This window comes from Legionella sp. PC997, from assembly GCF_014109825.1.
Classification (GTDB): Bacteria; Pseudomonadota; Gammaproteobacteria; order Legionellales; family Legionellaceae; genus Legionella.
Map to the genome: position 1 here is coordinate 1,620,687 of NZ_CP059576.1, position 230,686 is coordinate 1,851,372.

Sequence of the window (230,686 nt, forward strand, 5' to 3'; positions counted from 1 at the left end):
AGGGTCCAAATTACTCTTAATAATTTCAGCGATTAACTTTTCATTGCCTATCTCTTCTTTTTGGAAAATATCAGTAACATAAAGGGGGGAGTCTGAGGTTGTGGTGGGCACTAAGGGGCCATTTTGATCAGAGAGATCTGTCGTAACCTCCAAAGAAAGGCCGATTCGCAGAGGATGTTTTATTAATTCATCTTGTACTAGAGCAATCCTAACAGGTAACCTTTGAACGATTTTAATCCAGTTCCCTGAAAGGTTTTCGGGGGGTAATAGTGAAAAAACATTACCTGCCCCTCCTGGTAAACCCACAATTTTTCCATGAAATACCACCCCAGAACCGTAAAGATCAGAAGTTATCTTAACGTTTTGTCCAATGCGCACTTTGTTCAGTTGGGTTTCTTTATAATTAGCATTTACCCATATTTGATCGAGAGGGATAATAGACATAAGTGGTTCTTTTGGTGAAATCCACATCCCGACTTGAATTGTTCTTTGTGCTACCAATCCATCTACGGGCGCATAAATTTTAGTTCGATATAATTGGACCCATGCATCACGTACTTCTTGCGCCACTGCCTGCACCGATGGATGCTCGGTTATGGATGTGCCTTGTACGAAGGCGAGCATTTTTTGATATTTATTTTGAGTGCTTTTTAATGAAGCGATGGAAGCCTTTAGATCATCTTGTGCATTTTGATAATCCTCTAAAGAAACACCTTTAGCCCCAATGAGATCACGGCGATGTTTAAGGTTTTGTTGTGCTTTTAAAAGTTGTGCTTTTCTCATTTCAATGTCTGCTGCCAGTATAAACACATCATGAAATGCCTGGGATATATCACGTACCGTACTGGCAAGTTTCTTTTTCGCTTTTTCCAAAGCGATATGTGAATCGGTTTCATTTAATGTAATAAGGAGCTGTCCTTTTCTTACCAGAAAACTATCGTCAGTATAGATCCCTGTAACAAATCCTGGGCGTAACGATTTGATATAGACCTGATTCCCTTGTACGTAAGCATCATTGGTATAAACTTGCCGGCTCCATACAATAAGCCAATACACAAAAAAGAAAATAAATAGAACAATAAGAATGACTGTAAAATAAAAAGAGGCGGATCGTTCTTTCATGAGTTGTTCACCAACGGAATCGTATTTTGATAGTAGCCTCCTCCCAAAGCTCTGGTTAATTTTATAGAGGCTAAGTACTGGTTATAAAGTAGAGTAACATCTACAAGTTCTTTTTGAATCACTTCTTCTTGTAAAAAGTAAAGATCAAATAAACTATCCAAGCCTTTTTTTTGACGCAGGGAACTTAATTGATAACGTTGTTTTGCATACTCTACAACTTGTTTTTGTTCTATTTTTTGTTGATAGATATTCTCAGCGAAAGCCAATACATCAAGTACTTCTTGGGTACTGAATAAGAGTAAACTATTGTATGCTTCGATTGCTGCATCAAATTGTGCCTTAGTCGCATTGATGTTTGCTTTTATTGCACCTGCCGTGAAAATAGGTAATTGTAAAGCAGGTCTAATTGCTGCCGTCCCACTCGATAAATCAAAGAACTTTCTCCAACTTGTGCTTTCCAGCCCAATCAGACCAGCGAGGTTAATATCAGGATAATATTCTGCCATTGCTGCCCCTGCTCTGTAGGCTAAAGCTTTAGCTCGCCATATTTGTGCCATTAGATCAGGCCTTCGAGCTAAAAAATCCAATGGGAGTATTTTGGGGATATTTAGTGTTTTAGGTAATGAGGGTAATGTGGGTTTAATTGATAGGTGTTCGTCTGGTCCACGGCCAGCTAATATATTGATTAAATGTTTGTTGGCAGTTAATTCTTCGGTAATACTTGAAAGTAATTTTTGGGATTCGAGTAATTTCTCTGAGGTTTCTAATGCGGGCAATTTCGACGAAAGTCCCTTTCGTACCATTAAGTTTTGTAATTTAGCTATTTTTTGTCGTACTTCGATGAGTTGGGAAAATAATTTTTTTCTAATTAGATTTGTTTTATAGGCAAAAAAAGTTTGAGCCAGTGCAGTGCTAGTAATTAACTCAACCTCTGCAGCTTCAGCCTCTCGAACTTTTGCTTCTCCTAATGCAGCATAAAAAAGATTACGGTTTTTTCCCCAAAAATCAAACTCATAAGTAAACGAAAGCGAAAGATCTAAGAGTCTAACGTTTAAAGGAAAGTTATGATTGAATGCACGATATAAACCGTTTTCACTGACATATTGTCGATTTTCATGGGCATTAAAAAAAACTAAAGGTGATAATAATGAACGGGTAACGATGGCTTGCTGCTGAGCAACTTCAATACGCTTTTTGATTTCATGAATGGAAGGGTTATTTGCTAAAGCTCCTGTTACTAGCACATTGAGTTCCGGGGTATTATAAGATAACCACCAGTGGTTATTTGGCCAATTACCTCTAGAGAAAATTTCTTTTTTTTGTAAACTTTTTTCAATGGAGTGCTTCATGCTTGGAACTGTTTTTATATTTTTAATCTGGCTTTGATGCGGTAGCGAAATAGTACAGGATACTAATGGATATAAACTAAAAAAAATAAATCCTCTGATCCAAAGCCGCATAATAATCCCATTTTATTTTCCAAGACATCTTTAAAAGTAAACTTTAATTCCATATTAACATAAGCTGTTGGCAGGCTTCTAAGCTACCTTATATAGTAACCATTAACGTTTGATTTTCAAAGGAATTTTATGGTGTTTAATAGGTGGAAAGTTCCTAGCATATCTAGTACTTAACAAACTTCGTTCTAGTATCTAAAGTTTTATAGCTCGAGTGTACTTACTATAAAGTTTTAGGAAGTATAATGAGCTATTAGGCAGTGATTTAAATTATAACGCTCTTAAGGATTAATTTTGGGTGGTTACTCGAAGAATTTCTGCAAGGGATGTATCACCGGCAAGAACTCTTTTAAATCCATCATCTCGAATACTGGGTGTGGTGGGCCGTAAATAATTTTCCATTGTCTGTGAATTTTCCTGTCGATGAATCATTCCTCTAAGTACTTCATCGACCGTAATGAGCTCATAAATTCCTGTTCTTCCTTTATAGCCTAAGTGATTGCAGAAGTCACAACCTTTAGGCTCAAAAACTTTTGAGATATCTGTGTCTGCTGTAAGCCCCATAAGTTCCTTTTCATCATCTCGTAATTGATGGGGAGTTTTGCATTGAGGGCATAATCTTCTAACGAGACGCTGGGCAATAAGTCCCACAATACTTGAGGATAGAAGAAAAGATTCCACTCCCATATCACGCAAACGAGTCAGGGCTCCGAGTGCGCTATTGGTATGTAAGGTGGATAGTACTAAGTGTCCTGTAAGACTGGCTTGAACTGCAATTTCTGCAGTTTCCAGGTCACGAATTTCTCCAATCATAACTACATCCGGATCTTGCCTTAGAATTGCCCTTAACCCTTTAGCAAAGGTCATTTGAACTTTGGTATTAACCTGGGTCTGACCAATACCCTCCAGATCATATTCTATAGGATCTTCAATAGTTAGAATATTACGTGTGACTTGATTTAATTCAGTTAACATAGCATATAGGGAAGTAGTTTTTCCGGAGCCGGTGGGCCCAGTAACTAAAATAATGCCATGTGGCTCTGCGATCATTTTTCGCATACTTTTGACTGTGGATTTAGGCATTCCCAACAGGTTTAAATCCAATTGAGCCGCTTGTTTGTCTAAAATCCTTAATACCACGCGCTCACCATGATTAGAGGGGAGGGTTGATACCCTGACGTCAATATTATGCCCACCAATACGTAGAGAAATACGGCCATCTTGTGGAATACGCTTTTCTGCGATATCTAGTTTAGCCATCACTTTGACCCTAGATATAACTAAAGGAGCGATAGCGCGCTGAATCTCTAAAACTTCATGTAAAACGCCGTCAATTCGATTACGTACCAGTACTCTATCTTCATAAGTTTCAATATGAATATCAGATGCTTTTTGTTTAATTGCTTGAGTAAACAATGCATTCAATAAGCGAATTATTGGTGCATCATCTTGATTTTCCAATAGGTCTTCACTGACTGGCAATTGACTCGCTAGTAGTGAAAGATCCATATCTTCCTCCATACCTCCAGCAGCTTCGAGTATGGATGATTTTGATTGATACACATGAGCTAAATGTTGTTGAAACGCTGATTCATCAACCTGTTTTAAAGTAAATTCACATTGTAATAAACGTTTTATTTCGGCAAGAGATTGCAATGAAGTATTGGGTAAATGATAAACGAGAGCTTGGTTGTCACTCTTTTCATTGGCAACAACAATCCCATGGTTTTTTGCAAAACTGTAGGGGATTTTTAGTAATTTTTCTTCGCTGTCCATGGTTTATTTCGTGACTAACAAAGGTGGACGATTAAACGGTTTTGGTAATTCGGCGCGTTTCAAAGCGGGTAATACCGTTGCGTTATTGCTTTGTACAAAAGCATCTTGCGATTTTAACCAATCCAGTTCGAATTGGCGTACATTATTGTATTTTTGACTGGTCATAAGCATATTTTCTCGTTCATTACGCAAAATAATTGGCTTTATGAAGACCATAAGTACTCGTTTTTCCCGAGAATTTATATTTCGTTTGAATAAACGACCCACACCCGGTATATCTCCCAAAACAGGTAAACGATTATTGTCATTACCTAAACTATCTTGCGTCAAACCTCCTAAAACAACTATATCACCACTCTCAACATGAACCGAGGTAACGATACTACTAATTCTAAATGTCGGTGTGGTTGAGTTTGGTGCAACAACGGGGGGATCCAACGTGTCATTTCCTTGATCAATTTGCAGTTGGATTCCATTTCCGCGTGTAATTTGGGGTCTGACATAGAGATGTAATGCAACATTGACCCGATCAAATGTGGTAAATGGGACCCCATTATTTGTTGTACCTCCGGCATTTGCGGGTTGAGTGGTGGACGCTATCGAAACCTGTTTACCCACTAATATCTTAGCTTGGCGGTTATCAAGAACTACAACTGAAGGTGTTGATAAAATATTCGCTTTATTTTCTCTGGCTAAAGCATATATTTGTGCTTGAAAATCATCAAGTCTTGTACTGCTGTTAATTATAGCAAATCCTGGTCTAAAGGTGTCAGGCCTTCCTGTTTGTTGATCACTTCCCCATTCAATACCTAAGTCATTAACATCCGATTGATTAATTTCGGCAACTAACGCTTCAATTAGTAATTGGGCTGGTTTGATGTCCAGTTGGGCAATTACCCTTTTCAGAATACGGATTACCGATGCTGGCGCATTAAGGATGATAGAGTTCGTATTGGGTTCAGCAATAATTTGTACTGAGGGTTTGGTTGTTCCTTCATTTTGTGTCGTGGTAGTCGTAGTATTTGCAGTAGCTCCTGAGGCAGTTAATGAAGAACCACCCCCACCGCCACCTGATCCGGTTGAGTAAAGAGAAGTAGAAGTGGTGGTAGAGCCTTGTATATTTGAGTTACTGGCAAGATTGGAAGCGGGATTAGTACTATCCAAAATAGGGCGAGTAATGGTACCAATGGTTGTTCCAACATTCCCACTAAAATTTGCCTGGGCAATTCCGGCCAGGATGGGGACCAAGTCTTCAGCTCTAAGGTAATTTAGATAAACTACCTGCGTGTTCGAGTTAAGGCCTTCGGAACTTTCCCTATCTAACTTTAATATCAACATTCTAAGGCGTATTCTGTCGGTTTTAGAGCCGCTGACTAATAGAGAATTGGAGCGGTCATCTGCCGCTACAGTGAGTTGAGTGCGTGTCCCCCCCATGTTGGGCTGGGTTTTAACAAGATCTTTTAAGGTGGCAGCAATATCCATTGCTAATGAGTGTCTTAAATGAACTATATCAATGCCATTTGCAGATGAGTTATCCACTTGCTTTATGATGTCTGCAAGACTACGAATGTTATTTGCTCTACCTGATAAAATAAGCATATTTGAAGGAGCGTAAGCAGAAATGCTACTCCATTGTGGCATTAAGGGGCGTAAAACCGGAACTAATTGCTCTGATGGAACATAATGAACAGGGACTACAGCCACCATCATGTCATCGCCTCTAGGAGGTTGTTTTATGCCGCTTAAAAGATCAGGAGATTGTGTTTTCGCATCAATATTGGGAATAATTTTAATGATTGCACCACTGGGTATTGCAGCATAGCCTGAGACTTGTAAGACTGAAAGAAATACTTGATAAAGCTCGTTATTGTTCATTGGTGTTGCCGATACGATTGATATTTTCCCTTGCACTCGGGGGTCAATGACAAAATTTTTACCAGTAACTCGTGACACCTCAGCGATAACCGCTCTAATATCAGCATTCCTTAAATTCCATAGTTTGCCATTTATTGGCGGAGTTTCAATTGGATTACTGGAGCTTTCAGGCGGAGTGGATTGGTTTATGTAAGGATATTGATTCTCGTTGGGCTCATTTTTCTTTGAACTGATCTTTTGGGATAGCTTATTTTGTAATTCTCGTGCTGTGAGGTAATCGCTAATTGGTCCTATTTGTATCAAATAAAGTTTTTTATCGGATAGATTCTTAATTTCAACAGGTTCGGTGACCAGTGCAGATAATTCTTTTTGACGTTGCTTTGCATCTTTTTCCAAATTAAATGCGCCAGCTTGCAGATAAAAAGTAGTATTCCCATTTTTAGTGGTCGTGGAAATATTAATTTCGTTTGCATAAGTTAATGCTGAGCAAATAAATGTTAAAATTATAATGACTATCGAGCGCATCAAAAAATCGTAAAATCTTAGGTAAATAACATAATAACTAAATTTATAAACTTACCATAGCTTTTTTGGCGAGTATCTGAATGTATTTTGAAGCATTTTGCAATTCTGCTTCAAGATTATCTTAATTGGTAAAAAAATCTAGAATATGTTGATTTTTGTCACGAATCTCGATTGTGCATCGTATTCTCTTTGCTTACAGATTTTATACTGACTAGCGTAAAAATAGTTCGACTTTTTTTGTCTTTCTTGATAATACTTCCGCCCCGTTAGAGCATTCAAATATTTTAAACAACAAAGGAGCTTAACACATGCAACAAAAATTTGATGAAAATACAATAAAATATGGTCCGGATTTCAATCTTATTCGTTCCCTTCAGGGAAAATTTTATTCCATTCTAGATGATATTAAGGCCACTGCAGATCCAGCATTTATTGCGCATTGTCTTGGGGAATGTCAGAAAATACTTTCTATTGGAAATGAGATTATCAGGATGGATACGATGCAAACATCTGTTAATGATCCTGATACACCAATGGCAACAATCTCAACAATAACCCCGTCAAACACAGCTATCATCAATATTATTCCTGTGAAAAAAAGAAAGCACTCCGAAATAGTTGATCCCAGAACAGATATTGGAAACGGAGAGCGGTTCATCCCCCAACCCACGATGAAACCACAAGACACTTCTGGTTTAATTAAAAGATCTAAAACGACACATCCTCATACAGAGAAAAAGCATACTCCAGAAGAGAAAGGAAAAGAAAAAGAAATTCCTCAGGCTATGACGATAAATCGAATTAAATCAAAGTCAGCTAAAATAGAACGAAAATTAATCTCACCTTTTTTAAATAAATATATTAAACAAATGGCGGAAGGCAATCCTGAAGAATATTATCAAGTGCAACGTGAAATGATGCAAAGAAATGAGCGTTATAATCAACAGATTTCAATGAAGCACATATCGTCTATAGGACGGCGATCGGATTTAAAAAAAGAAATTAAAGCAAAATATCCTGATGAGCTTAGAAATAAATTTATCTATAGCCATCATGTCAGTTTTCCTTTTACTGTAAAAAAAAGCGACCATAGTCTGAAACGATCAGCGCTCTACCAAAATGAACTATCAAGACGAGAATTTGTTTCTAAAGAAATTACTCCCTATATAAAAACGTCTCCCTCAATGGCTGCCCAGAATTTAATTTATTTATATCAGCATCATTTGATGTACAGCATTTATTTACAACGTAAATCAGGAGAAAATTTAGGTGAAATCCTAATTTATCATTTGCAAAAATTGGGTTTAAATTTAGAAAAAGCAGAAATAAAAAGATTAAAATCGGCTATCAATTCGAGTTACGCTCTTATTAAACGCAAGAAGCCTTTTGATAATCTTGTTATGCGAACACCTATGCTTCAAGTTGAACTTCCTGCGGAAAGACCTCAGGATAGAACTCCTGATGGGACTAAGATTGCTACATTAGTATTGCACGATAATCCTCTAAAAACAGTTAAAATAAATGATAGGTTTGATGAACCTTTTCCTAATTCCATGAAAATTACTCAAGATACTAATTTTTATGATAACAAAGGAAGATTAATAGGTGTATATCGTATTGGTGCGATTCAACCCGAGATGATAGCGGATAAATTTCGTAAAGAACTTTCTTCGATAAACGAAACACAGTTAAGTAGGATGGGCGCTGTATCTTCAGAAGAAGCTGTTACAAAAAAGCAAAATAAAGAAAACATTCACGCAAGCATCCGTTCAGCTCCGTTTGGTGTGCTAGGAAAGAAAACAGGAAGAATTAGACCTACTCAATTTTCAGAGGCCAAATTCGAAATTGAAGAAGGGTTAGCGCCTCTTTTTAGAGTGGTTGAAAAGCTCTATGCAGAATGTGCTCCAGTTGAGTATGCAACCCGCTGTCGGATGATGAATTATGCATCTTATTTTACCCTCAAAGGTTCGAGATATCTTTTGTCGGCCGAAGCAAATTATGACAAACAAACCAGGGCTCACTTGGACAGCAATAAGTTCCCTATCCACTGTCTAAATCCCCTCTTTATTATTAACCCCCCTAATATTGGTGAGCAGGGTGAGCTTCAACGAGCTTATGAAGGGGCATACACCTTTTTTCCAGGTGTGAAGGGTATTTTGGCAAATGACTCTCAGTCTTATTTTGAAGGCATATATTTTGATTTAAAAGAGGGGGATATATTGTTATGGGATTTTGATAAATATTTTCATTGCAACACAAAATTAATTCCTTCTAATGGAATCACTGATTCAAGATGGCATCGTATCTCGATTGTTGGATTTACCAAAGGTGAAGCATTAGACAAAATTATAGAACCCCTTGTACTTGAGGACTCTGATGATGAGGATAGTTCTCTTTTTATCGCTGAGGAGAATACACCCTCCGGGCAATCCTTAGAAGAATCATTATCTGAACTTCCACAATGCATGCAAATTGAGGAACAAACTGCCTCGCAGGATCAGTATGCTGAAAGCTATATTTCATATGGAAAAGAAGATGAAACGATTGATGGATTGCAGCTAATGAGCCTGGATTCATTGTTATCATCCGATAATGTAATTGGATTAGAACAATTTAATGATCAAGTGGAAGCTATATTAAAAAATACTCCTTCAGGAGATGTGGTAGGACAGGAAGAAAGTCGAGCCCCTGTGTATGCTAGAACAAATCCTTCAAACCTTACATTTTTTAGGGCTGAAAAACCATCACAAGGTAAAGAATCATTAACAAGTGCGCTCACTATAACAAGTGCATCCACTATTAGACATAATTAATAGATGGGTTTACATTATAAACATTGTAGTTTCGACCCGGATTCCATGAGGTTAATCCGGGTATTTTTGTTAGAAGTGATGATGCGTATTTGTCTGAGTCTCGTGATCATGATGATGAACGTGTGGCTGTTGATGTAAATGTTGTACTTGTGGGTACGGGGGATGGGCATGAAAATGTGGTTGAAAGAACCCGTTAGGGTGTGCACCTTGCAATGGAGGCGTAACAACCACTACAGTTTGCGGCTGGGTAGTTGTTGGATGATTATGTTGGTGATTGTGGTGCTGATGTCCTGTTCTTTTCATATGTTCGTCCTCGCTAAATAAAAGAAATCGATTTTATTTATTAATTCGTGTCCTAGATGATAATGCACAGTTGTACATTTTAAATATCATCTTAACGCATTATAAACAGATGGTTTGGTAAATGTATATGATTTTCCTGAACCTTTAACTGGAATGGCAGAGAGTAGCCTTCGACTTTTATTCGATTTCATTATGCAGAAGGCTTTGTAGAAATTTTATTTTTGGGGGATTAAGGGCAATAAATTGTATCTTGAACTTCTTCCAGATCCTTATTAGTTGGATGCTTTAAATCAAAATTGCCGTGATATTCTTCTCCTAATGCGCTTATATAATGCCTTTGAAAATATTTTCCTGCTGACGCATTTTGTCTGTGAAGTTGAGGAGTTGGAGGCATTTCTTCAGGATCAGGTAATTGAATTAACGGATTGTCTGATAGATCCGTTACGGCAGTTTTTCCTCCGGTAATAAACAACGTTTTAGTTTTCTTATCAAAAAATTTTGTCATGATAATCTCCAGATGAATAGGTTTTGTGGTGATTACATACAACATCAATTGGACTGATGCAAAAAGTCCAGTCAATAACTTTTCTACACGAACCCGATTACTGCGTCAACAATCCTATAGAGGTGCTACTTTATTATTCAAACTTTTTTAGTCACGACCTGATATTTCAATTGAACAATTCCACAACCTATATTTTTCGTTTCCATCAATTCGAGATCGATATCCTGTTTTAGCGGACCAAATAATGAACGCCCAGAACCAAGTAGTATAGGAATTAATGTAATTGTTAATTCATCAATCAAATTTTCAGAAATAAATCTTTGAATGGTGATTCCTCCATCAATATAAAGATGTTTTATTCCTTTTTCTGCCAAGCGTTCAACAAGGACGGATGGTTTTTCAGCAGATAAAGAAACGCATTTTTGCAAATGTCTGGGAATATTTATTGTTTTGCTACTCAGGACCACTACGGGAAGATCCCCATATGGCCATTCATCAAATGATAGGACCTGTTCAAAGGAGTTTCTTCCCATAACCAATCCATCGACTGTAGAAATAAATGATTGATAACCGCCATCTTCACCTGGGGGCACTAGAGTATTAAAGTGGTTAAGCCAATCAATAGAGCCATTCTCTCGAGCGATAAATCCATCCACAGTTGTGGCAATAAATACGGAGCACTTCATGGACATGCGAAAATTCCTTGTGAAATAATTTTGACTTGTGAACTGAGTCATTGAATCTAGGCTTAACTTACTAGGAAAAATATTATAAAAACAATACTTAATAATAAGAGTAAAAGATTAATTTTTTGTCGTGTTAAAAGCTTTAATAAAGTATATAGAATAATACCTCCACCAATTCCATCAGCAATAGAAGCAGTAAAAGGGATCATCATAATCGTTACCATACATGGAGCGGTTTCACTGACATCATGCAACTTCATATCGGTGAGATGTTTCATCATACAGCAAGCCACATACAAAAGGGCGGGACCTACTGCATAGTTAGGAATCATCCGTGCCAATGGTGAGAAAAACAACATAAGAAGAAATCCGATAGCAATCACTATAGCTGTTATTCCGCCGCGTCCACCGGCTTCAATTCCTGCAGCAGACTCGATATAGGGAGAGGTACTCGCAGAGCCTAATAATCCTGCTACAGCAGAAGCAGCTGCATCTGCAGTTAAACAATTGCTAAGACGTTTTGAATAATTTTCTTGTTGTTTAAATACAGATGGATTTAATAAACCAATCAACGTCCCAGTAGCATCGAACACAGCAATTAAAAAAAAGGTAAATGTGGCTTTTAAAGCAAGAGCGGTATTTAGGCCAGAAAAATCAAGTTTTAAAAAAGTAGGCTCCATGGAAGGGGGCATGGAAATTAATCCTTGCCAGGTCGATAAACCCAGCAATAAACTTAAGAGAGAAATACTGAGTATTCCAAGAATTATTGCTCCTGGAATTTGAAAATAATCTAAAATCAATATGAGTAAAAAACCTAAGAAAAATAAGCCGCTTTCCGGACGATTGAGTTCACCAAGACGCATTAAATTGTGCTGATCCTCAATAATAATTTGATTGTTTTGCAAGGTAATTAAAGCAATTAATAAACTGATTCCTATTAAGATAGCAATTTGTAAATTATGGGGAATTGCTTCGATTAAAAGACGTCTCAGACTGGTAAGTGACATTATAAAAAATAAGACACCTGAAAGAAATACAATGGCTAAGGCTTGTTGCCAAGGTATTCCCATGCCTTGAACTACCGTATAAGAAAAGAAAATATTTAATGCCATACCAGGCGCAATGCCTATAGGAGTGTTGGCAAATATTCCTGCAATGAGACAAGCGAAAGCAGTAATCAGACAAGTGGCTGTAAAGACTGCTCCCTGATCCATCCCAGCATCATGAAGTATGCTTGGATTAATGAAGGCGATATATACCATGGTTAAAAAAGTGGTAATTCCCGCAATGATTTCAGTTCTCAAGGTAGTGTCTTTGAGAAAATAGGACTTTAACCGTTCCATAGTATTCTATTCTCGTATTTAAAAGAAAATCTAAAGGCACTGGCAATCTTATGATTGTGTGCCCTAAGTAATTGTCCTACTAAACATAACAAAAAATCAATTTAAAGTATCTAGGGTTATTGAAATTAATGACCGCTCTCTGAGTCTTGCTCAATCAATCATTTGCACAGACTCCATTCATTAACCATTGTGCCGATTGGTTACTCAAAGGTTAATATTTTTATCATACGATAGTTTCTAAATTGAATACCATACAACTCCTTATTTTGTTTCGCTTCAGTAAGATACCCACAATGTTCGAAAAATGCTTTGGCGGTAATGCTAACGTCAGCGAAGAGTTTTGGAATTCCTAATGCTATGGCTAAATGTTCGCGAACTTCTAACAATGCTTTACCAATACCTTGATTTTGATAGTCTTTATGCACATAACCTCGATTGAGATAACCGTTTTTTTCTAAGTCGGAAAATCCAAGGATTTTGCCATTTTTCTTATCAATGGCAACAAAGGTATAGTTTTCAGCTAGAGATTTTATCCATTGGGATAGATCGGGATTTTTTGGTGCCCATACATCGAGTTGTTCTTTGTTATAATCCCTACAGTTGACATAATGGACGGTATCATAAAAGAGTTGATAAATTTCTGCCTCATCTCCCTGTTCATAAGCTCTAATATAAAATTTTTGATTTGCAATTGATGTTTTAAAGGCAGGGTAGAATTCTAAGAGTTTTGCATCAGTCCAGAGTTGTTTGATTTCAAAGAGCATGTCTTCTGCCATTTTTCTTAAGTGAGGCAATAAATTGTTTCTGGATGCAATATGAATAAATGCTTGTAAACGCGATAAAACTCTCGGTCGTACCCAATTTTCTTCAGCCTTCCACAATGAATCCTCTGGAACAGGACCTGAAGGACCTAGTCTGTCTTTTTCAAAAGTTGAATCAAGGAAAGGGAGCGTTTGTTGTAATAACCAAAAACCACAGGCTTCTGTATATGCTTTGGCATAGGCGACATCATCTGATGCTGCTGGAATGGTTTGTTTGAGTTCTTCTCTATAAGTAATCTCTAACGCAATAATGACTTCTTCAGGTATGGACTTTGCACACCAACAGGTAGGCATACACATTCGCAGATAAGTACCATCCAGTAGAGCATTCCGAACAGCCCCCCATTCAAAATCAATGAGCTGTAAATCACGAGCCCCTTCATGATCGAAAACATTATCTGGACAAATATCACCATGGGTTAGCACAGTAAATGGACCTGGTGTGAGTAACGAATTAATTACAGATTTGGCTTCACTAATGCATTCTACGGTTAAAGATAGATTGAGTTTACTATTAGCATCTTGCAGTTTTTTAAGTAAATCAGTTTGTGTAAAACCAATACTCTCTTGTAGCGTTTCAGTGTTCTCATCAATTTTCTTTAAAATCGTTTCATATAGTACGGTTTTACCAAAGCCTGAAGCATGGAAGCTACCTAATGCCCTCATAAAGCGACTCAAGGACAAAATCGCATTTTCCCGGCAGCGTCGTGTTAATGAGTCAACTAAACTGATATGTGGCGCCCCTAAATCTTCAATAAGAATAAATCGATACTCTTTATTACCACCATAAAAGTAAGGAACATTATGGATGCTCTGATGAATTTTATTTGCAAATTCTAGACCAGCCCAATCACGAGCAAATCGAGCGATAGCTTCTTTGTCATCTTGATCGGACACTTCAGGTAGAGATTGTTTGAAAATGATGCTTTTAGGCACAGAGTTTGATTTGCTGTGCAGCTTGATACGGACCAAAATATTTCGACGTTCTGCTTCACTTAAAAAATCAAATGAGCTTATTTCTAAATCTGTTGCAAAATGGTTCTGAAGTATTTGTATCATTTTTTGTAGGACATCGGGATGAATTTTTTGTTTCTTTACGTTCATGTCACTAAACCTTTTTACTAAAGACGTTTAAGTAAGATTAAATAGGAGTTGTCTTCACTGTAATTAGTACGTTTAAATCCAGCTTTTTCATAGCAACGAATTGCCTGGTGATTATTCACTGCTGGATCAACAAGAATGGCATTAATGCTATTGGGAAGCTCTGTTATGAATGATTCAATAATTTGTTGACCCAATCCTTTCCCACGTTGATTGCTGGAAGCGATAAAGAGATCGATACCTGCCAAGTTATTGGGTTGATAAAGATGAAATAAAGGATGGTTTTTATGACCAATCCCTTCTGGAACATGATTACTTAAACAGTAATACTGGATAAATCCAAGAGGAAGGCCATTAATATAAATAATAAAACTTGGTACATTATGGCCTCTTAGAACACGGGGGAGATATTTTTCTTTGATGTCCTTCAATGACCACAATTTACCTCGAGCATACCATTGATTAATAACAGGTTCTTGGAACCATTGATATAAAAGAATAAGGTCATTTTCTGTTAATGGCTTAAAAATAAAGGACTTGGTATGATTCATTTTGAGATATTTAGCGAGCTATTAGGACGTTTATTTGGGACGTAAATGAAATATTATTCATTTTTGTGTCCAAAAGTTTTTTTGTTTTTTATTGTAACTTATTGATTGAAGTGTGGCTACAGGTGGCCCCAGCCATTTTAATCCACGCCCCGACGCTAATTTCTTCTATGTCACGATAGCTTAAAGCGTACGCGATGTGCTAACGCCAACATCAAAATCACAGCATTTTTTTAAAAGCTGTTGTTTGCACCTGATCATCTCTTAACATAGTCCGTTAGTCCCAATAAGATTAACCGAGTTAGATATGGGCTTAACAGCCCAGCCTATTTTATTTATAGGTCTCTAAAACCTATTTTGTGCTTTAGACATAAGAATTGCATGTTCCTTATCCTCTAGATATTCTTTTAATTTAAATTGAGAATCTTTAGAATTAATTGCACTTAATCCCTCCTCAACAGCTACTCTATCTGGTAATACCTGTTGGAGTGGTAAGAAAGTAAAAAATTTATTATTATGAATTTTTTTAGACTTACTAAATCTTGCTTCATTGAGCCTGTCTAATGTAGCCATCATTGCTTTATTTCTTTGTTCAATAATATGTTCCATATTGGTTAAATATCCCAATTGAGGGGTAAATTTTTGAATACACTCTATTTTTCTCAACCAATCCTTCCATTCAAGGACTAACTTGTTCAACGGGTGGGTAAAATAACTTTTTTCGATAGTAGAATACAAAGCCGCTATGTTTTCTAAATTAAAAGCAAGATTTAATTTATCTAACTCTGGAAATTTTTTGAGGCTTGCATTTATTCTAGTGATCAATTTTGTTGATAAAGAATCTTGCAAATTTTTAATATTATAAGTTGTAGCATAATAGTTGGAAGAATAAGGAAGTATCCCCATAAAACTTTCGTCTAGTTCAATCTCTAATTTGCCCAATTGATCTTCTACGAATATAGAAAGGAGACCAACAGTCCTTTTTAAAGCATCCAAATCATGTAATTTATTTACTGTTTCTACCCAAACGTCCCAATCCCACCCGAAACAACGGTAAGTATTCCTTAGTTCTAAACCTATACATTCAGTATCTGTAAGAGAAGGAACATCTTTTTGCAGCACATAATCGTATCCAGTTCCCATGTGTTGGATGAAATTTATACCAAATCTCGGGAAATTAATATTGGGGGATACTAAAAAAAAGTATTCAACTTGATCTAGTGAAACATTTTGACTTTGACTAATAACATGATAGTCATAAGGTATTTGATCTACAAAATTCAATAATAATTGTGAACGATCTGTTGTCTTGGAGGTCAAATTATCTTCCTGAGATTGCCTATCTCCAAGTGCCATAGACGTTTCATTTCTCCCATAGGCTGGAACTAAAAGAGACTGAAGCGCTAATGCAAAGATTAGAGTTTTTATGGGGTTATCTGTAACGCGAGTTAAGCTAGAAACGATACTTTGATAAACCTCAAAAATGAAAGTTAAACTCGTCTCAGGAATGGACAATAGCTCCATTTCATCATCAATAATTTTATACAAAGGATCAAGTACGTTTGAGGCTTTTATCTGTTTTATTTGGCCCCAAAACCAACTGCGGGTAATGTATTTATTAGGGCATCGAAATTCACGGCCTCGTAAATAATCTTTAGTAGCACGCAAGCATTGATACCACGTGTCATCATCTATTAAGTTGTCTTGTTGGATTTGTTTAAAAAGACTAGATAATTCATCGGTATTTTCATTTCTCACAAACGAATTTATTGCTTTGCATAATGCTTCACATACTGATTCTAATAATTCATCAGAAAGTGTTACATATTTTTTGATGTATCGAGAAAGAGTTTGTGGGTTTGCAAAAGATCTATCATTAAAAAACATAAAATTTATCCTAAATGAAAGCTTAAATTAATCAATAATAAAAATTTTGCTTATTATAAATTATGATTAAATTTAATACTTACTTATCTTGCTAGTAATTTATTTTACTCATGTTACGCAGTAAGTCATAATTCATCAAAATTGAGCTGACAGCTTTTAAAATTAATAAAGAAGGACAACAGAGAAAACAGCAAAAAAATGTGTATGTGTAACTGTTTCCATATTTCTTACTTAGGGTTTTAGGTGGTTTGCTGTACAAAGTAAGTCAATTAATTTGCACTTTAACAGCATGCTTTTATTAAGAGTAATTGCGTGGTTTTTGATTTTGATGGTGGCTATGGGTGGACTCGAACCACCGACCTCAGCATTATGAGTGCCGCGCTCTAACCGGCTGAGCTACATAGCCACAAGACGCGTGATTTTGTCTTTTTAAGGGAAAGATGTCAAGTCTGTTGCGTATTTTTTTTGATTTTTTTTCTATGGATAGATGATTTTACTTGCCTTGTGTTTGTAATTTCGAAATTTGAAACTTAGGGATAAGTGAACCATATTTTCAATATTCTGCAGGGCGTTATCTAACATTTCAACAACTAGCGCAAAAAATGTTTCTTTGGCTGGTCTTCTAGAGTATAATGCGCCGAAATTTTATTCAGAAAGGAGATTTAATGTTACAGAAGTGTATTTTAAAACTTGTGTGTGGCGTAATTGTATTAGTGAGTTTGTCATCTTGCGCTGTAGTAAAGGCGACTAATCAACCTGGAAAAAAAGATTTATCTGTTTTACGGCTTCATACACCTCGTTCTCATGTTATTGCAGAGTTGGGTAAGCCAGTGAATACTCAAATTCATAATGGAAAAAGAACAGATATTTACAGTTTTGTACAAGGATATTCTAAGGGCAATAAAGCGGCTAGAGCAATTGGACATGGTGTAGCTGATGTTTTCACTTTAGGTTTATGGGAAGTTGCGGGCACCCCTCTGGAAGGGATTGCAAATGGTCGCAATGTACAAGTAGAAGTAACCTACGGTAAGACCGATCATGTAGAAAAAGTTAATTACATCAAAGGTCTTCCTAGCGACTATACTCAGACTAGACGATTACATCGTTAATTTCTTCCTTAAATTCACCATGCTACCAGGATAAATAAATTACTCATCCTGGTGGCATAACATCTTTCAGCATTCAAATTGATAAGTTTAATTGTACGTTTGGTCATCAGCTTGACGTAGGGTTTTTTTGATACCGTTTGGTGAATTCATCATTGGAGGAAAAATTATCAAAATAACGTCTGAAATCATTAAACTCGTCTTCACATTTTATGCCAAATTTAATTTGTTAATTAATAGATTAAATTTAGATAGTTCATTATTCCATAATAGTCTATCCCATCAGGATTCATTAATTCTGATGCCTTATGCAATTCCAATAAAGATTTTTTCAAACTCTTAAGAGGAGAATACCTAGGTTGCTAAAAGATGCAGCAAAAAAAAGCATTAATTTACATAATCCATAATATATTTAATATTTCCTTTTTGCTCATTTTAGTTCTTCAATAATTAGAATCTCGTTACTAGAATCTAAGAAAGACGGCATTAAATTCTTAAGAAGGTTACTCGAGGAGAGGAGGATATTGGAAGAGCCTGGGTGTATCACATTCACCCAGGCTAATGCAGAAGGTTTAAATAATCAATAAATACATGGCTCCGGGTCCACGTAATATTTGAACTAACAATTCTTGCTTTTTCTGTTGAGCAACTTGCTGTAGTGATTTAACGTCTTTAATAGGTGACTTATTTGCAGAGATAATGATGTCTCCGGGTCTTAAACCAGCACGCCATCCAGCACTTGTTTCTGAAGCCCCCACGACTTGTACACCAATGACATTACCATGAGGTGGTGTTTCTTGCTCAAAGTTTCTTAATGCAAGCCCATAAAGAAAAGGGTTTTCTGATTGGAGTTTTTGTTCGTGTGATTTAATGTCAGTTACCACTGCATCAAGGGAGATTGTTTTGCCGTCACGGAGAACAACCATTTTAACATTAGAACCGACACGTAAGAGGCTAATGGTTGTTTTTACCTGAGTTGCTTGGGTGATTTTTGTATTGTTAATTTGAGTAATAATATCACCTGATTTCAACCCAGCTCGTTCTGCGGGTGAATTTGGATTAACTTGTGATACCAATGCACCTTGGAAATCTTCGGGATATCCTAAAGAATGGGCAAGTTCAGGTGTCAAATGTTGAACAAATATACCCATTAAGCCCCGATGAATTGAGCCGAACTTAATAATTTGTTGCGCTACATCTTTTGCCATATTAATGGGTATAGCAAAACCAATTCCGACATTACCGCCATAAGGAGAAAGAATTGCAGTATTAATTCCAATCAATTCTCCTTTTGTATTAACCAATGCACCCCCAGAGTTACCTGGATTAATTGCTGCATCAGTTTGAATAAAGTTTTCTACTCCCTCGATATTTAGGTCACTACGTTTTAATGCACTAACAATACCAAAGGTCGCAGACTGACTGTTACCAAAACTGTTTAAGCCGAAAGGGTTACCAATAGCAACTACAAAATCACCTACTTGTAATTGATCTGAATCCCCTATAGGCAATGATTTTAAGTTTGTTGCGCTGATTTTTAAGATAGCTAAGTCTGTTTCGCTATCACTACCAATCAGCTTCGCTTTTAAACGTCGACCATCTTGTAGCGTAATGGTAACAAGGTTCGCATTGCGAATTACATGATCGTTAGTAATAATAATTCCGTTTTGCGCGTCTACGATAACACCAGAGCCTATACTTTCAAATTTACGCCCTTTTTCAGGAGCAGTTTGATTAGGCTGTCTACTATTCTGCGCTTCCTCATCATTGCCAGCAGAACCGGGTGACGTAGCATTAGGGGGTAAATAACCCTGTACCGCAACATTGACTATTGCAGGCATAATATTTTTTAAGACCGGAGCTAAACTCGGTATAGGAGCGGGAGCTGCTTCGTTAGCCGCATAGGTGAATGTGGCTGTCAAAAGAAGCAGGGTACTTATAATGAATTTGATATGTTTAATCATATTATTAGTCCTGAGGTTGATCATTAAACCAGATTAAGGTAGCTATTCTACCTGTTTGTGACGTTCTTCGATAGGAATACAACTCATTTTTTAACTCAAAAGTACATAAACCAGACTGATAAACCGCTTTAATCCCTTTAGAGATCAGCACAATTTCAGCAATTAGAGGTAAATTAGCCAGCCATTTTCCGTTAGCAGGTTTAAAAGCTTGCTTACTTAAAGGGTAATGGTTGGTAAATGTTTGGTATACCTCCTCCCCAATTTCATAACACTTTTGACAAATTGATGGCCCTATCCAAGCCAATACATCAGATGGAGTGCTCTTCATTTTATCAAGTGTATTTTCAACAATACCTTGAGCCAGGCCTTTCCAGCCTGCATGAATTGCTGCAATCTCAGTGCCTTGCACATTAGAAAGCATAATAGGAAGGCAATCGGCAGTAAGGATCACTAAAGGGAATTTTGCTGAACGAGTTATGGAGGCATCTGCATTTCTATTGGAGTCGTCTTCAACAATAATACAGCGAGTGCTATGAGTTTGGGATAACCACTGAGGTTCACCTGGAAGATGTAACATCTCCACAAGTTGTTGTCTATTTTTTAGCACATGGTCCTCACGATCCCCCACACCCAACCCCATGTTATTGCTGTCATAAGGAGCTTGGCTATATCCTGATAAACGTGTTGTACTCAAAGCCATGACATTTTTTGGCGCTGGCCAATTTGCTAAGTTAGTCTTCATAATGCGCGTCCAATGTGTTAAGAAGAAGGGTAAAATCATCAGGCAGGGGAGCCTTAAACGTCAACTCATTTTCCGTTTTGGGATGATAAAATGAGAGTGTGGCAGCATGCAGGGCTTGTCTTTTAAAATCTTGGAGTAGGGTACGTAACTCTTCGGTGGCATGAGTTGGAAATCGCATACGACCACCATACAATGGATCACCGACTACGGGGTGGTGGATGTAAGCTAAATGAACTCTTATTTGATGGGTTCGCCCAGTCATTAAATTGACGTCTAATAAAGTAAAATCCTGATATTGTTTTTTTACCGAATAATGGGTGATGGCTTGTCGTCCTTGCTCCTGAACAGCCATTTTTAATCGATTTCTTGGGTGTCGTCCAAAACCAGTATCAATTGTCCCGCCAGAAATAATATGACCTTGGACTAAAGTAACATAATGACGCTGAATTTCGCGAGCTTGCATTTGTCGTATTAAAGAGGTATGTGCTGGTAAAGTTTTTGCTACGACCAATAAACCTGTTGTATCTTTATCTAATCGATGAATAATGCCCGCCCTCGGTAAATGGTGTAAGGTGGGGGCATGATGCAGCAGAGCATTCACTAAGGTATGCTCTCTATTCCCAGCTCCAGGATGAACTACCATATTTTCTGGTTTATTGAGTACTAAAAGCTCTTCGTCCTCATAAACTATATTTAAAGGAATTTCTTCGGCCGCACATTGATTAAAATCCTGCTCCGTAAAGGTAAAATCAACGTTAATTTCAATCACATCGCCATCTAAAACCTTGTCTTTGGGTTTGCATGGTCTTTGATTGAGTATTATTGTTCCGCTTTTAATCCAATTACTGAGTTGCGAACGAGAGTAATCTGGAAGTAGATGCGCGAGCACACTGTCAATTCTTTGATTGTGATACTCGCGAGGTACAGTTAATTGTTTATGAATATGTTCTATCATCAAATCGTTTCAGTCTCAACTGCGGTGAGACGACCTCGTAAGGAGTTAGGTAATGCCTCACTGATTTGGACATCAACAAATTGCCCTATTAAATGAGCTGGACCGTCAAAATTTACCACTCGATTGCATTCGGTACGACCCGAAAGTTGTTGAGAGTCTTTTTTAGCATGACCGGTAACTAATATTTTCTGAATGCTGCCAGTCATTGACTGACTGTAACGAGATGCTTGTAATAGCAGTCTATTTTGTAAGATCTGTAATCTTTGTTTTTTTACCTCGAGAGGGGTGTCATCGGGTAAATTCGCTGCAGGGGTACCTGGTCTTGGACTGTAAATAAAACTAAAGGAGGTATCAAACCCTATTTCATGAACTAAATCCATGGTGTCCTGAAAATCTTTATCTGTTTCACCTGGAAAACCAACAATAATATCCGTAGATAAACGAATATCTGGGCGTACTTTACGCAGTTTTCTAATCTTGGATTTGAATTCTAATGCCGTATACCCTCGCTTCATTAGACCTAAAATACGGTCAGAACCGCTTTGTACCGGTAAATGTAGATGATTTGCTAATTCAGGTACTTCTGCATAGGCATTAATTAAATTATCTGAGAATGCCAAAGGGTGCGATGTTGTAAAACGGATTCTACCTATTCCTTCTATGGCAGCAAGATAATGAATTAAAAGGGCCAAATCGGCGATATCACCCTGTTCCATTTTCCCACGATAATCGTTAACGTTTTGTCCTAATAAATTGATTTCTCTGACGCCTTGAGTTGCTAATTGATAACACTCAGCAAGCACATCATCGAATGGACGGCTAATCTCCGTACCCCGTGTATAGGGTACAACACAGAAACTACAGTATTTGCTACAGCCTTCCATTATCGAAACAAATGCAGTGGGTCCTTCAGCTTTGGGTGCTGGTAAATGATCAAACTTTTCGATTTCAGGGAAACTGATATCAACAACAGGCTTTTTCTTTTCCATTCGTTGGTTTAGTAATGCTGGAAGTCGATGTAAGGTTTGTGGACCAAACACGATATCAACAAAAGGTGCACGTTTAATAATATCTTCACCTTCTTGGCTAGCAACACAACCACCTACACCTATAACCACATGGGGATTTTTAGCTTTATATTCTCGCCATTGACCTAATTGAGAAAAGACCTTCTCTTGTGCTTTTTCACGAATAGAACAGGTGTTGAGCAATATTACATCGGCTTCTTCAACACGTTCAGTTTTGACTAAGCCATGTGATTGCAACAAAACTTCTGCCATTTTAGTTGAATCATATTCATTCATCTGGCAGCCGTTGGTTTTGATGTATAATTTTTTAGCCATATCAAATCTACTTTAAAAACGTGCCTGAGTGAAGGGCGCAATCCGTGACAGGGGACGCGGGTTCCATTCACCCAGGCTACTATATTCTAGGAAGTTCCGTATTATTTCATTAATGTACACTTTGGCAATAAGTTTCTTTAATTTTCGGTAAAATAATTAAGGCAACGAGCATTCCTAGCGGGAGAATCGCTAGTCCTGTATGATAAGCCTCCAAGGGATAAACTCTAACATTTCCATTCATTTCACCTTGCCACATCTTGTCAAGAATATAACCAATGAGCGGTTGTGCAATTGCTATACCTACCATGTTCATCATGTTCATAAAGCTTAAACCTGTAGCAACATATTTTTTATTACATAATTCTTTGGCCACGGTAAATGCAGGTAAAAACCCCGCTGAAAAAATACCAAATGCAAATAATAAAAGTTCCATATAAATTGCGGTACTAATTGGAACAAAAATAAAGAGTAGAGAGCATATAAGTGCGCCAATACATCCAATGTACATAGGTGGTTTGCGCAATCCAATACGATTGGAAAGTATTCCCCATAAGGGGCTAGCAATTGCCCAGCCAATGAAAACTAGCGAAATATAGTTTGCCGCAGTCGTCTTAGTAATCATCATTTTATTTATCAAAAAAGGGACTCCCCAGAGGCCACAAAAAACTGGAGTTGCCATATACATCAGACCGCCATAGCATGCCACTAACCAAAGTTGTTTATTCTTCATCAGAGCTAATAAGCTGGGAATGAGATGTTCTTCTTCAATAGGATGATGTGAGTGAACTATTTCGTGATTTTTAGGAGTATCTTTGGCTATAACAATAAGTAAGACTGCAAGAATAAGTCCAATAGTACCCATAATGAGCATACTGTGGCGCCATCCAAAATTCTCAATTAATAAAGCAAGAGGCGCTTCTCCACCAATAGCTCCGAGCATCCCTATTGTGACCATGAGACCAGTAAGTAAGGCAAAACGTTGAGCTGGAAACCAATTCGCTGCAAGTTTCATAGTGCCTACCGCGGCAAATGCGGAGCCAAAGCCTATCATCAAACGAGCCACACAGGCCATAAAAAAATTATCCGTCATTCCAAATGCAATAGTACTTACCGCACATACAACTGTTGCCAAAGTAAGCAACCGATGGGGCCCAAAATAATCCATTAATACCCCGCCCGGTAATTGCATGGCCGCATAAGAATAAAAATAGACACCGGATAAAATTCCTAATGTTTGGCTGGTAACTGAGAAATCCCTCATCAATTCGTTACTCATAACGCTAGGTGAAACTTGTAAAAGACATTCGTAAAAATAAAATAAGCAACCTAAGCCCCATACCATCCAAGGCATTATTGATTGTATCCCAAAATTTGCTACTGATGCGGACCGTGTATTGTAGTGTGCCATTCTTTTATCATTCTCCAGATTTATCTATACGAAGTTGACTTTATGTTCTCTTGGGGCCATAAGATATCAGTATCATGTTGACCAGCCATCCTGGCATTCTTCAATTAATTCTCGTTGTAGTCCTTTTTACAACGGAACTTCTTTTTAGACTAATATCCACCTAAACTTCACTGTACGAACATATGAAGTATGTGTTTATTTTGAATAAAAACTGGAAAATACTTCGTAGATCAGATTGTTAAATCTCACTTCGCATATAAAACAGTTTTTTAAATCAAAAAGTCAACCGGCAACGTTATCACAGAAATATGCAAATTTCACCATGTAAAATATTAACATTTTGTTCAGTATTTGTCTATTTGTCGTTTGATTAATCAGCGGAGTCTACAACTACTCGAGTTCCTTTCATACCATCACCGGGAAGATCCACAAATTCTTCGTTAAGCCAACGTGCGTCCTCAATAAACATTCTGACACAACCATGGCTGGCTCTGTATCCAGGGACTTCATAACTACCATGGAGTGCATAGCCTCTGAAGAAATGCATACAATAAGGCATTAATGCTCCACCATCATTCCCGTCAGATCTTCTAGGAAAAACAGTGGAAACACAGTCTATGTCTTGTTTGCGAATAACACGAAAAGAACCTGTGGGAGTACTACATCCCCCTATAACCCCGGTGCACTTTCCTATTCCTGCGGAAATAGGCCCCCACCAGAGTAGTTCCCCATCTTGATCATAGGCAGCCCAGGCTAATTTTTTTTGACTTACATAAATTGTTTTTTCTCCTTCGGAGTCAATATACCTAGGGAAGGGGGAAACATCATAGATAGTTAATCGATCGATATTTTTGGGCACAGCAATAGTCATCCCTGGACGTAATGAGACATTCATACGATTGATTCGCCGTACCATATCTCGTTCTTCAGCATTAGGAAACAACTTCTCCCAGTCCTCTCCATTTTTAACTTTCATACAAAAATAATCAGGTGAGTTACATAAAGTTTCACCGTATCGCGTATAGGCGAGAGCAAGTTGACTCATTGACCATAAACAAATAGATACTGTCATTGATATCATAAGTTTCATAAATGATCTCAATTTAAGCTGTTGTACTCTCTATAGCGACACTTTAAAAAATAACTTTAAAATTATATGAGTTACTAATAAAGGTACCACATGAGAATAAATTCCTGGGTTACTCTATTAGAAATATAATAAAGTACAAGAATATAAAATTAAGAGGTTTACTCCTCGGACTCTGGATGGCCAGGAGAAACTTTTTGCCAAGCTTCGTGCACTTGAGCCAGCAATGAATTGGATTGAGATAATAGTTCCTTGTCATTATTAAGATTGGCTTTTAAGAGCAAGTATTCAATATGCATGTATATTTGGAGTAAGTTCTCTGCTATTTCACCGCCGTGTTCATGATTTAGACTAGTTTTTAAACCTTCAATAATACTGAGTGCTTTACTAATATGTTCCCCCTTTTGTTGAACTTCACTACGATCAATATTACCTTGAGCAGTCGCAATATGTGTTCGTGCTCCTTGTAATAATAAATTAATTAATTCATGAGGGGAGGCTGCATCAATACGAGTTTGTAATTCAATAGTCTTATATTGATTTATAACTTGTTGATTAGAATTTTTCATCAATTTGCTCCATTATTTGCTTTTGAATTTGGGTAGATTCGACAAGATTTGGGTGAGCGTATTGCTGGTGTTTTGCATCTGGGAGATTAAGAGATCTACCGCATTCCATTGTTTGTAGTATCTTTTTTCAAGAGTTATGCTGCGATCATTAATGCGCTCTTGCATTTCGTCTAATTGTTTTGCTTGGGTGTTTAAGCGATCTATTCTTTCTGCAATTTCACCATTTTCATCTACCAGGGATTCTAAATAGCCATCAATCAATGAGGCTAAACCATCACTGACAATTATTTGCCCCCTGTTCCCTGTGAGTCCAGAAAGTACATCAACTGATAAGGAATTGAAGTCACCTGTGCCATTTAGAGTAATTCCATCTGTTGAAGTTGCTAAAATACCTCCTATAGTTCCAGCCATACTAACTCCAGGAGTATATTCGTTTAAAATAACATCATAGGTTCCGGCAACAACTTTAGTATCCACAGAATTAATTTTAATACCTGGATCGGTGGCGGTTATTTTTTTTGCAAATAATTGACTAATGTCTTGATAATTTTTATTGATTACCTCATCCAATCTTTCAGAATCAATTTCTAATAAACCATTTTTATCACTTGTGATTCCCAAGTCTCCAAGACTTTTAATTGAGCCAACTGTAGTTAATGGGTTAGTAGCTAAGTTATATAAGTTTGTTTTTAATTCTCTTAATTTATCATCGCCTTGTAGAACGCCTCTTTTTCTAGTTTCCATATCGAAACCGGTTAAGGTTGTGAGGAAGTTAATGAAATCATTATATTTTTTTACGAAATCATTAATTAAACCTTTAAGATGTTCGACATCTTTTTTTACCGTCAAGGACACTGTGGTCCCTGGATCAGCCTTTTGTAAGTCGAGAGTGATGCCCGTAATTGCATTCTTAAATTGATTGCTGCTTTCACTAAGAAGCAAACCATTAATTTGGACTTGGCTATTTTGGGCAGCCATGGTTTGACTTAATGAGGCATTGCTCGTTGTTGGATCATAATTCAAAGCACTCAAACTACCTGTAATTTGCATTGCATATTTTTCACCTGTTTGAGATGAGGTGAGGGTCAATCTTGAGCCGGTAGCATCTTGTACAATTGATGCTGTAACTCCTGCATTTGCAGCATTAATTGCATCACATACTTCAGTAAGGCTATCATTTCCAGAATTGATGTTAATTGTTATTGGTGATACCTCAGTATTTAATGTAAACGTGGAATTATTATTGCTGTAGGTACCAAAATTTATCGTTATGCTACCACTACCTATTGAAGAATTATTATTAGTGAAATAGCCACTTACAAGGCTTTGTGACTGGGCTAATTGATTTACTTTAATTTGATATATGCCTTCAATTGCTTGTCCTGTAAGAGAGGCAGATATATATCCAGTTTCGCTAAGTAAGCAATTCATTTTATTAAATTCACTAGCGTGAGATAGGGTATCGAGTGTTGTTTGAAAGCTGGACATGGCACTTTTTAGTTGTCCAAAAGCAGACAGTTCGGTTGTGACGGAATTAAGCTTTTTGTCATGTCGCAACTGTAAAGGCATGAGATCGGCTTTTACCATGCTTTCGACCATTGCTTTAATATCCAAACCTGATCCAATGCCTGGAGTTGATAGGCCCATAATATTCCCTTATCTATTTTAGTAATTTCAATAGAAATTACATGTATCCATAAATTGCGTTAAACATGTTTGTCTATAGAACCACTAATTATCCCATCAAGCAAGTTCAGTAAATGCAAATACTCATCGGAGGGTATTTTGCGAATTACTTTGTCTGAGATTTTATCGGTAACTATAGTTTGCAATAGACCTGTGGCGTGATCTATGGCCTGTTTTGAGTCTGTATCTAGATTTAGATCGGATGTGGCACATTTTGTCACAGGTTTAATGTTTTTATCTTTTAGTTTGACTGAATCTGTTTGTAGCAATTTATTATTTGCTGGAGGTATCGATTCCATAGTCATTTTCTAACTCCTTTCCCTTGATTTAAATGCTTAATCATTGGGATAAATAAGCCGAAAAGCGGCAAGTGCCGCATTTCGGTTTGTTACCGTTACTTCTATAGCATCTATCCTAACAAGGAAAGAACAGATTGTGGCATTGCATTTGCTTGGGCCAACATTGCTGTTCCTGCTTGTTGCAGGATTTGGTTCTTAGTTAAAGATGCCATTTCAGCTGCATAATCTGTATCTTGAATACGGCTGCGTGCAGCAGACATGTTATCAGATACGTTTTGCAGGTTAGCTACTGTAGCATCAAGTCGGTTTTGCAAAGCACCCAATGCAGCTCGGTTGTTAGTAACGCTATCTAAAGCAGAACTAATTCTCAGTATAGCCTGTTCAGCTCCAGATTGAGTGGTAATGTCAATACTATTAACTCCATTAGTATCCAGACTTATCGTGCTTGATAAACCAATATCAGCCACAGTCCCACCTAAAGTAATGGCTTGTGCAGCACTCATAGTGAGATTTCCACGTAAGGTAGCAGCAAATGAACCGCCTGTAACGGTCAGTCCGTCAGTACCTGCAGTAAAACCAGTACCGCTTTCAGTTACTGCTATATTTCTTCCATCAGCTGCAGTTAAGGTCATGCTACCACCGTTGAGAGAAGCTACCACTCCAGTCTGGCTACTCACAGCGTTGATTGCATCCATAAGGTTGGTATTAGTGAGGGCAGTGGCGACGTCTTGGTTGGTAAAAATGTCCACACCATTAATATTTAGGTTATAAGTATCCCCCGCATTTCCCCCTATAGCTCCAACAGTTGCAGTACCGGCAGTGGATGCAGTTACAGTTAAACCGGGAACACCAGCTGCATTAATTGCTGCTGCTTTGGCATATGCAGAGGAGCTGTCTTGACCGTTTGCCGTACCCACAAAGTTTGCGGAAGAGCTAATGCTGATTGCAGAGTTAGTGCCTAGAGCAACGGTAATGTCTGCAGCGGCGTTGCCCGTAACTGTACTTCCTTGTTGATAAGCAATGCTACCTATTGTTGAAGAGCCTATACTATTGATTGAAAACGAAAGAGTTTCACCCGCATTTGAACCAATTTGCAGAGAAGCGTTGGTATAAGAACCATTCAAAATGCTTTGACCATTAAATTGCGTACTTAAAGCGATATGGTCCATTTCACTTAGAAGGTTATTTACTTCATTTTGTAATGATTGACGGTTTGATTGGCTATAGGTTCCGTTTGCAGATTGCAGTGCCAACTCTCTCATACGTTGTAAAAGGTTCGTTGATTCTTGCATTGCACCTTCAGCAACCTGGGCCAATGAAATCCCGTCATTCGCATTTTTTACAGCTTGGTCCATACCACGAATTTGAGATGTCATATTTGTAGCAATTGCTAACCCTGCAGCATCATCTTTAGCGCTATTAATTTTTAGACCGGATGATAATCTTTGGATTGCAGTCGCCATAGCGTTACTTGATTTAGACAAGTTACGTTGGGCAACTAGCGACGGTACGTTAGTATTAATAATTTGAGCCATATTATAGTCTCCTCAGACCTAAATCCCTGGTTTGGGACATTGAAAATTGGTAAATTCCTTTTTAATGGCGAATTTACCGTACGCACAAAAGTTATCGGACGCACCGCAAAAAACTTTAGGTTAATGCCTGTTTTTTTTTAAAAAAATGGGAGATTTATTTATTAAAATGAACGTGTTATATTTTTTGTGCAGTTTGTTCACTAGGACTTTGCTTCATCTAGGTTACAGATCCCATAATTTAAGTTCACGAAAAATCCCACTACGACTCAATGTGCATTTCAGAATATTTTTTTCCGTGTATAATGTTACGATTTATAATCTTAGGTTCCAATTATGAGTTGGTTTAAAAAACTGTTGCCCTCAAGAGTTAGTACAGACTTCTCCCAAAAAAAAGGAGTTCCTGAAGGTCTATGGCTGAAATGTTCAGGCTGTAGTGAAGTGCTTTATAGTACAGAATTAGAAAGAAATTTAATGGTTTGCCCATCTTGTAACTTTCATCACAGGATATCAGCACGTGTTCGAATTAAGCAATTTCTCGATGAAGGTGGCCAGGAAGAAATTGCTGCCTCTTTGGAGCCCCAAGATCGATTAAAGTTCAGAGATTCAAAAAAATACAAAGATCGAATCGCCCAAGCTCAAAAAGCAACTGGTGAGAAAGAGGCTCTAATCATTGTTAAAGGGACGCTATTACAGCAACCAGTAGTGGTTGGCTCCTTTGAGTTCAACTTCATGGGTGGATCCATGGGGGCTACAGTCGGAGAGAAATTTGTCCGTGCAATTCAAGTAGCAATGAAAGAACAAAGACCTTATATTTGTTTTACTGCCAGTGGTGGGGCACGTATGCAAGAAGGACTTTTTTCTTTAATGCAAATGGCTAAAACTTCAGCTGCTCTTGCCCAATTCGCTGAAATGGGTTTGCCTTTTATTGTAGTTCTAACTGATCCGACCATGGGCGGGGTTTCTGCTAGTTTTGGAAGTCTTGGTGATCTAATTATTGCTGAACCCAATGCATTAATTGGCTTTGCTGGTCCAAGAGTTATTGAGCAAACTGTAAGACAAACCTTACCCGAAGGATTTCAACGGAGCGAGTTTTTGTTAGAACATGGACATATTGACATGATTCTGGAACGAAAAGATATTCGTCCAGTTGTTGCTGAATTGATAGCTAAACTAACCCGTAAAAGTACAGGGGATTTAGTTACCAAAGCAGTATCGTATTAGACTACTTGCGAAACATGCCTAAAAGAGAAGTGCAAGTAAACTCAGTGCACAAAATCGAAGCGTGTGCAGGTATAATAGGATCTGAGGATCGATGGAACATTCACCTACAGTAGCGTTTCCCAAGAGATCTGTTGATGAGTGGCTCCACTATCTAGAAACAAGAACTACTCAAGAAATACAACTTGGTTTAACCCGTATCATGGAGGTTGCAAAAAAAACATCTTTGCAACTTCCTGATTGTCCCGTTATTACTGTGGGAGGAACTAATGGAAAAGGCTCAACAGTAACTGCACTTGAAACAATTTATCACGTTGCCGGTTATAAAGTAGGTGCATTTACCTCACCCCATCTTATCCAGTTTAATGAACGTATCCGTGTCAATTTAACTCCTATTGCCGATGAGGAACTGTGCGAGGCTTTCAGTATAATTGATGAAGCTTGTGGAGGTTCCATATTAACTTATTTTGAAATGACTACCTTAGCAGCATTGTGGTTTTTCAAAAAAATGAAGTTAGATATTATTATCCTTGAAGTAGGATTAGGTGGTCGTTTAGATGCTACGAACATCGTTGATGCAGCTCTATCTATCATTACTACAATAGATTTCGACCACCAGGATTATCTGGGTGATACCCTTGATGCAATAGGTTATGAAAAAGCGGGTATACTTCGTCCAGGGAAACCATTCATTTACGCTGATACCGATCCACCCACCACAGTCACCGATGTAGCAACACAACTTGGTGTTCCTGCTTATTTTTGGGGGCAAGAGTTTTCTATTCACGAGCAAGATTCTACCTGGGAGCTCCATTACAACGAACTTGAGTTTCCTTCATTGTATGGGTTACCAAAACCTTCAATTCAGTTAAAATCGGCTGCTGCAGCAATTACAGCATGTCTTTTATTGGCAAATGATTTGCCAGTCATGCATCACCATTTTCAAATTGCTATGCAACGTGTTTTTATTCCTGGTCGATTGCAAGTTCATGAGGATATAGTGAGCACTTTATTTGATGTTTCTCATAATCCTCAATCGGCAAGGCTACTCGCGAATAAGTTACGCACGATGGAAAAAGCAAAAGTTCATGCCGTATTTTCAGCCTTGAAAGATAAAGATATTTTAGGTCTTATTATGCCATTAAAGGATTGTATTGATCATTGGTATCCGGCACAATTGCAGAACAAACGCGCGGCCAGTGAGGATTTATTGCTCACTTTTTTTAAGAATGCAGAAATTCCTGTAGAAATTTGTTATAATAATCCGCTTGTAGCGTTTGAAACTGCATTGAAACAAGCAAAACCTGGTGACTTAATTGTTGTTTATGGGTCTTTTTTTACTGTGAGTCATGTAATGGCTAATAGGAGATTCAATGAAATTAGTAATTGATGAGAAGCTAAAACATCGGTTGGTTGGTGTGGCTGTTGTATTATCATTAGGAGCAATTTTTTTGCCCGCAATGATGAAAAAATCAAGTCAGCGCCTTGAGAATAATTTTAGTGTAAATGTACAGCTACCTCCTAAACCCACTAGCCCTAATGTAGTGATGACCGACGAAAAGGAAATGTTCGAAACTATTAAAGTGGCTAAGGTGGAAATTCCTGCCGCCACCGAACATAAAGGATCCGATCTGGGTAAAGAAGACTTCATCCAATCCATCCAAGGAGCTGATGATGCGGCTGTTGCTGTTGCTAAATCAGAGTCTGTGCCTAAGGTCGATGCAGTAGCTAAACCAATTGAAATCGCTTTAAGTAATGCTGCAAAAAATGTTGTTAAAAAACAAATAAACCCAGCAACTGCAACCAAACCTGTTAAACCGATTGCGAAAGCAAATGTCGCACCAATTAAAAAACCAGCGGTTGCTAAAGTAAATACCAGACCTGCTCCGAGTAAACAGAGTATTTATGCTGTTCAATTGGCTTCATTTTCCCAGCTCGCTAATGCTCAAGCTTTGGTTAATAAATTGCATGCCAAGGGTTATAAGGCAAATTACATTAAAACTACTGGAAGACAAGGGCCCATCTATAAAGTTTATGCCGGACACTCACCTGTTAGAAATGATGTAATGAAATTGAAACTTCAATTAGCAAGTGCTATGCAGCTGAATGGTTTTATAGTCAATACCGGAGTTAGCTAATGATGCAATTTCAATGGGTTGATATAATTTTAATAATAGTTATTGGTTTATCTACTATTACTGGCTTATTAAGAGGATTCATTAAAGAATTTATTGCTTTAGGAGTATGGATATTAGCTGTTTGGGCCGGTTACAACTATTCAAGTAGTCTCAATCCTTGGTTGCAACCTTATATACAAGATCAATCAATTCGATCAATAATTGGTTTTATTATTGTTGTTCTGGGAGTTTTAATTACCGGAGGCATCGCTAATGCGATCCTGGGTTTGTTCTTAAGGGGAAGTGGTCTAGGTGCTATGGACAAAGTTTTAGGTGGGGGATTCGGCTTTGCCCGTGGAGTCTTCATTCTTTCGCTTGTTTTCGCGGTGCTAAGTATGACTTCGATGCCTTATCAGCAATATGTCCAAGGTTCTAGAGTTTATAATCAACTTTTACCGGTTATAAGTTGGGTTTCTGGATATTTACCTGGGCTTATTAATAAAGCAAAACAAACGGTATCAGCAAATGAGTCTTTTAAACTTATCGATATAATTCCTGAGACTTAATGTACTCATAGATTCTATAAGGGAGCTTGTTTTGGACATCAGCTCCTTTTTTTATTGCTTCCCGAAGTGAAGTAGAAGAAATTTCATAATTACCCGCATCAAATAGAAATATGTTTCCCGATGGAGCATTTAGAAGTTCATCTTTGTTTATGGTTTGATATTCTTTCAAAAATTTTTGCATAACTTCTGGCGGAACCAGATCCGCAAACTCCATTCTATTAATGATTACCAAATTAGCCAGAGTAATGATTTTTTGCCATTGATACCACTTAGGCAATGAAAGAAAGGCATCATATCCGATAATTAATGTTATGGATGAATTAGGATATTCCAACCTGAAACTCTTTAAAGTTTCAACCATATAGGATGGGCCATCCCGTTCAATCTCGCGTAAATCCAGTTTAAAGTCTGGTATCTCTTTGATTGCCAGTTTTATCATCTCTATTCTTTGGGAATTACTTGCTTGAGATGGAGGTTTTAGAGGCGGTACTTTACAAGGAAGAAAAAAATAGGAATCAAATTTAAAATAGGCTTGGATGGATATACTGGCTTGCAAGTGGCCATTATGTATAGGATCAAAGGTACCACCAAAAATAGCTATGCTATGCATGCGTCACCTATTAATTTACCCAAACAAAGTGAAAGTGTAGCGTTTTCTAGGAAGTTCCATACCTGAGTATAGTGGTTGCTCGATTTAATTCGCTCATCGATTGAATAGCAGTATCGATGGAGTTGTTGCAACATGGTTTTATTGATTCGATTACAGCAAGACTTATAAAGATTAATACGTTGAGGCCAAATTTTTAATTGGCTACAAGCACTTTGAATGTCAATTTTTTGTTCTATTAAATTAGATAGCTGCATGATTAATCTTATTTCTTGACTCAGTAACCATAAGACTAAAGTTGCTTCGGTTTTATTATTGGCGGCATGCCGTAAAATCTGAATTGCTTTATCACCGTTACCAAGTAAGCATGCATCTACTAATTCAAACAGATCGTGGTCACATTGATATGATAAGTGTTCTAATACCTGTTGTATCTCAATTTTGCTATCCGGTATATTTGATAATGCTATTTTTTCAATGACCTGGGAACAAGCCAACATATTTCCCTGGGTATATTGATGAATTAAATCGAGAACTTGGGGGGCATAACTCAGGGAGTTTTTCTTTAACTGCATGGCTATCCAACTTTTTACTGCTTCTGAGTTAAGTGGATAAGCAAGAACAAGCATGACAGATTCATTAGAGGATAACCATTGCAACTGTTTCGCGGGTACATTAGGTGCTCGGATAACAATAAAGCAACGTGAATTAATCGAGTTGAGGTATTCGGTTAAAATTTTTTTTCCGGTAGCATCTACGGACTTCTTATCATAAAAAATATTTAAGAACACAATATCCGAAAACAAAGAATAACTATTTGCTTCTTCTTTGACTCCATTCCAATCTTCTGCAGACTGAATGGAGATAACTTTTTCATCAAAATTATATAGGGTTTTAATGGCTGATTTTATGGTCACTAAAGAATCTTCCAACAAGTAATTATCTTGCCCGATTATCATATAGAGCGGGGCAATTTTTTTTTGTACTTGCTGAGCGAGCATTTGTTGTTTGATTTGCATGATAATTTTAGCGTGAGTTGGGTATGTTGTTTTCTTTACTCAAACTACTCCTATTCTTAGCTAAAGTTGGGGATTGTGTACGTGGCTAAGTCGATAAATTATTTGGGTAACTGCATCTTGCTTCATTTCTCCAATTAAAATACTTTCTTCATCTTTAGAGCCTAAAATTCTGTCATTATTTAAGGTAAGTTCTCTAGAAACGCTTATTTTACCAGGAGTATCTATTATTTGGCCTGAGCGAGCTTTCAGTACAAATGCTACATTCAAAGTAAGAGTATATTGTCTGGGGTTGGTACTTGCACCAATACTAATAATTTGTTGATGTAAGTCCACCTCGTCAATTATGAGCCAATATTTAGCTTGAGAAGGCTCCGGATTGACATCAATTTTCGAGCTCTCAAGCCGAGATTGCAATATAGAAACAAACTGTTTGTCATTATTTTCAGAAATAATGGCCACATTACTAAGCCAGCTAGGTACATTACTCATGCCACGTAGATGGAAACCACATGCTGAGAGTAGCAACACCAGCAGCAAAGGCACTATACCACGTAACGTTGCAAATTGATGTGGTGAATGTCCCGCTGATTGGTTGGGGGGCAGATGCGAGACATTAGACATCTTGGTGCAACTTGATTTCATTAGCTAACAACCAAATTAATTAATTGCCGGTGTGCCACTACAATGGCTTTTTTTACTGTTTTGTCAGCCAGAAAGTCTTTTACATGTTCTTTTGCTGTGTCTATTAATACTTCTTCTGCCGCATCTACACTCGCAGTAAATTGAGCTCGGAGCTTTCCATTAACCTGAACGACGTAATCCACCTCGTCGGTTTTGAGGGCACCTTTATCCACTCTTGGCCAATTGGCATCAATAATTGCTTTTTCAAAACCTAATTGCTGCCATATATGATGTGTAATATGAGGTGTAATAGGAGCCAACAATCGCAACAGAATACTCATACTGGAATGAATAAAAAACTTATCTTCTTCAGTTTCTATGGAGTAACTGGATATTTCATTAAATAACTTCATACAACCTGAAACGACGGTATTGAATTGATTACGATCATAATCATGAGTTGCTTGGGCGAGTATTTGATGCACAACATGGCGTGATTTTTTTAAACGGCTTTCAGCTTGTTGCCAGTTGACATGTCCATTGCCACTTAGGATGATATCATTGACTTCAATAAACATATTTTGATGCTGATAGGCAAAAGTCCAAATTCGTTTTAGAAAACGGTGTGCACCTTCTACAGCAGCATCAGACCATTCCAGAGATTGTTCTGGAGGCGCGGCAAACATAACAAACAATCGTGCTGTATCAGCCCCAAAGGTATTAATTAGATGGTTAGGATCGACGACATTGCCCACGGATTTAGACATTTTATGTCCATCTTTTAAAACCATACCTTGAGTTAACAGGGCTTTAAATGGCTCATCGGAATTGACTAAACCTTCATCTCGCATTAATTTGTGGAAAAAACGTGCATAAAGCAGATGCATTACTGCATGCTCAATACCACCTACATATTGATCTACAGGAGTCCAATATTTCGCCCGGTCATCAAGCATGGCATTTTCCTGGCCTTTACACGCAAAACGAGCATAATACCAAGAAGACTCGACAAACGTATCAAAAGTATCTGTTTCACGAGAAGCATCTTGACCACATTTAGGGCAACTTACATTTACAAATTCAGGACATTGCGCAAGGGGAGAACCTGTGCCAGTAAATGTGACATTTTCTGGTAAGACCACGGGGAGATCTTCATCTGGAACTGGAACAGTACCGCATTGCTCACATAAAATCATGGGTATAGGGGTACCCCAGTATCTTTGTCTTGATACGCCCCAATCACGCAATCTATAATTGATTGTGGCTTTTCCTGTATCATGTTCTTCAAGGAACGTAGTTATGGTTTCCACTGCTTGAGAGGAACTTAATCCATCAAACTGACCCGAATGAATCAATGTACCTTCCCCAGTGTAGGCAGATTGGTTCAGATCATGTTTTGTTCCGTTGGTAGGCTTTATCACTTCTTTTATAGGTAATTGATATTTTTGTGCAAACTCCCAATCTCTTTGATCATGGGCAGGAACGGACATTACAGCCCCAGAGCCATATTGCATAAGTACAAAATTTGCCACCCATATAGGTAATTCTTCGCCCGTTATGGGATGGATAGCAGACATTCCTGTGGCTACCCCTCGTTTCTCCATAGTAGCAAGTTCAGCTTCAGCCATTTTAGTGCCTTGACAGCTGTCAATGAATTCCTTCACTTCCTTACGAGTACTTGCTGCTTCTTTAGCGATAGGGTGATCTGTTGCCACTGCAAGATATGTTGCTCCCATTAAAGTATCAGGACGAGTGGTATAAATTTTTAAGCGCTTTGGATAATTATGGACATTAAAATAAATTTCGGTACCGGTAGAGCGACCTATCCAATTGCGTTGCATTTGTTTCACTTGTGCAGGCCATTCATCTAATGTATCGAGTGAACTCAGGAGTTCATCAGCATAAGCGGTAATTTTAATAAACCATTGAGAAATTTCTTTTCGTTCAACAAGAGCACCAGAGCGCCAACCGCGTCCATCAATAACTTGTTCATTTGCTAAAACGGTTTGATCTACTGGATCCCAATTTACAACGGCGTTCTTCTTATAAACTAAACCCTTTTCAAATAGGCGAATAAAAAACCATTGCTCCCAACGATAATATTCGGGTGTGCAAGTACAAATTTCACGTCGCCAATCATAGGCATTGCCAAGACGTAAAAACTGCTTTTTCATAGACTCTATATTTTTTCTAGTCCATTCAGCCGGGGGGATTCCGTTTTTGATGGCTGCGTTTTCAGCAGGTAGACCAAATGCATCCCAACCTATCGGTTGCAAGACATTTTTACCCAAAGCACGCTGATAACGAGCAATAACGTCACCAATAGTATAGTTACGAACATGCCCCATGTGCAATGTTCCACTCGGGTAAGGGAACATGGATAAACAATAAAATTTCTCTCTGTTTAAATCTTCTGAAACATTAAATGATTGTTTTTTATGCCAATACTGTTGAGCTTGTTCCTCAACTTCTTGTGGTATATAGGTATTATCCATAGTCCGATTTTTTAAGTGACTCTAAATCGCTAAGGATAACTCCTCTTGTGTCTGCCAGCAATAGATTATTGTTGGAATACGCGACGAAGTTGAATAAATAGTATAAAAATAAGAAAAATTGAGCAAAAAATTAGAGTTGGATACTCATGCCAAATAATCCAAGGAGTGAAACCTTCTGCTGGGAATATATTACTTTCTAAGATACCGGAACTAAATGGAGGGAGACTTTCAACTATATCTCCATTTGAATCAATTACTGACGATAAACCATCGTTATTGACGACTACTTGATATCGGCCGGTAAGTAAAGAAAGTATTTGAGCCATTTGCAATTGTTGATAACTCGCCAATGAATGACCGAACCATCCATTATCGCTTATTGAAACGATCCATTGAGCTTTAGGCATTTGTTCCCGCAAAATATGGGGATACGCAATTTCATAACAAATAAGACTTGCTATTGGATGATTTTCAATGCGAATCAGCGACTGCTTTCTCCTTCCAGGCAACAGATTAGGCTCGGGTAAATTTAGCCAATGATTAATTGCAACAAGCGGTTTGGGAATGTACTCTCCAAAGGGAACGAGTTGACGCTTCAGTTTTTTTCCTTTGGCCAGCCCAAGGGTAATAACTGAATTGTAATAATGTGTTTCACTATCATTTGTTGGTTGTAAAATGCCAACCATAAGTGCGCTTTTCGCTTTCAGCGCTTTGTTGTTTAAATTTTGTAAATATTTATCTAAATAACTTGCTGGGAGTGGTATAGCTGACTCGGGTAAAATAATCAATTGTTTCCCTAAGAGCTTATTAATTGCATCTTCATAATACTTTAATAAATTCCAAAATAATGCTTCATCCCATTTATCACGCATCGATAAATTAGCCTGTACAGCACCAATACTGACTGGTTCTTTACTGACATGCGACCATGTAATGTTTTTGCATAGCATGGGACTGATAATAACTAAGACAATTACGATGAGGTAGGAATAGCGTTTTTGAGAATTTTGTGAAACAGCTAAAGTAAGAAAGGTTGAGAGAAAGATGCACACTAAACTTAGCCCATATATGCCTAAAACAGGTGCGATATATTTAATCGGAGTATCAATGAGGATAGTGCCTACTAATAACCAGGGAAATCCAGTAAATAAAGTAGCACGGCAGTATTCACTCAAACACCATAAGACACAGAATAAAGTTAAGGACAGTAGTTTACGATTGTTGAGTTCAAGTGATTTATATAAATAAGCAACGAGGGCAGGGAATAGCGAAAGATAGGCAATGAATATTAGAGTAACTAAACCTGAGAAGAAATAATTCATTTGTCCATAATCATGAATACTGACTATGACCCAGGAAACTCCGAAACCAAAATAACCTAATCCATAAAAAAAACCTAGGTAAAAGCATTGTTTTATGGAGCAATTCTGGAGACTCGAATAGAGAAATGCCAAACTTAATAAGGTTAATCCTGGGATATGAAAAGGAGCAAAACCAAAAGGCGCAAGCAGGCCTGCTATAAATACAAAGAAGTATTTAACATAGCCAAGACGAATTGAAGAATTTAGTGGAATTGAATTGGCTAAAGCGGTTTGCTTCATGGCTGTTAAAAAATTATAAAATGATAAGATAATTGAGTCCTGTATTCAGGTCAAGAATTAGTGAAATATTTTATAATCCTGTCGCTTTCATAGCCTTGCTCCCTTGCGCTTCACTAAGGTACCATTTATTTTTTCAACACATAAGTTCCGGGTGCATTACAAATTGGTCTTAAATCTTTTTCCGGATTGCCTAGAGTAGGTGGTTTCTTTTTTGCACCGGAATAATCTGTAAGCCATTTTTCCCAAGCTGGCCACCAAGAATCTTCGAACTGAGGAGCTCGTTCTAACCAAACTTCAGGTGCTAAATGTTTATCTGTTAATTTATGGGTAAGCATTTGATAACTTCGACCTGTGCCTCCTGGCTCATTAACAATCCCTGTGTTATGTCCTGCATTAGTCAATACAAAGGTAATATCACTATCAGTAAAGTAATGAATTTTGTAAACAGATTTCCAAGGGGCTATATGATCTTTTATTGTACTTACTGAAAAAATGGGTACTGTAATGTCGGCTAGATTAATACTCTCATCAAGAATTTTAAAACGGCCTTCTACTAAGTCATTATCTAAAAAGAGTTTGCGCAAATACTCGCTATGCATTTTATAGGGCATTCTCGTAGTATCGTAATCCCAGGCCATTAAGTCACTTATTTTCTGTCGTTTACCTAGTAAATAGTCATAAACTACACGAGACCAAATGAGATCTATAGATCGTAACATACTAAATGCTCCAGCCATCTGGGAGCCTTCCAAATAACCTTTCTCCCACATAATATCTTCAATATAAGTGAGTTGGTTTTCGTCAATAAATAATTGCAGCTCGCCTGCATCCTGAAAATCGGTTTGGGCAGCAAACAAACTCATTGTTTTTAAGCGCTTATCATTATTCGCTGCCATCTTTGCGGCAACCATGGTCAATAAAGTTCCCCCGATACAATAACCAACCGTATGAATTTTCTCTTTAGGAATAATTTGATTGATTGTATTTAATGCATCCATTACTCCGCGGAGTGCATAATCAGAAAAATCCAAGTCTCTATCTTTAGAAGTTGGATTATTCCAGGAAATCATAAATACAGTATGACCTTTATCTACTAAAAATTTCACCATAGAGTTATTAGGGGACAGATCCAAAATGTAATACTTCATGATCCAAGCTGGAATGATTAAGATTGGTTCAGGATATACGGTGGATGTTGTTGGTGCATATTGGATCAGCTCAATTAAACGATTTCTATAAATCACTTTACCAGGAGTTATTGCTACATTCGATCCTACTTTATATTGCTCACTACCCACCGGCGGTTTATTATTAAGGTACCTGATGAGGTCATCATTAAAATTATACCAACCTTTTATGAAATTCATACCTCCTTCGTTCATTGTGGTAGCTATGACTTCAGGATTCATTCCCGGAACATTTGATGGAGCAAAAATGTCCAAAATTTGGCGTGTTACAAAATTAACAATCGCTTCATGGTGCTTGGAAACCCCTCGTAGGTGAGTGGTTGCGTTATCCCACCATTCTTCAGTTAATAAAAACGATTGGCTGTATAGATTAAATGGAAATTGAGACCATAATTCATTTTGGAAACGATGATCGCTTTGGCGGACTTCGACACAAGGCTCGCATTTACCTTGGTTTTGTTGCTGAATGTATAATAACAATTCTCCCAATTTTTTGAGTGCATCTTTGTTTAAATCAGCTCGTTGCGCGGGTGAAAAAAGCAAATAAATTAACCAGTCTGCAAAAGACATAATAAGTGTGCCTGGTGATATCCAATTGCATAATTGACTGATTGTAGCGTGGAATAATTTATCGAAACTTATTCCTTCATAGTCGTCTTTTTCTGATCCGGTTAATAAGGAGTCTATCGATTTTTCGGTTGATTTTGGTGGTTTCTTTTTTGATTTATTCATACCCATCCCTTTGCGAATTTCAAGAATCTTTAATATCGTCCTTTTCAACATTATGCATCAAAAAATGGAATAACTCGATTTTTAAAAATTGTTATTTTGTATGCACATAGTTTAGAGAATACTATTCAATTCCAAAGATTTTGTGTAGGATGATTGCGTTTTATAATGGAGAGGGATTAAATGTATAATGTAATGATTACTGGTGCAGGGAAAATTGGTAGCTTAATCGCTTGTTTATTATCAGAAAGCGGTTCTTACCAGGTCCATTTGGTTGATATTGATTTTAATGGATCCGATGTAAAAAGGCTTTTGGAAGCAGTACCCAAAATTAAAACAGTAGCCTTAGATGTTCAAGACCAACAGTCCACGCAAGCATATATGGAAAAAAATAGTATCGTGGCTGTTATTTCAAGTCTTCCATATTTTTTAAATACTTATGTTGCGGAAGCAGCAAAAGCAGCAAAAGCGCATTATTTTGATCTTACAGAAGATACCGCAGTCACTGAAGCTGTAAAAGCAATCGCGCTTGACGCAGAAACTGCTTTCGTTCCTCAATGTGGATTAGCTCCAGGGTTTATCAGCATCGCTGCAAATAGTCTCATGCAGGAGTTTGAAGAGTGTCATCATGTAAAATTACGTGTAGGAGCTCTTCCACAAAATGCAAACAATGCACTTCAATATTCATTAACTTGGTCCACTGATGGAGTCATCAATGAATATGGCAATCCCTGTTATGCAATTAAATATGGAAAAGCGGTAACCTTGGCACCTTTAGAAGGATTAGAAACCATTCAAATCGATGGATGCGAGTATGAAGCCTTTAATACCTCTGGTGGACTCGGCAGTTTGGCAGAGATGCACGCGGGTAAAGTACAAACCATGAATTATAAAACCATGCGTTATCCTGGACATTGCTCAAAGATGCGTTTATTGATGAATGATTTGCGCTTAAATCAAGATAGACCTACGCTAAAGCGTATTCTAGAAAATGCAATTCCTAAGACATACCAAGATCTAGTCATTGTATATGTTTCTGTGGAGGGCATGAAACAAGGTGAACTTACAGAAAAAAATTATGTGAAGAAGATTTACCCTGAAGAAATTTGTGGCTTGGAGTGGTCTGCAATTCAAATAAGTACCGCTTCTGGTGTTTGTTCAGTAGTTGATTTAGTGCTCGGACAAGAAAATGAATATAAAGGGTTAGTGTTGCAAGAAAAATTCCATTTGTCTGCTGTGCTGGAAAATCGTTTTGGTCGCTATTACGCATAACTAATATTATAGTGATGTGTCCCCGGGTCTGTTTCATTGTACCCGGGTTACTACGGAGATAATTAATGGATATATTAAAACGCTTGAAAATTCATGCTGTTAATCCTGGAGCCTATAGTGGTCAAGGTTGGCAAAGTGGAATTCATGAGCACAAGTTAATCTCTAATAATCCAGCAAATGGTGAGAAGCTTGCAGAAATAGCAACCTGCACTATGAGTGATTACGAAGAGATAATGACTCGTGCTCAATATGCTGCTCATGAATGGAGAAAAGTCCCTGCTCCTAAAAGAGGGGAAATCATCAGACAGATTGGGCAAGCATTGCGCGAACATAAAGATGCGCTAGGTAGTTTAGTTTCCTTGGAAATGGGTAAATCCAAGCAGGAAGGAGACGGTGAAGTTCAGGAAATGATTGATATAGCTGATTTCGCAGTAGGTCAATCCCGAATGTTATATGGTAATACCATGCATTCCGAGCGTCCACAACATAGGATGTATGAGCAGTGGCACCCCTATGGTATTGTGGGTGTTATTTCCGCTTTTAACTTCCCTGTTGCAGTTTGGTCTTGGAATGCTTTTCTTGCGGCCATCTGTGGGAATGTGACATTGTGGAAACCCTCAGCAAAGACTCCGTTATGTGCTGTAGCTGTTCAGCATATTTGCAATGATGTATTAAAGGCTAATGGTTGTCCCGAAATATTCAGTTTGGTTATTCCTGAGAGCCACGATGTGGTTGAAGAAATGGTGAATGACAAACGAATACCACTAATTTCTTTTACTGGTTCCACAGCAGTTGGAAAAGAGGTCGCTGCCAAGGTTGCTGCCCGATTGGGTAAGACAATTCTAGAATTAGGCGGTAATAACGCAATTATTCTCGATGAGTCAGCTGATTTACATTTAGCAATCCCAGCTATTGTATTTGGTGCTGTTGGTACTGCGGGTCAACGATGTACCTCTACTCGGCGTTTATTTGTCCATCATTCTAAATACGATTATGTTATTGAGCGTTTACGTTTTGCTTACGAGCAAATAACAATTGGTGATCCTTTAGATAAGAAAAATTTAATGGGACCACTGATTGATAAGCAAGCTGTTGAGCAATTTAATCGGGCAATAGCTCGTATTAAAGAGGCTGGTGGCCGAATTATTTTTGGTGGTGAGCCAGCCCATGGCCCGGGCTTCTTTGTTGAACCGACTTTAGTCTGTGATGTAAAAAATCATTGGGAAATTGTTCAAGAGGAAACATTTGCTCCGATTTTATACGTTATGTCTTTTCAGACAATTGATGAGGCAATTGCTTTACAAAATCATGTTCCTCAAGGATTGTCTTCTGCCCTCTTTACTCAAGATTTAAAAAACGCAGAACACTTTTTAAGTGCTTGGGGAAGTGATTGCGGTATCGCTAATATTAATATTGGTACTTCAGGTGCTGAAATTGGTGGAGCATTTGGTGGGGAAAAAGAAACAGGTGGCGGGCGTGAGTCTGGTTCTGATTCTTGGAAGGCGTATATGCGTCGACAGACCAATACTATAAATTGGGGAAATGAATTACCGTTAGCTCAAGGTATTCGATTTGATTTGTCTTGATTTAAGTAGCAAATGTAGCCTGGGTGAAGCGAAGCATGACCCAGGTAATTCTATGTTCCATGAACCCGGGTTATGCTTCGCTTCACCCAGGCTACTTTAACGAGGAAAAAAGAATGCAGGGATCTTTTTTTATAAAAAAAGTCGCAGTTCTGGGATCTGGTGTAATGGGTGCACAAATTGCAGCGCACTGTGTTAACGCTGGTATAGAAACGTTACTCTATGATTTGGCATCTAAAGAAGGAGATGCGAATGCGTTGATTGATAAAGCAATCGCTAATTTAGGGAAACTAAAACCCGCTCCACTTGCTACACCCCAAACCGCAACATTGTTGCAAGCGCGAAATTATGAGCAACATCTTGCTGATTTATCCTCTTGTGATTTAGTTATTGAGGCAATTGCTGAACGCTTGGACTGGAAGGAAGACTTATACAAGCGTATTTCTCCATTCTTAACTAAAGATGCAATTTTAGTGAGTAATACCTCCGGTTTGAGTATTAATGCTCTTTGTTCTGTTTTACCCGAAGTACATAGAGCCAATTTTTGTGGCGTCCATTTTTTTAATCCTCCGCGTTATATGCATCTTGCTGAACTTATTCCTGCAAAAACGACCAATAAAGAATTAGTGGATAATCTGGAGACTTGGCTAACTCGTTATTTAGGTAAAGGAGTTGTGCGTGCCAAAGACACACCAAATTTTATTGGAAACCGCATTGGGGTATTTTCTCTCTTAACAACATTGCATCATGCTTTTGCCATGGATATGGGATTGGATGAAGTCGATGCATTAACAGGCTCTTTGCTAGGAAGACCAAAATCTGCCACTTTTCGGACTATGGATGTGGTGGGTCTCGATACTATGCAGCATGTAATCCATACAATGCAGCAACAGTTACAAGATGATCCTTGGCATCACAGTTTTAAATTACCTGAATGGCTCCTTAACCTAATAAAGGAGGGGCATTTAGGACAAAAAACAGGCCAAGGCATTTATAGAAAAAATGGTAAGCTTATTGAGGTATATGATGTTAAGTCAGCACATTATCGTCCAGCTCAACCGGTCGTGAGTGATGAGTTAAAAACGATTATGGGTAATCCTGATCCTGCTGTGCGCATGCAAAATCTGATGACTTCAAAAAACAAGCAAGCACAATTTTTAGCTGCTTGTTTTAGGGATTTATTTCACTACTGTGCCTATCATCTCGAGGAAATTGCAGAAAATGTCAGAGACGTTGATTTGGCAATTCGTTGGGGCTTTGGTTGGATACAAGGGCCATTTGAAACATGGCAACTCGCTAATTTCGCAACAATGACACAGTACATTAATGAAGCAATAAAAGAAAAATCATCTCTTAGTACGGCTCCTCTACCTGGATGGCTTTTTGAAATCAATGCCTTTTATACTGAAAAAGGTGCTTATTCTCCTCATATGAATGAATACCAACCTCGACGTCAATTGCCCGTTTATAAACGTCAATTTTTTACTGACCGGGTCATCAAGGAATCCGTTCACCCTACACCTGTGATTTATGAAAATGAGGGTGTTCGTTTGTGGCATTTACAAGATGATGTAGCGGTAGTGAATTTTAAAAGCAAAGCGAATACGGTTGGACAATCCGTTCTTGATGGGTTGGAGGCTGCTGTAGAAACTGCAGAGAAACAATGTCGTGGACTAATTATTTATCAACACGATGCGACTAATTTCTGTTCTGGTGCTGATTTGCGGGGTGTCCTTAATTTAATTAAGGAAAACAAAATGCAGGCTTTAGAGGAGATGATCGCTCAATTTCAACGTGTTGCTTTACGCTTAAAATACAGTGCGATCCCCACTGTTGCCGCAGTAAGAGGGCGTGCTCTTGGGGGTGGGTGTGAGTTGATGATGCATTGTGATGCCGTAGCTGCAGCATTTGAATCCTATCCTGGTCTGGTTGAGTTTGGTGTTGGGGTAATACCCGCTGGGGGTGGATGTAAAGAGATGGCAATACGTGCTGCGCACCTCGCTCCAAAAGGGGAATTAATGACAGTAATTCAAAATTACTATCAACAAATTGCTACGGCGCAAGTTGCAGGTTCCGCGGCTGATGCAATGCAAATGGGATATTTGCGAAGTACTGATAGCTACGTGATGAATGCTGACGAAGTACTCTATGTTGCTCTAGCTAAGATTAATTGCATGCATGCAGAAAATTACCAATCTCCTTTAAAGAAACACTTTCCAATTGCTGGTATTGAAGGTAAGGCACGATTGCAAGCAGGTTTGGTTAATTGGTTAGAAGGCGGATTTATATCTCAGCATGATTATTTCATTGCTACGGAGTTAGCAACTGTACTCTGCGGTGGCAACCTCAATCAAAATACGTTGGTGGACGAGAATTGGATGCTTAAGTTAGAGCGAGAAGTATTTATAACGCTTGCTGCAACACCATTAACCCAAGCACGGATTAGTCATTTACTAGAAACTGGCAAGCCGTTACGCAACTAAGGGAGAATTGAAATGACTAATGTATATATCGTTGATGCATTACGTACTCCAGTAGGTAAAGCACCCCGTGGTGTATTTAAAAATACATTACCAGATGATTTATTGGCTCACGTAATGAGAGATTTAATGAAACGCAATCCCTCTGTGGATCATCAAAAGATTGGGGATGTTGTAATAGGGTGTGCTATGCCTGAGGCTGAACAAGGTATGAACGTGGCCCGTATCGCGTCATTACTGGCTGATTTACCGCAATCTGTTCCTGCGATGACAATTAATCGTTTTTGTTCTTCAGGGGTACAAAGTATTGCCACAGTTGCAGAGTCTATACGGAGTGGGGATATGCACCTGGCCCTTGGTGGTGGCGTTGAAAGCATGTCTATGGTGCCTTTAGGCGGCAATAAATATACAGCAAATCCGGTTATCTTCAATAATGAAGATGTTGCAATAGCATATGGGATGGGCATTACAGCGGAAAATGTTGCAAAACGCTGGCAAATTACTCGTGAGCAACAGGATGAATTTGCTGCTGAAAGTCATAAGAAAGCGGTTGCTGCACAGCAACGTGGCGACTTTAAAGCAGAGATCAGTCCCGTAGAAATTACCATACGACAGGCGGATTTAGGAAATGGTACAGCAATAGTAAAGAAGAAATGGGTCAACGACGATGAAGGACCACGAGCTGATACTTCTTATGAAGTCATTTCTAAATTGAAACCTGTTTTTGCCGCAAAAGGAACAGTTACTGCAGGAAACAGTTCCCAGACTAGTGATGGGGCAGGCATTGCTCTTTTAGCTAGCGAACAGGCTTTGCATCAATATGATTTAAAGCCCATGGGACGATTACTGAGTTATGCTGTAGCGGGTGTTCCTCCTGAAATTATGGGAATAGGTCCTATCGAAGCGATTCCTATTGCTTTAAAACGAGCTGGTATTACTTTAGATCAACTGGATTGGATAGAGCTCAATGAAGCGTTTGCCGCTCAAGCTTTGGCAGTAATTAAAGAACTTGATCTACCTCGAACCAAGGTGAATCCTTTAGGAGGAGCTATTGCATTAGGTCATCCTTTAGGTGCCACAGGTGCAATAAGAACGGCTACTTTATTGCATGGATTAAGAAGAACTAAAGGACGATATGGAATGGTAACCATGTGTATCGGAACAGGCATGGGGGCTGCGGCAATATTTGAAGCTTTATAGCCTCTGAGTATTGTAGTCTGGGTAAAGGAGCAAGCCGAAGGTTCATTTAGTCATCCCGAGTACAACTCGGGAGCTCCACGCTGTAAGATGATGAGAGAGCCATCGTTCCACTCGTGATGACGGGCTTGCTGCTTCACCTAGGCCAAAATTCGGAAACCATGAGTGCAATGCAAAAACCCGAGTAACGGTTTATCGTGACTCAGGCCACTGTGATGGAAAAGAGTTTAATAAGGTACTATTTAATTTTTATCGCGGAATATAATGCGGCCTTTAGTTAAGTCGTAGGGAGTTAATTCGACCTTAACTTTATCGCCAGTTAAAATTCTTATGTAATTTTTACGCATACGACCCGAAATGTGGGCAGTGATAACATGTCCATTTTCTAATTCAACACGAAACATAGTGTTGGGTAAGGTATCAATAACCGTACCAGCCATTTCTATATGATCTTCTTTTGCCATAGGACTCTCAGTGATGTACCAAAGTTTATTATGTGTGATTATATACTTACAGCGTGTATACTGCACTAAAATGAGGAAAATGGCAATCAAAGCCCAGCAAAATTTAACTATTTATCACTTCATAGACGGCTTAAGAGCTCACTCTGAGGGGAACTCATATCAAGATAAATTAAGCTTGCTTACTTTATTGCTGCGTTAAGGGTGTTATCAACTATAAATACATCACCTACGTAATTAACATAGTGTCTTTCTTTGCTGGCTTCCTCCCGACTGGGTCTAATAAGCCCATGCAGGCTAAACTCGTTTTTTTGTAATTCAGAACATAGTGCTTTAATCAATTCAGGCGGACAATTTTGTTCAAATAATTGTTTCGCTGTATTTATAAAGCTCTGTATTTCCGCATCGAATTTTGCCTTATCGTGTGCATATCTTGTCTTTACCTCAAGTGTCTCTGTGAATGCAGGTTCTTTGGGAGGTTTAGGTACTGTTTTCCAGCCATCATGGGTTAAGCCAAATCGAAGATCTTTTACCATTTCATGTTCTTGAGAGTAGTATGAAACTGTTATTAATCCCCCTGAATTATCCCTTATTAAAAAAACAGCCTTAGTTTCTTTTTTGGTAGCACCATGATGTTCCAAAATATCATGTAATTTATTACTGCTAAGCGGTCGAAAAATAACAGGAATTTTAGACTCTGGTTCATTACTTTGTTTTGACTTCATAGGTCAATACTCCGAAGTTCTTTAATAAAATAAATGATCAATTATTGAAGCCATAACGAGATGAAATGGTAATAGTCTGTCTATATGGTATAATAATAGTACAATGTTCTTGCTATTTGAAATATTCAGTGCTTTCCCAAGGACCTTTTTTTGTAAGATGTTCTAAAGATTTATAAAGCATGTGAAGAAATTCTCTTCGATCAATAATTTTGGCACCTAAACTTTGCAAATGCTTTGTTGGAATCTGGCAATCAATAAAATCATAGTTCCAATCGCTCATCGTTTTGCATAGATAGTAAAAGGCAATTTTTGAGGTATCTGTCATTTTATGGAACATGGATTCCCCAAAAAAAGCATGACCTAAACTGAGTCCATATAAGCCCCCGACCAGTTTGTTTTCATACCATATTTCAAAGGAATGGGCATAACCCATGATGTGTAATTGAGTATAGGCTTCCATCATTTCCGTAGTTATCCAAGTATTATTGATTCGATCAACACATGAAGCACATTCTGAGATCACTTGTTTAAATGCAGTATCTATGGTGAATTTGAACGGTTTTTTTAATGATTTTTGCAAACTACGAGATAATTTAAATTCAGTAGGAATCAATATGAGTCTTGGATTTGGAGACCACCAGAGAATAGGTGTACCGGGTTCATACCAGGGAAAAATTCCTTGTCTATAAGCTTGAAGGATACGTTGTGGTGATAAATCACCCCCAATGAATAATAAGCCTTGATCATCACTTGTTTCCGGATTTGGAAACAAGTGGATTTCATCATAATTCAACGCAAACTCCTCAATTATCAGGAAATTTATCCTTATAAATCTTTTTTTATTCTACACTTATTATAAACGAAAATGGGAGGAAGTAATTGGACTATCTCTATAGTTTGGGCAATATTTTAATGCTCCTCAGCCTTTGTTTCAGAAAAGTGCTCTTTCTTCGCACCATCTTCATATTATCTGATTTATCATTTTTACTTTATGGTGTATTAGCTAATGTGCCACCGGTTGCTTATTGGGCAATCGCATCGTTAATTATTAATTTTGTACAGATTGGTTTTTTGTTAAGAGATCTGATGCCGAGAGATTTGCCTTATGATTTACAACAGATAAAGGATCTATTTTTTGTAAGCATGCAAACAAGTGACTTTATTCGTCTGATTAAACTAAGTAATCGAGGTAATTCAAGAAATGAAAAAATATTAACCAAAGGTGAGCCAGTAGAACATTTAATGTTGATTACTAAAGGATTGGTATACATTGAGTTAGAGGAAGAGATTATAGAAGTAGGACCGTATCATTTTATTGGAGAGATGAGTTATTTTAGAGATGGAAAAGCTAGCACTACCATATATGCAAAGGATCCTGTAGATTATTTATACTGGAATTATTCTGACTTACATCGTTTACAAGAAAACAAACCTTCATTATTTATGAGAATGGTAGAGGCAATGGGGAAAGATATTATATTGAAAATGCTCAATCAAACAGAACAACAAAGAAATTAGGGTGATATTCTTTAGTTGCAGCGAAGCAGGTAATATTAAGAACAACTTCACTGCACCCATTTCCAACACTAATTTTTTAAATTTAAATCCAAATATTGTTCTGCATCCAGAGCTGCCATACATCCCACTCCCGCAGAGGTAATGGCTTGTCGGTACACATGGTCAGCTACATCACCACAAGCAAATACTCCAGGAATGGATGTGCTGGTAGCCATACCTTCCAATCCCGATTTAATAACAATATAACCATTATTCATAAGAAGTTGATCTTTAAATAAGTCCGTATTAGGTGTATGCCCTATAGCAATAAATACCCCGTCCACGTTTAATAATTCCTGTGAATCGGTTTGTACATTGCGAATTAAGGCGCCAGTGACTTTTTTACCATCTCCGATGACTTCATCAAGAGTGGAGTTCCATATTATTTTAATATTGCCTGTACGCGTTTTTTCGAAAAGTTTATCCTGAAGTATTTTTTCAGCACGTAGACTGTCACGTCGATGGATCAAAGTTACTGAAGAAGCTAGGTTAGATAAATACAGTGCTTCTTCAACTGCCGTATTTCCTCCACCAATAACACACACGGTTTTATTGCGATAAAAAAAACCATCGCAAGTCGCGCAGGCAGAAACCCCTCGACCTTGATAGGCTGATTCTGATTCGAGTCCTAAATAACGAGCGGAAGCTCCTGTAGCGATGATAAGAGCATCACACGTGTACGTATCACTATCACCATGAAGTATAAAAGGTGCTTGTGCTAAATTTGCTTTAACAATATGATCAAAAATAATTTGAGTTTCAAAGCGTTCAGCATGTTTTTGCATGCGGTCCATCAGGGCAGGGCCTTGTAATCCCTCAACATCGCCGGGCCAGTTATCTACATCTGTTGTGGTCGTTAATTGACCTCCTGGCTGCATGCCAGTGATTAAAACGGGATGAAGATTGGCTCTTGCAGCGTAGACTGCAGCGGTGTAACCTGCTGGTCCTGAACCTAATATAATTAAGCGGTGATGATTGCTTGAGCTCATTCTCTCTGCCTTCCTTAATATTTTGATATTTTGTGTTAAGATGGCGAATATTATGACAAAAACAAAGATATGAAAATACCTATGGAAAAACAACATTCGGGAAAAAAATCTGGTCTTTCTAAAAAACACATGCCTAGCTATGTTGTGAAACGACTTAGCGAAGGTAGTTTTATATTAATTTTAACAAGTGCCTTTTTTGTGCTCTTGTCTTTGCTCTCTTATAAAAACAGTGATCCAGGGTTTTTCCATGCTTCGCGTGCTGGAGCTGCTGTTGCAAACTCAGGCGGACAAGTAGGTGCATACATTGCTGATGCTCTTTATTTTACATTTGGGTATTTTGCTTATTTGGTACCTATCGCTTTTGCTTATATTTCATGGGCTTTATTGCATGATGTTCATACCTTAAAAATTCTTGATAAACGAGTTTTATTGCTTCGCTCTATTGGTCTGATGCTTATGTTTGCTGGAGGGTGTGGCTTATTAAGTCTTGAAGCGGAAATGAGTCGATTAAGCTTCATCCATGGCCCCGGAGGATTAATAGGGCAAACTGTGGGTGGTGGTTGGTATCAAATGCTGAACTTACACGGAGCGAGCTTGGTTTTATTGGCCATGCTTTTAGTAGGAACTACTTGGTTAACCGGTTTATCCTGGATAAAAGCCATCGAGCTTATTGGTTTATATACTTTATTCACTGCAAATTATATTTCTAAAACGGTACAAAAAGCAGTACATTTTTTTAAGAATCAGTTTGCACGAACCCCGTCAAAAGAATCCACCAAAATACCTCGTGAAAAACCTGCTCCAAAATTATTTAGGCCTAAGGTAGAGAAAGAAAAAGAGGTGGTTATTCCTCCTGTTCTACTGAGTAATGAAATAAAACCTGAAATGGTTAGAAACGAAAGTAATAAATCTGAAATTAATAGACCCGAAATTGTTAAGCCTATTAAAGAAGTAAAAGAAATTCGGCTTCCCAAGGTTAGTACTTCAGGCGAATTGCCTTCTTTAAGTTTATTGGATAAAGGTGAGCCAGGTAAGCCTATGGGTGGGTATACTCATCACGAGTTAGAGAATTTATCGCGAGAAGTAGAGCAACATTTGTTAGATTTTGGTATTCAGGCGGGTGTGGTTGCGGTTCACCCAGGACCTGTCGTGACTCGTTTTGAGTTGCAATTGGCTGCAGGTGTTAAAGTAAGTAAGCTTACGGCCTTGGCTAAAGATTTAGCTCGCTCTTTATCGGTAACTTCAGTCCGTGTAGTCGAAGTAATTCCAGGTAAAACTGTAGTTGGATTGGAATTACCCAATCATTCACGAGAAATGGTTCGTTTATCAGATGTTTTATTAGCGGATGTATACCAACAGGCTCACTCACCCATTTCTTTATCTTTAGGTGTGGATATAGCAGGGCATCCTGTCGTTGTTGATTTAGCAAAAATGCCTCATCTCTTGGTCGCTGGAACGACGGGCTCTGGAAAATCAGTGGGCATCAATGCCATGATTCTAAGTATTTTATTTAAGGCAACTCCGGAGCAGGTACGTTTGATTATGGTGGATCCTAAGATGTTGGAGTTGTCTGTTTATGACGGTATCCCTCATCTGTTAACTCCTGTTGTAACAGATATGAAAGAAGCTGCTAGTGCTCTGCGTTGGTGTGTTGAGGAGATGGAGCGACGTTATCGATTAATGGCGGCAATGGGAGTACGAAATTTAGCTGGATTTAATAGTAAGATCGCTGAAGGAATCGCTAATGGCCAACCGTTAGTTAACCCTTTATGGAAACCTGTTGACTCAATGGATGAATCCGCTCCAGAGTTAGAACCCTTGCCTTATATTGTTGTCATGATTGATGAGCTTGCGGATATGATGATGGTCGTGGGTAAAAAAGTAGAACAATTAATTGCACGTATTGCTCAAAAAGCACGGGCAGCAGGAATTCACATGATTCTTGCTACTCAAAGGCCTTCAGTAGATGTATTAACTGGATTAATTAAATCAAATATTCCTACACGAATATCGTTTCAAGTTTCGTCAAAAATTGATTCTCGTACTATATTAGATCAACAAGGCGCGGAACAGTTATTAGGGCACGGGGATATGCTGTTTTTGGCTCCCGGAAGTGGCGCACCCTTACGAGTTCATGGCGCTTTTGTTGATGATAAAGAGGTACATCGTATTGCTGATGACTGGCGCGCACGTGGAGAGCCTAATTATATTGAGGATATTTTAAAATTAACGAACGATGGCAATGAAGGTGGTTCGGATGAAGATGGTCAATCTGCAGAAGATGATGATCCTCTTTATGATCAAGCAGTAGAGTTTGTTATTCAAACACGTAAGGCAAGTATTTCTGCAGTTCAACGACGGTTAAAGATAGGGTACAACCGGGCAGCGCGAATGGTTGAGGAAATGGAGCGAACTGGGATTGTGGGGCCATTAGATGGTGGTTATCGAGATGTCTTAGTATCATCTGTAACGGAGGATTAGTTATGAAAAAAATATTAATAGCATTACTTTTAAGCGTTTCTACTGCAGTTTTTAGTGAAACCCCAGATGTATTGTTACAGAATAAATTAAATAGTATTCGCTCAATGACCGCAGTTTTTAAGCAATCTGTAAAAGCAAAACATCGTGTAGTATCTCGTTCATCAGGAACTATGGCATTACAAAGACCTGGTCGATTCCGATGGCAAACTTTGCAGCCTATGGCGCAATTAATGGTAGCTGATGGCCAGAAAATTTGGGTTTATGATAAAGACTTAGAACAAGTCACTGTTAAAACACAAAGAAAAGGCTTAGGAGGAACTGCGGCTTTGTTCTTAAGTGGTTATGACAATACTGTGACACGAGACTTTAATGTGACTCAGAGCAACATGGGAAATGAAATCGTTTTTGATTTGAAATCAAAATCACCTAAAGCCAATTTCCAACGCATAAAACTCGTCTTTCGGCAAAACAATTTAACAGGATTAGAGTTATACGATCAATTAGGCCAAGTAACTACGGTCCAATTATCCCAAATTAAATTAAATCCTAAATTGGCTACTAATTTGTTTCAATTCAAAACGCCAAAAGGGGTTGATGTGGTTCAGCAATGAGTTTATTTGAAACCACGCCTACGCCGCCACTCGCTGAGCTTTTAAGACCTCGAAGCCTGGATGAAGTGATTGGTCAGAGTCATTTATTAGGTGAGGGGAAATCCTTACGGCTCAGTTTTGCTGCTAAAAAACTTCATTCAATGATCCTATGGGGGCCACCCGGGGTCGGGAAGACCACAATTGCTCGAATTACTGCTGAAGCTTTTGATTGCGAATGGATAGCACTGTCAGCAGTATTTTCTGGAGTTAAAGATATTCGGGCCGCAGTTGAAAAAGCACAAGAAAATCTAACTTTGGGTAAACATACCATCTTGTTTATTGATGAAATTCATCGTTTTAACAAAGCCCAACAAGATGCATTATTGCCCTTTACGGAATCAGGTTTGGTCACTTTCATAGGTGCTACTACAGAAAATCCTTCTTTTGAAGTGAACTCTGCTTTGTTATCACGAGCTCAAGTTTATGTTTTAAAGTCATTGACTGATGAGGAGTTGAAACAGTTATTTCAAAAAGCGTACCAGGCTGTTTTATCCTCTATTCAATTTGATGACGATGCGATAGATATGCTTATTGCATTTGCCGATGGGGATGCAAGACGGTTTTTAAATAGTCTTGAACAATTACAAACGGCCTGTGCTGCAATGAATAATACACATGTAACCAAAGAATTTGTGGTGAATTCATTGGCAGAGCAGGTCAGGCGTTTTGATAAAAGTGGAGATAACTTTTACGATCAAATTTCTGCCTTACATAAATCCGTTCGTGGCTCTAATCCTGATGCGGCTTTATATTGGTTATGCCGTATGCTCGATGGAGGAGCCGATCCACGTTATTTGGCACGGCGTATAGTGAGGATGGCTTGGGAAGATATCGGTTTAGCTGACCCGCGTGCCATTCAAATTGCAAATGATGCCGCACTAACTTACGAAAGACTAGGTTCTCCTGAAGGCGAACTCGCTCTGGGAGAAGCGGTCATATATTTATCAATTGCAGCAAAAAGTAATGCGGCTTATGTCGCTTTTAACCAAGCGAGGGATTTTGTAAAAAAAGATAAATCGCGAGAAGTCCCTATTCATTTGCGCAATGCACCAACGCATTTAATGAAAAAACTAGGACATGGAAAAGAGTATCGTTACGCTCATGATGAACCACATGCTTACGCTGCTGGCGAACATTATTTACCTGAAGGCATGCAGGAGCCTGGTTGGTATAAGCCTGTTCCTCGTGGTCTGGAAATAAAAATTGCTGAGAAACTTGCGTTTCTAAAATCACTGGATGAAAACGAACCAAAATCTTAGTTTTGAACACAGCAAACCACTCCTTATCCTGAGTGCAACAAGGGATCTTCACGCTGTAGCATTGTTTTGCGATGGGAGAGCCCCTCGTCACCCCCGATTGACAGGCCCCAATAGATCCCAGGTTTGGCTGCATGTCTAAATGCTGCGCTGGGATCTAGGCTACAAGACCTATAAAAGTACTTTAGGTTCCAACTACTCTCATAATTTACAATCTGGGAGATTCCAACTGGACTCAATGATATTGGCGCCAGCTTCGTGCTGTTTACTATAATTAAATATCAAGGGCTTATCGTAACTAAAAAAGGGTGCATAAAAATTTTTATAAGATACTTGTCCATCGGTAAGAAATACAGAACATGTATTGGGTAAGAGTTCCGCTACACTTTTAATGTTTTTATATCGAGAATTTTCACCAATGTAACTGTGATCAAAACCCAAGAAAGCCAGGTAAGGTTCCTTATTATTTTCCTTTTCAATAATTTTTGCTGCGTTACCATTGAAACTATGAATTCTGAACTGTTCATCTCCATCTAAGTATTTCATTTGGAAACTTTTAATACAGGATAAAATTGCTGGATAAGAATCGAGCGCCACTATACGAATCCCGGCTTTTTTGGCTGCTTTTACTATATCCGTATACCCCGAAAATCCGCATCCACTTGCCAGATCTTTGAAGTATAAATAGGCAGCTAGTTCGGGTGGAAGCTCGTCACTCGTGCTATGAAAATAGGCATCGAGCAATTGTTGATGGCGATCATAAAAAAGAAATTCAAAAAATAAAGTTTTTATGCCTAATTGCTTAAAGTATTCTAAATTTCCAATAAGAAATTTTTTGGGAAATTTGTGATGATGAATTTCGCCTAAGAAGATTCCATTAGGAAGTGTTTTATTATTTTTTAGCTCCTCAAATGATTTTTTTAATGCCTCTTTTCTTTGTGGTACTGAGAAGTAAGAATGTGATGCTTGTGAAAAACTCCAGCCAGAATGAGAGTAATTTGTTTTTTGGGCCAAATTTATGGATAGTTGGCATAATGATTTAATTTCAGATATATATTCATCCACGGGTTTATTATGCCAAAGACGATAGCGGTTACTCTCCCAAGTGGAAGCAAAAGGTTTTTCAGTTAGATGAAGTTGTAGTTTTTCATCAAAATCAGTATAGGTGATTAGAACCTCTAATTCATCGGGATAATAGTCAAAGAAAATTTGTCGTTGTTCATCATCAAAAGAAATTTTAATATGTTCCCGCGGAAAACCTTTTTTAACTAAAGCATCAATTAATTGCTGATAACATTGTTTAATGATCGGGTAATTAATCTCTTCAATTGATTCGCTATTGATTCCTTTTAGAATGCATATGCTCATGGGTAAGCCCTCTAATTTTAGTAGGGGCGCTTTTTAGAGATTGTATCCTGAACATTGGTATTGAGTTTGTGGAGAAGTTATAGCGCCAAATCCAACTGTACATACTCAACCTGAAAAACAATGTTCAGGTTACTCATGCACATATTCATATTGGGACGCATTATTGTCATAAAATTACTATGTTTGAATAATTTAATAACAATATATTTATCATGTTTACTCTTAGATGTCAATAAAAAAGTCATATCGTGGGTAAGCCATTAATTACATGATTTTAAATGTATTTTCATTTTATTCTAAATTTGCTACAGTCATCTAATTAATTATAATAATTTCATCAAGTATGCATTATTCTAATTACCAAACATGTGCTGTAAGACCACAAATACCTCTTTCTGAGTGGGATATCTTATCCAGTTTGCCAACTGCTTTGGTAATTATCAATTCTCAAGGACGAATTGTGTGGTTAAATCCACCGGCCGAAGCTATGCTAGGTTATGGATTACTTGATTCCCTATGGTTGGATGTGATTCTACGTGCTTTTGTACCTCGTGCTGACGATGGGCATGAAGTTTCTCTGGCAGATGGGCGTCGGGTTCACGTAGCAATCGCCACCTTGGATAGCTTGCCAGGTATATTAGTTAGTTTAACGGATATAACTGCTACACGGGATTATGAAAAAGCCAAAGAAAATGAAAAACGTTTGGTCTCAATCGGTACAATGACTGCACAACTCGCACATCAAATCAGGACACCATTAGCTTCGGCAATGTTGTATACAGAACATTTAAACAACCTTCCTGATTTAGAATTTCGTACTCAAAATTGGATTCATCGATTACAAGAATGCCATACCAGTATTGAACAACAAATCCAGGACTTGTTACTGTTTGCACGAGGTACTACAATCGAACCCACCCGCATGGATATGAATTATTGGTGTTCCTTACTCGTGCAACGTGCACAGCCATATGTCTTAGCTAATAATGTCAGCTTCAATGTAAGTAATAAGCTGTATACTCGTGAATCATTAATTCATGCAGAGTCATTAATTGGTGCTGTTTTAAACTTGGTGATCAATTCCTTGCAATCAGATGCGACAGAAATTAATTTAACACTTGCATCTATAGATAATTCAGGTATACAAATATCAGTAGAGGACAATGGTAAAGGAATGACAGAAGAGGTGAAGAACCAGGCTTTTTCCCCTTTTTATACTACAAAAGCCCAAGGCAATGGTTTGGGATTAGCAGTCGTTTACGCAGTAGTTAAAGCACATGGTGGTCGATTGAGTCTAGAATCTACGGAAGGAGTTGGTACACAGGTTAATTTGTTTTTGCCGTAAATATGTTGAGTGGTCATCCTGAACATGGCAAAGTGCTCTGATTTAACTTAGGTTAAATTCTTGAAGTGCTTAACCAAGCTTAGGATGATATCCTTTTTATAACACTTAGAAAAAGGACTTTCTATGAGTCATGTTTTAATCGTTGAAGATGATCCAGTATTAAGGGAAGCGCTGGCTGAAACAATGACTATTGCTGGCCATACATATATTACCGCTAAAGATGGCAAGGAGGCTTTGGCTCTTTTAGAAATCCATAATCCATCAGTGGTATTAACGGACATTCGTATGGATGAACTAGATGGAAATCAATTACTCGCGGAAATCCAAAAGAGAAGACTTGGATTACCGGTGATTTTGATGACCGCTTATGGGTCAGTGCAAGATGCCGTGAATGCGCTTCATCATGGTGCGGTAGATTATTTACAAAAACCATTCAGCGCTCAAGTACTGACTGAAAAAATCAATCAATACATTAAAGTTGAGTTTGATGAAGATACTGGAGAGCCCATCGCTAAAGATCCAAAAAGCCAGGCTTTATTAACGATGGCTTTAAAAGTCGCTCAATCAGATGTTGGCGTTATGATTAGTGGTGAGAGTGGAACAGGAAAAGAAGTCTTAGCCCATTTTATTCATGATCATTCCTCTCGAAAAAAGCAACCCTTTATTGCAATTAATTGTGCGGCAATTCCTGAGCAAATGCTTGAAGCGACATTATTCGGTTATGAAAAAGGTTCATTTACTGGGGCGTATAAATCAACCCCTGGGAAATTCGAACAAGCGCAGGGAGGAACTTTACTTCTTGATGAAGTGAGCGAAATGCCTTTAAGCCTACAAGCTAAATTACTCCGCGTTTTACAGGAAAAAGAAGTAGAGCGAATTGGTGCTAATAAAACAATTAGTTTAGACGTTCGGATTTTAGCTACTACGAACAGACAACTCAAAGATGAAGTCAAGGCGGGTCGATTTAGGGAAGATTTGTTTTATCGGTTAAACGTGTTCCCTTTGCAGTGGCATCCTTTACGTGAAAGAAAGAATGATATCATTCCCTTGGCTAATTATCTGATTCGTAAGCATTGTCAACATAAACAACCAGTGGTCCCTGTGATATGTCCAGCGGCTCAAAAATTGATGTTGGCATATCCTTGGCCAGGAAATGCGCGTGAGTTGGATAATGTGATTCAACGCGCTTTAGTGCTACAAACTCAAGGCATTATAGAAGCAGAGCATTTACAATTGTCATTAACTGCTACCTTAGTTCCCGATACTGCTCCAGGTGCTAATAGTAAAAACTTACAAATCCATGAATTTGAATTGATTGAAAAAACATTATTGGAGAATGAGGGAAATAGACAAAAAGTAGCTGCTTTATTGGGTGTAAGTGAGCGTACGTTACGCTATAAATTAGCAAAAATGCGCGAAGAAGGTTATACAGTATAAAAATTTTAGTGGCCGGTGCTTTGAGGACCTGAATGAAGATAAAGCCATCACTGTGGATTAACCGGTTTACTTGAAGCAGATAAAAAAGGGATATAACATCAAATACAATGAGGTTAATAGGGATATGAGTGAAATTAATACAGCTAATATACTAAATCAGATCAAAACAATGTCTGCTAAAGCTGAAGGAAAAATTCTTGAGGCAGAAGCAAATCAATCTCCTTTTGGCTCTGTATTTCAACACGCTATGAATCAAGTCAATGACTTACATCAATCTGCGGATGCATTAAAAACCCGTTTTGAAATGGGGGATCCTAATGTAAGTCTTGGGGAAGTGATGATAGCAGCCCAAAAATCCAATTTGGGGCTTGAAGCTACTGTTCGAGTTCGTAACAAAGTGGTACAAGTGTACCAAGACATTATGAATATGCCAGTATAATTAGGAGTTTAGTATGGCATTGGCTGATAGTGCATCAACAGTTGCTGCAAAATTTGCAAATCTCTCTATTGCTCGACAAATTGGTTTATTAATAGGTGTGGCTGCAAGTATTGCGATTGGCTTGGCTGTTGTTTTATGGTCTCGTGATCCGAATTATGTTCCATTATATACGCAAATGAATGCGCGTGATGCTGCTGAGATAGTATCTGCTCTAGAACGTAACGGTGTTGATTTTAAGATTGATAATAACAACAGTATGATTTTGGTTGCGGCGGATAATCTGCAAAGTGCGCGGCTTAAATTGGCTATGGAAGGATTGCCTCGTGATCCAGTGGGTTCAGAAGAACTTTTTTCCAATGCTAATGCATTTAATAGTAGCCAATTTATGGAAAATGCACGGTATAAGCAAGCTTTGGAAGCTGAATTGGCCCGTACTATAAGTAAGTTCAATGATATTAAATCAGCTCGAGTCCATTTAGCAATTCCACGCGAATCAGCTTTTGTTCGTGATGCTCACGAACCCAGTGCTTCGGTGTTCCTGGATGTCTATTCTGGTTTAGAACTTAAAAAACATACAATTGCAGCCATTGTGAACTTAGTTGCATCAAGTATCCCAAATTTATCTGCATCTCGGGTGACCGTTGTCGATCAGGATGGGCAATTGCTAAATGAAGGTGGGGGACAAACCTTTTTTACTGAGACGGAACGATTTTTAGATTATAGACAAAATTTAGAGCATCAATATGCTCAAAAAATTCAAGATATTTTGACGCCAATATTGGGTTATGGGCGAGTAAGGGCGAAAGTTTCTGCGGATATTGATTTTACAAGTTATGAACAAACACAAGAACTGTTTAATCCTGAACTCCCTTCTTTGCGTAGCGAGCAAACGATGGAAGAAAAACGCAGTGCGTCAAGTGATGCTGTTGGAGTTCCAGGCACTTTATCCAATACACCGCAAACGAATCCTGCTCTTGCTGCCAAGAATGTACCCCCTAAAAATGGGCCGCCCCCCACACAGCAGCAAACAGCATCGGATACAAATCAGTCCACCGATATACGTAAGCAAAGTACCAAAAATTTTGAGTTGGATAAAACGATTAGTCATACCAAAAATCAGCCTGGGACGATTAAACGACTTTCAGTTGCTGTATTAGTAGATAATCGAGCCGTAATGGATGAGAAAACTAAAAAAATGACTAAAGCTCCTTTGACTCCAAAGGAAATTGATCAAATCAAATTACTGGTTGCAGATGCAATTGGGTTAAATGTACAGCGTGGTGATAGTCTGAATGTAATTAATACGGGATTTGTTAAACCTGACCCTGTTGCAGCTATTCCTGAGGAACGTTTTTGGCAGAAAGATATCTTCTGGTCGATAGTGAAGCAGGCAGTAGCTGCGATATTTGTTCTGGCTTTAATCTTTGGCGTACTAAGGCCTATGCTCAAAACCCTTGCCACTAATCGAACTGTTAGTAGTATTGTAAGTGATGAGCCCCCTATAGGGGATTTAACTTACGATGGAACCATCTCCATTAAAGACGCTAATGATTATGAGTCACAGTTAAATTTATTACGGCAGGTTGTGGATAAGGAACCCAAACGTGTGGCACAGGTAGTTAAAAATTGGGTTGATCGGGGGTAACTATGGATGGAATAGAGCGTGCGGCCATCTTGCTATTAAGCATGGGTGAGAAAAATGCTGCTGAAGTATTAAGACATTTGGAACCGAGACAAGTTCAAAAGGTTGGTGTTGCGATGTCGACTTTGAGTAATGTTACTAAGGCAAAAATGGAAAATGTCCTGGTGGAATTTACCCATGCTATAGGAGATCAAACGAGCCTAACCGTCGACACTGAGCATTATTTACGCACAGTGCTCATTGAAGCTTTAGGCTTGGAGAAGGCAACTCCATTTATTGACCGAATTTTGGTCTCTGATAAAGACAGTGGACTTAACCGTTTAAAATGGTTGGATGGTCGATTAATTGCTGATGTAATTCGCAACGAGCACCCACAAATTATTGCCACCATATTAATTCATTTGGATAGTGAGCAAGCAGCTGAAGTAGTACGCTATTTTAGTGTTGATAAACGATCGGAAGTCTTATTGCGTATGTGCAATATTGATACCGTAAAACCAGAAGCCATCTCCGAGCTAGGACAGGTTATAGAGAAACAACTAAGTGGTCAGAAGGTGAGTAAAACCGCCTCTGTAGGAGGAATTAAGAGTGTTGCTGATGTAATCAACTATTTCGATGGTGCTATGGAAGAAGAGGTATTGAATAAAATAAAAGATTGGGATGAAGAGTTAAGCGAAAAAATCAGAGACAAAATGTTTGTCTTTGAGAACTTGGTAGATATGGATGATCGAAGTATGCAAACGTTATTGCGAGATGTTACGCCTGAACAATTAAAACTGGCTTTAAAGGGGACTACCGAGCCTACTAAAGAAAAAATATTCTCCAATATGTCTAAACGAGCTGCGGATTTATTGCGTGAGGATATTGAACTACAAGGACCTGTAAAAGTTGTTGATGTAGAGCGTGCTCAACGTGATATTTTAGGCATAGCAAAAAACCTTGCTGAAGACGGTAAGATTGCTCTGGGCTCTAAGGGTGGCGATGATATGATTTAGTGGGTTGGCAGGCAACCAACTCGATTTCTGATTGGATATGATTTGCAGGATAAGCATATGTCGAATGAATTTAAGCCTTACCTTAACAAAAAAGAAAGTAATAGTGGGTTTAGTGCTTGGGATTATGAATCAATTATAAATAATGAAGCAAAAGCAGAAATTAATGAGGAGGAACTATTTCTTGCGGAATGTGAACGCTTGAAGCAAGAAGCTATAAAGAAGGGCTATTCGGAGGGAATGCAGCAAGCCCTGGCCGAAATTAATGACAAAAGAGAGCAGTTCATACGTTGGTTTGATTTATTACAAAATCCAGTAAAACTTCTAGATGAGCACGTTACCCAAGAAATCATTCAAACCATAATTTGGCTCAGCAAGCATTGTATTGGAGTCGAGTTATCCGTTAATCCAGAGCAATTAAAAAACTTATTCAATATCATCAAATTAGAGTTACCTTCTTTACAAACTAATAAAATACTTGCTATGCATCCAGAAGATGTAAATTGGGTTAAAAATGAATTTGGTGAAAAAGAAATACCTGGTTTACAAGAGATTTTGGTAGCAGATCCTTTATTGAGCCGTGGAGATTTCTATTTAAAAGGTGAATACAGCGAGTTAGATGGCCGAATATTTACTCGTTTAGCAACTTTGTTTACAAAATATATTAACCAGGATAACTTGATTCCACCCTTAAAAGATCAGGGTAACCAATGAAAATTTATGAGTCTCATCTGGTTGAGGTATTGTCTGAAATTCGCGAAAAAGAACATTCAGGACTATTGCATTGCGGCCGAGTAAGTCGTGCAGTAGGTCTTACTTTAGAAGCCAAAGGATTTCACCAACCTATTGGGGCACGTTGTTTTATTAATATTGATGGATCACGTACGATTGAAGCCGAAGTAGTTGGTTTTAGCCAAAATTGCGTTTATTTGATGTCTATAGGAGCGATTCAAGGACTCGCCCCTGGTATGATCATTACCCCAACTGGACGGGTCGCTCAGGTGGGAGTGGGAGCTCAATTACTTGGACGAATTGTTAATGGAGCGGGGGTTCTTATTGATGAGGGCCCACCTCTTGAGATGAAGGATTGCTATCCTTTAATTAGTCCAGCAGTTAATCCTTTAAAAAGAGCAATCATCGATACACCCTTGGATGTAGGCATTCGTGCAATTAATGGTTTACTCACTGTGGGGCGCGGACAGAGGATTGGTTTATTTGCGGGATCCGGTGTAGGAAAATCTGTTTTATTAGGAATGATGACTCGTTTTACCCAAGCGGATGTGGTGGTAGTTGGATTGATTGGTGAGCGCGGTAGAGAGGTTAAAGAATTTATTGAATCGAATTTAGGTGAAGAAGGTTTAAAACGCGCGATTGTTGTAGCTGCACCCGCAGATGAAAGTCCACTAATGCGTTTGCACGGTGCTAAAGTAGCGACTAGTATCGCTGAGTATTTTCGTGATCAGGGTAAACATGTGCTTCTCTTAATGGATTCATTAACTCGTTTTGCTCAGGCTCAACGAGAGATTGCTCTATCTATTGGAGAAGCCCCAGCAACGAAAGGTTATCCTCCTTCAGTTTTTGCCAAATTACCAAAGCTTGTTGAGCGGGCTGGTAATGGAGAACCAGGTAGCGGTTCGATTACTGCATTTTATACCGTTTTAACTGAGGGGGATGATTTGCAAGATCCGATTGCTGATGCAGCACGGGCTATTTTGGATGGGCATATTGTTCTAAGTCGAACGATTGCGGAAGAAGGACAATATCCTGCTATTGATTTGGAAGCTTCGATAAGTCGAGTAATGCAAACTATAGTACCTGAACAACAAATGAATGATATGCTATTATTCAAAAAATATTTATCCCTGTATGAGAAAAACAAAGATTTCATACTTCTTGGCGCTTATGCTAAAGGAAGCGATCCTAATCTTGATAAAGCGATTCAAGCTCGAGATAAAATTAGGGAATATATGGAACAAGGAATCAACGAACGAGTTGTTTATAAACAAAGTGTAGGGATTTTATCCCAATTAGTATCATCTTTTGGAGCTAATTGATGAGTCAGCGATTAGAGCGTTTAAAACAACTGTTGCAGATGAAAAAAGAAGCGACCTATGCCGCATACCAGGATCTTTTAAAAGCCCAGGAGCAATTCAAACATAATAAGTTAAAGCATGAGCAATTAGTATCTTATCGACAGGATTATTTAAAGCAAGTTGAAAAAATTGGTGAACAGGGAACTGTAGTGGCTCGACTACGTAATCGTATCGATTTTATTAGCCATTTGGATACAGCTTTAATACAATTGAATACGCATTTAGCATATTTAGGAAAGGTAAGGTCTAAAGCCGAACTTAATTACAAGCAAGCTAAAATTTCTGAAGAAGGAGTCAATCATTTGATTGACCGGGTTAACAAGAGCGAACAACTCAAAATCCAGCGCATAGAACAAAAAGAAAATGATGAGTATGCGCAAAAGCAATGGTATAGTAAAAAAATCAATGAGTAATCGAACACTAAGCGTTAGGAAAGTAGTAAAAAGAATATGGATGCTTTTAGCTATCTTTATTATCTTTATGGCTGTTTTATCCAGTATATTTCGATCGTTGACTCCTTGGGCAAAAGAATATAAGGGGGAAGTCGAACAGCATCTTTCAGTTCTCATAGGACAACCGGTAACGATACAAACGATGGAGACAGGATGGTATTGGTTTGAACCAGTACTTAAATTACATCAGGTTACATTGGGCAATGATTCAGACCATACCTTTCGTATCAACAAATTGTTAGTTGGTATTAACTTATTTAAATCATTATGGAATTGGCAGATTCAACCCGGAGTCCTCTATATTGATGACATGCATCTCAATTTGAGAGAAAAAGATCATCACTGGACTATTGATGGTGTTGCAACTGACTCGCTCAATAGCAGCGATATGACTCCCGAGAAAACCAAGCAAATATTAATCTGGCTATCGCAACAAGAGCATTTAATTATCAAACAGGTTTCCGCGTATTTTCATTTTAGCGATGGGGGATTGATTCCTGTTAATGGTTTAAATGTATCAGTAGTAAATCGAGGGGGACATTATAAATTTAAGGGCGAAGCACGCCTTGCACAAACCAGTAGCACTAATTTTCAGCTGTTAGGTGATGGATATTTTGATCCGGAACATTTTGAGGACATTGAAGGAAAATTTTATTTCTCAGCCAAAAATGTTGTGCCTGCTCAATGGCAAAGTTTATTTCCTAAAGCAACAGAACATTTGGAAGGCGGTAAAGGTTATATAAATTTATGGCTTGATGTGCATCATGGTGCCATCTCTTCCATACAAGCGCAGATAACCTTTAAGCGACTCGCTTGGAGATTATTGAACAATCAACAGAGCCAACTCATCCAATCATTTTTTGCCAATCTTTCTTGGAAACCCAACAGTTTGGGTTGGCAGTTTCAAGCCGATCCAATTAGATTGCGAATAGGTGGTGTGACATGGCCCGAGAATAAGTTATTGCTTAAATACAATAAAGAGCAACAAAGTTACCAATTATTTGTAAAGTCAATCATTATTGAATCATTGTTTTCTAATGCGATTAACTGGCCTAAAAGTATCCAAGATATATTGAGCATGAAGCCTAAAGGAGTCCTAAAAGATACTCAACTTCTTGTCGCTTTAAATACTAATGTGTCAGTTATTCCACCCGTTCCTGTTTTTAACACCTTTACTGTAAATGAACAGTCTACGTCAAAATCATCGTCCTCTCTTAGTACCCCCCAGAATATTACTGATCCATTACTAATAAGAAAAAATGATTTTTCCATTAGTGACTATTCAATAAATTATGTTTTAACACGTTTTGAGGAGTTAGGATGGAATGGCAAAGGAGCAATTCCTCAAGTAAGAAATCTCTCAGGTGTTATAAATTGGCAGCCGGAACAAGGACGTTTAGAACTAGATTCTGAAAATACCTCGGTAAAAGTTAAAGGATATCCAGAACAAGTCTTAACATTACTCAATGGAGCTTTTGAATGGAAAGAGTTAAGTGATGGTTTGCGAGTAAGTATGGAACGACTGGTAATAAATCAGCCCGAACTCACATTAAGTATGCGAGGCGCAATCGATCAGGTGACTCGAGAGTCTGTAGGTACTATTCGTCTCGGCATTGAGTTTTCTGGAAAGAATTGGCAAAAATGGGTGGCGTTTTTACCTAAAAAGTACATGAAACCCAAATTATATCTCTGGCTGAAAAATGATGTAAAACGTATTGCAGTCGCGAGTGGAAGGATAATTTTTAATGGTTTGGCAAAAGAATTTCCTTTCGATAACAATACTGGTGAGTTCACTTTAGAAAGTTATGCAAGCGGAGGAGAGCTTGCCATTAACTCAAAATGGCCGGTTGTCAAAGAGATTGATGGATACATTCATCTAAAAAATCGTAATCTCAATATTGATATAGTCCATGCTAATTTTCGGGGTGTACCGGCTAAGCAAATGTTTTTGCGAATTTATGACATTGGAAAAAATAAAGAGAATTTACTGGTGACTGGGAAAATTGATGCATCAGTACAAAAAATGATGAATTATGTGATGGCGTCACCTTTAAAGAAAAAACTGTCGCTTTTAAAAATGTTGTCCGTCAAAGGCTCCGCTTTACTTGATTTAAGTGTACAGGTTCCTTTATATCCAGAGAATGATGAGGTCCTTGCTAAAGGAAATGTGACCTTTAAAAATAATACGATAACTGTCAATCATGAATTAGGCCAATTTGCTGTACGAAATGTTTCAGGGGGTTTGATGTTTAATGAAACTGGAATAATCGACAGTTACCTGTTCGCCAATATCTTGGGTCATCCAATGAACATCAAAATTCAATCCGTTAAAGACCCCAAACCCGCTACAACAATTGCAATTACTGGAAAATGTACCGTTGATTCTTTGAAAAACCAATTTAAATTGCCACTTCTTTCTGTAGTTGATGGCTCATTTGATATGAATGCAGTTTTGAATTTGAGTGATAAACCTTCTGAGGCTGATAGCATCAGTTTTAATAGTACTTTGGAAGGATTGGAAGTTAATTTACCTGAGCCTTTAGGTAAAAAATCAGATACAAAGGCGCCTCTTCAGTTAAATCTTGACCTTAATGCGAAAAAAATGATGCGTTTGAATGGAAATTACGACAATCGTTTAAGTGCGGATCTTCTTTTTAAAAATGCGAAAGAAGCTTATGTTTTTGATTCAGGACAAGTACGTTTAGGTAGTGCTAATGCTGTAAATCAAAAATTGCCTGGGCTTTCAATTGTAGGTGTATTAAAAGGATTTGATTTACACGCATGGAAGGATGTATACAATCAATTTTCATCACCAAAAACAGGCGCATCCTTATTTAACAATTTGCGAATTATCAATGTAACTATAGATAAATTGGGTTTTTTGAAACAGCAATTTAATAAAATGAAAGTGAAAGCAAAAATTTTGCCGAATAAGGATTGGTCTTTTAATTTGCAACAGAAAAATATTGCAGCGGATTTAATCTATCGAGCACCTGCAAATGAATTAAGTGGTCATGTCTATCATTTAAATTTAGAGAAGATTGATACAGTAGGTGGCGATCTTGCTGAGAGCACCCAAGTACATCCAAAACAAATACCCAATCTTAACTTGCGGATTGATAATTTATCCGTAGGCAAAGTGCAGGTGGGGGATGTAACTTTAAAAAGTCAATCCACAGCTGAAAAGTGGAAAATGGATTATTGCCAAATTACTTCACCCGTATATCAGTTTAATATTCAGGGCGAATGGATTCAAAAGGAGAATAGAGATCAGACAAATTTTGACCTCAAACTGAGTATCGCCAATCTAGCTAAAACTCTGGAACGTTGGAATGTCACTCCCACGGTCCATGCAAAAAAAGGATATATGGAGTTTCATGGCGGTTGGAAGAAGAGTTTATATCAATTCTCTCTTGCATCGTTAAAAGGGACTATGTATTTGCAACTTAAAAACGGAAGGATTACGCATTTAAGTAAGGAGACAGAAGAAAAGTTAGGTCTCGGTAAATTATTAAGTATCCTAAGCTTGCAAACCATTCCGCGCCGTTTACAATTAGATTTTAGTGATTTGGCACATCAAGGGTATAGCTTCGATATTTTTCAGGGAAATTTTATTGTAAATAAGGGAATTATGGGCACACAAGACAGCTATCTTGATGGTCCTGTCGCTTATGCAAGCATGAAAGGCGATCTTGATTTGGTTAAACATACTTATGATCTAAACTTGAAAATATCCCCTCATATAACAGCCAGTTTGCCTGTTGTTGCAACTATTGCTGGTGGGCCTGTAGCGGGTGTTGCAGCCTGGGTGGCCAATAAAATTATTAATCAAAGTATGCAGAAAATTTCTGCGTATAGTTATAAAATTTCAGGACCTTGGGACGAACCTGTTGTGCAACAGCTCGATATTGTAAAGAAAATAATGAGAAAGGAAGAGTCCTAATCTTATGGATTTAGCTTAATGTTACATCTTATATTTGATCGTTATTGGGATATTTGTTTATTAAAAGAAAGTCCAGAAAATACACCATATTCCATTTCTCTAATGGTATTAAGTAGTATTTTACTGATTTTACTGATCACGATTGAATGGGATTATTCTTATTTTAATTCTTCCGAAGATCTCGTTAATAATGTCGCTACTTCAATATACTTGGTAATTTCTTATATCATTTATACCTATCTGGCTTTGTATTTAAAAGGATTGACTTCACGCTTGGTGCAAACAGTTACATCGTTATACTGTATCAACATTATCATCCATATATTAGTGGTACCGTTATTGATTTTAGCACCTTACTTGTCTCTTCCTAATCTAAAAAATCCCTTATTAATATTTGTAGGCATTCTTTATTTGTTTTTCAGTATAGGATTATCAGTTTGGCAGTTTGTTATCATAGCCCATATATTTAAGTTCGCGTTAAACACAACAGCAATTCAATCGGTCTTAGCCGCATTTGGTTTAATAGCGGTTAATATATTAACCGTTTCTTTTTTACAATGAGATAGGATTATCATGCATTTACATATTTTAGGTATAAGCGGAACTTTTATGAGCGCTCTAGCTTTATTAGCACGGGATGCAGGTCATAAAGTTACTGGTAGTGATGCGAATTGTTATCCACCCGTGAGCGATTTGCTTACTGCAAAAGGGATAATCTGGACTGAAGGGTATGATGATCCTACTTTAGCCTTGCAAGCAGATCTCGTTATTGTGGGGAATGCGATGAAAAGAGGGATGCCTGTACTCGAAGCGGTCATTGAATCAGGTAAGCAGTACACTTCTGGACCACAGTGGCTTGCGGAAAATATTTTATCCAAATATCGAGTAATCGCTGTTGCTGGGACACATGGTAAAACGACTACTACATCAATGATTGCATGGATTTTACATCAAGCAGGATTGAATCCTGGCTTTTTAATTGGTGGCGTATCTTCTGATTTTAAGACGAGTGCTTGTCTCGGAACAGGTAAATGGTTTGTGATCGAAGCAGATGAATATGATAGTGCTTTTTTTGATAAACGTCCTAAATTCATGCATTATCGCCCAAGAATTGCTATTTTGAACAATCTGGAATTTGATCATGCTGATATTTATCCTGATTTAGCAGCGATTCAATTGCAATTTCATTATCTGTTGCGAACTATCCCTGCCAGCGGTGTTGCCATAAAACCTCGAGATGATAAAGCACTTAATGAAGTAATTGAGCGTGGACAATATTCACGCATTGAAGAGTTGGCTTTGGAAGGGAACGCTCAATGGTCAGCCCAATTAATTGAGGAAAATGGCTCTGCCTTTAAAGTATTACATCATGGAAAAGAAGTCTCTGAGGTGAAATGGCCATTAATAGGGCGTTTTAATGTTGAAAATGGCCTAGCAGCTCTTGCTGCAAGTGTAAACGCTGGGATCGAGCCTAAAGTTGCAGCTGAGGCTTTAGAACGGTTTACGCCTGTAAAACGTCGATTAGAGGTTCGCTCAAATAAACATGACATAACGGTTTATGATGATTTTGCACATCATCCTACAGCCATTATGCGAACGGTTGATGCTTTAAAACGAAGCAATAGACATCAACGTATTTTTGCAGTGTTAGAGTTTGCATCCTACACCATGCGAACAGGGGTTCATGCGGATGAAATGGCGCATGCCTTGCAACCCGTTCATGGAGCGTATGTTTTAGAACCACAGGATTTCAATTTGCATGAAACAATAAGCAACTGGACTTGTCCCTATAAGATTTGTAAAAATCATGACGAAATAATTAAAGAAATAACCCATACAGTACAAGCAGGAGATGCTGTTTTGGTTATGAGTAACCGAGGTTTTAATGGAATTCATCAAAAGTTAATCAATTCTATAGACGAGCGGTTTTCAAGATAGATTTGGGACTCAGGACAGAGGATTACGATGTGAGATCCCTTGTTGCACTCAGGATGATTGCAAGAGATCCCCGGGTTCCTCTGCACCCAAGCTAAATCTAAGTTTAAACATTTCTTCATATCTGACTTGCTGAGTTATCCTCGAACTTATTGGGCATAAAAAAACTAGAAAAAAGACGTTTAATTCTTTTTATGTTCAATTAGTTAAATTAATAGTTGCAATATTTTTTATAGGTTGCTATAAAAAATGAAGGCGTTTACATTTTTGGACAATGACGCGTTGCAGTTATTGCGGGTCAGATTTGCAGGAGGGACGCAATGACAGAGTTTGCCGAATTTCAGCAAAAAGCAAAAAAACTAGCAACGTGTTTGGCGCGATCTTATGGACACCATGTGGGATGTTTGAATTTTTTTTCTTTATTCGTTCCTAATCATGTTGCTATCGATGATGCGGCTACAATAAGCATTCTGGCTCACAATTTAGATGAGACCTATGAACTAATCCAATATGTTAAAGTTGTTAAGAGAGATCTTACGCTAACTCTAGATGATTTCAATGAATTTAAAAGAAAGGTTATTATTGGAATATATTTGGTCAAGTGGATCCAATATAATTCTTCAGTCAGTAATTATCTTTACCAGTCTCTGATTGAGTTATTTCGTAGTCATTTAGAAATTCAATCTCTTGATGAAATGGATAAGGATTTTTTTAATTCATGTTTGAGCGAGTTCAGTTATTATTGCACTTTTGTATATGAACGGCGCGAAGAAGAAACATACCGGGAACTAAATAAGCGATTAGGAGCAACAATTCAAAAGGACATTCATGAAGCAAAATATTTTTCATCTAGCAAGAATTCTTCAGCTTTATTTGGGCTTTATAGAGGAATTATGAATTCTTTGGGAATGAGTATGTATTAAGGAGGATGTATGACTTTTATTCCGCCAACGTTTGCAAAACTTAGAGTCAATACGCTGAACTTAGAAACTAAATATTCCACTATATTGGGAAGGTATACAGTAGTGGATAGTCAGGTCAGTGAGGGATCCTCTGCACTGGATGTATTAATAGCTAGAACAAATGAAATAATTAAATGTAAATCAGATCGAACTCCTCAAATTGAAGTGTTTAATCAATTGGTTAATGAATTACGCCAAATCCCGAAAGAAAACAAAAAGGATACAGAGCAGGGAACTATGTTTTTATTAGGGGCATTAATTCATCGTTATTTTCGACTGATTAAGGAGTATGACAATCATAATTATTATGCCTCTTGGACGATATGGGGTAAATGTAATGTAACTGATTGCAGGTTATTTCAAGCGATAAGAAGAGCATTGCAATTTAAAGAATTAGACGAAGTAAAAAAGACTTTTAGAGTAGATGATTTAAAAATTCTTGATGTTGTAACTATTGTCAAAGCATTAGAGGTTTTTCGTAATAACATGCTGCTTGAAGATAAAGAACATGTTGCTCGATTTATGAAATACCCGCACTTTGCTGAAGATAAAAATTTCAAACCGTACTTACAGGACATTATTGATGAACATGCGCGAAGAGGAGCAGCTATTCTAAATCAGTTTGCAGCAATTGAATTCATTAAAACTTTAGCAGAACAAATTGAAAATGAACGGCAACAGCTGGAGAAAGATATAGAAAAATGGTGTAAAGGGGTAGCCAAAGATTATAAAGATTTTAAGGTCTTTAAAAATTTAGATGATGAGGCAATAAATTCAAGCCTAAGTAAATATGTGGAATCAGAAACATCCAGAAATATAATTTTTAGTTTATTTTATACTCCATTAATACAAGACAACCTTGAGTCCACAGAGCACAGCTCCTTTTTAACCAAAATGAAAGGTTGTTATGATTCAACATGCAGCTATATGCTTTTTGGTGGTTATGTATTGCTATTACAACAGTCAAAAACGCTAGATACCGATCTACTCTTTACGCTTCAGCAAGCTTTAGGTTTGGAAAAAAATCTGGATGAATTAACTCAAGACGATATGCTCAATGGGGTGAAGTTTCTCAAACAATTCCTTGAAACAGAGCCTGGCGCTGTCTTGGATTGCACATTTTTCAATGGAAAAGTTAAAATGCTTACGGCCATCGCAAGAGCTGAGAAAGAGCTCACCTATCAGGAAGAGCAGAAAAAAGACGAAGTGGTGATACTTACTGTTTAAATTTTATTGAAAAAGTATCTTATTTGGATTATTTATATACAAGTCGACGGTATAAATTATCTTATAGCAGTTATTGGTGTTAAATTGGGTGAAGTCTTTGGGCAGAAGAGTCCTGTCGATTAACTTGGAGAACTTGATCTAGCCCAAGAAGATTGAGTTGGGTCAAAATTTCTCCATGAGAGATCTGAATTATCAGAATTTCTTACGTAAAGCACCTTCAATATAGGTTCACAGGCCTTTTCTTAGATAAATTCTTATTAAGAATTTGCTGTTGCTCCTCTATATTATCTACAGAGGTAAGTGCACTCTTTATACTTTCTTCCAGTATTTGAAATGAATACCATTCCTAACATATGTGGTTCATATTAGTTCAAATTTGGCTCCATTTGTAAGCTGGAGTTAATAATGATCGGATTAAAGAAGAAAATAAAGGATGAGGTGCACTTAAATATATCCAAGAAATAAACAAGGAACGGAAACTATTTTCTATTCCCAGAGATATTTGTTCTTTTATGAATAATCAAAGCGCTAATGAAAACGGATTAAAATCGGTTTTCACATCATAATGATCTACATTATCCTTTCGCTTTAAATAATTGGAAACATGATAAGTAATGGGTAATGCACATATTTCATACAATACTTTGAATAAATACATCGTTCCAATAATTTGCCAAATCGCCGCATAGGGAATTATGAATAAAAAAGCAATATGAGTAAAAAGTAAGGTATCGATACCTACACCGATCATTGTGCTTGTAATCGCTCGCAACCAAAGCCGCTCACCAGATGTTAACACTTTCAGTTTGGCCAGAATAATTGAATTGGCAAATTCACCAAAAAAATAACTAATGACAGAGGCTGTGAATACCCTTAATGTTCCTTGATATACAGTTGCATAAGCTTCTTGATGAGACCAAAAAGGTGAAGGAGTCAGATAAATGGTAAGCCAGGTGCCCAAAAAAACGATAGTATTCGCCAGTAATGCCATCCAAATAATCCGTCGACTCACTTTAAATCCATATACTTCAGTCAAAATGTCATCAAAAACATAGGTTAAAGGAAAAAAAATTAAACCCGCAGCAAAACTAATTGAACCAAAAGCAGCAATTTTAAAGGCTGCTAAATTCGATAAAATTAAAAAAGTTGTAAACAAAATTCCTACACTAATGACACTGGATTTGTTGGCGGATGTATGTTTAGGGAACCTTTTAATTAGATCCAGGTTATTTGTTAGTTCGGCCGAATATAAAGCTGCGATATGTGCTACATCTTCATGCGAAAAATTATCCAACCATTTTTTATGGTACAGTTCACTTATAGGCTTATCAAAAGTGACTGCCTTATCAGTAACTTGGACTTTAACGTAAACTTTAGCTGTATTTAGATAGTTCTCGTCAATTGAAATAATCCGATATGCATTTGAAATAATTTTACCTGTAGAGGTCTGAAACAGTTGTTTTATTCGCTGAAATAATTTATTGATCATGGTTTTATATATTGAGAAACGATAATGACTGACGCCCTTATTATGCCTAAAAATAAAGCTAAAGTCAGTACGATTACGCTTGAGACGCTTATTGGACAATCCATTCAAATGGAGCCACTTACTATAAATCATTATGCCAATTTGCGTCATCCGGCTAATGATGCCCGTATTTGGACCTACATGCCAAATAAAGCGAATGGAGAGTTTTATGATTCCTGGTTTCAAGATTGTTTGTTAAAGCAAGTGCAGGGTTTACAATTCACGTATGTGATAAGAAGATTTAAAGATAACGAGTTAATTGGAAGCCGAGCTTATTATGAGATCGACTTGCAACATAAAAAATTGGAAGTGGGCTATGGCTGGCTGACGCCATCAGTATGGGGTAAGCAGTACAATCATGAGTCGTTATTTTTGTTATTTCAAAATGCATTTGAAGCGTGGAGCCTTAATCGGGTTCAAATCGCAACAGATCCTCGTAATGTGAAAAACTACAATACATTAAACAAATTAGGCGCTACAAAAGAGGGTATTCTGCGTCAACATATGATTCATCACAATGGACAGGTCACAGATACGGTTTTATATAGTATCCTTGCTGAAGAGTGGCCTGAAGTGAAAAAGAAGTTAGTAGAACGATTAAAACGTGTAGAATGTTAATGAAGGAGCTGCTTTAGGTTTTATAGTGGATGGTACTCCGGATGTTCAGGGCCTAAAATAAGGCGTAGTAAATTACCTGAAAAGACTGCATATTCAGCTGCGAGGAGAGGGTCCAAAGATTCGTGTTGATTATTTGAACTAATGTAGTATTCATCCTCTTGTTCAAAAGGATATTCCTCTTCCTCTTTTAACGATTTTTGGCCCCAACGCAAAGAAATACTTTCCCATGGGATCAACTCTGAGTTGATAAGTAGTATAAATAAGTATAGTTAAAAATCGAATCTACTGTGGCGGCTCTGCGTTGTTCAAATAGCTTTAGCAGAATTATAGATAAGTACCTGGCGGCTTTTAGCGCCAGGCATATGATTCATAATCGACATGAACAGGTATCGGTTCATTTTAAATTAATGCTAAGAGAACTTCATTTCCCCGTTTTTATAAGTGACTTTAATTGTATCACCTGCTTTGAATTTCCCAGTCAAGATATCTTGTGCCAAAGGATTTTCCAGTTGCTGCTGAATGGTGCGTTTTAACGGTCTTGCTCCATATACTGGATCAAAACCTGCTTCGGCTAAGTGAGATAAGGCATCCTGCGTTACATTAAGATGGATATCTTGTTGATTCAAGCGTTTTTGCAAGTAACTAATTTGAATTCCTGCAATTTTTGCAATTTGATCTTGAGCAAGAGCGTGGAAGACCACTGTATCATCGATACGGTTAATAAATTCAGGACGGAAGTGTTGGCGTACCATTTCCATAACCGCATCTTTAATTTGCTCGTATTTAAATTTATTGCCCATTTCTTGAATCAAATTGGAGCCAAGATTCGAAGTCATGACAATAATGGCATTACGAAAATCAACGGTACGCCCCTGGCCATCAGTCAAGCGCCCATCATCCATAACTTGCAGGAGTATATTGAACACATCGGTATGGGCTTTTTCTACTTCATCAAGTAAAACTACGGAATAGGGTCTGCGCCGGACAGCCTCTGTTAGATATCCGCCTTCCTCATAGCCTACGTATCCAGGAGGCGCACCAATCAGACGAGCCACAGAATGTTTTTCCATAAATTCAGACATGTCGATACGTACCATCGCTTCTTCTGTATCAAAGAGGAATGAAGCCAAGGCTTTACATAATTCCGTCTTACCCACGCCTGTAGGACCAAGGAACAAAAATGAACCAATAGGGCGGTTAGGGTCGGATAAACCGGCACGGGAACGACGAATGGCATTAGATACAGCATTTATTGCTTCATTTTGACCTATGAGGCGATGATGTAGGACTTCTTCCATACGAAGTAATTTTTCTTTTTCACCTTCCATCATTTTGGCTACAGGGATACCTGTCCATTTCGATACGACTTCTGCAACCTCATCTTCGGTCACTTTATTACGGACTAATTTGTTCTCATGCGATTCAACTTCAGCTACTTGGGATAAACGTTTTTCAAGTTCTGGAATGCGGCCGTATTGTAATTCCGACATTCGACTCAAATCTCCAGCTCGACGTGCAGTTTCCATTTCAAGTTTTGCTTGTTCCAGGGCTTCTTTGATTTGTGTAGCCCCATGCATGGTTGCTTTTTCAGCTTTCCATACTTCTTCTAAGTCAGAATAGTTCTTTTCTAATTCATCAATTGAATGCTGCAGATCTTCAAGACGTTTTTTAGAGGCTTCATCATGTTCTTTTTTTAGTGCCTCACGTTCAATTTTCAATTGAATCAAACGTCGCTCTAATTTATCCATGCTTTCGGGTTTTGAATCTATTTCCATACGAATCAAACTTCCTGCTTCATCAATTAAGTCAATTGCTTTATCAGGTAATTGTCGGTCAGTAATATATCGGTGTGATAAAGTAGCTGCTGCAACGATTGCAGGATCCGTAATTTCAACTCCATGATGCACTTCATAGCGCTCTTTTAAACCACGAAGAATAGCAATGGTGTCTTCCACAGTCGGTTCATCAACCAAAACTTTTTGAAAACGTCGTTCTAGAGCGGCATCTTTCTCGATATATTGTCGGTATTCATCTAAAGTAGTGGCACCGATGCAATGGAGTTCACCCCGGGCTAAAGCAGGTTTTAACATGTTTCCTGCATCCATAGCCCCCTCAGCTTTTCCAGCACCCACCATGGTATGAAGTTCGTCAATAAAGAGAATAATTTGACCTTCCTGTTTTGCTAAATCATTAAGAACTGCTTTGAGCCGCTCTTCAAATTCCCCGCGATATTTTGCTCCCGCAATCAATGCACCCATATCCAAAGAGAGCAAGCGTTTATTTTTTAGGCCTTCAGGAACTTCGCCATTAATAATGCGTTGGGCTAATCCCTCAACAATTGCAGTTTTACCTACTCCCGGCTCACCAATCAAAACAGGGTTGTTTTTTGTACGTCTTTGTAATACCTGAATGGTTCTTCGAATTTCATCATCGCGACCAATTACCGGATCCAGTTTCCCTTGTTCTGCTCGGGCGGTTAAATCAAGAGTATACTTTTCTAAAGCTTGGCGTTGTTCTTCGGCATTAGCGTCATTAATGCTTTCACCGCCACGCAACTCACTAATTGCGTTTTCTATTGCTTTGGCTTCACCGCCAGCTTGTTTAAGCATTCGAGAAAGGCTACCTTCCTCGTTTATTGCTGCTAGAACAAAAAGCTCGCTCGAAATGAAATTATCCTTTTTCTGTTGAGCCAGTTTATCAGTAAGGTTTAAGAGACGATTTAATCCATTGGAAATATGAATATCACCACCCATTCCAGATACTTTGGGAAGTTTGTCTAATGCTTGGTCTAAAAGAGTCCTTAATAAAGGGATATTGACACCCGCTTTACTCAGTAGAGGTCTACAACTGCCTCCTTGTTGATCCAAAAGCGCTTTCATTAAGTGCTCTGGTTCGATAAAACCATTATCTCTCCCTAAAGCGAGAGACTGAGCATCTGCCAAGGCTATTTGAAACTTTGATGTTAGCTTATCCATTCTCATGATATATAACCTTCTAATGGGTTAATGGGTGTTAATTTTATTGTATCTACCGTAAAATGAGGCCTATTTTAATAATTTCAAGTGATGATTATGACAAACAACCATTCTCCTAATTCTACTTCGGATTCTCAAGCTTTGCTGAATCAAATCATTATTGATTATATGAAGGAAGAAAAAAGGAAACGCAGATGGAAGTGGTTCATGCGGATTATTTATTTACTTATCCTTGTCTATATAGTATATCAAGTGTTTATAAATACCAATGAGGACCTAGGCACTAACATCAAACCTCATGTTGGTATCGTCGATATCACAGGTGAAATGGCAGAATCCAAAGCCAATTCTGATGATTTCGCCAAGGGCTTAGATTCAGCTTATAAAAACTCTGGACTAAAAGCTGTAATTGTACGTATTAATAGTCCTGGGGGTAGCCCTGTGCAGGCTGAATACATGTATAACCTGATCAAGTTTTATCAAAAAAAATACCCTGATATAAAAATTTATGCGGTTTGTGTGGATGCATGTGCTTCTGCCGCTTATTATGTTGCTGTTGCTGCAGAAAATATTTATGCCAGTCCGGCAAGTATGGTTGGCTCAATAGGTGTTTTGTATAATGGTTTTGGTTTTGTAGATCTAATTAACAAAGTGGGAATCACCCGAAGATTACAAACCTCCGGGGTTAATAAGTCATTGTTGGATCCTTTTACTCCTGAAACAGATTTTGCAAAGCAAAAACTACAAATTATGCTGGATCAGGTTCATGAACAATTTATTAATCGCGTAAAAGAAGGTCGAGGAAAGCGTTTACATATTGATAATGATACATTTTCGGGTCTTTTTTGGACAGGAGAGCAAGCTTTAGCAATGGGTTTAATTGATGGATTTGCAAGTAGTGGGCAGTTAGCTCGTGAAATAGTTAAGATTCCTGATGTGATTGATTATACCCATAAGCAAAATCTTTTTGATCGCGTGACTAAAAATCTAGGGACTGCTCTGGCTGACGAACTTCCCTTAAGTTTTGGAGTGAAGCCTGGATTTAAATAAGTAAGACCTCGGTCTCGTAGCCTGGTGAAGCGCTTCAACCAGGCTTTTCAATAGAGACGCTTCAATTTACTTTAGGACAGGGGAGATGGTTTGTAATAATGATTTAAACACTTTAGGTGTTCCAGCAACGATGTCTCCATGTTTGAGGAAATCATCGCCACCGTGTAAATCACTAATCAAACCACCCGCTTCCCTAATTAATAGTGATCCTGCCGCAATATCCCAGGGCCGTAAACCAAACTCCCAAAATCCATCAAGGCGTCCGCTGGCAACATAAGCTAAATCCAGCGCAGCAGATCCAGTTCTTCTGACTCCTGCACATTTACCAAATAATGCTTCGAAGGTAGGTAAATATTTTTGTGCGATACTGATGTCGCGAGATGGAAAACCAGTTCCTAGCAGAGATGACACGAGTTGGGTTTGTTTGGAAACACGTATTCTTCGATCATTCAAACGCGCTCCGCGTCCTCGGCTTGCAGCAAAACACTCGTGGCGTAATGGATCATAGATAACACCATGTTCTATTCTTCCTTTAACTTTCACTGCGATTGAAACGGAAAAGAAAGGAAATCCATGTAAATAGTTTGAGGTCCCGTCTAAGGGATCAATAATCCAAATCGACTCATTATCACCTTCTTGAAGACCACTTTCTTCGGCGAGGATTCCATGATCTGGGTACGCTTTATGAATTGCATGAATAATAGTTTGTTCGGCTTTGATGTCCACTTCGCTAAAATATTCATGGTTATTTTTAGCTGTAATTTTGAGTCGGTCCACTTGCTCCATATGTCGAATTATAATCTCACCGGCTTGCCGTGCTGCGTTAACTGCTATATTTAAAAGTGGTTCCATGAATATACTCTTTAATCTACAAAACCGGTGATTCTATCATATTTTTTTTGTGCAAATAGAGTTAAATATGAAAAAAGCAAAAATCGTAAAAAACGAAGTTCAATGATATGATATAGAGATCTCAATGTATTAATGAAAGTTTTTGTATATGAAGTTAAGTTCAATTCGCATTATTTTAGTTGCAACATCTCATCCCGGGAATATAGGTTCTACAGCAAGAGCGATGAAAACGATGGGATTAAATTCACTTTATCTGGTCAATCCCAAATCGTTTCCTGATTATAAAGCAAAAGAAATGGCAGCTGGTGCCGATGATCTTTTAGAGAGTGCGGTGGTAACAGAGTCTTTAGATGAAGCCTTGATCGGTTGTCAGCTAATTTTAGGAACGAGCGCGAGACCTAGAGGTCTGTCTTTGCCTGGCTTAATTCCTGCCTCCTGTGCCGATTTGATAAGTCAGCAAACAGAAGATACACAAATTGCAATCGTTTTTGGGCGAGAACATGCAGGTCTTACTAATGAAGAGCTGCTAAAATGTCATTATCATATCCATATTCCTAGCAACCCTGAATATGGTTCGCTCAACCTGGCACAAGCAGTACAGATTGTTGCTTATGAATTGCGAATGAAGTTATTAGCGCCCAAAGCAGAAGTTTCATTACGCCAGGATGAATATGCTACGGCAGATGAGATTGAACAATTTTATGAACATCTAAGAGATGTTTTTATTGAGATTCAATTTTTAAAAGCGTCAAATCCTCGTCGTTTAATGCAACGCGTACGACGATTATTTAATCGCGTAAATCTGGAAAAAATGGAAGTTAATTTATTACGTGGGATGTTAAGCCAGGTACAGAAATCACTGGAATGGGCAAGCAAAAGGGGCGGGAGTGAGCGAGATAATTAAAATACCAATCTATTTTGATTATATGGCGACTACACCGGTAGATCCGCGTGTAGTAGAGCACATGATCCGTTACTTGGGCCCAGATGGGGACTATGGTAATCCTTCTTCAGTAACTCACGAATACGGTCGAGTTGCAGCTCTTGCAGTAGAGCACGCCCGTTTGCAAATTGCAGATTCAATTCATGCCTCGACTCAAGATATCGTATTTACTTCAGGAGCTACAGAAGCGAATAATTTAGCAATAATAGGCGCTGCTCACTTTTATAAAAATAAAGGGAAGCATGTAATTACTATGAGCACAGAACATAAGGCTGTGCTCGATAGTTTTAGCCGCTTAGAAAAAGATGGCTTCGAAATAACTTATTTACCCCCTGAAGCAAATGGTTTGCTTGATATTGAAAAACTAAACCTAGCATTAAGACCCGATACTATTTTGGTATCCGTCATGCATGTGAACAATGAAATTGGAGTAATCCAGGATATTGAAAGCATTGGTACTTTATTACGTGATAAAGGAATTATTTTTCATGTTGACGCAGCGCAAAGTGCTGGAAAAATTCCTATTGACCTCACTCGTCTTTCTGTAGATTTAATGGCATTATCAGCACATAAAAACTATGGCCCCAAGGGTATGGGTGCACTTTATTTGAGGCATAAACCCCGCATCCGTCTTCAACCTCAAAGCTTTGGCGGAGGACATGAAGGAGGTTTACGCTCGGGAACATTGCCAACTCATCAAATTGTGGGAATGGGCGAAGCCTTTGCATTAGCTGAACTTTTGCGAGAAGAGGAGCAAGCACGACTTTTAATGTACCGCCAGCGTTTATGGAATGGCATTAAGCATTTGCCTGGGATACAGATTAACGGAGACGAACAAAAACGCATCGCGGGTAATCTGAATATAAGCTTTGCCGGTTTAGATGGGGACTCATTACTGCTGGCACTAAGTGATCTAGCTGTATCTACTACGTCGGCCTGTAGTTCAGCTAGTATCCAACCCTCTTACGTATTAAAAGCTTTAGGATTAAGTGACGAATTAGCACAAAGCACCATTAGATTATCCCTTGGGCGTTTTACTAAGGAAGCAGAAGTGGAGCATGCCATAAGCGTTATTTGTACCCAAGTAACTCGGCTGCATGAAATATCACCATGATGTATAATAAAATTGTACGAGAATATTTCTTTTCTCCGAAACATGTGGGGGTACTCGACTTAAATGATCATTTTGCAGTAGGTGTTAAAAACAAACAAAAAGGTCAGGGGATTATTGAGCTCTATATGCAGTATATTCCAGATGGTACAATGGTTCGAGCTTGTTTTAAAACTAATGGTAATCCTTATGTAATAGCTAGCCTGGAATGGTTATGCAGACAGCTGGAAGGTAAGACTATTGATGCTGCACCACAAATTGATTATCAGTTCATTGTGAAAGAATTAGATATCCCTGTCGCCCAGTATCCTATAGCATTAAGGATTGTTGATGTTTATAGAGAAGTATTGCTTTTATTGAAGAAGATAAATCGAATTGAGAGGTAACAAATGAGTGTAGTAGTGCATCATGTAGAAGGTACAGTGCCTGAAATCAATTTTACAGAAGCAGCAATAAAACACTTGGTGTCTTATTTGCAGAAAAATTCTGAGTATACTGGGATTCGTTTATCAGTAAAGAAAACTGGATGTTCGGGTTTATCTTATGTAGTGGATTATGTGCTGGCTCCTCAGGAAGGTGATTTAGTGCTCGCTTTGACGGATAACTATAAGGTATGTATTGATAAATCCAGTTATCCTTTCTTAAAAAATATGAATGTTGATTATGTAAAACAGGGATTAAATTATAAATTTATTTTCAATAATCCCAATCAAACCGGACAATGTGGATGTGGAGAAAGTTTTACAGTAGATTAGGATGTAACCCCGGTCGAAGTGAAACCGGGAACCCATATAATTGACTGATCATCCCTTGCAACGTTCTGGAGGAGAGCGTCAATTATTAGAAAAACGAAAGCTGGACTGGTGTTCTTTAAGTTGCTTTCTACTTAATTGCTCCTTATTTGCAAAAAAACTGAGTAATCGATTAAATTCATCTTTGACAGAACCATCAAAAATTAGCTCATCATCCGTCCCCAGAACTATTGGCTCGCTTAGATCTTGATAAATCGATGTAGCCGGATGAGGCTCTTTTTCGAGATGCCAATTCAGTTTGCTGTGGCAGCTGGGACATACTTCAATAGGTATTCCCAGCTTTTTGATACGATCTTTTTGTTCCTGGGTAAGAAAAATACAATGACCTAAGCGTACTTTACCATGCAATGGATTCTTGTCTTCAATAGAATGCAGAGATTTCCACTGTTCTAACGCAGTTAAAACTGCATCGGTGTCTTGCCGCTCTCGAGCACTATCAGATTCCCCTACATGGATGGCAATAGCAATTCCTTTATCTAAAGCCAGATGAACCAACTTAGTTAGATCTTCGCCTGCGAGCGTTCTATTGGCTACGGGGTTTCCTGAAACATCCAAGCCTACTAATACTTTATTAGGACTTTTTAATATACGATCGATAAAGTAATTTGCATCCTCTAGAGTATGAATGGTTCTGTCCAGACTCAATAATCCAACTGCTTTTTTATGAGTTATCTGTTGGTTTGCTTGAGTTAGCCCCGAGACGAATGCATCGATATATTTATCTCGTGTTTGATGTTCCATTTCTTTGGGTGTTGTTCTTATTTCTAGGTACTTAGCTTTTGAGCTCCTTACTACATCAACTACACCATCAGAAATATCAGCAAGTGTCTGGATAATTTTATGAACGAGACCAAATTGTTTCCAAATGACGGCGATTAACTCATTAGAATAACCACTTTCTGGCTGTTGAATGGTATTTTTTAGGTATTCTGAGCGTACACGAATTAATTCTTCATAGAGTTCAACGCAATTATTTTTTTTTGCTATATGTTCTAGAAAAGCCAAACTAAAACTACCATTAAGATGACAATGTAAGTCACCTGTATGTTTATTTGTCATATTTTGCCCTTAATAATCAAATCCTTGTCTTTCGAATCATTCTAAAGCAAAAGAAAATTACAACTTTTACAGGAAAAAATACACAAATTTCGAGAATATTTTAGTCATACAGTCAAGAAACTGCTGAGATAAGCCAATTAATTAATAAAATCGCCTTGTCGATATAACTTGTAAAGTGGTAAAATTTTTTTTCTTAATATTTCCTTAAGAAATGAATATCATTAAAACAATATTTACACTCTTTGAGATGTTTGATACTATATAGGCCATAGTGTTCGGTGAGTGTAAGTACTGGGCATAATTTTATTTAATTTATTTGTACTAGGAGACTTAAATGAGCACAGATACAATGGTGCAAAGCAGCGAAGCACTTACTCATCAAGTAATTCATGCTGTTAAGGGTTATTTAAGCAGTGTCAATAATAAAGATTCTAACTTAAACTTATATCAATTAATCGTTGAAGAAGTTGAAGCGCCGTTATTTCGTACAGTAATGGAGTTAACTCGTTACAACCAATCAAAAGCTGCACGTGTTCTTGGTGTAAGTCGTGGTACTTTACGTACTAAACTAAAGCGTTATTTCGATGACGAATTTATAGGAACTCGTGATTTCTAATTGATAAAAGCAATCTTTTTTCACTGTTTTTCATATTAAATTCTCAATATAGTGGTCTTTGACTAGGCACTCTGCTACTATTGATAACAGAGTTGGTCAGACAATCGCTCTTTGTTTTACAAAGGGAGGAAAGTCCGGGCTCCAAAGGGTAGAGTGCCAGGTAACGCCTGGGAGGTGTGAACCTACGGAAAGTGCCACAGAAAATATACCGCCTCTTAGAGGTAAGGGTGAAATGGTGCGGTAAGAGCGCACCGCGCGTTTGGTAACAGACGTGGCAGGGAAAACCCCACTCGGAGCAAGACCAAATAGGAGTCCATTTGACTGAAAAGTCATGACGTGTGACCCGCACGGGACTCGGGTAGGTCGCTTGAGGTATGCGGTGACGCATGTCCCAGATGAATGATTGTCCGTGACAGAACCCGGCTTATCGACTGACTCTTTTACTTTTCTTTATCTAATCTTTAATACGAAATTTCATCTTTTTTAATCAATTTTCAAAACCCAGCTTGAGCGTACCCATAGTAGCTTATTCAGTGCAGGTATCCACTATAAAATTCGGTTTGGAGCGGGATGATCTTTTGTTGATTTTAGTTATAAATAAATACCCATTCAGATTTAAAACTGTATAGATTATTGACACATAACAAGAGATCGCTCTGTCATTACACAGTGCCACAACGTTGAGACCCCCACGTAGCACTTGGGTTAACGAAAGTATAAACTAAAAATTTCTTTCTAATGCAAATTATCCATTTCCTGCTAGATGTTTTTTTAGTAGGGAATTGATTTGTTCAGGATTAGCTTGTCCTTTGGTTTGCTTCATGATCTGCCCTACGAAGAATGCGAGCAGTTTCTCTTTTCCTGCCCTGTAATCAGCGGTTTGTTCAGGATATTGTTGAATTAATTGAATAATCATGTCTTCCCAAAGAGCGGTATCATCTACTTGTCCGTATCCTTCACGTGCTATTATGGCTTCAATATCTTTTTCTCCAGTCCATAGTAAAGCGAAAATAGATCGTGCGTTATTTAAAGAAATCACTGAGTCATGTAATTTATTAAGAAGATGCGCCATGAGCTCTGCCGATACACGTGGAGTCTCAAACGTTAAACCCTCTTCATTTAAAGCGGCAGCATATTGACCTTTTAACCAATTAATAATCATTTTCTCAGAAGCGCGACATTGAGCTTTAATTGATTTAAAAAACTGATAAGTTGCTGGAGAAGAAAGAATAAAATGAATGTCTCCTTCATTGAGAGAAGGTATGTTTTTCAACTCAGCATGAATTTTATCCGGTAAGTCTGGTAACTTATTCTTTACTTCAGCAATGAGGAATCGGGTAATTTGTATGGGTAATAAATCCGGATCCGGAAAGTATCGGTAATCGTTTTCATTTTCTTTACTGCGCATCGGCTGTGTTGTATGCGTGTCAGGGTTATAAAGCCGTGTTTCTTGTACTATTTGCTGCCCACTTTCAAGGATATCCTGATGTCGTGCTTGTTCATATGCTATAGCTTTTTCGATAAAACGGAATGAATTTAAATTTTTCAATTCAGTTCGTGTTCCTAAAACAGAAGAACCTTTGGGCTTTAAGGAGAGATTCACATCACAACGGAAACTGCCTTCTTGCATATTACCATCACAGATACCTAGGAATTGGACTAATTGATGCAATTTTTTAAGGTAACTTACTGCTTCATGGCTCGAAAACAAACAAGGAGCGGTAACTATTTCCAAAAGAGGTGTTCCTGCACGGTTAAGATCAATTCCACTAAAGCCAGAATGTATTCCATGTAATGATTTACCGGCATCTTCTTCCAAATGGGCGCGTACGATCAAAATCTCTTTTTCACTGTCGTCATTCAAAGTAATTGTTAATTTACCATTACTCACTATAGGTTTTTGAAATTGGCTGATTTGATATCCTTTGGGTAAATCCGGATAAAAATAATTTTTGCGCTCAAAAACAGATTGATCATTAATGTCAGCTTGAATAGCCAAACCAAACTGAATTGCCATAAGCACTGCTTCCTGATTCAACACCGGCAAAACACCAGGAAATCCTGCATCGATAAAGCAGGTTTGAGAATTAGGATCAGAACCGAACGCAGTAGATGCGCCAGAAAAGAGCTTTGATTTTGTTTTTAGCTGAGCATGTACCTCAAGGCCAATGACTGTATCCCATTCCATAATTCACCTTTATTGCTTTGGACTGGCTAAATGCCAGTTGGTCTGTTGTTGATAATTATGGGCAATCTGGAGTAAACGACTTTCACCAAAATGTTTGCCCATGAGTTGCATACCTATAGGTAACCCTTTAGCAAAGCCTGCGGGTATGGAAATTGCCGGAAGTCCAGCAAGATTAGCAGCAACCGTAAAAACGTCAGCCAAGTAATTTTGAATTGGATCAGTAACTTTCTCATCCAATTTAAACGCACAGGTTGGGGTTGTTGGTCCGAGAATAACATCAACGGATTTCAGTGTAGTAACTAACTCTTCTTGAATAAGTCGGCGAATCTTTTGTGCTTGCAAATAATATGCATCAAAATAACCCGATGAAAGTACGTGAGTTCCTGTCAAAATTCGGCGTTTTACTTCGATCCCAAAACCTTCACTGCGTGAATTACGAATCAGTTCGGTTAATGTGGTTGCATTATCACTACGATAGCCAAAACGTATGCCATCATAACGTGATAAGTTGGAGGAGGCTTCAGCGCACGCAACTACATAGTAACATGGTACCCATAAAGGCTGGAGCTCCAAATTTAAATGAATAATTTCAGCTCCCATATGTTCAAAAACTGTGACTGCTTCCCGAATCGCTTCCTGTATTTCTTGCTCTACCGCAGGTTGAAAAAAGCACGAAGGCAAGCCAATTTTTAGTTTAGACAAAGGTTTATTCAGGTCCCCATAATAATCCGGAATTGATGTCTCCACAGAGGTAGAGTCTTGTGAATCAAAACCCGCAATAGCTTGCAGTACTAAAGCAAGATCTTCAGCGCTTCGAGCTAATGGTCCCGCTTGATCCAAGCTGGAGGCATAAGCAATCATGCCGTAGCGAGAAATGAGGCCATAAGTGGGTTTAATTCCACTAATCCCACATAAGGCAGCAGGTTGTCGAATTGAACCACCCGTGTCAGAACCTATAGCGAAAGGAACTAGACCAGCCGCTACAGCAGCTGCTGACCCTCCAGACGAACCACCTGGAACCCGTGTTCTATCCCATGGATTTTTTACAGGACCAAAGTAACTATTCTCATTGGAGGAGCCCATTGCAAATTCGTCCATATTGGTTTTACCAATCAGAATGGATCCATGCTCGCGTAATTTACCCACTAAGGTTGCTTCATACGGGGATTGGAAATGCTCCAATATTTTTGAAGCACAGGTCGTAGGCATACGTTTGGTACAAAATAAATCTTTCAACGCCATAGGTATCCCAGTAAACGTTTTCCCATGCCCTTTTTTTAATTCTTGATCGGCTTGTTGCGCTTCAAGAAGAGCATGTTCTTCATCTAAACTGATGAATGCATTTAAATCGTTATACTTTTGGATTTGCATTAGATAATGTTGGGTTAATTCCACACTTGAAAGTTTGCCCTGATGTAAAGCCTGCGATAATTGTTTTAAGGATAAATTTTCCATGTCACTTACTCTGGTCTATAACTTGGGGTACTAAATAAAGATCCTGTTCAAATTTTGGTGCTAGAATTTCTAGTTCCGAAAGACATGTTCCTTCAGTAACCACATCAGTTCTTAAGCGTTGACTTAATTCAAGCGGGTGAAAAAGCGGTTCAACATCTTGAGTATTAACCGAGCCCAGCTGATCGACAAAATCCATTATTGCATTAATATCTTTAATGAGTTGTGGAGAGTGTTCTAAATCTAGATAGGCTAGTTGAGAAATCTTCTCTAAATCTTTTACCGAGATGGTCATAAAAGCTACCTCAAAGTGTTAACATTTTTATTATACCGAGGATGTGATAACTAAAAAATATAAATTATAACTGAAGTATAAATATAAATAGATTCTATTGGAGCAATATTCCTCATATGGTAATTATTTACTAGGAAAAATATTTTTGCATTGATCAAGGGACTCTTTTTTAGCGTGAGTTTTGACTTTAAAAAAATCACTCACTAAAGCTTTGACCAGTGGAGTAGGCGAGGTAGGTGATTTTACAAGAAACCCATGCCCCTTTATAGGAAGAATTCCATCTTTAACCGTTCTTAACTCGCGATCGTTGATCTGCATTGCTCCAAAATGAAACAATTCATTTTTGTTACCGACATAAACTGTATGATGATCTGCCGCATCGAAAAAACTCACCTCGGAAGCAATGCGAGTAAATCCTTTGCTGGTTTTATTGGGCCCTAATTGTCCTTTTGTGTTTAAACCACAAGCAATTAATGATTTATCATGGGTCAGTATCAAACACCCTAACGTAGTGGCTTTGACTTGTATTGCTCTAACATCTGGCAATTTAGTCCAAGTATTAATAAATATATTTTCAGGGGTTAATTTCAATAATTCGGATTCATTATCTCCGCATACATAGACCTCTCCTTGTGTAGTTAAAAGAAGTGCATGATTATCAGCTACTGAAATTTGTGCAACCTCTAATTCAGGCGGAGGAATGGGAGTCCATTCAGGTAAAAAGGTTGTGGTGCATCCAAATTGATAACATTTTAATTGATTCCCCATTATTTGAGGTTTAGTGGATGCATCACTATAAATTAAAGCGCTTGTATGATTTACAGTAAAAATATTTTTTACTGTTGATTGCACTTCTATTGGCATGGGTATGTTAAAACTTGAGGTATTAGAGTCAGGTTTTATTTGCTTTTCGTCATTTCTACCCATAGCAAAAACTTTACCCGATCTACTTAATAGCAGTGAGTGTGAGAATCCACATGAAATATGATTAATACGTTCATTAAGAGGAATTTCGGTTAATACAGAGGCTTGTTTTATTTCTAAACCAAGCCCAAGTTGTCCTCGTGAATTATCTCCTATAGCTAAAACACGTCCTCGACTTAAAAGAACCAGAGTGAAGTCTTGTCCACAACTTATTTCTTTTACGGTTAATTCATCGTTTAAGTAGTTTGAGGCCAAATCGTTAAAGGCTTTTGAAACATTTTTCAGTTTTAGTATTTCAACTAATGTGAGGTGATCAAGAATTTGAAATAAAATTTCCCTTGGAAGAGTCATGATGTCCATGTACTGCAATAGATTTACATTTAAACTAGGTATACCCATAAAATTTACTCCAAATATTTTGTTACAGGTATGCCATATTCAAAGCTAAATTTTATAAGTTTTTTGGCTATCTGCAAAAAATGAATGTTCCTCATTTCCGTCTAAAAAATCAACAATTTTTTTCAAAAAATCCACGTCAATTGTATTGAGGGTCTCATTAGAGCTCATAACACCATGTTTTTTTAAATAAGAGGTCCAAAATCCTATGGATTTATCAAATGCAGGTAATAGAGAAGATAGGGATTGCTCACTTTTATTGAATGCAACACCTTTCCAGAGGAAGTTGTTGGTATTTCGCTCAATAGAGCGTGCAAACATTGATTGAGTCGCTACTTTCATTGCTATTTCAGGAGTAATCTCGTTTTGTTTTACTTGAGTAGTCAATAGATCAATTAAATCGAGTTTTAAATGGTTTTTTGAAGTAGTTTTTATAAATTCTTTTGCATAATCTAAAAATGTGACAGCTACTTGTTGTTTTCGATTCAGTTTTTCATTTTGATCTGTGTGCGAAGTGGAAAAGAAATTTCCTTTGGTAGAAGATGCTTTAGCCAGTTGCTGAATAAATGAAAGACTCGAAGTAGCGGTTTCTTCGGATTTGTTGACGTTGACTTGCTGCGAGTCATAACAACAAACCAAATTAGTTGTCATATCGGGGTATGGGTAATTACTCATTAAAAATGCACCATAACCTTGTTTGGTATAACCCATAACCACAGCCCAAAGATCAACAATGGTGCATTGAGATAAATCGGTTAAGTCATCAGAATTATGATCGAGAAGAAGATAGGTATGAGAACCTAAATCGTTTTGATGACTTACCATCTTAATATGTGCTGGAGGTAATAATCCTTTTTCTATTGCAACTAATAAATGATCTGCTGCCAACTGAGCAAATGTATGACAAGCTCCCATACCCATATGTTTTACCATCTCGGCTGTTTTAGCAATGGAGCTTCGATCATAACTTACAAGGGCCCCTGCTAATCCAATAACAGGTGGACCCTTTATGTTTTGTTTTGATTTTGCCAAAACAGATTCTCTTGCAGATGGTTCAATGCATTGATCAAATCGAGCTGCATCCAGGGAACCATATTGGCTAATATTTAATTGCCATAATTGAGTAGTTAAGGGCGAAGAAATAAAAACGCTTGGGTTGTGTTGGCGGTTAATTGAAGGCAATTGACTAAAAGCTGGATCATTGATCACTATTTCCAGAACTTGTAATTCAAAAGAAGATAATTTTCTATTGTTATCGTTAATGTATTTTTGTGGATTGTTTAAAAATGCATTCAACTTTTCGTCAGTGTCTATTATTTTAAAAAAGTCAGGCATTGTGGATGAGAACGTAGAATATTCAAACGTTTCGCTTGAAATAATTTTTATTAATTCCATTATTAAATTTTCAACGGTTCTATCTTTGTTTTTTAAAAGATTTAACAAATTGGTTTGGGATTCTTCGTATTCAAGACCTTCATAAACCTCTAAAACCAGTTCTTTTACTTTTTCTGAATCATATTCGCCCTTTACACAGCATCTTTTTTTTATTTTTTGAAGAATCGCCTCATTATAATCGCTTAACTCCTTCATTTTTACTGATAGAAATTCGGCTCTCAATTTAAGGATTTTTGAATTGGAGTTTTTTGTCACGGTGACCGTTTCAGATTTTGTTTTCATGCTAAATTAGTCCAAGATAAATAAGACTTCAGACTCCACTATAAAGGGTATTTATTAAGGAAAAATTACTGATTTATTAAGGATTTATTAACAAAAAAGGAAATTTCAATAGTTACAATGACTTGCGCTAAAATGTACAAAGTGAAAAAAATATATTCAGCACCTTTTATTATTTCAAGGTTTGCCGTTTGAAGAAATCTATAAGAAAAAAACAGGGCTGTGTTGGATAATATGTGCCATTTTTAGGGGGTAAAAAAGAACCGAACCCAGAAAAAATCTGGGAGGTTAAGGTTTCTAACTTAATTACTTCTTTAAATAAGGAAATTCATCATTTAAGAGTTGAACTACATTAAATAATTGCTCCTTACTTTTTACGATAAGAAGTACAGTATCATCGCCAGCAATTGTGCCTAAAATACCTGAGTTTTGTGTGCCCTGAGGCGAGTAAGAGACAAATTTACGGTCAATAAAAAACGCGAGACTATTCGCATTACCAGGGTGGGTATGAAGTACAATAAGTCCATAATCTGAAATTTGCATGTTCAATACCAAAGGTAGATTGGGCATACTGAAATCCACAACTTGGTACGTACCGCCAATTTTGGCAATTTTTAGTTTTTTTAATCTTCGCGATAGAGTGGCTTGGGGAATGGTATAACCTCGTTCTTTCAAGCTATTTTGTAAATCAACTTGTTCTGCAATGTTCTCTGTTTGCACAATGTTTAATATATGCCCATCTAGAGCAGCATCTTGACTCATGCCTACCTCCGCTTATTTTATGATTAAGTGAATACAAAACCACTTCAAATGAAATTATATTCAAAATATCTTGACAGGGCAAGGTGAGATTGTTAAATTTAATAAACGCATAAAAACTGGATGTATATTCAAATGAAACATATTTTTTATATTTTTTTAGCAAGTCTAGCTCTGTTGGTTTCTCTTTGTTATGCAAAGGTGTCTAATGAAAACATTCAATATATTCATTTTGCTGTAGCGGCAGAATATCCACCATTTGAATATAATGATCATGGTGAAATCAAAGGTTTTGATGTAGACCTAGCGCGGTTAATTGCAAAAAAACTTGGAAAGGACGCATTTTTTGACACCATGCAGTTTAGCAGTATTTTACCGGCTTTAAGTTCGGGGCAAGTTGATGCAGCGATTTCTACGATTACCATTACCGAACAGAGAAAAAAGAATTTTGATTTTACTAATCCCTATTATTTCGAAAGTATGGCGGCTGTTTTCCCTGAGGCTAAGCCCATTAACGATGTGACGCAATTAGCTGATAAAAAAATTGCGGTGCAACTCGGGAGTACGATGGAAATTTGGTTAAAAAAGAATATCCCAAATGTCAATCTTCTGGTTATGGATAATAATAATCAAACAATCGCTGCTCTAAAAGCCGGCCATGTTGATTTAGTTCTAGTTGATGGCGTTCAAGGTGCAGTATTTAGTGAAAAAAATCCTGGGCTATCCTTTGCTGTGATTGCTAAATCCGCAGATGGTTATGGTTTGGCACTGAAAAAAGGTTCTAAGTTAACTCAAAAAATAAACCAGGTTTTACACGAATTGGAACAAAATGGTGAGTTATCAGCACTTAAGAAGAAGTGGCTGGAGGGCACAAAATGGAAGAGTTAAAACAAAATGTACTTTACATAGGTGAAGGTACTTTAGTGACTTTGACATTATTACTTGGTGGTTTATTGATAGGGACTTTACTAGGAACTCTAATGGCCTTACTAAGATACCAAGGAATTATGAAGTCTATGATAAATGGATTTATTTCGGTGATGCGAGGAACCCCAGTAATTTTGCAGCTTAGCTTCATATATTTTGCTGTCCCAGCCTTAATCGGGGTTAAAGCAAATATTTTAGTGGCAGGACTTTTAACTTTTGGATTGAATAGCTCAGCCTATATTGCAGAAATCCTAAGATCAGGAATAGAGCATCTGCCCAAAGGCCAGTTTGAAGCAGCAAAAACGTTACAAATTCCTAGTTTTTATTTGTGGAAAGATATTGTATTGCCACAAGTAATTAAAAATATTTTCCCTGCGTTTATTAATGAAATGATTGCATTACTGAAAGAAACTGCATTGATCGCGACCATAGGGGGAATGGATTTGATGCGCAGGGCACAATCGGTTGCAGCAGAACAGTTTACCTATTTTGTTCCTTTATGTATTGCAGGTTGTTTTTACTACGGCATGGTTCTCTTGATTGAGTACATGGGCAAAAAATTGGAACAAAGGAGGCTTTATGTTAGTAATTAACCAAGCCAGTAAATACTTCGGCTCGCTATCGGTATTAAATAATGTCAGCATAACGGTACAAGCCCATACGGTGCTGGGTTTAGCTGGACCATCGGGAGGCGGAAAATCGACGTTGTTGCGTTGCATACAACAACTCGAAACATTAGATTCAGGCACGATTCAGGTAGTCGGTCACAGTGGTTTTATGTTTCAGGATTTTCAGCTTTTTCCACACATGACTGTGATGCAAAATTTGGTTTATGCACCTCGTTTACAAAATAAAACAGTAAATTATGAAGAGCAAGCACAAACTTTACTGCTAAGTTTAGGAATTAGTGATAAAGCATCTGCTTATCCTCATCAGTTATCTGGTGGACAAAAACAACGCGTCGCTTTAGCGCGAAGTTTAATGATGAAACCAAATTTATTACTGTGTGATGAGCCTACGTCAGGCCTTGATCTGGCAACAATTGATGAAGTGATTAGTTTATTAAATTCAGTTAAATCTTTAGGCGTTACAATGGTTATTGCGTCCCATGATCTAGATTTTCTCAGTAGAGTGTCAGATCGCTTGGTTGTTCTCAAAGGGGGCCAGTTAGTCGCAGACGTGATACCTAAGGAATTAGCGGAACCCATTTTACATTTAAAACAATACTATCAGGAGTAACCCATGACTGAATCGATTAAAAAAATTGTGCTAGCCTATTCCGGTGGCCTGGATACTTCAGTAATGATTCCATGGCTTAAAGAGCATTACCAGCACGCAGAAATCGTCGCCATGGTGTGTGATTTAGGACAAGATGAGGATTTGGAGGCCATTAAAGAAAAAGCATTAAAAAGTGGTGCCTCAAAAGCATATGTGATGAATGTTCAAGATGAATTTGTTGATGATTATTTATGGCGATTAGTCAAATCCGGAGCGCTTTATGAAAATCAATATGTTTTAGGTACTATTTCGCGACCTTTAATCGCTAAAAAATTGGTAGAAATTGCCATACTGGAAGAGGCTGATGCTATTGCTCATGGAGCTACCGGAAAAGGTAATGATCAGGTTCGTTTTGAATACACAATAAAAGCTTTAGCGCCTGAACTTAAAATTATCGCACCCTGGAGATCCTGGAAAATTAAGTCCAGACAAGAGGCAATTGAATATGCGAAATTGCATGGAATCGAAGTACCAGTGACACCTAAATCACCTTATTCTCGAGATCATAATCTTTGGTATATTTCACATGAAGGAGGGGTTTTAGAAGATCCAACACAACCGCAACCCGATGATTTATTGCTGATGACTACCTCCTTGGAACACTCGCCGAACCATTCAGAATTAGTGAGTATTGAACTTGAGAAGGGTGCTCCTGTTGGGCTGAATGCAAAAAAAATGAGTTCAGTAGAGTTACTGAAAGAACTCAATAAGATAGCTGGCTCTCATGGAATTGGCGTGGCTGATATTGTTGAAAACCGATTAGTGGGAATGAAAATTAGAGGTGTATATGAAGCTCCTGCTGCTGCAGTGCTTTATAAAACACATCAGATGCTTGAAAGTTTATGCCTTGATCGAGCAACTTTGCATCTAAAACAGTCCTTACAACAAACATATGCCAACCTTGTATATGAGGGTCGATGGTTTTCTCAAGCAAAGAATGCATTGGATGCTTTGATTGATGTGACCCAAGAGCATATGACTGGAACTGTCACAGTTCAGTTATATAAAGGGAACATAATCCCTCATGGAATGCATTCGCCATTCAGTTTACATGATCCTGCTTTGGCTACCTTTGAAGAAGATGGAGTTTATAATCAAAAGGATGCTGAAGGATTTATCAATTTATTTTCATTATCAGCACAAGTTTATGGCAAGGTACATAAAGGAGAGAAATAATGGCGCATAAAACCTGGGGAGGGCGGTTTAAAAAAGAACTCGACCCTAGAGTCATGCATTTTAATGCTTCTTTGGCTTTTGATCGAGTACTCTATACCCATGATATAGTGGGCAGTCAAGCACATGCAAAAATGCTTGCTCGGCAAGGGCTGATTTCTGAGAGTGAAGCGAATTTGATTTGTAAAGGATTAGAAGAACTAAACTTAGAAATCGAACAAGGTGTCCATGAGTTTGATGCGTCTTGTGAAGATATTCATATGTTTGTGGAACAATTATTGATTGCTAAAATTGGTGAAGTCGGTAAAAAACTGCATACAGGACGCAGTCGTAATGATCAAGTTGCCCTGGACTTAAGATTATATTCCCGTGATGCTGGTTTGCATATTAATACACTTTTACACAATTTAAATCAGCTATTAGAAAAGCTGTCTAAACTTCATGCCGATGATAAAATTCCAGGGTACACTCATTTGCAACAAGCTCAACCAATTTATTTAGGGCAATTTTTTGGTGCTTATTTAGCAATGTTCCAGCGTGACTTAGAACGGTTGTATGATTGGCAAGTGCGAATGAATCGTTCTCCTTTGGGTGCCGGGGCATTAGCAGGAAGTGCCTTGCCATTGGATCGTAAGTGGGTGGCAGAAACTCTCGGTTTTACTGGAGTAATTGAAAATACTCTTGACGCAGTAAGTGATCGCGATTTTATCATTGAATTTTGTGCTGCCGCATCAATCATTATGATGCATTTATCACGTTTAGCTGAGGATTTAATTCTTTGGGCTACCCAGGAGTTTGGTTTTATTACTCTCGATGATTCTTTTGCAACAGGTTCATCTTTGATGCCTAATAAGAAAAATCCTGATGTTTTGGAGTTAATTAGAGGTAAGAGCGGTCGCGTTTTTGGACATTTAATGGGGATTCTAACAGTAATGAAAGCGCTACCCCTTGCTTACAACAAAGACATGCAAGAAGACAAAGAATGCTTATTTGATACCGTAAATACATTGACTGTTTGTTTGGAAATTATCACTCCTTTTTTGGAGAGCGTGCAATTCAATACAAAGGTAATGGAACAAAAAGCCAATGGGGGTTATTTGAACGCTACTGCAATATTGGAATCTTTGGTATTGCAAGGAATGCCTTTTAGGGATGCGCATCATCAGGTTGGTTTATGGGTGCAGGCCGCCATTGATCAAGATTGTCCTCTTGATGAGATTATGAAAAGAAAACATGAATAATTTTGCCTTGGTGGCAGCGAAGCGTCCCGGGAGCTATGGCCCATTATTCCCGGGTTCCACTTCCTTCATCCTATTGCAACCAGAGAAACGAGATTCTTGCAGAACACCATTTTTAAAGTAGAATGGAGGACATCTTAATTATTCTATTGAGTTTGTTATTCATGTTGCATTACACAACCCAAGGGGGCGTTGAAATTGAGTGTTCTCAAATTACCCTAGATTATCAACAAGGTATAGAGAATCTTCTCGAGCATTTAGATTCACAAAGAGGGGCCTTATTTGCATCAAGTTTTGAATATCCAGGACGTTATACATGTTGGGATATAGGTTTTTATAATCCGCCTTTGGCTTTTATTTGTAAGCAGAATCTAGTTCAAATTGATGCTTTAAACCAACGTGGAAAAATCCTCTTAACGTTCATTATTCCATTATTGGAAGATGAACAGTTTTTAGAAGTTGTGTCGCAAAGTGATGCATTGCTGCAAATTAAAATTAAAACTTCTCGTGAAATCTTTAGTGAAGAAGAGCGTAGCCATCAACCCTCTGTATTCACGGTGATTCGTCTGATACTGGCTTTTTTTAAATTAGATGATGAGTCTTATTTGGGGCTATATGGCGCTTTTGGTTTTGATTTGATTTTTCAATTTGAAGATTTACCAAAACATAAAAAAAGAGAACTGTCACAACGGGATATGGTTCTTTATTTACCTGACGAAATCTATGTAGTGAACCATCGCAAAGAAGAAGCATTTCTTCGCCGTTATGATTTTGATTTTCAAGGTCAATCAACGAAATCATTTACCAGAGAAGGTGTATCTGCAGAATACCAATCGCCTAATAAACCTGAAATAGTATGTGATCATTTACCCGGGGAATATGCTCAGGTTGTAAATAAAGCTAAGGAGCGTTTTGCGTGTGGTGATTTGTTTGAAGTGGTTCCAAGTCAGACTTTTTACACCCATTATGAGGATCGTCCTTCTGCTTTATTCAAACAAATGCGTCAATTAAATCCATCGCCCTATGGTTTTTTTATTAACTTAGGCGATGGAGAATATTTGGTTGGGGCCTCTCCAGAAATGTACGTACGGGTCCAAGGAAAAAGAGTAGAAACTTGTCCAATTTCCGGAACTATTAAGCGAGGTGCCGATGCGATTGAGGATGCGGAGAACATTCAGATTTTATTAGATTCAAAAAAAGAAGAATCTGAATTGACCATGTGTACTGATGTGGATAGGAATGATAAATCGCGGATTTGTGAAGCAGGCTCTGTAAAGGTAATAGGTCGCAGACAAATTGAAATGTATTCACGAGTGATTCATACCGTAGACCATGTTGAAGGCCTTTTAAGAGAACATTTTGATGCTGTAGATGCTTTTTTAACTCATATGTGGGTCGTTACAGTCACCGGAGCTCCTAAAATTTGGGCTCTTAACTTTATTGAAGAACATGAAAAATCCCCACGAAAGTGGTATGCCGGGGCTGTAGGTTGGTTTGGTTTTGATGGAAATTTAAATACTGGTTTGGTTTTAAGAACTGTACGTATTGAAAAAGGCGTTGCCGAAATTCGAGTTGGAGCCACCTTGCTTTATGATTCAGTTCCTGAATCTGAGGAACAAGAGACACGCTTAAAAGCCTCTGCTTTTTTAGATATGTTGCAAAAACGGGAGCCTCACCCTCAACGCAAAATATTACAATTGCCATTAACAGGAAAAGGAAAACACGTATTACTTATCGATCACCAGGATTCTTTTGTACATACTTTGGCTAATTACCTTCGACAAACCGGCGCCGAAGTAAGTACAGTTCGTTTTGATAAAGCCCTACAATATTTACAGAATCAAAAATATGATCTTGTAGTTTTATCTCCAGGACCAGGCAAACCAAGTGATTTCAATTTATCCCAAACAATCGCAACGGTTATCTCTCTGGGTATTCCTTTGTTTGGAGTGTGTTTGGGCTTGCAGGGTATTGTGGAGCATTTTGGTGGAATTTTGGATATTCTAAATTATCCCATGCACGGGAAACCATCAATCATCAAAGTGGTAGACAATCCGGAACTATTTTCTGGTTTGGAAGCCAATTTTAAAGCAGGAAGATATCATTCACTTCATGCACGACTCAATGCGGTGCCAAAAGAATTAAAGGTTACTGCTCTAAGTGATGACGGTATTGTTATGGCCATTTCGCATCAACAACTACCCATTCATGCGGTTCAATTTCATCCCGAAACCATATTATCTCTAGTGAATCAAGCGGGGCTAAAAATTATTAATAATTTAATGAGGATGGTTTAAGACAATGCGCAATAAGATATTGACGCTATATGCTGTATCTTTTGTTTTGGGTATTGTAGTTGGTCTTGTAGGATCAACATTTCGATTATCAATCGATGTACTTGTTAATCTGTTGAATAATTTTTTTCGGTTGCTGAGTATCCATGGATGGCCATCCGGTTTGATTTCAGGATTGGTCTCTATGGTTATGGTTTATGCTGCTTATTTTGCTGTAAAGCATTATGCTCCTCAAGCATCGGGCAGCGGGGTTCCTGAAATTGAGGGTACTTTACTTCATTTAAAAACCATAGTTTGGCATCGATTATTACCTGTAAAATACTTCTTTGGAATTTTAGCGCTTTCTGCCCAGATGATTTTGGGTCGAGAGGGCCCCACAATTCACATAGGTGGTAGTTTGGGAGAAATGCTCGGGAGTTTATTTAACCTAACTCGCCGTAGAAAGGACAGTTTGATTGCTTCAGGAGCTGCTGCAGGATTGGCAGTTGCATTTAATGCCCCTTTAGCAGGGGTTATTTTTGTCATGGAAGAAATGCGCAATCAGTTCAATTATTCTTTTACTAGTTTTAGTATGGTAGTAATTTGTTGCCTTACAGCTACCGTTATTCTCGATTTGATCATTGGTCCACAACCCACGATACCAATGGATGTATTTGAGTTTCCTCATCTCGATTCTTTATGGTTGTTTGCTTTATTTGGCATCGTGGTAGGTTTTGTAGGCCTTTTATTTAATCTCTCTTTAATGAAAACCCTAGCCCTCCTGGATAAGTTTAATTCAAGACAGAAATCATATTATGTCTTAATCGTAGGTTTTCTGATTGGTTTTTTGGCTGTATACCATCCGTCCGCAGTAGGGGGGGGAATGCATATTATTCACCAGGCCTTAACCTTATCACCTGGTTTTAGCTTTTTATGTTTTCTTCTAATAGTTCGATTCATAGGAACGATGGCGTGCTACGGGACATCTGTACCTGGAGGAATTTTTGCTCCTATTCTCTCCATAGGGACACTTCTTGGTTTGGCTATATTCCATGTTTTAGAAATGTTGCATATTGATTTCTTAACACAGCCAGGGATGTTCGCAGTGGCCGGAATGGCTGCGTTGTTTGCTTCATCCACTCGTTCTCCAATAACTGGAGCAGTATTGGTGGTAGAAATGACGCATAATTATTATTTAATTTTTCCTGTAATGATGGCCTGTATTACTGCAACAATAGTGCTACAGCTTACTCCGAATGCGCCGATCTACGAGCAATTATTAAATCGTGCTCTTCGTTTGGATGCTGAGAAAGTTAAATCCAAGAAATAATGGTCCCATGATCTTTGCCATGCGCAGCTTAAACTATCCCCCTCTGGATGAGGGGGAGGAAAATCAATCGACATGCACAACAATTTTACCGAAATGAGTGCCTGATTCCATATGCTGGTGCGCCGCTTCAATTTGTTCCAGTTTAAACTCCGAATCAATAATAGGAGTTAATTTTTTTGTCCTAAGGTCTTCCATCCATGCTTTATGCACTTCAGTCCACAACTTGTTTTTCTCTTCAAGAGATTGAGAGCGCAGCACAAAGCCAATAATTTGCAATCGTTTACGCATAATCAGAGCGAGGTTGCATTCCACGCTGCTTCCTTTGAGGCAGGCAATCTGGATGAGTTTACCTTGAGGTTTTAATAAATGCAGATGTTTATTGAAATAATCTCCACCCACAAAATCTATAATTAAATCAACACTATGATCTTCAATTAGGTCTTCAAAATCTTGCCTACGATAATGGATGACTTGATCGGCACCGAGCTTTCGCGCTTTTTCCAATTTATCATCAGTTCCTACTGTAGTGATCACGTGTGCCTGGCTTAATTTTGCCATTTGAATTGCCAAGGAGGAGATTCCACTTCCTGCACCATGAATCAGTAAGGTTTGGCCTGATTTTAGCCTCCCTAGATCAAACAAAGTGGCATACACAGTGGTTAAGGATTCAGGAAGTGCTGCAGCGAGTGCATAATTCCAAGTATCTGGGATGTGCTGAGCTAGTGAAGCTTCTACAGGACAAAATTCAGCGTAGGCACCACTACCCACTAATCCATAAACCTTATCACCAGGTTTAAATTGGGTTACATTCGCACCCACCGCAACGATGTCTCCTGAAACTTCTAGGCCAAGAACTTCAGACTCTCCGGGTGGTGGGGGATATTTACCATATCGTTGCATAATATCAGCGCGATTGAGTGCAGTTGCTTTCACATGCACTAAAATTTGCGACTTACTGTATTCAGGCGTAGGGCCGTTTTCAATAATCAATCGATTGTGTGGTCCTGGATTTTCAATATGTACGTAGCGCAAAATATATTCCTTAATCAAGAATTAATTGGAGCTTGGTCCGGCGGAATGGAACTAAGAAATTTCAGTAACAAGCATACCTTAATTACCGTGCGCAGTACCTAGGCTATTTTTACTACTTTACTTAAACATCCATACCTATATAATGCTTATACAGACCCTCTTATATATTGGGCAATGGCTAAATTCAATCACCAACGTCTTTCTGCTTGGCTTTTTATAATTCCACAACTTGTTGTTACTCTGATGTTTTTTATTTGGCCTGCATGTAATGCATTATTGCAGTCTTTTTTTTATACGGATGCTTTTGGCCTCCATAAAAAATTCGCAGGATTTTCCAACTTTGTGGATCTCTTTCTCGATCCAGGGTACAGCAAAGCAATAGGGGTAACTTTTATTATCGCCTTTAGTGTGACGTTTTTCACGATGAGTTTAGGCCTCTTTATGGCCATATTAGTGAATAATCGAGGTAGGACGCAAGGGTTTTATAAATCTTTATTAATTTGGCCTTATGCTGTAGCGCCTGCAGTAGCAGCAATTTTATGGCGCTTTTTATGCCATCCGACTTTAGGATGGTTGACTCATATTTTGCAATCTGTTGGTATCAATTTTGATTATGTTAATAATGTAAACCAGGCATTTGGAGTGGTTATTCTCACAGCCAGTTGGCAGCAATTCAGTTATAATTTTTTATTTTATCTCGCCGCACTTAAAGCAATTCCTTCGTCTTTAATTGATGCAGCAATTATCGATGGGGCTTCGGGTTGGCAACGTTTTTGGCAAATTATTGTTCCACTTCTATCACCCACAACTTTTTTCTTACTCATTATGAATTTAATGTATGGTTTTTTTGATACTTTTGGCATTATTCAAGTGATGACGCATGGCGGGCCTGGTAATAGTACAACTAACCTAATTTATAAAGTCTATCAGGATGGGTTTGAAGGAATGGATTTGGGAAGTTCGTCAGCCCAATCTGTATTACTAATGCTTATTGTCATCCTTGTTTCTTTAGTGCAATTTAAATACCTCGAAAAAAAGGTTCATTACGCATGAAATCATATGTAGCTCGTATTTTATCACATGGATTTTTATGTTTTTTTGTTTTTTTGATGTTGTTGCCTGTGTATTTGGCATTGGTCGCTGCCAGTAATGAAGGCAGTGTTATGATGCAATCTCAAATACCTATAGTTCCAGGTCCATTGCTATTTAAAAATTTAAAAGCAGTGATGACTGAAGGTTTGTCAGTTACCGGTGGGGAACCTATTACCTCCATGTTGTTAAACAGTTTTTTTATGGCCATGGCTATTGCTTTGGGAAAGATTATTTTTGCCCTAGGTTCGGCTTTTGCCTTAGTTTATTTCGACTTTCCTTTTAAAAAATTATGTTTTGCTTTGATCTTTACTACTATGATGTTGCCTATAGAAGTTAGGATCGTTCCTACATTTCAGGTGGTTGCTTCTTTTGGATTATTAAACTCTTTTACCGGCTTGACATTACCTCTATTTGTATCGGCCACAGGAACTTTTTTGTTCCGTCAATTTTTTAAAACCATACCCCCTGAACTTGTGGATGCAGCTAAATTAGATGGAGCAGGGGCTGTTCGTTTTTTCTTTGATATTGTTTTACCATTATCCAAAACTCAAATCGCATCATTATTTGTTATTTTGTTCGTGTACGGTTGGAATCAGTACCTTTGGCCATTAGTGATTACTACAGAAACAAAAATGGCTACAGTAGTTATGGGCATTCGATATTTAGCAGGAGTGGCGGATCAAGTTCCACAATGGCATTACATTATGGCTGTTGCATTGATTGCTTTGATTCCACCTTGTATGGTGGTGATGTTAATGCAGCGCTGGTTTGAAAAAGGGTTAAAATAAGCATGGCAACAGTCAGTCTCATTGAAGTTTCGAAGAATGTTGGATCAACCACGATTCTTGATAACATAAACGTGAGCATTAAAAAAGGTGAGTTTATGGTAATTGTTGGTCCGTCGGGATGCGGAAAAACCACCTTATTACGTTTAATTGCAGGGCTAGATGATATAAGTTCTGGATCTATTCTAATTAACAATCAATGCGTTAATGAGATACCTCCAGCAAAAAGAGATATGGCTATGGTTTTTCAAAACTATGCCCTTTATCCTCATATGACTGTATTTGATAATATGGCTTATGGATTAAAAATGAGGCGTTTTAAAAAAGCAGACATTAAACGTCGAGTACACGAAGCAGCCCAATTATTGCATTTAACTCCTTATTTAGAGCGAAAACCTCAAGCTCTTTCGGGAGGGCAAAAGCAACGAGTTTCTATGGGAAGGGCTATGGTACGTTCCCCGGCTGTTTTCTTATTCGATGAACCCTTATCGAACCTTGATGCAAAATTGCGTACAGAAATGCGCCATGAAATTCGCCGCCTACACCAACAACTAAATACTACCAGTTTATATGTAACCCATGATCAAACGGAAGCAATGACTATGGCGGAGCGGGTTATGGTCCTTAATCAAGGTATTGTTGAACAGATCGGAACACCCCAGGAGTTATATCAAAAACCAGCTACTTTATTTGTGGCAGGATTTACAGGACAATATCCGATGAACTTAATATCAGGGATCTACAATAAATCGAGCCACACTGTAGATACAGAGTACGGAGTTCGTTATCCTGTTCCACAGCTAAAGCAAATTCTTGAAGATAAGGATGAATTAGTTTTGGCGATTCGAGCGGAACATGTTTTGCTTAGTTCTGAAAGTAATTCACAAGCCATTCCTATTGAGATTGAATTTGTAGATGATATGGGGGCAGATAAGCTCGTGCGCGCAAGATGTATTAAAAACGCTCCATCATTAAATTTGCGCATTTCAGCAGATCAATCGATCTCAAGTGGACAACTCTGGATAGAACTACCTAAAATGAAGTTACATCTTTTTCATAGTAAATCGGGAAAACGTATTGGAGAATGGAGTGAGTAAAGAAAAAAACAAACTAAAACCAATTGATACTCCAATTTACCGCTATTGGTCTGCATTGTATATGTCCTTCTATTCACGACTTCTTTACGTCGATGTTGGAAAACGATGGAAGGGACTTGGTATAATTTATTTCTTGTTAGCCATCGCTGTATTTTCTATTCCATTCTCTTTAAGACTGAGTTTCAGTTTAGATCAATCGTTTAGAGAACAGATTACTAATCCTTTGTCAAAAATCCCAGTTTTTTATATACAAAATGGCGAAGTATTTCTTAATAAGCCTATGCCTTATTTTGTTAAGAACGATAAAGGTGAAGTCGTTGTGATTATTGATACTACAGACAAAATCAATGATTTTACTACGGATTATCCTTACCTTACGATTTTGATCAACAAAAATAAAATTTCTTTGAAGGTGCCGAGCTTGACGTTGTTTAATATGCCCGAATCCAAGCCTAGCAGGGGAGCTCCAATCGTTCAATCCTTTGATAAAGGAACAAATGCCGTTTTTGATGGTAAAAAATACGCTGAAAATAGCTCAGTACAAAAATTGAAATTTTTTTCAGAACTATTGATTTACCCAATGGTTGTTGCAATGTTTTTTTCCATGTTTTTGGTTATTTACCTTGTCTTAGGATTTCTAGGGCAAGTTTTTTCAAATGTATTCTTTTCTTTTAATGTAACCTTTGCGCAATCATGTAGACTTTTAGCTGTTGCCTCAACCCCTATGCTATGTTTCTTGTTCATTTTGTTAATTTTTAATTTTCTTTTCCCCGGTTCTGGATTCATTTTATCGGCATTACTTGTCATATATTACAGCTTCTCGCTGTATTCGTTACGAGCAGAAAGCAGAAGAATGGCTCGTGTATAAAGAGTAACAATAGTTTGTAAGGCGAATTGAGGACATTATGAAAGAGTTGATTCATTTTGCACATGGAAATGGCTTTCCCGCTTTATGTTATAAGCAAATGCTAAATCATCTCGAGAAAGAATTTGATTATTGTTACATTGACCGAATTGGTCATGACCCTTTATTTCCCGTTTGTGAAAACTGGCACAATCTGATCTCTGAGGTATTAAGCAGTATTAAAAGACAGGCCAATCGTCCGGTTATTGCTGTTGGACACTCTTTAGGTGGTGTTTTAAGCCTGTTGGCGGCAATCGAACAACCTGAATTATTTAAAGCAGTTATTATGCTGGACTCCCCTTTAATTGGTACGTTTAAATCGAGTATGGTTCGCTTGGCGAAAGCGCTAGGTATTATTGATCGAATTACCCCGGCATTTAGAACCCGCGGTCGTAGAATGTATTGGAAAGATCATGATCAATTAATGGACTATTTAAAGACTCGCGATTTATTTAAGACCTTTACGGATGAGTGTTTAAATGATTACATTAATTATGGTCTAGAATATAAAGATGATGGTTATTATTTACGCTTTGATCGACATATTGAATATCAAATTTATCGCACAATTCCACATGTCATTCCAAGTTTTGAAGGTAAGTTATTAATCCCCGCAGCATTAATTTATGGTGACAAAAGTACTGTGGTTGGTAAAATGGATGTGCGCTACATGAAAAAATACTTTAATGTAACAAGTATGAAAACCAAAGGGACCCATTTATTTCCCATGGAACACCCGTATGTCGTGGCAAAACATATTATAAAAATTGTGTCTGGTTTAAACTGAAATAGTACTAGAGGTCAGAAGACCTAAAATAATTAAGGAGAATAATGTGCTAAATGCTATTTTAACGCTCATGGTCATTGGAGCTGCAGGGATATTGCTCACCAGGCAAGCCGCAATTTCAGTGTGGGCTATTAGCTTTGCTCTATTTACTGCTCTTGTCTTTACTTATGGTTCTCCAGGGTTGGTGACTCAAATAATACTTGTTTTGATTGAGTTGATTTTAATTGCTGGTGCAATAAAGCCTCTAAGACGAATATTATTATCCAAACATTTTTTTAAAACAGTAAGTAAAGCGATGCCCGCTATGTCTGCAACGGAGCGAGAGGCTCTGGAAGCAGGTACTGTAAGTTGGGAAGGGGATTTATTCAGTGGCGCACCAGATTTTTCAATATTAAGAAATGCTCCTACAGTTCGATTGACCGATGAAGAGCAAGCTTTTCTTGACGGCCCTGTAAATATTTTATGCTCAATGATCGATGACTGGGATGTAACTCATAACCTTACTGATTTGCCTCCAGAAATCTGGCAATTTATCAAAGAAAATCGATTCTTAGGTATGATTATTCCGAAGCGCTATGGCGGTCTTGAGTTTTCTGCTACAGCTCAAATGTCGATTTTAGTAAAAATCTATGGGCGTTCCATAACGGCGGCCACAACAATTTCTGTACCTAATTCATTAGGCCCAGGGGAACTATTGCTTAAATATGGAACCGAAGAACAAAAAAATTATTATTTGCCACGATTGGCCGATGGCCGAGAAATTCCATGCTTTGCTTTGACTGGACCTAATGCAGGTTCTGATGCAGCATCTATCCCAGATAAAGGGGTAGTATGTCATCAAGAAATAAATGGTGAAAAAGTATTAGGCATCCGCTTAAATTGGGATAAACGTTATATTACTTTATGTCCTGCAGCAACAGTAATTGGATTGGCCTTCAGATTATTTGATCCAGACAACTTATTAGGTAAGGGTGAAGATGTAGGAATTAGTTGTGCGTTGATTCCCGCCAATACCCCAGGAATTAAAAAAGGGCGTCGCCATTTTCCATTAAATACTGGATTTTTGAATGGTCCAACTCAAGGTAAAGATGTATTTATTCCTATGGACTATCTCATCGGGGGAGTCGCCATGGCTGGATGTGGCTGGCGCATGTTGATGGAGTGTTTAAGTGCTGGTAGAGCCATATCTTTACCTTCGAGCGCGAACGGGGGTGCCCAAGCTGCTGCTCTAGCATCTGGCGCTTATGCTCGCATTCGCAAACAATTCAATCAACCAATCGGTAAGTTTGAAGGGATTGAAGAACCTTTGGCCAGAATTGCAGCGAATACTTATATTATTGACGCGGCTTTAACAATGGCTGCAGCTGCTATTGACAATGGAGCCAAACCCTCTGTAGTGGGTGCTATATTAAAATACCATACCACTGAGCGTGCAAGACAAGTCTCCTGTGATTCTATGGATATCCATGGCGGGAAGGGTATTTGTCTTGGCCCTAATAATTATTTAGGTAGAGGTTATCAAGGATCGCCCATCGCAATTACCGTTGAAGGGGCGAATATATTAACTCGTAGTTTAATCATTTTTGGTCAGGGAGCAATTCGCTGCCACCCTTATGTATTTAAAGAACTTGAAAGTATTAGACATAATGATTTGGTCGAATTTGATAATGCGTTTTTTGCTCATGCTGGATTTATTCTTGCTAATTTTACCAAATCAGTCATTTTTGCATGGACAGACGCGCACCTATCCAAAGCCCCTGTGAGTAGTGTGAAGCGTTATTACCAACTCGTTCATAAATACAGCGCTAATTTAGCATTTCTTGCTGATTTTTCGATGACTGTTCTAGGTGGTGACTTAAAGCGAAAAGAGAAATTATCTTCACGACTAGGGGATATGTTGAGTGCCTTATATTTGGTTTCAGGAGTTTTGAAGCGTTTTCATGAAGATGGAGAGCCAAAAGTAGATTTACCCTTAGTTGAATGGAGTTGTCAGCAATTATTGTACGAATGTGAGACAGCAATGCACGGTGTCATTGTGAATTTTCCATCGGGTTGGGCACGAATCCTTTTACGCTTAATTATCAAACCTCTCGGTAATTTAAGAAACAAACCCAACGACCAATTAGGTCATAAATTGGCTCGAATTCTAATCGAACCTGGAGAGACCCGTACGCGTTTAACTCGTTTGGTTTATAGTAAGGCTGGAGACAATTGTCCTTTAGGACGTATGGAGGAGGCATTCTATAAAATCTGTGCTGTGGAGGAGTTAGAAAGAAAAGTAATGCGGGCTGTCAAAGATAATGTTTTAAAATCGCTGACCTTGCTTGATCAAATCAACGAAGCGTTATCTTGTGGATTATTAACTGAGGTAGAGGCAAAGCAATTAAAAGAAGCCGAGTTGGCCCGACAAGATGTAATTAAGGTAGATGATTTCAATGATGAGGATCTGCGTCGACCTCACCCAATAAAATCTATCAAAGGCAAAAAAACTATAGTTAATAAAGACGATATAGAATCCGAGATGATTGATTCCTAATTTCTACGATGAGCGAGTAAATTAATCGCTGTAATTCATACCTATTCCTTGTGGGGGCCTCAGTGGCTCCTCTTTTTTTATAGAATATGCTAAACACTTCCTTCTCTTTTAATTATAAACATAGACTATACTTAGAAAAGGCTATTTATGTATCATAAATATGCTTGTCTGCAAGCCAAACTCCTTAAGTATTAGGGATAATATAAAGTACGGAGGTAGCATGAAACTAGGGTCGATGGATGACAATCTCATGGTAGCCAGGCTAGTGGGTTTATTTATGTTATTAATATCCACGTTGACCTTTGCAGATCCTCCAAATCAAGTCGCTCGATTAAGCTATATCAATGGAGCTGTGAGTTTTGTCCCTGCTGGGGAAACCGAGTGGGTTGAAGCCTCCCTTAATAGACCCCTTATCACAAACGATCAGATATGGTCAGATACTGGAGCTCTTGTTGAAATGCAATTGCCAGGAGCTGCTGTACGGATGGGGAGTCAAACGAATTTAAAGATTTTGAATCTAGATGATGAAACAGCACAATTTCAGATTACCCAAGGAACTCTTGTTTTAAGCATCAGACGTATCAATGCAAATCAAACTTATGAAGTTGATACTCCAAATTTAGCCTTCGTCATTACAGAACCTGGATATTATCTTTTCGATGTGACCACAGAAGATGATACGACTACAGTGAGTGTGAGAATGGGGCAAGGTGTAGCATATGGAGAAAATGCATCTAACACGGTAGGCGTTGGTTCCTCATGCAGTGCCACAGGAACTGATCTAGAAAATTTTCAGTGTACTACGCTTGCAGAAGCCGATGATTTTGAGCGTTGGAGTTTAGAGCGTGATAAAATGACAGGTACAGTATCAACTCAATACATTTCTCCAGATACCATTGGATATGAAGACTTGGGTAATTATGGATCTTGGACTGAAGATAAACAATATGGACCCGTTTGGTATCCAAATAATGTAGAAGAAAATTGGGCTCCTTATCAAGAAGGGCAGTGGATATGGTTAAGTTCTTGGGGATGGACTTGGGTAGATAATCAACCTTGGGGATTTGCGCCATTCCATTACGGCCGTTGGGCCTTTATTGAAAATAGATGGTGCTGGGTTCCAGGACCAATAGGGGCTCGTCCTATCTATGCACCTGCCTTGACTGTATTTATTGGGGGTAATAACTCAGAATTTATGCTGGATGGTGGATATGGCATTGGTTGGTTTCCTCTAGCACCAGGAGAGCCTTACATTCCTCCTTATTATGTTAGTCAAAATTATTTTAATCAGATCAATCTGAGTAATACAGTAATTAATATTGCTTACATCAATAATATTTATAGAAATCAACATATGAAAATCAATTACAAAAATGCAAAGATTGCTAATGCAGTTACTGTTGTACCCACTAAAGATTTCATCGATTCCAGGATGGTGAATAATCTTCGTTCACGTATTCCTCATCAACAACTTTTTAATGCAAAAAAATTAAATGTTCCTCCTGTAGTACCGCAACCTAATAGTATCTATGGAGGCAAAGGCTTGAGTAAGGCAATACCTCCTGCCCAAGTACTATCAAGGCCAATTATAGTTAAAACCCAACCTTCTTCGGCCCCACCTCCTTTCTCAAAAGTTCGACCTCTGCTTTTGAAAAATAAAGGTAAACCCCTTACTCCAGCTGAGATTCAGAATATAAAGCCCGGGAAAAATTTCCAAGCTGTTCAACCATCAGCCCCGGGTAAACCAGCTATTATTAAGCAATCACCACCCGTATTGGTTCATCCAGTTCCTGGAACTTATCAAACTCCAGGAGGACAGCCAGGGACGAATGTACAACCTGGGACAATTCTTGATCATGGCAAAAAAATTCATCCATACCCTAATGTTCAACCAGGTACGAATATACAATCCGGCCCCAAAGTAAAACCAGGTACAAATGTACAACCTGGAACAATTATTCATCCTGGTAAAAAAGTGCATCCATATCCTAATGTACAGCCAGGACCGAATGTGCAACCCGGGTCTAATGTCCAGCCTAATCCAAGTATTCCTAAGACTAAAAAAGTACGTCCATATCCTAATGTACAGCCAGGACCAAATGTGCAACCCGGGTCTAATGTCCAGCCTAATCCAGTTATTCCTCAGACTAAAAAAATACGTCCATATCCTAATGTACAGCCAGGACCAAATGTGCAACCCGGGTCTAATGTCCAGCCTAATCCAGTTATTCCTCAGACTAAAAAAGTACGTCCGTATCCTAATGTACAGCCAGGACCAAATGTGCAACCCGGGTCTAATGTCCAGCCTAATCCAGTTATTCCTCAGACTAAAAAAGTACATCCGTATCCTAATGTACAGCCAGGACCGAAGGTACAACCAGGCCCTAATATCCAACAGGGTCCAACTTTTCAAAAAGTGTATCCAAATTCTAATGTTCAACCTGGACCAAAGGTTCAACCTGGACCAAAAATTCAAATACAACCTGGGGTAAGTGCTCCACCTGCGCCAGTTGTTCACCCGAAACCTAAGGGTTCTACAAATCCAGGAATGCAAAATCAGCCATTGGTGCCATAGAAATTGCATCAATCAACATTGAATAAAACTTTCAAAAGAGTGAGGGGCCTTGAATTGATCGCACTTGGAAGTGAGAACTCGATATTCAATGAAGTTAGGGGTTCAGAGAGCACAAGGAATATCGAGAATTTTCTCAAATGATTTGTAAAATCAGAATTTAACTTAAATAGAATCTTAGAAATTGTCAACGCGTGAGCTATTAAAAGAAATGATTAAAATATTTAGCTCTTTGAAAATACCAGGGGAATTTAAAGGTTTTTATTAAAAAATACTTTTAAAATAGGCGACTTGGCAAATTGATTCCGCGTAATATCCTTTATTTCAATATAAGTTTCAAAAAAAAGTCTAAGCGTTTTCCTTTACATCATCTGGCATAGTGATATTTAGTTCAAGCACTGAATTATCTCCCATACGTTCAAGGTTCACACTTACTTGATCACGCGTGACATGCACGTATTTAGCAATAACAGCGAGGATTTCTTCCTGAAGTTTAGGTAGATAGTCCGGAGTATTACGTTGAGAGCGTTCGTGAGAAATTATTATTTGCAAGCGTTCTTTAGCAACAGATGCGGTAGCACTTCTTCTACGTAAGTAATTGAAAATACTCATACTGTCACTTCCTCCTTGTTTTTGCTGAATAAGCGACGCAATAATCCTTTACGATCATTACTTATGAAGCGCATTGGTCTTTCTTCACCGAGAAAGCGAGCAATTGCATCTTGATAAGCAATACCGGCATCACTTGTTTCGTCAAGAACTACTGGTGTACCTGTATTTGAAGCTTTAAGTACTGATTTTGATTCGGGAATAACGCCTATTAATGGAATAGCTAATATTTCTTTTACGTCAGTAACCGAAAGCATATCACCACGCTCAACGCGCTCTGGGTCATAACGTGTTAATAATAGATGTTCTTGAATTGGTGTTTTATTCTCAATGGCTCTTTTAGTCTTGCTCGCAAGTATTCCGAGTATTCGATCAGAATCACGTACAGAGGAAACTTCTGGATTAGTGACTACAATTGCATGATCAGCGAAATACATAGCCATTAACGCGCCAGTCTCAATTCCAGCAGGGGAGTCACAAATAATAAAATCAAATTCTTTGGCAAGATCATTAAGTATTCTTTCTACCCCTTCGAGAGTCAATGCATCTTTGTCTCGAGTTTGTGATGCAGGAAGTATAGCAAGATTTGCAATTCGTTTATCTTTAATTAAAGCTTGGTTAAGATTGGCTTCGCCATTTATAACGTTAATAAAATCATAAACAACTCGACGTTCACAACCCATGATAATATCGAGGTTTCTTAAACCAATATCGAAGTCAATAACGACAGTTTTATGCCCTAATAATGCAAGGCCCGAAGAAATAGCTGCAGAAGAAGTAGTTTTGCCTACTCCGCCTTTACCCGATGTAATCACGATTATTTTAGCCAACGCTGAACCCTTCCTATTATTTTTGATTCAACACAATATTTAACCAACAGTGTACACGTTTATTGATTAATAATTCAAGGGGTGCAACAGGGATCTTTGGAAAAACATTTTCCAATAATAATGAAGATCGTGGCATTTTTGATGGTTTGTAACAATTATTGATATTCTTGTTTTTTGAGTAGGAGATTATAATCCTAGGAGTAACGTGAATGATAACATAAGCAGTTTTAAGAAAAAAACAAAATATAATAAGTCTATAATTATACGATAAAATGTTGGGTTATTGTAAATTATCTGTTTAATTTGTCCACAATTTATAGTAAACTATTCGGTTAATTTAACTCCTCTAGTGAGAATGAAATGACTCTTTCTATTGTGCAGCAATCATTAACCTTCGATGATGTTCTCCTTGTTCCTGCACACTCTTTAATTCTTCCTAAAGATGTGTCTTTAAGAACAAAATTAACTCGCACTATTAGCCTAAATATTCCTCTCGTCTCCTCAGCCATGGATACTGTAACAGAAGCTCGTTTAGCCATTGCTCTGGCACAAGAGGGCGGTATAGGTATTATTCATAAAAATATGACGATTATGGCACAGGCTGATGAAGTCCGAAAAGTGAAAAAATTTGAAAGCGGTATGGTTCGGGATCCGATAACAGTAACTCCTAATATCACCGTTAAAGAATTACTCGATGTAATGACCAAATATAATTTTTCTGGTGTCCCTGTTGTGAACGGTGAAAATTTAGTCGGCATCGTAACCAGTCGTGATATTCGTTTCGAAACTAATCTATCCTTGAGCGTAGAACAAGTGATGACTCCTAAGTCAAAATTGGTAACCGTTAAAGAAGGTGCAAGTCGAGAAGAGGTGCGTAGCTTACTGCATAAACACCGTATTGAAAAATTGTTAGTCGTTAATGATGCGTTCCAATTACGCGGATTGATTACCGTGAAGGATATACAAAAAGCAAAGGAAAATCCTTTTGCATGTAAAGATGCTGCAGAACAGTTACGTGTAGGTGCTGCTGTTGGCGTGGGAGAGGGTACTGATGAACGCATTGAGTCATTAATTGAAGCGGGCGTTGATGTGCTTGTTGTTGATACAGCGCACGGGCACTCACAAGGTGTACTAGATCGCGTTAAATGGATTAAAAAACACCATCCAGATGTACAGGTAATTGGAGGAAATATTGCTACAGCTGCTGCTGCTCGTGATTTATATACTGCAGGTGCTGACGCTGTAAAAGTGGGTATAGGGCCTGGCTCAATTTGTACAACACGAATTGTAACTGGTGTCGGTGTACCACAAATTACAGCCATTGCAAATGTGGCACAAGAACTTAAAGGTAAAATTCCAATAATCGCTGATGGTGGAATTCGTTTTTCTGGTGATGTGGGTAAAGCCCTTGCTGCGGGTGCCGATACAGTAATGCTTGGAAGTATGTTTGCAGGAACAGAAGAATCACCAGGTGAAATCGAATTATATCAAGGTAGAACTTATAAAAGTTATCGAGGGATGGGGTCAATTGGGGCTATGGCTTCATCACAAGGTTCTAGCGATCGTTATTTCCAAGATGCCTCATTAGGTTCTGAAAAGTTAGTTCCAGAAGGAATTGAAGGACGGGTTCCTTATAAAGGATCAGCGCAAACAATTATTCATCAATTGTTAGGTGGTTTGCGTTCTTGCATGGGATATACAGGATGTGAAAATATCGAACAACTACATACTAAGGCAGAATTTGTACAAGTGACTAACGCAGGAATGAGGGAGTCGCATGTTCATGATGTCAGTATTACAAAACAGGCACCAAACTACCAGGTAGATAATTAATAATGAGTGATTTAAAACAACATCCTTTGCTGATTCTTGATTTTGGTTCACAATACACCCAATTAATCGCACGCAGAGTGCGGGAGTTAGGTGTTTATTGTGAAATTCATCCCTTCAATCTAACAAAAGAACAATTTACTGCGCTCAATCCTTGTGGCGTTATTTTATCCGGTGGCCCATCCACTGTAACTCACCATGAAAACCCTCGAGCACCTCAGTGGTTATTTACTGCGGGTTTGCCAATTTTAGGGATTTGCTATGGAATGCAAACCATGGCGGTACAATTAGGCGGTGAAGTACAGTCTTCCTCTCTGAGAGAGTTTGGCTACGCAGAGTTGAAGTTGCATGGTCACAGTAAATTGTTTTCACAAATTGAAGACCGATTGAATACTGATGGTAATGCATTATTAGATGTCTGGATGAGTCATGGGGATAAAGTCACTAAGTTACCGCTTGGTTTTAAGGTAATTTGCGAAACCAGAAACGCTCCAATCGCTGGAATGGCTGATGAAAATCGCCATATGTATGGAGTTCAATTTCATCCAGAGGTAACGCATACACTACAAGGAATGCGTATCTTACATCGTTTTGTGGTAGATATTTGCAAGGCTGCGACTAATTGGACATCCACACTCATTATTGAAGAAACAATTCATGCAATTCGTGAGCAAGTAGGTTCGGAACGGGTTTTGCTCGGCTTATCGGGTGGGGTAGATTCTTCTGTGGTTGCTGCTTTATTACATAAGGCAATTGGCAAACAATTGGTTTGTGTTTTTGTAGATACGGGCTTGTTGCGTTTTAATGAAGCAAGCGAGGTTATGGAGATGTTCGGCAAGCACATGGGTGTGGAAGTTATTTCAGTCCATGCGGAAGAGAAGTTTTTTACCGCTTTAAAAGGGGTTACCTGTCCTGAAGAAAAAAGAAAAATTATTGGACGTACCTTTATTGAAGTATTTGATGAAGAAGCACTAAAAATTTCGGGTGTTGCTTGGTTGGCACAAGGAACGATTTATCCTGATGTGATTGAATCAGCTGCAACGAGCACAAATGGTGCCTCTGTGGTAATTAAATCTCATCATAATGTAGGTGGTTTGCCAGAGACATTGAATTTAAAATTATTAGAACCTATTCGCGAATTATTTAAGGACGAGGTTCGTAATGTGGGTCTTGAGTTAGGTTTGCCTCATGATATGGTCTATCGCCATCCATTTCCTGGACCAGGTTTGGGCGTGCGAATTTTAGCAGAAATCAAAAAGGAATATGCAGATATTTTGCGTCAAGCTGATGCTATTTTTATTGAGGAGCTAAGAAAAGCAGATCTTTACCATAAAGTTAGCCAGGCTTTTGCTGTATTTTTACCTGTAAAAAGTGTTGGCGTAATGGGTGATGGGCGTAAATATGATTATGTGATTTGTCTTCGTGCTGTAGAGACGGTTGATTTTATGACAGCACATTGGTCGCAATTACCTTGGGATTTCTTAGGCCATGTTTCCAATCGAATTATCAATGAGGTGGAGGGTGTATCTCGTGTAACCTATGATATTTCAGGAAAACCACCAGCTACTATTGAATGGGAGTAATTTAGAGTAGTGGAATTAGCACTAAATCGCTACGTCTAACCATATAATTAACATTTTTTCTATAATGAACGATCACTATTGGATGCAAAAAGCCTACGAACAGGCAATTCTCGCCCAAGCTGATGGAGAGGTTCCTGTAGGTGCTGTATTAGTAAGTAAAGACGATCAATTAATAAGCTCAGGACGAAATTGCATCCAAAAAAGTCACGATCCCTCGCAGCATGCAGAGGTATGTGCAATCAGGCATGCGTCACAACAGTTAAAAAATCATAGATTATTAGATACAACGCTTTATGTGACCCTTGAACCTTGTTCCATGTGTGCAGGACTAATTGTGCATGCACGTATTAGTCGGCTGGTTTTTGCAACCCGAGATTTTAAAGCAGGAGCTGCAGGCTCTGTTTATAACTTATTACAGGGGTACCCTTTAAATCATAAAGTTCAGATTGATGAGGGAATTATGCAAGCGGAATGTTCTTCATTGCTCACCGATTTTTTTCAAATATTGCGATAAATTTATTCAAAGTTTTTCTATTTGAGATAATAAAATTTACCCCAGTTTAGGTTGGTCTTTTTCCTGTACCTGGTGTTTTTCCACTTGCGTCTCCCCCTTGAAAAATCTTAAACTATCTTTTTCAACAGGTACCTTTTTTTTATCAAAGTCCAGGATGGCTTGATAAAATTGGTTAGTTTCTGGCTTTTGTAACTTTTTGGGGCTAAGAATTGCTTCCTCGGCAACTGTTTGGATTTTTATATATTTAGCGACCGAACTTAAAGTGGGGTCAGTTGCAATTTTATAAATACGGGCAACACGATGAGGAACAGTTTTCTCCTGTCCATCAATGATAATTGTCTTGCCTCCTCCTAATCCAAAAAAAACCCGTTTTTCATACCCCATTTTTTATTTCTTTTTTGAGTAGATCAATTACAAAACTATTAAAAAATGCATGGTATTCGCTATGGGGATTATTTTTCTTCAGATGTTACTTTGAACTGGCTAGTAATTCATGGATTAGTTTTTGTTTTAAAACTTCCTTTTCATCATTATCTAGTGATTGATTTTGTTGGTTTGTAATATAAAAAGTATCTTCTGCACGTTCCCCAGCAGTTACAATTTTTGCGTTATGCAAATGAATATTCAACATGGAAAATACTCTGCCTATTGTTGCAAGTAAACCAGGTCTATCTCCGGTCACTAAAAATAATCGAGTTTGATTGTAAGATCGTTCATTGTAATAATGGATTTGAGTTTTGACTGTAAAATGAGCTAAAGCTCGAGAAAGTCTTTTTCGAACAACGACAGGTAGTTGATTCGTTTTGGCAAGATGGGTGCATAAATCGTGTTGAATATCTAAAGAGCGTTGTTTATCAAAAAATGCCCGATTTTGCTCATCTAAAATGATATAGGTGTCTAAATCATACTGATTATCGCAGGTAAGAATCATGGCTTCTTGAATTGTAACATTATGATTACTCAAGACTGTAGTAGCAATAGCAAAGCGATCGTCCCGGTGAGGCATATAAATAAAAACTTCGGTTCCACCCTGGCTATGATGAGGCATAATCATGACTAAGGGGAATTTGGTGCAAGCAAGAATCGCTTTGGTATGGCGTGCGATGACTTCGGGTGATTCATGTAAAAAATATCTGTCTTTGAATTGTTTCCATAAATCGTCAACAGTTTTTTCTGCTACACCTTCTGTAAGTAGTATGGATAAAGCATATTGCTTTCTGGCTTTAATAAGCGCAGTTTCATCCATTAATTCTTGTTCTCGATGTAACATATGTTTTGCAGCACGATACAACTCTTTAAGCAGAGAGTCTTTCCATGAGTTCCACAAAGTAGGGTTAGTCCCACAAATATCTGCGACAGTTAACAAATAGAGATAATCTAAATAGTGTGGCTGGGGTAAGAGTTTGCAGAAATTCTTTATAGTATTGGGATCATAAATATCTTGTCGTTGCGCTGTTTGTGACATAAGTAGATGGTTGCGTACAAGCCAAACCAATAAATCACAGTCATCTTGATCAAGCGCATGATTTTTTGCAAAATTAGATGCTTCAATTGCGCCTAACTCTGAATGATCACCGCCCCGTCCTTTAGCAATATCGTGAAATAAGGCGCTTAGGTAGAGCAGTTCGGGCTTGTTTAAATTGGGCATAATTTGTACGCAGAGAGGAAATTGTTCTGAATAGCTTTTTTCTTTAAAGCGGGATAGATTTCGAATGACGAATAATGTGTGTTGATCTACTGTATAAACATGGAATAAATCATATTGCATTTGTCCGGTGACCAAAGCAAAACATTCCAGATAATGAGCCAGAACACCGTATCGACTCATTCGATGCAATGCTTCATAGGGTCCATCTTCGACTTTAAGAATACTCATAAACAACTCTGCTGTTTCTGAGGATGCTTTAAAACGTTTATTCATCAGATAAAGTGATTCTCTAATTAATCGGATAGTATTTGCCCTCACTCCTTCAATATCTGGGCGCTTAGCTATCCAAAGGAATAATTTTAGTAGTGCTTGTGGATGATGAATGAACACGCGAGTGTTTTTTACTTCAATGTAATTATTGGATAATTGAAATTCATTATCTAGGGGATACAACTTTTGCTTAGGAGAATGAGCAATGGTTTCATCAAACCATTGTAATAGCATCTCATTGAGTTCCCTGTTTCGTTTAATGACTTTGAAGTAATCTTTCATGAATTGTTCTATGGCTAATGAATGAGGTTTATCTTTATAGCCAAAAAACTGAGCTAATTTAATTTGATAATCAAAGGACAAGCGTTCTTCCGCTTTTTCAGCTAATACATGTAAGGCAAAACGCACCCGCCAAAGAAAATGTTGGCAATACGTAAGCTTTTCGTATTCTTTATCAGTAATGAACCCATAATTGATGCCATCTGCTAGTTTTTTAATGTTGAAATGTCGTTTTCCAATGCTGAGCAGAATCTGCAAATCACGCAGGCCACCAGGGCCATATTTGACATTAGGCTCCAGGTTATAAGCTGTTTCCCCATATTTAGCATCACGTTTTTTTTGCTCCTGAAGTTTAGCTAAAAAGAAATCCTGGCTAATCCACATATGTAGTGGATGAATCTGATAAATTAACTCCTCCATTAGCGGACCGCGACCGCATAATAGAAACATATCCAGGAGACTGGAAATAACCGTAACATCTTGACTCGCAAGTTCGGCACATGAAGAAACGCTGGTGATTTGATGGCTGAGATTTAAACCAACATCCCAACAATCTTGGATAAAATTTTGGGCATGGTTTAATTGGGCTTTAGAAACTTTATCAGAATGTAAGAGCAATATATCTACATCAGAATAGAGTATTAGTTCTCTTCGTCCATAACTACCCAGTGCAAGAAGACAAAAAACGTCATGATCCAGCTGATTTTTAATAAATAAATTAATAACCAGCTCATCGACAAAGGTTACTAATTTACGAATGATGGTGGTGATATTTGTTTTATAATCGAATTCTTCGCGTAGTTTTTCTTTAAATTGTTTTAGGTTATTTTTAAGGTCGTGTAATTCTGGAGTCATCCCTTGTTTCTCTGCATCCAGTGCCTGCGAAAAGGGATGAGTCTTTAAGTGTTTATTTTCGTTCTTCATCGCGCAAAGTCAAAATTTCTACACCGTTATCGGTTACCAACAAGGTATGTTCCCATTGGGCTGAAAGACTATGATCTTTGGTGACTACAGTCCATTGATCGGGCAATAATCGAGTATGATATTTTCCAACATTAATCATTGGCTCTATGGTGAAGGTCATACCTGGTTCTAACTTCATTCCTGTTCCAGGTAACCCATAGTGCAATACTTGCGGATCTTCATGGAAAATACGACCTATCCCATGACCGCAATAATCACGCACCACAGAGCAACGATTTTTTTCAGCATGCTGTTGGATAGCGTGACCAATATCACCTAAATGAACTCCTGGTTTTACCATTTCAATTCCAATAAACAAACACTCATGCGCTACTTGTACTACATGTTTTGCCTTGACTGAGGGGGAACCAATAATGAACATTTTGCTGGTATCGCCATGATACTCGTTTTTAATTACAGTAACGTCAATATTAATAATATCCCCATCTTTTAAAACTTTTTTACCTGGGATTCCGTGACATACTACATGGTTGACTGAAGTACAAATTGACTTAGGGAAGCCATTATAATTCAAAGGAGCAGGAATTGCTTTTTGTGTGTTCACAATGTAATCATGACAAATGGCATTAAGTTCATCGGTAGTGATACCTTCTTGTACATGTGGACCAATCATTTCAAGAACTTCTGCAGCGAGTTTGCCAGCAATGCGCATTTTTTCGATTTCATCAGGGGTCTTTATAGTAACTGCCATAGGGTGCGAATCCAAAAGTGTTATTTGATTGTTCAATATTTTTTGTTCCAATATATATAGTGTAGGCTAAACAATGTTATACGTATCGAACGATTTGGAACGAACATCATATTAGCATAACCGATGATGTATGTCATCGAATCCTAATTAGAGCCACTTTTATGGAATTCTAGAATTCATAGATATGACTTTATTGATCAAATAAGTATTAATTTAGTTTAAGTAGAATTTAATATGGCCACAATGTATACTCTTTGATTTTTTAATCGGAACCCGTGTATGCCCAAAAAATCAAAAGCAACCCTTTTAAAAAAACAAGAGGAACGAAGGGATGCTTCACTTTCAGTCAAGTTAAAGTCAAATCAAGTACAGCCGAATTCATTTTTTTCAAAAGATTCTAAAAAAGAAGCCAATCGATTGAAAAAGATAAAGAAATTAATTGAAAGTATTGGTATCGAAAATATGGAAGCCCAAAATTATATACCATCTACTGTGGACAAACCGCAATTAGTTCAAGTTATGTCTGTTAATTTGTTAAAGGAGTTTGGAGGCCTGGGTTTATATACTCATGCCAATATTCCAGCTCACACTTGTTTGGGAGCATATACCGGTGAACTGTATCCGACAGTAACTTCATTTAAAAAATATGTAAAGAAAATCCCAGGTGCGGATTGGAGTTATGCAATGACTCTTGGGCATACCGTTATCGATGGGAAAGATAAAGGAAACTTTACCCGATATATTAATTTCTCTGATAGTCAAGCCAATGTTGAGTTTCGAGAAACTGAAGTAAATGGTTTAAAATGTGTCATTGTAGTGACTACAAAAGATGTTCCAAAAGGGAAACAGTTACTGGTTGATTATAATTGCTACGATGAACGGGCTTCTAAAGAATATTTTTTTCTTAGTCCAGAAGATAATTGGCTATCCTCACAGGAAGTGCTTGACTCAAATTCAGGAGGGTATCAACTCCATGTTATGGAAACCGATTTTAAGCTGCTAAATTTAAGTGAAAAAGAAAGGATATATCTCACAAAAATTGGAGAATTGATTTTTTCTGGAAAATTTTTATCACACAACTCCCACAAGGTTAATCTCGATGAAATCAATCTTCCTTTTCTTAAAGCAAATTTAAAAGGGTCGGTTCTGGACTTTAATCAGGCGGATTCATTTAATGCCTTGATGTTAGCCAGTTATTTAGGGCAAGTTGCAAATATCAGATGGCTTGTTAAGAATCATGCCAACGTAGATCAACAACAAAATCACTCTGGAAATTGTGCTTTATTTTTTGCACTAGCAGGTTATGCGGACTGTGAGACAAAAAAACAACGACAGTCTTATTTGGATGCCTTGTGTCTTCTTGTTGACTCGCAAGCAAACATTTTAGTTCATGACCGAGAAGATAGAACTTTTTTGCATAAAGCAATTAAAACTCTATCTTTAAATGATTTTAAAGTACTAATGAGTCATATCATCGATCAACAGCAATTCACTCCCGAAGAAATTTTAAACTATATAGATAAAAATAATCAGGATATTTTCTTATATTGTCTTGCTAATAGAGCTTTTGATAAAGCTGCTGTTTTAATCCACCACTATTCTGATTTTTTCAGAAGCGAGTATTTTAAATATAATAGTAAATATGACGAAAAAATGGGAAGAGGAGCATTAGTAGAATTAATAAATGAATTTGATCAGGACGAAAAAAGGGCTCTATTTGAACTTTTAACGACTCCTAAACTTGATTTGGACGCTAACTTTATTACTTCGCTGAAATTAAGCAAAGACGAGCAATTTTCGTTCTCTAAATAGACATGTTCAACCCTGGGTATATCGCTACCCGGGTTATAGTCTGCTATTGATGTAAGGAATAGTAAATTTCAAGTTGACTTGGGACAATCGCCAATATGTCTACGGTCAGCTTTTTGTTCCAACATTTTTTCTTGAATATCTAATTGTTTCTCAGCGGTTAAATATATTTGTTTATACCAAAAAGACCCGTACTGGGTATATTTTTTGGGATCATATTTCTGGGCATCATGTCCAGTCACTACTTTAGGTTCTATTTCAGTTGGGTATTTTCCATTATGATTTGGAGTATATGCTAATAAGGATTCACTCGTATCTGGAGGAGTATTTAAATAGATAGTAATATCTTTTAATTTGATACAATTTTTACGTCCTGTATTGGTGCGTAAGGCTTCTTTAACTAGATTTTGCAAATCTATTATAGTTTCTTGATTTGCAAAACAATCGCTTAGTTTTTCTACCCCATTAAAATCATTTTTTTCAAGGGTCACTCTTTTAAAAACCATTCCAGGGGGAATTGTTATATAAATCATAGCATCTCCATAAGCGTAAATAATCACTGGAGTGTATCATAAACATTCAAAAATCCTATTTCTATGTCAGAAATTTTATTGCGCTTACTTTTATTTCGAGTACTATACTTTATTAAAATCTAGTGCTTAACGCTCAAGGAAAGAAAATGAAACTCAATGCGTGTACTTTTATGTCTGCTTTAAGTTTCCTGATAAGTACTTCTGCCTTTACATTTGAAGGCCATGGAGTAGGAGGCTATCATAGTGCCCCTCCACCGAATCCTGGATATCACGATAATGGAAATTTCAATAACTATCATAATAATGAATGGTACGGTGGAAGTGTAAATGTAAACACTTGGGGGAATGGCGTTTGGTATGATGATAGTTTGGATGATAATACTGATGAGGTTATCGGGGTGCCTGATGGAGGGTATTATGATCCTTCGTGTCAAACTATAGATAATTGTAGTACAGGTACTTGTACGTTAGTGAATACATGTGATCAAGAATAAAGTATGAATAAAAAAACATATCAATGGGCAGTGATAGGAGGAGGTCCTTCGGGGATCGCCGCAGTGGGAAAATTATTAGACAGTGGAATTTTGCCAGAACATATTTTATGGTGTGATCCTCATTTTAAAGTTGGAGATTTAGGTCTGTACTGGCGAAATGTTTCGAGTAATACCAAAGTAAAATTCTTTAAAGATTTTTTATCGGCTGTCCAATCCTTTCGATATCAAGAGGCTCCAGACTTTCCCTTAAATCATCTACCCATCGGGGAAACTTGTACTTTGAGTTACATGGCTGAGCCTCTCCAGTGGATTACAGATCATTTTTTGCAAAAAGTCCAAGCAGTAAAAACAACCATCCATAATATGTTTTTATCGAAGCGTGTATGGTCTTTATGTTCAGACTCAGAAACCTACCAAGCTAAAAATGTAATATTGGCTACCGGAGCCTTGCCTTCTACATTAAATTATCCTGGCGTTAATGTAATTCCTTTTGAGGTAGCCATTGATAAGGAAAAACTTGCTTCAGTAGTTCAACGAGATGAGACTTATGGTGTATTTGGCTCCTCTCATTCTGCAATTATTATTCTAAAACATCTCGTAGAGCTTGATGTTAAAAAAATCATTAATTTTTACCGCTCACCTTGCTGTTATGCGATTGAAATGGATGATTGGATTCTTTTTGATAACACTGGATTAAAAGGACAGAGCGCTGCATGGGCTCGAGAACACATCGATGGGGTTTTACCACCTAATTTAGTTCGTTATAATGTCAGTGAACCCAATATTGCACGTTTTTTATCTGAATGTGACCAAGTAGTTTATGCAGTAGGGTTTGAACAACGTAAAAGCATTGTTATTGGTGATTATGAATATTCTCGTCATAATCCTTATGTTGGAATTATTGGGCCAGGGTTATTTGGTCTTGGTATTGCTTATCCAGAAACTAGAGCTGACATGTACGGGAACGTAGAGTCTCAAGTCGGGTTATGGAAATTTATGGTGTACTTAAATAAAGTGATGCCCATTTGGCTGAAATACCCCACTTAAATTTAGTCGAAACCCCTAGATACAGATCCCGGGAACTTACAGGGATCTGTTAGAATTTGATTTAACTTTTTGAACTTTTAAACCATTTTCCTTACTAAGATACTTTTAAATCCGCGAAACACCTACTAATATAGATCGTTTTATAATTAAGAAAACAATAATCATGCAAAGAATAGCTCTATTATTCTTTTTTTTAGTAGGAATATTTATTTGGCCTAGAAATGCAGAATGTGCGCTCGAGCGTGATTTTCAATCTTGGTTTAATATCACAGCTATGGGAAAAACTTATAGTGATGATAAAATAATAGGACGTGTACGATATTGGTTAGAAGGACAACAGCGTTTTGGTGATGACAGTAGCCGTTTCACACAGACATTATTTCGTCCAGGATTAGGTTTTGCATTAACCGATAATCTTAGTATATGGCTTGGCTATGCTTGGGTATATACCGGTATACCGTTTACCCCTAATCCATTTGAAGAAGATCGAATTTGGCAACAACTTTTATGGACCAAAACCTATCAACATTTGACTTTGACCAGTCGAACGCGCACAGAACAGCGATTTTTAGAAAATAATCCTAAAACTGCTTACCGATTTAGGCAACTTATTAAAATTTCGGCTCCGCTCAAACAATATCCAAATTTTAGTTTCGTCACAAGCGATGAACTGTTTCTTCATAAGAATAATTTTGTGGGTACAAACAGTAGGGGTTTTGATCAAAATCGATTTTTTATAGGTTTGGGCTATAAATTAAATCCTAAAGCTACTACGGAAATTGGCTATATGAATCAATACATTCGCCGTTTCGGGGTTCCCAACTTTCTAACTAATATTGTATCAATCAACTTTTTATTGAGTTTGTAAGATGAAATTTAAGAAGTTTCAATTTATTAGAATTTCAGAATGAAGTTCAAATAACACTCGTAAGTTTTATTTCAAACGTCATCCTGATAGTGGGTTACTTAATGACCGCCACCAGGTCCCCCAGTGCCACCAGTTCCACCTGCGCCCCCAATACCCCCAAATCCTGTCGGTTTGGTATGAGCAGCTTCTTCGGTTTGTTGCGTCTGACATCCAAATAACAAGGTAGATAAAAATATTAATAATGTAATTCGTTTCATGAATGTCCCTATTGCGTCAAAGTTTTAGTAATTTTACTTAAGCATTATAACTATTTTTGTGATTGGAAAAATAGAGGTGTGAGCTACCCGATTTTAATAAGAAAATGCCTCATTGAAAAAAATGGGGAATCTCTGTGTTTATAGATCTAAATTAAACATCATTGGTATCTGGTTGATGTGAGCGATAGTGCCAAAATTTTGGAAAGGCTACACAACAAGTGGCTACTCCTACAACACATAATATTCCACCTGATATTAATGCAGTGGGAATGCTAAAACTCGAAGCGATAAATCCTGCGCGCGTATCACCCAATTTAGGCCCGCTTAAATAACTGATCATTTCAATTCCTGCTAATCGGCCCCGGTATTCTGTGGGAATGGTGTTATTCCATAAGGTAGTTCGAAATATTCCACTTATCGCATCAAAAGCTCCTGAGAGTGCTAAGAAAAACAAAACCAACCAAAGTGAATATGATAAACCAAATCCGATGATGGCAGCGCCCCACAATGCTGCGGCAATCGCAATGGCTCTACCATCATGATTTATTTTCGACGTCCAGCCACTGAAAAATGAAACAATCAATGCCCCTACAGCTGGAGCAGAATAAAGTAAACCTAAAGTTTTTGCCCCCCCTAGAGATTGAGCTATGGCAGGAAGCAAGGAATTAGGCCATGCAAAAACCATCGCAATAAAATCGATAATGTAGCTTCCCATTAGTTCTTGCCGATTAAAAGCAAAGAAAATTCCTTGTTTTAGAGAAGATAGGATGGAAGGGTGTTTCTCCACGAGAGGTTTAGGTATGTTATGAATTAGGATTAAAGCAATTAATGATAAAAAAAATGTCATTAAGTCTATTAAAAACGTGATCACAATGCCGTAGTGAGCGATAATAAGTCCGGAAATAGCCGGGGCAATAATCATACAAAAACTGAATTTAAATGTAGCGAGTGCTCCTACTTTTTTGTAATCCTTCGGGTTAACGATTTGTTGCATAACACTATCATATGCAGGACGATGTAAGCCGGTGATTGCGGACATAGAAGCTGAAACAATAAAAATGAGGCTCAGCGAAGGAGAGGTTTGATAGGAGTTAAGGGCCAGCATGCAGCATCCTATTGCAAGAAGTAACTCACTGATAATCAATAACCCTCGGCGATTGTAGCGATCAGCAAATACCCCACCAATTAATGCGGTGATTAATAGAGGTAATAACTGAGCTAAACTTAATAATCCAACAGCGAAAGTCGATTGGGTAATTTGATAAATCTGATAGGGCAGTGCAACATTGCTTATCATCGTACCGATAAACGAAATGAATTGCCCCAAATACAGTAACCTGAAGTCACGATTTGTTTTAAGCAGGGAAAGATCTAAGAAGGAGCTCATTTCAGAATATCCAAATGTTTAAACAGCAGAATATGGAGATTATAAAAGAGGATTTTATGCTTTTTAATTGATTCAGTACAGTACAGGGGTCGAAATGATAAGTTTACACCTTCTTCAGGAGCTTAATTTTCTCGCTTTCTTTTTATAATTAATATAGGATTAATGAGTTAATCTAGTGTTATATATGGAATTATGACAAAAATACGACAAGACCCCAAGTCAAAAGCTTCTAGAAGAATATCTCTTGCTAGTTTTGTGGGAACCACAATTGAATGGTATGATTTTTATCTTTTTGGAACTGCCTCCGCTTTATTTTTTAATATTCTTTTTTTCCCTAAAATTAGTCCTATTGCTGGAATCATGGCGGCTTATGCGACTTATGCAGTCGGTTTTTTTGCGAGACCACTTGGAGGGCTTATCTTTGGTCACTTTGGAGACAGGGTAAGTAGAAAAAAAATGCTTATTTTCACTCTATGTTTGATGGGAGGGTCTACATTCTTAATTGGATTACTACCCACTTATGAACAAATTGGAGTATTTGCACCGCTTCTACTAGTGATTTTGCGTTGTATTCAAGGAATAGCAGTTGGAGGTGAGTGGGCTGGAGCAGTTGTGATGTCTGCTGAGGTGAGTCGAGAAAAAGAAAGAGGGTTTTATTCAAGCTGGCCAAATTCAGGTGCTCCTTTTGGCTTAGTAATTTCCATCGCAATATTTCTCGTATTTTCCGCACTCCCTCAAGAACAATTTTTATCCTGGGGATGGCGTATTCCTTTTTTACTGAGTTTCTTCGTTGTGCTTGTTGGTCTCTATATTCGTTTGCAGATTATGGAAAGTAAGATTTTTATTGAAGCAACAAAAAACAAACGTCCATCAAAAAGGCCGGCTTTGGAAATGCTTCATTCTCACTTTAGAAATTTTCTGTTGGCAATAGGCGCTCGTCTAATTGAAAGTGCATCATTTTATGTTCTCACTGTGTTTATCTTAAGTTATGGAACTTTTGAATTGCATCTTTCAAAAACAATTCTCCTTTATGCTGTGATGGTAGGGGCAATTTTTGAAACTTTATTGATTCCTTATTTTGGTTCGCTTTCGGATAGAATTGGTAGGCGTCCGGTTTATATTACTGGGGCTTTATTAATGGCTTTATTTGCATTTCCATTCTTTTGGTTATTGCAAACAAAAAATACAGCATTGATTTTTTTGGCTGTAATTTTCGGAATGTGTATCCCTCATGCCATGATGCATGGTGCTCAAGGAGCCTTCTATTCAGAGCTTTTCAAAACACGAATTCGTTATAGTGGAACTGCAATCGCTTATCATTTATCTGCTGCATTCTCTGGTGGATTAGCCCCTTTAATTGCTACTGGTCTCGTAGAATGGGCTCATGGATATACTTGGCCTGTATCGATCTATCTGATTATTATGGCTGTGATTACTATAGTCAGTGTGTATTTATCTGTAGAAAGGGCACAAAAAGATATTTCCGCTTAATGTACGATTAAAATGGTTTTTGTCTTACCGAATATTCAATATTCATTTTTTATTGTATCTTTAGAAGCCATTACATCGCTCCATAGATCACGAATAAAGTCTGAATCTTGTAACTCATGGATGGTAACAGCTGGGGGCAGAAGAGAATTAACTTCTGCAAAATGATTTTTTACAACCTCTCCTTGTAAAAAGTCTTTTAGATCCGTTATATAAGCAATAATACGTTCTTCAGGTAAACCCTCGATAATGGCTTCATGTTTTTTTACAAAATGAGAAACTTTTTTAGGTGATTCTTCAGGATTTAAATCGGTCAAATGATCCACTAGAGGCTCATACAAAGAAGATAACTCTATAACTCGTTCTGCTACTCCAACAACAAGACCATTCGTTCCATTTTCAACTTCTTTGTCTTTTAAAAAACTAGTGAATAAAACATCGAGAACAACGGTCCCTCCATAAGTAATAAGAGGCTTGTGTTCTGAGATGTATTTTGCAAGTGCCTCAATAGTGACCCTATCAAAATTACCTCTCATCGGCAAACCATTATCCGGGAAAGTATCGTGAATTCTATAATAGGGGACGTCATGGTCTATGGTTGAGGCTAATTTACTAATAACCTGGGATTTGGTTTTAAAGAAACCAAGGAATTGTTTTCCAATACTCATACCAACCATCCAAATACATAGAATACTTCAAAAAATCGAAATTGATTAAAGTAGAGTGTGTATGTTTGATGACACATGTATTAATTATAGACATTATTTGGATTTAAAATAAAATAGAAAACACCCTGGAAGTTTTCTATCATCCAATATTATTCCATTTGATCCCTAGATTGTAACAAATCTTGTATTGGTTGAGGTAATATCGAACGCATCTTATATGTTATCTTTGCCTCATTTCTTTGCCAAATAATACCTAAATAAATAATAGCAAAGCCAATAGCGGTCAAAACGACCGGGAATAAGTAACTGAAATTAAATACTCGAAATGCTAAATATCCTAGGTAAAAACACGTTCCTAAAGCGCCAAATAGTACAAATACTTTTCTATTTAAAATAACTCCAACTAATATCAGTAAAAGATTAATGCACAGATAAATAAATTTAGAAAGTTCACTATCTGAATGTTGCGCACTCAGTCCTCCCCAAAAGGTCATAACTCCGAATATATAAAGCCAAAATGCATAGTCTGCTGATTGACTTGAGCGAACATCAACCCAGAATGCAATTAATACGGTAATTATTCCAAAATACATAGAAACCATAGCACTTAACTCATAGGTATACGTATCTGGTTCAATCATGTACGTAAGATCCATAGACATGTACCAAAGAGTGACTGCAATGGGCATAATCATAAAGGGATAGCGGTACAGCCATGCCATTATAATTCCTACGATAAGAGTTCCAAGCTCCATGAAGATCCAGTTCCATTTAACGTAGATATGATAGTCCTGATACACCGTATTATCCGGTGGCCACCAACCCATGCCTTGTTGTAAACCATAGATAGCAAGCGGAGTAAGACAGATGACAAAGGTCGCGCATATTCCTGCGGGTATTTTATGACCCGTATCATCTAACCTATGAGTAAGCGCTATACCTAAAATGGAATAGCACAAGGAGAGAAATAAGATCCCCCAGCCTCCATACATTTCCCAACCTAAGTTCATGAACAATGTCATGGCCCCTATAGCTATAAGGCCACCAAAATAATAAAGAACGTTTGTTAAATTAAATCCTGCGCTTTGTTCGGGGAGGTTTTTTATGAATTCAATTAAATCATTTGCTTGTTTTTCTGTGATAATATTAGCTTCAATGGCTTTATTCATCATATGCCGGGAAATTTTCATCATATCTCCATAGCTGTGGAATGTGCTCCAATAATAAAAGTATAGCTAGATGAATGAAAATAAGATGCTTTTTTATATTTATTTAATGTTGGAACGTTAATTTTATTTCTTTGGCTCCAATCAAGAGGAACTAAATAAAAGGTATTTTAGCAAGAAATTACATGGCGGGATTCTTTCTGCATAACATAATCGATTTATCAAATCTTAATAAAGCAGGAATAATTTGACTGCTATTTTCACATTGAAGTTTTTTTCTTATATGTTCAAAATTCTTATCCACCGTTCGTTTTGAAACTTCTAGTATGCTGGCGATTCGAGGCAAACTGAAGCCATAATAATATAAATAAATGATTTCTTTCTCTTTATGAGTAAGTTTTTTACATGCCAAAAAGCTAAATGGCAACTGTGTAAAATCAAAGGTTTTATCAAAAAATTCAGCTACTGTTTGTGATTTATTCGCGTAATTTAAAATTTTATTGTGGAACGTGGGGGTAGGGTTTTTTTTATTAGCAAAAATTTCATTCACTTTTATTGTGAGTTCTTTGGGTAATATTAATAAATTTTCTTTATTCAAGAGCTTACGACATTTATTTGCTATGTCTTCACACACTTTATCTAATATACCTAAATTATTTAATATAAAATTATTGGATTTAATTGGATCAGAAGTCGAAGCCAGAGTAATTATTTCAGTAGAGAAGGTTTGTGGAGTATGATTTCTTTTTATAAAGTCATAAAAAAAAGTATAACCGCGATTAGTTACAACTCCTTTCAGCTTATCATCTAATAAATTATCCCCGACAATACTTGAGACATAATATTCATGATCTAATATTTCAATATCACTGAGTATTTGCTCTGCATAGAGTTCATCATGAAAAAAGTCACTTAATAAATACTGCTCCGACATAAGCTGGAAATAGTTACCATTTAAGTCATAATACATGTACCCCCAATTACAAATTGGAGATTCATCGAAAATATGTTGGTAGACCTGGTCAAGCCAACCGGTATACATTTTCATTTTAGAAAATTGCAGCATAGTAATCTCTCTACTCTTTGATCAAATTATAGTCTAATAAAATTGTTTTTTACTTCAAATAGCTAGAATACTCCCTGAGCCAAAGAGCTTATTACTTATTAAATGAGCACTTAATAGAGATTGCATCGATTAACACTCAAATTTAATAAAAATGGCCGGCTTATTACTCAGAATGAAACAATCCAGTTTGTTCAATTTAAGAACATAAAATTAGGCTAAAATGAAAAGTAAATGGATAAGGAAGTTACATGCACATAAAAGCATTTCTAGCTTGCCTCTTATGCTCTATGCATTTGTTTGCGCAATCCGTTCTTATTGGGACCTCAGACTCTGGTCCACCATTTAAAATGTTATTGAAAGATAAGGCCCACTTTTATGGTTTTGAAATTGATCTTATGGGTGAGATCTGCCAACGTGCTCAACTAGACTGTCATTTTACGAGCATCCCTTTCAAGGATTTATTTAATCAATTAGAACAGGGGCAAATTGATCTAGCCATAGGTTCGATTGTGATTACCCCAGAGAGAGAAAAAAAATTTCTCTTCAGTCTACCTTATCTTATTGGTGGAGGCCAATATGCAACTAAATCATCGAGCGCAGTAAAAGAAATTAATGACATTGTGGGTAAAATCGTGGGAATAGAAAGGGGAACCATTTTCAAAGCCTGGATCGCCTCACAATTTGGTGATGCAGCTCAAATACAGGAATATAATACTTTGAATGAGGCATTACAGGCGCTAAACAACGAGGAGGTTGATGTAGTTATGTTCGATAAGGGGGTAGTTGAATTTTGGCTTGCTAATAGCAGTGGTCAGCTTAGGGTGGTCGGTGCCCCAACGGGTGCTGGTTATGGAGTTATGGCTAATAAGAATCATGAGGCGCTCATTGATACAATTAACAAATATCTTATTGAATTAGAAAATGATGGCACTTATTTAAAGTTGTACCGGCGTTATTTTTAACACTCTATTCTAAAAATTCGGTTGGTCTCAATTAGAGTGAGTATTTCATTCTCTTATTCAAATGATCCCAACCTATCTGAAACCCAGTTATTGTATGGAACAATTTTTTTGAGATTCTTTTTCTTGTTCTAGTATTTTATCCTGTTTAGGTTCTGCTTGTAACTGTTGTTTAAGCAAAACTAAGATTTTTAACAGATTACTTTCTCGTGTTGATTTTATTTGCTCTGGACTTATATTGCTCTGAGATTGATCTGCAGTTAAGTTATTACAGACTATAAACCCATCTCCTTTTTTTTGAATTTGGATTCCTGGAGTGTGGGGTCCGGTATTTATAGCTAAAGTATTTTCATTGATTTTATACATTCCATAATCCGTGTTAAGAGGAATATGTTCTCGTATCGGAAGTTTAGAAAACCAGTTCTGAAAAGGCTTGTAGACTGTTAATGGCACATGTGTCCCTGTGTTTTGAGAAAAGACGATATTATTTACATCAAACGTAAAAAATCGAATTTGATCAAAAAAAGTTTGAGCTTTTTGCAATTCCTCGTTTAATTTTTTAGAGGCATCCACAAAAGAGAGTTGCGGCTCAAGAAAATTTGCTATTAGATTAAGCAAGTCTGAGGGTAATTTTCCAAAAAAACTATTTGAAGTTCTTTGGGCTTGGGCAAGAAGAGGTGCCCATTTCTTTATTTCTGGTTTAAAGAGGAAACCATTTTTTTTCAATTCCTCTATAAATTCCAAAAACTTAGGATGATTTGACGCTTCGAGTTTAGATTTTTCCCATTCATAACCATAAGCAGCTCTTAGCTCAAAGGCATATCGGTTAACCAGTGTAGTAAAGTGTTGGTTTGTTTTAATAGATAGGTGCTCCGGGAAAATTTTTTCTAAATTTTCAAGGAGTAAGGTTCCATAGAATTTATTCTGGAATCCATGGCGGTCTGAATTATTTTCTTCTAGATTTTTTATATATTGTTTTTTCCAAACTTCATAACTCATTTCAATTTCTAAATTGCTTTGCACGATTTGCTCCTCAGTACAGATATTGAATCAATTGGTCTAGTCTAAAGATAACAACCTATTATTAAATTATGCTTAAGCCATTTAAGTAAAACTTGAAGATGCTATGAATCTTGAGCCGAATAAAAATTTTTATTGGCTTGAAGGATGAGCCGAATATGTCTATTATTAAACTCATATAATGAGCCGAATAAAATGATTAATTGGCTCACGAGAGGATCAAATGAATAACACCAATATCGAATGGATCTGGCAATTGCTAGATTGGCCAAAATTTCATTGGCAAGATCAACTCATACAACCTTTACTGCGCGAAGTACGATTAAAGCAAGGGATTCTTATAGGTAAAACTGGAGCTATAGCAGCAGATATCTCTTTAGAATCGGCCCTGGATACTTTATTACAAAATATAATTGCCTCTTCAGCAATTGAAGGGGAACAATTGAATGTACAATCCGTTCGCTCTTCACTTGCAAAACGCATTGGATTGCATTTAAAGCAACCTTATCCAACCTCGGAGCGTTCGGAAGGTTTAGCACAAATGATGTTGGATGCCATTTATAATTTAAAATCCCCTTTATCCCTAGAGCGCTTGATGCAATGGCATAAATGGTTATTTCCCAATAATACACAGTCCATATTATATCCAATTCAAGCTGGCCAATTACGGGGTGACGAGCCCATGCAAGTTGTTTCTGGGCGAATTGACAATCCAACGGTGCATTATGAAGCGCCGCCAAAAGCTCGATTGGAGCATGAATTGAACAGGTTTATTGATTGGTTTAACCAAAGCTTAAAGGACACAACACTTGATCCTTTATTACGGGCAGCGATTACCCATTTCTGGTTTATCACAATCCATCCATTCGAAGATGGTAACGGCCGCATCACACGTGCTCTAACTGACTTGGCTTTAGCACAGGAGGATAAGCAGAGTATCCGCTTATATGCTATGTCGGCCACCATTCTTGCCCACCGAAATGATTATTATCAAATTTTGGAACAAAGTCAGCGGCAAACTACAAACATAACCCTATGGCTGTCTTGGTTTTTAAAAACTTTAGACAATAGCATTCAAACTGCAATTGATAAGATTGATCAAACGCTTGCTAAAAGTCGTTTTTGGCAAGTTTTCCAAGAGTGTGAACTCTCCAAAGAGCAAATAAAAATTATTAATCTGATGTTTGATAATGGGGATGAAGCATTCGAACATGGAATAAGCGCAGCACAATATAAGAAAATAACTAAAGTAAGTAAGGCTACCGCGACAAGACATCTTGCTGATTTGCTTGAAAAAGGGTGTATTGAAAAATTACCCGGAGGAGGACGGAGCACGAGGTACCAAATTAAGACAAGCATTGTAGAGGTAAAGAAGCAAGATAGTTAAAGCCGCTTACCCGAGGTAAGTCGACAAAAATAAGATTAACATTACGGCCCTTGGGAAATAGTGGGTCCGACAGTAAGGTTTTCTGAGACATCAGGAGAGGATGATGATCTAAGATTTTGCAATTCCTCTCTGAGATTTTGTTGGATTTGGCTCGTTTTCTCAGCATCTTTTAATTCATAGGATAATTTACCTAGGGCTTTAACTGCATGATTTAATGCCTTTTTTGTTTTGCTAAAATATCCAAACTCATGATTTTGTTCCATCACATTAATTTTAGCTAATATTTGTTGTTGCATTAACTCTACACCTTCTTTATCTTTACCGATAATATCCATGTTTTGTAAAATAGTTTTTAAATGTCCTTGTTTTTCTTGTAATTTCTCTACTTGTGGGGAATTATCGCCGTATTTTATTTTTGCTTTTCTTAAATCATGGGTTACAATCTTCTTCCGTATCTTAATTTCTTCTTTTGCTATGGCAAGATCTAGTTCTGCTGAAGTATTTATTAGCGATCCAAACTTAAATTCAGTATAACCCTTTAATGCTACAGCGCCAGGAGAAAGGTCATCTCCTATTTTCCACTTTTCGAACGCTCGCTTTGTAATCAAAACAGCCCCTTTATCATCGGGCTTGGCATCAATCCAGTTGTGTGATCCTGGAGGATCTTCTTTTTTGAGTACTAAATCATTAGTAATAATCATCCTTAAATTGTCTCGGCTATGATTTTTGAACCATTTTTCTGCTAATTTTGAGCCCCATTGCCCGAAAGTAAATCCTTTTTTACCATAGGCTTTGGATTCAGGAATATCAGTATTATTCAAATCGAGTAAACGTGTCATATCTCCTTTGGGAAAATCTGAAGTTTTCCAGGCTCTTCTACTCCCCATATAAGCAACCACTTTACGGAATAAAGTGGAATCTTCACCATCTACCCGACAGAATATTGGCTTTGTATCAGGTAATTTTTCAATATCTTTAAGTAATTTGGGACCTTTTGCTGGATTGAGATTAGATGAGAACGTTTCGGGAATGACTACCCCAAGTAATGGTACTTTCTCATCGGATTCTGTGGGAGCGAAAACAGCCTCGCGCATTCTATCTTTTACATTTTCCAAAATACTGCTTTTTGAGTGTAAATCTGAAATTCCCGTATACCCCTTATTATTGGCAGCCTGAATGACTAATTTTCTCATTTGAGAGACTTCGCGAATCACTCCACCGTCAACTGATACCACATCATTTCCCGATGTATCACCTTCTTGTTTTGGAAAAAGTTCAGTTGCTTTCTCTACAGCTGCTTTAGCAGCAAATGATTTTCCGCTTCCGGAAGGGCCTGACACAATAACAACTGGACGTTGTGTCCATTTCTCGCCTTTAAAGTGCGTTGTAGAAGCTCGAAAAACTGCATTCATATATGCATGGCTATTCATTTCTTCTTCTAAGGCTAGTTTGTACAATTCAGCACCTTCTTTACCGAGAAAACGCTCCATTGAAATAGTTGCCTTTTCAGGATTTGTTTCCCGAAGCGCTAGATCGCCTTGATAGTTGCCTTCTGGTGAAGCATTTTTTGCTGCAACCAGTTCTATTAATTTAGTTCTAAAAAATGTTCTATCATTGAATGTCTTATCGATTAAATCTGTACTATTTCCATGTTTTGCTGCATATTTTCGAACCTTGTCTTCATACTGTAAGTTATATTCAACAACTCCTTTATATAGGTTGCTTGCACCTCCTTTTGATAAGCGATCACTTACAAAATGACTATCTATTTCTCTTTGATCAACACTATCTGGCTTTTTTTGCTCTCCATTAGAATTTTTTGAGATAGGTCTATAATCCCCAATCTGAGCTCTTAACTGCTCAGGTTGGGTGTGCACATTTGAATCTTTGCTAAAACTCATAATTTTCCGGCCCTATGCATAGTGGTTTGATTGTTAATATCTTTTAGTAATTATAGTTTATGAATAACTAGTGGTCGACTTTTGAGCAATTTAAGGCGTTCTATTAACAGTTAAATTTTCCTGCATAATTGAATTAACAATGAACAGAACGAGATTAATTTGTCCTATAATAATACTAACTTCGTTTAAATTCTTAACGTTATGGACCAAAAATTTTTTAAGATGCATGATTTAACGGCATCAGAAGTAAATACTCTAAAACGATTTTTTAATTATTTTCCGGAAAAAGAATTCTGGCGATTTTTTGTTGAACGCATTAGATATGATTTTAGGACTGAATTGTATCGAAAATTGTTTGCTAAAATGAATGGGGTACCAGAAGAAAGTGCAAAAACAATTCCAGTATCTGAAATTGAAGAGCGTGTAAAAGATATCACTGTAGGACAGGTATATGAGCTTGCAGATAAATTGAATGATCATGAGGCTTTAACCGCTCTAAACAATTTATTTCATGCACAAAATAGAAAAGGTGAGCGAATTACCTCACTTTTTAACCAACATCAAGCATGGCTGGGGTTTGAGGATAATGAACCAGGCTATTTACTTAATGTAACAAAAGGATTCTGCCTTGTTGTTCAACATGTAATGTCTAATGAACCTTTAACATTAGAGTTCATTAAAGAGCTCCATAAAACCAGTACTCAGGAAGTGAAAAATATGCTGGATCAAAAATCAGGTGAATTTCGTAGTTATGGAGCCTCATGGCAAATGGATTCTAAATTGGACTCACTTGAAGGATTAATCGAGACCATTGATTATCTAAAATCAGTTGAGAAAAAAATGGGAATCGCGGGTTTAGATATTTCTATACTAAGTAAAGATGGGAATGAAAACATTTCAAGTTTTCTTACGGAAGATACTCATTTCCTGGCTACTAGAATATGGAACCAACTAAAGGATGGGGCTATCATTTACTATAATTCTCGAGAAAAAACAGATTTTGAATCCAGTAAGTTTTTACATTCAGTATGTTCAGACCATATCCTAGAATTAGAAGAAGCATTAAAACACGTTGACTCAAAACAGGATAAACTGACTGCCATATTTACTTATTTAAAGCATGAGGTGCTACATCATCCTTTTCAAGATGGGGTCGGACGTACCTATTCCATGCTTCTATTACAAGATTTATTAATGCGGGAAAATTTTTTGCCAGTCTTAATTCTTAATTCCAATATAATTCCAGGTCACTCCGTTAGAGAGCTCGTAGAAGAATATTTACGAGCAGAGAAGGAAATGGAAAAAATATTAGATGTTCCAGACTATATTTCAAGTCATGAGATGGTAAGTCCTAATGTAGATACAGTAGAGATTTTATCCCGCTTAAGTGCTGAGGAGGCTGGCATTTTCAAAGAAGCTTTAACTTTATTTCAGGAAGTAAAGGGACATTATTTAGAGTGGCATAAAACAAAAGAAGAGGGGAATTCGATTTTTAAGCCTCCTCCAACCTAGATAGAGACAGTGGATAGGGTTTTTTAAGGATTATTTTTACTGCTATAATAATGATATTGAGTTCACGGAGGAGGGTATAATATGTTTACTGGTAATCTCACACCTATCATTTCATTGGTTGCTGGAATTTTAATTCTGCTTATACCACGATTATTAAATTACATTGTAGCTATTTATCTGATTATTGCTGGCATTTTAGGTTTGGGTGTTTTGCATTAAGTTGATAGAAGCGTTCTATTTTAGGTCTTAGTTCTATTCAAGTAGACCTTATAAGACTTTTTATATCATCAAAAGATATATTTGTTATTACTTTTCGCTTTTATCCAACTTGTGACCATCTAGATGTCGTTCCGCGCGCTCATTTTCTTGTCTCGCAATCTGCTTATCTTTTTTTGTCCTTCCGAATTTAACGCGATTTTCAGAGGCTGTTTTTTCTTTTTCCAAACGAATTTTGGTTTTTCTCTTTTTATTAAGATTAACAACGTTTCCCATAATAGTCTCTATCAAATAAGGTTGTATATACTATAGCGCATAATACGCGCAAATTATCTAAATACAAATACGCCTAGGATTTGGAAATTATTTTTGGGCAAAGATAAATTCAGATGAATTTCATCAGTCAAGACTGATTAAATCCTACAATTGTTTTAACTACAGCAGGAACTGTCTTTAATTTATCTCTGGACAGTTCCTAACAAGCTATTGTCATAATTTTGCATTTTCTCTGGGATATCCCTCTTCTTCAAGATACTCCACCTCTGCGGACAGGGGTTCTACGGGGTGATAATCTGGTCCTAACAAACCGTTGCGCGTGGTGTAAGTAGCTTTTCTCGTTGGCATGATTCGCAATCCATGAAGATTCATGTCGACCAAGAATTGAGTCAACACTTGTTTTGCGAAGGGATTGGCCGGACAATGTCTTGGCCCTGCGCCGAATGAGAATAAATCCTCATCGCCTTCAAGCCATCTTTCGGGTGAAAACGATCGATTTGGTCCCTGCATAGGTCGAAAAAGGAACATCAACATTTCACCTTTTTGAAATGATACAGTTTCTCCGTTAATATTAACTTGAAAAGGTTTGAGTACCGCTCGAGGAAAATTGGGAATAGGAGTTGCTTGCCATAATGCTTCCTGAACGACTGCGCGCACATAAGGTAACTTTGTGATGTGTTTGTATGTGAATGGTTCTGTCCCCAAAACCCGAGTGATTTCCTCATACATCTTATCTGCCACATCAGGTCTTTGACTGAGTATATCCAACATGTAAAACATCGTCGCACCTATATTCGAGGAGGCAAAAATTGTAAGAGGCCCGTGTTCTCGTATAAATCGATCCTTTTCGATCAGATCCCTCACAATCTTTGCTTGTGGATTGTGTTCATCAAAGTGGGTACATTCATCAAAATTCATCTCCGGATGTAATTGTTCGGCACGAAATATTCCCAAATCCCATATGTAATTATTCCCTTTGCAAATGTTTTCAATATTTGCAAAAAGAAGTTTTTGGGCAATATCAGCCATCGCTCTGCTTGTTACCCGAAAGTCAGCTCGTAAACTTGGATGGGCTAAGCGGCTTAACGGATCCATACTTGCTTTTGTAATTAGACGGGTTGCATCCATAAAGATTTTGTGAGTATCTGGTGGTAAAGCTGACAGATCATGGGTGCCTACAAAACAGGCGGCAATGCAACCTATTGTATGCCATGCCACACAGGCATAAAGGTCTTCAAAGCCTCCATTGGATGCCAGTTGCATCGAGTCAAAGGTACGATTGTTTACTTCTGCGATTTTTTTGAAATTTATGGATCCACGAGCAATGGTGTTCAAAAACACTTTGCGCGGTTCAGAAGCCGCCACTCCATCTTCCGCGAAAAAAACCCTTCCTACCATATGAGTAAAAGGTTCAAGGATATCTCCCCGGCCAAGCTCTGGATGTTTTGTCAGTAGTTCTTTTGCAATTTTGCCATCAGTTACCATATATACGCATTGGGTTCCAATGTAAATTTTGAAAAACTTTTGTTTTGTACGTGCGGCCATCTCATAAAAGAAAGGCGAAGCTCCCTGATCAAATAAACGTCCTAAGTTACGCCACCCTTGTTGGTGTTGGGGTAACGCTTGAGAAGATGTCTCTGCCTCGGATATTTCCGCCAATGCTTCATGCGGAGATGTTGCTGTATTTTGGGAATAGGGACATGTATTTGTATTTTTCGAGTTAAATAATTTCGGTTTCATTTTTGATTCTTCCTTCAATTATTAAAAAACTAATGTTTTTATTTGGTCGAATCCATAAAGTCTATGATCGATGCTTCTATCGATGATTTATGCTTCTAAAATTAAACACTTTGTTTTTTAAAGCAGGTAATAACATAAACATACATTATTTTCTATAACCGGCTGATTGTTAATTTGATTATGAATTTCTCTTTATTATTTAAGCTGACTGACTATAAAACTGCACACTATTAAATTATCCTATAGGGTAGATAGATACACTAAGTTAGTAGTACGACTTCCATTTTGCATTCTTCCGTCTTAATTTTTAGTGACTGTTCGCTATTTTTGCGCTGTGTCGATAGGAAAAAAAATCATAAAAATGATGAATGGAACATTTTTTTGCTGCAAATCTGGATAAAATACTGTACAATATATGACTAATTTTTATCCATTAACTTTAATAAGAGCGCTATGACTGATTTAAACCTTTATAGAAATATTGGTATCTTCGCCCACGTGGATGCCGGAAAAACCACTACGACAGAACGTATCCTTAAGCTCACTGGTAAAATCCACAAGATTGGTGAAGTTCATGATGGTGAATCAACAACCGATTTTATGGTACAGGAAGCGGAGCGGGGTATTACCATCCAATCAGCTGCAGTCAGTTGCTTCTGGAAAGGTCATCGCTTCAATATTATCGATACCCCAGGACACGTGGACTTCACAGTAGAAGTATATCGTTCACTAAAAGTTCTCGATGGTGGTGTCGGGGTATTCTGTGGTTCTGGCGGCGTGGAACCTCAGTCTGAAACCAACTGGCGTTATGCGAACAATTCAAAAGTATCTCGTTTGATTTTCGTAAACAAGCTGGACCGAATTGGCGCCAACTTCTTGAAGGTAACCGAGCAAATTAAAAAAGTCTTAGGTGCCCATCCACTAATTATGACACTGCCTATTGGCTTCGAAGACAGTTTCGTAGGTGTTGTCGATTTATTAACTCGTCAAGCCTATGTTTGGGATGAATCTGGTCAGCCTGAAAACTACAAAGTTACTGACATACCAGCCGATATGCAGGACGATGTTGAAATGTATCGCGCGCAATTAATTGAAACAGCGCTTGAAATGGATGACGAACTGTTAATGGCTTATCTGGAAGGAGAGGAACCCTCAATTGAAGAAATTAAACGTTGTATCCGTAAAGGTACTCTGGAATTAACATTCTTCCCAACTTATTGCGGTTCGGCCTTTAAAAATAAAGGAATGCAACTATTATTGGATGCAGTCGTTGACTATTTACCAGCTCCACATGAAGTTAATCCGCAACCTTTGACTGATGCTGAAGGTAAACCAAATGGCCAATTCGCTATCGTCTCTCCAGATGAGCCATTCCGCGCCTTAGCATTTAAAATTATGGATGATCGTTTTGGTGCTTTAACGTTCGTACGTATTTATTCAGGAAAATTGAATAAAGGGGACACGATTCTTAATTCCTTCACCGGTAAAACGGAACGTGTTGGCCGTATGGTTGAAATGCAAGCTGATGAGCGTATTGAATTGCAAAGCGCTGAAGCAGGGGACATTATCGCGATTGTGGGGATGAAAAACGTTCGAACCGGTCATACTCTTTGCGATCCAAATCACGAGTGTACACTGGAAGCGATGGTTTTCCCTGAGCCAGTAATCTCTATTGCAGTCACGCCAAAAGATAAAGGCGCTACTGAAAAAATGTCTATTGCTATTGGTAAGATGGTTGCAGAAGATCCAACATTTAGAGTGGAAACCGATCAGGATTCCGGTGAAACCATTCTCCGTGGTATGGGTGAATTACATCTGGATATTAAGGTAGATATTCTCAAACGTACTTACGATGTTGAATTGATAGTGGGTCAGCCGCAGGTTGCTTACCGCGAAACTATTACTAAAGCAGTTCAAGACAGCTATACCCATAAAAAACAATCAGGTGGTGCGGGTCAATACGGTAAAATCGACTACACAATTAGTCCAGGCGAGCCCAACACTGGATTTACTTTTATCACATCTGTTGTGGGTGGAAACGTTCCCAAAGAATTCTTCCCTGCAATTGAGAAAGGGTTCCGCTCAATGATGGACTCAGGTACTTTAGCAGGTTTCCCTGTATTAGATGTTGTAGTGGACCTGACTGATGGTGCTTACCATGCCGTTGACTCTTCGGCAATTGCATTTGAGATCGCGGCAAAGGGTGCATTTCGACAATCAATACCCAAAGCTGCTCCACAATTGCTTGAGCCAATCATGAAGGTTGATGTTTATAGTACAGAAGACGATGTGGGTAACGTGATTGGTGACTTGAACCGTCGTCGCGGTATGATCTCAGGCCAAGAACCCAGTGCAGCTGGCGTCCGCATTAAGGCTGATGTTCCTCTTTCAGAAATGTTTGGTTACATTAGTACATTGCGTACTCTGACCTCTGGTCGTGGCCAATTCTCAATGGAATTCTCTCATTATGCTGCTTGTCCAAACAACGTAGCTGAAGCAGTTATTGCTAAAGAGAAGGAAAAGAAAGCTGCAGCTATGGCGTAATATAGCCTGTATCATTAAAAAAGCTCCATCAGAACAAACTGATGGAGCTTTTTTTTAGTCCAAATAAACGAGTAACCTTTAAGGAGAATCTCAAAGGGGTTACTTTTCAATGTAGCACCTATTTATAAAAATTGTGCGTCTGCGAGCAAATAGTTGAAATGTGACTTAGTTTACCAAACTATAATTTTAGAGATTTAGGAGTTGGTTGCCGAGCTGAGTTCGACTTTGAAGTATTGTTGAAATTTATGTTTTTCAGATCCACTACTAATTTTGAATATTTATGTCCAATTTGATTTATAAATGGACAGATAATATACTAATTAAAACAAATACCTCAGGTATCTTATATGCAAGAGAAATCGGATTTAGTTTATCCTTCCTGTTATTATCAAATTGATCGAAAAGAAGCTGAAAAACGGCTTAAAAATATGCCGTTTAGAACGTTCGTATTACGTCCAAGTAGTCAAAAAGATGCAATTGCGGCAATGAGTATCGTTGTCAGAGGGCGAGATAATCAAATCAAGGTCACCCATTTTTTAGTGAACAAAAATCCAGAGGACAATACCCTTATATTGCAAAATCACCAGGGTTCTTACAAAGATCTGACCACAATGGTAAATAGACTTCTAGTTCGACATTGGATTCCTTTTAATCAAATTGAAGCGGTAAAGGGAAGAGATAAATTACCTGGATGTTCGCTACTATCGCTAAATTGGAAGCAATTGGAGCTTAATGAAGAGCAAATTAAAAATGCCTTAAAGGATAAAAAAATTGGAACATTTGTTTTCTCACTGGGGAAAGAAAATGGCGAATATCCTTGGGTTATGAGTTTAAAAATCAGTACGTTTACTTATCTTGATTTTGGTATTTATATTAAAAAAAATGGTTTCTGTGAAAAACCACTTCTGGATCCCTTGGGAAACAAATCTATAATTGAAATTCCAAAGTCACTAGATGAAATCATCAGCTTAAATGCAGGCAAATACTTTGTAGATGAAGTCACTTATAATTCTGCTAAAGGCGAACTTATAAGTTTACCCATCTTTACTGAGCCCTTTAAACTTAAGAAAACAACAATTCAAAGTTATATTCATTCAACTGAAACAGGTGATTTAGATCAAATAAAGCAACTTTTTGGAACCTTGTCTAAGATTCAAAAAAGGGCACTGTTAAAACTTCCTTTTTACATTAAATCAAACTCAGCTGAGCGAGATTTTACCCAAGGCTACACCGCGAAACCGATTGATTTAGCATCACATCAGGAAATAAAAGATTTTTTAACCAAAGAAGAAGAAAAAGTAAATAATTTAACACCCAATGCGCTTATGGGGTTGTTTAAACAATATGCGCTACCAAAAGATTTGGCTAAGCAAATCGCTGAGTACTTGGATTTTAGCGATGGATTGCATCTATCTCAAATAAATAAAGAAGCGCACGAGACAACGAATCCTGGGGTAGAGGAGAATAATAATCCCAAGCATTGAACGAGCTAAGCTAGTTGTTGAGTACACATGATATTCCTTGTATGCACGAGCACTTATAAAAATCAGATAAGAGCTTTTTCGAGGCGCTGTTTCATTTGAGCCTTTTGAAGCTCCGTAAAGCATATTTGAGTCTTAATCTAGGTCTGGATGCTTGGGAGTGAATATAAGAGCCTATTGTAATACAGATTGGTTCGGAAGGAGATGCTGTCGCAATAAAAAACAGGCGTGTTTGGACAGGCAATAATAAACTCTATAATTAGCATCCAATTTATTTCAATTTTTCTAATAAAATAATATCAGTGCCACGGATTTGTGATATTTTTTTTACGCTAACTGATGTTTGCTGGAGTATGCTTTGTATCTCAGAAAATAAATCCAGCCCATGATGTTTTAATGAGCGTAATAAAAAATATGCCTTCCCTTTGTAAGCGAGCGAATTTTCCAGTGCTCTAATAAAACTCTGAAAAGAACTATCTAAATAAAATCTACAACGATTTTTAAATTGGGAAGGAGAGAGAACTCCGTGTTCTGGGTGGAAATAGGGGGGATTGCTGACGATCAAATCAAATTTTTCTTCCCATTTCTTTTCACATAACTCATCATAATTTAAAAGTTGCCAACGAAATTTCAATTCGGGTCGATTAATGTGGGCCAAGTTATAAAAAAAGTATTCGGTATAAACATCCTGAATCTCAATAAAATCAATCTGCCGGATTGCAGGTAGATGCCATGATAATTCGAACCCAATGACACCGCATCCTGCACAGAGATCTAATACTCGTAGCGAATCAATATCGGTATGAGATTTCAATTGTGCTGCGACAAATTTGGCAAGATAAATTGAATCAAGACTGAAATGATATTCGTCAGGTTGCTTGTAATTATAAGTGAAATCTATATTCAGTTCGTTTTGCATAAATCATTTTGAATTATTTTTCGCAATTATAGCCCTAATGAGCTTTATTTTGTCTATTGTTCCCTACTTATATTCATGTTGATGGCAGATAATGGGTTGTTAAAGATGGATAAAATGTGGTGTCTGCTTGTGGGCTACGTTTATAATTCATGACTAATCCAAATCAATTGTTACACCGGATGCAACAACAAACATTGGTAAATAGACATCGATCACACTTGATAATGTGGGTAATCCAGTCATTAGTTATACTGTATTGTGGCGATCCATCATGTACTGCAGGAAATGTAATAACAGTAGTTGACCCACGACAAAAGGTGTAGATAGTACATTAGTACTTGATGTAAACAATAATCCGTTGTCAGCTACTACACTCCAACAGGTAATCCTATCAGGGTTTTGCGCTGTGCTAACAAAAGCTTCCAATAATTTTTAGCACAGATTACCTGTAGGAATAACGAGAAGGGAGCTGATTAAGCTATAACATAGATAGTAGAATGTTGTTGGGCAAAATGACCCAACTTACATAAAGAGTTTGGGAATTGAATAACTCGCTGCAGTACTATACAAATCCATATAAATGTACATAAAACTTAGAGAACGAAAATGATACAAAGGCTGTTAAACGAATGCTGATAATCAGTTAACTGTCAAAGTAGGTTTTATTTCTAACACCTAAACTTTGGATGGTATTACCGATAAACGGGCCTTTATCCGTTACAACCAATTATGATTATCATCAATGTGTCAATTAATATCACTTTTTTCAAGGTATTGTTCATGTTATCAATCGATGGCTCAGTGATTATTTGTCATTAGGTAAATTGTAGCTTACTGCTTTCAACATCATATTCATAAATTTTATAAGAACCCACTATACCTATTTTTTTTGAGCAACGTAGCTCTTTAGATTGAGTAACACTATAAATAAAGTTTTCCAACTCATTGATATTTAACTCTTTCCCTTTACCGTACTGTTCCCTTAATGCTAGTTGCTCTTCAGAAATTTGATGCGGCGCTCCATCATTTCCCAACCACCAATCTAAGGAAAAGGTACTATACCAAGATTGGTAAATGATAAATGTTACTGATTCTTCATTAAGTAATTTTTCAATAACAAACGTATGGTAGTCCTTGCCTATTTGGAGTAGAAATAACCTATCGTCGCATTGATTGTTTATAAGTCGTTCTTGCATTACCTGTTGAATAAAATATAAACTTGAGAATTGCTCTGGCTTTTCAAATCCTTTTTGTTTTCCACATAGATAATTTATCAGCTCACGTGCCAGATCCTTACAATAATGTTTTTTGAGTTTTCCATCCCGTATTCGTTCTTGTACTCGATCTAATGTACTTTTTGCAGTTAATTGCTCGTAGGTATTATCTAAAAAAAATCGATGCATGGTTAAAATATTAAGTCTGGTCCTAAACTCTTATCATTTTATATTAATTTTCTAGATTGTAGCGATCAATATGGGGGCAAACTGCTTTAATTTTGGTTGGATAGAAATAAATAAGACGCTACATTCCTTTTATCTAAATAAATCTGGATTGGTTTATACTTCATTAAGAGTACGTCTTAAGAGAGATCAATCCCCGGGGATAGGTCTTGCATTGCTGTTTCAAGTTTATCTAATACCGACTCTATACCATATTCTGAAGCCTCAAAAATTAATCCAGAGAAAACTGCTTTTTTTGCCTTAAATAGATTGGGGGCAACTTCATCTCGAATCATTTTGCTCTTTTTTGACTCAAGCGCTTTAAGAGCATGAAAATATTCTTGCATCTCTATGCTGGGATTAATATATTTTACTCCTTCATTAATAAGATTTTTTGTCGTGAATTGAAACATTTCATAGTTCATTGCTTGTCGATACAGTGGATCGGCAGCACTATTCTGACAACTTTGTAACAATGCCAGGAGGTTATTAGCAGTCAAATGAATATCTTGCTCGATAGTTAACGAGACGAGCGTTGTCACATCCTTACAAAAGGCATTGAGTCCTTCTAATATACTAATATTTCCTTGCTTATCAAAATCCGCCCATTTACTAAATGTTCTTACTTGTTGATGAGCCCCATTGAGCACCTTTTCTATCCATTTAAATTCATAGGCGTCAGTTTCCTGTTGCGCACCGGTTTTATCTATAGTTAGTAACACCTTACTGTGTGGTCGTTTGTGTTCTCTACCCACTCCCTTGATGGATGTTTCTCTGTGAGTGAGGTACACCGCTCGTCCATGTTTAGGCCTTATAAATTGCTCGTGAAGTACATTTTTATTCGCAATCACATCAATATATAGCCCATAGTCTCCAAGTAATTTTCTTTGTAAATTTTTGGCAAAACCTACCCCTTCGCATACACTCATCACCAGTGTCAACCGAGGTATTACATTTGGATTTTTAAAATCTGGATTAGTTAGGAGTTTTCCAAAATAGATAGCAACATCATTTAAATCATATATTTTTACATCGCCTTGTTGTTTATCAAGAACCATATCATCTAACTCTTCTCTTCCATGAGCCGAAAAATATATTTTACTACGGTTTGTAATCGGTCTAGGAAAGAAATCAGGATTGTGCAACGTTTTAAGGTCACATCCATCTAGTAGTTTCACGAGTATTGTGGGGCTTTCATGGATGATAAGTGTATCAATATTTGCCGTAATTTGATCTTGAGTCAAATTGATGTAAATGAGTTTATCATATTTGGTATCCATGACAGAACTCCATAAGTGATTCCGTATATTCTTAGAGTATAGCTTTTATAGAGCTGAGTAGTTTAACGACTGTCTTGGAACAACTCGTTTAAGACAGTCATCTTTGCATTGTCTCTAAGGCTACTTACCAAGGCTGCATTTTGAAAGGAGATGGAGTGAAAATTTTTTGTTCCTTCTCATTCATTTCATACTCCTCTCCTGTTGAGGGGAACGGTTTAAGTTCCATTGAACGCGGATTAGGGACAGCGCTCTGATCATTCTTAAGTTTATCCTTTACCTGTACTTTAGGTAGTAAATTATTCGCTAATCCTCTAATAAATTCATCGTATATGGCCAATGTTGGCATAGTAATACGAAGAGAAGTTATAGTACCTTCTTTGTCTAGAGAAACCTGTGCACAGGCCTCTGCAAGATGATGTTCTTCTGTAAACTTATGTAAGTCTTTTATAATCACTTCGAGGAATTTTTTTAATTCTCTTCTTTGTTCTTCAGTTAATGAATTAGACTCACAAAGCAACTTAATGGTTAGCGTTTTTGATTCACGATCATTGTCAACCAACAATCGACCTTGAATGATTAATTCCTCAATTATTTTCCAGTCAAAACGTTGTTCATCTAAAGGTTCTAAATCAGAATTGCCTATCAATTCATCAGTAGTGATAACTAATTTACGTGGTTTAGTTAAAAAGTTATCTTCACCAGGATTTGCTTTTTTTTCAGATGCCTTATTAGAAGTAGCATCACTATTCTCACTGCTATCACGGTTAGCTCCATGACCCGAGCAAACGCGCTTTGGTGCTATTTCTTTAAAACAAACCCGACAACGTACCTTTGCTGCTTCCTCAGCAGCTTCTTTTTTTTCTGCTTCTTTTCTAAATTGTTGTAAAGCGAATGCTATAGATGATGTTTTAGGTTCATTGGCTATTATGGATTCAGCAACAGGTTGATATTTTTGGTTAGTTTTTTTCATGAGAATACTCCGGTACACGTTCATAATGATAATCTGAATAAATATTGATTATTTATTTGTTAGTATACCGATTTAATAAAAATCAATTGTATATAAAATGTACATTCGATATTGGTTTGTTTGCTTCCCTCCGTATATCTATGTAAAACTTACCAAAGAAAAGATTTCAAAAATTCGTTTCAATTTGTTTTATAGAGGCTGAGACAAAACCAATGAAAGATAAATCAATATTGCTTGTGGAAGATAATATTAAGCTCGCCAATTACCTTAAAGAAAGCTTACAAGAAGCCGGTTATGATGTCTCTATCGAAAAACGTGGAGATAAAGCGGTCTATCGCATTATCCGTGAGCAACCTGCTTTAGTACTATTAGATATCATGCTACCTGGAATGAATGGGGATCAAGTATGCCACACCATTAGAGAAGAATATTTAGGAAAAATACTCATGTTAACAGCAGTTCATGATATTGAAAGTGAAGTATCCTCTTTAAACCTTGGAGCAGATGACTATTTAACCAAACCTTTTGCAGACGAAGTTTTAAAAGCAAGGGTAGAAGCTTTATTACGTAGACCTAATTTAGTTAATAATCAAAATCAATTTCAATTTGGAAATTTTTCTATCAATTTTAGTACTAAAAGTGTATCTCTCTTTGGAAAAGAAATTTCAATAAGTACAACTGACTTTGAAGTTCTTGCTTTGTTGGTAAAGAATCATGATAGGCTGCTTAGTAGAGATAGCATTATGTATGCTCTTTCTGGGCACGAATATGATGGGGTTGACAGAAGTATTGATTTAAAAATATCACGTTTAAGAAAAGCATTAAATGATAATAGTAACAAGCCTTATCGTATAAAAACAATTCATAAAAAAGGATATGTTTTTGTATCAGAAGCTTGGGTATAGAGGGTTAATTGCAGTAAAAACAACAACTGTACAATTTATATACATTTCGCTCAAGAATTCTTGATAAGATTAAAACATCAAATTTATTTTTAAGCGGAATTCAACAATATGGCTACTCCTCCTTTAATGATTGCATTACAGCTGATCGCTCAAATTGGTCATGTTCCATCTGTTAGTTATGGTTGTGTTGAAACTTCAAATCACGATGAGCATGAGTTTATAAGAACCTCAATATCTGTTGGCAAAAAATCTACCGACTCTGGAATGGATGTAGATGATAAAACTAGGTTTCCAGCATCTTCCCTTAGTAAAATTGTTTTTACTTATTTAGTGTTGCAGTTGGTCAAGGATAAACACATCGATTTGGACGAACCATTATATAATATACTCCAATATGAGCGATTCTTAGTGGCTGGAGAGTACCCCACAAAAGCGAAGGAATTAACGGCTCGACATGTATTATCGCATACTACAGGTTTGCCCAATTTTGCAGGAAGTTTATCTTCCCCCCTTATTTTTGACCCTAAATCAGAGTTAGGTAAGGGATACTCTTATTCAGGCGAAGCTTTTCTGTACTTGCAAAAAGTCATAGAAACCAAAATGGGTAAAGATTTAGAGGTGTTGGCTAAAGAATATGTTTTTGGTCCCTTAGAAATGGAGCGTTCTACATTTATACCCCCCCTTAAATCCGACACCAATGTGGTAAGTGTTCATACTGAGCTAGGAAAATCGGTTCCAATTTATGTGGGCGACCCTTCTGTTAACGCCGCTGGATCGTTATTGACCACTGGTGAAGATTTTTCGAAATTCATCGCTGGCTGGTTAGAGAATATAGATGATCCCATCATAAAGCACGCATTTGAACCCAAGAGTACGGAGGATCTAATGACTTGTGGCTTGGGCTGGCATCTATATAGACAAAAAGACGAACTAGTAGCCTATCAATTTGGTGAAAACCCTAATACGCGAGCGTTTATTGCGATCAATGTAACCACTAAAAAAGGAGCCGTTTTTTTTACCAACTCAGAAAATGGAATGAGTATTGCAAATCAGATGTTCAATTCCCAAGCTTTAGTACGAATTGGCACCCTGCAAGAGCTTTATAAACACTTACATTATGCTCAAAGCGACGAACCTGGGTGGCAGGAAACAATTTTAGGAAAAATTGCTGAAGTTGATGGTAAATTTGAAGAGGCGAGAGGTTATTTTGAAAGGGCCGCTGAGGTTGCACCTACAGACGAAACCAAATTACGACGTCTACAATGGTTTAATGCGATACATGATCTTCCAATAGAAAAAGAATTTACTACGTCCTTGAAGGCTTTTGTTGGAAACTATGAGAATCGTTATAACGATGATGTGGAAATGTCCATACGAGAGGGGAGTTTGATCTTCAAGCAATTTGATCAGGAGATTAAATTGATACGAATAACTGAGACTGATTTTTTGCCAGAAAAGGACCAAACGTTCAAATTAAGATTTGATGGAGAAAAAATGAGCATTAGTTACGTGCACGGGGGGTTGGATAAATGTTTATCGAAAAAGGCTTCACCAAAATCTCTATTGACCTATAAGGAGGAAATGCAACAATTGAGAGAATCTCAGCCTGGTTATCTCAGCGCAGAAACAAAATCCCAATTTTATTTATGATATAAGAGGCAAGAAGGTAGCGTACTAAAAATTTAGCTGATAGGAACTGATTCTAATGTCCCTAATCCTGCATTCATTTCTAAGATTAAACGTTTTGTCTTGGTAGCTCAATTGTAAATCGAGCGCCTTTTAGTATAGGAGAGTGTGTAGCGAAGACTTTTCCTGAATGAAGAGTAAGAATTTTTTTTACAATAGCTAATCCTAAACCAATATGTTTATCGCCAATTTCGATGTTTTCAGCAATGTTGTATTCAGAAAAAATGTCATTCATGCTCTCATTTGATAAGCCAGGACCATCATCATCTATGTGAATATAAATATGATTATTATCCTGCGAGAGGGTCACAGAAATATTTTGTACTGCAAATTTCATGGCGTTTGTAATCAAATTAGTAACCGCATGTTTTAAAATATTTTTATCGATACATGCTTCTAAATAATTTAACTCATTAGTATGTAATGTAATTTTAAATCTGGATAAAGAATAAGGTTCTAATAACTCTCTTAACCAGACTATCATATTTGTGCTAGATGGTTTTATTTTTAATTCGCTGGAATGCATTTTTGAGTAGATCAAGAAGGTGCTGACGATGCGGTTCATATTTGCAATATCTTCCTGGATGCTATGCACCTGTTTATTGAGTAATACATCCTCTGTGTTTTTTCTTTTGATACTATCAGTTGCCATCTGTATGGTTGATAATGGTGTTCTAATTTCATGCGCGACAAATCGACACATTTGTTTGTGTGATTCAATCAGATCCTTTAATCGCTCACCCATATGTATGATATTTATATAAAGACCATACAAAACAGAGGTAGCTCCTATTTTCTGATGAAAGTCGAAATTTCCTTCACTAAATTGCTTTGTAATCTGATATACCTTTTTCATATTTTTCACAAAAAGCAGAGAGAAAAATGTAATAAGACAAAGGGAAAAGAAAAAGAAAGCCCATATAAAATAGTACATTACATCACTAATTCTTGTTGTAACTGGCAAATAGCTAAGTGGGCCAATTTTGAGGATTCCCCCATTAAAACCATAATAAAAAATACTAATTTGTGAGGAGTTTTGAGGTGTTTCAAATACAAGACGCTCTGTTGATAAAGAATTATTTAGGGTGCTGGGCAAGAGGTTACTATTGGGTTGATAAACATGGAGTGGAAAGCCATATATCTTTTCTAATTTTAATAGTTCTTGATCCCAGTTATTTTTGGGTTTTAATAATAAATATTCCACGATTTGTTTTAAAGTAGGGCTCATGTAATGAAAAATAACTTGGGCTGGATCTGAAAAGTAATAAGATAATGCATAGGATGTATTACCAATTTTTTTTAATGCTGTATGTTGCACAAGAACCAGGTTGAGAAATTGATACGTTGTACCGGATAAGTAAAGTATCTGACCTCGATTTAATTGGTTTTTCTGGTTAGAGGTAAGTTTTAGACGGTCGATTGGTATAAGGTGAACATGATTATCAGTCTTGTTCTTTATTATCCCATCCCAGTTTAATTCTGGGGTATTAATAAGTTCATATTCCAAACTAGTTAAAAGTCCTTGTGACATTGTTTTTCCGGCATTGATAACAATATCTGTCTCAACTGACTTTAAATATTTAAAAAAAGCTAAAGCAAAAATTAAAAAAATTCCAAAGAACGCGGTCAAAATTTTAATATATACATTAAATTTCATTACTAAGCACTTTACGTGTTGAACGAGTTGTTTGTGGCGCAAACGCCTCGCCAATAAAATAGAGTGGTCGTTTTTGATTCATTTTTGGTTATATCCAGGTTTAGATTATATCAATCTTATAATCAGCCTAATGGTGAATCAAGAATCTATCGATTTTATACAATGATGAGACGATGAATTTTTGGTGCCAGAAACCCAACCGATCTTTTGTTTATTATCGGGAATATGCTCTTCTATGCGTTTAATCATGTAGGGGAAAAACGGATTGGATGAAAGTCGAAGGATGGAATCCAAACTCATGATGAGGACATTTCGTTCACCACGCGAAGCCGTTGTTCCTAATTGGATGCCATATTTTTTTGAATCTGGAAAAAGGCCATATAAACTGTCGGTTACCGGAAAGGGGATGGCAACATGTGACAACGAGTAAACATCGGGAGGATAGGCCAATCCTATAGGTGAGACATGTTCATGTACTGTTCCAGCTTCAGTGACACGCTCGACAGCATCAATACTGTCGAAACTTGCATTGGTGATGATTACAGTGCGAAATTTTCGTGGAGGCGCATTTAAAAGCTTTGTCACTGCTGTATCTGCGGAAGGACGTAATAACAGACCTAATTTAGCAGCGCGATTCAAATCAAATAATACTAATTCACTACCATTTGCAGGAAGGTTTGCATAAAAAGCAGTAATGATTGCATGTGTACTCACGGTAAAATCCATTACAGACTGGAACGTCAATACTGGTGGAAGTTCTATAAGTCGATCTTCATTGGCAAGGCGTACTATTTGTTGTTGTAATGCGGCAGTTAGACGATGAGACTGGCGTGCTCCATTAACCGGAAAAGAGTTGTATTTAAATGGATTGAACTCAGGAAGGATACTGAGCCAAGCGGCTTTTGCAAAAGGAGGTAAGATAGCCGGGAGAGCAGCAAATCCAACGAAGCGAGCGAAGCGGGTGATTCCTATCATAGGTGAAATTAGGATAATTTTATCGGGTCGTGTTAGCTGTTTGTTTTCAAGAGAATCAAGAGCGTACTTTAAAGCCAGTGCGCCGCCATTTGAAAAACCTATGAGATGAAGAGGTTTTGAGGACCCTATGCGTTTTCGTGCTTCTCGTACGGCTAGCCTGGTGGCCGCCACCCAATCTTCCCATTTAACATCTGTGAGCGCAGCGGGTACTGTGCCATGAGCAGGTAGTCTGATAGCAATAGCAACATAACCATGAGCTACATATCGTCTGGCAATATGGCGCAGACTATAAGGTGAGTCCGTTAGTCCATGTAAAAATACAGCTGCTCCAATAGCGGTACCCCGGGGTTCAATTATATAGGAGTGATTCCAATCAGTGGAAAATTTTTTCGGATAAACTGGGCTTCCAGAGAAATATCGATTTATTGGAACACGTTCTTTACTCTTTAATTGTTCAGTGACTTCGGTCCGTACAGCATCAAAAAGAGCATCTTCTATTCTTATATATTGAGCCCAATCAAGTTTATCCAGTTCTTGGGCATGTTTTTCTTTTGGAACGTAAGTATGCCATAACTCTAAGGCCGGTCCCCGTTGTGAATCGAATATCCTTAACCCAAGCAAAATTAAAAGAGCTAAGCAGACAAACTTAATTACCGACTTAAATAATTTAAATAATCTAGCTCTCATTGATGGGCTCTTTTAATACTCACACTTAAGATTTTTTAGGATACCATTTAGTTTTAATAAAGTATCCTCATTAAAATACGACGACACTCTGCTAAGACTCTCTGATGGAGACTCAACTTTCATTTCGTCCTGGAGGTGCATTATCTTCTCAGTACTGCTCCCATGACCGCCAACTAACGCATGTATTATTCACTCGGTATGTTCAACTTTTAAAAATTTTATTGGTATTGACTATACTTAAACGCAGAGAATAAGAACAAACTCTGATTTGTTTGGATTTTAGAGGTTCGAATGAAAGAATATTTGCATCATAACCATTTGTGTCAAATTAATTATGCAGAAGGACCTAATAATGGTATGCCTTTGTTATTGCTACATGGTGCCACCCATCAGTGGCAAGCGTTTGCGTCCATTACTCTTGAGCTATGTGCTTGTTTTCATATCTACGCTCCGGATTTTCGAGGTCATGGCAAATCACAAAAAATAACCGGTCATTACTTTTTAGAGGATTATTTGACGGATATTCAATTTTTTATTCAAGAAGTGATAAAAGAACCTGCCATAATAATTGGACATTCATTAGGTGCAATGATTGGGGGCATGCTTGCCGCAACTCAACCCTCTCTTGTGAAAGCTCTTGTTCTTATGGATCCTCCTTTAAATTTAAGCGCTCTTCGTCAATTAACCCTAGGCTTTAGGGAGCAAATAAATTTTATTATTCAAGCACTTCGATTAAGCAAACTAGGATTACCCATCGATCAATTTATTCCAGAACAAGTAAGACATTGTGATCCTGAAATGCTTTTAGCAATGATTGATCAATTCGATGAGGTTTTTAAACAATACAAGGTAGAACGTTTGTTTAAACAAATAAAAAATCCAACATTGTTACTGTATGGTAATTCTGCCCATGGAAGTTTAGTAGAACTTGAAGATGTTCGAAAATTACTGGATATTAAACCGGATTTACTTCCTATCCAAATTCCTAACGCTGGGCATTCTCCCATTCGCCAAGATAAAGAAGCTACTTTAAATGCGATCATGCAGTTTATAGAGAAAGAGCGTTTGAAAATTTATTAATATTATTACGATACAGAGTACGAAAATATTAATTTATATCCAAGTTTAAGAATAAATTCCTTTGTAAAATCATAAATTCCTATTCTGATAATCAAAATTTGTGTTATGGGTTCTTAATATACACTTAATTTATATATTGTACTATATAGCTCTTTAATTATTCAAAGGGTGTTTAATGTTATCAAAGTATGACGGTCGATTCTTTGTGGCAACAATTGAACTAAAAGAAAGAATAAAATCAAAACAGGAAGTTAGCCCAAATGATTTTACTATAATATCTTATTCGAGTTCAGGTACCGATGAACAGTCTATCTCGTTATTAGAACAAACAATGGCTGCCTTCCCCAAAGAAATGGTCAGAAATTTAGTATGTTTACATCCCGGACGGCTTATTGAGCATGAGATACTTGCCCAGTTACAAGCAACCATTAAATTGGATAAACATGTTGATGATGAAATGGATACATTCGGACATGCCTTCACCAAAGTGCAAAAAGAAATAGCAGGAGAAGTGTATGACCGAATTGTTTCTAAGATCACTTTAATGCATGATAATCTTCAGATGGATATTTTAAATTTATTCAATGACTTAATAAATGGAAAGTTGAAAGAAACTTATCCTTTTTCGCCTGAGGAATTCGAAAATTTAAAATTCTTTTATTCGTCCATTTCAGGAAAAGAGCCTTGGGAAAAAGATAAAGAACTACATAAGGCGATCTACATTCAACGAGCCATGGCATCGATTTATACTCAGAGAGCCCGAGCTATAATAGAACCTATGGTAACAGGAGCTATTAACGAACTTTGTGATCATGGTGATTTTGAACCTTTAGAATATGTTAAAAAAGAACAAGCTATAGCTCTGTTTACAACTGGAGGAGTTGCCTCTGGGAAAGGAAGTTGCCTTAAACTCGTTTCAAAAGTTATTGAAAAATATGAACCACCTATTGCATGGGATCAATTGGTACATCACAATGCGGATAGACTTAAGCCTTTTCTGCAAAAACCAGAAGTCGATCCTCTGAGATACTCTCAATTTACCTACGAAGAAGCCTTATTGGTTAAAGAAAGAGTGATGCAAATTATTGCCAAAAAGAGCAATGAATTTCAAGGAAAAAGATTTCCTTGTTTTCTTCATGATCAAACCAAATTAAAACCGGATGAACTCCGAGAAGCGAATCAGCGATATGGTGAGGTAGGTATTGTTGCGATTTCTACTGATGTAGCCGCTGCAATCGGACGAGCACATGGTCGTGGCAAAGACACTCAACGATACGAGCATACTGAGGGTCTACTCGGATCTCATCAAGCAGTTCCTGGGGAAATGATGAAGTCATTAAACCAAGAGGAGTTAATTGGTTCTAATGTATCTGTGGCGATGTTCGATAATAATAGTACTACAAGAGAGTTGACCCTGTTTGCTTCAATTAATATGAGTATGAAAGAGATTATTATTTATAATGATGAGATGATGTACAATTGGATTAAGAAAGAAAATATTAATTCTAAAGCAAAACCAGGGGAGTCTTTATATTTAGAAAAGCCAGTTCGTTCAATTGAGGAGTATTTCGGTCCATTGATTGAGAAAGGTTTTGAACTTGAGTTCCCAAAGGAAGATTCAAATCTGGCTTTTAAAGTATAATTTACCTATAGTCGACTAAGTCTAATGTCATAATTTTCACAAGGAGTTAACATGATGTCGAAAAAAGCGAATGGTGCTAAAAAATCTAGTGAGGCACCAAAAAAATGGTCTTTTTTAGATAAGTCCAAACAGGTTTTGGATGAAGAAAAAAACTTAAAGAACTCAGAAAAAGAAACCGTTAAGGATAAAGAGGAAGACATCAAAAACTCAGACAATATGGTTGAGTCGGAGCCAGATATCAATCAGTTTTTTAAAACATAAGATTGATTTTAAGTAAAAATGGCTACGTTTTATTTAAAAAAAATTTGTCGTCCTCTTTCTAGGATAGCTGTATTTACTAATTAAAGTTTATTTTGCCGTATTTCAATCTGCATAATATGTTTTCTTATAATCGGGTGCATTTAAGCTTTTGAAAAGCACATTGTGTAAAATAGTTCGCCAATCTAGTCTAATATTTAAGTGTGTATAGAACACATAGTAAATCAATGAGCTATGAACTGATTAAAGATAGAGTTGGAAATTATTATGGTTGAAACTGGAGCATCTGATATCGCATTGACTTATGAGGAGCTCACAAAGTTCTTAGAATATATGTTTGAAGGTGCTCACTTAGCCGAGAAAATGGAAGGTTTTGGACACTGTAATGGATTTTCGAGCTTATTCATGAATGCTATGCGCCAGGGAGAGAAGGGTAGAACAGATTTTTACCGGCGAACTGAAATCATTAGAGAATTACTCAAGATAAAGAAGCAAGCCTCCTCAACCGCTTCTTTAAATACAGCTTCTAACCACATGCAGGAAGTTATTCAAGAAATTGTATCGTCCCTAGCACAGCCCAACAGCCCACAATCTTCTTTTTTTAAAAATGATGATCTGCCTATCCTTAACGATTTAAGTTCATTTGCCCAGGAGCTCGTGGTTTATCATGATCCTGCGTCGTTTCCTGTTTTGTTTGAGGGTTCTCCCAAAGAGCCCGTGGGTCAAGTAGCTGAACTGGTTTATCCTTTAATGTACACTCCAAAGGAATATAAAAAGTGTAGCGTCGAAAAGTTTTCGGTTGGTATTTATAGTAAAACAGAATTTTTTAAATACTTTGAACAACTTCATAATGTATTAGAAATAAAGCCAAAACAAGAAGATGAATTACCTAATCCTGCAGTTTCCTTTTTAATGGGGACTACTACGCATTCAATTAGTATTGGATATGAAACAACAACCAAAAAATGGTTTATATCCAACAGCGAGGACATAAAAAAGGAATATTTATTAGAGGGAACAACTAATACTCAAAAGCTGGCAGAATGGGTTTTCAACGCTTTAGTAAGGAAGGATGTAGATCAATATATTGCTTTCTCCTCCACACTATTTGCGGATACAACACGAGGCGAAGTAATAAAGGAAACCCTTAAAAAAGATCCTGTTTGGCAGGCTATTCATGATCCAACAAGGAAAGATTGCATTAATTACGTTAGTTATAATGACGTAAGATTAATTCATATCCTTGTTGCAGAGGCAGACTTATGCATCATCGCAAACTATCTTGATTCTGTAAAAAACCAGGCTACAAGCAACCCCCTTTTTTTTAATATGCCCAATTATTTAGAGCAAATACTAAACGCTCAGGATAGATTTGGATACACACCCTTAATGTTCGCTATTGATAAAGCAGATCTCAAGCGAGTTGAATTACTGCTTCAATATAATCCTAATTTAAATATAAAAAATAAAAACAATGAACCTGAAGGCCAAACAGCATTGGAATTAGCTCAACATAATTTAAAGCAATATTTTGAAAGTGGTGGAACCAATAAGCAAGTCATAGAGTCGTACTCAAAAATAATAGACGTTTTAGAAAATCACCTAAAACTTGACACTATAAGCATAAAAAATTGAATCGAAGGTCACTGTTTTAGAGGAGTTACAACTGGCCACTAAGTAAATCATGCTTTAAATGATGCATGGAGCATATCCGCATTGCAAATTGGATTAAACACAGGGGAATATTTTTCATTTTGCAAAAAATTCGTTATCGAAGATTGTATGCTTTTTGGCTGTTCCTTAGTGAGTTGCTCTTTAATGTAGTGTTCGATTTCTTCGTAATTTTCGATTGGCTTTTTTATCCAGGGTTTCACTTTATCTTTGGGTATTATAAAGTTGAGTATGAGCTTATTTTGACTGGCCTGGGTATCCAAGCATAAGGTTAAATAATATTTCTTTTGATTAGCTGAATATCTAGCTAGATAGTCACCTGGGTTAGTAAGTAAACGTTTTGCATCTTCCAAATTAATATTGCCGTGATATAACGGAGCTTTCATCTCCTTTTCAATTTCTTTATTTATTTTGAAGAACGATGCTGCTTTGCAATAATTCCAAAACCTGGATTCACTATGTTCACTGGTGCTTTCATTTAAGTGTTGTTTGAGCACATTCCCATAAAATAATAATGCACGGGCAAGCATCATGGCCGTGTAAACTCTAGATAATTGTTCAGAGAATCCTGCACTACAAGCTCCATGCTCAATAATTTCATTTAGCTGAGAACATATAGGGGCTCCTAGGTTTCTCAAATTAACAAAATTAGAATCAGCAAATCTATTTAATGCCTTCATGAGGCTTGACTCTTTGGGAGTAGATACTTGATAGTCTTCTTCCAAGAAGGTGTGAAATAAAAATACTGCAAATTCAAATTCATGAAATTCGGAGGTGTTTTCTGCAAATGCCCATCTGTAGTGAAGGTGAATAGTTTTAGCTTTTGTTAAAATGTTTCCAAACAGATTGCAAAACACTTCATTGAATAATAGGACATCTTTTACGGAAGGACCTAGAGTTTTACTCATTTTATCCATACAACGTGCATATACGTTAGGAAACCTGGAAAATATACGCAGCATTTCATCTTCTGAAAAACATTCAATCCACTGCAAGCTATGCTTTGTAATTTCTTTGCTGCCGATATAGTCATCTAACAAACCCGTTTCATCAAGACGGGTTAGAAGCATCGCTTCCGAGTAAGTCATATTATTAGACGTAATGAGGGTTCTAGGGCTCTGCTGCTTTTCTTTTTCCTTTCCAGGATTTTGGCTTTCAATTTTCTTTTTCATATATACTATCTTTTGCTTGCAAGGGCGCGAGTCAGATTTTCTGTAAATTTTGACCACTTTTATCTCAAATTAGAAAAATTTTTTATGTATTTAAAGAAACTTGTCTATTGTCTTCAAAGTTCGCATCAGAGTGAGATAATAAGGCTAATTCATTTTTCAAATGGATAAGTTTTATTATGCTTGATTTGGTCTCATAAAATGGCTGGGCTGCTGTCCTAAAAAATCCAGGGTAGGCGGTAAAGGACACTACGTAACCAACAAGATTAAGGGCTGATTTTAAAAAATCCACCGCAAGCTCCCATCCTGTCCTATTATCATTAATTAATTTAATTGCATCATCCACGTTTCTGAAGAAATTAATTAATATATCCTCTGTTTTCTGTTTCGATAGTGTTTGGTCATCACCGAAGAGTTGGAGATGAGCATATATGAAGGGTTCTAACCCATCAGATATTTCCTTGAACTTACAGTATATTACTGCCTTTGTTACGACATAATGGGGTAGTTCTGGTTTCTCTGTAAACCGTCCCGAATATACGAGCTCATCAACTAAATCCTGGTTTTTTTGGCATAGCTGTTCCCTGTAGACATTGAGTTCTGCTCGCATCTCAACTAATATTTTTTCCTGCCGCTCGCTTTCGGCAAGAAAACTCCGATCAATTTCTGCTTTCTTTTTTAATAGTTCTATTCTAAACATAGCCATATGTAGTTTCCAAAAATTTAATTCATCTTTAAACCATCATGAGTAACCTCTCATACAGTTCAACTTAAATAACATGCCAATTAAGTAGTTGAATTTGCTAAGGTACTGGATGTTGATTAGCTTCATTGCATATCCTAATCACTTAAAAATTAAAATTAAAATGAATAAATTGTATAGGAGGTATACAATTTTTTTATGAGGTTGGCTAACCAATAAGATTGTTAGGTTGAGGAATTAAATTAAAGCAAAAGCTGACATGAAGAGATACCACTTAAATTAAACTTAGATCAGACTCAATTAGATAGAATTGCCACAGTGGAAAAATTATTTAAAGAAGAGAAATGGTTTTATTATTTAGAGCGGATAACAAGATGGATAGCCGGTCATAATGATGTATGTCAAAAGATGGAGGTAGTTTGTTATTCAGGGGTAGGGTAGAGATTTCATTTGCTAGTTCTCCATTTATCACCGTTAATTTTTTCTGGGTGGAATTAATCACGAAACTGGCGTTATATAAGCGAGTTAGCATACGGACTTTGCGTTTTGTCTCTGCTGCTCGAATTAAGATGCGTGCAATTTTTCTAGCGATTCGTTCCTCCAATACTAACTCATCTTCGAGATTCTTCTTTTTTTCGGTAGCCCACCATTTTTGAAAAGAACCCTTTCCATGAATGGCCTCAAATTGTTTTAAGAGTTGATATCCAATAAGAAAAGATGTTCTCATTGTCAATTGTTCTATATCCTTACTCTTTATAGCGTGCATGGCGCAAAAAATTCGCCAGGCGCTTTTTAATTGTACCGGACTAATGTACTCCTCTCCATATTCTATAGCTGCGTGCGTTTTAAGCGCATGAAGTAATTCCATTAATACCATTGAGGAATCATGGGGCTTATAAGGGCCGTTAAAGAACGTATTATCTTTACTTTCTGTAAAGGCTGTGAAGTCGTAATTATAAAAAATAAGTTTTCGGTTGTCTGATTTTAATAAAATATTATAGGGTGGTTCCCATTTTTTTATTTCATCGGACTCGAGTAGTGCCGCTTCTAGTGCAGTGTCACATTCTGTCGTTTCGATATCCCATACTTGGGCTAACATTTCTAGTTTGCGTCGGTCTCTATTTTTAACGCCACGAAAGTACGAATTGACTCGTGCTTTTAAAGAGGTTGCTTTCCCGATGTATAATATTGTTTTGTCTTGGGCAAGCATGTGGTAAATACCAGGTTTGGTGGAAAGGTTAAGTCGCTCTAATCGTTCGATGTTGTATTCATACTGCAATGCACTTTTAGTGGGGTGTTTCATGTTGAGCCAAGCTCCTAAGCTGGCATAACAACCTACATTTGCTGCAAGGAGTTTTGATTGAAGATGTTGCCAGACATGAATGGTCATGGATACGTGAGAATAAATTTCATTTTTAGGAGTATTAGGCCATTTTAAAAAACCCGCCACTGCCTTTAAGTTATGACTTGGAAGGTGTGGTAATAGGCGTTTTGCAATTTTTTGAGAACAGATTAAATTAAAATTTAACTCAGTTTGACCATGGTCTAGATAAAATTGCTTTAAAAAACTTTTTTCAAACTGAGCATAATGGGCAATGATGATGGTCTCCGGTCCTACTTCCGCTAAAACACGCTGCAATGATTCGAACACCAGCTGGGGTTCCGCGCTGTCTTGCAGTTCGTTCTCTGTTAAATGAAGCATCCTTTTAATTTTAGGTGGGATGATCGCTTCGTGTGGAAGCTTTAATGTCCATTTTTCAATGTGAAGATCATTAAATGAGCGAGGATCTACAATGCTCCAACCAATTTGCAAAAGATGACCGGTATTCGGGTGCATACCAGTCGTCTGGCAATCCAGGATAAGAATTTGTTTTTGTGATAATTCAGTCATCAGCGCACAGTTCCTTATGGTTTCCCTGAATGATTTAACGGTTCCATATCTTTATCTCTCCAAAAGGATTGCACCTCTTTAATAATTGATGTTGAGACGAGCTCTTGCGGACTTTGTGCATACCAATCCTTGGGCATGCACTGACTATAGGTGGGTTGTAAAAAGCGATTATCCATTAAGACGATCAAACCTTTATCGGTCTCAGATCGTATGACCCTTCCTGCTGCCTGAATGGCTTTGGCCATTGCAGGATAGGTGTATGCGTATTCTTGGCCTTCTTGATAATGAGTCTCATAATAGTGCTTCATTTGCTCTCGCTCCCAGTCAAAGGAGGGAAGAGGAGGACCTATGATAAAGGCTCCTATGGCTAAATCACCCACATAATCAATGCCTTCAGCAAACATTCCTCCTTGTACGGCGAAAAATAAATGATTTTTACCCTTGTGATGCAATTGTTTTAATAGATGTTTTGTTTCTTTGGTCTCCATTCGTCGTTCCTGACGTAAAAGGGTAAATTGCGAAGTGGTGGGCATTTGTGAATAAATTTGCTCTAAAAATTCAAAACTTGGAAAAAAAAAAATAATTGCCAAGTTGTAATTCTGAAAGGCGAAGGATGACCTCAATAATTTTAGGAGTATTTGATTTTCGGTCTCGATATTTAGTCGATACTTGAGGAATGAGTAATAGTTTACGTTTAGTAGATGAAAAAGGAGAAGAAAACTCTTCAGTATGCAAGAATGATTTGTTTAATCCAATAAGTTGGCTGTAATAATCAAAAGGTTTTAATGTAGCTGAAAAACCAATGATTTGTTGAAAATGACAGTAATGCTCTTTCAAAAAACTCGATGCATCACAACAACTAATTTTTAATGCATGGCGTTTGGGATTAAACGAAATAAAGAACTCATCACGTCCTTCGTTCACAAATTCCAGTGCTGCAGTGAAATCAGACCAATAATTGACTAATTTTAAGATAGGGTCGTCTGTTTCGATTATTAAATCCGTCTCTAAGTAATCAGTAAGCAACTGGTTCAGTCGTTCCTCTTGTTGTTTAAATAGTTCTTCAGGTGCTTTAGTAATATGGGGTTCATACACATTTGGTAACGCACATCCATCAATGATGGTGACGCATTGATTAATGATATCGGTAAGTTTTTTTTGAAAAGGGTGAGGGTATCTATCCAATGCATTTAAATAATACTCAAAAAATTGTACTTCAAGAGCAGGTGAAAAATAATCCATACCCCGGCTGGGTAAATTGTGCACTTCATCAATGACCAGGTTCGGCTTTTCTTCTTCGCCTAGTTGCAACCCGACTACGCGATCAGGGGTATGAGTAGAGGAAAAAACGTAATTGTAGTCACCAATTACCACATCAGCATAGGGTATACTTCCCATTTGCAGCTCATAAGGACACGCTTGGTAGGTTTTTGCGAGTTCTTTAAAAAAAAGTGAGTCTAGGTTTTGTTGTTTTTTAATTTTCTGCATTAACTTGTGTTCTGTACATTTTGTAAAATGATTTTCTGCAAATTCACACTGCTTACTGGTACAAACAGGCTCATTTTTCATGCATATCTTTTTTTTGGAAGTGAGAATTAAGGAGGTGAATGCTGCACCTTTTTCTTGAAGAAGTTCAACTGCATTAAGTGCAATTTGATGCTGTGAGTTTTTAGGTGTGAGATAAAATGTTTTTTGTCCTCGATGTAAAGATTCTTTCAAAGTAGGATATAAAATGGCTATGGATTTACCAAGGCCTGTTGGAGCTTGAATCAACATAGGTTTTTTAGCTTTCATTGAAGAGTCTACTGATTCCATTAACTCTTTTTGATGCGGTCTAGGTTGTTCAAATGGAAAAATAAGTTTAGTGCTCTGCTTTATACGCTGTTTTATCCGTTTTTTCGATTCTTTGATTTCTCGAATCAATTCATCTAATCGGTGATTCAACCAGTGTTCAAAAGCATCTTTATTAAAGTCTAAAACAAGAGAAATGTTTTTTTTGTTTCGCAACGAAAGAATTAATAAATTAAGTTGGGGTGTGTTTTTTGTTTGTAACCAGTGAATGTAGCCATAGACTTGCAGTTGTAGCCAATAAGGGTGGGTAAAATAGTTTTCCGACAGTATATCAATTAACTTCTGAGGCTCAAACGCGGTTTTAATTTCTTCAATTCTTGGATTTTCTTCATGATAAATGCCATCTATTCGCCCGGAAATGTAAAAGCGGTAACGTTTATAAGAAAGCAGGTGCGATATACTTACTTCTGGTGTGTAATTGGGATGTTGCTTTAGTTGTTGAAGTTGAAAATTTTGATGCGCTTTTACTGCAAGTTTGGAGGTCAATCCAAAACCTGAATAGGTATCAATACTTCCCACGCGAGGAGAGGGAAGGGCTAAATCAATAACGGATAAATTGTAAGTCTTCATTACCACATAGGAAATTGATGCACCACCAACAGTGATGAGAGAGCTTAGTCATTAGAGTAAGCGCCATGATAACATAGAGCAAATAAAATGGCTCTTTTTTATACTTTAGATTCATCACTTTCATGTGTGCAGTAAGCGCATTGCTTTAGCACTTATTTTGGAAAGTTTTTTTCCCATAATAATCTATTATTAAAGAGATTAAGATAATTTAGTTATTGTTACATCTACTTATATAATTATCAGGGAGCAGCTATGGAAAAATTTGAAGGAAGATTGGCGTGTGTGATTCAGGCGGATGGCACTATTGCACGGGGTTATATGATTGATACATGTGAATTTAACGGTATCAATGAATATATTATAACCTGGAAACTGCCTTTGCAGGGTGGGGGAGTAAAGACAAACTTCTCTGGAACTATAGGTAGCGTTCTTGATGAGCCAGTATCTCCGGGGTTAATTACCGTCTCTTTGATGCAAAATGCATCACAAATGCGGGTAAATACCTTTGAACCTAATGGTAAGCCCGCAGCTCGCCCTTTTCATATTGCATGCTTTCGTGATTAAAATGCCCGGCTCTCGAAAATCCACTGGCTATTTTGGTTTGCTTTAAAACCAGTGGATAGAGCTAGGTGAATAACGAATGAATATGCTGATTTGAGCAAGCATCCTTGCACGTATTCCAAGAGCTTCGAAAAGATAAAATCACCCAGTGAACTGAACAAATATGAGAAAAATAGCTATATAGAATAAATAGACTGTTAAATAATGTATTTAAAATAAGGATATTTCATGCAAGATTTTATTAAACCGGCCCTTTTTAATGCTCAATTCATAAGAAATTTAGGCTATACGACCTATCAGGGTGCCGAAGTTGGGGAATGTCTTGCAATAGCAAATCAAATAGTATCTGGCTGTAAGGATAGCTGGTATGACCGTTGGGCCGACTTTGGTGATCGCAATTATAGTATGGGTGAAACTTACCGTAAGCAGGGGTTGCATCTGGATGCGAAATTGGCTTTTCTAAGAGCGTGTACTTATTATCGGGCTGCGTTTTTTTTCCTTGAAGATGAACCTTCCGATCCCAGGATAGAACAAGCATTGCAATACAGTATTGGTGCTTTTCATGAAGCACTTGAATTTTTCGAAACTCCTGTAGAAAAAGTGAAAATTCCTTTTGAAAATATTACATTACCTGGTTATCTATATCTTAATTCTCTTTCAAATCATCCTAAACCCATCCTCATTGATACAGGCGGAGGTGATAGTACGAAAGAAGAATCATATTTTAGTACGGCAGCAGAAGCATTAAAGCGCGGTTTTCATTGTTTGAGTTTTGAAGGACCAGGACAAGGTAGTATGCTGCGATTTAATAAAATACCGTTTATCCCGGATTGGGAACGAGTTGTTGAAAAAGTTGTTGATTTTGTCATTAAACGTCCTGAAATCGATCACACAAAGATTTTTTTGATTGGTCGAAGCTTTGGCGGTTATCTTGCTGCTCGCGCTGTAACCAAAGAAAAACGAATCGCAGCATGTATTGTAGATCCAGGGATATTTGATGCAAGTGGTCCCCTCGAAACTAAATTTAATTCTGTTAAGGAAAAAATCCCTGGCTTAAAGGATGCCCCTTTAGAACACGTTTTAACGGAACTTATGAAAACAGATGAAAATTTAAAATTCATGATAGAAAGTCGAAAATGGCGATTTGCTGCTAAAACAGTTGGAGAAATGCTCGATAAAACTCGTGCTTATACTCTGCATGGATTAGTAAAGAACATCCAATGCCCCATGCTGGTTTGTGATAATACTTTAGAATATATTACCTTAGGCGAGGCAAAAAAACTTTATGATGAATTACAATGTACAAAGGAATACATTCTTTTCAATGACAAAGAAGGTACTGGCGGCCATTGCGAACCGCTTGCACCGAGAATATTTAGCGCAAAAATCTATTCTTGGTTAAGTACGTTATAAATTTTTTCATGAAGGTACGAAGAATGCATCAAACCAAATTAGGATGAGACTTTTTGGTGGGTACGGTAAAGAAATAAGGTTATTTTAGGTGTGTGTGGAAAAAAGTAAGAATTATTCTTTGTGGGAGTAGTATTGATATTAATACTTTTGCGGTCATTATAATTTGTAAAACATCATTACAAATATCAAGAAGTTGGATAAATCCTCAATAAAGGAATGCAAAATGGACTTAATACTGAGAAATTGGCTTGGATTAATATGCGCTTTTTTGTTGGTTACTAATGGTTTTGCGCAGACTTCTGCAACTCCAATTATATGCGATCAAGACTATGCCCTATGTACTTCTGCTCGCTGTATTCCCACCCCAGGGAGCTCGACCAATGCAATTTGCGATTGTGTAGTCGAAAAAGGTAAAAGTGTAGGCTATAAAACATGTAAAGAGAGAAGGCCTGTTCAAGATAAATACAAAGTGACATCACTCATTTCAACATTTTCATTTGAGCAATTTGCAACTAAAAGTTCAATGAATTGCCCAGAAGGTTCACCTTGGACAAATTGTGTTGATATGTTGTGCACAGTTGATCCGCAAAATTCAAAACGTGCTTTATGTAACTGTACGATTGAGTGGACTCAACCGTTTGTTACTTTTGGCGGTGATTGTAATACAAATACCTGCGCTACCGGTTTTTGGTCTGGCGCTACTAAAGCAGATGGCATCATTCTTCGTAAAGCATTAATGCAAAAAGCGCATTCGAAACCAAAGAAAAAACCCATGATTTGCCCTGCTCAATCATCAGAAGCAAATTAATGATAAAATCATGACTACTATAGTTATACTAAAAGTTTTGATCAGTCAGCATACATCTGAGGATTTGAGTCATTTACCTCTGAATGATATTGTAGAATAATTGAGCATATCGTCACGGAAATTCAAAAAACTAGATAATAAATTATTTGATTGGAGTATTTATGAAAACGATTAGTAAAAAAGATCAACATAATATCACCCCAGACCAAGCAATTGATTTGCTGCGAAAGGGTAATCAACGGTTTATTCAAAACTTGCGATTTAATCGAAATTTACTTCAACAAGTAAATGAAACAGCTGATGGGCAATACCCTTTCGCCACAATTTTAAGTTGTATTGATTCACGAACACCAGCAGAATTAATCTTTGACCAAGGACTAGGAGATATTTTTAGTATTCGAATTGCTGGTAATATTGTGAATGATGATATTATTGGTAGTTTAGAATTTGCATGCAAAGCAGCTGGATCTAAGTTAATTGTAGTACTAGGCCATACCAATTGTGGTGCAATAAAAGGGGCCTGTGATGAAGCTAATTTGGGGTATTTGACTCAGCTTTTAGAAAAAATAAAACCTGCAATCCACCAGGAAAAAACATTTAAAGAAAATCGAAACGGAAGTAACCTCCCTTATGTCAATGAAGTTGCCAAAATTAATATCAAAAATAGCATTAAAAATATTCTAAATAAAAGTAGTATTATAAAGGAACTAAAGGATCAAAGAACCATTAAAATAATTGGCGGTTTATACGATGTTTCCTCTGGCGAGGTCAAATTTTTTGATGAGTAAATTGAGTTGGATCCTGCATTTATTTCTTTTAATAAGAAATGAGATGGCAAATATATTGTATGCCTTAGTCATGACAATTAGTTCATGATTGCTTATCCAAAAAACTTCCATTTTTTGATATCCATTTAGGAGATTTATATGAAAAAGAAACTACTTCCTATTTTAATCTCTGCTCCTCTTATGACTATGTTATCAGCAGGAGCCATAGCTGTTGAGGCTAAACAAAATAATCAAGTTCAAAAAAGTAATCAACAAGCAACTTTGGATCCCTTCGATAATGATCCTTTTTTTCAATCACCTAATGATATTTTGAAACAAATGGAGCAAATGCAGCGAGCTATGGATCAATTTATGAAAAGTCAATTTTCACAAATGCAACATAACTTGGCGAATCAATCCAATCAAATTCCATTTGGTAGTACAAATACTATTGAAATTAAAGAAAGTAAAAATGAGATTACTTATAAAATAAAATTACCAAAAGATGCTGATAGTAAAGTCGATGTTTCTGTCAAAGAGGGACAATTGATAGTGAGCTCCAATGTAACGCAAAAAATTACGAGTGAACAAAATAATAGCAAAAGTGTAAGTTATTCTCAGAGTAATTACAGTCAAGCATTTCAATTACCGAAGGGTTATGATCCAACTTCGATGACCACAAAAATGAAAGATTCAAATTTGATTGTTACGTTCAAAAAATCAATTGAGAAATCTTCTATACTCTAAAAAATTAATGAGCTGAAACTCTTTAGTAACGCCAGTTTTTGCGGCGTTACTCCAGTCATTTCATTTCTATGAATTTATGAGTAAATTGGTAAGGGTCAATAGAAATTATTTTAGATTTAGTAAAAAAAATTTCTGTGTGATCAGCCTACTGAAAAATAAAAAAGGAACATAATATTGTTCTTCACTATCCCTCATTTCGTGAAGGACTAACAATGTATGGAGCAAAAATTTTGAATAAAACAAACGGAATTAAATTGATTATTTGGATTTTATCTTTTGAATTGATAGGTTTCTTTTTAGGTTTATTAACCCAAGCAAATATTTATTCTTGGTATGACAGGCTGCATAAATCAACTCTAACTCCTCCAGGGTGGGTTTTTTCCGTCGTTTGGTCCATATTATATGCATTTCTTGCGATTGTTGGGTTTAAGTTATGGCAAAATCGCAGCAAACCTCAAATTAAAATAGTAATTCCTCTATACATAATACAACTCATCATGAATTGGCTATGGACCCCAATTTTTTTTCAACTGCATTGGATAGGGTTTAGTTTTTTATGGATACTCGTAATGATTAGTTTGAATGCAATCATTATCTTAAAAATTAAAGATACGGAAAGAGGGAGCGCTCTATTATTGACTCCTTATTTCTTATGGCTTATTTTTGCGAGCTACCTTAATGGAATGATATGGATTCTCAATACACAGGCCTAGACGAGCTGAATTCATTTAAGCCAACCTCTTGCGTTTAACCTTTGATTCGCTTAAATCTGCTTTCTTTACATTGCTTTAAAAGCAAGGGTGAGAGATGTTAGAAAAATATACGTATAGTTGTAATTCTATTTATTTCTACGGGGGAATAGTTAACGAGAATTTATATACTTTTTACTTCACAAGTAATTTTTGTGAAATCCCGACAGTGAGCAGATGCTTCAGTTTTTGCCATTTTTCATCAGCTTTTTTATCGAAATTTACTGGAATTATTGCTTACATTTGTTGTGCAAATCAAGGAATGAAGCCCTGTCTTTGCTGCAGCCGCACCCATACTTCAAGACTGCAGTGATAACAAAAAAACTAGCAACAATTAGATCTAAAATTGTTTTCATGATTGATTCTTTTCTAAAATAAAAACCAACCTATACACGACCAAGCAAATATAATATTAAAAAAATTATTAAAATAGTCCCTATAATACCTGAGGGTGCATACCCCCACTCTCTACTATGCCCCCATGTTGGCAAGGCACCAATTAAAATGAGTATTAAAACCACAAGTAATATTGTACTAAGCATTTTGTTTCTCCTTGAAATTTACATGCTTACATCAACTGTAGCATATAAAGGCAGAAAACGCTGCGGAAGGGGGGGATTTTGCTGTATCAGTTAATCTTCAGCCTCAACTTTATCAGAAGCTACTTCAGTAATATTTCCCTCACTTCTGCAATGTTTGATCGATCTTAGGAAAATACTATCGGTTTTACCTAATGAGGCTAATCTCCACGCAAAGATATGAAGAATCAAATAGTAGTCTAGAATTAATTAAAGTTTGTTTAAGTTAATAACATCAATGCATCGTTAATACTAGGAGTAATAAAATGAAGAAAATGGAATGTTCTAAGATCACCTGTCTCTGGACGCTTCGTTTTGAAGTATTAGGCGTTATTCTATTAGCTATCGCAACTGGTTTAACCATATCTACTCACAGTAGTCTTGGCATAGTCGCATTATTTGCTGCAGGAGTTGTTTTATGTCTGTTTAATAAGCTGTGCTGTTATGTTTGCCCATCAAAACACGTATCTTGTCCAGTTTGTGACATACCTCATTCTTATCACTCAGAAGAATTTGAACAAACACCTGAGGAAGAGAGTGAAGCAAAACAAGCCATGGATAATGAGGGGGGAAATCAAGCTAATAGGGCAAAATAATCTATTCATAGAAAAAAAGGACTTCGAATTGCGGCGAAATATCTAATTTTTCTAGAGCATAGTGAGAGCGGATCACCTATATCTAGAACACTATATAGAAGTATCACCTTTCATTTTCATAAACTTAGGTATATACATAACACCAACCGACCTAAATGCGAGCAATAATCAGCTATAATTTACTAAGGTGGTTGTAGTTTAATGATTAAATTGAAAATACGGTTTCTGGTTAACAAACAAGGAGTATAAAATGCCTATTGGAGTTTTGTTTTGGGTTCTGATGCTCATTTGGTTACTTTTCGGATTATATTGGCATCGAAATGAGTTTTCTGGTGGCAACTATGGTATCGTCGGTGGCAATATAATGTTATTCATTTTATTAGCCATAATAGGTTGGAAAGTTTTTGGCCCCATCCTTCATTAATCTTGCTCCAAGAGTTCAGTGATGAGATACGACTATAAAATATGCCCCTATCAAAAAGGGTTTTGTAATCCTTAGTGGAGAGGCGTGCTTTTATCTTTCATATTTAAGATACTCCGCAGGTACTCGATAGATTTTTCCGTGACTCTAAAAGTCAATGGTACTTCATGCTACCTATTTTCGAGTTAGTGTAAATTGTCTCACTTAATCAGTATTACACTCTCAATAAATTCGCGATAGATTAATTAATCTGCTAGTCTAGAATTATGTGTTGTAACAATATGGAGATAATCATGACTCAGGACCACTCACACAATTGGATGGCAGGTGAACTGCAAAAACCATTTCAAGAAATGCTGGATCTTAATGTTAAAACATTACAAGGTATAAAATATTTAACGTTTGAAGATATGTCCTCTATGAAACAGCCTGGGGAATTACTGGATAAACAGGTTCAACTTATGATTGAAAATAGTCATTTGATTCTAGATTATGTAGGACAATCATTCCAACTTTTAGAGGATGCTCTTTTATCACATTCTAAACAATTTAAAGAAAATACAATTCAATCAATTAAAAACTCAGGGATTGAGCCGTCAAAAAATCGAAAGTTTAGCTCTGAAATGAAGAAAACGGTGCCTTCGGAGCAGAAGAAAACTGCAAATAAAAATAAAATTACCGCTACTAAGAATACTTTGATGAAATCAAAAAATAAAACCGCATCCACCCGTGCACCAGTACCAAATAGAGTGAAGTCGGAACAAAAAGCAACGAAGATTACACCTAAACAGGATGGATCTGCTCCTATGACAGCTTTACCTGAGAACAAGAAAAATATACCCGCGCGCAAAACAATGCTGTCAGAGAGTAAGAAGGGTATCTCAATACAAAAACCCATCATTTCGAACGAGAGCCCAAAAGATTTGCCGGTGCTCACTAAGGCTGTTTCTGATAAAAAGGAAGGTAAGCTTAAAAAAAGGATGACTAAATTAGAGCGTAAGATGGGAATGCCAGAACCAAAAACTGGTTTATTAAACCAGATGAGTATACCGGATGACTCAACGATTAATCTACCGGATATACAGCTCAGTACATTTGAGCATCACCCAATCCACTCTGAGCATCCATTAGCGGAGCAGGAAGGTAAGGGAAAAAATCCTTTTAAAAAGTAAATGAATAAGACTTCTCACTGGCCTGTGGAAAATAAATGTTAGGGAAGTAGATATTGATTTGCTTCGGAGAAACACAACTTGTTACTTGGAGGGTTTCTCCGACGAACTCGCCAATCGATGACCAAACAGAGTTACGTAGCTATATTATAGTTAAGCCAAAAATGCAGCCCACTTCCCAAAACAACGAAAACATGAAAGACTTCATGATATCCAAAGAATCTAGGAAAGGGATCCGGCCACTTAAAAGCATAGATCAAAGCCCCTAGAGTATAGGTAACCCCTCCTATTACTAACAACTGAATATTGGTTGTGTCTAGGGAAGATTTAATTTCGGGAAAATAGAGAACTCCAATCCAGCCCATAACAATATAAAGGAGTGATCTAACCCATTTCGGTACGTGAGGCCATAGGGTCGTTATTAACATTCCAAATAGTGCAACCAGCCAAAGTATGGAGAGAAGATGCAATCCTGATGCGTTCTTTAACTTAAGTAGACAAATGGGAGTTGCTGTTCCTGCGATTAAAACAAAAATAGCAGCATGATCAATCCGTCTTAGTAATAAATATTTTTGCCGACTCCACAGGCGGGTATGATAAAGTGCGCTCACACCATACTGCCCAATAAGGCTTCCACTATAAATTATACTGGCATAAATGGCGTAAACCCCATTACTGTAAAGGATTAGTATAGTGCATGCATAAAGGGTGATAAAAAATGCTGCTAGATGTATATATCCACGTGCAAGAGGTCTCATACTTAATAGTCTTCAACTTATTTAAATTTGTAAGCAAGGGATTGCCGAATAGAGATTTAGATTATGCCTGCATCACTACATAAATGTCTAGGTGGCTAAGTTGCTGTTACTACTTCTGCAGTGGATATTTTTCCACCCATCGCCACACTAATTTCTTTTTAATAATTTCTACTAATACTAGATAGAGTAGTGTGGCGCCTGTAAGAAAAAGAAATTGAAAGAAGGGAAATAATCTACGCCAACACTGAAAATTATTATCGTATTGATAATGCCGGCAATGATCATATTTCCAGTAAAAGCTGATAATAAAGCCGCTACAACCAAAAAATAACTAGAGGGTTAGTCGAATTTGAAATCGATTCAATGATAACTGAGCGGTAAAGTTTGCGACCTAGAACATTTTTACCCTATAAAATTTGTCTTTTCTGGGCATCTACATTGGTGAGACCTTGTGCTGAGTTATCTAACTTATTTAGAACTTGGTCATTATCGAGAGCCACCAAAAGCAACTTGCTTCTGTCCATCAATGCCCTTTAGTTATTCTTGCCAATAGAAAATTCGTGTTAGAGATTTTTCCTTTCATGACTATTCATTTTAGATGACAAGTTTATTAAATTTACGGTATAAAATCTCTATTATAGAACATACATCATTAGGGTATCAGATGGACAATATGGCTAAAAAAGCAACTCTTTATCGAATGGTAATGCCTAAACACACGTGCCCTTACGGTTTGAAATCGAAGTTCCTACTAAATTGGCAAGGATATAGCGTTGAAGACAATTGGCTGACTAGTCGTGAGCAAGTAGATGCATTTAAAGAAGAGCATCACGTGAAAACCACTCCCCAAACTTTTATCAATGGTAAACGAATTGGTGGATATGATGATTTACGTCGATATTTCGGCAAAAAAGTACAAGATCCTAAGGAGAAAACTTATCGCCCTGTAATGGTTCTTTTCATAGTAACCGCATTAATGGCACTTGCGACAAGTTATGCTGTTTTTGGTACTATCTTTACAATGCATTCTGTAAGTTGGTTTATTTCCTTCAGCATGACAATTCTTGCGCTTCTGAAGCTTCAAAATGTTGAAGGTTTCTCAACTATGTTTTTGAATTACGACATTTTGGCCAAGCGATGGGTACCTTATAGCTATATTTACCCTTTTGCAGAAGCATTGGCGGGAATATTAATGATTTCAGATGCCTTATATTGGATTTCAATTCCAGTTGCTTTGTTTATTGGAACAATAGGAGCTATTTCCGTGTTTAAAGCAGTATATATTGAAAAACGGGAATTAAAATGTGCTTGCGTGGGTGGTGACAGTAATGTTCCTTTGGGATTTGTTTCACTAACAGAAAACTTAATGATGATAGGGATGGCTATAGTAATGGGAGGAAGTTTCATAATATAGGAGTAAATATTTTAGTGACATTTTAATACTCAATAGTAGGCCATCCTAGTTTTTTGTAATGTAAAACTGAAATTGATAAATCAATCCTAAAACACTTTTTGAAATTGTCTCGGTTTTTCCATTGGCTGCACAGGACGTTCAGAAGTAATTGCAATAGCCGTGTCTTTAATTACCGTAGGAAAAGACCTAATTTTATTTGACAGGCTAATTTTTTTCTTTAATTTTTTTCCCGCATCCTCTTAAGCTTGCTTTTAACTGCTGAGTTTGCAGATTGTTGCTTATGCTTAATTCTATTAACATCTGGTTGATCTTTGACTGTATTTCTATGCATAAAATTCCTTTACTCGATTTAATTTTATTTATGAAATATAAAGGCAATATTAAGAAAAATGCTTCAATTCGTTAAAACAATTGAACTAGACAAAAATTTAGACGATAGTTTCCCTAGCATTGAATAAATTTGAGAAAATCATTTTGTTCTAGAATAATGCGTCATAGATAGTAAATAATAGAAAGAAGAGACATATAACATGAGACACAGTATGGCTCTTCTATGGACACACTAAATTCTATATAGGCAGACATAAAATTCTGGGAACACCGTATAAGTGAAGTAGTATAAGTAGGGAATATAGATATTGTGGATACACATCCTAATAAAAAAATTTTGTGTATGCTATTTCATAAAGCTCCGAGGATGATGAATTTATCGACTTTTTGGTCTTTCATGTTTGGCGTTTGTATTTATTTTTTGTCCTATCAGGCTTTTGGAGAGAATGAACGCGATTTCAATAATAAATTAGAGCATTTAGTAATTTGGTTATGGGGTACCCCCGCGCCCTCTCAGGTCAATTTTTTCCCTATAGGGACTCATTTTCTTCATACCAACAGAGTTAATAATAAGCAATGGCTTGTAGGAGGTGTCTATCGAGGTATCGCGGCGGGGACCTTTATAAATTCATTTAATCGGCGCGTTTTTTATCAGGGGTTTAACCGACAAATTTATAGAAATAATCTTTTTAATTTGAGCTACTTGTTCGGTGTTATGGAAGGATATGGTAAGGAATTTAAAAATTACTTCGGCCCCATCTTAGGCCATGATCCAGGGCCATTTGTGGCGTTGAAACTCGACTTACGATTGTCGGAACATTTATCGATTGACATTACAAATTATGGCGTAGGTATTCTCGGTGGGATTAGCTATACTTTTTGAATAATAAAATGAATTTTTATACCATCTTAATTAAGAATTTTATGTATATATCAAAAAAATCAATTTGCACTGAGGCTTTTTTTGAGAGAAACTTTGCCATCTTGGAGATTATTGAATAACGAAATGAATAAGTTAAGGGATTTAAAATATTTATTAGTAATATGTTTCTATGTGTTGTTATTACTTGCTTTTTTAAGTATTGATTCAGAGAACCTAATTATAGGATATGATTTTATTTGTTTATTCACCATTCTCTTTATAGTTGATTTTCTAACGGGTATCGTTCACTTTTTTTTGGATTATTATCCTTTAAAGACAGAGATAATTCCTATTTATAACTATCGTGGTGATAGAAAAACAGAGAGATTTAATTACTTAAAAAAAGAAGCTTTTCGAAACTATAATATAATCGATAAGATTTCTTACAATTTTAAAATTCATCATAATAAGCCAATGCATTTGTCGAAGAAAATATATACCCACTTATGCTTTGAAACCATTGTTCCATCATTATTATTAGTTTGTATTGTATTTTTACTGAAACCAAACCAATCAGATCTCAAGTTAATACTATCTTCGACTGCTTTATTTATTTGCAATATTCAATACATCCACACCTGTGTCCATGGTCGAGAAACATTTGTATTTGTACGTTCTCTAATAACGTGGGCACAAAAATACCATATTATTTATCCCTTCAAAATACATGCGGAACATCATAAGTATATTAGTGCCAACTTTTGTTTGTTGACAGGTTGGGGAAATGTTGTACTTAACCCGATAATAAAGATTGTTTTACAAAAAACTAATATTCGAGAGCGTAGTGGGCTCTTCTTAAGTAAATATTAGTCCTGCTGCTAGTGCGTCACGTTTAAAGCATCACGGCTTTACACAGGAACCCAAAGGTTAATCACCCAAAATCTTGCACTCCCTTTAGCCAAACCTGCGTCGGTGGAATACGCGGGTATTGGTAATCGATTAAAGGTTGAAGAGGTAGAAAAAACCTCTTAGCTTACTATTATTGAAACACGGGAAAAGCCTACACGAAAAGGCTCTTGTGGGGACAAATTTGGATGCTTGTTGATATTCCCAAATTAATTCTCACCAGGTTCCCCGATGATCCCCGAGATTCAAATCCAGCCTTGTCTTGAAAACAAGCTTTTTAATATCCTATTCTGCACGAGCTAGGCTCGTTCTCTGAGATTTGATTCACTTGTGGGAGAGATGCATTATGTACGTTTTCTGACATTAATTGCCCTCGTTGTTCCTGAGTTATGCTACCTGCAAGGGTTGGATTTGTGAAAAATTGTTGCAGTAGATTTTTATCATTAACTCTCGAAAGTACGTCATACACATTCAAATTTGCAGCCTTTAGTTGTAACTTTGCACTGGCTAGAAAATGAGGATAAGAAAGCATAGTGACGACAAACTCCTCAGATGTTTTTGGGGTGCTTATATATTTAAATTCTCGATCTTTTACTGCATTATCTCGATGATTATTTTGGAGTTCTTCATATGATTGAACACCTGATTGTTGTTGAATTGCTTCTTTGAAGAGGGGACTTTTAAGCATATGATGAATTATTTTGGGATCATTAACGCTTTTGCAGATTTTCAGCAATTGTCCGGATTGCAGGTTTTGATTATTAATTTTTGCGGGATCCACTAACAGTTCTGCCACGATAACATTTGCAGTAGTGGGATGAATCATGTTTTGAGGCATATGTAGTAAGCTATGATGTTGTTTCCTAATCTGAGCCTCATTTCGTTCCCCACATATGCTGCTCATATATGCAACTAACTGCTCTTTTTGCTGAGAAAAAGATATATTAGGCGAAATAGCACAACACATTTCAGCAGTAATAGCCCCACATGAACCGTTCATCCCTTTAGATGCTTGTGTGATATTTGCTTGAGGATAAGTAGCTGGTTTAATGACATGGACTGTAGGTTCGCCACTCATATTGAAACATGATTGCTTAATTCCCCTAACGGCAGCGTTCTCCCAAGCGTCATAACCGTCTAAGGAGTTAATAACCATGATTTCATTTTTGCTAGGATCGTCAAAACTATCAATTCTGAGAGCAACCGTACCTACATGGCCGGCAGTACTACTGTCCATTCCAAAATGATATACAATCGTTACAGGCAATGAATGTGGAGGATTACTGTATTTAAGATTTTGCATTGCCATTTTTGAATGTTCTTGGAGAATGTTTTTAAGACCTTCTGGATTATCTCTGGTTGGGTCATAATCACTTGTTCCATTGCTGTCTCTAATGATAGGAGGCATAACGCGACAATGAAACTTATTGACCTCTTTAGGAATACTTACATCTAAAACAACAGGTCTTTGATTATTATCAAAGAAAAAAAGTGTTGGTATTTCTTTTTGTTTTTGATCTCCAAGTCCATCCTTTTTACTAATAACCTCCATAACTTCATCGGGATGATAAGCTCTCACGTGTGAATTATTTGGAGACCAAAAATCAGTTTGATGCCTCTGGGGTTGAATAAACTCTTGAACGCGAATAGCAGGTTTCGAATACATTTAACACTCCTGAGGAAAAGCATGTAATCAGTATATAAATTTAAGATTAAATACCTCTTACCAGACCTACGTAAAATGCGCAGATTAAAAAAGAACAGTATCTTTGAATCCTAATCAATTCTTCTGATTCTAGGAAAAGTAACGGTCCTGGACACTTCTAAGATATTGAGAAAAAAGAATAATTTTATATTGTTATAAAGAAAACTTGCATAAAGCACACACAGTCAAAAGCTCTGAATCTTGTTAGAGAGAGGAGAATTGTATTCAATGACAAAAAATATTGGTGAGTCTGTTCGTTCACGTCTAAAAAACATAGCAGTCAGAGAAGGTTCTGATTTTAATGCGGTATTGATTCGTTACAGTCTTGAGCGTAAAAGCATACTCTAATCAGTTTTTGTCGAAAGGTACTTTGAATTCAAACTTCAAGACAAAAAAATAATTACAGATAAGTTGAGATCAGATTAAATCTGGGTAGAGATAATCAATGAGATGACACCATTAGATAAATAATATCTCAGTTAGGCCCAAAAGTACTTGCTGGTGGTTCAACAGAATTTGTTAAACTTTTTTCAATATGATCTAACACAAATTTTGCTTCAGCAACTAGTTCAATCGATGAACTCTTGCCATACTTTGTAGTAAATGCTGGGAGGGAGTGATTCCGTGAAATGAAATACTTAATCTCATCTGGGACTGACGTAAATTTACCCGGCAATGATGAATTGCTCATTGGATCAATGTATTCAACCAACTGGATTTCACTATTCTTGATATTAACTCTTAATAAAGCCAAATGCTTTTTTCCATTCTCATTAAGATCCATTGGGATAAAATAAGTACCGTTCTCCTTTTCCAATATCTTGCCAACTGAACTCAATAAATCTTTGTAATCTTCTTCTTCTCCAAAAAGAGAATCGCTTAAATTGACACTTACTAAAGGTTCAACATTTTTAGAGTTTAAAGTTCGGATATTATTCATAAGGTCTTCAAATGAACTTTTAGGGTTAGGTTTATGCTCACCAAATACTGAATATGAAGGGACAAAATGATTTTCTGCATTACTTTTTTGTAAATATTCCTTTTTTATTTCTTCAGGAATATAAACACCCCGAATTTCACTCAATAATTCGAAATATTTTTGATTAATTTTAGCCAGTGTTTCTTGCGACTCTCCATCGAAACTTACTTTTATATCACGTATTTCTTCTTGCATTGTAGTCAAGGTCTGAGCTAACTCTTTTGATAATTCATTGATACAATATGAATATTTTCCAGCAACCACATTAAATTCTTTATATATATTCTCATATTGTCTTTCATCTATACCCATTTCTTTGAAAAAAGGGGAGAGGTCTACATTCATGAAATAGAGTAGGGTTAATAAATATAAAGGCCCTTTATACCATGGTATTAATCCAGTTGGTTCAACTTCATGTTTACTTATCTCTTTCATATCACTTGTTAAGAACAAGTTCCAAAATTGTTTTTTATCTACACCACCCAAATTAATATTCTTAACAACGTTATCCCATAGATATGTAATTACTGCTAATTGCTCCTTACTAACGGAGACCGTATCTGATTGGGCTATACCTGACTTTCGGGTGCTAGCTACCCCTGTTTCTTTACCTTCTAAAGCAATTTTGGAAACAGCGTCAAACCAGTTATAGATTTTATGGCGTTCTTTTGGGGAAGTCGAAGGGGGAATAAAAAATTTTTTTCTGAACATATTACACCTTACCTCTAGTATTACTTTAGAGCAGTATTAAAAACTGTATCCAAATAATATTTTTCAATTACTTTAGTCTTGCTCTAGGAATATTCTATACTTTTTAGTATAGTTACTGATCAAAATAATTCCAGTTTGACAAAATAATGAATGAGGCTTCCTTATGATAATTGTTTCACCTTGTAAAGGGCCAGGTAATTGCGGTTTTCACATCATCCTCATCTCCCTCCTGTATTTAGTTATCAAATCTAAAACTGAACCTGAATTATTAAAAGAAATTAATAACTCAGAAGTATTAGGAGAAATTTTAAGTCAGCTTCAGGATAAAAGTCTTAAATCTCAAAAAAATGTAGATATTTTGAATGACCAAATTAATCAAATGATAAGCGCAAAAACATCCTGTTTTGATTTTTTTTCAACTATGACTGAAGCGATGAAAAAAAATTTCTTGAAAAGCGATTGGTTAAATAATCTTGTTAAAAATACCCTGTTAGCTGCTGATTGGTATTTTATTCCTAATAATCCATATCTTAATTCTGAAGCTTTACAGAATCTGGCTGATAAAATTAAAAAGCATTTGTTTCTGAGTAGAACTTCAATTTTTGAAATGAATGACGAGGATAGCTTTAAATTAGTTAAAAACTATCTCTCTTCTATAGACAAATCCTTTTTTGATGAGTTAGTAAAAAAAGTTACTTTTGAAATTTACGGTACTCGTTCAGCATGGTTAGATTATGATTTTTTAACTAAAGTTAATGAAGCACTTTTCCCAAATAGCAAAATTTTATTCTCAAAGAAATGGATTAATTTATATAACAATGCTTCAGATGATCATTGGAGTTTATCCATTGAAAAAGAAGATGAGACGTTAATGGTTTTAAAACAAGCGATAGAAAATTTTATTGAAGTATCAACTTGTAACAAAACGATAGAATTCATTCCTTTCCTCTAGATTACCGCCCGACTCGGGAATACTCTAAGGGATTGATAAAATACCGCCTGTAGCCATCAAATGAGCCATTTGTCATCGTGTTGGATTGTGCCTTTAAAAAAAAGCATTGAGTCTAAGAAGAGCAGGGTTGCTACATGAACACCAACATAAGTAGACCCACCTAAGTGGAAGGATGAGAAAATTAGAAGCGACAAAGGTCGCTTTTAATTATCCGGTTAAAAATAATTTGTTAAAATGTTTATTAAGGTATCGGAATAAGGGTTGAGTATAAGTTGTTGCTTTTGAGCTTTAGAAAGTTTTTTTATATAACGTTCTATCCGCATTGCAATCGATTTATCACTTTTTATCTTCCAACATTGAGCAATTGAGATAGGTTTAAAGCTCCGTGTATATTTACCACCTCTACCTGTGAGATGATCCTGAAAACGTTTTTCGAGGTTGTCAGTGTATCCTGTGTAATAACTTTGGTTGCTACAGAGCAAAATATAAACCCAATAGATTTTCTCAGCCATATTTCAAAAATCCATTAAGAATCTACTTCGCTGGACTATAAGAAATTCTCATCATTAAAGCAATATTCATTTCGTGCTCAATTGAACGAATCTTATTTCATAGTTTAATTCTGCCTTCCATTCAATCGAGGAAGTTTTGGTTTTAAGCGGTTTTGATTACACAAAGCTAATTTCAAATGTATCTTAGGGTATTTGAGAAAAATTTTTCCAGCACCTTCCAAGCAACGGCTGCATATCCTTCAATACGCATTCCTAATTTTCTAAAGCTGAAGTCCTGGCAATTCAAACTCAACTTTTCTCTCTGGGTATGTAGAATGAGTAATTAATGCGGGTGCTCCACAGTTTCATTTATTACAATGACGCTCTTTAATTATCTTTATTATTTCATCTTCATATGAATGATAAGAGGTTTTTTTATAACTTTACAAAGTGCAAATCAAATTTGGAACCATGCTGCTCTTGAGCATCCTTGCGCCTAAAACTCGAGAAATTGTTCATTCTTATTCTCCTCGTTAACTTGACGATGGCCTGAATAAGCTTGTCTGTTCCGAGTGATATTTGTTTAGCAGTTCTGCACCTACTTTTCCTCCTTGACTCTTGCTAATCTCGCGCATAAAACCATCCCATCCAGGGAGTTTATCTAGATTTCCGGATTCAATGACTTCTTTTGTTTTTTGCGAATGATCCTGGTTTATTTTGTCAAACTCTGACCTTTTGCCAATAAATAAATTTACTTCAATGCCTTTTTCTTTAGCTGCTTTAACGAATTCAAAAATTTCTTCTTCAGGAGTATTATCAGGAAAGAAGGCTAAAAGTTTAGGTTGGTAACCTTCACATGCATTTTTAGGATGAGCAATTGTTTCTAACACTACATCCCTTATACAGTCCAGTTCTTCTTTAGTCGCATTTTCCGGGCAAGTAGTAATCCATCCATGAGGAAAAAATTTATTCTCTATAGTAAATTTAGCGCCTGAGTTTTTTGATATAAATTCAATATGTAGCGGGTTAACCTGATTCTGTTCATACATTTTTTCAAATAGCATTTTACTAGGGCGCATTTCAAATAATAAATTCTGATGTATTCTCTTCGTGTTTTCGACCTCGAGCGCGGCTAAGAGTCCTTCATATCTTTCTTTTGCAGCTTTTTTTTCTTCTTCTACCTTTGAGTTCATAAATTTTCTCCAAGTAGATAGGGTTCGTTATATAAGTATACTTCAGATTTCTTAGAGTAAAATATCAATTGGATTATCGGTCGCTCCGGGCTGATTTATCTTTATTATGAGTTATGGGAATAGGTCAATGGTGTTGAACTTCATTGCCCTAGGGCAGTATACTGAAGCTCAAATCTATACTGATGGGTATGATATCAAAACATGCTCGATTTCTGAGTAATAATGCTTCAAATTTCCCTCCGTCCGCTGTTACCTGGCTTAAAACCTTAAGCTGCTTGGTTACTATTAAGGGGTTCTTATTAATTTCTAACAAAATAAAAACGTTATTTTACTATAAAAATACATTAATTAATATTAATCGAGTAAAATATGAGCAAACCATATATGATCAGTATCTGTTTGTAAAACAAACCATGTATTGATTAATCCTTCTTAAGGAAAAAAATGGACATCTGGTTGAATTCCCATTTTTTAAAACGAGATAACTATGAAAGAAAAAGTTGAAGATTTTTTTGAACCCAGCATTGAAGGTACGTTATTTGAAAAAATTTGTCACTTAGCAGAACTGAAGGATGAGGAAGGATTAAGGGAATTAAATTCTAGACAGGGCATAGAGTTCCCACACGGTAATTATTTACCGGTAGGTTTTTTAGCGAAGCAGGGAAAACAGGACGCAGTGATGCTTTTAATTGAAAAATTTAATGCTGATAAACATCACGCAGTCCTGTGTGCTGCTTGGGGTGGGCAGGAAGAATTAGTAGATTTACTATTTAGCAAAGAAAATGATGAGGATAAAATATCTGTACTACTTTATAATATTACGAGAGGATTTGTTCGAAGTTATAATCGTGATATGTATGCAATGATGCGTGAATATCTCCATCCTTCTAATAGAATTTCTGCATTAGTAAATAGGTTATCTGAAGAGCTATTCGATCAAATTAGCTACGATGAACGATATTTAGAACAGACCGCCTTTGAGTTGGAATCTAATTATTTTGTTACAGAATACTTTTTAGATAAGGTTCAATTTTCGCTGAACGGAATAGATCCTAAGCATTTGGGATTAAAATATCAATGTATGGGAAACGAAGGATGGAGATATCTTCGCAACCTGCGTTCTTGCATAGTTGATTATCAACTTGAACCTTTACAAGCAGAAAAGCTATTAGCAGCGACGCAAGGTCTCCAAATTTGGCTTTTACAGGCAGTGCGACAACTTTCTACGGGCTTATACATTGATGAGGATGATAAGTTGCAAAACACTGATAATGAACGGCCCACACTACCTATTGAACTATTATTTCACATTACAAAAATTGCGTTTAATTTACATGAAACTTTTGATGTCCGTAAAATTATGATTGCTGAAAACACACGATTAGCTAATATGGTTATTAAAAAACAGGAAAACTCCATGGGTTATAGCCAATACTCTGTTATCCCCCAGGTCTTATCCTTTTTTGGGATGAATGGGCCTATGGAAAAGAAAAAGGAAATTGAAAGTTTAATAAAAAGAGAAGAAGAACGGAATGAAAAAAGAATCTCATGTATTCCAAATCCCTAGGATAAAATTATAGGAATAGTAGTTACCAATATAATTAACTTTGCAGGAAATAGAGTCTGGAGTTCAGTAACTTGCTATACGACGAATTTTGCACTGCCTTATAAGACAGGGAAGTTATATGTTACAAATTTGCTATAGGCTTTTTAGTTGATGGTAAATTATATGGTATAATTTTTATTAAGACCTTTTCAAATAATGTAGCTTCCTCGTTGCAATTTACGCAAATATCCCAAAGATTGAGGAGTTAATCTGCAGTCGTTAACCATTTTTACAGGAATAAATTTTGTCCAGAGCAAACCTGTCCGAGAATGCGCTCCTTGTCCGTAATCTGTGCCGTAGAGTGCGATCCTGGTATCACCACTTCGCCGAAGAGGCTTGGAATAAACTTATGTGCTACAACAGGCTCAGTATTACAAAAACTAATGCAAAGACAAAGGAATAAGAAATGCTAAACAAACCCACCCCACTACAACACAAATCGCATTCAATCTCGAGCCTAAAGCTTCATTATATATTTTATAGATTATGTTAATAACATGACTAATTCCAAGATATTGAATAAAAACACTCATAGAAATTAATCCTATAGAAGTGGAAGTAAAGTTAAGAGTGAATGTAATTAAAAACTGTAAGAAAAAAAACAATGCAAATAATATAATATAGGTAATATTTATACTCATTAAAAGACAGGTTAACATTTGAACCATTTTTCTTTTTATATGAAAAGTTATACAAATAATTATAGTGTATATAATAGTTATAAATGGAAGCAGAAATAAAGTTTCATTTGCAATTCTTCCAATAGGAGTTACTACTAATGCAAAAAATAAAACAGGAGCGTACAAATCGATGCAATAAATTACTAAGTAACTTAAAATAAAAGTAATAAAGGTAGAAATAAATAATAAAAATGGAGAATAGGGTGAGTTTTGGGGTTTTTCTTTACAAATAAAAATTTTTAAATAAAATCTTATTAATGCATTCATTATATATGTCCTAGTAAAATTTATTTTAACTTTTTAAACACTCTGTCCGCAGCAAATTACTAGATGATCCCGAGATGGCATTAGACTTAATTAGATAGTGGCACCTTGGTTTTGAATTTCTGAGAGTGGTATAAATTTTTTTCATTCTAAAAGAACAGCGGTTATACTACACTTTGCACAAATTTACTACACTTGTGAATGCATCGGGTTACGTGGGATTACATCAATGTATATATATAAACCAGCTATATAAACTATCTTCACATCAAATATTAACCGTATTTTCTTAAATCCATATAGTAATGAGTCTATAAAAATGTTAATTCATTTGATGCTTTAATTGATTTTTTTCTCATTTTGAGGTGTGGAAATTTATTTGTAAATTCAGGTATGCTCATTGTATATAAGTTCAAATTCTGCGATGTATTGTTGTTGGACAATTGTCGCTGCCTACTGCTAGTTATCTGTGTGATTCAGGGGATTGCTTTTGGCAATGCGCTTAGACCTGCTATAGCTAAATATTTCTAATTATGAGTATCACCGCAATTTTGACTTTAATTTGTGTTGTCTTACCATTTACATGAGCTCACTTTAACTTTAAACACCTACGGGAAGCGAAAACCATATTTTTTTATTAATTCACCTTTATAAGTGCGAGATAACTAATTGGAGAATCTTTTGAGTCCAGCATAGCAGGGAGGTTATTCGAAAAAGTTTGTCACTTAGCAGAATGGAGTAGAAAGAAGAAGTAAGGGAATTAACTTTTCGAGAGGGTTTAGAGTTGCTTGAACATTGAGGGCAAAGTCAATGAAGGTAATTACATTAAAATCCAGAAAACATATGTAAATCAGCTTTTTTCTCATTAGGTGGATCTTATGCGGTGGACTCAGTACACGGCTGCAATTCTCCTGCCTTAGTGTACCCCATTGAAATATCATTTGACGTTCCTGCTGTAGATTTTTAATGGGTTCGTCATTGTATTCAAAAACAGCACCTAAATTATGGACTTCGGTGCAGGATAATTTTCTAAACTGCATTAAACCAAGTAGGACCCACAGGATTAACTGTTATTAACCCCAGTTACAGGCTGTTGTGTCGTCTCAAGATCAAAATGAGAGCATGATTAAATTCCCTCGACGAAAATCCGTATATAATTATATATGTAATTCAGAAAGGAGTTTGATCATGCCAGACCATTTAAATGAGGTATCTAACATTCAAGTAATCGTATTGATGGATAATGTCTCAGATATATTTACCAAAAGCCATGAAGAAATTCGGTGGAATGAATACCAATATCAATTCGAAGTAAGGAAACGCCGAAAATTTTCCAGTTCTGATCTTTGCCGTGCTTGTTCCGGTTTATCACTTTTAATCAAATTATCGGTCGATAATAAAAAATATACCTTACTTTTCGATGCGGGTCCTGATGGCAACTTATTTCTTGAAAACGTTGAACGATTAGGTGTTAACATTCAGGAAGTGGATGCTGTCTTTATTTCACATGGGCATTCCGATCATTATGGAGGGCTCATTAAGGCATTAGATGCCATTGGAAAAAAAGATATTCCCGTCTATGTTCATCCTGATTTATTTACTCCCAGAGCTTTTGATGTGAAAGATGACCGGGTTGTTGAAAGTTATTTAATAACTAAAAAGGACATTGAAAAATATGGGGGTAAAATTTTTGAAAGTAGAGATCCCATTTATATTATGGATAACCTTGCTTTAATCAGTGGCGAGGTCCCTAGAAAAAATGATTATGAAAAAGGGGCGCCAGGTGAAATGAGAAAATTAAATGATCAATGGCAGCCCGAACCTCTTGTCATAGAAGAACGTGCAGTTATCTTTAATCTCAAAAATAAAGGATTATGTGTTTTTACGGGGTGTGGACACCCCGGAGTGGTAAATACCTGCCGGCATGCTATTAAACTCACCGCGTTAAATAAAATTTATCTCGTCATGGGGGGATTTCACTTAGCAGGACCAACCTTTGAACCAAGGATTAATCCTACGGTTGCTGATTTATCCAGCCTTAATCCGGATTATGTTATTACAGGACACTGTACGGGGAGCCAGGCGCAATCTGCGTTCACAGAAACTTTTAAAGATCGCCACATACCGTATAGTGTAGCAACGGTTTTTAACTTTTCTTGTTAGAAGATTTCCTTACTGTCGCTACTTGGGTGGAAATGTTTTCCAGTAACACCGAATTATTTAAGAGATTGGATGATTTGGTGTATGATAAGAAATTCAAGGGAAGGATAGCTTCGTCGCTTACTTTGTTTGCTCCTCATCGCTTCGCGACGCACTGAAGCGCGTCCAAAAGCTTCGTCGCGCTTCTTGGTCTTCTTAAATTAGTTTGGATTAAAACATTGAGCAGCTGTTATTTCCTGTTTAGTTGCACTGGATTCATCGCTTCTTTTAAAGAAACCGCAGTATTTGGTTTTACTGGGTAAGTCGTTGTCATCGTATGAAACCTTTTTTTGGGTATTTTGCAACCATGTTTTATCACACTGTATTCTAATCTCACACCCTGCTAGTCGAATTTTTTCCTCGTATTCTCCTGGCGATTGAATGGTGGAAAGATTTTCCCTAAAGTTACGTTTGGTTAATTCATCGGAGGGAAATGCTTCCATTTCTTTTTCAGTATAAGGGGAAGATTCTTTCTTATCTTTATAAAATACGAACTCCTCAATTGCATCACAAAAGGAATTAACACTAGTGAGACAAGTGTTCGATCTTCTTTTATTAGTTTTTGTTGAGGTTCCTTGAACAAAAGGAAATCGTTTTGCATCCTTCTCTGTTGCAAGCTCATAACCCATCGAATATTGTGCCTTATGATTTTTAATTTCTGATTGGACAACACGGATCAATTCTATAGCTAACTCCCGTGTACTTTCTTTAGAATTCTTTTTAACCTTTAACAGGGTTGCATACTCATTAATTAAGTCATCAATCGCTTCCCATACCTTAGCTTTATCATTATCAACAGATTGTCGTGTCCTTTTGGGCAAGTTATTTAAATCTATTTCATCAAAATTGACGTTATTTAATAAACGCAGTTCAAATGACTTGTTCAAAAGCTCACTCATAAAATTATTTTGAGCATTTTTATCACTAGTTAATTTAGATAAAAAATCGTGTTTAAAGGTGCCTAAAGGTTGCTTTAATTTATCGGCAATATCTGTAAAGCCGTTTTTAAAAATCACGGGCTCTATTTCTAACTGAACATATTTTTCCAACATTTTTTTGATTGCTACTCGCAAAATAGGATGGCGAGGCACAACGCCAAAGGCATCATTATTTCCCTCAATTTCCAGAGGCAACTCAATGCCCAAAAGCCTTGCTAAAGAACGCTTTTTCTCCGGGTGTTCAAATTGCCTAAAGTGACCGATTATCCCAAATTTAGGTTTATCTGGTACAAGTGTTGTCGACTCATTCACTAGTGCTAATAAATCGGTGTCCAGATAGTAGCCGCCAAAGTAATATAAACTACAATACCTAATTAAATCGCTTACCGCTGCTAAATTCTTGTTTCCTATAGATTCAGTTAATATATGTAATAATAATGCATTAGTTTCTTTGTCTGAAAAAATTGGATCGTTTTTCAGCCGAGATACCAATTCATTTATATTTCTGATTTCTATATGATAATTTTCTGCAGGAATAGGAACATCTAAAACTTCAGCGAGGGATGGTTCTTGTGAAATTTTACCTTTAGGATGAGAAGATCCAGGGTGGTTTTTCAATTTGTCAGAACTGTACTTAATTGAAGCTGCTTGGCTCAATGGCTTGTTGATAATTTTTTCATTATCTGTCCAAATGATCGTTTTATTAAAACGATTTCGATAGGCAACCCCCGATAAATCTTTTATGGATTGCAGGTAATTAGGTTTAATCTCGCCCCCTACCCAAACATAATGAAAGACCGGTGGGATGCTTTGGAGGGACTTCATAGAAATACTCCGTGACAAAGACTCTGCTAATTGACTAATTATTTTACACGGAATGAATTTTTAGAGAATATACTCATTTGGAAAGTAATAATTTCGAAATTAGTATATAGTACAATTAATGAGCCTTTGTATAAACAGATCCAAGGCTAAATTGCTGTTTTTGAAAGTGCGCATCTATCTGATGATGCTCCGGATTCTTATAAATTTCTTTCCCATTGGTTGGTCTCGATTGAGGGATGTTTATGACCATGGTTATGCCAGAATACGAGCCCGTAAAGCCGACTTACTAGATTCACGAAAAGGCGACATATCTCATAAAGAAAATAATTATATATATTTGTTTTCGCAATTCGAGAAATTTTCTTTCATTTTCTCTATTTCATTTTTATCAATAGGAAAATCTACAAAAAATGAGCTTTTGAGTTGTGGCCACTTATTTTTTTCACAAAATTGTTTAAATTCCTTTTTGCTAATATGATCTATTTTAAATTGATTACAAATAAGTTCATACGCAACACCAAGATCATTAAAGGATTGTTCTTTATCACCTTCTAAATAACAAATTGTTTTAAAAATAAATAACCTGGTTTTTGGATTCCATAACAAACTCTTACCTCCCGTTGGTGTAGCAATCCCAACTAAGCTGATAAGATCACGGATTCCCAAAGTTAGGGGATAACAACCAAGTTTTGTTAATTGAGTAGAAATGGTAGTTTGATTTGCAGGTAAAAAAGAAGAGCAAAAACTGATCGACCAGTTTTCCTTTATCTTTCGGTAAAAATGATACTCCTCCTTTACTTTTTCGATTTTATAATGTTGATTATTTTGTTGATAAACATGTTCATTTTCTGGAATTAAAAATGGTGAGCAAGAACCATTCATCCCCATGGTAGGATCGACTAAATATTTTTCATTTTCTATAGTAACAATTAAGATTAAATGAGTAGCTGGAATCTTTTTTGCCTCAAGGGAGTCTGGTGATAATCCATTAAGAACTTTTGCAATAGAACGATAAACCTCAAAACCCGATTTACTTAATGCCCTATACAAAATTTCAGAAGATTGAAAACAAAAGCCACCATTATATCCGTCAATAAATTCACCCAAATTAAAAAGGGTTAGGGACTGACGAAATAATGGGTGTGATTGGCTTGCAACTCTCAATTCAAAATTATGAAAGGGATAGCTTTGCATATGACAGTTATAAACTTTTTGCAAATAATCAAGTTTAATTTCTTTAGATAAATCATTTACTTGTAAAAAATTACAACTAATTTTTCTAAAATACTCTTTAATTAAATGCTCGTTTCTATCTGACTTACTTAACACAATAAAACCTTATTTTCTTTTGCTTAATTGGCTCAGAATATATTCTTATAATGTACAAAATGGAATAACAATATCAAACTATAAGTTTAATTAAGCCCCGCTCAACAAGATAGTTAATCAGATGCTAATAAATACCTACGCTAAGTAAATAGGAAAAATTTTCCATTTTTATAACAATGGAACCCGAGCTGTCTTATAAAGCCTCTAAACAGGAGGCAATTGAGCAAAATAAGGATATAGAGCTTAAAAAGAAGGCAAAATAGGAGGAGGAACATCTTTTTTTTTATTTATTTCTCTTCAAAGTAGTTAGTTGCGTTACTGCATGCTGTTGAAATTTATATTTAGAGGCTCTTTAAGTTTTGGAGGAAGCAAATCGTTTACTCAATGAATTGCCTTCACATTTAAAAGATATGGCTGACTTACCTTATCTACTGGATTGCGTGCTTCGATACGTTACTGGAGTACGGTGGAATGAGGTAGATCTCATTAAGAGAAAGGGAACATCACTCCAAGAGCTGCAACAATTAGGGGTATGGTCAATTTTTGAAATGGTGTTACGTTATGCCCATCTTTCTAGGGATCATTTACGAGATGCTGCAAATAGAATTAGTGGGCTTCATGTAACGTTTTGGCACTAGTTTTTTGAAAGAATTTGAAAAAGTGTTACAAATTTGATATCCCCTTTTTTCAATTTTCGAAAAAACACGTAAGTACTTGATTAAATGGCGCGCTTGGTAATAAAAACCTCTAATAATCAATACCTTGTGATGCATCATAAGTATAGAATAACAGTATAAAACTGCCAAAAACAGCGGAGTATTGTCACAGTTATGCCACAATTTATGACACAATAGTTATATTAGATTGGATTGCTGAACGAAATGAGCAACCATTTTGGTACTGTCGCGAAAAGTTTTATTTCATACAAATATCCCTCTTAGAAAAAGTTAGTTTCCAAAAGAGAGTATTCTACAAAAGCATAAAATTGATATATTTGCGCCGTTTACGCACTTTTGGAATATTATGTTTAAAAATTGTTTTTTTGAAACGTCGACCGGAACTACTGTAAAAACCCCTGAGGCACGAAAAACGGAGCCAACAAGGCCAGCAGTTCCCAGGTTATCTCTTGAAATAGTTAAAGAAAACCCTTTATCAAAACGACTCCGTAAATTGGACAATACTTCCATTACCCATGCTCCCAAATATTCTGAGGGAGTTTATATCACAACAAATGAAGAACGCTCCGATGTCATAGCAGAACTTTTAGCCGAAAAGCCTAACACTGGAGGGGGATGCCATATTGGATTTTCTGGTTGGCATAACTTAGATATTATGGCTTTAAGAAGATCGAGCTATGGTGTAATTTGTGACCACAATCCTGAAAATGCTTACTTTTTAAGTGTTACATTAAACAACTTGCTTAAGTCAAACAATAGAGAACAATTTATTGAAAAAATGACTCGCTTCGTTAATACTCATGATTTTCATCGTCTTAGCAAAAAAACCGAAAGTAATTTGGATAATGCTATAAAATTTTCTCCAAATTTTCGATCAGATGCCCGATGCTCAGACCCCTCTGATGAAATTAGAGACCATTTACAGGTAAAAACGGGTTGGTTAGCCAATGAGGAACGGTTTCAGTTTATAAAGTTTCTAGCTCACAACGATAGGATCGTACTGTTAACTGAAGATATTCTTGCAACTGAAACCTTTATTAGACTAAAAAAATTGCTTCAGGAAAATGCAGTTGAAATAGATACCTTATATACAAGTAATATAGGTGCATACATGAAGTCTCCTGAATCGCGAGTTGCCTTTTTAGAAACAGTTCAAGCTTTATCCGAATCCGAAACTAAAATAATTGATGCTCGAGGAGACTTTTATCAATATTGCGATGATTTAGCGCAACGCTTGACCACGCCCAAGCTTTTAGTTGACTCGGACAAAGCAAATCAATGGTGGTGGGGAGAAGAAACCTTAAGAGAGTATCTCCAGAGAGAGACACCAGAAGAGAAGGCTAAAAGAGCAGCACTCGTTCATAGTCATTTTAAGTCTGAAGCTGTCCGACGCTTTATGCTACAAAACGAAGATACACCCACATCGCCATCTTTTACTAGCTAATGCATTCATCCGGGTCATTTTTAGATAAGTGATCCGGGATAGCAAATTGCTAAAGCTTAGATGCTGTGAATCAAAAGGTTTAAATCAATAATTAGAAATAAGGTAAATATTTTATAATGTTAATAAGAGAAATTTTAAATACAGCAAATCTCTTTAGTAGCGAAGAGCAAGCTAGGGAGTTAGCAGCATTGCCTAAGGTTATATCCGATTATAAAGGTTTTAGCCAAGATGCTTATTTAGAATTATTAAGGCTAACTCTTAAAGCAGCAGAAACTGAAGAATACTATCAACCACAAATTGAACGGATTAAATCAGCCAGAATACGAGCCCAAAAGCTAGTAATAGCATTTGGTACAGTAGGCGCAGCGCTGAAATATTTAGAAAATTTTGAAAAACAATTCCCTCAAGTGCAGAATAAAATTCATGATGCTTGTTTATTTGGATTCCTACCGGTCACTTGTAACCTTAATTTATGGCGTGGAATTATCAAGCATAATTTCCCAACGCATGCTAACTCTCCTATTTTTAGATTGTTACCTTTAGCTACTCGCATAGAAAAATATGTTAAAGAAAATACAGTACACTTAGAAAGGACCATTCAAGAAGATGTTTCTCAAAAATGGAAACAACGTTTCGTTAGAGACTACGAGTCATTATTTAAACTAAGAGACATGCAATTGCCTACTAAGAAAATTGCAAAAGAAACAAATAAAAAATTTGATGTTTATATAAGACAGCTACTTAGTTACCCATTAATAGGACAACTAAATGCAGTGCAGCAACAACAATTTGAAAAAAAAAGAATGGAGTTAAGCGATAAAAAGGAAGAAATTAAGAATTTAATAGAAGATAAATATCAAATAAAACTAAAAAAGAAAAATGATGCTAAATCTACACCTACGCTTATAAGCCTTGAAGATTACATCGAAGCAAAAATGAAAGAAAATAAAAAAGAAATAGAAGCTACGGTGAAAAGCCGCTTATTATCACCGCGCACACCGATTTCTGTTCTTTTTTCATATGCAAAATATAAAGCTTATACAAGGGCTAATGAAAACTTAGAAGCGGCAGAACTTTTTTTGCAGTATGGCATGCCAGAAAATGTGTTTGAGCAATATCTAGATTTAATACCTCAAGATAATGCAAATTATATTCCCGACTTATTTATTTCCGGTAAAAGTATCTCTGCCGACTATAAAGGCTATTATTTAAAAAAATTACCTCCAAGCGATCCACGCGCTGCCCTGCTTGGACATATGACTGGCTGTTGTCAATCAATTGATGAAAACGGAAAAAGCTGTGTCATTTATGGAATTACCAGTGAGAGATCAGGATTTTATGTGCTATGTAAGCAACGAGGAAAAGAGCCCGACCCTCATGATAGTATTGTTTCTCAATCTTGGGCATGGTTAGCAGAGGATGAAAACCTGGTTCTAGATTCCATTGAAAGCCAATTAGATTTTAGAAAGCATACCCAACTAATAATGGATTTTTATATGGTTCTAGCTAGCCACCTACTTAAAGCCGGGATCCCAGCTGTATTAGTAGGAGCAGGTGGTGAAACACCTCCGCAGTTAGGTCTAAGGCGGTGGGCTAGATCTAATCCAATCGATTATACAGGTTATTCTGATTCTCATAGGCAACGCTTAATTGCGCATAAAGAGTTGCAGCCTTTACTTTATAAAACGCATAGTCAATTTAACCCTTCTTTGATTCCATTAAATTCAGTATTTGAAACTCAGCAACTAAGCATAGCAGCCTTCTTGGAGTGGTGTGATTTATACGTTATCAATAATCTAACTAATCTTGAGGATCTATACCTTTATCTTCCCCCCAGCATTAGTCAAACAGAAGCTAGATTTAAAATAAACCTTGTTAAAGATTGGAACCAATTATTAGACAATATTATGGCTGACTCTGAATCGCCTGAAAAAGTTCTACTTAATATTGAACAATATGGACAATATATAAATTCAGGAATTGAGCATAAAAGTGATCAATTTTTATGTTGGGCAGTAAAAAAAGGACAATTAGAGATCGTAGAACAAATTATACCATTTTACTCTGATGTAAATATTACCTTCGAGGGTCGTAAGCTGTTAGAATATGCTATTAATAAAAAAGAGTTAGGTGAAGCAGAAAAACAAATTATTAAGCTCCTAATTCAATATGGAGCTGATGTTAATGCAAAAGATATATTTAATAAGCCAATGCTCGCAACGACTGTCTATACTGAAAATGAAGTTGCTCTTCAACTGCTTATTGAAGCAGGTGCCAAATTAATCGAGGAACCTGAAGTTTTTGTAGCTGCTATAGAAAAATTGCAATCCAAAATTATAGATCGCGTATTTAAATCTAATGGTGATTTACAGGTTGTAAATGAATTTATTTCTTCTTTGCTTCAATATTTTATAAACCTTAATGATTACCAATCCAGAATTAAAGCCATTAAAATATTAATTAATATAGGTATCAATTTTGACGATCCAAAAGCAATCAAAGAAGCTAAAAAAATAGGGTGGAATTTAACAAGGCTTGTAGTAAATAAACCAACCATATCAAATAGTTTTTTTCAAACACGTGCGGATTTACCCTCTAAGCAACAGGCCAAAGAAATTTTACCGGAAAAGGAGTTGTTTGAGTTATGCTGGGATGCTCAAAATATAGACAGAATTAAAGCGCTTCTTTTAATTATTAAAGACATTAATAAGCAGTTTTATCTTGATAATACATGTTTGAGTAGAGCTGCAAGTCGAGGTCATATAAAACTTGTTAGGCTACTTCTTGAACACCAAGCTGATAAAACTCTAACTAATATGTTTGGAAAAACAGCGGCTGAATGTGCATCTAATGCAAGCATTAAGGAATTGATTGATAATTGGGATTATAAGGAGGAATGCACGATAAATTCGGGATGGTGCGTCCTATTCTAAATGAGGGCATTAATTTATAATTTTAAGGCGGAAATATTCCTTAATTATAATAATACCAAGTTATTGAAAAAATTGAGGATACCCCATTGAAACTTTTAAAAATTGCTTTCTCCATCTCTACGATTCTTTTGCTGATCCCATTGTGTGCCCACAGATGGGTGTACTCAGCGAGGGCAGATTTTTATTTTAGATCAGTTGGGTGAATGTTCGTTTGGGATAGAAAATTATTGAGAGTATCTGGGAAAATTTAGACAGTCGAGTAATCTGTTTATTTGTCTCATTTCCCCTGACACACTCCGGAATGATTGCTCATAGCCAAAATAAACAAAAATATTTAATTTTAATACACTGGCGATGCCTAACTCATGAAAAATTGTCCTCTGCAAAGCTCAGAATTCGTAATAAATCAATTCTTAAGCTTCCCCTTTAATAAATAGATGTTAAAATTTTGTTCTTTACTGACGAATAATAGACCACCATGAAATCTAAGGATGAAAATATTTCTCTCAAAAGAAAAGCAAGCGCAATAGAACAAGACCAATTAGATGGGCCGAAAAGCCTAGAGGTAGATGGGATAATGGAAATAGGGGAAGAAGAATTCTATCAGCAAAAAGCGCCTAAAAAGCAAAAAGATATCACTGATAACAGCTCTAATGAATTGCTACCTCCTACAATCATGGAAGAGCTACTAAAATTGATGTTTTCTCAACCGGAAGTTTTAACACTCCAACCACTGAATCCTAATTTATATTCATCCATATTTTCCCCACTTAATGAGCCACAACAAAAAGAGGTTATGACTCAAACAGTGGAGGCGAATAATGAAGAGGTACAGATCCTTACTATTGATGATGAAGGCAAGAGAAGAGAGAAAGAGTTGGTGATAGACGACAACCGTTTTCCTACGACTACTCCTGCACAAAGTCACAGACCAATATTCTATCTTGATGATAATAAATCCATTCAAGAGTTAGAGAATTCAATTCACTTATCAGTCAATGGTTCCCAGGTTAACTTTCAATACAAAAGTGGCAAAAAAGACAAACCCGATCTGGTTTACATTGCTCCTCTGAATCTCATTTCATCACAGCAAATTCACTATGGTGTTTACGCCAGGCGTTTCATCAAAAAGGGAACTGTTTTATTCGAGTACACTGGTGAAAAAGTTTCCGATGAGGAAAATCAGGATGAAAAGAAAGACAGAGATTATTTTATGTTTTTGAAAAATAGGAACAAAATACTTGATGCAAAATACCAGGGAAATGTTTCTCGTTTTATTAATGCTTCAACCATTCAGGAAAATGTCGAATTTATAGAAAAGAAAAAGAGAATGTTGGTCATTGCCGCCAGAGATATTTATGAAGATGAGCAATTATTAGTTGATTATGGCAAAGATTATTATTTTTGCTTTAAACCTTTCTTTTTACACCCTTCGGATAATTTTAGATGTGCTCAGGAAATTTTTGAAGAGTATCAGGATAACTATCATCCTGTTCCTTACAATTTTGCAAACTGTACATATGATCTTAGCCCCTTAGGTATTACCAAAGAAGATACTGCTTTTCTACCTAAACCTGTTTACGAAATGCTACAAAATAGAAATATCAGAAAATATGATTCTATTTCTCATTTGCCATTACCAATTTTAAAAGTAAAAGATGGGCAATTCGTGCCGCTGTGGCAGCAGGAGCGTATCACTTTACTTTTGATGGCCGCTTTTCTGGGAAACGTAACTGTATTGAAGAAATTACTCCAGAATCCTAAAATGGATACAACGATTCAGCAAGCAATGTCGGGCCGTACCGCATTACATCTTGCTTGCTTGGGTACCTCCTTAGATAGAACACCTCGAGATATAAAAAATCGATTAGCAGCTTTAGATCTGCTCATAGAAAAACCGGGCTTAGATTTCAAAGATAGGAATCATAGAACGCCTATTTTTACATTGATTGATAATGATTCCCCCAATTATTTAAGGCATCTACTGCAGAAAATTAAACCTTCTATTACTAATTTCCAACGTCATAAAAAAAATCAGCTTGACCCATTTTTCTATGCATTAAAAAAGAATAAAAAAGATCATGCTTTAGTTATTATTGATTATATGGATAGTATTGGAAAATTATCTAAATATGCTGAGCACATAAAAGAGTTTGTGCGTAAAACGCTAATATTTAATAATGGTCGCTATGATCTCAAATTAATCGCAGCTTGTAATGAAGTGCTTGAAAAAAAAGGCATCCCAGGGACAGTTGTTAAAATGCCAAACCTTTTCAAACCTCTAGTATCAATACCTAATGACCAGAATATGATTTGTCGAGGAAGTTCTCAATCTAATTTGCCGGTACAGGATACCTAATCCAGATAAGAAGTGGTTTGACAGGCACTACACGGGGACGGTCCGGGACCTAAGTGATCTGCGCAAAATGTGACCAGTCAAAAAGGCGCAAAAAAAGCACATAAAAAGAACGAACAAATGATTGGTGTTACATGATGATTAATGATCTAATAGTTTTATTAACGATTCGTAATCTTTTCCATTTCTTTCAGCTGTTCCTTTATCCACCATAGAGAACTAAATTTTTTTTCACCATGTAATTGAAAAGAAAGAGGGCATAGTAGTACTGGCGGGCTTGTAGAAGCATCGGTATTTAAGTAATCTACCGATAATTCCCCATTATGGGCAAACAAGGAATGATAGAGTTTATAAGTTTCTTTTGCAGACCAATTCCTAGGTAAGTCTGTTTTTTTAAACCTAGTAGTCTTAGCCTTAATTGTTCATACTAATCAAATTTCTAGCCTCTTTTGAAACCAGGGAAACTTTATTAAGTGTTTGTGCATTAAAGAAACTGTAAATCTGTAATTTAAGCTCGTTTGGTAATTTTTGAAACATAATTATTGTGCCGGCAATTAATTGAACTATTTTGTAATTAATAAAATGGAGTGAGATTTATTTGGATAAAGGACATGCTCTTATTCATCCTGATGAGTCAAAAACTAAAAGAGCAATTCCTGTTCCTTTGAATAAACAAGCTATTTCACTTATTCAATCCCAAAAGGGCAAACATCCTGCATATGTATTTACATACAAGGGTAAGCCTGTAACTCGATGTAATAATCATGCATGGAGGAAGGCTCTAATAAGAGCGAATATTGATGATTTCCGATGGCATGATTTAAGACATACATGGGCTAGTTGGCATGTACAAAATGGAACAGCCTTACACGAGTTACAAGATCTTGGAGGATGGTCTAACTATGAAACGGTATTGCGTTACGCTCACCTTTCAAGTGATCATTTAAAAATTGCTGCAGAACGGATTTATGACACGTTTTTGCCACAGTAGGTTGGTTTTATGTCACAATTAAAAGGGTTAAGCCATTAATTTTACTATGTAAAAATGGCGCGCCCGGAAGGATTTTATTACGTAGGATTTAAATTGCAGCATTAAATTTAATTAGTTCCAAGATTCAAGGGAAGGATAGATTCGTCGCTTACTTTGTTCGCTCCTCACCGCTTTGCGGCGCGCTGAAGCGCGTCCAAAATGCTTTGCCGCACTTCGTGCTCTTCGCTTCGCATTTTGTCGAACCTCGTTCGGTTCGAACACTTCCGGGCCAATGACATTGGATGTCTTGGCAGCTACTTCGGAGTGATTTTTGCTTTTTTGATTTTTATTTGGAAATGGCGCGCCCGGAAGGATTTTATTACGTAGGATTAAATTGCAGCATTAAATTTAATTAGTTCCAAGATTCAAGGGAAGGATAGATTCGTCGCTTACTTTGTTCGCTCCTCACCGCTTTGCGGCGCGCTGAAGCGCGTCCAAAATGCTTTGCCGCACTTCGTGCTCTTCGCTTCGCATTTTGTCGAACCTCGTTCGGTTCGAACACTTCCGGGCCAATGACATTGGATGTCTTGGCAGCTACTTCGGAGTGATTTTTGCTTTTTTGATTTTTATTTGGAAATGGCGCGCCCGGAAGGATTTTATTACGTAGGATTAAATTGCAGCATTAAATTTAATTAGTTCCAAGATTCAAGGGAAGGATAGATTCGTCGCTTACTTTGTTCGCTCCTCACCGCTTTGCGGCGCGCTGAAGCGCGTCCAAAATGCTTTGCCGCACTTCGTGCTCTTCGCTTCGCATTTTGTCGAACCTCGTTCGGTTCGAACACTTCCGGGCCAATGACATTGGATGTCTTGGCAGCTACTTCGGAGTGATTTTTGCTTTTTTGATTTTTATTTGGAAATGGCGCGCCCGGAAGGATTCGAACCTCCGACCCCCTGGTTCGTAGCCAGATACTCTATCCAACTGAGCTACGGGCGCGTTGACTGGCGGAGAGAGAGGGATTCGAACCCTCGATGGGATTTCTCCCATACTCCCTTAGCAGGGGAGCGCCTTCGACCACTCGGCCATCTCTCCAATCAATGGTTGCGGAGTATATCAGGTATTTTGATGTCGTCAATATCCATTACTTATAAATTAAATCTTAATATAGAGTTTGGTCTCTATAAGCTCCATTATGATCTATAATTGGTCAGTAAAGTGTGAGTTACTTACTTCTTCGCATACTACCCAATTTTTCAAGAAGTTAGTTTAGTATTTTGAAATATAATGCTTTATAAAATTTCCAAAATTACATGATTACTGCTACTCTTATCATTCATAAAATTACAGCCAATCTCAGTTAGGAGTCAGGGCGTGTAGTTAAAAGATTTTGGTATTTTTTGTAACTTGCAAAAGAGAATATAATCTACTTCTCAAAGAACTACAGATGTATGGAGTTTTTCGAGTAAGTTTCTTTTAACAAAAGGCTGCGACTCAATTTTAAAATAAGGAGGATCGATGAAACAGAAGTCAAATTTACATGGTCGAGACGTGTATATAGTTGATGGAAATCGAACACCATTTCTCAAAGCCAAAGGCATAGGTCCCTTTACTGGATCTGATTTGGCAGTAGCGGCAGGGACGACATTATTAAATCGACAACCTTTTGCTCCAACTGAGTTGAATGAAGTGATTATTGGATGTGCTATGCCTAGTCCAGATGAGGCAAATATTGCTCGAGTGATTTCCCTGCGTTTGGGATGCGGCGATAAAGTGCCCGCGTTTACAGTAATGAGAAATTGTGCATCGGGAATGCAAGCTCTGGATAATGCTGCAATCCAAATTGCAAGCGGTCGTAGTGACTTGGTGCTTGCAGGTGGTACCGATTCTATGAGTCATGCTCCTTTATTATTCAACCAAAAAATGGCCTCGTGGTTGGCTAGTTGGTATGGTTCTAAAAGTTTTAGTCAAAAATTAGGTCTAATCACGCAATTTAGACCAGCATATCTTGCTCCTGTAATTGCTTTGTTGCGGGGTCTCACTGATCCTATTGTGGGGATGAACATGGGACAAACAGCGGAAAAAGTTGCTTATCGCTTCAACCTAACTCGTGAGCAAATGGATGAGTTTGCGACCCAAAGTCATTTAAAGCTGGCAAAAGCTTATAACGAAAAGAGAATGACTGAAGTCTCACCGATCATAGATTATAAGGGACGTGTTTATACACAAGATGATGGACTACGCGCAGATTCAACAGTTGAGAAATTAGCTAAATTGAAGCCCTTTTTTGATAAAAAATACGGAATGGTAACGGCTGGAAATAGCTCGCAAATAACGGATGGTGCGTGTTTGTTATTACTCGCTAGTGCCGATGCAGTGAAAAAATATGGTTTACAAGTTATTGGTAGAATAGTGGACTCACAATGGTCAGCACTAGATCCATCACAAATGGGACTTGGTCCTGTGCATGCGGTAACTCCTATTTTGCAAAGACAGAAATTAAAATCTGAGGACATTGATTGTTGGGAAATTAATGAGGCATTTGCTGCGCAAGTTTTAGGCTGTGTTGCAGCTTGGAATGATGAGGATTATTGCCGGACTCAGTTAGGTTTGGAAAAAGCATTGGGTGGCCCTTCGCTGGAAAAACTTAATCGGGATGGCGGAGCAATTGCAGCAGGACATCCCATAGGTGCAAGTGGTGCACGTATTGTATTACACGTTTTAAAATCATTAGAACAAAGAAATGAGTCGCGAGGTATGGCTTCTATCTGTATTGGTGGGGGACAGGGCGGGGCTATGTATCTTGAACGAGTGACTGAGGTGAAAGGACATGAATAATTACAAACATTGGGACTTGAAACGAGATAGTGATAACATTCTGTGGTTGGGATTGGATAGAAAAGATACGTCTGTAAATAGCATCAATGAAGAAGTATTAGACGAACTCAACAGTCTTCTGCATGAAATAGCACAAGATAAAAATGCTATAGGTTTGATTGTTTATTCAGCTAAAGAAAAAGGATTTATCGCCGGTGCTGATGTAAATGCATTTTCAAAATTTGAAACGCCAGCTCAAGCGGTGGATTTTTTAAGAAAAGGACAAGCGGTATTTGCTCGACTACAAGCGCTAACCATTCCTAGCGTCGCGATGATAGATGGCTTTTGTATGGGAGGAGGCTATGAATTGGCTTTAGCTTGCACCTACCGTATTGCCAGTGACGAAAAAGATACTCGTATCGGTTTGCCTGAAGTAATGTTAGGTATACATCCTGGTTGGGGAGGTTCTGTACGATTACCTCAATTAATTGGTGGATTTAATGCCTTATCACAAATCATTTTGACTGGAAGTGCTGTACATGCTGTAAAAGCTAAAAGCCTAGGCATGGTTGATGATGTAGTTCCCGTACGCCAGTTAAAACGAGCTGCAGTTTATTTCATTAAGAACAAACCACCAAAGCATAAACCCTCATTCATACAAGGATTAACAAACAGTGCATGGATAAGGAAACCTCTAGCTGCTTTAATGCGTCGTAACGTTGCGAAACGGGTGCGAAAAGAGCATTACCCAGCGCCTTATGCCATTATTGATTTATGGGAAAAAGAAGGAGGCATGGGTGATAGAGCATACTTGAAGGAAATAGACTCCGTGGAACATCTGGTATCTACAGGAATTACTTCAAAAAATTTAATCCGTGCTTTTTCCTTGCGTGAACGGTTAAAAGGTTTTGCAAAAGGTAGTGACTTTAAAGCAACCCATGTTCATGTGATAGGGGCCGGTGTTATGGGAGGCGATATTGCTGCATGGTGTGCTTTGCGTGGTCTGCGGGTAACTTTGCAAGATCAATCGTATGCGCAAATTGCCCCAGCAATTGGCCGTGCTCATTCTTTATACAAAAAGAAATTACGTAAGCCACGTCTTATACAAGCAGCAATGGATAATTTAATCCCTGATCCTGAAGGCCATGGTATTGCGCGTGCCGATGTAATTATTGAAGCTGTTTTCGAAAATCTTGCAGTAAAACAAGAAATTATGCAAAAGGTCGAAAAGCAAGCCAAAAAAGATGCCATCATTGCTACGAATACATCCAGTATTCCGTTAGATGAAATGAGCAGTGTCATGAGCAATCCGAATCGACTCGTTGGCATTCACTTCTTTAATCCAGTTGCTAAAATGGACTTAGTTGAGGTAGTGAGTAGTGTAAAAACCTCCAAGACCGTTGAGCTTGATTCCTGTGCTTTTGTAAATCAAATTGGTAAACTGCCTTTGCCTGTTAAATCCAGCCCTGGATTCTTAGTTAATCGAGTATTAATGCCTTATTTGATGGAATGTGTTCAATTACTGGATGAAGGATATAGTGCAGAAACAATTGATGAAGCTGCATTATCATTTGGTATGTTTATGGGACCTGTGGAACTTGCAGATACTGTAGGATTAGATGTTGGTTTGGCGGTTGCTGAAAATTTAACAGCTCATTTTGGTGGAACTGTGCCACAAAAACTTCGTGATATGGTTAAAGCAGGTAAACTTGGTCGGAAAACGGGTCAAGGATTTTATCAATACAAAAATGGTAAGCCAGTTAAAAAACAACCCAGCACACCTATTGACCCTCATATTACTGATCGATTAATTCTAAGAATGGTAAATGAGTCCGCAGCTTGTTTGCGCGAGGGAGTTGTAGCCGACTCGGATCTGCTTGATGCAGGAATGATTTTTGCCACTGGGTTTGCTCCATTCCGGGGTGGTCCAATGAACTATGCAAAAGATTTCGGAACAAATAATTTGGAAAATTTATTTAAGACCCTTGAATCTAAGTATGGTGAACGTTTTAAGGTAGATGAAAGTTTTTAATTATTGATTCTACTTTAATAAGCAGGATGGTAGTTTAGGTAGAGCGCTATCTTTAAGCTAATACTTTGGCATTCCCGCGAAGGCGGGAATTCATTCTTACAGTAGCACTATACCACGTTAGAAAAGGTTCCCGCTTCCGCGGGAACTAGATCTTTTCATAATTGAAGTGCTTTCATCGAATCTATGAGTTAAGCTCCTAATATACGTCTAGGGATATTCATTGCAAATGATCTTAAACAAGCAAAGTTTATTTTTTTTGATGTTTCTGCAATTTTGCACATCGTTCTGTGCTGCGACCACTTTGGTTTTACCAACAACAGGTAATGTTGTTGGAGAGATTCAATATGGGGTAGCTGAGGTAAATGAGACCATTGATGAGGTAGGAAGGCGTTTTGATCTGGGAAATTATGAGCTGGTACGAGCAAACCCTCAAATTGATGCAAGACAATTTTTAATCGCCAATTCTCGACTTATTATTCCTGCACAATATATTTTGCCTAATGTTCCTAGAAAAGGAATCGTAATTAATTTAGCAGAATACAGATTATATTATTTTCCTGAAAATGAGAATGTAGTAATTACTTTTCCAGTGGGTATTGGGCGCAAAGGTTGGAGTACACCTTTGGGAGAAACAAAAATTATAGCAAAGGTAGCTAATCCCAAGTGGAGACCAACAGAACGACTGCGTGATGAGGCAGAGAAGAGTGGGGATTTTCTTCCTGATGAATTCCCTGCCGGACCTTATAATCCTTTAGGTCAGCATGCTTTGCGCTTAGGATGGCCAACGTTCCTTATACATGGTACTAATAGACTTAGTGGAATTGGGTCCCGGGTCAGCGCAGGTTGTCTGCGGATGTTTCCTGAGGATATTGAATATTTATTCCGAATGGTTCCAGTAGGAACTCCAGTGAGAGTTATTAACGAACCAGTAAAAATTGGTAAACAGAATGGAGAATGGGTTATTCAAGTCCATCCCCTTTTAAGTGAACATCAGGGTAGGACCCTCCAATCTATAGTTGAAGAGCAATTAAAAGATCGTAATATTTTTAATTTGAGCCGCAGTAAAGTACTTCAAAATGAGCTTCATTATCCAACAGGAATTGTCCGCAAAATATAAATTACGAGATAATTTTTACGTAAGCCACTGAGTGTAATTTAATTAATACAATTCTTCATCGGAGCTTGGGGGCGCTTTTGTTGAAAACGGTACAGTATTTCAAAAGGAAGTAGCATAAAAGCAAGACAATAAAGCCACCTATTATATCGATTAAATAATGCCATCCTAACAAAACACAAGATGCAATAAGAAATAAATTAGTTATAAATAAAAGAAAACAAGGAATTGGCCATTCTCTGAGAAGATTTACACATAATATTGCCCAAATTGCGTGAAAAGATGGAAGTGCAATTAGTCCTCCTTCATTTGTAGTCGGATTAATATAATGATGAATTTGTCGGAACTTAAGTCCAGTATCAATTTGCTCAGGTGAAAAATACGGACTGTTTATAATACTCGCGGGAGCAGTAGTAGGAAAAAAATAATAAAATCCAAAACCGATTAACACCGTACTTAACAAATAAAAATAATACTCTCTTATTAAATGAAAGCGACAAGTGGCAATGATCAGTAAAGGTAAAATACTCATTTGATAGGTGAGACTGTCATAAATTACACCGAGTACGTATTTAAACTGAGGATGGTCGTGAGTCCAGGCTAATATCGCCTCCATATGGATATTCATATGTTCTTCGAGTGTATTAATAAAGGGATCAATAATTGGAAATGGAGTGTATTGTACTGCATTTGTTGCGATGGCAATAAAACACATTACTGAAAAAAAATAGATTAGTTCTCGTCCCACTTGTCGAATTTTATTGTCCTTGGGGAAGCAGAGAATAAGCCCAAGATTTAAAAGAATTAGTAAGAGAGCCAGGAAGGGAATTCCCTCTGGAAAAAAATTATTACCCGGATATTTATAGAAAAAATGATTTATTAAAAAAACAATAGAAGATAAAACCAGGACTAGGCCAGACAGAAAAATAATTAAACGAGATGAAACTTGACTCATGTTAAAATTAGTCAACTGTTTCTAAAAGTTGCTTTTGTTTAATGGCCTGAAAAATTTCTTCTCTATGAACATTAACTGATCTGGGGGCATCAACACCAAATTTAATATTTCCATGTTCTTGTGTTTTAAAAGCTAATATTTTAATTGCTGTATCACCAATATGAATCATTAAAGGTTCTTCAAATTGAAGAGAAATTATATCCATTAAAAACCTCTACTTTCAAATAAGTTGATTATTAATCAATGACATTTACATTGTATGCACGGTAACCCAATTCATAGAGAGTTGTCACTAAAAATTAATATAAAATTCATAAAAAATTCTTAAATAGAGCGTTTTATCTGTATAACATCCTAATTTAATTATTTTTAATTGATTAAGAATTGTATGATGCGCTTAATATGGTTATAATTAGCAGCTTTTTTTAAACCTTGCCTTACTGTTGTTTTAAATAACAGGAGGCTTTCATCCATAAGGAGAAATCATGAGACATTATGAAATTATGTTTCTTGTGCACCCGGATCAAAGCGAACAAGTACCAGCAATGGTAGAGCGCTATGAAGGGATCATAAGCAAGCACAATGGGGTCATCCATCGTAAAGAAGACTTGGGTCGTCGCCAGTTAGCTTATCCAATTTGTGATGTTCATAAAGCGCATTACATTCTTATGAATATTGAGTGTAGCCTTGAAGCTCTGGAAGAAATTAAAAATGCATTCAAATTTAATGATGCAATTATTAGAAATTTAATTACTCGTCAAAAACAAGCGATCACTACTGAATCTGTTTTGATGAAGAAAGAAAAAGAAACCAGATCTGCTTAAGGGGAGTCTTAATTATGTCAGCTTATTTTCGTAGAAAAAAAATGTGTCGTTTCAGCGCCGAAGGCGGTAATGAAATTGATTATAAAGATATCAATTTACTGAAAAATTATATTTCTGAAACTGGTAAAATTGTACCAAGTCGGATAACCGGTACTCAAACCCGTTTTCAAAGACAATTAGCTAGAGCAATTATGCAAGCCAGATTCCTTGGACTGTTGCCATATTGTGATAGTCACAGATAAATAATAATGATGCGCGCGGGCAATTTTATAGAAAAACATTGTAAGCTAATGCTTGAAAGTAAAAAGCAAGCAATTATATTTGCTGCTATTTTTTCAGTATTACCTTTTGCATCTTGGCTTTCCGTCGCTTTAGTATGTTTAGTGACCTTAAGAAAAGGTGCGCGATCTGGTTTCGATGTGTTATTGCCTGCACTTGTTATCCATTCTGTTCCATTGATGATGTTAATACCGTTGTCCGGAGCACTAATTAATACTCTTATCGCTTATCTTCCATGTTATTTCGCAGCCTTGGGTTTGCGAAATACTGAAAAATGGCAGGTGACTGCGGGAGTGTTTTTTATCCTGGCATTTTTGGGATGTTTACTTATTCAACTCTTAGCACCTGGTTTTATTGTCGAACAGTTTAAGGTGTTTACAATAAATTTGTCACAATATCAGGAACTAGTTGACTCGACACTTAATGGCATAAACTCAGTAATTTTGGCGCAATTATTCTTCGGAATTCAGATACTTAGTGTGGTTGTATCCGCAACAATTTCCTTGATGTTTGCGCGAGCAATGCAAGCAAAATTATTTTTACCTGGTGGTTTCAGGAATGAGTTAATGGTATTTCGTAGTGGTAGACTTTCATTTTTAGTTTTATTGGGAGTTTCTTTGGCAACTTTTTATGAGATTCCTTTGGCTATGAATGTGCTTCCCATTGTGCTTTGCTATTTCTTGGCTTCGGGATTTGGATTGGTTTATTTTATATTTTCTCAAAAGAGACAAGTAAAGATATTCATTTTATTAATGTTGTTCATATTAGTGAAGCCAACTTTGGTATTATGCACTTACGTCATTATTGGTTTATTAGATAGTTTAGTTAATTTTAGATCGTATTTCCCTACAAGGGTTGGCGAGTCAATTTAAGGGGTTATTAAGATGGAAGTTATCTTATTAGAAAAAGTGAGAAATTTAGGTAACCTGGGTGATAAAGTAAATGTAAAATCTGGTTATGGCCGTAATTTCTTAATTCCACAAAATAAAGCAGTTTTTGCTACACCAAAAAATATTGAGTTATTCGAACAGCGTCGTGTTGAGCTCGAGAAAAAAGCCCAACAATCTTTGGCTGTTGCCGAACAACGTGCTGCCAAGTTGAATGATACAACCGTCGTTATTAACGCTATGGCGAGCGACGAAGGCAAATTGTACGGGTCCGTGGGTGTAAATGAAATTAAAGATGCTTTAGTAGAAAAAGGTATCGATATAGTTAAACGTGAAATTGTTATGCCAGAAGGGCCTTTACACTCAATTGGTAATTTTGTTGTTGAAGTACATGTTCACAGCGATGTTATTGCTAAATTGCATGTTGAGATCGTCCCTGCTAAGTAAGTCCTGTGTATCCTGGGGAGCTATTGTGCACCCCAGGCTATCCTAAGCCGTTCTAATTTATACTAAAAGTATTCGATAAAGAGCAAGCAAGGCAATTATTGTATTTAAAACTGCCCACACATAAGAAGGATATAATCCTTTATACCCGCTATAGTAAGCATAGATAGCAATAAATGTACTTCCTGAAAAAAATATCCATTTATCATTGTATGCAAATCCCATAGACAGCAGCGCTATGCCAAAAACTCCAAGTATTAAAAATACACTATTTTCCTTACCAAACATTAAATAGAACGTGAGTAGCTGACAGCACATTAATATTGGTAAGAAAAACTGAGTATAAGGCCCACTACCTAATAAAATTGCAGCGTGCCCAGCAATAAGTATTAATTGTAGAGCTATAAAAAAAAGCAATCGAAAATAAATGGCGGTTAAAAGTAAAGCAACACCGCCAATGAAATAATAAAGTTGAGAATGAAGTTGAGGGGTAGTTGTTCCAAAAAACTTCAAAAGTCCACTCAATATAATAAGTGAGCCAATGCATCCCAAAAAAAGAAATATTTCTTTAGCCACGTATCACCATTTTAAGTAAATCCCTTTAGCCACCGATTCTTGAATAATTGCACCTTGGGATTTGTTATATGAAATCCAATAATTTCCCATGTTACTTAGAGCGAACTTAACTCTTGGATACTGACATACTTCTAATACATTACGGCAGTCAACAAGTTTAGTTTGCTCCTCAACGCGTTTATAACATTTGAAATTTAGGTTTCTGACATCAGAAGCAAATGCGCCCCAATTCATTGGATCTAATGTAGCATGTAAAGGAGGACTCATAAATGCTTCTTCACTATTTACGCGCTCCATTTCAATTTTGGAATCAGAATGATTTTGTATTAAATAATAAGACTGGTTTCCTGTTTCATTTAAAATCAAATAATTTTGACTATAACCGAAACCTGTAACCTCACATCCTCTTGGGAATGGACTTGCAACTTGAGCTTGTGCTGCGCTAATTAGAACAGCAGATAAAATAATCGATTTGTTAATTTGATGAAATACAGACATAAAATACCTCAGTAAGTAAACTTTGTGGGTTATTTTAATCATAAAAAATACAAAGTCTATCCCGTATGAAAGAATCTATTATTTTTGTGCCGCAATTTTTGCCTTAATCATAGGATAGTAAGTTCTGTAAAAACTTAAAAACACATACATTCCAACATAAGCTAGGGAAAGTGTAAGGCAAATCACATTTGTATTAGGGTAACTAATGAGCAAACAAATTGAACTAACCGCATAAGTAATAGAGCATACATGCATAAGTATTTTTAATATTTTGGAGTCTGTTAAATAGTCCAATCTTGAAGGGTATACGTATTTTACAGGTACAAAAATAAGGATAGAAAGTATAGTCAATATAATTGCATTTGTGATGGCGGAGGTATTAAAAATAAACATGTATAAAATAGTAATATTCCAGTAACAAGGAAATCCTTTAAAAAAATGATCTGGAGTTTTTGCATCAGATTGACAAAATTGATAAGCCGAAGTAATGGATACCGCTGCGATTATGAAAACTGAATAACTAGATGGAAGCATCCCGGGCTTAACAAGCAAGAAAAAGCAGGGAGTGATAACATAATTTAGATAATCAACAATATTATCCAGTAATGCACCATCAATTTTAGGTAAAATTTCTTTAATATTAACTAACCGAGCAAGACTTCCATCAACTGCATCGATAACCACCGTAATAAGCATTAGCCATAAAGCAAAAATATATTCATGCTGATACATCTTTACTAAGGAAAAGACACCAATACAGGCTGCGCTTGCAGTAAAGATATGCACTGACCAAGCCGCTACGTACTGTAAGGGATGGAATTGCTGTTTGCTTAAGTTCATTAATTATCCTAGTTTTAATAGAAAACCATTGCTTAAAGCGAGTTTAATTATGGATTTCTAAAATATTTATTAATTGTATTAATATATTGCTTTAAACTACTGTTGCTTTTTTGAAAAGCTAGAAATATAAAAATAGTATCAATAATCAAAAGTAGTACGCAAGGAGAGTTGATAACTTTAATGAAATATACTTTATTTGTATGGAGACATCATGATAATTCAAACAGTAAATCCCGCAACTGAACAAACACTACAAAGCTATAACTGCTTAAGTGAGCAGGAAGTTACCGAAAAACTTAACAAAGCACATGAGGCGTATCTGGAGTGGAAAAAAACATCGTTTACTAAAAGAAAAGCTTTAATGCTGCGGCTCGCGCAATTGTTAAAATCTAAAACAGAAGAGTTGGCACATTTAATGTCAGTTGAAATGGGTAAACCAATAACTGCTGGAATCGCTGAAATTAATAAGTGCGCTTGGTTATGTGAGCATTATGCTGAACATGCTGAAGAATACCTTGCTGATAAAGTGGTCCAAACGGATATGAAAAAATCAAAAGTATGTCATTTACCACTTGGGGTGGTTTTTGCCATTATGCCTTGGAACTTCCCATTTTGGCAGGTGTTTCGCTTTGCTGTACCAACACTTATGGCTGGTAACGTTGCAGTATTGAAGCATGCTCCTATCTCGTCAGGAACTGGGAATAAAATAGAGGAGCTCTTTCTGGAAGCTGGATTTCCTGAATATGTTTTTCAACATTTAATTGTCGATAATGATGGAGCCGCTAAAATTATAGAACATCCTGCAGTTATTGCTGTTACGCTAACAGGAAGTGGGCGTGCGGGAAGTGCGGTTGCAAGTCACGCAGGAAAATTTTTAAAAAAAGCCGTGTTAGAGCTTGGGGGAAGCGATCCTTATATTGTTCTTGAAGATGCTGATCTAGATCTGGCTGCCCGTTGTATTGTTAATTCAAGACTTAGCAATTCAGGTCAAGTTTGTATTGCTGCTAAGCGGATCATTGTTTTAAAATCTGTCGAAGAAGAGTTGGTACAGAAAATAATTGAGCACATTTCAACATTTAAAATGGGGGATCCACTCAATTCTGAAACCAAGCTTGGGCCATTAGCGCGTTCAGACTTGCGCGAAAACTTGCATATTCAAGTAGAAAAATCAGTAAAACAAGGTGCTAAATTATTGCTAGGTGGTATAATTCCGGAAGGAAAAGGTTTTTATTATCCACCAACTTTGTTGACTAATGTGACACCTGGCATGCCAGCTTTTGATGAGGAGTTATTTGGACCTGTTATTGCTATTATAACAGTCAATAATGAAAAAGAAGCCATTGAATATGCCAATCAAAGCCAATATGGTTTAGGTGCCGCAGTGTTCACTCGCAATTTAGAAAGGGGAGAGCACATAGCTACTTATGAAATAGAAGCTGGCGCTTGTTTCGTTAATGCTTTTGTGGCTTCTGATCCTAGATTACCATTTGGTGGAATAAAAGAATCAGGCTTTGGCCGTGAGTTATCAAGAGAAGGTATATTAGAGTTTGTTAACACAAAAACCATAGCCATTAGTGATTCATAACATTAAGTTTGCAGCCATTACTTAAAAGTGTTGGCTACAGTATGATTTTTTTGGCCACTCACACGGAGCCGATTTATTTATTGGCTCCGTGTGAGTGGCTGGTTATTTTTTATTTAAACAATAATTCTCGCTGTAGGGCTGAGGCAAAATCGACGAGGTAAAACAACAATGTCTTATAAATTTGAAGAGGGTAAAGATGTATTAATTGAAGCCATTGTAGATAAAATTAGAAACTCTATGGTAGGTGATCAAACCGAGTTTTGCGCCGAATTTGCTAAGCAGTTGTATGGTACTGTAGCAATGGAAGACCTGAGTTCATGGACAATTGATGATCTTTATGGCGCTGTAGTAAATTTTTGGTCTTTAATTAGTGAACGTGCCCCACATGAAACGAAAATTAGAATCTATAATCCTGATTATGAACGCCATGGATGGCAAACTACCCATACTGTAATTGAAGTTATTTGTGATGACATGCCATTTTTAGTTGACTCTATTCGTTTGGTAATTCATAGAATGGGATTGTCCTCTCATTTAACCATTCATATGGGTGGTATTCGGGTTAAAAGAGATAAAAAGAATCGAGTTTGTGAAATCTTACCTCGTACTCAAATATTAGACGAGAAAGGCGTAATCCATGAAGCGCCAATATTTCTCGAAATAGATCGCCAAACTGACCCCAAGATGCTTGAAGAGTTGCACAAGGGATGCGAACGCGCTCTTGAAGACAACCGAGTTGTTTTTGAAGATTGGGAAAAAATGCGTGCTGCAGTTCGAGAAGCAATTTCCGAGATCGATAAAGTATCTTCTGTACTCGATTTAGATGAGGTGGAAGAAACAAAAGCATTTTTACACTGGATAGAAGATCATCATTTTACTTTTTTAGGAATGAGAGATTACGAATTAGCACAAAAAGGTAAAGAAACCATTTTACAAGCAGTACCTAATACAGGATTAGGCCTTTTGCGTGAAAATGTTTCTAAATCGATGACACGCAGTATTTCCGCAATGACACCTGAAGCACGCGAATTTACCTTATCCCCACGCATATTAGTTACTTCGAAAACAAATACGTTAGCCAGTGTTCACCGTGATGCTTATACTGATTATATAGGAATAAAACGATTTAATGCCCAAGGAAATGTGATTGGAGAAAGAAGAATAATTGGTCTTTATACTTCTGCTGCCTATCATACTAACCCCAAACAAATTCCATTCTTGAGACGTAAAGTTGCGCTCATTATGGAAAATTCCAAATTAAACCCACGCAGTCATGCGGGTAAAATATTATTGAATATTCTAGAAACGTTACCCAGGGATGATTTGATTCAGGGAACAGAAGAAGAGCTTCTAGAAATTGCAATGGGTATCTTTTACATGCAAGACAGAAAACGTATTCGATTATTCGCGCGAGTGGACGTTTATCGTCGTTTTGTTTCTTGTCTGGTCTATGTTCCTAAAGATAGGATTAATACCGAATTAAGAATGGCAATGAAAAAAATTCTTGATGAAAGTTTTAATTCCGTTGAGACTACCTATTCAACTCAATTTACCGAGTCTGTTTTAGCACGGGTACATTTTATTATTAAAATTAATCCGAATATACCCCTTGAATATGATTTAAAAGATATTGAAAGAAAATTAATTGAAGCGGGCCGTTCATGGACTGACGATTTACAAACCCATTTATATGAGGCATATGGAGAGGAACAAGCAAATAGCCTTTTTGGGCGTTATAAAAATGCATTTCCTCTTGCTTATACGGATACGTTTCCTGCTAGAACCGCAGTTTATGATATTAAACATATTGAATTACTTACACCTGAACAGCCCTTGGGCATTAATTTTTACAAACCGTTGGATGAGACAGAAAATAGTTTTAGATTAAAAGTGTATCAGCATGATACTACGATCCCTCTATCTGATGTTTTACCCATATTAGAAAAACTAGGTTTACGCGCAATAAGTGAGCGTCCTTACTCATTGAAATTTGAGGATGGCAAAGTAGCATGGATTAATGATTTTGCCATGCAATATAATAAGCCGATTGAGTTTGATCTGGATGAGATAAAGGAATTGTTCCAGAACGCTTTTGCCAAAGTGTGGTTTGGTCAAGCGGATAATGACGGTTTTAATCAGTTGGTTTTAGCGGCTGGACTAAATTGGCGCGAAGTAGCAGTACTACGTACCTACGCCAAATATTTCAAACAAATTGGTATTACTTTTAGTCAAGACTATATGGAAATGGCATTAAATAATAATGTCGCTATCGCTAAAAAGTTAGTAAAATTATTTGAAATTCGTTGCAATCCTGCCGATGATCCACATAGAGAAGACCGTTTTGCTGATTTGTCCATTGAAATACTAAATGATCTGGATACGGTATCGAATCTTGATGAAGATAAAATAATCAGACAGTATATTCATGCGATTAGTGCTACATTACGTACTAATTTTTATCAATTAAATCAAGATGGACACCATAAACCTTATATTTCGCTAAAACTAAACAGTAAGATCATCCCTGGTGTTCCAAAACCACATCCTATGTTTGAAATCTTTGTTTATTCTCCACGTTTTGAAGGGGTACATTTGCGAGGGGGCAAAGTGGCTCGCGGAGGCTTACGTTGGTCTGATCGAAGAGAAGATTTTCGTACGGAAATACTTGGCTTGATGAAAGCGCAGCAAGTGAAAAACTCAGTAATTGTGCCTAGTGGTGCCAAAGGTGGGTTCGTTCCTAAGTTTTTACCTGTAAACGGCACTCGTGAAGAAATAATGGCCGAAGGAATCGGTTGCTATCAATTATTTATTCGTGGTCTTCTCGATATTACAGATAATTACGTTGAAGGAAAGGTAGTTAAACCTGCGAATGTCGTCTGCTATGATGAAGATGATCCTTACCTGGTGGTTGCTGCAGATAAAGGTACAGCAACGTTCTCTGACCTTGCTAATGCTATTTCTTTAGAGTACGGCTTTTGGTTGGGTGATGCTTTTGCATCAGGTGGCTCAATAGGTTACGACCATAAGAAAATGGGAATTACGGCTAAAGGTGCATGGGAGTCAGTGAAACGGCATTTCTATGAATTGAATATAGATATTGAAAATAACGATTTTACTGTGGTTGGTATTGGCGATATGGCTGGAGATGTTTTTGGTAACGGTATGTTGTTATCCAAACATATTAAGTTAGTAGGTGCATTCAATCATATTCACATTTTTGTTGATCCGAATCCTGACGCAGAGGCCAGTTTCAAAGAGCGTGAACGCCTATTCCATTTACCACGTTCAAATTGGACAGACTATGATAAAAAGCTTATTTCCAAGGGAGGCGGGGTATTCAATCGTAATGCCAAATCCATACCTGTTAGTAAGGAAATGCAAGCTGTTTTCGGAATTAAACAAACTGAAATCGAACCAAATGAGTTAATTAAAGCAATTTTAAGAGCCAAGGTTGATTTACTTTGGAGTGCTGGAATTGGTACTTATGTTAAAGCGAGTACGGAGTCAAATTCTAATGTTGGGGATCGAACCAACGATACAACCCGGATTAATGCCAAACAATTACGTTGTAAAATCGTGGGCGAGGGCGGCAACTTAGGATTAACCCAATTGGCACGCGTTGAATACTCACTCAATGGGGGTATGGTTTATACCGACTTCATTGATAATTCTGGTGGTGTGAATTGTTCTGACAAAGAAGTAAATATTAAGATTTTGCTCAATAGTATTGTTGCAGTCGGTGATTTAACTCCAAAACAACGTAATGAGTTGTTAATGGAAATGACTGATGAAGTAAGTAAACTAGTACTTCGTGACAACTTTTTGCAAACCCGTGCCATTAGTTTATCTGCTTCACAACCTCTTCAGGCATTGGATCTCCAAAGTCGTTACATCAGTGAACTGGAACGAACCGGAAAAATCGATCGTAATCTGGAATACTTGCCCGACGATAAGATTATTATGGAACGCAAATTGATGGGCAAAGGGCTAATGCGTCCAAGTATTGCCGTATTAATGTGTTACAGTAAAATGATTCTTAAGGAACAAATTCTGGCCTCCGGTGTTCCTGAAGAAGCATATATGACGCAATTTTTAATTAGTTCTTTTCCCAAGCCTTTACAAGAGCGATTTAGCAAACAAATGCAATCGCATCCCTTAAGAAGAGAGATTATAGCTACTAAGTTAAGCAATATTATCGTAAATGAGATGGGCTTTACCTACATGTACAGATTACAAGATGAAACGGGTGCTCCTGTTTCAGCAATCGTAAGAGCTTATGTCATTACTCGCTCTGTGCTTAATCTTGAATCTGTTTGGAAACAAATAGAGGAGTTAGGTACGCAGATCAATGCTAAAAAACAAATAGAAATGATGATGCTTTATGCTAGATTGGCCCGTCGCATTACCCGTTGGTTCTTGCGTAGTCAGCGTAGGTCTTTGGATATTTCTGAAGTTGTAAAACTCTATGCACATGGGATTGTCGAATTGAAGAGGTCCATACCAGCAATCTTAAGTGAAGAGCGAAGAGTCAAATACAATGAAGATTATCAAGCGCTTATTGAGGAAGGTATTCCACCAACCCTCGCGCATGATTTAACCGTCACTCGCGGTTTATTTGCTGCAACAGACATCATAGATATTGCTGATAAGAGAGATATGAAAGTAGCCCAGGTTGCTGAAATTTATTTAGGAGTCGGGGAATTCTTGGATCTTGCTTGGATAAGAAAGCAAATTATTATGCATCCAAGTGAGAATCACTGGGAGTCTTTGTCTCGAGAAGCATTAAGAGATGATTTGGATTGGCAACAACGTCAACTCACTGCGGGACTGATTAACTATGATGGTGGGAACCCAGATCTGCAGGCGCGTCTTGCTTCATGGGGAGAATCGCATCGTACACTAATTCAACGTTGGCGCTTTATTTTAGCGGATCTGAAAGCAAGCTCAGTTCTAAACTATACGATGTTCTTCGTTGCAATTAGAGAGCTACTCGATCTGACTCAAAGTACTTTTCAATCCTACGAGTTAGCTGAGCAGGAGGCCTAGCTTAAGAGCTGGCAGTAGCCAGCTCGGGCAACATTATTAGATTTTATTAAAATTGATTGCCAGCAGCCTGGGTTTCCTGAAACGAGCCCAGATTGATCTGGCGTATCATGGGTTTAACAACAGCATATCTTCGGAGTTCATTTATAAATTAATGGGTTGGATAATTTGATAGAGACCTCGGTCAACTCTATAGGTTGATTATGCCCATCAAGAAATACAGTTTGACCGGATTCTTTCAATATACTGACTGCAATTATATAATGCCCAGACCCCAGTATAGAAAAATCAACCAACTCACCCATTTCTGTTCCCTGAGGTTGTTCCAAGAGTTTTTGACCAGCATAGAGACTATGATGCGTTTTAATTTCATAGACGCTCATTTGATGTTTTAAGGTCGCTTTATAATGCATACGCGCAATAATTTCTTGGCCTTTATAACAGCCTTTATTGAAATTAATGTACGGGGTTTTTTGTAAATCGAGCCTATGTGGTAAAAACAAACCTCGAGATTCGGGATAAATCTCTACTTGCTGCTGAGATAGCCTTAAAGTATGCCAGGTTAATGAGCCAAGATACTGGTCTTTTTTTAAAAAACGATCTTGAATCTCCAATGCATTCTCATTAAGTACTAAAAAAATATAAAATCCATTTCCTAGGTGATAAAAGCATGAGTGTGCAGTATAAGATTGTGCATAAAGTGCGTTAGGAAAAAATTTTGTATCAGGAATAATATCTTCTTGATTTTGTAAATAAAATCCAAAAATCTTAAATTGGGTGTTTGATTTAAGATTAACACGAGATAAAAGAGCATATTTATTCAATGAATGAAGCGTCGCTTCTTGTACATCTTTAGGAAGTATTAACTTAATGCCGTGCCAGTTAATAATATCCATTAAGGCGAGAATTCGTCCTTTAAGATTACACTGGGCGCTTTGAATCATTTGTATATCGGATACGGAGCCTATATCGCTGGTTAATTGGCCTTGAAGAAAATCAATGGCTTTACTCCCTTCAACATCAATGGCACATAAATAAGATAAATCAAATAAATAATTTTTTTCAGGTGATAGCTCTAACTCATCTTCTAAGGGTTTAAAGGTGTTTAAGATTCTGTTATTAATTAAATGGGTAAAAGTCGTGCTCATCGTTCTAACCTAAATAAAAACAGTTATTTTTCAAGTAACTGTTGAAGTAAATTTTGTAGAGTTTATCTGATTTTTAAACTCCCCATAAAATGGTTTTAAAGAGAAACTTAAGGATTTCCGTTTATATAGACAGTAGTGTATCATTTGTCCGTTATAAGATCACAAAGAGATTAACCATGTTGGATGTGAAGGAAAAAGCAAAACTCGAATGGCACTGCCGCCGAGGAATGCTGGAGTTAGACCTTATTTTACAACGGTTTCTTGAGCAACAAGTGGATCATTTATCGATACAAGAACTTGCTGCTTTTAATTCATTATTAAATTGTACCGATCCTGAGTTATTTGCTTGGTTGATGGGGCATAACGATCCACAAGATAAAGAGTTAAACGAAATTGTCACCCTTATCCGAAGTAACAATTGAACCAGGAAAGTCAAAGATTTATTTACGGTTAGTTTTAGTAATTTATTTCATTACAGTTTTTTTAATTTTCTTTTCCTCCATATATGTATTGATCAAACTGATTTTGATTTGTTCTATTTTAATTCTGATAAACATTGATTTGCTAAATCAAAATCCGTGTTCATCTATTAAAAAAATTCAATTTATTGGAAATAAGTGGATTTTGGAAATGCGTCAGGGTAATAAACAATCATATACTCAAGCCGTAGTCCTAATCCATAATCCATTTTTTCAGCTTATTGAATTTGTAAATTCAGGAGACAAGAAACGGATCGTTCTATTTCTTGATCAAATTACAAATCATCAATTACGTTTACTACATCTCAAAATAAGTCAAAATAGTATATAATTGTACATATGGTATAAATAAAGGCCAATCATTTAAATAATGGAATTATGAGGAAGTGATGAGTAAAGAAACTTCTTATAGTGATGAGGACTTGATTAATTTGGCGAGACAGGGAGACATGGAAGCTTATAATCTGTTGTTATCGCGGTATAACAATAAAATACAACAAATTATTCACTTACATATTCAAGATCGAGCAAATGTTAGTGATCTGGCACAAGAAGTATTAATTAAAGTTTATCGCTACTTACATTATTTTAAAGAAAAAAGCCAGTTTTCTACATGGCTGTACCGAATTACTCAAAATACAATTAAAAATCACTATAGAACTACCAATCTACGCTTGGATCTTGAAGCAGAATATGCTGATAGTTGTTATCCAGGGGTAGAGCTCTCTCCCGAATATTTGATAATGAATATTGAGTTCGGGGAGCGATTGGAATTGATTCTTTCTACTTTATCCGAAGAGCTACGGCTTTGTTATGGGATGTATATCCTTGATGGTAAATCTTATGAAGACATTGCGAAGAGAATGGATTGTCCGATCGGAACCGTACGATCTCGTATTTTTAGAGCTCGAAAATTGATCATGGAATCAATGGATCAATTTGTTTTATAAACATTTTTTTCGTTCCACAATTATGATATAACCCACTTTTTGAATCGTTTATAATCAGTTATTTTCTAAATACTATAAAGAGTAACTTCATGCCTAATCCTCTGGAAACACGTTTAGCGAACTGTCGAGATAAACTTTTACGGTTTTATGTAGAGGATGAACATGAAGCAAGGATTCTTCAACAATTAAAAGAGGTTGATGCGTATTATAAAGGTTCATTCGATAAAACAACTATGCGCTCTAAAGCAATTGTAGAAAGTTATGAGTTATTTGTTGATCATCTCTCTAAAGTTAAAAACGGTGAACTTTCTTCAGAACAAGCATTCCACAAAATTCAAGAGATCACATTTAATAGAAAGCTAGGTATTGCCTTTTATAATATTGCCAAGGCATTGGAAATGACTTTTTGGGCTATTTCCACCCCCGTTTTTTTACTGGGAGCCACTTCGGTCAATGTATCCAACCCTATCTGTGGATTATGTTTAACCATCATTTTAACTGGGCTAATCATAAAATCAATAAATAATTTTTTTGAATGTGCTAACGATTTCAAATCATATACTCGATTACTTGAAGAGGATGAACGGGAGCGAAGTTTGGTATCATTTTTTAAACCCGCTGTTTCTTCCTTACAGGAAACAAACCTAATCAGTTCAAATATGCAGTTAACTCTAAATTTAGATCTGACATTTGGTTAGTTTTTCGAGGAAGCGGATCTCAGCTTTAATCGTATTTTCAATTAGTTGCATCATCTTTAATAGTCGTTTTAATTATGATATAAAAGCGTTCTGATTATTTACTAATCAAGCCGATTTTATTTTTCTTCATTAACTTAAGGGATGAATTATGACTGGTTCATTGGGAAAACGTTTAAATGATTGCGATAAACAAATTGATGACCTATTTAATGGAGTGACACTCAATGAAGAAATTGAAAGACAATTAAAAGCAATTAAGAGTTATTATCACCAATTATATCTTGACGCGATTGATGAAGAAGCTGAAAAAGAACATATTGAAATGTATGAGCTTCTGGCCGCTGGTCTTGAAGGAATAAAAAATGGAAAGTTGAAGCCTGATTCCGTGTTAAAGGAACTGGATGAAATAACTTCCTTAAGAAAGTCAAACATTGTTTTAGAAAATATTCTCACCTCATTAGAATTACTTTGTTGGGCTTTGCTAGCAGGTTCTTTTTTTTCTTATTGTGTTCTTATGGCGCCGCCATTGGTAGCAGTTAATCCTTTTTTTGCTTTAGCGGTAATATCAATTTCTTGCATGGCTGCAATCTATTGTGCAGTTAACTTTTTTAATTGTATTGATGATTTTAAATCATACAGTCCTGTTGAAGACGAATTAAAACGAGAAAAAAATATAATTTCATTTTTTAAGTCCCCACAAACTTCTGAGTTACCTCCCAAAGTATCTGAATCGAATGATCTTCTAAACAGAGAAACCTTATATCCTGTATTTAATTAACTAAAGCCGCCCGGATAAAGGTAGTGTTATCCGGGACTCGGATAAGATAGGATTCGACAAGGATAATCGATTTTTAGATTTTATCTGATATATTCAACAAATAAGCTGCTATTCAAAAAACATATGATAAAATGCTACATTCTATTAAACTCTTAAAAGAACTTTATGCTGGAAAGTGACCGCTTAATCAGTACTCAAAGTACTGCCTCGGAAGAGGCCATTGATCGTGCCATTAGACCTTTAAGTCTCCGTGAGTATATCGGGCAAGATGCTGTAAGTTCGCAGATGCAAATTTTTATTGATGCAGCTAGAAAGCGAAAGGATGCTTTGGATCATGTGTTAATCTTTGGTCCCCCTGGTCTTGGTAAAACCACTTTAGCCAATATCATTGCCCACGAAATGGGTGTGAATTTACGTCAAACATCGGGGCCTGTGATTGAACGAGCCGGTGACATTGCGGCAATACTTACTAACCTGCAAGCAAATGATGTGCTCTTCATTGATGAAATTCATAGGCTTAGTCCTGTAATAGAAGAAATACTCTATCCAGCAATGGAAGACTATAAACTAGATATCATGATTGGTGAGGGGCCTGCTGCACGTTCTATAAAACTGGAATTACCACCTTTTACCTTGATCGGAGCAACGACGCGAGCAGGATTACTTACTTCTCCTCTCCGAGATCGATTTGGTATTGTACAGCGTCTGGAATATTATTCTGTTGATTCTTTAACACAAATTGTTACCCGGTCAGCACAATTACTAAATGTAAAAACTAAACCCGAAGGAGCGAGAGAAATTGCATTACGCTCACGAGGCACACCACGGATTGCAAATCGATTATTACGACGTGTCAGGGATTATGCGGAAGTTAAAGGTGGCGGTATTATTAACATTGATATTGCACAAAAAGCTCTAAAAATGTTGGATGTAGACAAACATGGTTTCGATCTCATGGATAGAAAATTATTGTTATCAGTAATTGAACAATTTAATGGAGGTCCTGTAGGTGTGGATAGTATTGCAGCTGCAATCGGTGAGGAAAAAGGCACAATTGAAGACGTTTTGGAGCCATTTTTAATACAACAAGGATTCCTTATGCGCACACCAAGAGGTAGAATAGCCACAACAAGAGCTTACCAGCATTTTGGTTTAAACATAGTGGAACAGGATTGATCAAATGGATGCTACAATTGTGCATCAACATTCCTATCGAGTTTACGCTGAAGACGTAGATTATATGGGAATTGTTTATCATGCGAACTATCTTTGTTATTTTGAGCGGGCCCGAACAGAAATGTTAAGGCAAAGTAATTTAATTCTCTCTGATTTAATGAAGAAGGATACTCTTTTTGCGATATATGATGCACATATTCGTTATAAAGCACCCGCTCGTTTAGATGATTTGCTAACAGTTAAAACTCAAGTTCAACAATTAGGAGCTTGCAGTTTTTTATTTGATCAGAGCATGCAAAATCAGCAGGGCAAAATTGTTTGTGAAGCTAAAATTCAAGTGGTATGTGTCGATAGCAATTTGAAGCCAAAGCGATTTCCAAAATGAATAAAGAATGGTTTTCGTTATCGGCTTGTAAATAAAAATATAATCGATGATGATTCATAGAAATAAGATCTTGGTACTGGAGATAATATAAATGGGTAATCAAGCAAACGTATTAATGTACTTTATGCAAGCAGGTCTAGTTGTTAAATCAGTCATGATGTTACTCGCTGCTGCTTCCATTACTTCATGGACATTAATATTTCAACGCGCCTGGTTTTTCAATCGCAAAAAACAGCTCACTGATTCCTTTAATCAGAGATTTTGGGATAGCGGTGATTTAAGCAGACTTTATGCCGATATCGATAGTAATTCAGAAGAGCGAGATGGCATGGCTGCTATTTTTCATGCGGGCTTTAAAGAATTTGTACGTGCTAGAAAACTAGGTAATGTAATTATTGAACCCATTCAGCGGGTCATGCAAATAACTCATGCTAAGGAAGCTGAAAAGCTGGAAAAACATTTACCATTTTTTGCTTCCGTGGGTTCTATAGCCCCTTATGTAGGATTATTTGGTACTGTTTGGGGTATAATGACCTCCTTTCAGGCATTGGGTCATGCTCAACAAGCCACCATTGCTATGGTCGCTCCAGGTATTTCTGAAGCATTAGTAGCAACAGCTTTAGGTTTGTTCACAGCAATACCGGCAGTTATTGCATATAACCGATATACTACTCGTGCTAATGATTTATTAAATCGATTTGACTTATTTCAGGAAGAATTAATATCGCTTATAGAACAACAAAACAGTGATACTGTAAGAGGGTAAAATTTGAAATGATCAGACCAAAAACCAAACGTGAGCGTCCCATATCAGAAATTAATGTCGTACCCTATATCGATGTTATGTTGGTTTTACTTGTTATTTTTATGATCACAGCACCAATGCTGAGTCAGGGAGTAACTGTAGACTTACCTAAAGCAGCAAGCCAGACCCTATCACCTACAGATAGAGAACCTATTATTGTTTCAGTAAATCAACAAGGGGCGTATTTTCTTAATATCAGCAGCACACCCGCGGAGCCTATAGAGTCTCAAGCTTTAGTGGTTCGTGTTGCTGCAGAGTTGGAATTAGCAAAGCAGTCAGGCCAGAAGCTTAATGTTTTAGTTAAAGGAGACCAGGGCGTCGCATACGGTAAGGTGGTTCAAGCAATGGCTTTACTGAAGCAAGCAGGGGCAGAACAGGTAGGGTTGTTAACTGATTCCGAGCAAGAAAAATCAGAGGGCCTAGCATGATAAGCAATCCAAGTTATCGTAAACCTTTTTTTGCTGCAATTGGCTTGCATCTTTTTTTAGTGGCCATGCTTTTGACCGATAGTTCAAGCCAACGACCTGTTTTAACGGCGGAAACCAAGAATACGCCAGGAGTAGAGCAACCAATTGCTGTTACACCACAACCCGAAATAGTGAAAGCAGTGAGTGTCGATAACAAACAAGTTATGGAGACTGTAAATCGCTTGAAACAGGAACGGGAGCAACAAAAAAAGGCCGAAATTAATCGACAAAATGAACTCAAGCGTCAGGCTGAAGTGGCAAAACAGCAAAGGATAAAAGAGCAACAACAACTTGCTCGACTTAAAGAAGAAGCGAATAGGATAGCTATTGCACGTAAAAAACAAGCAGAAGAAGAAAAAAAGCGTTTAAAGAAACTCGAAGAGCAAAAAGCATTGGAAGCAAAGCGCATTGAAGATTTAAAAAAGCAAAAGGAAGAGTTGGTAAAGCAACAGAAACTTGAAGCTAAGAAGCTTGCTGATTTGAATAAGAAAAAAATGGTAGAAAAAGAGCAAGCTGAAAAATTAAAAGAAGAACAAGTTCAAAAAGAAAAAGCAGATCTTGCAAAAGCAGAAATGGAAAGGAAAAAACAAGCTGAAGCCGCAGCTGCAGCGAAACAAGCACAAGCAGCAAAAAATGCCGAGGCACAGGCACGTATTGCTGGGGAAGTTGATAAATATAAAGCACTTATTGTAAATGCCATTGGTAGAAACTGGATATTGCCTGAAAATGTTGACAGCAGTTTATCGAGTCAATTCAGGATACGGCTTGCTCCCGATGGAATGGTATTGGAAGTTACTTTAACCCGTAGTAGCGGTGATCCATTGCTTGATCGTTCAGCACAAACGGCTATTTATAAAGCATCACCACTACCTGTGCCCGCAGATGCAGAAACATTCAACCTGTTTCGCGATATAAGTTTAACCGTTCGACCAGAACAAGTGAGGGGGTAAAACTCGTGATTAACCGACTTATTACACTTTTTTTAATACTTTTTACGCAGCAAATTTTTGCTCTTGATTTAGAGTTAACCCAAGGGATTAATTCAGCTTTACCTATAGCAATCAATTCTTTTGGTTCAAATAATACGGCTCAAGAAATCGGACAAATTATTGAAAATGATTTAAATTTATCAGGACAATTTCGAATTGTTTCCGGGCCCCAAGGTGCCAACGCACAATCATCTGTAAGCACGTTGAAACAACTCGGAGCTGACAGTGTTGTTACGGGACGGGTTAATCAAGTAGGAAACCATTATGAAGTAAGCTTCACTTTAACTGATGCCGTGGCTAATGGAGCTACTCTATTAACAAAAACGTATCAGATTGGCGCGAATCAAATTAGACACTTAGCACATCATATCAGCGATGAAGTATATCAAAAGTTAACAGGGGAGAGGGGTATTTTCTCTACTCGTATCGCTTATATTTCGGTCCAAAGAACACCGAAAAGTACTCGTTATTCACTCGAAGTTGCGGATGCGGATGGATATAATCCACAAAGCTTATTGATTTCATCCGAACCTATTATGTCCCCCGCATGGGCTCCGGATGGTAAAACTATTTCTTATGTTTCGTTTGAGAAAAAAAGAGCACAGATATTTACTGTTTCAGTTGAGACAGGTCAACGACGCTTGATTACCAGTTTCCCGGGTATTAACGGGGCACCCGCGTGGTCTCCTGATGGAAGGGAATTGGCTGTTGTATTGTCTAAAAGCGGAACACCAAAAGTGTATAGTATAGATATCAATACCGGAAATATGAAGCAATTGACCTTTGGCGATGCTATTGATACTGAGCCACGTTATGCTCCCGATGGTAAAAGCTTATTATTTACTTCAGGTCGAGGGGGGTCGCCACAAATATATCGTTTATCTTTAGCTAATGGCCAAGTAAGTCGAGTAACCTTTGAAGGCAACTATAATGCTCGAGCTTCTTATACCCCAGATATGAAAAATATTGTGATGTTGCATCGCGACGACAAGCAATTTAACATAGGATTACAAAGTGCAAGCGGTGGACCAATTGCCAGCCTAACTTTTTCTGGCCGTGATGAGTCCCCATCTGTTGCACCTAATGGTCGTTTAATTCTTTATGCGACCCATAATCAAGATAAAGGTGTATTGGGTATCGTTTCTCTGGACGGTAGAATAAGAATGAGACTCCCCGCACGTGAAGGAGATGTACAAGAGCCTGCGTGGTCTCCCTATTTGGGCTAATTATGTCACGGATTATTTATGTACTTGTTTTGTGTGTTGGGGCTTTAAATAGCTATGCTTGGAATGCGGCAGGCCACAAGGTAGTGGCACAAATTGCATACGATAATTTATCACCCAAAGCGAAAGACATGTGCTATAAATATCTTCGTTCGCGCACTCATAATACACCCAATTCAAGTTTTGTTAGCGCTTCAACCTGGATGGATGAAATTAGATGGAGGGAAGTATATTGGTATGATGTAATGCATTATATCGATATCCCTTATTCAATTGATGGAACTCGCTTACCTCCAGTTGAAAGTACTAATGCAATTAAGGCAATTAAACAAGCATCCTCTGTACTTACCTCTAAAAAAACAAATCCATCCGATAAAAAGCTAGCATTGCGGATGTTAATTCATATAACAGGTGATATTCATCAACCACTACACGCGATAACTCGAGTCAGTCAGCAACATCCTAAGGGCGATTTAGGCGGCAATTTATTTTTGTTAGGAAAAAATCCGGTAGGTAGTAATTTGCATCAGTACTGGGATAATGGAGCTGGATTTTTTCTTGGGCAATTTAATGAGACTCAAATAAAAAATACAGCACAGTACCTGGAACAAAAAATGCCCTGCTCCATAATTGGTACAGAACTAAAACCTGCTAAATGGGCAAAAATGTCACATAAGCTGGCCATAAAAAATGTTTATCAAACCAATCCTAATGAAACTCCTAGCGATAAATATCAGGAAAATGCTCAGCTATTAGTTCAAAAGCAGGCTATATATGCAGGATGCAGGTTAGCAGCGTTACTCAATAGGATTGCTCAAACATAGGTTTTGTACTATTCGAAAAGAAAGTACGGTATTGCTGTTTTACTTGCTGAAAATGAATCTGTGAATCAGAGATATGTAGGTGCGTTTTTAAATTAGATGTTAATCATTTAAATCAATTCAAGAATTTTTTTGTGCAAGATTATCTGAGACATCGTCTAGATTTTCTCGTTGTAATAATTGTTCATAGAGCTCAACTAAATTGCCTATTAATTTAGGAAAATTATCCTCAAGCCGTTCTTTCCTTTTCACATTCTTAGCATGCTGCGATCGAGTGACGGCATGGGGTTTATCGAGTGTTGTATACGCTTTTTTGTGTGTTTTTTCAAAGTTGCTTTCTGCTTTTTCCAAGTCTACTATATTTTTATTAAAATCCTTAATTAGCTTATTCAATTGAGATGAAAATTCACCGCTTTTATCCTCATGCATTTTTATTTTAAGACAGATTAACTCAACAAAAATGTTAAACAGCCATTGATAATGCAGTAAATCGAATAAATCTACTTTGTAACATAGACATGGAGCTAAATTGTTTTGCAAAAGTTTCACTGCTTGTTCTGATGAACAAGGGGCATCAAATAAAGGTAGCTGTCTTCGAGTATTTCTTGTAAAGAAGGGAATAATTGGATATTTAGTGGTGTCTATTATTAATCGTTTAGCACTTAATTCTTCACTTACCCAAGGTATGGTTTCCTTATAAAGATAAAGATGGAGTTCATAATGCTCTTCTGAATGTTTCTTCAAGTAAAAATCAAGCTTTTCTTCTTCTGTATTTGCCGTTCCTGTGTTTATAACCTCAATATTTAGTCGGTTACTTTGGGATTGATAATGCTCTATAATTGTTTGAGCTTCAGTATCATCAAATATCACAAATTCGGTTTCGTGTGCCTTCTTAAACTCTTCATTGTTAAGTAAAATAATCACATTTGAAATACCTACTTTATCAAGTTGGTACAAGTGCCCGAAAGGAATATCGAGATATTCTACGTTTGACCAAATTACTGCAGTTTTCATTTGTATTTACAATGAAGTTAGTATGCATATTTATTTAGTATAGATTACCAAAAGGAATGAGGGCGTTAAAAGCCTCTCTCAATGTGCATATAAACTGGCAAAATAAATGAAAGAAAGCAAAATATAAATACTATGCTATATTTTAGAGGCAATTGTTTATATAGGATTTAATTCTCAACAAAAGGAATTACAGAAATGAATAAATTATTTGCACAGATTAGTATACTTGGCTTTTTGATGAGTGTTTCTTTATACGGTTGGACAGGACCTTGTAAAGCCATTGCAATTTCCTGTATGCAAAATGGTTACTATAAGGGAGGAGAAAATGCAGGTAAAGAATTAGTTAAAGACTGTGTGTTACCTGTCGCTATGGGTAAAAAACAATTACCAAATACCAATTTTAGTCCAGAACAATTGCAACAATGTAAAGTAAAAATAGCTGAGAAAATTAAAAGTAAAATGCAAGAAAAAATGGAACAGTAATACTAATCCTCTCCCTTCGGGAGAGGATTTTCAATTTTATTCCTTTTGTAACGATTCCATCACTGCACCTAGGAAACGTGTTGCTTCGCCTCCAGTAACTGCTCTATGGTCAAAACTTAAGGATAGTGGAAGTATATTATGTGATTCGATAAGACCTTTGTTTACAACAGCCCCTTGGTAGAGCCTACCTACGGCTAAAATGGCCACCATTGGTGGAACAATAATAGGACTTGCAAAACGACCAGCAAACTTTCCAAAATTA

Annotated in this window: 196 protein-coding genes, 3 tRNA genes, 1 other RNA gene and 2 pseudogenes (2 of these 202 only partly in view); 111 read left to right on the top strand and 91 right to left on the bottom strand. The window is 37.0% G+C overall.

Annotated features, from left to right (window positions below):
• The 4 genes from HBNCFIEN_RS06890 to lspD form a co-directional block, all read right to left on the bottom strand.
• On the bottom strand, positions 1 to 1,122 hold the 5' portion of the coding sequence (locus HBNCFIEN_RS06890; protein WP_182393322.1) for an efflux RND transporter periplasmic adaptor subunit. Its footprint begins 69 nt before the window's first position; the window shows 1,122 of its 1,191 coding nt (coding positions 1–1,122); its start codon is at positions 1,120 to 1,122; its stop codon lies off the left edge, out of view.
• Positions 1,119 to 2,582, bottom strand: coding sequence for an efflux transporter outer membrane subunit (locus tag HBNCFIEN_RS06895; RefSeq protein WP_182393323.1), 1,464 nt, complete (start codon positions 2,580 to 2,582; stop codon positions 1,119 to 1,121). Before HBNCFIEN_RS06895 ends, HBNCFIEN_RS06890 begins: the two co-directional genes overlap by 4 nt.
• 285 nt (positions 2,583 to 2,867) lie before the next feature.
• Positions 2,868 to 4,355 (bottom strand): GspE family T2SS ATPase variant LspE, encoded by a 1,488-nt coding sequence (lspE, locus tag HBNCFIEN_RS06900; protein WP_182393324.1) that lies wholly within the window; start codon positions 4,353 to 4,355, stop codon positions 2,868 to 2,870.
• 3 nt (positions 4,356 to 4,358) lie between these two features.
• Positions 4,359 to 6,755 carry a GspD family T2SS secretin variant LspD gene (gene lspD, locus HBNCFIEN_RS06905; protein WP_182393325.1) on the bottom strand — a complete coding sequence of 799 codons (2,397 nt, stop codon included), beginning with the start codon at positions 6,753 to 6,755 and terminating at the stop codon, positions 4,359 to 4,361.
• 308 nt (positions 6,756 to 7,063) lie between these two features.
• On the opposite strand from lspD, the gene HBNCFIEN_RS06910 reads away from it, so the two are divergent.
• Positions 7,064 to 9,568 carry a hypothetical protein gene (locus tag HBNCFIEN_RS06910; RefSeq protein WP_182393326.1) on the top strand — a complete coding sequence of 835 codons (2,505 nt, stop codon included), beginning with the start codon at positions 7,064 to 7,066 and terminating at the stop codon, positions 9,566 to 9,568.
• A 69-nt stretch (positions 9,569 to 9,637) separates the two neighbouring features.
• On the opposite strand, the gene HBNCFIEN_RS06915 is transcribed toward HBNCFIEN_RS06910, so the two are convergent.
• The 8 genes from HBNCFIEN_RS06915 to HBNCFIEN_RS06950 form a co-directional block, all read right to left on the bottom strand.
• Entirely contained in the window at positions 9,638 to 9,871 is a 234-nt protein-coding gene (locus HBNCFIEN_RS06915) for a hypothetical protein (protein ID WP_182393327.1), read from the bottom strand.
• A gap of 229 nt (positions 9,872 to 10,100) precedes the next feature.
• On the bottom strand, positions 10,101 to 10,376 hold the full coding sequence (locus HBNCFIEN_RS06920) for a hypothetical protein (RefSeq protein WP_182393328.1): 276 nt from the start codon (positions 10,374 to 10,376) through the stop codon (positions 10,101 to 10,103).
• 137 nt (positions 10,377 to 10,513) lie between these two features.
• Positions 10,514 to 11,068, bottom strand: coding sequence for a dihydrofolate reductase family protein (locus HBNCFIEN_RS06925; RefSeq protein ID WP_182393329.1), 555 nt, complete (start codon positions 11,066 to 11,068; stop codon positions 10,514 to 10,516).
• Positions 11,069 to 11,124: 56 nt separating this feature from the next.
• On the bottom strand, positions 11,125 to 12,405 hold the full coding sequence (locus tag HBNCFIEN_RS06930; protein WP_182393330.1) for an NCS2 family permease: 1,281 nt from the start codon (positions 12,403 to 12,405) through the stop codon (positions 11,125 to 11,127).
• 200 nt (positions 12,406 to 12,605) lie between these two features.
• Entirely contained in the window at positions 12,606 to 14,330 is a 1,725-nt protein-coding gene (locus HBNCFIEN_RS06935; protein ID WP_255464388.1) for a GNAT family N-acetyltransferase, read from the bottom strand.
• Positions 14,331 to 14,347: 17 nt separating this feature from the next.
• Positions 14,348 to 14,878 carry a GNAT family N-acetyltransferase gene (locus HBNCFIEN_RS06940; protein WP_182393331.1) on the bottom strand — a complete coding sequence of 177 codons (531 nt, stop codon included), beginning with the start codon at positions 14,876 to 14,878 and terminating at the stop codon, positions 14,348 to 14,350.
• 342 nt (positions 14,879 to 15,220) lie between these two features.
• The gene (locus tag HBNCFIEN_RS06945) at positions 15,221 to 16,762 is read right to left on the bottom strand and encodes a hypothetical protein (protein ID WP_182393332.1); all 1,542 of its coding nucleotides are present in this window, start codon (positions 16,760 to 16,762) and stop codon (positions 15,221 to 15,223) included.
• A gap of 329 nt (positions 16,763 to 17,091) precedes the next feature.
• Positions 17,092 to 17,168 (bottom strand) — tRNA-Met (locus HBNCFIEN_RS06950).
• A gap of 259 nt (positions 17,169 to 17,427) precedes the next feature.
• Between HBNCFIEN_RS06950 and HBNCFIEN_RS06955 the strand changes: the two genes are divergently transcribed.
• A complete protein-coding gene (locus HBNCFIEN_RS06955) occupies positions 17,428 to 17,871 on the top strand; it encodes a hypothetical protein (RefSeq protein ID WP_220471010.1) in 444 nt (147 codons plus the stop codon).
• Positions 17,872 to 18,440: 569 nt separating this feature from the next.
• Here the strand turns inward: HBNCFIEN_RS06955 and HBNCFIEN_RS06960 are convergent.
• The 10 genes from HBNCFIEN_RS06960 to HBNCFIEN_RS07005 form a co-directional block, all read right to left on the bottom strand.
• Positions 18,441 to 19,832 (bottom strand): Do family serine endopeptidase, encoded by a 1,392-nt coding sequence (locus HBNCFIEN_RS06960; RefSeq protein WP_182393334.1) that lies wholly within the window; start codon positions 19,830 to 19,832, stop codon positions 18,441 to 18,443.
• A gap of 4 nt (positions 19,833 to 19,836) precedes the next feature.
• Complete coding sequence (gene pgeF / locus HBNCFIEN_RS06965) at positions 19,837 to 20,574, bottom strand: peptidoglycan editing factor PgeF (RefSeq protein WP_182393336.1); 738 nt, start codon at positions 20,572 to 20,574, stop codon at positions 19,837 to 19,839.
• Positions 20,564 to 21,529, bottom strand: a complete 966-nt coding sequence (gene rluD, locus HBNCFIEN_RS06970) for a 23S rRNA pseudouridine(1911/1915/1917) synthase RluD (protein WP_182393338.1) — start codon at positions 21,527 to 21,529, stop codon at positions 20,564 to 20,566. Before rluD ends, pgeF begins: the two co-directional genes overlap by 11 nt.
• A complete protein-coding gene (gene miaB, locus HBNCFIEN_RS06975) occupies positions 21,529 to 22,872 on the bottom strand; it encodes a tRNA (N6-isopentenyl adenosine(37)-C2)-methylthiotransferase MiaB (protein WP_182393340.1) in 1,344 nt (447 codons plus the stop codon). The genes rluD and miaB overlap by 1 nt, the downstream gene beginning before the upstream one ends.
• A gap of 109 nt (positions 22,873 to 22,981) precedes the next feature.
• The gene (locus HBNCFIEN_RS06980) at positions 22,982 to 24,280 is read right to left on the bottom strand and encodes an MFS transporter (RefSeq protein ID WP_182393342.1); all 1,299 of its coding nucleotides are present in this window, start codon (positions 24,278 to 24,280) and stop codon (positions 22,982 to 22,984) included.
• A gap of 370 nt (positions 24,281 to 24,650) precedes the next feature.
• The gene (locus tag HBNCFIEN_RS06985) at positions 24,651 to 25,361 is read right to left on the bottom strand and encodes a L,D-transpeptidase (protein WP_370530122.1); all 711 of its coding nucleotides are present in this window, start codon (positions 25,359 to 25,361) and stop codon (positions 24,651 to 24,653) included.
• A 167-nt stretch (positions 25,362 to 25,528) separates the two neighbouring features.
• Entirely contained in the window at positions 25,529 to 25,936 is a 408-nt protein-coding gene (gene fliS / locus HBNCFIEN_RS06990) for a flagellar export chaperone FliS (RefSeq protein WP_182393345.1), read from the bottom strand.
• A gap of 12 nt (positions 25,937 to 25,948) precedes the next feature.
• Positions 25,949 to 27,583, bottom strand: a complete 1,635-nt coding sequence (gene fliD / locus HBNCFIEN_RS06995) for a flagellar filament capping protein FliD (protein ID WP_182393346.1) — start codon at positions 27,581 to 27,583, stop codon at positions 25,949 to 25,951.
• A gap of 59 nt (positions 27,584 to 27,642) precedes the next feature.
• On the bottom strand, positions 27,643 to 27,927 hold the full coding sequence (locus HBNCFIEN_RS07000; protein ID WP_182393348.1) for a flagellar protein FlaG: 285 nt from the start codon (positions 27,925 to 27,927) through the stop codon (positions 27,643 to 27,645).
• A gap of 104 nt (positions 27,928 to 28,031) precedes the next feature.
• Positions 28,032 to 29,456 carry a flagellin gene (locus tag HBNCFIEN_RS07005; protein ID WP_182393350.1) on the bottom strand — a complete coding sequence of 475 codons (1,425 nt, stop codon included), beginning with the start codon at positions 29,454 to 29,456 and terminating at the stop codon, positions 28,032 to 28,034.
• A gap of 333 nt (positions 29,457 to 29,789) precedes the next feature.
• Between HBNCFIEN_RS07005 and accD the strand changes: the two genes are divergently transcribed.
• From accD to HBNCFIEN_RS07025, 4 genes are all read left to right on the top strand, one after another.
• Positions 29,790 to 30,677 carry an acetyl-CoA carboxylase, carboxyltransferase subunit beta gene (accD, locus tag HBNCFIEN_RS07010; protein ID WP_182393351.1) on the top strand — a complete coding sequence of 296 codons (888 nt, stop codon included), beginning with the start codon at positions 29,790 to 29,792 and terminating at the stop codon, positions 30,675 to 30,677.
• Positions 30,678 to 30,768: 91 nt separating this feature from the next.
• Positions 30,769 to 32,064 carry a bifunctional tetrahydrofolate synthase/dihydrofolate synthase gene (gene folC / locus HBNCFIEN_RS07015; protein ID WP_182393353.1) on the top strand — a complete coding sequence of 432 codons (1,296 nt, stop codon included), beginning with the start codon at positions 30,769 to 30,771 and terminating at the stop codon, positions 32,062 to 32,064.
• A complete protein-coding gene (locus tag HBNCFIEN_RS07020) occupies positions 32,048 to 32,812 on the top strand; it encodes an SPOR domain-containing protein (protein ID WP_182393355.1) in 765 nt (254 codons plus the stop codon). Before folC ends, HBNCFIEN_RS07020 begins: the two co-directional genes overlap by 17 nt.
• A 2-nt stretch (positions 32,813 to 32,814) precedes the next feature.
• On the top strand, positions 32,815 to 33,357 hold the full coding sequence (locus HBNCFIEN_RS07025) for a CvpA family protein (RefSeq protein WP_182393637.1): 543 nt from the start codon (positions 32,815 to 32,817) through the stop codon (positions 33,355 to 33,357).
• On the opposite strand, the gene nadD is transcribed toward HBNCFIEN_RS07025, so the two are convergent.
• The 6 genes from nadD to HBNCFIEN_RS07055 form a co-directional block, all read right to left on the bottom strand.
• Entirely contained in the window at positions 33,332 to 33,967 is a 636-nt protein-coding gene (gene nadD / locus HBNCFIEN_RS07030; protein WP_182393356.1) for a nicotinate-nucleotide adenylyltransferase, read from the bottom strand. The two genes, HBNCFIEN_RS07025 and nadD, sit on opposite strands and share 26 nt — an antisense overlap.
• Positions 33,955 to 34,983, bottom strand: a complete 1,029-nt coding sequence (gene holA, locus HBNCFIEN_RS07035; protein WP_182393357.1) for a DNA polymerase III subunit delta — start codon at positions 34,981 to 34,983, stop codon at positions 33,955 to 33,957. The genes nadD and holA overlap by 13 nt, the downstream gene beginning before the upstream one ends.
• 60 nt (positions 34,984 to 35,043) lie before the next feature.
• On the bottom strand, positions 35,044 to 35,604 hold the full coding sequence (lptE, locus tag HBNCFIEN_RS07040) for an LPS assembly lipoprotein LptE (RefSeq protein WP_255464391.1): 561 nt from the start codon (positions 35,602 to 35,604) through the stop codon (positions 35,044 to 35,046).
• A gap of 20 nt (positions 35,605 to 35,624) precedes the next feature.
• Positions 35,625 to 38,099 carry a leucine--tRNA ligase gene (leuS, locus tag HBNCFIEN_RS07045; protein ID WP_182393361.1) on the bottom strand — a complete coding sequence of 825 codons (2,475 nt, stop codon included), beginning with the start codon at positions 38,097 to 38,099 and terminating at the stop codon, positions 35,625 to 35,627.
• A gap of 65 nt (positions 38,100 to 38,164) precedes the next feature.
• Entirely contained in the window at positions 38,165 to 39,700 is a 1,536-nt protein-coding gene (gene lnt / locus HBNCFIEN_RS07050; protein ID WP_182393363.1) for an apolipoprotein N-acyltransferase, read from the bottom strand.
• A 125-nt stretch (positions 39,701 to 39,825) separates the two neighbouring features.
• A complete protein-coding gene (locus tag HBNCFIEN_RS07055) occupies positions 39,826 to 41,619 on the bottom strand; it encodes an alpha/beta hydrolase (RefSeq protein ID WP_182393365.1) in 1,794 nt (597 codons plus the stop codon).
• Between the two features lie 180 nt (positions 41,620 to 41,799).
• On the opposite strand from HBNCFIEN_RS07055, the gene HBNCFIEN_RS07060 reads away from it, so the two are divergent.
• From HBNCFIEN_RS07060 to HBNCFIEN_RS07075, 4 genes are all read left to right on the top strand, one after another.
• Entirely contained in the window at positions 41,800 to 42,888 is a 1,089-nt protein-coding gene (locus HBNCFIEN_RS07060; protein WP_182393366.1) for a saccharopine dehydrogenase family protein, read from the top strand.
• A 65-nt stretch (positions 42,889 to 42,953) separates the two neighbouring features.
• The gene (locus tag HBNCFIEN_RS07065) at positions 42,954 to 44,474 is read left to right on the top strand and encodes an aldehyde dehydrogenase family protein (RefSeq protein ID WP_182393368.1); all 1,521 of its coding nucleotides are present in this window, start codon (positions 42,954 to 42,956) and stop codon (positions 44,472 to 44,474) included.
• A gap of 113 nt (positions 44,475 to 44,587) precedes the next feature.
• Entirely contained in the window at positions 44,588 to 46,954 is a 2,367-nt protein-coding gene (locus HBNCFIEN_RS07070) for a 3-hydroxyacyl-CoA dehydrogenase/enoyl-CoA hydratase family protein (protein WP_182393369.1), read from the top strand.
• A 12-nt stretch (positions 46,955 to 46,966) separates the two neighbouring features.
• Positions 46,967 to 48,151: an acetyl-CoA C-acyltransferase gene (locus HBNCFIEN_RS07075; RefSeq protein WP_182393371.1), complete on the top strand. Its 1,185-nt coding sequence runs from the start codon at positions 46,967 to 46,969 to the stop codon at positions 48,149 to 48,151.
• A 239-nt stretch (positions 48,152 to 48,390) separates the two neighbouring features.
• On the opposite strand, the gene infA is transcribed toward HBNCFIEN_RS07075, so the two are convergent.
• From infA to aat, 3 genes are all read right to left on the bottom strand, one after another.
• The gene (infA, locus tag HBNCFIEN_RS07080) at positions 48,391 to 48,612 is read right to left on the bottom strand and encodes a translation initiation factor IF-1 (RefSeq protein WP_019233117.1); all 222 of its coding nucleotides are present in this window, start codon (positions 48,610 to 48,612) and stop codon (positions 48,391 to 48,393) included.
• A 179-nt stretch (positions 48,613 to 48,791) separates the two neighbouring features.
• Positions 48,792 to 49,334, bottom strand: a complete 543-nt coding sequence (locus tag HBNCFIEN_RS07085) for a hypothetical protein (protein WP_182393373.1) — start codon at positions 49,332 to 49,334, stop codon at positions 48,792 to 48,794.
• Positions 49,335 to 49,446: 112 nt separating this feature from the next.
• Positions 49,447 to 50,127, bottom strand: coding sequence for a leucyl/phenylalanyl-tRNA--protein transferase (gene aat, locus HBNCFIEN_RS07090; RefSeq protein ID WP_182393375.1), 681 nt, complete (start codon positions 50,125 to 50,127; stop codon positions 49,447 to 49,449).
• 86 nt (positions 50,128 to 50,213) lie between these two features.
• Between aat and HBNCFIEN_RS07095 the strand changes: the two genes are divergently transcribed.
• Entirely contained in the window at positions 50,214 to 50,852 is a 639-nt protein-coding gene (locus HBNCFIEN_RS07095; RefSeq protein ID WP_182393377.1) for a cyclic nucleotide-binding domain-containing protein, read from the top strand.
• Between the two features lie 68 nt (positions 50,853 to 50,920).
• On the opposite strand, the gene trxB is transcribed toward HBNCFIEN_RS07095, so the two are convergent.
• Complete coding sequence (gene trxB, locus HBNCFIEN_RS07100; protein WP_182393379.1) at positions 50,921 to 51,880, bottom strand: thioredoxin-disulfide reductase; 960 nt, start codon at positions 51,878 to 51,880, stop codon at positions 50,921 to 50,923.
• Between the two features lie 81 nt (positions 51,881 to 51,961).
• On the opposite strand from trxB, the gene HBNCFIEN_RS07105 reads away from it, so the two are divergent.
• The 3 genes from HBNCFIEN_RS07105 to HBNCFIEN_RS07115 are packed head-to-tail and all read left to right on the top strand — an operon-like array spanning position 51,962 to position 56,270.
• A complete protein-coding gene (locus HBNCFIEN_RS07105; protein ID WP_182393381.1) occupies positions 51,962 to 54,361 on the top strand; it encodes a DNA translocase FtsK in 2,400 nt (799 codons plus the stop codon).
• 2 nt (positions 54,362 to 54,363) lie between these two features.
• Positions 54,364 to 54,972 carry an outer membrane lipoprotein chaperone LolA gene (gene lolA / locus HBNCFIEN_RS07110; protein WP_182393383.1) on the top strand — a complete coding sequence of 203 codons (609 nt, stop codon included), beginning with the start codon at positions 54,364 to 54,366 and terminating at the stop codon, positions 54,970 to 54,972.
• Positions 54,969 to 56,270, top strand: coding sequence for a replication-associated recombination protein A (locus HBNCFIEN_RS07115; protein WP_182393385.1), 1,302 nt, complete (start codon positions 54,969 to 54,971; stop codon positions 56,268 to 56,270). The genes lolA and HBNCFIEN_RS07115 overlap by 4 nt, the downstream gene beginning before the upstream one ends.
• A gap of 198 nt (positions 56,271 to 56,468) precedes the next feature.
• On the opposite strand, the gene HBNCFIEN_RS07120 is transcribed toward HBNCFIEN_RS07115, so the two are convergent.
• The gene (locus HBNCFIEN_RS07120; protein ID WP_182393387.1) at positions 56,469 to 57,635 is read right to left on the bottom strand and encodes a hypothetical protein; all 1,167 of its coding nucleotides are present in this window, start codon (positions 57,633 to 57,635) and stop codon (positions 56,469 to 56,471) included.
• Positions 57,636 to 57,978: 343 nt separating this feature from the next.
• On the opposite strand from HBNCFIEN_RS07120, the gene HBNCFIEN_RS07125 reads away from it, so the two are divergent.
• The 13 genes from HBNCFIEN_RS07125 (at position 57,979) to HBNCFIEN_RS07185 (ending at position 74,102) form a co-directional block, all read left to right on the top strand.
• Positions 57,979 to 58,980: a PAS domain-containing sensor histidine kinase gene (locus HBNCFIEN_RS07125; RefSeq protein WP_182393389.1), complete on the top strand. Its 1,002-nt coding sequence runs from the start codon at positions 57,979 to 57,981 to the stop codon at positions 58,978 to 58,980.
• Between the two features lie 123 nt (positions 58,981 to 59,103).
• Positions 59,104 to 60,417, top strand: coding sequence for a sigma-54 dependent transcriptional regulator (locus HBNCFIEN_RS07130; protein WP_182393391.1), 1,314 nt, complete (start codon positions 59,104 to 59,106; stop codon positions 60,415 to 60,417).
• Positions 60,418 to 60,541: 124 nt separating this feature from the next.
• On the top strand, positions 60,542 to 60,856 hold the full coding sequence (gene fliE / locus HBNCFIEN_RS07135) for a flagellar hook-basal body complex protein FliE (RefSeq protein ID WP_182393392.1): 315 nt from the start codon (positions 60,542 to 60,544) through the stop codon (positions 60,854 to 60,856).
• 13 nt (positions 60,857 to 60,869) lie between these two features.
• A complete protein-coding gene (gene fliF, locus HBNCFIEN_RS07140) occupies positions 60,870 to 62,501 on the top strand; it encodes a flagellar basal-body MS-ring/collar protein FliF (protein ID WP_182393395.1) in 1,632 nt (543 codons plus the stop codon).
• 2 nt (positions 62,502 to 62,503) lie between these two features.
• Complete coding sequence (fliG, locus tag HBNCFIEN_RS07145) at positions 62,504 to 63,493, top strand: flagellar motor switch protein FliG (protein WP_182393397.1); 990 nt, start codon at positions 62,504 to 62,506, stop codon at positions 63,491 to 63,493.
• Between the two features lie 57 nt (positions 63,494 to 63,550).
• Positions 63,551 to 64,204, top strand: a complete 654-nt coding sequence (locus HBNCFIEN_RS07150) for a flagellar assembly protein FliH (RefSeq protein ID WP_182393398.1) — start codon at positions 63,551 to 63,553, stop codon at positions 64,202 to 64,204.
• Positions 64,201 to 65,544 carry a flagellar protein export ATPase FliI gene (gene fliI / locus HBNCFIEN_RS07155; protein WP_182393400.1) on the top strand — a complete coding sequence of 448 codons (1,344 nt, stop codon included), beginning with the start codon at positions 64,201 to 64,203 and terminating at the stop codon, positions 65,542 to 65,544. The genes HBNCFIEN_RS07150 and fliI overlap by 4 nt, the downstream gene beginning before the upstream one ends.
• The gene (fliJ, locus tag HBNCFIEN_RS07160) at positions 65,544 to 65,996 is read left to right on the top strand and encodes a flagellar export protein FliJ (RefSeq protein WP_182393402.1); all 453 of its coding nucleotides are present in this window, start codon (positions 65,544 to 65,546) and stop codon (positions 65,994 to 65,996) included. The genes fliI and fliJ overlap by 1 nt, the downstream gene beginning before the upstream one ends.
• Positions 65,989 to 69,978, top strand: coding sequence for a YhdP family protein (locus HBNCFIEN_RS07165; RefSeq protein ID WP_182393638.1), 3,990 nt, complete (start codon positions 65,989 to 65,991; stop codon positions 69,976 to 69,978). The genes fliJ and HBNCFIEN_RS07165 overlap by 8 nt, the downstream gene beginning before the upstream one ends.
• 18 nt (positions 69,979 to 69,996) lie before the next feature.
• A complete protein-coding gene (locus HBNCFIEN_RS07170) occupies positions 69,997 to 70,539 on the top strand; it encodes a hypothetical protein (protein ID WP_182393404.1) in 543 nt (180 codons plus the stop codon).
• A 12-nt stretch (positions 70,540 to 70,551) separates the two neighbouring features.
• The gene (gene mpl, locus HBNCFIEN_RS07175; RefSeq protein ID WP_182393406.1) at positions 70,552 to 71,916 is read left to right on the top strand and encodes a UDP-N-acetylmuramate:L-alanyl-gamma-D-glutamyl-meso-diaminopimelate ligase; all 1,365 of its coding nucleotides are present in this window, start codon (positions 70,552 to 70,554) and stop codon (positions 71,914 to 71,916) included.
• 317 nt (positions 71,917 to 72,233) lie between these two features.
• Positions 72,234 to 72,836, top strand: coding sequence for a hypothetical protein (locus HBNCFIEN_RS07180; protein ID WP_182393408.1), 603 nt, complete (start codon positions 72,234 to 72,236; stop codon positions 72,834 to 72,836).
• Between the two features lie 9 nt (positions 72,837 to 72,845).
• A complete protein-coding gene (locus HBNCFIEN_RS07185; RefSeq protein ID WP_182393409.1) occupies positions 72,846 to 74,102 on the top strand; it encodes a hypothetical protein in 1,257 nt (418 codons plus the stop codon).
• Positions 74,103 to 74,622: 520 nt separating this feature from the next.
• On the opposite strand, the gene HBNCFIEN_RS07190 is transcribed toward HBNCFIEN_RS07185, so the two are convergent.
• On the bottom strand, positions 74,623 to 75,591 hold the full coding sequence (locus tag HBNCFIEN_RS07190; protein ID WP_182393411.1) for a queuosine precursor transporter: 969 nt from the start codon (positions 75,589 to 75,591) through the stop codon (positions 74,623 to 74,625).
• A gap of 24 nt (positions 75,592 to 75,615) precedes the next feature.
• On the opposite strand from HBNCFIEN_RS07190, the gene HBNCFIEN_RS07195 reads away from it, so the two are divergent.
• On the top strand, positions 75,616 to 76,248 hold the full coding sequence (locus HBNCFIEN_RS07195) for a GNAT family N-acetyltransferase (protein WP_182393413.1): 633 nt from the start codon (positions 75,616 to 75,618) through the stop codon (positions 76,246 to 76,248).
• A 20-nt stretch (positions 76,249 to 76,268) separates the two neighbouring features.
• Here the strand turns inward: HBNCFIEN_RS07195 and HBNCFIEN_RS07200 are convergent, their stop codons facing one another.
• Both HBNCFIEN_RS07200 and clpB read right to left on the bottom strand, forming a co-directional pair.
• Entirely contained in the window at positions 76,269 to 76,460 is a 192-nt protein-coding gene (locus HBNCFIEN_RS07200; RefSeq protein ID WP_182393414.1) for a hypothetical protein, read from the bottom strand.
• Between the two features lie 198 nt (positions 76,461 to 76,658).
• Positions 76,659 to 79,229 (bottom strand): ATP-dependent chaperone ClpB, encoded by a 2,571-nt coding sequence (clpB, locus tag HBNCFIEN_RS07205; RefSeq protein ID WP_182393415.1) that lies wholly within the window; start codon positions 79,227 to 79,229, stop codon positions 76,659 to 76,661.
• 90 nt (positions 79,230 to 79,319) lie between these two features.
• On the opposite strand from clpB, the gene HBNCFIEN_RS07210 reads away from it, so the two are divergent.
• Positions 79,320 to 80,273 carry a S49 family peptidase gene (locus tag HBNCFIEN_RS07210; RefSeq protein ID WP_182393416.1) on the top strand — a complete coding sequence of 318 codons (954 nt, stop codon included), beginning with the start codon at positions 79,320 to 79,322 and terminating at the stop codon, positions 80,271 to 80,273.
• Between the two features lie 66 nt (positions 80,274 to 80,339).
• Here the strand turns inward: HBNCFIEN_RS07210 and HBNCFIEN_RS07215 are convergent, their stop codons facing one another.
• Positions 80,340 to 81,125 (bottom strand): inositol monophosphatase family protein, encoded by a 786-nt coding sequence (locus HBNCFIEN_RS07215; RefSeq protein ID WP_182393417.1) that lies wholly within the window; start codon positions 81,123 to 81,125, stop codon positions 80,340 to 80,342.
• 148 nt (positions 81,126 to 81,273) lie between these two features.
• Between HBNCFIEN_RS07215 and trmJ the strand changes: the two genes are divergently transcribed.
• From trmJ to HBNCFIEN_RS07235, 4 genes are read left to right on the top strand one after another with little or no spacing between them, the layout of a single operon-like run.
• Complete coding sequence (gene trmJ, locus HBNCFIEN_RS07220; RefSeq protein WP_182393418.1) at positions 81,274 to 82,029, top strand: tRNA (cytosine(32)/uridine(32)-2'-O)-methyltransferase TrmJ; 756 nt, start codon at positions 81,274 to 81,276, stop codon at positions 82,027 to 82,029.
• Between the two features lie 22 nt (positions 82,030 to 82,051).
• Complete coding sequence (locus HBNCFIEN_RS07225) at positions 82,052 to 83,182, top strand: IscS subfamily cysteine desulfurase (protein WP_304599272.1); 1,131 nt, start codon at positions 82,052 to 82,054, stop codon at positions 83,180 to 83,182.
• Positions 83,179 to 83,565: an iron-sulfur cluster assembly scaffold protein gene (locus HBNCFIEN_RS07230; RefSeq protein ID WP_182393420.1), complete on the top strand. Its 387-nt coding sequence runs from the start codon at positions 83,179 to 83,181 to the stop codon at positions 83,563 to 83,565. Before HBNCFIEN_RS07225 ends, HBNCFIEN_RS07230 begins: the two co-directional genes overlap by 4 nt.
• A 3-nt stretch (positions 83,566 to 83,568) precedes the next feature.
• Entirely contained in the window at positions 83,569 to 83,934 is a 366-nt protein-coding gene (locus tag HBNCFIEN_RS07235) for an iron-sulfur cluster assembly accessory protein (RefSeq protein ID WP_182393422.1), read from the top strand.
• A 78-nt stretch (positions 83,935 to 84,012) separates the two neighbouring features.
• Here HBNCFIEN_RS07235 and HBNCFIEN_RS07240 read toward each other — a convergent pair whose 3' ends face one another.
• Entirely contained in the window at positions 84,013 to 85,050 is a 1,038-nt protein-coding gene (locus HBNCFIEN_RS07240; RefSeq protein WP_182393424.1) for a hypothetical protein, read from the bottom strand.
• Between the two features lie 334 nt (positions 85,051 to 85,384).
• On the opposite strand from HBNCFIEN_RS07240, the gene HBNCFIEN_RS07245 reads away from it, so the two are divergent.
• Complete coding sequence (locus HBNCFIEN_RS07245; RefSeq protein ID WP_182393426.1) at positions 85,385 to 85,666, top strand: helix-turn-helix domain-containing protein; 282 nt, start codon at positions 85,385 to 85,387, stop codon at positions 85,664 to 85,666.
• Between the two features lie 88 nt (positions 85,667 to 85,754).
• Positions 85,755 to 86,109, top strand: an RNA gene (gene rnpB, locus HBNCFIEN_RS07250) — RNase P RNA component class A.
• Between the two features lie 302 nt (positions 86,110 to 86,411).
• Here the strand turns inward: rnpB and gatB are convergent.
• The 6 genes from gatB to HBNCFIEN_RS07280 form a co-directional block, all read right to left on the bottom strand.
• Positions 86,412 to 87,854 (bottom strand): Asp-tRNA(Asn)/Glu-tRNA(Gln) amidotransferase subunit GatB, encoded by a 1,443-nt coding sequence (gatB, locus tag HBNCFIEN_RS07255; protein WP_182393427.1) that lies wholly within the window; start codon positions 87,852 to 87,854, stop codon positions 86,412 to 86,414.
• Positions 87,855 to 87,863: 9 nt separating this feature from the next.
• Complete coding sequence (gene gatA, locus HBNCFIEN_RS07260; RefSeq protein WP_182393428.1) at positions 87,864 to 89,309, bottom strand: Asp-tRNA(Asn)/Glu-tRNA(Gln) amidotransferase subunit GatA; 1,446 nt, start codon at positions 89,307 to 89,309, stop codon at positions 87,864 to 87,866.
• A 1-nt stretch (position 89,310) separates the two neighbouring features.
• Complete coding sequence (gene gatC, locus HBNCFIEN_RS07265; RefSeq protein ID WP_182393429.1) at positions 89,311 to 89,601, bottom strand: Asp-tRNA(Asn)/Glu-tRNA(Gln) amidotransferase subunit GatC; 291 nt, start codon at positions 89,599 to 89,601, stop codon at positions 89,311 to 89,313.
• A gap of 123 nt (positions 89,602 to 89,724) precedes the next feature.
• Positions 89,725 to 90,924, bottom strand: coding sequence for an F-box-like domain-containing protein (locus tag HBNCFIEN_RS07270; RefSeq protein ID WP_182393430.1), 1,200 nt, complete (start codon positions 90,922 to 90,924; stop codon positions 89,725 to 89,727).
• A 45-nt stretch (positions 90,925 to 90,969) separates the two neighbouring features.
• Positions 90,970 to 92,598, bottom strand: coding sequence for a hypothetical protein (locus HBNCFIEN_RS07275; protein WP_182393431.1), 1,629 nt, complete (start codon positions 92,596 to 92,598; stop codon positions 90,970 to 90,972).
• Between the two features lie 303 nt (positions 92,599 to 92,901).
• Positions 92,902 to 93,357, bottom strand: coding sequence for an ArgR family transcriptional regulator (locus tag HBNCFIEN_RS07280; protein WP_182393432.1), 456 nt, complete (start codon positions 93,355 to 93,357; stop codon positions 92,902 to 92,904).
• Positions 93,358 to 93,489: 132 nt separating this feature from the next.
• Here HBNCFIEN_RS07280 and HBNCFIEN_RS07285 point away from each other — a divergent pair, with 132 nt between their 5' ends.
• The 7 genes from HBNCFIEN_RS07285 (at position 93,490) to clcA (ending at position 101,573) form a co-directional block, all read left to right on the top strand.
• Positions 93,490 to 94,242 (top strand): ABC transporter substrate-binding protein, encoded by a 753-nt coding sequence (locus tag HBNCFIEN_RS07285; RefSeq protein WP_182393433.1) that lies wholly within the window; start codon positions 93,490 to 93,492, stop codon positions 94,240 to 94,242.
• The gene (locus HBNCFIEN_RS07290) at positions 94,230 to 94,874 is read left to right on the top strand and encodes an amino acid ABC transporter permease (RefSeq protein WP_182393434.1); all 645 of its coding nucleotides are present in this window, start codon (positions 94,230 to 94,232) and stop codon (positions 94,872 to 94,874) included. Before HBNCFIEN_RS07285 ends, HBNCFIEN_RS07290 begins: the two co-directional genes overlap by 13 nt.
• Complete coding sequence (locus HBNCFIEN_RS07295; protein ID WP_182393435.1) at positions 94,861 to 95,520, top strand: amino acid ABC transporter ATP-binding protein; 660 nt, start codon at positions 94,861 to 94,863, stop codon at positions 95,518 to 95,520. The genes HBNCFIEN_RS07290 and HBNCFIEN_RS07295 overlap by 14 nt, the downstream gene beginning before the upstream one ends.
• 3 nt (positions 95,521 to 95,523) lie before the next feature.
• Complete coding sequence (locus HBNCFIEN_RS07300) at positions 95,524 to 96,735, top strand: argininosuccinate synthase (protein WP_182393436.1); 1,212 nt, start codon at positions 95,524 to 95,526, stop codon at positions 96,733 to 96,735.
• Positions 96,735 to 97,973, top strand: coding sequence for an argininosuccinate lyase (gene argH / locus HBNCFIEN_RS07305; RefSeq protein ID WP_182393438.1), 1,239 nt, complete (start codon positions 96,735 to 96,737; stop codon positions 97,971 to 97,973). The genes HBNCFIEN_RS07300 and argH overlap by 1 nt, the downstream gene beginning before the upstream one ends.
• Before the next feature lie 161 nt (positions 97,974 to 98,134).
• Positions 98,135 to 100,267 (top strand): anthranilate synthase component I, encoded by a 2,133-nt coding sequence (locus HBNCFIEN_RS07310; RefSeq protein WP_182393439.1) that lies wholly within the window; start codon positions 98,135 to 98,137, stop codon positions 100,265 to 100,267.
• 4 nt (positions 100,268 to 100,271) lie between these two features.
• Positions 100,272 to 101,573, top strand: a complete 1,302-nt coding sequence (gene clcA / locus HBNCFIEN_RS07315; RefSeq protein ID WP_182393440.1) for a H(+)/Cl(-) exchange transporter ClcA — start codon at positions 100,272 to 100,274, stop codon at positions 101,571 to 101,573.
• 63 nt (positions 101,574 to 101,636) lie between these two features.
• Here the strand turns inward: clcA and HBNCFIEN_RS07320 are convergent, their stop codons facing one another.
• Complete coding sequence (locus HBNCFIEN_RS07320; RefSeq protein WP_182393441.1) at positions 101,637 to 102,605, bottom strand: NAD(P)H-quinone oxidoreductase; 969 nt, start codon at positions 102,603 to 102,605, stop codon at positions 101,637 to 101,639.
• 174 nt (positions 102,606 to 102,779) lie between these two features.
• Here HBNCFIEN_RS07320 and HBNCFIEN_RS07325 point away from each other — a divergent pair, with 174 nt between their 5' ends.
• The 7 genes from HBNCFIEN_RS07325 to HBNCFIEN_RS07355 all read left to right on the top strand — a co-directional run bounded on the left by HBNCFIEN_RS07325 (position 102,780) and on the right by HBNCFIEN_RS07355 (position 112,381).
• Positions 102,780 to 103,658: a carbohydrate ABC transporter permease gene (locus HBNCFIEN_RS07325; RefSeq protein ID WP_182393442.1), complete on the top strand. Its 879-nt coding sequence runs from the start codon at positions 102,780 to 102,782 to the stop codon at positions 103,656 to 103,658.
• Positions 103,655 to 104,485, top strand: a complete 831-nt coding sequence (gene ugpE, locus HBNCFIEN_RS07330) for a sn-glycerol-3-phosphate ABC transporter permease UgpE (protein WP_182393443.1) — start codon at positions 103,655 to 103,657, stop codon at positions 104,483 to 104,485. Before HBNCFIEN_RS07325 ends, ugpE begins: the two co-directional genes overlap by 4 nt.
• Positions 104,486 to 104,487: 2 nt before the next feature.
• Positions 104,488 to 105,579 carry an ABC transporter ATP-binding protein gene (locus tag HBNCFIEN_RS07335; RefSeq protein WP_182393444.1) on the top strand — a complete coding sequence of 364 codons (1,092 nt, stop codon included), beginning with the start codon at positions 104,488 to 104,490 and terminating at the stop codon, positions 105,577 to 105,579.
• Positions 105,572 to 106,447 (top strand): DUF1189 family protein, encoded by an 876-nt coding sequence (locus tag HBNCFIEN_RS07340; protein WP_182393445.1) that lies wholly within the window; start codon positions 105,572 to 105,574, stop codon positions 106,445 to 106,447. The genes HBNCFIEN_RS07335 and HBNCFIEN_RS07340 overlap by 8 nt, the downstream gene beginning before the upstream one ends.
• A gap of 37 nt (positions 106,448 to 106,484) precedes the next feature.
• The gene (locus HBNCFIEN_RS07345) at positions 106,485 to 107,270 is read left to right on the top strand and encodes an alpha/beta fold hydrolase (RefSeq protein WP_182393446.1); all 786 of its coding nucleotides are present in this window, start codon (positions 106,485 to 106,487) and stop codon (positions 107,268 to 107,270) included.
• Between the two features lie 70 nt (positions 107,271 to 107,340).
• Complete coding sequence (locus HBNCFIEN_RS07350) at positions 107,341 to 109,806, top strand: acyl-CoA dehydrogenase (protein ID WP_182393640.1); 2,466 nt, start codon at positions 107,341 to 107,343, stop codon at positions 109,804 to 109,806.
• Positions 109,807 to 110,026: 220 nt separating this feature from the next.
• Entirely contained in the window at positions 110,027 to 112,381 is a 2,355-nt protein-coding gene (locus tag HBNCFIEN_RS07355) for a DUF6600 domain-containing protein (RefSeq protein WP_182393447.1), read from the top strand.
• A gap of 345 nt (positions 112,382 to 112,726) precedes the next feature.
• Here HBNCFIEN_RS07355 and minE read toward each other — a convergent pair whose 3' ends face one another.
• A complete protein-coding gene (gene minE, locus HBNCFIEN_RS07360; RefSeq protein ID WP_182393448.1) occupies positions 112,727 to 112,990 on the bottom strand; it encodes a cell division topological specificity factor MinE in 264 nt (87 codons plus the stop codon).
• Positions 112,987 to 113,817, bottom strand: a complete 831-nt coding sequence (gene minD, locus HBNCFIEN_RS07365; RefSeq protein WP_182393449.1) for a septum site-determining protein MinD — start codon at positions 113,815 to 113,817, stop codon at positions 112,987 to 112,989. Before minD ends, minE begins: the two co-directional genes overlap by 4 nt.
• 360 nt (positions 113,818 to 114,177) lie before the next feature.
• Between minD and guaB the strand changes: the two genes are divergently transcribed.
• From guaB to tadA, 3 genes are all read left to right on the top strand, one after another.
• Positions 114,178 to 115,650 carry an IMP dehydrogenase gene (guaB, locus tag HBNCFIEN_RS07370; RefSeq protein ID WP_182393450.1) on the top strand — a complete coding sequence of 491 codons (1,473 nt, stop codon included), beginning with the start codon at positions 114,178 to 114,180 and terminating at the stop codon, positions 115,648 to 115,650.
• 2 nt (positions 115,651 to 115,652) lie between these two features.
• On the top strand, positions 115,653 to 117,230 hold the full coding sequence (gene guaA / locus HBNCFIEN_RS07375) for a glutamine-hydrolyzing GMP synthase (protein WP_182393451.1): 1,578 nt from the start codon (positions 115,653 to 115,655) through the stop codon (positions 117,228 to 117,230).
• Between the two features lie 64 nt (positions 117,231 to 117,294).
• On the top strand, positions 117,295 to 117,744 hold the full coding sequence (gene tadA, locus HBNCFIEN_RS07380; RefSeq protein ID WP_182393452.1) for a tRNA adenosine(34) deaminase TadA: 450 nt from the start codon (positions 117,295 to 117,297) through the stop codon (positions 117,742 to 117,744).
• A 36-nt stretch (positions 117,745 to 117,780) separates the two neighbouring features.
• Here the strand turns inward: tadA and HBNCFIEN_RS07385 are convergent, their stop codons facing one another.
• The 3 genes from HBNCFIEN_RS07385 to map all read right to left on the bottom strand — a co-directional run bounded on the left by HBNCFIEN_RS07385 (position 117,781) and on the right by map (position 121,616).
• A complete protein-coding gene (locus HBNCFIEN_RS07385; protein WP_182393453.1) occupies positions 117,781 to 118,128 on the bottom strand; it encodes a hypothetical protein in 348 nt (115 codons plus the stop codon).
• An 85-nt stretch (positions 118,129 to 118,213) separates the two neighbouring features.
• The gene (gene glnD / locus HBNCFIEN_RS07390) at positions 118,214 to 120,796 is read right to left on the bottom strand and encodes a [protein-PII] uridylyltransferase (protein ID WP_182393641.1); all 2,583 of its coding nucleotides are present in this window, start codon (positions 120,794 to 120,796) and stop codon (positions 118,214 to 118,216) included.
• A gap of 52 nt (positions 120,797 to 120,848) precedes the next feature.
• Complete coding sequence (gene map, locus HBNCFIEN_RS07395; RefSeq protein WP_182393454.1) at positions 120,849 to 121,616, bottom strand: type I methionyl aminopeptidase; 768 nt, start codon at positions 121,614 to 121,616, stop codon at positions 120,849 to 120,851.
• A 279-nt stretch (positions 121,617 to 121,895) separates the two neighbouring features.
• Between map and ankI the strand changes: the two genes are divergently transcribed.
• Positions 121,896 to 123,428, top strand: a complete 1,533-nt coding sequence (gene ankI / locus HBNCFIEN_RS07400) for a Dot/Icm T4SS effector AnkI/LegAS4 (RefSeq protein WP_182393455.1) — start codon at positions 121,896 to 121,898, stop codon at positions 123,426 to 123,428.
• A 68-nt stretch (positions 123,429 to 123,496) separates the two neighbouring features.
• Here ankI and HBNCFIEN_RS07405 read toward each other — a convergent pair whose 3' ends face one another.
• A complete protein-coding gene (locus HBNCFIEN_RS07405) occupies positions 123,497 to 123,958 on the bottom strand; it encodes a permease (RefSeq protein WP_182393456.1) in 462 nt (153 codons plus the stop codon).
• Between the two features lie 146 nt (positions 123,959 to 124,104).
• On the opposite strand from HBNCFIEN_RS07405, the gene HBNCFIEN_RS07410 reads away from it, so the two are divergent.
• The 3 genes from HBNCFIEN_RS07410 (at position 124,105) to HBNCFIEN_RS07420 (ending at position 126,367) form a co-directional block, all read left to right on the top strand.
• A complete protein-coding gene (locus tag HBNCFIEN_RS07410; protein WP_182393457.1) occupies positions 124,105 to 124,452 on the top strand; it encodes a hypothetical protein in 348 nt (115 codons plus the stop codon).
• A gap of 3 nt (positions 124,453 to 124,455) precedes the next feature.
• Positions 124,456 to 125,499, top strand: coding sequence for an FAD-dependent oxidoreductase (locus HBNCFIEN_RS07415; protein WP_182393458.1), 1,044 nt, complete (start codon positions 124,456 to 124,458; stop codon positions 125,497 to 125,499).
• 163 nt (positions 125,500 to 125,662) lie between these two features.
• Positions 125,663 to 126,367, top strand: a complete 705-nt coding sequence (locus tag HBNCFIEN_RS07420; RefSeq protein ID WP_182393459.1) for a DUF2490 domain-containing protein — start codon at positions 125,663 to 125,665, stop codon at positions 126,365 to 126,367.
• Positions 126,368 to 126,465: 98 nt separating this feature from the next.
• Here HBNCFIEN_RS07420 and HBNCFIEN_RS07425 read toward each other — a convergent pair whose 3' ends face one another.
• Both HBNCFIEN_RS07425 and HBNCFIEN_RS07430 read right to left on the bottom strand, forming a co-directional pair.
• Positions 126,466 to 126,624 carry a hypothetical protein gene (locus tag HBNCFIEN_RS07425; RefSeq protein WP_182393460.1) on the bottom strand — a complete coding sequence of 53 codons (159 nt, stop codon included), beginning with the start codon at positions 126,622 to 126,624 and terminating at the stop codon, positions 126,466 to 126,468.
• Between the two features lie 151 nt (positions 126,625 to 126,775).
• A complete protein-coding gene (locus HBNCFIEN_RS07430; RefSeq protein WP_182393461.1) occupies positions 126,776 to 128,011 on the bottom strand; it encodes an MFS transporter in 1,236 nt (411 codons plus the stop codon).
• 192 nt (positions 128,012 to 128,203) lie between these two features.
• Here HBNCFIEN_RS07430 and HBNCFIEN_RS07435 point away from each other — a divergent pair, with 192 nt between their 5' ends.
• Positions 128,204 to 129,502 carry an MFS transporter gene (locus HBNCFIEN_RS07435; protein ID WP_182393462.1) on the top strand — a complete coding sequence of 433 codons (1,299 nt, stop codon included), beginning with the start codon at positions 128,204 to 128,206 and terminating at the stop codon, positions 129,500 to 129,502.
• A gap of 35 nt (positions 129,503 to 129,537) precedes the next feature.
• On the opposite strand, the gene HBNCFIEN_RS07440 is transcribed toward HBNCFIEN_RS07435, so the two are convergent.
• The 3 genes from HBNCFIEN_RS07440 to HBNCFIEN_RS07450 form a co-directional block, all read right to left on the bottom strand.
• On the bottom strand, positions 129,538 to 130,167 hold the full coding sequence (locus HBNCFIEN_RS07440; protein ID WP_182393463.1) for a hypothetical protein: 630 nt from the start codon (positions 130,165 to 130,167) through the stop codon (positions 129,538 to 129,540).
• Between the two features lie 149 nt (positions 130,168 to 130,316).
• Positions 130,317 to 131,357 carry a DUF2157 domain-containing protein gene (locus HBNCFIEN_RS07445; RefSeq protein ID WP_182393642.1) on the bottom strand — a complete coding sequence of 347 codons (1,041 nt, stop codon included), beginning with the start codon at positions 131,355 to 131,357 and terminating at the stop codon, positions 130,317 to 130,319.
• Positions 131,358 to 131,514: 157 nt separating this feature from the next.
• Positions 131,515 to 132,399, bottom strand: coding sequence for a helix-turn-helix transcriptional regulator (locus HBNCFIEN_RS07450; RefSeq protein ID WP_182393464.1), 885 nt, complete (start codon positions 132,397 to 132,399; stop codon positions 131,515 to 131,517).
• A 248-nt stretch (positions 132,400 to 132,647) separates the two neighbouring features.
• On the opposite strand from HBNCFIEN_RS07450, the gene HBNCFIEN_RS07455 reads away from it, so the two are divergent.
• Positions 132,648 to 133,361 (top strand): transporter substrate-binding domain-containing protein, encoded by a 714-nt coding sequence (locus HBNCFIEN_RS07455; protein ID WP_182393465.1) that lies wholly within the window; start codon positions 132,648 to 132,650, stop codon positions 133,359 to 133,361.
• Positions 133,362 to 133,448: 87 nt separating this feature from the next.
• On the opposite strand, the gene HBNCFIEN_RS07460 is transcribed toward HBNCFIEN_RS07455, so the two are convergent.
• Entirely contained in the window at positions 133,449 to 134,381 is a 933-nt protein-coding gene (locus tag HBNCFIEN_RS07460; RefSeq protein WP_182393466.1) for a hypothetical protein, read from the bottom strand.
• A gap of 220 nt (positions 134,382 to 134,601) precedes the next feature.
• Between HBNCFIEN_RS07460 and HBNCFIEN_RS07465 the strand changes: the two genes are divergently transcribed.
• Positions 134,602 to 135,765: a Fic family protein gene (locus HBNCFIEN_RS07465; protein WP_182393467.1), complete on the top strand. Its 1,164-nt coding sequence runs from the start codon at positions 134,602 to 134,604 to the stop codon at positions 135,763 to 135,765.
• A gap of 41 nt (positions 135,766 to 135,806) precedes the next feature.
• Here HBNCFIEN_RS07465 and HBNCFIEN_RS07470 read toward each other — a convergent pair whose 3' ends face one another.
• Complete coding sequence (locus tag HBNCFIEN_RS07470; protein WP_182393468.1) at positions 135,807 to 137,666, bottom strand: hypothetical protein; 1,860 nt, start codon at positions 137,664 to 137,666, stop codon at positions 135,807 to 135,809.
• Between the two features lie 222 nt (positions 137,667 to 137,888).
• On the opposite strand from HBNCFIEN_RS07470, the gene HBNCFIEN_RS07475 reads away from it, so the two are divergent.
• Both HBNCFIEN_RS07475 and HBNCFIEN_RS07480 read left to right on the top strand, forming a co-directional pair.
• Positions 137,889 to 139,178 carry a hypothetical protein gene (locus tag HBNCFIEN_RS07475; protein WP_182393469.1) on the top strand — a complete coding sequence of 430 codons (1,290 nt, stop codon included), beginning with the start codon at positions 137,889 to 137,891 and terminating at the stop codon, positions 139,176 to 139,178.
• A gap of 81 nt (positions 139,179 to 139,259) precedes the next feature.
• Positions 139,260 to 139,397: a DUF3096 domain-containing protein gene (locus HBNCFIEN_RS07480; RefSeq protein WP_182393470.1), complete on the top strand. Its 138-nt coding sequence runs from the start codon at positions 139,260 to 139,262 to the stop codon at positions 139,395 to 139,397.
• 87 nt (positions 139,398 to 139,484) lie between these two features.
• On the opposite strand, the gene HBNCFIEN_RS07485 is transcribed toward HBNCFIEN_RS07480, so the two are convergent.
• Together HBNCFIEN_RS07485 and HBNCFIEN_RS07490 are read right to left on the bottom strand one after the other, a co-directional pair.
• A complete protein-coding gene (locus HBNCFIEN_RS07485; protein ID WP_182393471.1) occupies positions 139,485 to 139,670 on the bottom strand; it encodes a DUF4169 family protein in 186 nt (61 codons plus the stop codon).
• A gap of 213 nt (positions 139,671 to 139,883) precedes the next feature.
• The gene (locus tag HBNCFIEN_RS07490; RefSeq protein WP_182393472.1) at positions 139,884 to 141,410 is read right to left on the bottom strand and encodes a cytochrome P450; all 1,527 of its coding nucleotides are present in this window, start codon (positions 141,408 to 141,410) and stop codon (positions 139,884 to 139,886) included.
• A 453-nt stretch (positions 141,411 to 141,863) separates the two neighbouring features.
• Between HBNCFIEN_RS07490 and fusA the strand changes: the two genes are divergently transcribed.
• Positions 141,864 to 143,954: an elongation factor G gene (gene fusA, locus HBNCFIEN_RS07495; protein WP_182393473.1), complete on the top strand. Its 2,091-nt coding sequence runs from the start codon at positions 141,864 to 141,866 to the stop codon at positions 143,952 to 143,954.
• A 347-nt stretch (positions 143,955 to 144,301) separates the two neighbouring features.
• A complete protein-coding gene (locus HBNCFIEN_RS07500; RefSeq protein ID WP_182393474.1) occupies positions 144,302 to 145,438 on the top strand; it encodes an SH2 domain-containing protein in 1,137 nt (378 codons plus the stop codon).
• Between the two features lie 268 nt (positions 145,439 to 145,706).
• Here the strand turns inward: HBNCFIEN_RS07500 and HBNCFIEN_RS07505 are convergent, their stop codons facing one another.
• The 4 genes from HBNCFIEN_RS07505 to HBNCFIEN_RS07520 form a co-directional block, all read right to left on the bottom strand.
• Positions 145,707 to 146,354, bottom strand: coding sequence for a methyltransferase (locus HBNCFIEN_RS07505; RefSeq protein WP_182393475.1), 648 nt, complete (start codon positions 146,352 to 146,354; stop codon positions 145,707 to 145,709).
• Between the two features lie 815 nt (positions 146,355 to 147,169).
• Positions 147,170 to 147,757 (bottom strand): hypothetical protein, encoded by a 588-nt coding sequence (locus HBNCFIEN_RS07510; protein WP_182393476.1) that lies wholly within the window; start codon positions 147,755 to 147,757, stop codon positions 147,170 to 147,172.
• A 176-nt stretch (positions 147,758 to 147,933) separates the two neighbouring features.
• Entirely contained in the window at positions 147,934 to 149,073 is a 1,140-nt protein-coding gene (locus tag HBNCFIEN_RS07515) for a hypothetical protein (protein ID WP_182393477.1), read from the bottom strand.
• Positions 149,074 to 149,197: 124 nt separating this feature from the next.
• Entirely contained in the window at positions 149,198 to 150,043 is an 846-nt protein-coding gene (locus tag HBNCFIEN_RS07520; protein WP_182393478.1) for a hypothetical protein, read from the bottom strand.
• Positions 150,044 to 150,255: 212 nt separating this feature from the next.
• Between HBNCFIEN_RS07520 and HBNCFIEN_RS07525 the strand changes: the two genes are divergently transcribed.
• Positions 150,256 to 150,948, top strand: coding sequence for a response regulator transcription factor (locus HBNCFIEN_RS07525; protein ID WP_182393479.1), 693 nt, complete (start codon positions 150,256 to 150,258; stop codon positions 150,946 to 150,948).
• 108 nt (positions 150,949 to 151,056) lie between these two features.
• Positions 151,057 to 152,598, top strand: coding sequence for a serine hydrolase (locus tag HBNCFIEN_RS07530; RefSeq protein ID WP_182393480.1), 1,542 nt, complete (start codon positions 151,057 to 151,059; stop codon positions 152,596 to 152,598).
• A gap of 85 nt (positions 152,599 to 152,683) precedes the next feature.
• On the opposite strand, the gene HBNCFIEN_RS07535 is transcribed toward HBNCFIEN_RS07530, so the two are convergent.
• Together HBNCFIEN_RS07535 and HBNCFIEN_RS07540 are read right to left on the bottom strand one after the other, a co-directional pair.
• Positions 152,684 to 154,291: a sensor histidine kinase KdpD gene (locus tag HBNCFIEN_RS07535; RefSeq protein WP_182393481.1), complete on the bottom strand. Its 1,608-nt coding sequence runs from the start codon at positions 154,289 to 154,291 to the stop codon at positions 152,684 to 152,686.
• 138 nt (positions 154,292 to 154,429) lie between these two features.
• Positions 154,430 to 155,953 (bottom strand): carboxylesterase, encoded by a 1,524-nt coding sequence (locus HBNCFIEN_RS07540; RefSeq protein WP_182393482.1) that lies wholly within the window; start codon positions 155,951 to 155,953, stop codon positions 154,430 to 154,432.
• Between the two features lie 291 nt (positions 155,954 to 156,244).
• On the opposite strand from HBNCFIEN_RS07540, the gene HBNCFIEN_RS07545 reads away from it, so the two are divergent.
• From HBNCFIEN_RS07545 to HBNCFIEN_RS07560, 4 genes are all read left to right on the top strand, one after another.
• On the top strand, positions 156,245 to 157,033 hold the full coding sequence (locus HBNCFIEN_RS07545) for an alpha/beta fold hydrolase (protein WP_182393483.1): 789 nt from the start codon (positions 156,245 to 156,247) through the stop codon (positions 157,031 to 157,033).
• Positions 157,034 to 157,208: 175 nt separating this feature from the next.
• Positions 157,209 to 158,675 (top strand): hypothetical protein, encoded by a 1,467-nt coding sequence (locus HBNCFIEN_RS07550; RefSeq protein WP_182393484.1) that lies wholly within the window; start codon positions 157,209 to 157,211, stop codon positions 158,673 to 158,675.
• A gap of 51 nt (positions 158,676 to 158,726) precedes the next feature.
• Positions 158,727 to 158,936: a hypothetical protein gene (locus HBNCFIEN_RS07555; protein ID WP_255464395.1), complete on the top strand. Its 210-nt coding sequence runs from the start codon at positions 158,727 to 158,729 to the stop codon at positions 158,934 to 158,936.
• Between the two features lie 264 nt (positions 158,937 to 159,200).
• Positions 159,201 to 160,568, top strand: a complete 1,368-nt coding sequence (locus tag HBNCFIEN_RS07560; protein WP_182393485.1) for an ankyrin repeat domain-containing protein — start codon at positions 159,201 to 159,203, stop codon at positions 160,566 to 160,568.
• Between the two features lie 47 nt (positions 160,569 to 160,615).
• On the opposite strand, the gene HBNCFIEN_RS07565 is transcribed toward HBNCFIEN_RS07560, so the two are convergent.
• The 5 genes from HBNCFIEN_RS07565 to HBNCFIEN_RS07580 form a co-directional block, all read right to left on the bottom strand.
• On the bottom strand, positions 160,616 to 161,776 hold the full coding sequence (locus HBNCFIEN_RS07565; RefSeq protein WP_182393486.1) for a hypothetical protein: 1,161 nt from the start codon (positions 161,774 to 161,776) through the stop codon (positions 160,616 to 160,618).
• An 82-nt stretch (positions 161,777 to 161,858) separates the two neighbouring features.
• Complete coding sequence (locus HBNCFIEN_RS07570; RefSeq protein ID WP_182393487.1) at positions 161,859 to 162,479, bottom strand: hypothetical protein; 621 nt, start codon at positions 162,477 to 162,479, stop codon at positions 161,859 to 161,861.
• A gap of 328 nt (positions 162,480 to 162,807) precedes the next feature.
• Positions 162,808 to 164,367 carry a GIY-YIG nuclease family protein gene (locus HBNCFIEN_RS07575; RefSeq protein WP_182393488.1) on the bottom strand — a complete coding sequence of 520 codons (1,560 nt, stop codon included), beginning with the start codon at positions 164,365 to 164,367 and terminating at the stop codon, positions 162,808 to 162,810.
• A gap of 14 nt (positions 164,368 to 164,381) precedes the next feature.
• Positions 164,382 to 164,900: a helicase C-terminal domain-containing protein gene (locus HBNCFIEN_RS17700; RefSeq protein ID WP_255464397.1), complete on the bottom strand. Its 519-nt coding sequence runs from the start codon at positions 164,898 to 164,900 to the stop codon at positions 164,382 to 164,384.
• Between the two features lie 25 nt (positions 164,901 to 164,925).
• Entirely contained in the window at positions 164,926 to 166,788 is a 1,863-nt protein-coding gene (locus HBNCFIEN_RS07580; RefSeq protein WP_255464398.1) for an ATP-dependent DNA helicase, read from the bottom strand.
• Positions 166,789 to 167,040: 252 nt separating this feature from the next.
• On the opposite strand from HBNCFIEN_RS07580, the gene HBNCFIEN_RS07585 reads away from it, so the two are divergent.
• The 6 genes from HBNCFIEN_RS07585 (at position 167,041) to HBNCFIEN_RS07610 (ending at position 171,797) form a co-directional block, all read left to right on the top strand.
• Positions 167,041 to 167,352 carry a hypothetical protein gene (locus HBNCFIEN_RS07585; RefSeq protein ID WP_182393489.1) on the top strand — a complete coding sequence of 104 codons (312 nt, stop codon included), beginning with the start codon at positions 167,041 to 167,043 and terminating at the stop codon, positions 167,350 to 167,352.
• A gap of 225 nt (positions 167,353 to 167,577) precedes the next feature.
• Positions 167,578 to 168,762: a S9 family peptidase gene (locus HBNCFIEN_RS07590; protein ID WP_182393490.1), complete on the top strand. Its 1,185-nt coding sequence runs from the start codon at positions 167,578 to 167,580 to the stop codon at positions 168,760 to 168,762.
• 223 nt (positions 168,763 to 168,985) lie between these two features.
• A complete protein-coding gene (locus tag HBNCFIEN_RS07595) occupies positions 168,986 to 169,570 on the top strand; it encodes a hypothetical protein (RefSeq protein WP_182393491.1) in 585 nt (194 codons plus the stop codon).
• A gap of 161 nt (positions 169,571 to 169,731) precedes the next feature.
• Positions 169,732 to 170,358 (top strand): carbonic anhydrase family protein, encoded by a 627-nt coding sequence (locus tag HBNCFIEN_RS07600; RefSeq protein ID WP_182393492.1) that lies wholly within the window; start codon positions 169,732 to 169,734, stop codon positions 170,356 to 170,358.
• Positions 170,359 to 170,496: 138 nt separating this feature from the next.
• Positions 170,497 to 171,084 (top strand): Hsp20/alpha crystallin family protein, encoded by a 588-nt coding sequence (locus tag HBNCFIEN_RS07605; protein ID WP_182393493.1) that lies wholly within the window; start codon positions 170,497 to 170,499, stop codon positions 171,082 to 171,084.
• A gap of 212 nt (positions 171,085 to 171,296) precedes the next feature.
• Entirely contained in the window at positions 171,297 to 171,797 is a 501-nt protein-coding gene (locus tag HBNCFIEN_RS07610) for a TspO/MBR family protein (RefSeq protein ID WP_255464399.1), read from the top strand.
• Between the two features lie 422 nt (positions 171,798 to 172,219).
• On the opposite strand, the gene HBNCFIEN_RS07615 is transcribed toward HBNCFIEN_RS07610, so the two are convergent.
• Positions 172,220 to 172,375, bottom strand: a complete 156-nt coding sequence (locus HBNCFIEN_RS07615) for a DUF3309 family protein (protein ID WP_182393494.1) — start codon at positions 172,373 to 172,375, stop codon at positions 172,220 to 172,222.
• Between the two features lie 302 nt (positions 172,376 to 172,677).
• On the opposite strand from HBNCFIEN_RS07615, the gene HBNCFIEN_RS07620 reads away from it, so the two are divergent.
• The 3 genes from HBNCFIEN_RS07620 to HBNCFIEN_RS07630 all read left to right on the top strand — a co-directional run bounded on the left by HBNCFIEN_RS07620 (position 172,678) and on the right by HBNCFIEN_RS07630 (position 174,600).
• On the top strand, positions 172,678 to 173,007 hold the full coding sequence (locus HBNCFIEN_RS07620; RefSeq protein WP_182393495.1) for a hypothetical protein: 330 nt from the start codon (positions 172,678 to 172,680) through the stop codon (positions 173,005 to 173,007).
• A gap of 250 nt (positions 173,008 to 173,257) precedes the next feature.
• Positions 173,258 to 173,431 carry a hypothetical protein gene (locus HBNCFIEN_RS07625; protein WP_182393496.1) on the top strand — a complete coding sequence of 58 codons (174 nt, stop codon included), beginning with the start codon at positions 173,258 to 173,260 and terminating at the stop codon, positions 173,429 to 173,431.
• A gap of 290 nt (positions 173,432 to 173,721) precedes the next feature.
• A complete protein-coding gene (locus HBNCFIEN_RS07630) occupies positions 173,722 to 174,600 on the top strand; it encodes a hypothetical protein (RefSeq protein ID WP_182393497.1) in 879 nt (292 codons plus the stop codon).
• A gap of 131 nt (positions 174,601 to 174,731) precedes the next feature.
• Here HBNCFIEN_RS07630 and HBNCFIEN_RS07635 read toward each other — a convergent pair whose 3' ends face one another.
• On the bottom strand, positions 174,732 to 175,355 hold the full coding sequence (locus HBNCFIEN_RS07635; protein WP_182393498.1) for a hemolysin III family protein: 624 nt from the start codon (positions 175,353 to 175,355) through the stop codon (positions 174,732 to 174,734).
• Between the two features lie 673 nt (positions 175,356 to 176,028).
• Here HBNCFIEN_RS07635 and HBNCFIEN_RS07640 point away from each other — a divergent pair.
• The 3 genes from HBNCFIEN_RS07640 to HBNCFIEN_RS07650 all read left to right on the top strand — a co-directional run bounded on the left by HBNCFIEN_RS07640 (position 176,029) and on the right by HBNCFIEN_RS07650 (position 178,831).
• Positions 176,029 to 176,769, top strand: a complete 741-nt coding sequence (locus HBNCFIEN_RS07640; protein WP_370530112.1) for a MauE/DoxX family redox-associated membrane protein — start codon at positions 176,029 to 176,031, stop codon at positions 176,767 to 176,769.
• Between the two features lie 697 nt (positions 176,770 to 177,466).
• Positions 177,467 to 177,982, top strand: a complete 516-nt coding sequence (locus HBNCFIEN_RS07645; RefSeq protein WP_182393499.1) for a hypothetical protein — start codon at positions 177,467 to 177,469, stop codon at positions 177,980 to 177,982.
• Between the two features lie 123 nt (positions 177,983 to 178,105).
• Positions 178,106 to 178,831: a fatty acid desaturase family protein gene (locus tag HBNCFIEN_RS07650; protein WP_220471012.1), complete on the top strand. Its 726-nt coding sequence runs from the start codon at positions 178,106 to 178,108 to the stop codon at positions 178,829 to 178,831.
• 313 nt (positions 178,832 to 179,144) lie between these two features.
• Here HBNCFIEN_RS07650 and HBNCFIEN_RS07655 read toward each other — a convergent pair whose 3' ends face one another.
• Positions 179,145 to 180,533, bottom strand: coding sequence for a hypothetical protein (locus HBNCFIEN_RS07655; protein ID WP_182393501.1), 1,389 nt, complete (start codon positions 180,531 to 180,533; stop codon positions 179,145 to 179,147).
• 514 nt (positions 180,534 to 181,047) lie between these two features.
• On the bottom strand, positions 181,048 to 182,262 hold the full coding sequence (locus tag HBNCFIEN_RS07665) for a hypothetical protein (RefSeq protein ID WP_182393502.1): 1,215 nt from the start codon (positions 182,260 to 182,262) through the stop codon (positions 181,048 to 181,050).
• 163 nt (positions 182,263 to 182,425) lie between these two features.
• Between HBNCFIEN_RS07665 and HBNCFIEN_RS07670 the strand changes: the two genes are divergently transcribed.
• A complete protein-coding gene (locus tag HBNCFIEN_RS07670) occupies positions 182,426 to 183,214 on the top strand; it encodes a hypothetical protein (RefSeq protein ID WP_182393503.1) in 789 nt (262 codons plus the stop codon).
• Between the two features lie 215 nt (positions 183,215 to 183,429).
• On the opposite strand, the gene HBNCFIEN_RS07675 is transcribed toward HBNCFIEN_RS07670, so the two are convergent.
• Both HBNCFIEN_RS07675 and HBNCFIEN_RS07680 read right to left on the bottom strand, forming a co-directional pair.
• Positions 183,430 to 183,726 carry a GIY-YIG nuclease family protein gene (locus HBNCFIEN_RS07675; protein ID WP_182393504.1) on the bottom strand — a complete coding sequence of 99 codons (297 nt, stop codon included), beginning with the start codon at positions 183,724 to 183,726 and terminating at the stop codon, positions 183,430 to 183,432.
• 512 nt (positions 183,727 to 184,238) lie between these two features.
• Entirely contained in the window at positions 184,239 to 184,898 is a 660-nt protein-coding gene (locus HBNCFIEN_RS07680; protein ID WP_182393505.1) for a hypothetical protein, read from the bottom strand.
• 487 nt (positions 184,899 to 185,385) lie between these two features.
• Between HBNCFIEN_RS07680 and HBNCFIEN_RS07685 the strand changes: the two genes are divergently transcribed.
• Complete coding sequence (locus HBNCFIEN_RS07685; protein ID WP_182393506.1) at positions 185,386 to 186,465, top strand: hypothetical protein; 1,080 nt, start codon at positions 185,386 to 185,388, stop codon at positions 186,463 to 186,465.
• Positions 186,466 to 186,884: 419 nt separating this feature from the next.
• On the opposite strand, the gene HBNCFIEN_RS07690 is transcribed toward HBNCFIEN_RS07685, so the two are convergent.
• On the bottom strand, positions 186,885 to 187,451 hold the full coding sequence (locus tag HBNCFIEN_RS07690; RefSeq protein ID WP_182393507.1) for a hypothetical protein: 567 nt from the start codon (positions 187,449 to 187,451) through the stop codon (positions 186,885 to 186,887).
• Between the two features lie 1,185 nt (positions 187,452 to 188,636).
• Here HBNCFIEN_RS07690 and HBNCFIEN_RS07695 point away from each other — a divergent pair.
• Positions 188,637 to 189,611 (top strand): MBL fold metallo-hydrolase, encoded by a 975-nt coding sequence (locus HBNCFIEN_RS07695; RefSeq protein ID WP_182393508.1) that lies wholly within the window; start codon positions 188,637 to 188,639, stop codon positions 189,609 to 189,611.
• 197 nt (positions 189,612 to 189,808) lie between these two features.
• Here the strand turns inward: HBNCFIEN_RS07695 and HBNCFIEN_RS07700 are convergent, their stop codons facing one another.
• A complete protein-coding gene (locus HBNCFIEN_RS07700; protein WP_182393509.1) occupies positions 189,809 to 191,410 on the bottom strand; it encodes a glycosyltransferase in 1,602 nt (533 codons plus the stop codon).
• A gap of 327 nt (positions 191,411 to 191,737) precedes the next feature.
• The gene (locus HBNCFIEN_RS07705; protein WP_182393510.1) at positions 191,738 to 192,739 is read right to left on the bottom strand and encodes an arylamine N-acetyltransferase; all 1,002 of its coding nucleotides are present in this window, start codon (positions 192,737 to 192,739) and stop codon (positions 191,738 to 191,740) included.
• A gap of 485 nt (positions 192,740 to 193,224) precedes the next feature.
• Here HBNCFIEN_RS07705 and HBNCFIEN_RS17705 point away from each other — a divergent pair.
• From HBNCFIEN_RS17705 to HBNCFIEN_RS07725, 4 genes and pseudogenes are all read left to right on the top strand, one after another.
• Positions 193,225 to 193,347 (top strand): annotated as a pseudogene (locus tag HBNCFIEN_RS17705) (site-specific integrase); the annotation flags it as partial.
• Positions 193,348 to 193,762: 415 nt separating this feature from the next.
• Complete coding sequence (locus tag HBNCFIEN_RS07715; protein WP_182393511.1) at positions 193,763 to 194,860, top strand: hypothetical protein; 1,098 nt, start codon at positions 193,763 to 193,765, stop codon at positions 194,858 to 194,860.
• A gap of 116 nt (positions 194,861 to 194,976) precedes the next feature.
• Entirely contained in the window at positions 194,977 to 197,793 is a 2,817-nt protein-coding gene (locus HBNCFIEN_RS07720) for an ankyrin repeat domain-containing protein (RefSeq protein WP_182393512.1), read from the top strand.
• Positions 197,794 to 198,271: 478 nt separating this feature from the next.
• A complete protein-coding gene (locus HBNCFIEN_RS07725; RefSeq protein WP_182393513.1) occupies positions 198,272 to 200,152 on the top strand; it encodes an SET domain-containing protein-lysine N-methyltransferase in 1,881 nt (626 codons plus the stop codon).
• Positions 200,153 to 200,563: 411 nt separating this feature from the next.
• Here the strand turns inward: HBNCFIEN_RS07725 and HBNCFIEN_RS17855 are convergent, their stop codons facing one another.
• Positions 200,564 to 200,686: an F-box protein gene (locus HBNCFIEN_RS17855; RefSeq protein WP_370530113.1), complete on the bottom strand. Its 123-nt coding sequence runs from the start codon at positions 200,684 to 200,686 to the stop codon at positions 200,564 to 200,566.
• A gap of 40 nt (positions 200,687 to 200,726) precedes the next feature.
• Between HBNCFIEN_RS17855 and HBNCFIEN_RS07730 the strand changes: the two are divergent.
• Positions 200,727 to 201,140: pseudogene (locus tag HBNCFIEN_RS07730) on the top strand (tyrosine-type recombinase/integrase); the annotation flags it as partial.
• 896 nt (positions 201,141 to 202,036) lie between these two features.
• Here HBNCFIEN_RS07730 and HBNCFIEN_RS07735 read toward each other — a convergent pair.
• Positions 202,037 to 202,113: transfer RNA gene (locus tag HBNCFIEN_RS07735), tRNA-Arg, on the bottom strand.
• A gap of 6 nt (positions 202,114 to 202,119) precedes the next feature.
• A tRNA-Ser gene (locus HBNCFIEN_RS07740) sits at positions 202,120 to 202,209 on the bottom strand.
• A 423-nt stretch (positions 202,210 to 202,632) separates the two neighbouring features.
• On the opposite strand from HBNCFIEN_RS07740, the gene HBNCFIEN_RS07745 reads away from it, so the two are divergent.
• The 3 genes from HBNCFIEN_RS07745 to HBNCFIEN_RS07755 all read left to right on the top strand — a co-directional run bounded on the left by HBNCFIEN_RS07745 (position 202,633) and on the right by HBNCFIEN_RS07755 (position 207,080).
• Positions 202,633 to 203,952 (top strand): acetyl-CoA C-acetyltransferase, encoded by a 1,320-nt coding sequence (locus HBNCFIEN_RS07745; RefSeq protein ID WP_182393514.1) that lies wholly within the window; start codon positions 202,633 to 202,635, stop codon positions 203,950 to 203,952.
• Positions 203,945 to 205,963: a 3-hydroxyacyl-CoA dehydrogenase NAD-binding domain-containing protein gene (locus HBNCFIEN_RS07750; RefSeq protein WP_182393515.1), complete on the top strand. Its 2,019-nt coding sequence runs from the start codon at positions 203,945 to 203,947 to the stop codon at positions 205,961 to 205,963. The genes HBNCFIEN_RS07745 and HBNCFIEN_RS07750 overlap by 8 nt, the downstream gene beginning before the upstream one ends.
• A 226-nt stretch (positions 205,964 to 206,189) precedes the next feature.
• Positions 206,190 to 207,080, top strand: a complete 891-nt coding sequence (locus HBNCFIEN_RS07755; protein ID WP_182393516.1) for a L,D-transpeptidase family protein — start codon at positions 206,190 to 206,192, stop codon at positions 207,078 to 207,080.
• Positions 207,081 to 207,135: 55 nt separating this feature from the next.
• Here the strand turns inward: HBNCFIEN_RS07755 and HBNCFIEN_RS07760 are convergent, their stop codons facing one another.
• Positions 207,136 to 208,032 (bottom strand): phosphatase PAP2 family protein, encoded by an 897-nt coding sequence (locus tag HBNCFIEN_RS07760; protein WP_182393517.1) that lies wholly within the window; start codon positions 208,030 to 208,032, stop codon positions 207,136 to 207,138.
• Positions 208,033 to 208,039: 7 nt separating this feature from the next.
• Positions 208,040 to 208,237 (bottom strand): carbon storage regulator, encoded by a 198-nt coding sequence (locus HBNCFIEN_RS07765; RefSeq protein WP_182393518.1) that lies wholly within the window; start codon positions 208,235 to 208,237, stop codon positions 208,040 to 208,042.
• 280 nt (positions 208,238 to 208,517) lie between these two features.
• Between HBNCFIEN_RS07765 and rpsF the strand changes: the two genes are divergently transcribed.
• The 4 genes from rpsF to rplI are packed head-to-tail and all read left to right on the top strand — an operon-like array spanning position 208,518 to position 210,469.
• Positions 208,518 to 208,856 carry a 30S ribosomal protein S6 gene (gene rpsF / locus HBNCFIEN_RS07770; RefSeq protein ID WP_058469455.1) on the top strand — a complete coding sequence of 113 codons (339 nt, stop codon included), beginning with the start codon at positions 208,518 to 208,520 and terminating at the stop codon, positions 208,854 to 208,856.
• A gap of 14 nt (positions 208,857 to 208,870) precedes the next feature.
• Positions 208,871 to 209,098: a 30S ribosomal protein S18 gene (gene rpsR / locus HBNCFIEN_RS07775; RefSeq protein ID WP_058469456.1), complete on the top strand. Its 228-nt coding sequence runs from the start codon at positions 208,871 to 208,873 to the stop codon at positions 209,096 to 209,098.
• Between the two features lie 6 nt (positions 209,099 to 209,104).
• Positions 209,105 to 210,007 (top strand): hypothetical protein, encoded by a 903-nt coding sequence (locus HBNCFIEN_RS07780; protein ID WP_182393519.1) that lies wholly within the window; start codon positions 209,105 to 209,107, stop codon positions 210,005 to 210,007.
• A gap of 12 nt (positions 210,008 to 210,019) precedes the next feature.
• A complete protein-coding gene (gene rplI / locus HBNCFIEN_RS07785) occupies positions 210,020 to 210,469 on the top strand; it encodes a 50S ribosomal protein L9 (RefSeq protein WP_182393520.1) in 450 nt (149 codons plus the stop codon).
• Positions 210,470 to 210,526: 57 nt separating this feature from the next.
• Here rplI and HBNCFIEN_RS07790 read toward each other — a convergent pair whose 3' ends face one another.
• The 3 genes from HBNCFIEN_RS07790 to pcsA all read right to left on the bottom strand — a co-directional run bounded on the left by HBNCFIEN_RS07790 (position 210,527) and on the right by pcsA (position 212,380).
• Positions 210,527 to 211,042: a hypothetical protein gene (locus tag HBNCFIEN_RS07790; protein ID WP_182393521.1), complete on the bottom strand. Its 516-nt coding sequence runs from the start codon at positions 211,040 to 211,042 to the stop codon at positions 210,527 to 210,529.
• A gap of 3 nt (positions 211,043 to 211,045) precedes the next feature.
• On the bottom strand, positions 211,046 to 211,540 hold the full coding sequence (locus HBNCFIEN_RS07795) for an enhanced entry protein EnhB (RefSeq protein ID WP_182393522.1): 495 nt from the start codon (positions 211,538 to 211,540) through the stop codon (positions 211,046 to 211,048).
• A gap of 78 nt (positions 211,541 to 211,618) precedes the next feature.
• Positions 211,619 to 212,380, bottom strand: coding sequence for a phosphatidylcholine synthase (gene pcsA / locus HBNCFIEN_RS07800; protein WP_182393523.1), 762 nt, complete (start codon positions 212,378 to 212,380; stop codon positions 211,619 to 211,621).
• A 211-nt stretch (positions 212,381 to 212,591) separates the two neighbouring features.
• Here pcsA and HBNCFIEN_RS07805 point away from each other — a divergent pair, with 211 nt between their 5' ends.
• On the top strand, positions 212,592 to 213,965 hold the full coding sequence (locus HBNCFIEN_RS07805) for an NAD-dependent succinate-semialdehyde dehydrogenase (protein WP_182393524.1): 1,374 nt from the start codon (positions 212,592 to 212,594) through the stop codon (positions 213,963 to 213,965).
• A 168-nt stretch (positions 213,966 to 214,133) separates the two neighbouring features.
• Positions 214,134 to 219,011, top strand: coding sequence for an NAD-glutamate dehydrogenase (locus HBNCFIEN_RS07810; RefSeq protein ID WP_182393525.1), 4,878 nt, complete (start codon positions 214,134 to 214,136; stop codon positions 219,009 to 219,011).
• Between the two features lie 137 nt (positions 219,012 to 219,148).
• Here the strand turns inward: HBNCFIEN_RS07810 and HBNCFIEN_RS07815 are convergent, their stop codons facing one another.
• Positions 219,149 to 220,156, bottom strand: coding sequence for a folate-binding protein YgfZ (locus HBNCFIEN_RS07815; protein ID WP_182393526.1), 1,008 nt, complete (start codon positions 220,154 to 220,156; stop codon positions 219,149 to 219,151).
• 176 nt (positions 220,157 to 220,332) lie between these two features.
• Between HBNCFIEN_RS07815 and HBNCFIEN_RS07820 the strand changes: the two genes are divergently transcribed.
• The 12 genes from HBNCFIEN_RS07820 to HBNCFIEN_RS07875 all read left to right on the top strand — a co-directional run bounded on the left by HBNCFIEN_RS07820 (position 220,333) and on the right by HBNCFIEN_RS07875 (position 228,930).
• The gene (locus HBNCFIEN_RS07820) at positions 220,333 to 220,578 is read left to right on the top strand and encodes a succinate dehydrogenase assembly factor 2 (protein WP_220471013.1); all 246 of its coding nucleotides are present in this window, start codon (positions 220,333 to 220,335) and stop codon (positions 220,576 to 220,578) included.
• 208 nt (positions 220,579 to 220,786) lie between these two features.
• A complete protein-coding gene (locus tag HBNCFIEN_RS17710) occupies positions 220,787 to 220,966 on the top strand; it encodes a hypothetical protein (protein WP_255464400.1) in 180 nt (59 codons plus the stop codon).
• A gap of 58 nt (positions 220,967 to 221,024) precedes the next feature.
• Positions 221,025 to 221,585 carry a sigma-70 family RNA polymerase sigma factor gene (locus HBNCFIEN_RS07830; RefSeq protein WP_182393528.1) on the top strand — a complete coding sequence of 187 codons (561 nt, stop codon included), beginning with the start codon at positions 221,025 to 221,027 and terminating at the stop codon, positions 221,583 to 221,585.
• Positions 221,586 to 221,674: 89 nt separating this feature from the next.
• Positions 221,675 to 222,283: a DUF5638 domain-containing protein gene (locus tag HBNCFIEN_RS07835; RefSeq protein WP_182393529.1), complete on the top strand. Its 609-nt coding sequence runs from the start codon at positions 221,675 to 221,677 to the stop codon at positions 222,281 to 222,283.
• 148 nt (positions 222,284 to 222,431) lie between these two features.
• Positions 222,432 to 223,061 carry a DUF5638 domain-containing protein gene (locus HBNCFIEN_RS07840; protein WP_182393530.1) on the top strand — a complete coding sequence of 210 codons (630 nt, stop codon included), beginning with the start codon at positions 222,432 to 222,434 and terminating at the stop codon, positions 223,059 to 223,061.
• 165 nt (positions 223,062 to 223,226) lie between these two features.
• Positions 223,227 to 224,237, top strand: coding sequence for a Holliday junction branch migration DNA helicase RuvB (gene ruvB / locus HBNCFIEN_RS07845; RefSeq protein WP_182393531.1), 1,011 nt, complete (start codon positions 223,227 to 223,229; stop codon positions 224,235 to 224,237).
• 4 nt (positions 224,238 to 224,241) lie between these two features.
• Positions 224,242 to 224,622 (top strand): YbgC/FadM family acyl-CoA thioesterase, encoded by a 381-nt coding sequence (locus tag HBNCFIEN_RS07850; protein ID WP_182393532.1) that lies wholly within the window; start codon positions 224,242 to 224,244, stop codon positions 224,620 to 224,622.
• A 91-nt stretch (positions 224,623 to 224,713) separates the two neighbouring features.
• Complete coding sequence (gene tolQ / locus HBNCFIEN_RS07855) at positions 224,714 to 225,388, top strand: protein TolQ (RefSeq protein ID WP_182393533.1); 675 nt, start codon at positions 224,714 to 224,716, stop codon at positions 225,386 to 225,388.
• Positions 225,389 to 225,396: 8 nt separating this feature from the next.
• A complete protein-coding gene (gene tolR / locus HBNCFIEN_RS07860; protein ID WP_182393534.1) occupies positions 225,397 to 225,855 on the top strand; it encodes a protein TolR in 459 nt (152 codons plus the stop codon).
• Positions 225,852 to 226,844, top strand: a complete 993-nt coding sequence (gene tolA, locus HBNCFIEN_RS07865) for a cell envelope integrity protein TolA (RefSeq protein ID WP_182393535.1) — start codon at positions 225,852 to 225,854, stop codon at positions 226,842 to 226,844. The genes tolR and tolA overlap by 4 nt, the downstream gene beginning before the upstream one ends.
• Positions 226,845 to 226,849: 5 nt before the next feature.
• On the top strand, positions 226,850 to 228,109 hold the full coding sequence (gene tolB, locus HBNCFIEN_RS07870; protein WP_182393536.1) for a Tol-Pal system beta propeller repeat protein TolB: 1,260 nt from the start codon (positions 226,850 to 226,852) through the stop codon (positions 228,107 to 228,109).
• A 2-nt stretch (positions 228,110 to 228,111) separates the two neighbouring features.
• The gene (locus tag HBNCFIEN_RS07875) at positions 228,112 to 228,930 is read left to right on the top strand and encodes a S1/P1 nuclease (RefSeq protein ID WP_182393537.1); all 819 of its coding nucleotides are present in this window, start codon (positions 228,112 to 228,114) and stop codon (positions 228,928 to 228,930) included.
• A gap of 117 nt (positions 228,931 to 229,047) precedes the next feature.
• On the opposite strand, the gene HBNCFIEN_RS07880 is transcribed toward HBNCFIEN_RS07875, so the two are convergent.
• Positions 229,048 to 229,941, bottom strand: a complete 894-nt coding sequence (locus tag HBNCFIEN_RS07880) for a hypothetical protein (protein WP_182393538.1) — start codon at positions 229,939 to 229,941, stop codon at positions 229,048 to 229,050.
• A 195-nt stretch (positions 229,942 to 230,136) separates the two neighbouring features.
• On the opposite strand from HBNCFIEN_RS07880, the gene HBNCFIEN_RS07885 reads away from it, so the two are divergent.
• The gene (locus HBNCFIEN_RS07885) at positions 230,137 to 230,424 is read left to right on the top strand and encodes a hypothetical protein (protein ID WP_182393539.1); all 288 of its coding nucleotides are present in this window, start codon (positions 230,137 to 230,139) and stop codon (positions 230,422 to 230,424) included.
• Positions 230,425 to 230,460: 36 nt separating this feature from the next.
• Here the strand turns inward: HBNCFIEN_RS07885 and HBNCFIEN_RS07890 are convergent, their stop codons facing one another.
• On the bottom strand, positions 230,461 to 230,686 hold the 3' portion of the coding sequence (locus tag HBNCFIEN_RS07890; RefSeq protein WP_182393540.1) for a dihydrolipoamide acetyltransferase family protein. The gene runs 887 nt beyond the window's last position; only the last 226 of its 1,113 coding nucleotides appear in the window; its start codon lies beyond the right edge, outside the window; it ends in the stop codon at positions 230,461 to 230,463.

Bases quoted from the DNA above. Each gene is read 5' to 3' on its own strand.
- HBNCFIEN_RS06895 (WP_182393323.1), bottom strand. From the start codon at position 2,582: ATGCGGCTTTGGATCAGAGGATTTATTTTTTTTAGTTTATATCCATTA.
- lspE (WP_182393324.1), bottom strand. From the start codon at position 4,355: ATGGACAGCGAAGAAAAATTACTAAAAATCCCCTACAGTTTTGCAAAA.
- lspD (WP_182393325.1), bottom strand. From the start codon at position 6,755: ATGCGCTCGATAGTCATTATAATTTTAACATTTATTTGCTCAGCATTA.
- HBNCFIEN_RS06910 (WP_182393326.1), top strand. From the start codon at position 7,064: ATGCAACAAAAATTTGATGAAAATACAATAAAATATGGTCCGGATTTC.
- HBNCFIEN_RS06915 (WP_182393327.1), bottom strand. From the start codon at position 9,871: ATGAAAAGAACAGGACATCAGCACCACAATCACCAACATAATCATCCA.
- HBNCFIEN_RS06920 (WP_182393328.1), bottom strand. From the start codon at position 10,376: ATGACAAAATTTTTTGATAAGAAAACTAAAACGTTGTTTATTACCGGA.
- HBNCFIEN_RS06925 (WP_182393329.1), bottom strand. From the start codon at position 11,068: ATGTCCATGAAGTGCTCCGTATTTATTGCCACAACTGTGGATGGATTT.
- HBNCFIEN_RS06930 (WP_182393330.1), bottom strand. From the start codon at position 12,405: ATGGAACGGTTAAAGTCCTATTTTCTCAAAGACACTACCTTGAGAACT.
- HBNCFIEN_RS06935 (WP_255464388.1), bottom strand. From the start codon at position 14,330: ATGAACGTAAAGAAACAAAAAATTCATCCCGATGTCCTACAAAAAATG.
- HBNCFIEN_RS06940 (WP_182393331.1), bottom strand. From the start codon at position 14,878: ATGAATCATACCAAGTCCTTTATTTTTAAGCCATTAACAGAAAATGAC.
- HBNCFIEN_RS06945 (WP_182393332.1), bottom strand. From the start codon at position 16,762: ATGTTTTTTAATGATAGATCTTTTGCAAACCCACAAACTCTTTCTCGA.
- HBNCFIEN_RS06955 (WP_220471010.1), top strand. From the start codon at position 17,428: ATGTTACAGAAGTGTATTTTAAAACTTGTGTGTGGCGTAATTGTATTA.
- HBNCFIEN_RS06960 (WP_182393334.1), bottom strand. From the start codon at position 19,832: ATGATTAAACATATCAAATTCATTATAAGTACCCTGCTTCTTTTGACA.
- pgeF (WP_182393336.1), bottom strand. From the start codon at position 20,574: ATGAAGACTAACTTAGCAAATTGGCCAGCGCCAAAAAATGTCATGGCT.
- rluD (WP_182393338.1), bottom strand. From the start codon at position 21,529: ATGATAGAACATATTCATAAACAATTAACTGTACCTCGCGAGTATCAC.
- miaB (WP_182393340.1), bottom strand. From the start codon at position 22,872: ATGGCTAAAAAATTATACATCAAAACCAACGGCTGCCAGATGAATGAA.
- HBNCFIEN_RS06980 (WP_182393342.1), bottom strand. From the start codon at position 24,280: ATGGCACACTACAATACACGGTCCGCATCAGTAGCAAATTTTGGGATA.
- HBNCFIEN_RS06985 (WP_370530122.1), bottom strand. From the start codon at position 25,361: ATGATATCAATGACAGTATCTATTTGTTTATGGTCAATGAGTCAACTT.
- fliS (WP_182393345.1), bottom strand. From the start codon at position 25,936: ATGAAAAATTCTAATCAACAAGTTATAAATCAATATAAGACTATTGAA.
- fliD (WP_182393346.1), bottom strand. From the start codon at position 27,583: ATGGGCCTATCAACTCCAGGCATTGGATCAGGTTTGGATATTAAAGCA.
- HBNCFIEN_RS07000 (WP_182393348.1), bottom strand. From the start codon at position 27,927: ATGACTATGGAATCGATACCTCCAGCAAATAATAAATTGCTACAAACA.
- HBNCFIEN_RS07005 (WP_182393350.1), bottom strand. From the start codon at position 29,456: ATGGCTCAAATTATTAATACTAACGTACCGTCGCTAGTTGCCCAACGT.
- accD (WP_182393351.1), top strand. From the start codon at position 29,790: ATGAGTTGGTTTAAAAAACTGTTGCCCTCAAGAGTTAGTACAGACTTC.
- folC (WP_182393353.1), top strand. From the start codon at position 30,769: ATGGAACATTCACCTACAGTAGCGTTTCCCAAGAGATCTGTTGATGAG.
- HBNCFIEN_RS07020 (WP_182393355.1), top strand. From the start codon at position 32,048: ATGAAATTAGTAATTGATGAGAAGCTAAAACATCGGTTGGTTGGTGTG.
- HBNCFIEN_RS07025 (WP_182393637.1), top strand. From the start codon at position 32,815: ATGCAATTTCAATGGGTTGATATAATTTTAATAATAGTTATTGGTTTA.
- nadD (WP_182393356.1), bottom strand. From the start codon at position 33,967: ATGCATAGCATAGCTATTTTTGGTGGTACCTTTGATCCTATACATAAT.
- holA (WP_182393357.1), bottom strand. From the start codon at position 34,983: ATGCAAATCAAACAACAAATGCTCGCTCAGCAAGTACAAAAAAAAATT.
- lptE (WP_255464391.1), bottom strand. From the start codon at position 35,604: ATGTCTAATGTCTCGCATCTGCCCCCCAACCAATCAGCGGGACATTCA.
- leuS (WP_182393361.1), bottom strand. From the start codon at position 38,099: ATGGATAATACCTATATACCACAAGAAGTTGAGGAACAAGCTCAACAG.
- lnt (WP_182393363.1), bottom strand. From the start codon at position 39,700: ATGAAGCAAACCGCTTTAGCCAATTCAATTCCACTAAATTCTTCAATT.
- HBNCFIEN_RS07055 (WP_182393365.1), bottom strand. From the start codon at position 41,619: ATGAATAAATCAAAAAAGAAACCACCAAAATCAACCGAAAAATCGATA.
- HBNCFIEN_RS07060 (WP_182393366.1), top strand. From the start codon at position 41,800: ATGTATAATGTAATGATTACTGGTGCAGGGAAAATTGGTAGCTTAATC.
- HBNCFIEN_RS07065 (WP_182393368.1), top strand. From the start codon at position 42,954: ATGGATATATTAAAACGCTTGAAAATTCATGCTGTTAATCCTGGAGCC.
- HBNCFIEN_RS07070 (WP_182393369.1), top strand. From the start codon at position 44,588: ATGCAGGGATCTTTTTTTATAAAAAAAGTCGCAGTTCTGGGATCTGGT.
- HBNCFIEN_RS07075 (WP_182393371.1), top strand. From the start codon at position 46,967: ATGACTAATGTATATATCGTTGATGCATTACGTACTCCAGTAGGTAAA.
- infA (WP_019233117.1), bottom strand. From the start codon at position 48,612: ATGGCAAAAGAAGATCATATAGAAATGGCTGGTACGGTTATTGATACC.
- HBNCFIEN_RS07085 (WP_182393373.1), bottom strand. From the start codon at position 49,334: ATGAAGTCAAAACAAAGTAATGAACCAGAGTCTAAAATTCCTGTTATT.
- trxB (WP_182393379.1), bottom strand. From the start codon at position 51,880: ATGAGCTCAAGCAATCATCACCGCTTAATTATATTAGGTTCAGGACCA.
- HBNCFIEN_RS07105 (WP_182393381.1), top strand. From the start codon at position 51,962: ATGGAAAAACAACATTCGGGAAAAAAATCTGGTCTTTCTAAAAAACAC.
- lolA (WP_182393383.1), top strand. From the start codon at position 54,364: ATGAAAAAAATATTAATAGCATTACTTTTAAGCGTTTCTACTGCAGTT.
- HBNCFIEN_RS07115 (WP_182393385.1), top strand. From the start codon at position 54,969: ATGAGTTTATTTGAAACCACGCCTACGCCGCCACTCGCTGAGCTTTTA.
- HBNCFIEN_RS07120 (WP_182393387.1), bottom strand. From the start codon at position 57,635: ATGAGCATATGCATTCTAAAAGGAATCAATAGCGAATCAATTGAAGAG.
- HBNCFIEN_RS07125 (WP_182393389.1), top strand. From the start codon at position 57,979: ATGCATTATTCTAATTACCAAACATGTGCTGTAAGACCACAAATACCT.
- HBNCFIEN_RS07130 (WP_182393391.1), top strand. From the start codon at position 59,104: ATGAGTCATGTTTTAATCGTTGAAGATGATCCAGTATTAAGGGAAGCG.
- fliE (WP_182393392.1), top strand. From the start codon at position 60,542: ATGAGTGAAATTAATACAGCTAATATACTAAATCAGATCAAAACAATG.
- fliF (WP_182393395.1), top strand. From the start codon at position 60,870: ATGGCATTGGCTGATAGTGCATCAACAGTTGCTGCAAAATTTGCAAAT.
- fliG (WP_182393397.1), top strand. From the start codon at position 62,504: ATGGATGGAATAGAGCGTGCGGCCATCTTGCTATTAAGCATGGGTGAG.
- HBNCFIEN_RS07150 (WP_182393398.1), top strand. From the start codon at position 63,551: ATGTCGAATGAATTTAAGCCTTACCTTAACAAAAAAGAAAGTAATAGT.
- fliI (WP_182393400.1), top strand. From the start codon at position 64,201: ATGAAAATTTATGAGTCTCATCTGGTTGAGGTATTGTCTGAAATTCGC.
- fliJ (WP_182393402.1), top strand. From the start codon at position 65,544: ATGAGTCAGCGATTAGAGCGTTTAAAACAACTGTTGCAGATGAAAAAA.
- HBNCFIEN_RS07165 (WP_182393638.1), top strand. From the start codon at position 65,989: ATGAGTAATCGAACACTAAGCGTTAGGAAAGTAGTAAAAAGAATATGG.
- HBNCFIEN_RS07170 (WP_182393404.1), top strand. From the start codon at position 69,997: ATGTTACATCTTATATTTGATCGTTATTGGGATATTTGTTTATTAAAA.
- mpl (WP_182393406.1), top strand. From the start codon at position 70,552: ATGCATTTACATATTTTAGGTATAAGCGGAACTTTTATGAGCGCTCTA.
- HBNCFIEN_RS07180 (WP_182393408.1), top strand. From the start codon at position 72,234: ATGACAGAGTTTGCCGAATTTCAGCAAAAAGCAAAAAAACTAGCAACG.
- HBNCFIEN_RS07185 (WP_182393409.1), top strand. From the start codon at position 72,846: ATGACTTTTATTCCGCCAACGTTTGCAAAACTTAGAGTCAATACGCTG.
- HBNCFIEN_RS07190 (WP_182393411.1), bottom strand. From the start codon at position 75,591: ATGATCAATAAATTATTTCAGCGAATAAAACAACTGTTTCAGACCTCT.
- HBNCFIEN_RS07195 (WP_182393413.1), top strand. From the start codon at position 75,616: ATGACTGACGCCCTTATTATGCCTAAAAATAAAGCTAAAGTCAGTACG.
- clpB (WP_182393415.1), bottom strand. From the start codon at position 79,229: ATGAGAATGGATAAGCTAACATCAAAGTTTCAAATAGCCTTGGCAGAT.
- HBNCFIEN_RS07210 (WP_182393416.1), top strand. From the start codon at position 79,320: ATGACAAACAACCATTCTCCTAATTCTACTTCGGATTCTCAAGCTTTG.
- HBNCFIEN_RS07215 (WP_182393417.1), bottom strand. From the start codon at position 81,125: ATGGAACCACTTTTAAATATAGCAGTTAACGCAGCACGGCAAGCCGGT.
- trmJ (WP_182393418.1), top strand. From the start codon at position 81,274: ATGAAGTTAAGTTCAATTCGCATTATTTTAGTTGCAACATCTCATCCC.
- HBNCFIEN_RS07225 (WP_304599272.1), top strand. From the start codon at position 82,052: ATGGCGACTACACCGGTAGATCCGCGTGTAGTAGAGCACATGATCCGT.
- HBNCFIEN_RS07230 (WP_182393420.1), top strand. From the start codon at position 83,179: ATGATGTATAATAAAATTGTACGAGAATATTTCTTTTCTCCGAAACAT.
- HBNCFIEN_RS07235 (WP_182393422.1), top strand. From the start codon at position 83,569: ATGAGTGTAGTAGTGCATCATGTAGAAGGTACAGTGCCTGAAATCAAT.
- HBNCFIEN_RS07240 (WP_182393424.1), bottom strand. From the start codon at position 85,050: ATGACAAATAAACATACAGGTGACTTACATTGTCATCTTAATGGTAGT.
- HBNCFIEN_RS07245 (WP_182393426.1), top strand. From the start codon at position 85,385: ATGAGCACAGATACAATGGTGCAAAGCAGCGAAGCACTTACTCATCAA.
- gatB (WP_182393427.1), bottom strand. From the start codon at position 87,854: ATGGAATGGGATACAGTCATTGGCCTTGAGGTACATGCTCAGCTAAAA.
- gatA (WP_182393428.1), bottom strand. From the start codon at position 89,309: ATGGAAAATTTATCCTTAAAACAATTATCGCAGGCTTTACATCAGGGC.
- gatC (WP_182393429.1), bottom strand. From the start codon at position 89,601: ATGACCATCTCGGTAAAAGATTTAGAGAAGATTTCTCAACTAGCCTAT.
- HBNCFIEN_RS07270 (WP_182393430.1), bottom strand. From the start codon at position 90,924: ATGGGTATACCTAGTTTAAATGTAAATCTATTGCAGTACATGGACATC.
- HBNCFIEN_RS07275 (WP_182393431.1), bottom strand. From the start codon at position 92,598: ATGAAAACAAAATCTGAAACGGTCACCGTGACAAAAAACTCCAATTCA.
- HBNCFIEN_RS07280 (WP_182393432.1), bottom strand. From the start codon at position 93,357: ATGAGTCAAGATGCTGCTCTAGATGGGCATATATTAAACATTGTGCAA.
- HBNCFIEN_RS07285 (WP_182393433.1), top strand. From the start codon at position 93,490: ATGAAACATATTTTTTATATTTTTTTAGCAAGTCTAGCTCTGTTGGTT.
- HBNCFIEN_RS07290 (WP_182393434.1), top strand. From the start codon at position 94,230: ATGGAAGAGTTAAAACAAAATGTACTTTACATAGGTGAAGGTACTTTA.
- HBNCFIEN_RS07295 (WP_182393435.1), top strand. From the start codon at position 94,861: ATGTTAGTAATTAACCAAGCCAGTAAATACTTCGGCTCGCTATCGGTA.
- HBNCFIEN_RS07300 (WP_182393436.1), top strand. From the start codon at position 95,524: ATGACTGAATCGATTAAAAAAATTGTGCTAGCCTATTCCGGTGGCCTG.
- argH (WP_182393438.1), top strand. From the start codon at position 96,735: ATGGCGCATAAAACCTGGGGAGGGCGGTTTAAAAAAGAACTCGACCCT.
- HBNCFIEN_RS07310 (WP_182393439.1), top strand. From the start codon at position 98,135: ATGTTGCATTACACAACCCAAGGGGGCGTTGAAATTGAGTGTTCTCAA.
- clcA (WP_182393440.1), top strand. From the start codon at position 100,272: ATGCGCAATAAGATATTGACGCTATATGCTGTATCTTTTGTTTTGGGT.
- HBNCFIEN_RS07325 (WP_182393442.1), top strand. From the start codon at position 102,780: ATGGCTAAATTCAATCACCAACGTCTTTCTGCTTGGCTTTTTATAATT.
- ugpE (WP_182393443.1), top strand. From the start codon at position 103,655: ATGAAATCATATGTAGCTCGTATTTTATCACATGGATTTTTATGTTTT.
- HBNCFIEN_RS07335 (WP_182393444.1), top strand. From the start codon at position 104,488: ATGGCAACAGTCAGTCTCATTGAAGTTTCGAAGAATGTTGGATCAACC.
- HBNCFIEN_RS07345 (WP_182393446.1), top strand. From the start codon at position 106,485: ATGAAAGAGTTGATTCATTTTGCACATGGAAATGGCTTTCCCGCTTTA.
- HBNCFIEN_RS07350 (WP_182393640.1), top strand. From the start codon at position 107,341: ATGGTCATTGGAGCTGCAGGGATATTGCTCACCAGGCAAGCCGCAATT.
- HBNCFIEN_RS07355 (WP_182393447.1), top strand. From the start codon at position 110,027: ATGAAACTAGGGTCGATGGATGACAATCTCATGGTAGCCAGGCTAGTG.
- minE (WP_182393448.1), bottom strand. From the start codon at position 112,990: ATGAGTATTTTCAATTACTTACGTAGAAGAAGTGCTACCGCATCTGTT.
- guaB (WP_182393450.1), top strand. From the start codon at position 114,178: ATGACTCTTTCTATTGTGCAGCAATCATTAACCTTCGATGATGTTCTC.
- guaA (WP_182393451.1), top strand. From the start codon at position 115,653: ATGAGTGATTTAAAACAACATCCTTTGCTGATTCTTGATTTTGGTTCA.
- tadA (WP_182393452.1), top strand. From the start codon at position 117,295: ATGAACGATCACTATTGGATGCAAAAAGCCTACGAACAGGCAATTCTC.
- HBNCFIEN_RS07385 (WP_182393453.1), bottom strand. From the start codon at position 118,128: ATGGGGTATGAAAAACGGGTTTTTTTTGGATTAGGAGGAGGCAAGACA.
- glnD (WP_182393641.1), bottom strand. From the start codon at position 120,796: ATGACTCCAGAATTACACGACCTTAAAAATAACCTAAAACAATTTAAA.
- map (WP_182393454.1), bottom strand. From the start codon at position 121,616: ATGGCAGTTACTATAAAGACCCCTGATGAAATCGAAAAAATGCGCATT.
- ankI (WP_182393455.1), top strand. From the start codon at position 121,896: ATGCCCAAAAAATCAAAAGCAACCCTTTTAAAAAAACAAGAGGAACGA.
- HBNCFIEN_RS07405 (WP_182393456.1), bottom strand. From the start codon at position 123,958: ATGATTTATATAACAATTCCCCCTGGAATGGTTTTTAAAAGAGTGACC.
- HBNCFIEN_RS07410 (WP_182393457.1), top strand. From the start codon at position 124,105: ATGAAACTCAATGCGTGTACTTTTATGTCTGCTTTAAGTTTCCTGATA.
- HBNCFIEN_RS07415 (WP_182393458.1), top strand. From the start codon at position 124,456: ATGAATAAAAAAACATATCAATGGGCAGTGATAGGAGGAGGTCCTTCG.
- HBNCFIEN_RS07420 (WP_182393459.1), top strand. From the start codon at position 125,663: ATGCAAAGAATAGCTCTATTATTCTTTTTTTTAGTAGGAATATTTATT.
- HBNCFIEN_RS07425 (WP_182393460.1), bottom strand. From the start codon at position 126,624: ATGAAACGAATTACATTATTAATATTTTTATCTACCTTGTTATTTGGA.
- HBNCFIEN_RS07430 (WP_182393461.1), bottom strand. From the start codon at position 128,011: ATGAGCTCCTTCTTAGATCTTTCCCTGCTTAAAACAAATCGTGACTTC.
- HBNCFIEN_RS07435 (WP_182393462.1), top strand. From the start codon at position 128,204: ATGACAAAAATACGACAAGACCCCAAGTCAAAAGCTTCTAGAAGAATA.
- HBNCFIEN_RS07440 (WP_182393463.1), bottom strand. From the start codon at position 130,167: ATGAGTATTGGAAAACAATTCCTTGGTTTCTTTAAAACCAAATCCCAG.
- HBNCFIEN_RS07445 (WP_182393642.1), bottom strand. From the start codon at position 131,357: ATGAAAATTTCCCGGCATATGATGAATAAAGCCATTGAAGCTAATATT.
- HBNCFIEN_RS07450 (WP_182393464.1), bottom strand. From the start codon at position 132,399: ATGCTGCAATTTTCTAAAATGAAAATGTATACCGGTTGGCTTGACCAG.
- HBNCFIEN_RS07455 (WP_182393465.1), top strand. From the start codon at position 132,648: ATGCACATAAAAGCATTTCTAGCTTGCCTCTTATGCTCTATGCATTTG.
- HBNCFIEN_RS07465 (WP_182393467.1), top strand. From the start codon at position 134,602: ATGAATAACACCAATATCGAATGGATCTGGCAATTGCTAGATTGGCCA.
- HBNCFIEN_RS07470 (WP_182393468.1), bottom strand. From the start codon at position 137,666: ATGAGTTTTAGCAAAGATTCAAATGTGCACACCCAACCTGAGCAGTTA.
- HBNCFIEN_RS07475 (WP_182393469.1), top strand. From the start codon at position 137,889: ATGCATGATTTAACGGCATCAGAAGTAAATACTCTAAAACGATTTTTT.
- HBNCFIEN_RS07480 (WP_182393470.1), top strand. From the start codon at position 139,260: ATGTTTACTGGTAATCTCACACCTATCATTTCATTGGTTGCTGGAATT.
- HBNCFIEN_RS07485 (WP_182393471.1), bottom strand. From the start codon at position 139,670: ATGGGAAACGTTGTTAATCTTAATAAAAAGAGAAAAACCAAAATTCGT.
- HBNCFIEN_RS07490 (WP_182393472.1), bottom strand. From the start codon at position 141,410: ATGAAACCGAAATTATTTAACTCGAAAAATACAAATACATGTCCCTAT.
- fusA (WP_182393473.1), top strand. From the start codon at position 141,864: ATGACTGATTTAAACCTTTATAGAAATATTGGTATCTTCGCCCACGTG.
- HBNCFIEN_RS07500 (WP_182393474.1), top strand. From the start codon at position 144,302: ATGCAAGAGAAATCGGATTTAGTTTATCCTTCCTGTTATTATCAAATT.
- HBNCFIEN_RS07505 (WP_182393475.1), bottom strand. From the start codon at position 146,354: ATGCAAAACGAACTGAATATAGATTTCACTTATAATTACAAGCAACCT.
- HBNCFIEN_RS07510 (WP_182393476.1), bottom strand. From the start codon at position 147,757: ATGCATCGATTTTTTTTAGATAATACCTACGAGCAATTAACTGCAAAA.
- HBNCFIEN_RS07515 (WP_182393477.1), bottom strand. From the start codon at position 149,073: ATGGATACCAAATATGATAAACTCATTTACATCAATTTGACTCAAGAT.
- HBNCFIEN_RS07520 (WP_182393478.1), bottom strand. From the start codon at position 150,043: ATGAAAAAAACTAACCAAAAATATCAACCTGTTGCTGAATCCATAATA.
- HBNCFIEN_RS07525 (WP_182393479.1), top strand. From the start codon at position 150,256: ATGAAAGATAAATCAATATTGCTTGTGGAAGATAATATTAAGCTCGCC.
- HBNCFIEN_RS07530 (WP_182393480.1), top strand. From the start codon at position 151,057: ATGGCTACTCCTCCTTTAATGATTGCATTACAGCTGATCGCTCAAATT.
- HBNCFIEN_RS07535 (WP_182393481.1), bottom strand. From the start codon at position 154,291: ATGAAATTTAATGTATATATTAAAATTTTGACCGCGTTCTTTGGAATT.
- HBNCFIEN_RS07540 (WP_182393482.1), bottom strand. From the start codon at position 155,953: ATGAGAGCTAGATTATTTAAATTATTTAAGTCGGTAATTAAGTTTGTC.
- HBNCFIEN_RS07545 (WP_182393483.1), top strand. From the start codon at position 156,245: ATGAAAGAATATTTGCATCATAACCATTTGTGTCAAATTAATTATGCA.
- HBNCFIEN_RS07550 (WP_182393484.1), top strand. From the start codon at position 157,209: ATGTTATCAAAGTATGACGGTCGATTCTTTGTGGCAACAATTGAACTA.
- HBNCFIEN_RS07555 (WP_255464395.1), top strand. From the start codon at position 158,727: ATGATGTCGAAAAAAGCGAATGGTGCTAAAAAATCTAGTGAGGCACCA.
- HBNCFIEN_RS07560 (WP_182393485.1), top strand. From the start codon at position 159,201: ATGGTTGAAACTGGAGCATCTGATATCGCATTGACTTATGAGGAGCTC.
- HBNCFIEN_RS07565 (WP_182393486.1), bottom strand. From the start codon at position 161,776: ATGAAAAAGAAAATTGAAAGCCAAAATCCTGGAAAGGAAAAAGAAAAG.
- HBNCFIEN_RS07570 (WP_182393487.1), bottom strand. From the start codon at position 162,479: ATGGCTATGTTTAGAATAGAACTATTAAAAAAGAAAGCAGAAATTGAT.
- HBNCFIEN_RS07575 (WP_182393488.1), bottom strand. From the start codon at position 164,367: ATGACTGAATTATCACAAAAACAAATTCTTATCCTGGATTGCCAGACG.
- HBNCFIEN_RS17700 (WP_255464397.1), bottom strand. From the start codon at position 164,900: ATGCCCACCACTTCGCAATTTACCCTTTTACGTCAGGAACGACGAATG.
- HBNCFIEN_RS07580 (WP_255464398.1), bottom strand. From the start codon at position 166,788: ATGAAGACTTACAATTTATCCGTTATTGATTTAGCCCTTCCCTCTCCT.
- HBNCFIEN_RS07585 (WP_182393489.1), top strand. From the start codon at position 167,041: ATGGAAAAATTTGAAGGAAGATTGGCGTGTGTGATTCAGGCGGATGGC.
- HBNCFIEN_RS07590 (WP_182393490.1), top strand. From the start codon at position 167,578: ATGCAAGATTTTATTAAACCGGCCCTTTTTAATGCTCAATTCATAAGA.
- HBNCFIEN_RS07595 (WP_182393491.1), top strand. From the start codon at position 168,986: ATGGACTTAATACTGAGAAATTGGCTTGGATTAATATGCGCTTTTTTG.
- HBNCFIEN_RS07600 (WP_182393492.1), top strand. From the start codon at position 169,732: ATGAAAACGATTAGTAAAAAAGATCAACATAATATCACCCCAGACCAA.
- HBNCFIEN_RS07605 (WP_182393493.1), top strand. From the start codon at position 170,497: ATGAAAAAGAAACTACTTCCTATTTTAATCTCTGCTCCTCTTATGACT.
- HBNCFIEN_RS07610 (WP_255464399.1), top strand. From the start codon at position 171,297: ATGTATGGAGCAAAAATTTTGAATAAAACAAACGGAATTAAATTGATT.
- HBNCFIEN_RS07615 (WP_182393494.1), bottom strand. From the start codon at position 172,375: ATGCTTAGTACAATATTACTTGTGGTTTTAATACTCATTTTAATTGGT.
- HBNCFIEN_RS07620 (WP_182393495.1), top strand. From the start codon at position 172,678: ATGAAGAAAATGGAATGTTCTAAGATCACCTGTCTCTGGACGCTTCGT.
- HBNCFIEN_RS07625 (WP_182393496.1), top strand. From the start codon at position 173,258: ATGCCTATTGGAGTTTTGTTTTGGGTTCTGATGCTCATTTGGTTACTT.
- HBNCFIEN_RS07630 (WP_182393497.1), top strand. From the start codon at position 173,722: ATGACTCAGGACCACTCACACAATTGGATGGCAGGTGAACTGCAAAAA.
- HBNCFIEN_RS07635 (WP_182393498.1), bottom strand. From the start codon at position 175,355: ATGAGACCTCTTGCACGTGGATATATACATCTAGCAGCATTTTTTATC.
- HBNCFIEN_RS07640 (WP_370530112.1), top strand. From the start codon at position 176,029: ATGGCTAAAAAAGCAACTCTTTATCGAATGGTAATGCCTAAACACACG.
- HBNCFIEN_RS07645 (WP_182393499.1), top strand. From the start codon at position 177,467: ATGATGAATTTATCGACTTTTTGGTCTTTCATGTTTGGCGTTTGTATT.
- HBNCFIEN_RS07650 (WP_220471012.1), top strand. From the start codon at position 178,106: ATGAATAAGTTAAGGGATTTAAAATATTTATTAGTAATATGTTTCTAT.
- HBNCFIEN_RS07655 (WP_182393501.1), bottom strand. From the start codon at position 180,533: ATGTATTCGAAACCTGCTATTCGCGTTCAAGAGTTTATTCAACCCCAG.
- HBNCFIEN_RS07665 (WP_182393502.1), bottom strand. From the start codon at position 182,262: ATGTTCAGAAAAAAATTTTTTATTCCCCCTTCGACTTCCCCAAAAGAA.
- HBNCFIEN_RS07670 (WP_182393503.1), top strand. From the start codon at position 182,426: ATGATAATTGTTTCACCTTGTAAAGGGCCAGGTAATTGCGGTTTTCAC.
- HBNCFIEN_RS07675 (WP_182393504.1), bottom strand. From the start codon at position 183,726: ATGGCTGAGAAAATCTATTGGGTTTATATTTTGCTCTGTAGCAACCAA.
- HBNCFIEN_RS07680 (WP_182393505.1), bottom strand. From the start codon at position 184,898: ATGAACTCAAAGGTAGAAGAAGAAAAAAAAGCTGCAAAAGAAAGATAT.
- HBNCFIEN_RS07685 (WP_182393506.1), top strand. From the start codon at position 185,386: ATGAAAGAAAAAGTTGAAGATTTTTTTGAACCCAGCATTGAAGGTACG.
- HBNCFIEN_RS07690 (WP_182393507.1), bottom strand. From the start codon at position 187,451: ATGAATGCATTAATAAGATTTTATTTAAAAATTTTTATTTGTAAAGAA.
- HBNCFIEN_RS07695 (WP_182393508.1), top strand. From the start codon at position 188,637: ATGCCAGACCATTTAAATGAGGTATCTAACATTCAAGTAATCGTATTG.
- HBNCFIEN_RS07700 (WP_182393509.1), bottom strand. From the start codon at position 191,410: ATGAAGTCCCTCCAAAGCATCCCACCGGTCTTTCATTATGTTTGGGTA.
- HBNCFIEN_RS07715 (WP_182393511.1), top strand. From the start codon at position 193,763: ATGTTTAAAAATTGTTTTTTTGAAACGTCGACCGGAACTACTGTAAAA.
- HBNCFIEN_RS07720 (WP_182393512.1), top strand. From the start codon at position 194,977: ATGTTAATAAGAGAAATTTTAAATACAGCAAATCTCTTTAGTAGCGAA.
- HBNCFIEN_RS07725 (WP_182393513.1), top strand. From the start codon at position 198,272: ATGAAATCTAAGGATGAAAATATTTCTCTCAAAAGAAAAGCAAGCGCA.
- HBNCFIEN_RS17855 (WP_370530113.1), bottom strand. From the start codon at position 200,686: ATGTTTCAAAAATTACCAAACGAGCTTAAATTACAGATTTACAGTTTC.
- HBNCFIEN_RS07745 (WP_182393514.1), top strand. From the start codon at position 202,633: ATGAAACAGAAGTCAAATTTACATGGTCGAGACGTGTATATAGTTGAT.
- HBNCFIEN_RS07750 (WP_182393515.1), top strand. From the start codon at position 203,945: ATGAATAATTACAAACATTGGGACTTGAAACGAGATAGTGATAACATT.
- HBNCFIEN_RS07755 (WP_182393516.1), top strand. From the start codon at position 206,190: ATGATCTTAAACAAGCAAAGTTTATTTTTTTTGATGTTTCTGCAATTT.
- HBNCFIEN_RS07760 (WP_182393517.1), bottom strand. From the start codon at position 208,032: ATGAGTCAAGTTTCATCTCGTTTAATTATTTTTCTGTCTGGCCTAGTC.
- HBNCFIEN_RS07765 (WP_182393518.1), bottom strand. From the start codon at position 208,237: ATGGATATAATTTCTCTTCAATTTGAAGAACCTTTAATGATTCATATT.
- rpsF (WP_058469455.1), top strand. From the start codon at position 208,518: ATGAGACATTATGAAATTATGTTTCTTGTGCACCCGGATCAAAGCGAA.
- rpsR (WP_058469456.1), top strand. From the start codon at position 208,871: ATGTCAGCTTATTTTCGTAGAAAAAAAATGTGTCGTTTCAGCGCCGAA.
- HBNCFIEN_RS07780 (WP_182393519.1), top strand. From the start codon at position 209,105: ATGATGCGCGCGGGCAATTTTATAGAAAAACATTGTAAGCTAATGCTT.
- rplI (WP_182393520.1), top strand. From the start codon at position 210,020: ATGGAAGTTATCTTATTAGAAAAAGTGAGAAATTTAGGTAACCTGGGT.
- HBNCFIEN_RS07795 (WP_182393522.1), bottom strand. From the start codon at position 211,540: ATGTCTGTATTTCATCAAATTAACAAATCGATTATTTTATCTGCTGTT.
- pcsA (WP_182393523.1), bottom strand. From the start codon at position 212,380: ATGAACTTAAGCAAACAGCAATTCCATCCCTTACAGTACGTAGCGGCT.
- HBNCFIEN_RS07805 (WP_182393524.1), top strand. From the start codon at position 212,592: ATGATAATTCAAACAGTAAATCCCGCAACTGAACAAACACTACAAAGC.
- HBNCFIEN_RS07810 (WP_182393525.1), top strand. From the start codon at position 214,134: ATGTCTTATAAATTTGAAGAGGGTAAAGATGTATTAATTGAAGCCATT.
- HBNCFIEN_RS07815 (WP_182393526.1), bottom strand. From the start codon at position 220,156: ATGAGCACGACTTTTACCCATTTAATTAATAACAGAATCTTAAACACC.
- HBNCFIEN_RS07820 (WP_220471013.1), top strand. From the start codon at position 220,333: ATGTTGGATGTGAAGGAAAAAGCAAAACTCGAATGGCACTGCCGCCGA.
- HBNCFIEN_RS17710 (WP_255464400.1), top strand. From the start codon at position 220,787: ATGCGTCAGGGTAATAAACAATCATATACTCAAGCCGTAGTCCTAATC.
- HBNCFIEN_RS07830 (WP_182393528.1), top strand. From the start codon at position 221,025: ATGAGTAAAGAAACTTCTTATAGTGATGAGGACTTGATTAATTTGGCG.
- HBNCFIEN_RS07835 (WP_182393529.1), top strand. From the start codon at position 221,675: ATGCCTAATCCTCTGGAAACACGTTTAGCGAACTGTCGAGATAAACTT.
- HBNCFIEN_RS07840 (WP_182393530.1), top strand. From the start codon at position 222,432: ATGACTGGTTCATTGGGAAAACGTTTAAATGATTGCGATAAACAAATT.
- ruvB (WP_182393531.1), top strand. From the start codon at position 223,227: ATGCTGGAAAGTGACCGCTTAATCAGTACTCAAAGTACTGCCTCGGAA.
- HBNCFIEN_RS07850 (WP_182393532.1), top strand. From the start codon at position 224,242: ATGGATGCTACAATTGTGCATCAACATTCCTATCGAGTTTACGCTGAA.
- tolQ (WP_182393533.1), top strand. From the start codon at position 224,714: ATGGGTAATCAAGCAAACGTATTAATGTACTTTATGCAAGCAGGTCTA.
- tolR (WP_182393534.1), top strand. From the start codon at position 225,397: ATGATCAGACCAAAAACCAAACGTGAGCGTCCCATATCAGAAATTAAT.
- tolA (WP_182393535.1), top strand. From the start codon at position 225,852: ATGATAAGCAATCCAAGTTATCGTAAACCTTTTTTTGCTGCAATTGGC.
- HBNCFIEN_RS07875 (WP_182393537.1), top strand. From the start codon at position 228,112: ATGTCACGGATTATTTATGTACTTGTTTTGTGTGTTGGGGCTTTAAAT.
- HBNCFIEN_RS07880 (WP_182393538.1), bottom strand. From the start codon at position 229,941: ATGAAAACTGCAGTAATTTGGTCAAACGTAGAATATCTCGATATTCCT.
- HBNCFIEN_RS07885 (WP_182393539.1), top strand. From the start codon at position 230,137: ATGAATAAATTATTTGCACAGATTAGTATACTTGGCTTTTTGATGAGT.